213 protein-coding genes (2 of these 213 only partly in view) are annotated in these 228,012 nt (G+C 68.8%); 85 read left to right on the forward strand and 128 right to left on the reverse strand.

From position 1 onward, the window contains the following. The 4 genes from J7E45_RS07420 to J7E45_RS07435 form a co-directional block, all read right to left on the reverse strand. Positions 1-2,198 carry the 5' portion of an efflux RND transporter permease subunit gene (locus J7E45_RS07420; RefSeq protein ID WP_215068206.1) on the reverse strand. The gene continues 1,015 nt to the left of window position 1, outside the view, so 2,198 of the gene's 3,213 nt are visible here — the first part of the coding sequence; its start codon is at positions 2,196-2,198; its stop codon lies off the left edge, out of view. Between the two features lie 16 nt (positions 2,199-2,214). After that, complete coding sequence (locus J7E45_RS07425) at positions 2,215-2,802, reverse strand: TetR/AcrR family transcriptional regulator (protein ID WP_091032485.1); 588 nt, start codon at positions 2,800-2,802, stop codon at positions 2,215-2,217. Positions 2,803-2,869: 67 nt separating this feature from the next. After that, complete coding sequence (locus J7E45_RS07430; RefSeq protein ID WP_215068208.1) at positions 2,870-3,229, reverse strand: CrcB family protein; 360 nt, start codon at positions 3,227-3,229, stop codon at positions 2,870-2,872. Further along, the gene (locus J7E45_RS07435; RefSeq protein ID WP_308162073.1) at positions 3,226-3,600 is read right to left on the reverse strand and encodes a CrcB family protein; all 375 of its coding nucleotides are present in this window, start codon (positions 3,598-3,600) and stop codon (positions 3,226-3,228) included. Before J7E45_RS07435 ends, J7E45_RS07430 begins: the two co-directional genes overlap by 4 nt. 85 nt (positions 3,601-3,685) lie before the next feature. Between J7E45_RS07435 and J7E45_RS07440 the strand changes: the two genes are divergently transcribed. Continuing rightward, complete coding sequence (locus J7E45_RS07440) at positions 3,686-5,212, forward strand: FAD-dependent oxidoreductase (protein ID WP_215068212.1); 1,527 nt, start codon at positions 3,686-3,688, stop codon at positions 5,210-5,212. On the opposite strand, the gene J7E45_RS07445 is transcribed toward J7E45_RS07440, so the two are convergent. From J7E45_RS07445 to J7E45_RS07470, 6 genes are all read right to left on the reverse strand, one after another. Next, a complete protein-coding gene (locus J7E45_RS07445) occupies positions 5,181-6,020 on the reverse strand; it encodes a nitroreductase family protein (protein WP_215068214.1) in 840 nt (279 codons plus the stop codon). The two genes, J7E45_RS07440 and J7E45_RS07445, sit on opposite strands and share 32 nt — an antisense overlap. Before the next feature lie 4 nt (positions 6,021-6,024). After that, positions 6,025-6,399, reverse strand: coding sequence for a hypothetical protein (locus tag J7E45_RS07450; RefSeq protein ID WP_215068216.1), 375 nt, complete (start codon positions 6,397-6,399; stop codon positions 6,025-6,027). Positions 6,400-6,602: 203 nt separating this feature from the next. Then, positions 6,603-7,382, reverse strand: a complete 780-nt coding sequence (locus tag J7E45_RS07455) for a MerR family transcriptional regulator (RefSeq protein WP_215068218.1) — start codon at positions 7,380-7,382, stop codon at positions 6,603-6,605. 249 nt (positions 7,383-7,631) lie between these two features. Further along, a complete protein-coding gene (locus tag J7E45_RS07460; RefSeq protein ID WP_215068220.1) occupies positions 7,632-8,591 on the reverse strand; it encodes a nucleoside hydrolase in 960 nt (319 codons plus the stop codon). A 21-nt stretch (positions 8,592-8,612) separates the two neighbouring features. Further along, the gene (locus J7E45_RS07465; protein ID WP_215068222.1) at positions 8,613-8,903 is read right to left on the reverse strand and encodes a hypothetical protein; all 291 of its coding nucleotides are present in this window, start codon (positions 8,901-8,903) and stop codon (positions 8,613-8,615) included. A gap of 7 nt (positions 8,904-8,910) precedes the next feature. Next, the gene (locus J7E45_RS07470; RefSeq protein ID WP_215068224.1) at positions 8,911-10,230 is read right to left on the reverse strand and encodes an MFS transporter; all 1,320 of its coding nucleotides are present in this window, start codon (positions 10,228-10,230) and stop codon (positions 8,911-8,913) included. 94 nt (positions 10,231-10,324) lie between these two features. Between J7E45_RS07470 and J7E45_RS07475 the strand changes: the two genes are divergently transcribed. Then, complete coding sequence (locus tag J7E45_RS07475) at positions 10,325-10,738, forward strand: hypothetical protein (RefSeq protein ID WP_215068226.1); 414 nt, start codon at positions 10,325-10,327, stop codon at positions 10,736-10,738. A 13-nt stretch (positions 10,739-10,751) separates the two neighbouring features. Here the strand turns inward: J7E45_RS07475 and J7E45_RS07480 are convergent, their stop codons facing one another. Genes J7E45_RS07480 through J7E45_RS07525 form a run of 10 tightly spaced genes read right to left on the reverse strand, consistent with a single transcriptional unit; the run spans position 10,752 to position 19,060 of the window. Then, the gene (locus tag J7E45_RS07480; protein ID WP_215068228.1) at positions 10,752-11,738 is read right to left on the reverse strand and encodes a nucleoside hydrolase; all 987 of its coding nucleotides are present in this window, start codon (positions 11,736-11,738) and stop codon (positions 10,752-10,754) included. A gap of 21 nt (positions 11,739-11,759) precedes the next feature. Beyond that, positions 11,760-12,437, reverse strand: coding sequence for a substrate-binding domain-containing protein (locus J7E45_RS07485; protein WP_215068230.1), 678 nt, complete (start codon positions 12,435-12,437; stop codon positions 11,760-11,762). Next, entirely contained in the window at positions 12,434-13,072 is a 639-nt protein-coding gene (locus tag J7E45_RS07490) for a class II aldolase/adducin family protein (protein WP_215068232.1), read from the reverse strand. The genes J7E45_RS07485 and J7E45_RS07490 overlap by 4 nt, the downstream gene beginning before the upstream one ends. After that, positions 13,069-14,295, reverse strand: coding sequence for a 3-oxo-tetronate kinase (gene otnK, locus J7E45_RS07495; protein WP_215068234.1), 1,227 nt, complete (start codon positions 14,293-14,295; stop codon positions 13,069-13,071). The genes J7E45_RS07490 and otnK overlap by 4 nt, the downstream gene beginning before the upstream one ends. Next, positions 14,292-14,960, reverse strand: a complete 669-nt coding sequence (locus J7E45_RS07500; protein ID WP_215068236.1) for a hypothetical protein — start codon at positions 14,958-14,960, stop codon at positions 14,292-14,294. The genes otnK and J7E45_RS07500 overlap by 4 nt, the downstream gene beginning before the upstream one ends. Next, positions 14,957-15,763, reverse strand: a complete 807-nt coding sequence (locus J7E45_RS07505; RefSeq protein ID WP_215068238.1) for a hydroxypyruvate isomerase family protein — start codon at positions 15,761-15,763, stop codon at positions 14,957-14,959. The genes J7E45_RS07500 and J7E45_RS07505 overlap by 4 nt, the downstream gene beginning before the upstream one ends. Continuing rightward, a complete protein-coding gene (locus J7E45_RS07510) occupies positions 15,760-16,749 on the reverse strand; it encodes a phosphoglycerate dehydrogenase (RefSeq protein ID WP_215068241.1) in 990 nt (329 codons plus the stop codon). Before J7E45_RS07510 ends, J7E45_RS07505 begins: the two co-directional genes overlap by 4 nt. Further along, complete coding sequence (locus J7E45_RS07515; RefSeq protein WP_215068243.1) at positions 16,746-17,531, reverse strand: NAD(P)-dependent oxidoreductase; 786 nt, start codon at positions 17,529-17,531, stop codon at positions 16,746-16,748. The genes J7E45_RS07510 and J7E45_RS07515 overlap by 4 nt, the downstream gene beginning before the upstream one ends. Before the next feature lie 27 nt (positions 17,532-17,558). Next, entirely contained in the window at positions 17,559-18,353 is a 795-nt protein-coding gene (locus J7E45_RS07520) for an MBL fold metallo-hydrolase (RefSeq protein ID WP_251053507.1), read from the reverse strand. A gap of 44 nt (positions 18,354-18,397) precedes the next feature. Further along, positions 18,398-19,060, reverse strand: a complete 663-nt coding sequence (locus J7E45_RS07525) for a GntR family transcriptional regulator (protein ID WP_308162074.1) — start codon at positions 19,058-19,060, stop codon at positions 18,398-18,400. Between the two features lie 178 nt (positions 19,061-19,238). Here J7E45_RS07525 and J7E45_RS07530 point away from each other — a divergent pair, with 178 nt between their 5' ends. Both J7E45_RS07530 and J7E45_RS07535 read left to right on the forward strand, forming a co-directional pair. Continuing rightward, positions 19,239-20,078: a DUF4097 family beta strand repeat-containing protein gene (locus tag J7E45_RS07530; protein WP_215068245.1), complete on the forward strand. Its 840-nt coding sequence runs from the start codon at positions 19,239-19,241 to the stop codon at positions 20,076-20,078. Further along, on the forward strand, positions 20,075-20,701 hold the full coding sequence (locus tag J7E45_RS07535) for a PadR family transcriptional regulator (RefSeq protein ID WP_167632867.1): 627 nt from the start codon (positions 20,075-20,077) through the stop codon (positions 20,699-20,701). Before J7E45_RS07530 ends, J7E45_RS07535 begins: the two co-directional genes overlap by 4 nt. Before the next feature lie 61 nt (positions 20,702-20,762). Here the strand turns inward: J7E45_RS07535 and J7E45_RS07540 are convergent, their stop codons facing one another. After that, complete coding sequence (locus tag J7E45_RS07540) at positions 20,763-21,308, reverse strand: universal stress protein (RefSeq protein ID WP_091033267.1); 546 nt, start codon at positions 21,306-21,308, stop codon at positions 20,763-20,765. 147 nt (positions 21,309-21,455) lie between these two features. Here J7E45_RS07540 and J7E45_RS07545 point away from each other — a divergent pair, with 147 nt between their 5' ends. The 5 genes from J7E45_RS07545 (at position 21,456) to J7E45_RS07565 (ending at position 26,084) form a co-directional block, all read left to right on the forward strand. Next, entirely contained in the window at positions 21,456-21,641 is a 186-nt protein-coding gene (locus J7E45_RS07545; protein WP_029263716.1) for a DUF3073 domain-containing protein, read from the forward strand. A gap of 128 nt (positions 21,642-21,769) precedes the next feature. After that, on the forward strand, positions 21,770-22,591 hold the full coding sequence (locus tag J7E45_RS07550; protein WP_215068247.1) for an MOSC domain-containing protein: 822 nt from the start codon (positions 21,770-21,772) through the stop codon (positions 22,589-22,591). 191 nt (positions 22,592-22,782) lie between these two features. Continuing rightward, positions 22,783-24,099: an ABC transporter substrate-binding protein gene (locus tag J7E45_RS07555; RefSeq protein WP_215068249.1), complete on the forward strand. Its 1,317-nt coding sequence runs from the start codon at positions 22,783-22,785 to the stop codon at positions 24,097-24,099. 90 nt (positions 24,100-24,189) lie between these two features. After that, positions 24,190-25,167 (forward strand): carbohydrate ABC transporter permease, encoded by a 978-nt coding sequence (locus tag J7E45_RS07560; RefSeq protein ID WP_251053509.1) that lies wholly within the window; start codon positions 24,190-24,192, stop codon positions 25,165-25,167. Further along, complete coding sequence (locus J7E45_RS07565) at positions 25,164-26,084, forward strand: carbohydrate ABC transporter permease (RefSeq protein ID WP_215068250.1); 921 nt, start codon at positions 25,164-25,166, stop codon at positions 26,082-26,084. Before J7E45_RS07560 ends, J7E45_RS07565 begins: the two co-directional genes overlap by 4 nt. 297 nt (positions 26,085-26,381) lie before the next feature. Here J7E45_RS07565 and J7E45_RS07570 read toward each other — a convergent pair whose 3' ends face one another. Together J7E45_RS07570 and J7E45_RS07575 are read right to left on the reverse strand one after the other, a co-directional pair. After that, on the reverse strand, positions 26,382-31,565 hold the full coding sequence (locus J7E45_RS07570; protein ID WP_215068251.1) for an endo-alpha-N-acetylgalactosaminidase family protein: 5,184 nt from the start codon (positions 31,563-31,565) through the stop codon (positions 26,382-26,384). Positions 31,566-31,884: 319 nt separating this feature from the next. Continuing rightward, positions 31,885-33,705 carry a beta-galactosidase family protein gene (locus tag J7E45_RS07575; protein WP_215068252.1) on the reverse strand — a complete coding sequence of 607 codons (1,821 nt, stop codon included), beginning with the start codon at positions 33,703-33,705 and terminating at the stop codon, positions 31,885-31,887. A gap of 94 nt (positions 33,706-33,799) precedes the next feature. On the opposite strand from J7E45_RS07575, the gene J7E45_RS07580 reads away from it, so the two are divergent. Next, the gene (locus tag J7E45_RS07580) at positions 33,800-34,834 is read left to right on the forward strand and encodes a LacI family DNA-binding transcriptional regulator (RefSeq protein WP_215068253.1); all 1,035 of its coding nucleotides are present in this window, start codon (positions 33,800-33,802) and stop codon (positions 34,832-34,834) included. A gap of 9 nt (positions 34,835-34,843) precedes the next feature. Here the strand turns inward: J7E45_RS07580 and J7E45_RS07585 are convergent, their stop codons facing one another. The 3 genes from J7E45_RS07585 to purM are packed head-to-tail and all read right to left on the reverse strand — an operon-like array spanning position 34,844 to position 38,763. Beyond that, positions 34,844-36,157, reverse strand: a complete 1,314-nt coding sequence (locus tag J7E45_RS07585; RefSeq protein WP_091032552.1) for a CynX/NimT family MFS transporter — start codon at positions 36,155-36,157, stop codon at positions 34,844-34,846. Then, positions 36,154-37,626: an amidophosphoribosyltransferase gene (gene purF, locus J7E45_RS07590; RefSeq protein WP_215068254.1), complete on the reverse strand. Its 1,473-nt coding sequence runs from the start codon at positions 37,624-37,626 to the stop codon at positions 36,154-36,156. The genes J7E45_RS07585 and purF overlap by 4 nt, the downstream gene beginning before the upstream one ends. 6 nt (positions 37,627-37,632) lie before the next feature. After that, positions 37,633-38,763 carry a phosphoribosylformylglycinamidine cyclo-ligase gene (gene purM, locus J7E45_RS07595; protein ID WP_215068255.1) on the reverse strand — a complete coding sequence of 377 codons (1,131 nt, stop codon included), beginning with the start codon at positions 38,761-38,763 and terminating at the stop codon, positions 37,633-37,635. An 86-nt stretch (positions 38,764-38,849) separates the two neighbouring features. On the opposite strand from purM, the gene J7E45_RS07600 reads away from it, so the two are divergent. Continuing rightward, on the forward strand, positions 38,850-39,455 hold the full coding sequence (locus J7E45_RS07600) for a zinc-binding alcohol dehydrogenase (RefSeq protein ID WP_215068258.1): 606 nt from the start codon (positions 38,850-38,852) through the stop codon (positions 39,453-39,455). A 3-nt stretch (positions 39,456-39,458) separates the two neighbouring features. Here the strand turns inward: J7E45_RS07600 and J7E45_RS07605 are convergent, their stop codons facing one another. Both J7E45_RS07605 and J7E45_RS18180 read right to left on the reverse strand, forming a co-directional pair. Beyond that, positions 39,459-39,770: a hypothetical protein gene (locus J7E45_RS07605; RefSeq protein ID WP_091032565.1), complete on the reverse strand. Its 312-nt coding sequence runs from the start codon at positions 39,768-39,770 to the stop codon at positions 39,459-39,461. Positions 39,771-39,879: 109 nt separating this feature from the next. Beyond that, complete coding sequence (locus J7E45_RS18180; RefSeq protein ID WP_215068260.1) at positions 39,880-44,130, reverse strand: HtaA domain-containing protein; 4,251 nt, start codon at positions 44,128-44,130, stop codon at positions 39,880-39,882. A 164-nt stretch (positions 44,131-44,294) separates the two neighbouring features. Between J7E45_RS18180 and J7E45_RS07615 the strand changes: the two genes are divergently transcribed. The 3 genes from J7E45_RS07615 to J7E45_RS07625 are packed head-to-tail and all read left to right on the forward strand — an operon-like array spanning position 44,295 to position 47,241. Then, a complete protein-coding gene (locus tag J7E45_RS07615; protein WP_215068263.1) occupies positions 44,295-45,401 on the forward strand; it encodes a hemin ABC transporter substrate-binding protein in 1,107 nt (368 codons plus the stop codon). Beyond that, positions 45,398-46,471, forward strand: a complete 1,074-nt coding sequence (locus tag J7E45_RS07620) for an iron ABC transporter permease (RefSeq protein ID WP_091032574.1) — start codon at positions 45,398-45,400, stop codon at positions 46,469-46,471. Before J7E45_RS07615 ends, J7E45_RS07620 begins: the two co-directional genes overlap by 4 nt. Beyond that, a complete protein-coding gene (locus J7E45_RS07625; RefSeq protein WP_215068266.1) occupies positions 46,468-47,241 on the forward strand; it encodes a heme ABC transporter ATP-binding protein in 774 nt (257 codons plus the stop codon). The genes J7E45_RS07620 and J7E45_RS07625 overlap by 4 nt, the downstream gene beginning before the upstream one ends. A 26-nt stretch (positions 47,242-47,267) precedes the next feature. Here J7E45_RS07625 and J7E45_RS07630 read toward each other — a convergent pair whose 3' ends face one another. Next, entirely contained in the window at positions 47,268-47,717 is a 450-nt protein-coding gene (locus tag J7E45_RS07630; RefSeq protein WP_029263090.1) for a MarR family winged helix-turn-helix transcriptional regulator, read from the reverse strand. 63 nt (positions 47,718-47,780) lie between these two features. On the opposite strand from J7E45_RS07630, the gene J7E45_RS07635 reads away from it, so the two are divergent. Together J7E45_RS07635 and J7E45_RS07640 are read left to right on the forward strand one after the other, a co-directional pair. Then, complete coding sequence (locus J7E45_RS07635; protein ID WP_215069723.1) at positions 47,781-48,149, forward strand: VOC family protein; 369 nt, start codon at positions 47,781-47,783, stop codon at positions 48,147-48,149. Between the two features lie 101 nt (positions 48,150-48,250). Then, positions 48,251-48,712, forward strand: a complete 462-nt coding sequence (locus tag J7E45_RS07640) for a hypothetical protein (RefSeq protein ID WP_215068267.1) — start codon at positions 48,251-48,253, stop codon at positions 48,710-48,712. A gap of 71 nt (positions 48,713-48,783) precedes the next feature. On the opposite strand, the gene J7E45_RS07645 is transcribed toward J7E45_RS07640, so the two are convergent. Together J7E45_RS07645 and J7E45_RS07650 are read right to left on the reverse strand one after the other, a co-directional pair. Next, a complete protein-coding gene (locus tag J7E45_RS07645; RefSeq protein WP_167632853.1) occupies positions 48,784-49,152 on the reverse strand; it encodes a sterol carrier family protein in 369 nt (122 codons plus the stop codon). A 3-nt stretch (positions 49,153-49,155) separates the two neighbouring features. Continuing rightward, a complete protein-coding gene (locus J7E45_RS07650; RefSeq protein ID WP_215068268.1) occupies positions 49,156-49,620 on the reverse strand; it encodes a hypothetical protein in 465 nt (154 codons plus the stop codon). Positions 49,621-49,690: 70 nt separating this feature from the next. On the opposite strand from J7E45_RS07650, the gene J7E45_RS07655 reads away from it, so the two are divergent. The 5 genes from J7E45_RS07655 (at position 49,691) to J7E45_RS07675 (ending at position 54,454) form a co-directional block, all read left to right on the forward strand. Continuing rightward, positions 49,691-50,230, forward strand: coding sequence for a GNAT family N-acetyltransferase (locus J7E45_RS07655; protein WP_215068270.1), 540 nt, complete (start codon positions 49,691-49,693; stop codon positions 50,228-50,230). 88 nt (positions 50,231-50,318) lie between these two features. Continuing rightward, positions 50,319-50,993, forward strand: coding sequence for a CoA pyrophosphatase (locus J7E45_RS07660; RefSeq protein WP_091032587.1), 675 nt, complete (start codon positions 50,319-50,321; stop codon positions 50,991-50,993). 41 nt (positions 50,994-51,034) lie between these two features. Further along, a complete protein-coding gene (gene purD, locus J7E45_RS07665; protein WP_215068272.1) occupies positions 51,035-52,312 on the forward strand; it encodes a phosphoribosylamine--glycine ligase in 1,278 nt (425 codons plus the stop codon). Between the two features lie 343 nt (positions 52,313-52,655). Continuing rightward, positions 52,656-53,135 carry a helix-turn-helix domain-containing protein gene (locus J7E45_RS07670; protein WP_215068274.1) on the forward strand — a complete coding sequence of 160 codons (480 nt, stop codon included), beginning with the start codon at positions 52,656-52,658 and terminating at the stop codon, positions 53,133-53,135. After that, positions 53,132-54,454 carry an MFS transporter gene (locus J7E45_RS07675; RefSeq protein ID WP_215068276.1) on the forward strand — a complete coding sequence of 441 codons (1,323 nt, stop codon included), beginning with the start codon at positions 53,132-53,134 and terminating at the stop codon, positions 54,452-54,454. The genes J7E45_RS07670 and J7E45_RS07675 overlap by 4 nt, the downstream gene beginning before the upstream one ends. Before the next feature lie 146 nt (positions 54,455-54,600). Here J7E45_RS07675 and J7E45_RS07680 read toward each other — a convergent pair whose 3' ends face one another. From J7E45_RS07680 to J7E45_RS07705, 6 genes are all read right to left on the reverse strand, one after another. Next, positions 54,601-55,329 (reverse strand): amino acid ABC transporter ATP-binding protein, encoded by a 729-nt coding sequence (locus J7E45_RS07680; protein ID WP_091032599.1) that lies wholly within the window; start codon positions 55,327-55,329, stop codon positions 54,601-54,603. Then, positions 55,326-56,801 carry an amino acid ABC transporter substrate-binding protein/permease gene (locus J7E45_RS07685; protein ID WP_215068278.1) on the reverse strand — a complete coding sequence of 492 codons (1,476 nt, stop codon included), beginning with the start codon at positions 56,799-56,801 and terminating at the stop codon, positions 55,326-55,328. The genes J7E45_RS07680 and J7E45_RS07685 overlap by 4 nt, the downstream gene beginning before the upstream one ends. A 125-nt stretch (positions 56,802-56,926) precedes the next feature. Beyond that, positions 56,927-57,466 (reverse strand): GNAT family N-acetyltransferase, encoded by a 540-nt coding sequence (locus J7E45_RS07690; protein WP_215068280.1) that lies wholly within the window; start codon positions 57,464-57,466, stop codon positions 56,927-56,929. A 66-nt stretch (positions 57,467-57,532) separates the two neighbouring features. Next, a complete protein-coding gene (locus J7E45_RS07695) occupies positions 57,533-59,101 on the reverse strand; it encodes an MFS transporter (protein WP_215068282.1) in 1,569 nt (522 codons plus the stop codon). Continuing rightward, a complete protein-coding gene (locus tag J7E45_RS07700) occupies positions 59,098-59,709 on the reverse strand; it encodes a PadR family transcriptional regulator (protein WP_215068284.1) in 612 nt (203 codons plus the stop codon). The genes J7E45_RS07695 and J7E45_RS07700 overlap by 4 nt, the downstream gene beginning before the upstream one ends. An 87-nt stretch (positions 59,710-59,796) precedes the next feature. Continuing rightward, entirely contained in the window at positions 59,797-60,345 is a 549-nt protein-coding gene (locus J7E45_RS07705) for a GNAT family N-acetyltransferase (protein WP_215068286.1), read from the reverse strand. Positions 60,346-60,443: 98 nt separating this feature from the next. Between J7E45_RS07705 and J7E45_RS07710 the strand changes: the two genes are divergently transcribed. Further along, positions 60,444-61,322, forward strand: coding sequence for a phosphoribosylaminoimidazolesuccinocarboxamide synthase (locus tag J7E45_RS07710; protein ID WP_215068288.1), 879 nt, complete (start codon positions 60,444-60,446; stop codon positions 61,320-61,322). Positions 61,323-61,365: 43 nt separating this feature from the next. On the opposite strand, the gene J7E45_RS07715 is transcribed toward J7E45_RS07710, so the two are convergent. Beyond that, positions 61,366-61,755 carry a type II toxin-antitoxin system VapC family toxin gene (locus tag J7E45_RS07715; RefSeq protein WP_215068290.1) on the reverse strand — a complete coding sequence of 130 codons (390 nt, stop codon included), beginning with the start codon at positions 61,753-61,755 and terminating at the stop codon, positions 61,366-61,368. Further along, positions 61,752-62,015: a type II toxin-antitoxin system VapB family antitoxin gene (locus tag J7E45_RS07720; RefSeq protein ID WP_105710732.1), complete on the reverse strand. Its 264-nt coding sequence runs from the start codon at positions 62,013-62,015 to the stop codon at positions 61,752-61,754. Before J7E45_RS07720 ends, J7E45_RS07715 begins: the two co-directional genes overlap by 4 nt. 111 nt (positions 62,016-62,126) lie before the next feature. Here J7E45_RS07720 and J7E45_RS07725 point away from each other — a divergent pair, with 111 nt between their 5' ends. Beyond that, entirely contained in the window at positions 62,127-63,455 is a 1,329-nt protein-coding gene (locus J7E45_RS07725) for a uracil-xanthine permease family protein (protein WP_091032623.1), read from the forward strand. 117 nt (positions 63,456-63,572) lie between these two features. Here the strand turns inward: J7E45_RS07725 and J7E45_RS07730 are convergent, their stop codons facing one another. The 8 genes from J7E45_RS07730 to J7E45_RS07765 all read right to left on the reverse strand — a co-directional run bounded on the left by J7E45_RS07730 (position 63,573) and on the right by J7E45_RS07765 (position 72,880). Continuing rightward, a complete protein-coding gene (locus J7E45_RS07730; protein ID WP_215068292.1) occupies positions 63,573-65,168 on the reverse strand; it encodes an urea amidolyase family protein in 1,596 nt (531 codons plus the stop codon). Between the two features lie 22 nt (positions 65,169-65,190). Beyond that, a complete protein-coding gene (locus tag J7E45_RS07735) occupies positions 65,191-65,958 on the reverse strand; it encodes a LamB/YcsF family protein (protein ID WP_215068294.1) in 768 nt (255 codons plus the stop codon). Positions 65,959-65,962: 4 nt separating this feature from the next. Then, complete coding sequence (locus J7E45_RS07740; protein ID WP_308162075.1) at positions 65,963-66,634, reverse strand: TetR family transcriptional regulator; 672 nt, start codon at positions 66,632-66,634, stop codon at positions 65,963-65,965. 292 nt (positions 66,635-66,926) lie between these two features. After that, complete coding sequence (locus J7E45_RS07745; RefSeq protein WP_215069724.1) at positions 66,927-67,922, reverse strand: LacI family DNA-binding transcriptional regulator; 996 nt, start codon at positions 67,920-67,922, stop codon at positions 66,927-66,929. A gap of 114 nt (positions 67,923-68,036) precedes the next feature. Then, entirely contained in the window at positions 68,037-69,467 is a 1,431-nt protein-coding gene (locus J7E45_RS07750) for a GH1 family beta-glucosidase (protein ID WP_215068296.1), read from the reverse strand. Between the two features lie 5 nt (positions 69,468-69,472). Continuing rightward, positions 69,473-70,360, reverse strand: a complete 888-nt coding sequence (locus J7E45_RS07755) for a carbohydrate ABC transporter permease (RefSeq protein ID WP_091032633.1) — start codon at positions 70,358-70,360, stop codon at positions 69,473-69,475. After that, positions 70,357-71,448, reverse strand: coding sequence for a carbohydrate ABC transporter permease (locus J7E45_RS07760; protein ID WP_167632839.1), 1,092 nt, complete (start codon positions 71,446-71,448; stop codon positions 70,357-70,359). Before J7E45_RS07760 ends, J7E45_RS07755 begins: the two co-directional genes overlap by 4 nt. A 121-nt stretch (positions 71,449-71,569) precedes the next feature. Continuing rightward, positions 71,570-72,880, reverse strand: a complete 1,311-nt coding sequence (locus tag J7E45_RS07765; protein ID WP_215068298.1) for an ABC transporter substrate-binding protein — start codon at positions 72,878-72,880, stop codon at positions 71,570-71,572. 257 nt (positions 72,881-73,137) lie between these two features. Between J7E45_RS07765 and J7E45_RS07770 the strand changes: the two genes are divergently transcribed. The 3 genes from J7E45_RS07770 to purQ all read left to right on the forward strand — a co-directional run bounded on the left by J7E45_RS07770 (position 73,138) and on the right by purQ (position 74,685). Then, complete coding sequence (locus tag J7E45_RS07770) at positions 73,138-73,671, forward strand: adenine phosphoribosyltransferase (RefSeq protein WP_029263067.1); 534 nt, start codon at positions 73,138-73,140, stop codon at positions 73,669-73,671. Positions 73,672-73,732: 61 nt separating this feature from the next. Then, complete coding sequence (gene purS, locus J7E45_RS07775) at positions 73,733-73,981, forward strand: phosphoribosylformylglycinamidine synthase subunit PurS (protein ID WP_017204254.1); 249 nt, start codon at positions 73,733-73,735, stop codon at positions 73,979-73,981. Further along, a complete protein-coding gene (purQ, locus tag J7E45_RS07780; protein ID WP_091032641.1) occupies positions 73,978-74,685 on the forward strand; it encodes a phosphoribosylformylglycinamidine synthase subunit PurQ in 708 nt (235 codons plus the stop codon). The genes purS and purQ overlap by 4 nt, the downstream gene beginning before the upstream one ends. A gap of 64 nt (positions 74,686-74,749) precedes the next feature. On the opposite strand, the gene J7E45_RS07785 is transcribed toward purQ, so the two are convergent. The 7 genes from J7E45_RS07785 to J7E45_RS07815 all read right to left on the reverse strand — a co-directional run bounded on the left by J7E45_RS07785 (position 74,750) and on the right by J7E45_RS07815 (position 83,290). After that, positions 74,750-75,997 carry a hypothetical protein gene (locus J7E45_RS07785; RefSeq protein ID WP_251053896.1) on the reverse strand — a complete coding sequence of 416 codons (1,248 nt, stop codon included), beginning with the start codon at positions 75,995-75,997 and terminating at the stop codon, positions 74,750-74,752. 178 nt (positions 75,998-76,175) lie between these two features. Next, on the reverse strand, positions 76,176-77,312 hold the full coding sequence (locus tag J7E45_RS07790) for an ROK family transcriptional regulator (RefSeq protein ID WP_215068302.1): 1,137 nt from the start codon (positions 77,310-77,312) through the stop codon (positions 76,176-76,178). A 40-nt stretch (positions 77,313-77,352) separates the two neighbouring features. Further along, a complete protein-coding gene (locus tag J7E45_RS07795; RefSeq protein ID WP_167381575.1) occupies positions 77,353-78,471 on the reverse strand; it encodes an ROK family transcriptional regulator in 1,119 nt (372 codons plus the stop codon). 49 nt (positions 78,472-78,520) lie between these two features. Continuing rightward, positions 78,521-79,984 carry a hypothetical protein gene (locus J7E45_RS07800; protein WP_215068304.1) on the reverse strand — a complete coding sequence of 488 codons (1,464 nt, stop codon included), beginning with the start codon at positions 79,982-79,984 and terminating at the stop codon, positions 78,521-78,523. 31 nt (positions 79,985-80,015) lie between these two features. After that, entirely contained in the window at positions 80,016-80,885 is an 870-nt protein-coding gene (locus J7E45_RS07805; protein WP_215068306.1) for a carbohydrate ABC transporter permease, read from the reverse strand. Then, positions 80,882-81,856: a carbohydrate ABC transporter permease gene (locus J7E45_RS07810; RefSeq protein WP_208617645.1), complete on the reverse strand. Its 975-nt coding sequence runs from the start codon at positions 81,854-81,856 to the stop codon at positions 80,882-80,884. The genes J7E45_RS07805 and J7E45_RS07810 overlap by 4 nt, the downstream gene beginning before the upstream one ends. A 111-nt stretch (positions 81,857-81,967) precedes the next feature. Then, the gene (locus J7E45_RS07815; RefSeq protein ID WP_215068308.1) at positions 81,968-83,290 is read right to left on the reverse strand and encodes an extracellular solute-binding protein; all 1,323 of its coding nucleotides are present in this window, start codon (positions 83,288-83,290) and stop codon (positions 81,968-81,970) included. A 254-nt stretch (positions 83,291-83,544) separates the two neighbouring features. Here J7E45_RS07815 and J7E45_RS07820 point away from each other — a divergent pair, with 254 nt between their 5' ends. Then, a complete protein-coding gene (locus J7E45_RS07820; RefSeq protein ID WP_215068310.1) occupies positions 83,545-85,197 on the forward strand; it encodes a beta-N-acetylhexosaminidase in 1,653 nt (550 codons plus the stop codon). Positions 85,198-85,227: 30 nt separating this feature from the next. Here the strand turns inward: J7E45_RS07820 and J7E45_RS07825 are convergent, their stop codons facing one another. From J7E45_RS07825 to J7E45_RS07860, 8 genes are all read right to left on the reverse strand, one after another. Continuing rightward, positions 85,228-85,656 carry a DUF1761 domain-containing protein gene (locus tag J7E45_RS07825; protein WP_215068312.1) on the reverse strand — a complete coding sequence of 143 codons (429 nt, stop codon included), beginning with the start codon at positions 85,654-85,656 and terminating at the stop codon, positions 85,228-85,230. Between the two features lie 81 nt (positions 85,657-85,737). Then, positions 85,738-85,890, reverse strand: coding sequence for a hypothetical protein (locus J7E45_RS07830; protein WP_215068315.1), 153 nt, complete (start codon positions 85,888-85,890; stop codon positions 85,738-85,740). Positions 85,891-85,946: 56 nt separating this feature from the next. Then, on the reverse strand, positions 85,947-87,128 hold the full coding sequence (locus J7E45_RS07835; protein ID WP_215068317.1) for a Gfo/Idh/MocA family protein: 1,182 nt from the start codon (positions 87,126-87,128) through the stop codon (positions 85,947-85,949). Further along, positions 87,119-88,114: a nucleoside hydrolase gene (locus tag J7E45_RS07840; RefSeq protein WP_215068319.1), complete on the reverse strand. Its 996-nt coding sequence runs from the start codon at positions 88,112-88,114 to the stop codon at positions 87,119-87,121. The genes J7E45_RS07835 and J7E45_RS07840 overlap by 10 nt, the downstream gene beginning before the upstream one ends. Next, complete coding sequence (locus J7E45_RS07845) at positions 88,107-91,313, reverse strand: hypothetical protein (protein ID WP_215068321.1); 3,207 nt, start codon at positions 91,311-91,313, stop codon at positions 88,107-88,109. Before J7E45_RS07845 ends, J7E45_RS07840 begins: the two co-directional genes overlap by 8 nt. A gap of 26 nt (positions 91,314-91,339) precedes the next feature. Next, positions 91,340-92,191 carry a carbohydrate ABC transporter permease gene (locus J7E45_RS07850; RefSeq protein WP_091032668.1) on the reverse strand — a complete coding sequence of 284 codons (852 nt, stop codon included), beginning with the start codon at positions 92,189-92,191 and terminating at the stop codon, positions 91,340-91,342. Next, positions 92,184-93,122, reverse strand: coding sequence for a carbohydrate ABC transporter permease (locus tag J7E45_RS07855; RefSeq protein ID WP_091032672.1), 939 nt, complete (start codon positions 93,120-93,122; stop codon positions 92,184-92,186). Before J7E45_RS07855 ends, J7E45_RS07850 begins: the two co-directional genes overlap by 8 nt. Next, complete coding sequence (locus J7E45_RS07860) at positions 93,122-94,393, reverse strand: sugar ABC transporter substrate-binding protein (protein WP_167381578.1); 1,272 nt, start codon at positions 94,391-94,393, stop codon at positions 93,122-93,124. The genes J7E45_RS07855 and J7E45_RS07860 overlap by 1 nt, the downstream gene beginning before the upstream one ends. Before the next feature lie 249 nt (positions 94,394-94,642). Here J7E45_RS07860 and J7E45_RS07865 point away from each other — a divergent pair, with 249 nt between their 5' ends. The 3 genes from J7E45_RS07865 (at position 94,643) to J7E45_RS07875 (ending at position 98,661) form a co-directional block, all read left to right on the forward strand. Beyond that, positions 94,643-95,818 (forward strand): ROK family transcriptional regulator, encoded by a 1,176-nt coding sequence (locus J7E45_RS07865; protein WP_215068323.1) that lies wholly within the window; start codon positions 94,643-94,645, stop codon positions 95,816-95,818. Between the two features lie 80 nt (positions 95,819-95,898). Beyond that, complete coding sequence (locus J7E45_RS07870; RefSeq protein ID WP_091032679.1) at positions 95,899-97,560, forward strand: glycoside hydrolase family 13 protein; 1,662 nt, start codon at positions 95,899-95,901, stop codon at positions 97,558-97,560. A gap of 93 nt (positions 97,561-97,653) precedes the next feature. Continuing rightward, positions 97,654-98,661: a LacI family DNA-binding transcriptional regulator gene (locus tag J7E45_RS07875; RefSeq protein WP_215068325.1), complete on the forward strand. Its 1,008-nt coding sequence runs from the start codon at positions 97,654-97,656 to the stop codon at positions 98,659-98,661. Between the two features lie 103 nt (positions 98,662-98,764). Here J7E45_RS07875 and J7E45_RS07880 read toward each other — a convergent pair whose 3' ends face one another. The 4 genes from J7E45_RS07880 to fdxA are packed head-to-tail and all read right to left on the reverse strand — an operon-like array spanning position 98,765 to position 101,604. Continuing rightward, positions 98,765-99,394: a superoxide dismutase gene (locus tag J7E45_RS07880; protein ID WP_215068327.1), complete on the reverse strand. Its 630-nt coding sequence runs from the start codon at positions 99,392-99,394 to the stop codon at positions 98,765-98,767. 22 nt (positions 99,395-99,416) lie between these two features. Then, positions 99,417-99,926 carry a flavin reductase family protein gene (locus J7E45_RS07885; protein WP_215068329.1) on the reverse strand — a complete coding sequence of 170 codons (510 nt, stop codon included), beginning with the start codon at positions 99,924-99,926 and terminating at the stop codon, positions 99,417-99,419. Then, positions 99,923-101,281: an FAD-dependent oxidoreductase gene (locus J7E45_RS07890; RefSeq protein WP_215068332.1), complete on the reverse strand. Its 1,359-nt coding sequence runs from the start codon at positions 101,279-101,281 to the stop codon at positions 99,923-99,925. Before J7E45_RS07890 ends, J7E45_RS07885 begins: the two co-directional genes overlap by 4 nt. Further along, positions 101,278-101,604: a ferredoxin gene (fdxA, locus tag J7E45_RS07895; protein ID WP_091032694.1), complete on the reverse strand. Its 327-nt coding sequence runs from the start codon at positions 101,602-101,604 to the stop codon at positions 101,278-101,280. The genes J7E45_RS07890 and fdxA overlap by 4 nt, the downstream gene beginning before the upstream one ends. Positions 101,605-101,724: 120 nt before the next feature. On the opposite strand from fdxA, the gene soxR reads away from it, so the two are divergent. Beyond that, a complete protein-coding gene (soxR, locus tag J7E45_RS07900; protein WP_215068334.1) occupies positions 101,725-102,174 on the forward strand; it encodes a redox-sensitive transcriptional activator SoxR in 450 nt (149 codons plus the stop codon). A gap of 134 nt (positions 102,175-102,308) precedes the next feature. Here soxR and J7E45_RS07905 read toward each other — a convergent pair whose 3' ends face one another. The 7 genes from J7E45_RS07905 to J7E45_RS07935 all read right to left on the reverse strand — a co-directional run bounded on the left by J7E45_RS07905 (position 102,309) and on the right by J7E45_RS07935 (position 110,807). Next, positions 102,309-102,887, reverse strand: a complete 579-nt coding sequence (locus tag J7E45_RS07905; RefSeq protein ID WP_215068335.1) for a hypothetical protein — start codon at positions 102,885-102,887, stop codon at positions 102,309-102,311. Between the two features lie 94 nt (positions 102,888-102,981). Beyond that, positions 102,982-105,228: a glycoside hydrolase family 3 N-terminal domain-containing protein gene (locus J7E45_RS07910; RefSeq protein WP_215068337.1), complete on the reverse strand. Its 2,247-nt coding sequence runs from the start codon at positions 105,226-105,228 to the stop codon at positions 102,982-102,984. Further along, positions 105,228-106,355 carry an ABC transporter permease gene (locus J7E45_RS07915; RefSeq protein ID WP_215068339.1) on the reverse strand — a complete coding sequence of 376 codons (1,128 nt, stop codon included), beginning with the start codon at positions 106,353-106,355 and terminating at the stop codon, positions 105,228-105,230. Before J7E45_RS07915 ends, J7E45_RS07910 begins: the two co-directional genes overlap by 1 nt. A 1-nt stretch (position 106,356) precedes the next feature. Further along, a complete protein-coding gene (locus tag J7E45_RS07920; protein WP_091032707.1) occupies positions 106,357-107,445 on the reverse strand; it encodes an ABC transporter permease in 1,089 nt (362 codons plus the stop codon). Beyond that, positions 107,442-108,248: an ABC transporter ATP-binding protein gene (locus J7E45_RS07925; RefSeq protein ID WP_215068341.1), complete on the reverse strand. Its 807-nt coding sequence runs from the start codon at positions 108,246-108,248 to the stop codon at positions 107,442-107,444. Before J7E45_RS07925 ends, J7E45_RS07920 begins: the two co-directional genes overlap by 4 nt. Then, entirely contained in the window at positions 108,245-109,069 is an 825-nt protein-coding gene (locus tag J7E45_RS07930; protein WP_091032712.1) for an ABC transporter ATP-binding protein, read from the reverse strand. The genes J7E45_RS07925 and J7E45_RS07930 overlap by 4 nt, the downstream gene beginning before the upstream one ends. Positions 109,070-109,142: 73 nt before the next feature. Then, positions 109,143-110,807, reverse strand: a complete 1,665-nt coding sequence (locus J7E45_RS07935) for an ABC transporter substrate-binding protein (RefSeq protein WP_215068343.1) — start codon at positions 110,805-110,807, stop codon at positions 109,143-109,145. Between the two features lie 156 nt (positions 110,808-110,963). On the opposite strand from J7E45_RS07935, the gene J7E45_RS07940 reads away from it, so the two are divergent. The 3 genes from J7E45_RS07940 (at position 110,964) to J7E45_RS07950 (ending at position 114,487) form a co-directional block, all read left to right on the forward strand. Continuing rightward, positions 110,964-111,608 (forward strand): TetR/AcrR family transcriptional regulator, encoded by a 645-nt coding sequence (locus J7E45_RS07940; RefSeq protein WP_105710705.1) that lies wholly within the window; start codon positions 110,964-110,966, stop codon positions 111,606-111,608. A 31-nt stretch (positions 111,609-111,639) separates the two neighbouring features. Further along, positions 111,640-112,854 (forward strand): amidohydrolase, encoded by a 1,215-nt coding sequence (locus J7E45_RS07945; protein ID WP_167632819.1) that lies wholly within the window; start codon positions 111,640-111,642, stop codon positions 112,852-112,854. Between the two features lie 334 nt (positions 112,855-113,188). Then, positions 113,189-114,487, forward strand: coding sequence for a D-alanyl-D-alanine carboxypeptidase family protein (locus J7E45_RS07950; RefSeq protein ID WP_251053511.1), 1,299 nt, complete (start codon positions 113,189-113,191; stop codon positions 114,485-114,487). A gap of 144 nt (positions 114,488-114,631) precedes the next feature. Here J7E45_RS07950 and J7E45_RS07955 read toward each other — a convergent pair whose 3' ends face one another. After that, a complete protein-coding gene (locus J7E45_RS07955) occupies positions 114,632-115,132 on the reverse strand; it encodes a MarR family winged helix-turn-helix transcriptional regulator (RefSeq protein WP_215068347.1) in 501 nt (166 codons plus the stop codon). Positions 115,133-115,221: 89 nt separating this feature from the next. Between J7E45_RS07955 and J7E45_RS07960 the strand changes: the two genes are divergently transcribed. Continuing rightward, positions 115,222-116,013: an SDR family NAD(P)-dependent oxidoreductase gene (locus tag J7E45_RS07960; protein ID WP_215068349.1), complete on the forward strand. Its 792-nt coding sequence runs from the start codon at positions 115,222-115,224 to the stop codon at positions 116,011-116,013. Positions 116,014-116,147: 134 nt separating this feature from the next. Here the strand turns inward: J7E45_RS07960 and J7E45_RS07965 are convergent, their stop codons facing one another. Then, positions 116,148-116,882 (reverse strand): GTP pyrophosphokinase family protein, encoded by a 735-nt coding sequence (locus J7E45_RS07965; protein ID WP_091032725.1) that lies wholly within the window; start codon positions 116,880-116,882, stop codon positions 116,148-116,150. Between the two features lie 60 nt (positions 116,883-116,942). Further along, entirely contained in the window at positions 116,943-118,028 is a 1,086-nt protein-coding gene (locus tag J7E45_RS07970) for a VanZ family protein (protein ID WP_308162076.1), read from the reverse strand. An 83-nt stretch (positions 118,029-118,111) separates the two neighbouring features. Here J7E45_RS07970 and J7E45_RS07975 point away from each other — a divergent pair, with 83 nt between their 5' ends. Further along, positions 118,112-120,217, forward strand: a complete 2,106-nt coding sequence (locus tag J7E45_RS07975; protein ID WP_251053513.1) for an APC family permease — start codon at positions 118,112-118,114, stop codon at positions 120,215-120,217. Positions 120,218-120,232: 15 nt separating this feature from the next. Here the strand turns inward: J7E45_RS07975 and J7E45_RS07980 are convergent, their stop codons facing one another. Then, a complete protein-coding gene (locus tag J7E45_RS07980; protein WP_215068354.1) occupies positions 120,233-121,639 on the reverse strand; it encodes a PLP-dependent aminotransferase family protein in 1,407 nt (468 codons plus the stop codon). Between J7E45_RS07980 and J7E45_RS07985 the strand changes: the two genes are divergently transcribed. Further along, complete coding sequence (locus J7E45_RS07985; RefSeq protein WP_215068356.1) at positions 121,638-122,591, forward strand: DMT family transporter; 954 nt, start codon at positions 121,638-121,640, stop codon at positions 122,589-122,591. The two genes, J7E45_RS07980 and J7E45_RS07985, sit on opposite strands and share 2 nt — an antisense overlap. Next, complete coding sequence (locus J7E45_RS07990) at positions 122,591-123,199, forward strand: FMN-binding negative transcriptional regulator (RefSeq protein WP_215068358.1); 609 nt, start codon at positions 122,591-122,593, stop codon at positions 123,197-123,199. The genes J7E45_RS07985 and J7E45_RS07990 overlap by 1 nt, the downstream gene beginning before the upstream one ends. Positions 123,200-123,206: 7 nt before the next feature. Here the strand turns inward: J7E45_RS07990 and J7E45_RS07995 are convergent, their stop codons facing one another. Continuing rightward, positions 123,207-123,656, reverse strand: a complete 450-nt coding sequence (locus tag J7E45_RS07995) for a hypothetical protein (protein WP_215068360.1) — start codon at positions 123,654-123,656, stop codon at positions 123,207-123,209. Positions 123,657-123,805: 149 nt separating this feature from the next. Between J7E45_RS07995 and J7E45_RS08000 the strand changes: the two genes are divergently transcribed. Beyond that, positions 123,806-124,750, forward strand: coding sequence for an alpha/beta fold hydrolase (locus tag J7E45_RS08000; protein ID WP_215068362.1), 945 nt, complete (start codon positions 123,806-123,808; stop codon positions 124,748-124,750). A 31-nt stretch (positions 124,751-124,781) separates the two neighbouring features. Here J7E45_RS08000 and J7E45_RS08005 read toward each other — a convergent pair whose 3' ends face one another. Beyond that, the gene (locus J7E45_RS08005; protein WP_215069726.1) at positions 124,782-125,945 is read right to left on the reverse strand and encodes an SLC13 family permease; all 1,164 of its coding nucleotides are present in this window, start codon (positions 125,943-125,945) and stop codon (positions 124,782-124,784) included. A gap of 206 nt (positions 125,946-126,151) precedes the next feature. On the opposite strand from J7E45_RS08005, the gene J7E45_RS08010 reads away from it, so the two are divergent. Genes J7E45_RS08010 through kdpB form a run of 3 tightly spaced genes read left to right on the forward strand, consistent with a single transcriptional unit; the run spans position 126,152 to position 130,076 of the window. Then, the gene (locus J7E45_RS08010; RefSeq protein WP_036303189.1) at positions 126,152-126,241 is read left to right on the forward strand and encodes a potassium-transporting ATPase subunit F; all 90 of its coding nucleotides are present in this window, start codon (positions 126,152-126,154) and stop codon (positions 126,239-126,241) included. Continuing rightward, positions 126,241-127,920, forward strand: a complete 1,680-nt coding sequence (gene kdpA / locus J7E45_RS08015) for a potassium-transporting ATPase subunit KdpA (RefSeq protein WP_215068364.1) — start codon at positions 126,241-126,243, stop codon at positions 127,918-127,920. The genes J7E45_RS08010 and kdpA overlap by 1 nt, the downstream gene beginning before the upstream one ends. Before the next feature lie 2 nt (positions 127,921-127,922). Further along, positions 127,923-130,076: a potassium-transporting ATPase subunit KdpB gene (gene kdpB, locus J7E45_RS08020; RefSeq protein WP_215068366.1), complete on the forward strand. Its 2,154-nt coding sequence runs from the start codon at positions 127,923-127,925 to the stop codon at positions 130,074-130,076. A gap of 86 nt (positions 130,077-130,162) precedes the next feature. Here the strand turns inward: kdpB and J7E45_RS08030 are convergent, their stop codons facing one another. The 13 genes from J7E45_RS08030 to J7E45_RS08090 all read right to left on the reverse strand — a co-directional run bounded on the left by J7E45_RS08030 (position 130,163) and on the right by J7E45_RS08090 (position 144,338). Continuing rightward, positions 130,163-132,040, reverse strand: coding sequence for an iron ABC transporter permease (locus J7E45_RS08030; protein WP_215068367.1), 1,878 nt, complete (start codon positions 132,038-132,040; stop codon positions 130,163-130,165). Further along, the gene (locus J7E45_RS08035) at positions 132,037-133,068 is read right to left on the reverse strand and encodes an iron-siderophore ABC transporter substrate-binding protein (protein ID WP_215068368.1); all 1,032 of its coding nucleotides are present in this window, start codon (positions 133,066-133,068) and stop codon (positions 132,037-132,039) included. Before J7E45_RS08035 ends, J7E45_RS08030 begins: the two co-directional genes overlap by 4 nt. Positions 133,069-133,099: 31 nt before the next feature. Beyond that, positions 133,100-133,936: an ABC transporter ATP-binding protein gene (locus J7E45_RS08040; protein WP_215068369.1), complete on the reverse strand. Its 837-nt coding sequence runs from the start codon at positions 133,934-133,936 to the stop codon at positions 133,100-133,102. A gap of 1 nt (position 133,937) precedes the next feature. After that, on the reverse strand, positions 133,938-134,900 hold the full coding sequence (locus tag J7E45_RS08045) for a siderophore-interacting protein (protein ID WP_215068370.1): 963 nt from the start codon (positions 134,898-134,900) through the stop codon (positions 133,938-133,940). Next, complete coding sequence (locus tag J7E45_RS08050) at positions 134,890-135,690, reverse strand: ABC transporter ATP-binding protein (RefSeq protein ID WP_215068372.1); 801 nt, start codon at positions 135,688-135,690, stop codon at positions 134,890-134,892. Before J7E45_RS08050 ends, J7E45_RS08045 begins: the two co-directional genes overlap by 11 nt. Next, a complete protein-coding gene (locus J7E45_RS08055; RefSeq protein WP_215068374.1) occupies positions 135,687-136,769 on the reverse strand; it encodes an iron chelate uptake ABC transporter family permease subunit in 1,083 nt (360 codons plus the stop codon). The genes J7E45_RS08050 and J7E45_RS08055 overlap by 4 nt, the downstream gene beginning before the upstream one ends. Beyond that, entirely contained in the window at positions 136,766-137,815 is a 1,050-nt protein-coding gene (locus J7E45_RS08060; RefSeq protein ID WP_167632799.1) for an iron ABC transporter permease, read from the reverse strand. Before J7E45_RS08060 ends, J7E45_RS08055 begins: the two co-directional genes overlap by 4 nt. Before the next feature lie 33 nt (positions 137,816-137,848). Continuing rightward, positions 137,849-138,877 (reverse strand): iron-siderophore ABC transporter substrate-binding protein, encoded by a 1,029-nt coding sequence (locus tag J7E45_RS08065; protein WP_215068376.1) that lies wholly within the window; start codon positions 138,875-138,877, stop codon positions 137,849-137,851. Between the two features lie 193 nt (positions 138,878-139,070). Further along, positions 139,071-139,274: a cold-shock protein gene (locus tag J7E45_RS08070; protein ID WP_017831237.1), complete on the reverse strand. Its 204-nt coding sequence runs from the start codon at positions 139,272-139,274 to the stop codon at positions 139,071-139,073. Between the two features lie 74 nt (positions 139,275-139,348). Beyond that, positions 139,349-142,237, reverse strand: a complete 2,889-nt coding sequence (locus J7E45_RS08075) for a helix-turn-helix transcriptional regulator (RefSeq protein WP_215068378.1) — start codon at positions 142,235-142,237, stop codon at positions 139,349-139,351. A gap of 56 nt (positions 142,238-142,293) precedes the next feature. Further along, the gene (locus J7E45_RS08080) at positions 142,294-142,584 is read right to left on the reverse strand and encodes a hypothetical protein (protein ID WP_167632796.1); all 291 of its coding nucleotides are present in this window, start codon (positions 142,582-142,584) and stop codon (positions 142,294-142,296) included. A 126-nt stretch (positions 142,585-142,710) separates the two neighbouring features. Beyond that, positions 142,711-143,772: a DUF998 domain-containing protein gene (locus tag J7E45_RS08085; protein WP_251053515.1), complete on the reverse strand. Its 1,062-nt coding sequence runs from the start codon at positions 143,770-143,772 to the stop codon at positions 142,711-142,713. A gap of 110 nt (positions 143,773-143,882) precedes the next feature. Continuing rightward, positions 143,883-144,338: an SRPBCC family protein gene (locus tag J7E45_RS08090; RefSeq protein ID WP_215068380.1), complete on the reverse strand. Its 456-nt coding sequence runs from the start codon at positions 144,336-144,338 to the stop codon at positions 143,883-143,885. A 130-nt stretch (positions 144,339-144,468) separates the two neighbouring features. Between J7E45_RS08090 and J7E45_RS08095 the strand changes: the two genes are divergently transcribed. From J7E45_RS08095 to J7E45_RS08125, 7 genes are all read left to right on the forward strand, one after another. After that, positions 144,469-145,506 (forward strand): aromatic acid exporter family protein, encoded by a 1,038-nt coding sequence (locus tag J7E45_RS08095; RefSeq protein ID WP_215068382.1) that lies wholly within the window; start codon positions 144,469-144,471, stop codon positions 145,504-145,506. Positions 145,507-145,535: 29 nt separating this feature from the next. Further along, on the forward strand, positions 145,536-146,204 hold the full coding sequence (locus J7E45_RS08100) for a DNA alkylation repair protein (RefSeq protein ID WP_215068384.1): 669 nt from the start codon (positions 145,536-145,538) through the stop codon (positions 146,202-146,204). A gap of 264 nt (positions 146,205-146,468) precedes the next feature. After that, complete coding sequence (locus J7E45_RS08105) at positions 146,469-146,840, forward strand: hypothetical protein (protein ID WP_091033288.1); 372 nt, start codon at positions 146,469-146,471, stop codon at positions 146,838-146,840. Beyond that, positions 146,837-147,487, forward strand: a complete 651-nt coding sequence (locus J7E45_RS08110) for an ATP/GTP-binding protein (RefSeq protein ID WP_215068386.1) — start codon at positions 146,837-146,839, stop codon at positions 147,485-147,487. The genes J7E45_RS08105 and J7E45_RS08110 overlap by 4 nt, the downstream gene beginning before the upstream one ends. After that, positions 147,484-148,020, forward strand: a complete 537-nt coding sequence (locus tag J7E45_RS08115; RefSeq protein ID WP_215068388.1) for a roadblock/LC7 domain-containing protein — start codon at positions 147,484-147,486, stop codon at positions 148,018-148,020. The genes J7E45_RS08110 and J7E45_RS08115 overlap by 4 nt, the downstream gene beginning before the upstream one ends. Before the next feature lie 29 nt (positions 148,021-148,049). Beyond that, complete coding sequence (deoD, locus tag J7E45_RS08120) at positions 148,050-148,763, forward strand: purine-nucleoside phosphorylase (RefSeq protein ID WP_215068391.1); 714 nt, start codon at positions 148,050-148,052, stop codon at positions 148,761-148,763. Positions 148,764-148,805: 42 nt separating this feature from the next. Further along, entirely contained in the window at positions 148,806-151,340 is a 2,535-nt protein-coding gene (locus J7E45_RS08125; RefSeq protein ID WP_215068393.1) for an RNA helicase, read from the forward strand. Positions 151,341-151,519: 179 nt separating this feature from the next. Here J7E45_RS08125 and J7E45_RS08130 read toward each other — a convergent pair whose 3' ends face one another. The 5 genes from J7E45_RS08130 to J7E45_RS08150 are packed head-to-tail and all read right to left on the reverse strand — an operon-like array spanning position 151,520 to position 155,735. Further along, complete coding sequence (locus J7E45_RS08130; protein WP_167632790.1) at positions 151,520-151,909, reverse strand: VOC family protein; 390 nt, start codon at positions 151,907-151,909, stop codon at positions 151,520-151,522. A gap of 40 nt (positions 151,910-151,949) precedes the next feature. Further along, positions 151,950-152,990, reverse strand: coding sequence for an acyltransferase family protein (locus tag J7E45_RS08135; protein ID WP_215068395.1), 1,041 nt, complete (start codon positions 152,988-152,990; stop codon positions 151,950-151,952). Further along, entirely contained in the window at positions 152,987-153,937 is a 951-nt protein-coding gene (locus J7E45_RS08140) for a D-alanine--D-alanine ligase (RefSeq protein WP_215068397.1), read from the reverse strand. The genes J7E45_RS08135 and J7E45_RS08140 overlap by 4 nt, the downstream gene beginning before the upstream one ends. After that, entirely contained in the window at positions 153,934-155,058 is a 1,125-nt protein-coding gene (gene alr / locus J7E45_RS08145; protein ID WP_215068399.1) for an alanine racemase, read from the reverse strand. Before alr ends, J7E45_RS08140 begins: the two co-directional genes overlap by 4 nt. Continuing rightward, on the reverse strand, positions 155,055-155,735 hold the full coding sequence (locus tag J7E45_RS08150; protein ID WP_215068401.1) for a M15 family metallopeptidase: 681 nt from the start codon (positions 155,733-155,735) through the stop codon (positions 155,055-155,057). The genes alr and J7E45_RS08150 overlap by 4 nt, the downstream gene beginning before the upstream one ends. An 87-nt stretch (positions 155,736-155,822) precedes the next feature. On the opposite strand from J7E45_RS08150, the gene J7E45_RS08155 reads away from it, so the two are divergent. Further along, positions 155,823-156,494: a response regulator transcription factor gene (locus J7E45_RS08155; RefSeq protein WP_091032811.1), complete on the forward strand. Its 672-nt coding sequence runs from the start codon at positions 155,823-155,825 to the stop codon at positions 156,492-156,494. Between the two features lie 10 nt (positions 156,495-156,504). Then, positions 156,505-157,572, forward strand: a complete 1,068-nt coding sequence (locus J7E45_RS08160) for a HAMP domain-containing sensor histidine kinase (RefSeq protein WP_285228977.1) — start codon at positions 156,505-156,507, stop codon at positions 157,570-157,572. Between the two features lie 231 nt (positions 157,573-157,803). Here J7E45_RS08160 and J7E45_RS08165 read toward each other — a convergent pair whose 3' ends face one another. Further along, on the reverse strand, positions 157,804-158,460 hold the full coding sequence (locus J7E45_RS08165) for an FMN-dependent NADH-azoreductase (protein WP_215068405.1): 657 nt from the start codon (positions 158,458-158,460) through the stop codon (positions 157,804-157,806). Positions 158,461-158,537: 77 nt separating this feature from the next. Here J7E45_RS08165 and J7E45_RS08170 point away from each other — a divergent pair, with 77 nt between their 5' ends. Further along, entirely contained in the window at positions 158,538-158,876 is a 339-nt protein-coding gene (locus J7E45_RS08170; RefSeq protein ID WP_091032813.1) for a helix-turn-helix domain-containing protein, read from the forward strand. 15 nt (positions 158,877-158,891) lie between these two features. Here J7E45_RS08170 and J7E45_RS08175 read toward each other — a convergent pair whose 3' ends face one another. From J7E45_RS08175 to J7E45_RS08215, 9 genes are all read right to left on the reverse strand, one after another. Then, the gene (locus J7E45_RS08175; protein ID WP_215068407.1) at positions 158,892-161,750 is read right to left on the reverse strand and encodes a tetratricopeptide repeat protein; all 2,859 of its coding nucleotides are present in this window, start codon (positions 161,748-161,750) and stop codon (positions 158,892-158,894) included. 26 nt (positions 161,751-161,776) lie between these two features. Then, complete coding sequence (locus J7E45_RS08180) at positions 161,777-163,297, reverse strand: SDR family NAD(P)-dependent oxidoreductase (RefSeq protein ID WP_215068409.1); 1,521 nt, start codon at positions 163,295-163,297, stop codon at positions 161,777-161,779. A 207-nt stretch (positions 163,298-163,504) separates the two neighbouring features. After that, positions 163,505-164,458 carry an ROK family protein gene (locus J7E45_RS08185; RefSeq protein WP_215068411.1) on the reverse strand — a complete coding sequence of 318 codons (954 nt, stop codon included), beginning with the start codon at positions 164,456-164,458 and terminating at the stop codon, positions 163,505-163,507. Further along, positions 164,455-166,122, reverse strand: coding sequence for an ABC transporter ATP-binding protein (locus J7E45_RS08190; protein ID WP_215068413.1), 1,668 nt, complete (start codon positions 166,120-166,122; stop codon positions 164,455-164,457). The genes J7E45_RS08185 and J7E45_RS08190 overlap by 4 nt, the downstream gene beginning before the upstream one ends. Further along, complete coding sequence (locus J7E45_RS08195; protein ID WP_244175958.1) at positions 166,119-166,997, reverse strand: ABC transporter permease; 879 nt, start codon at positions 166,995-166,997, stop codon at positions 166,119-166,121. Before J7E45_RS08195 ends, J7E45_RS08190 begins: the two co-directional genes overlap by 4 nt. Then, positions 166,994-168,013 carry an ABC transporter permease gene (locus J7E45_RS08200; protein ID WP_091032821.1) on the reverse strand — a complete coding sequence of 340 codons (1,020 nt, stop codon included), beginning with the start codon at positions 168,011-168,013 and terminating at the stop codon, positions 166,994-166,996. Before J7E45_RS08200 ends, J7E45_RS08195 begins: the two co-directional genes overlap by 4 nt. Positions 168,014-168,025: 12 nt before the next feature. Continuing rightward, positions 168,026-169,834, reverse strand: coding sequence for a peptide ABC transporter substrate-binding protein (locus J7E45_RS08205; RefSeq protein ID WP_091032823.1), 1,809 nt, complete (start codon positions 169,832-169,834; stop codon positions 168,026-168,028). Between the two features lie 155 nt (positions 169,835-169,989). After that, positions 169,990-171,477 carry a M81 family metallopeptidase gene (locus tag J7E45_RS08210; protein ID WP_215068416.1) on the reverse strand — a complete coding sequence of 496 codons (1,488 nt, stop codon included), beginning with the start codon at positions 171,475-171,477 and terminating at the stop codon, positions 169,990-169,992. An 82-nt stretch (positions 171,478-171,559) separates the two neighbouring features. Continuing rightward, entirely contained in the window at positions 171,560-172,735 is a 1,176-nt protein-coding gene (locus J7E45_RS08215) for an ROK family transcriptional regulator (protein WP_215068418.1), read from the reverse strand. Positions 172,736-172,989: 254 nt separating this feature from the next. Here J7E45_RS08215 and J7E45_RS08220 point away from each other — a divergent pair, with 254 nt between their 5' ends. Next, entirely contained in the window at positions 172,990-173,433 is a 444-nt protein-coding gene (locus J7E45_RS08220; protein WP_091032841.1) for a hypothetical protein, read from the forward strand. 115 nt (positions 173,434-173,548) lie between these two features. Here J7E45_RS08220 and J7E45_RS08225 read toward each other — a convergent pair whose 3' ends face one another. Beyond that, the gene (locus J7E45_RS08225) at positions 173,549-174,757 is read right to left on the reverse strand and encodes a hypothetical protein (protein ID WP_215068420.1); all 1,209 of its coding nucleotides are present in this window, start codon (positions 174,755-174,757) and stop codon (positions 173,549-173,551) included. A 66-nt stretch (positions 174,758-174,823) separates the two neighbouring features. Further along, the gene (locus J7E45_RS08230; protein WP_215068422.1) at positions 174,824-176,035 is read right to left on the reverse strand and encodes a hypothetical protein; all 1,212 of its coding nucleotides are present in this window, start codon (positions 176,033-176,035) and stop codon (positions 174,824-174,826) included. A gap of 215 nt (positions 176,036-176,250) precedes the next feature. On the opposite strand from J7E45_RS08230, the gene J7E45_RS08235 reads away from it, so the two are divergent. From J7E45_RS08235 to J7E45_RS08265, 7 genes are all read left to right on the forward strand, one after another. After that, positions 176,251-177,321, forward strand: a complete 1,071-nt coding sequence (locus J7E45_RS08235) for a M4 family metallopeptidase (protein ID WP_251053518.1) — start codon at positions 176,251-176,253, stop codon at positions 177,319-177,321. Beyond that, positions 177,296-177,604, forward strand: coding sequence for a protealysin inhibitor emfourin (locus J7E45_RS08240; RefSeq protein ID WP_215068424.1), 309 nt, complete (start codon positions 177,296-177,298; stop codon positions 177,602-177,604). The genes J7E45_RS08235 and J7E45_RS08240 overlap by 26 nt, the downstream gene beginning before the upstream one ends. Before the next feature lie 49 nt (positions 177,605-177,653). Next, on the forward strand, positions 177,654-177,986 hold the full coding sequence (locus tag J7E45_RS08245) for a hypothetical protein (protein ID WP_091032854.1): 333 nt from the start codon (positions 177,654-177,656) through the stop codon (positions 177,984-177,986). A gap of 83 nt (positions 177,987-178,069) precedes the next feature. Continuing rightward, complete coding sequence (locus J7E45_RS08250; RefSeq protein ID WP_091032857.1) at positions 178,070-178,276, forward strand: hypothetical protein; 207 nt, start codon at positions 178,070-178,072, stop codon at positions 178,274-178,276. A gap of 102 nt (positions 178,277-178,378) precedes the next feature. Further along, a complete protein-coding gene (locus tag J7E45_RS08255) occupies positions 178,379-179,194 on the forward strand; it encodes a ribonuclease H (RefSeq protein ID WP_215068426.1) in 816 nt (271 codons plus the stop codon). Positions 179,195-179,223: 29 nt separating this feature from the next. After that, positions 179,224-179,613, forward strand: a complete 390-nt coding sequence (locus tag J7E45_RS08260; RefSeq protein ID WP_167633825.1) for a DoxX family membrane protein — start codon at positions 179,224-179,226, stop codon at positions 179,611-179,613. Positions 179,614-179,733: 120 nt separating this feature from the next. After that, positions 179,734-180,471: a Pr6Pr family membrane protein gene (locus J7E45_RS08265; RefSeq protein ID WP_308162078.1), complete on the forward strand. Its 738-nt coding sequence runs from the start codon at positions 179,734-179,736 to the stop codon at positions 180,469-180,471. Positions 180,472-180,537: 66 nt separating this feature from the next. On the opposite strand, the gene J7E45_RS08270 is transcribed toward J7E45_RS08265, so the two are convergent. Further along, entirely contained in the window at positions 180,538-181,890 is a 1,353-nt protein-coding gene (locus J7E45_RS08270; RefSeq protein WP_215068429.1) for an FAD-dependent oxidoreductase, read from the reverse strand. A 195-nt stretch (positions 181,891-182,085) separates the two neighbouring features. On the opposite strand from J7E45_RS08270, the gene J7E45_RS08275 reads away from it, so the two are divergent. The 6 genes from J7E45_RS08275 (at position 182,086) to J7E45_RS08300 (ending at position 190,075) form a co-directional block, all read left to right on the forward strand. Further along, entirely contained in the window at positions 182,086-183,747 is a 1,662-nt protein-coding gene (locus J7E45_RS08275) for an ABC transporter substrate-binding protein (protein WP_215068431.1), read from the forward strand. A 116-nt stretch (positions 183,748-183,863) separates the two neighbouring features. Then, the gene (locus J7E45_RS08280; RefSeq protein WP_215068433.1) at positions 183,864-184,832 is read left to right on the forward strand and encodes an ABC transporter permease; all 969 of its coding nucleotides are present in this window, start codon (positions 183,864-183,866) and stop codon (positions 184,830-184,832) included. Beyond that, complete coding sequence (locus tag J7E45_RS08285; protein WP_105710648.1) at positions 184,829-185,725, forward strand: ABC transporter permease; 897 nt, start codon at positions 184,829-184,831, stop codon at positions 185,723-185,725. Before J7E45_RS08280 ends, J7E45_RS08285 begins: the two co-directional genes overlap by 4 nt. Continuing rightward, positions 185,722-187,383 carry an ABC transporter ATP-binding protein gene (locus tag J7E45_RS08290; protein ID WP_215068435.1) on the forward strand — a complete coding sequence of 554 codons (1,662 nt, stop codon included), beginning with the start codon at positions 185,722-185,724 and terminating at the stop codon, positions 187,381-187,383. Before J7E45_RS08285 ends, J7E45_RS08290 begins: the two co-directional genes overlap by 4 nt. Then, positions 187,380-188,690 carry an acyl-CoA dehydrogenase family protein gene (locus J7E45_RS08295; RefSeq protein ID WP_215068437.1) on the forward strand — a complete coding sequence of 437 codons (1,311 nt, stop codon included), beginning with the start codon at positions 187,380-187,382 and terminating at the stop codon, positions 188,688-188,690. The genes J7E45_RS08290 and J7E45_RS08295 overlap by 4 nt, the downstream gene beginning before the upstream one ends. 38 nt (positions 188,691-188,728) lie before the next feature. Next, positions 188,729-190,075, forward strand: coding sequence for an NtaA/DmoA family FMN-dependent monooxygenase (locus J7E45_RS08300; protein ID WP_215068439.1), 1,347 nt, complete (start codon positions 188,729-188,731; stop codon positions 190,073-190,075). 93 nt (positions 190,076-190,168) lie between these two features. Here the strand turns inward: J7E45_RS08300 and J7E45_RS08305 are convergent, their stop codons facing one another. From J7E45_RS08305 to J7E45_RS08350, 10 genes are all read right to left on the reverse strand, one after another. After that, on the reverse strand, positions 190,169-191,146 hold the full coding sequence (locus tag J7E45_RS08305) for an SRPBCC family protein (protein WP_215068441.1): 978 nt from the start codon (positions 191,144-191,146) through the stop codon (positions 190,169-190,171). Between the two features lies 1 nt (position 191,147). Then, the gene (locus J7E45_RS08310) at positions 191,148-191,537 is read right to left on the reverse strand and encodes a metalloregulator ArsR/SmtB family transcription factor (RefSeq protein WP_167633821.1); all 390 of its coding nucleotides are present in this window, start codon (positions 191,535-191,537) and stop codon (positions 191,148-191,150) included. Positions 191,538-192,323: 786 nt separating this feature from the next. Beyond that, a complete protein-coding gene (qatD, locus tag J7E45_RS08315) occupies positions 192,324-193,082 on the reverse strand; it encodes a Qat anti-phage system TatD family nuclease QatD (protein WP_215068443.1) in 759 nt (252 codons plus the stop codon). After that, positions 193,079-194,356 carry a Qat anti-phage system QueC-like protein QatC gene (gene qatC, locus J7E45_RS08320; protein WP_215068445.1) on the reverse strand — a complete coding sequence of 426 codons (1,278 nt, stop codon included), beginning with the start codon at positions 194,354-194,356 and terminating at the stop codon, positions 193,079-193,081. Before qatC ends, qatD begins: the two co-directional genes overlap by 4 nt. Continuing rightward, positions 194,353-195,168 (reverse strand): Qat anti-phage system associated protein QatB, encoded by an 816-nt coding sequence (qatB, locus tag J7E45_RS08325; protein WP_215068447.1) that lies wholly within the window; start codon positions 195,166-195,168, stop codon positions 194,353-194,355. The genes qatC and qatB overlap by 4 nt, the downstream gene beginning before the upstream one ends. Beyond that, complete coding sequence (locus tag J7E45_RS08330) at positions 195,168-197,024, reverse strand: P-loop NTPase fold protein (protein ID WP_215068450.1); 1,857 nt, start codon at positions 197,022-197,024, stop codon at positions 195,168-195,170. Before J7E45_RS08330 ends, qatB begins: the two co-directional genes overlap by 1 nt. A gap of 226 nt (positions 197,025-197,250) precedes the next feature. Next, the gene (locus J7E45_RS18250; protein WP_374225454.1) at positions 197,251-197,856 is read right to left on the reverse strand and encodes a GNAT family N-acetyltransferase; all 606 of its coding nucleotides are present in this window, start codon (positions 197,854-197,856) and stop codon (positions 197,251-197,253) included. Positions 197,857-197,975: 119 nt separating this feature from the next. Beyond that, positions 197,976-198,890: a hypothetical protein gene (locus J7E45_RS08340; protein ID WP_215068454.1), complete on the reverse strand. Its 915-nt coding sequence runs from the start codon at positions 198,888-198,890 to the stop codon at positions 197,976-197,978. Further along, complete coding sequence (locus J7E45_RS18185; protein WP_308162079.1) at positions 198,890-199,093, reverse strand: hypothetical protein; 204 nt, start codon at positions 199,091-199,093, stop codon at positions 198,890-198,892. The genes J7E45_RS08340 and J7E45_RS18185 overlap by 1 nt, the downstream gene beginning before the upstream one ends. A 560-nt stretch (positions 199,094-199,653) precedes the next feature. Continuing rightward, complete coding sequence (locus J7E45_RS08350; protein WP_215068458.1) at positions 199,654-200,244, reverse strand: TetR/AcrR family transcriptional regulator; 591 nt, start codon at positions 200,242-200,244, stop codon at positions 199,654-199,656. Positions 200,245-200,343: 99 nt separating this feature from the next. Here J7E45_RS08350 and J7E45_RS08355 point away from each other — a divergent pair, with 99 nt between their 5' ends. Together J7E45_RS08355 and J7E45_RS08360 are read left to right on the forward strand one after the other, a co-directional pair. Further along, the gene (locus J7E45_RS08355; protein ID WP_215068460.1) at positions 200,344-201,150 is read left to right on the forward strand and encodes an NAD(P)H-dependent oxidoreductase; all 807 of its coding nucleotides are present in this window, start codon (positions 200,344-200,346) and stop codon (positions 201,148-201,150) included. A 58-nt stretch (positions 201,151-201,208) separates the two neighbouring features. After that, positions 201,209-201,652 (forward strand): hypothetical protein, encoded by a 444-nt coding sequence (locus J7E45_RS08360; RefSeq protein WP_215068462.1) that lies wholly within the window; start codon positions 201,209-201,211, stop codon positions 201,650-201,652. Positions 201,653-201,689: 37 nt separating this feature from the next. Here the strand turns inward: J7E45_RS08360 and J7E45_RS08365 are convergent, their stop codons facing one another. After that, the gene (locus J7E45_RS08365; protein WP_215068464.1) at positions 201,690-202,043 is read right to left on the reverse strand and encodes a helix-turn-helix transcriptional regulator; all 354 of its coding nucleotides are present in this window, start codon (positions 202,041-202,043) and stop codon (positions 201,690-201,692) included. A gap of 83 nt (positions 202,044-202,126) precedes the next feature. Between J7E45_RS08365 and J7E45_RS08370 the strand changes: the two genes are divergently transcribed. From J7E45_RS08370 to J7E45_RS08430, 13 genes are all read left to right on the forward strand, one after another. Further along, positions 202,127-203,428, forward strand: a complete 1,302-nt coding sequence (locus tag J7E45_RS08370; protein ID WP_215068465.1) for an FAD-dependent oxidoreductase — start codon at positions 202,127-202,129, stop codon at positions 203,426-203,428. 73 nt (positions 203,429-203,501) lie between these two features. Further along, positions 203,502-203,909 (forward strand): arsenate reductase ArsC, encoded by a 408-nt coding sequence (locus J7E45_RS08375; RefSeq protein WP_091032947.1) that lies wholly within the window; start codon positions 203,502-203,504, stop codon positions 203,907-203,909. 192 nt (positions 203,910-204,101) lie between these two features. Beyond that, positions 204,102-205,481: an extracellular solute-binding protein gene (locus tag J7E45_RS08380; protein ID WP_091032950.1), complete on the forward strand. Its 1,380-nt coding sequence runs from the start codon at positions 204,102-204,104 to the stop codon at positions 205,479-205,481. 11 nt (positions 205,482-205,492) lie between these two features. After that, positions 205,493-206,431: a carbohydrate ABC transporter permease gene (locus J7E45_RS08385; RefSeq protein WP_215068466.1), complete on the forward strand. Its 939-nt coding sequence runs from the start codon at positions 205,493-205,495 to the stop codon at positions 206,429-206,431. Continuing rightward, positions 206,428-207,279 carry a carbohydrate ABC transporter permease gene (locus tag J7E45_RS08390; protein WP_215068467.1) on the forward strand — a complete coding sequence of 284 codons (852 nt, stop codon included), beginning with the start codon at positions 206,428-206,430 and terminating at the stop codon, positions 207,277-207,279. Before J7E45_RS08385 ends, J7E45_RS08390 begins: the two co-directional genes overlap by 4 nt. Before the next feature lie 58 nt (positions 207,280-207,337). After that, positions 207,338-208,168 carry an SMP-30/gluconolactonase/LRE family protein gene (locus J7E45_RS08395; RefSeq protein ID WP_215068468.1) on the forward strand — a complete coding sequence of 277 codons (831 nt, stop codon included), beginning with the start codon at positions 207,338-207,340 and terminating at the stop codon, positions 208,166-208,168. Continuing rightward, complete coding sequence (locus J7E45_RS08400; RefSeq protein ID WP_215068470.1) at positions 208,165-208,917, forward strand: FadR/GntR family transcriptional regulator; 753 nt, start codon at positions 208,165-208,167, stop codon at positions 208,915-208,917. Before J7E45_RS08395 ends, J7E45_RS08400 begins: the two co-directional genes overlap by 4 nt. Next, positions 208,910-209,953 (forward strand): hypothetical protein, encoded by a 1,044-nt coding sequence (locus tag J7E45_RS08405; RefSeq protein WP_215068472.1) that lies wholly within the window; start codon positions 208,910-208,912, stop codon positions 209,951-209,953. The genes J7E45_RS08400 and J7E45_RS08405 overlap by 8 nt, the downstream gene beginning before the upstream one ends. After that, entirely contained in the window at positions 209,950-210,726 is a 777-nt protein-coding gene (locus tag J7E45_RS08410; RefSeq protein WP_215068474.1) for an SDR family NAD(P)-dependent oxidoreductase, read from the forward strand. Before J7E45_RS08405 ends, J7E45_RS08410 begins: the two co-directional genes overlap by 4 nt. Beyond that, the gene (locus J7E45_RS08415; protein ID WP_215068475.1) at positions 210,723-211,763 is read left to right on the forward strand and encodes an Ldh family oxidoreductase; all 1,041 of its coding nucleotides are present in this window, start codon (positions 210,723-210,725) and stop codon (positions 211,761-211,763) included. Before J7E45_RS08410 ends, J7E45_RS08415 begins: the two co-directional genes overlap by 4 nt. Positions 211,764-211,792: 29 nt before the next feature. Beyond that, a complete protein-coding gene (locus J7E45_RS08420) occupies positions 211,793-212,884 on the forward strand; it encodes an enolase C-terminal domain-like protein (protein ID WP_215068476.1) in 1,092 nt (363 codons plus the stop codon). Continuing rightward, positions 212,881-213,720, forward strand: coding sequence for an amidohydrolase (locus J7E45_RS08425; RefSeq protein ID WP_215068477.1), 840 nt, complete (start codon positions 212,881-212,883; stop codon positions 213,718-213,720). Before J7E45_RS08420 ends, J7E45_RS08425 begins: the two co-directional genes overlap by 4 nt. Next, positions 213,717-214,682: an aldo/keto reductase gene (locus J7E45_RS08430; RefSeq protein WP_308162080.1), complete on the forward strand. Its 966-nt coding sequence runs from the start codon at positions 213,717-213,719 to the stop codon at positions 214,680-214,682. Before J7E45_RS08425 ends, J7E45_RS08430 begins: the two co-directional genes overlap by 4 nt. Before the next feature lie 13 nt (positions 214,683-214,695). Here J7E45_RS08430 and J7E45_RS08435 read toward each other — a convergent pair whose 3' ends face one another. Genes J7E45_RS08435 through J7E45_RS08455 form a run of 5 tightly spaced genes read right to left on the reverse strand, consistent with a single transcriptional unit; the run spans position 214,696 to position 219,745 of the window. After that, entirely contained in the window at positions 214,696-215,574 is an 879-nt protein-coding gene (locus tag J7E45_RS08435; RefSeq protein ID WP_215068479.1) for a carbohydrate ABC transporter permease, read from the reverse strand. Further along, positions 215,571-216,563, reverse strand: a complete 993-nt coding sequence (locus tag J7E45_RS08440; protein ID WP_091032980.1) for a carbohydrate ABC transporter permease — start codon at positions 216,561-216,563, stop codon at positions 215,571-215,573. The genes J7E45_RS08435 and J7E45_RS08440 overlap by 4 nt, the downstream gene beginning before the upstream one ends. After that, the gene (gene ngcE / locus J7E45_RS08445) at positions 216,560-217,963 is read right to left on the reverse strand and encodes an N-acetylglucosamine/diacetylchitobiose ABC transporter substrate-binding protein (RefSeq protein WP_215068481.1); all 1,404 of its coding nucleotides are present in this window, start codon (positions 217,961-217,963) and stop codon (positions 216,560-216,562) included. Before ngcE ends, J7E45_RS08440 begins: the two co-directional genes overlap by 4 nt. A 41-nt stretch (positions 217,964-218,004) precedes the next feature. Continuing rightward, a complete protein-coding gene (locus tag J7E45_RS08450; RefSeq protein ID WP_167633779.1) occupies positions 218,005-218,784 on the reverse strand; it encodes a sugar isomerase domain-containing protein in 780 nt (259 codons plus the stop codon). 13 nt (positions 218,785-218,797) lie between these two features. Further along, entirely contained in the window at positions 218,798-219,745 is a 948-nt protein-coding gene (locus tag J7E45_RS08455; protein WP_091032988.1) for a MurR/RpiR family transcriptional regulator, read from the reverse strand. Between the two features lie 110 nt (positions 219,746-219,855). Between J7E45_RS08455 and J7E45_RS08460 the strand changes: the two genes are divergently transcribed. Together J7E45_RS08460 and J7E45_RS08465 are read left to right on the forward strand one after the other, a co-directional pair. Further along, positions 219,856-220,869: an N-acetylglucosamine kinase gene (locus J7E45_RS08460; RefSeq protein ID WP_215068483.1), complete on the forward strand. Its 1,014-nt coding sequence runs from the start codon at positions 219,856-219,858 to the stop codon at positions 220,867-220,869. 173 nt (positions 220,870-221,042) lie between these two features. Next, positions 221,043-223,376, forward strand: coding sequence for a hypothetical protein (locus J7E45_RS08465; RefSeq protein ID WP_215068485.1), 2,334 nt, complete (start codon positions 221,043-221,045; stop codon positions 223,374-223,376). A gap of 60 nt (positions 223,377-223,436) precedes the next feature. Here the strand turns inward: J7E45_RS08465 and J7E45_RS08470 are convergent, their stop codons facing one another. Beyond that, on the reverse strand, positions 223,437-224,348 hold the full coding sequence (locus J7E45_RS08470; RefSeq protein ID WP_308162081.1) for a bile acid:sodium symporter: 912 nt from the start codon (positions 224,346-224,348) through the stop codon (positions 223,437-223,439). Between the two features lie 50 nt (positions 224,349-224,398). Further along, positions 224,399-225,418 carry a LacI family DNA-binding transcriptional regulator gene (locus J7E45_RS08475; protein ID WP_215068487.1) on the reverse strand — a complete coding sequence of 340 codons (1,020 nt, stop codon included), beginning with the start codon at positions 225,416-225,418 and terminating at the stop codon, positions 224,399-224,401. Positions 225,419-225,544: 126 nt separating this feature from the next. On the opposite strand from J7E45_RS08475, the gene J7E45_RS08480 reads away from it, so the two are divergent. Then, positions 225,545-227,035 (forward strand): MFS transporter, encoded by a 1,491-nt coding sequence (locus tag J7E45_RS08480; protein ID WP_215068490.1) that lies wholly within the window; start codon positions 225,545-225,547, stop codon positions 227,033-227,035. An 8-nt stretch (positions 227,036-227,043) separates the two neighbouring features. Next, positions 227,044-228,012 carry the 5' portion of a Gfo/Idh/MocA family protein gene (locus J7E45_RS08485; RefSeq protein ID WP_215068492.1) on the forward strand. Its footprint extends 48 nt past the window's final position, so only the first 969 of its 1,017 coding nucleotides appear in the window; the start codon lies at positions 227,044-227,046; its stop codon lies off the right edge, out of view.

The following is a 228,012-nucleotide window of genomic DNA, read 5'->3' on the forward strand; positions in this document are numbered from 1 at the left end:
GGACGCATGGTGTTCGAGACGATCGAGCCGACCGCGACCTCGGAGAGACCGCGCTGGGCGGCTGCATCCCGGTCGACGACCACGGCGATGTACGGCAGCGAGGCGGCGAGGTTGTCCGTCACCTGGCCGACGCCGTCGCGTCCGTCGAGCTCGTCGACGACCGAGGTCGTCGCGGTCTGCAGGTCGTCGGCGTTGGATGCCGTGACCGTGATCTCGATGTCGCTCGAGCCGAAGCCGGCGGATGCCGCGACCGACACCTCGCCCACGTCGTCGCCGAGTCCGTCGATCGCGTCCTGCACGTCGGCGCGCAGCTTCTCCTGGTCGGCGTCGCCGTCGGTGAGCACCGAGTAGGTGACACCCGCTCCGCCCGAGAAGGCGTCGCTGAGGGCCGAGCCGCTGGTGCCGATCGACGCCTGCACGTGCTCGATGCCGTCGATGCCGAGGAGTGCGTCCTCGACCTCGACCGCGGCATCCGACTTCGCCTGCAGGCTCGCGGTCGGGCCGAGGTCCTGCGTGACGGTCATGGTGTTCTGACCCGAGTCGCTCAGGAAGTTGATCTTCATGAGCGGTGCGGCGGCGAGCGTGGCGCCGAGCACCACGACGGCGAGGATCACCGTGACACCGGAGTGCTTGAGCGTCCAGCCGAGGATCGGCCGGTAGACGCGCTGCAGCTGCGTCGGGGGAGCATCCGGGTGCTCGGGGTCGATGACGTTGCCGTGCTCGTCGACGAGCTCCTTGCCCGGCTTCAGGAACCAGTACGCGAGCACCGGGACGATGGTGAGGGCGACCAGGAGCGAGGCGACCATCGCGATGGTCACGGTCATGGCGAACGGTCGGAACAGCTCGCCGACCATGTCGCCGACGAAGACGATCGGCAGGAACACCGCGACTGTCGTGATCGTGGATGCCGTGATCGCCATGGCGACCTCGCGCACGGCGAGGCGGATCGCATCACCCTTGTCGGCATCGCCGACGTAGTGACGTTTGATGTTCTCGATCACCACGATGGAGTCGTCGACCACGCGGCCGATCGCGATCGTGAGCGCGCCGAGGGTCAGCACGTTGAGCGAGTAGCCGAACGCCTGCAGCCCGATGAAGGTGATGAGCACGCTGGTCGGGATCGAGATGGCGGTGACGAGCGTGGAGCGGATCGACATCAGGAACACGAGGATCACGATCACCGCGAACACCAGGCCGAGCAGGCCCTCGGTCGCCAGCGTCTCGATCGACTGCACGATGAACGGCGCCTGGTCGAAGATGATCGTGAACTCGGCGTCGGGGAACGCGTCGCTGATCGTGTCGAGCGCGGCGATCACGCCGTTCGACACCTCCACGGTGTTCGCGGCGGGGAGCTTGGTGATCGAGATCGAGAGCGCGTCCTTGCCGTCGACGCGCGAGATCGAGGTGACCGGGTCGGACTCCTGCGCGACCGTGGCGACATCGCCGATGGTCGAGCTGGTGCCGACGAGCGGGAGTGCCGCGATCTCTTCGACCGAGGTGATCTTCGCTCCGGTCTGCACCGTGAGCGTCTGACCGTTCTCGGTGATGTCACCACCGGGGAAGAGCGTGCCGTTCTGCTGCAACGCGTTGCTGATCGCCTGCGTGCTCTGGCCTTCGGCGGCGAGCTTCGCGGGGTCGGGCGTGATGCTGATGCGCTGCCCGACACCGCCGACGATCTCGGCGGCGTTCACGCCGTCGACGTCTTCCAGCTCGGGGATCGCGACGGATTCGAGCTCGGCCTGCGCGTTGTCGGCATCCTCGAATCCGGTGACGGCCACCTGGATCACCGGGAAGTCGTCGATGGAGACGGACAGCACCTGCGGGGTCACGTCTTCCGGCAGCTGCGAGGAGACGCGGTTGATCGCCTGCTGGATCTTCTGCTCAGCGGTGGCGAGGTTCGTGCCGTACGCGAACATCGCCTGCACGATCGAGGCGTTCGTGGTGCTGGTGGCCGTGGTCGACTCCAACCCCGGCACGCCCTGGATCGCCGACTCGATCGGCGTCGACACGTCGTTCTCGACCACCTCGGGCGAGGCACCCGGGTACGTCGTCATCACGACGAGCGCCGGCAGCTCGAGCGAAGGGATCAGCTCCTGCTTGAGGTTGGTGAGCGCGAGCCCGCCGAACACCGCCGCGACGATGGTGATCAGGGCGATGAGCGCGCGGTTCTTGAGGCTCAGGATGGCGAGTTTCGACAAGGCGGTTTCCTCGGTGTCAGGGTGTGGCTGTCGCTGCGGATGAGGGGGAGACGGAATCTCCGAGGATCCGCGCCAGTGCGGTCTCGATGAAGGACTGTTCGAGATGGGCGTCGCGGATCTGCATGCTCCACATGACGCCGTCGATGAAGATCATCGCCGCTCGGGCGCGGTCTTCGCCATAGGTCGGCTCCAGAAGTTCCACGAGCCGGTCGGAGAGATGGCGTGCGAGCTCGCGCAGGCGGGGGTCGTGCACGGCGGCGGTCACCACCGCGCGGTCGGCCTGGACGGCGTGGTGGTCGTCGAGGCTCTCGAACACGAGCGCGGCGATCACGGCGGGGCTGTCCCCACGATCGGCGATGGTCTGCCGGACGCCGTCGAGGCGCGCGTCCACTTCCTCGGCGAGGGCGCGGAAGGCAGCGGAACGGAGGTCATCGAGGGTGTCGAAGTACTGGGTGGTCGCGCCGAGGGGAACCCCGGCGCGGGCGGCGACCTTGCGGTGGGTGACGGCCTCGGCGCCCACCTCGACGATGAGCTCGGCGGCGGCGGTCACGATCTCGCGACGGCGCGCTTCAGGGTCACGTCGACGACGCGACCCATCACCCATCCGAACCCCCTGGACATCCGTACATGTACGTTTGTACATTTCCGGATTGTGAGGACGCTGGGAGCGGTCAGACCAGCGCGCCGACGGCCAGCCCGAGACCCGCCGCGAGCAGGCCGAGCAGGAGCATCCCGACGGCATTGAAGACGGATGCCGGGCGCTCGCCGTCGCGCCACAGGGCGACCGTGTCGAGCATCGCGGTGCTGAAGGTCGTGTACCCGCCGAGCAGCCCGGCGCCGAGCAGGAACGCGGCATCTGGCAGTGCGGTCGTGACGATGCCCAGCGCGAAGGATCCGGACAGGTTCACCAGCAGGATCCCCCACGGGAACCGGCGACCGGCCAGCCGCGCGACACCGAGGTCGACGAGATATCGCAGCACCGCACCGACACCCCCGGCGAGCGCAGCGCCCAGGAACAGCAGCGGGCTCACGATGCCGCTCCGGCGCGTGGGCGGGCGATGCGCAACCCAAGAGTTGCGGCACCGAGCCCGAGCACGAGGCTGCCCGCGGCATAGGCGAACGCGAGCACCGGAGCATCCGCCCACAGCTGCACGCTCCCCGTCATGAACGCGCTGTACGTCGTGAAGCCGCCGAGCACCCCGGTGCCGAGCAGCAGACGCAGATCCGTGGAGGCGGGGATCCGCGCGGCCAGCACGCCGATCAGCAGGGCGCCGAGCACGTTCGCGACGAGCACCGCGACGGGCAGACCGCCGGCGTCCGGGAGAGCGAGCCCCAGGCCGAGCCGTGCCGCCGAGCCCACCGTGCCGCCCGCGGCGACGAGGAGGATGCGGCGGAGGGTCACGTCGCCACTGTAGTCGCGCGTGACAGTGTGCCGCGGCGATGTCAAGGGCGTGGATGCCGGGCACCGCACGCCGTTGACTGTGCGCATGACCCCTCTGTGGAAGCTCGAGAAGTCGCTGCCGACCGGATCGCCCTTCGAGGAGGGTGCGCGACACGACGTCGTCATCGTCGGCGCCGGCATCACCGGCCTCACGACCGCCGTCATGCTCACCCGGGCCGGGCTCGATGTGGCCGTGATCGACGCGGGTGGCATCGCCGAGCTCGCGACCGGTGCGAACACCGGCAAACTGTCGCTCCTGCAGGGGTCGCGGCTCGCGACGATCCGGCGCCACCACCCGGCGTCACTCGTGCGCGCGTACGTCGACGCCAACAGATCGGGGATGGAGTGGCTGACCGCCTTCGCCGAGAGCGCGGACGTGCCGTTCACCCGCCACACCGACCACTCCTACGCGCAAGGGCCCGACGGCGCAGGAGACGTGCGCGACCAGCACGATGCCGCCCGCGAGGCCGGGCTGTCGACGCGGATGCTGGCCGCCACCACGGTACCGTCGACGCCGTTCCCGGTGGCCGCCGCCGTGGCCCTCGACGACCAGATCGCGATCGACCCGGTCGCTGTCACCGTCGCGCTCGCCCACGAGCTGCTGAGCGCCGGCGGCATGCTGCACATCGGCGTCCGCGCCACCGGCACCCGCGCGCTGCCCGGTCGCGTCGACACCACGGCGGGGCCCATCTTCGCCGACCACATCGTGCTCGCGACCGGCACCCCGATCACCGACCGCGGGCTGTACTTCGCCAAGACGCACGGGCTGCGGTCGTACTGCGTATCGTTCCGGGTGCCGGGCGACGTGCCCACGGGGATGTTCCTCTCGGTCGACGGCCCGACGCGCTCGGTGCGTCCCGTGAGCGCGGCCGACGGGCCCGGAGGCGAGGCTCAGCTCGTCGTCGGAGGCAACGGCCACCCGGTCGGCAGGTCCGACAGCGAGAAGGCCGCGGTCGACGACCTCGTCGCCTGGACACAGCTGCACTTCCCCGGCGCCGAGGAGACGCATCGGTGGTCGGCGCAGGACTACGAGTCGCACAACCTCATCCCGTTCGTCGGTGCGATGCCCCGCGGCCTCGGCCGCATCCGGTTCGCGACGGGCTACGCCAAGTGGGGGCTGTCGAACGCGCCGGCTGCCGCACAGCGTCTCACCGCCGAGATCCTCGGCACGCCGTGGCGCGACCGGCCGACCTGGATGACGACCATCGGCACGCGTATGACCATGCCCGCCGACCTCGGGCGCGGAGCCGTCGAGGGCGGGAAGGTCGCGGCCGCGCTCGCCGGCGGATGGGCGGATGCCGAGAGCCGCTCGGTCCCCGTCGCCCAGCCCGCTGAGGGTGAGGGTGTGGTGGCGAACCGGGGCGGTCGTCCGGTCGGCGTCTCGACGGTCCACGGCGTGACGCGCGCGGTCGGCGCGGTGTGCACGCACATGGGCGGCGTGCTCGAGTGGAACGATGCCGAGTGCACGTGGGACTGCCCGCTGCACGCCTCACGGTTCGCGGCCGACGGCACCCGCATCGAGGGTCCCGCGGTGAAGGACCTCAGTCGCCTGCCGCGCTCGGGCCGGGAGTGACCGGGCCGGTCGTCGGACCTTCGTCCCACCCCTCCTGCGGCGTGTCTCCGTTCTCGCGGAACACGTACTGCGACACGAGCTTGCGCTGGCTGCTCGACCAGTCGATCGCGGGTCGGCGCTGCTCGGGCGGCAGGTAGCCCAGCCGGTAGACGGCCATGAGCTCGAGGTCGTCGGGCACCCGCAGCAGCTCGACGATCTCGTCCCAGCGCCCCGGCACCTCCATCGGGAAGGAGATGAACTGGATGCCCATGCCGAGCTCGACCGTCGTGAGCCAGATGTTCTCCATCGCCGCGCCCATGCTGAACACCGAGTAGAACGACGACAGCTGCCCCGGTCGGTACTCGCTGCGGTCGAGCATGACGCCGATCAGCAGCGGCGACCCCGCGACGAGCTTGCGGTTCTCGGAGCCGAGGGTCTTGGGCACCCCGAACGTGTTCATGAGCGTCTGGCCGCGCTTGGTGAACACCTGACTCGTGAACGGGCGGAGGGCGGCGGGCAGCTTGTCGAACAGCATCCCGCTGCGCTTCTCTTCCATCTCGGCCTGGCTGAAGCGGAAGTACGGCTTGTAGCGCTCGAAGAACGTGCCGTTCGACATCGCCTCGGTCATGCTCTCGCCCGAGATGCGGGCGATCTGCTCGATCGTGTCGCGGCTCTCGATCACGACGAACCGCCACGGCTGGCTGTTCAGCTGCGAGGGCGCGCGGCCCGCGGCTTCGAGGAGGATGCGCTGATGCTCCTCCGACACCGGGTCGGGCAGGAAGGGCCCGTTCGTGGTCTTGCGGCGGCGGATGGCGTCGAGCAGTTCCATGCGGTCACTTCCGGTCGGCGGGGCGGAGCGAGACGACGAGTCCCGCGACGATGAAGGGGGCCGCGGCGAGCGCGACGAGTGGATGCCGGCGGCCGTGGCTGCCGAGGTACGGGATCGCGGCGAGGGGTGCGGCCGCAGGGAGCAGTGCGAGGGCGGCTCGGCGGCCGGAGGCGCGGGGACCGCGGGACCAGCCGACCACCGTGGCTGCGGCGACGGTCGTGCAGGTCACGATGTAGAGCGCGTGATGCAGCCAGCGGAACCGGCTGGTGTCGATGAGCCGGGCGGCGACCGAGGCGCCGAGTGCGCAGTTGGCCGCGTAGGCCGTGGTCGCGACAAGGAACAGCGGCGATGCGTCCCTGTCCCTGTGCCGCCGACTCATGGCACGACCCTACGCCCGCCTTTGCGCCGGAAGCTCCCCCTTGCACCCCGACCCGCCGTTCGCTACGCCCTCCCCCTTCCCCTCCCTATCCCCCTCTCCCTTCCCGCCGAGCGGCCCCTTTATGTGCGAACGACCCCCTTGCGTACGTCCACAACGGGGTGGTTCGCACGCAAGGGGGCCGCTCGGCATCCGGAAAGATGCGTCTACAGGTTGCCCTCCGCATAGATGCGGAGCGCGTCGCGGACGAACTCCGCGCCGTGGGTGCCGCCGGACGACGTCGCGTAATTCGCGCCGAAGCGTGGATCCGCGACGTACATCTCGCCGAGCCCGATCACGTACGCCTTGACGTCGCCGCCGGGGACGGCCGCGGGCGTACCCGGGATGCCCGTGAGCCACTCCACGTGGCGTCGCGCGACATCCTGAGCCTCGGCGGATGCCGGGTCGATGCCGCTCTCTGCCGCAGCGATCCAGTCGCGTCCGAGGTCGGACACGCGCTGCTGCCAGTCGGCGCGCTCGGCATCCGTCATCCCGCGCCACCAGCGGTCGCTGTCGGCGTAGGCCTTCTTACCCCAACGATCCTCGACCTCCTCCTTGTACTGGGTGTGGTCGAAGCCGTCGAACATGTTCTCTGCCATGAGGTTCTCACCTCCTCTCAATGCTGTGATGGTCGATTCGACCGACGCGATCTGCCGCGCCAGCCGGGCCTGCTCCTCGCGCAGCAGCGCGAGATGGGTCTCGAGGGCGGATGCTTCGCCGCGCTCGCGTTCGAGCACCTCCGCGATCTGCGGCAGCCCGAGTCCGAGCTCTCGCAGCAGGAGGATGCGCTGCAGCCGCACGAGCGCCCCTGCGTCGTAGTGCCGGTAGCCGTTGGGCGCGATGCGCGAAGGCGGCAGCAGTCCGATGTCGTCGTAGTGCCGCAGCGCGCGACTCGTGGTTCCCGCCAGCCGCGCGATCTCCTGGATGGACCAGTCGTCCCGTTCCATGTCGCCTCCTTCCGTTCGATATCTCGACTCTAGAAGTTGACGTTGCGTCAAGGTCAAGCAATCCGCCACTCCTTCCCGAGTGCACGGCTTACCGACGACTGCACGGGCTGTCGACGCGGCCAGGCCATGCATTCGACAGCTTCCCGTGCACTCGACCTGGAGAAACGACCGCGGCGCGTGGGGCACTGACTCAACGCACGAACGGCCTCACCCTCGAATCCGAGGGTGAGGCCGTTTCGCGAACAAGGGTCAGTCGACAGCGGTTCCGAACGCGGTCACCGAGGCCGTCAGCGCGTCGGCGACCGCCTGCGCGTCGATGTCGAAGAGCACGTCGACGTTCGGCACTCCCTGCCACCGGTCGATCATCTGCACGACCGTCTGTCCGCGGGTGTGCGTGCCGTTCAGCTCCACGTCGACGCGCAGCCGCCGCACGGTGAACCACTCGGGGTTGAGCGCATAGGCGACGCAGGGCACGTCGTTGAGGTGCATGCCCTCGGTCTTCCACTCCGGCATGTCGTCGCGGTCGTCCTGACGGTCGGGGTAGCCGATCATCTCGCAGAGCGCCACGCCCATCGGCGAGCGCGACTCCCAGAGGGTGCGGATGTGGTCCGGCGAGAGCGAGAAGCTGCGGGACACATCCAGACCGACCTGCGTGAGCGGAGCGCCGGACTGGATGACGATCTCGGCCGCCTCGGGGTCGTTGTAGATGTTCGCACTCGCGACCGGGGTCACGTTGCCCCAGGTGAGGGCCGCCCCACCCATGTAGATGATGCGGCGCACCGAGCGCGCGAACTCCGGCTCGAGTTTGATCGCCAGCGCGACGTTCGTCAGCGGCGCGAGCGCCATGATGGTCACCTCGCCCGGCGCCGCCATGACCGTCTCGATCATGCGGCGCACGGCATCGGATTCGACGTCGGCATCGGGATCCGGGTCCGGGTACTCCCAGTAGCCCACACCGCCGGGACGGTGGATGTGCTCCGCGAAGTTCGGCTCACCGACCAACGGCCGACTCGCACCCTTCCAGATGGGCAGGTCGGGACGACCGGCGAGCGCCGCGATCTTGCGGGCGTTCGCCGTGGCGGTGTCGACATCGACGTTGCCGAACACCGTGGTCAGCGCCTCGATCTGGAAGGCGTCCGAGGCGAGCGCCCAGAACAGCGCTCCGGCGTCGTCGATCCCGGGGTCGGTGTCAATGATCAGTCGTTCCATATCCATGCTTTCTGTCATGTCCTAGCGGCTCACAGGCCGTTCGGACGCTTCACTGAGCCCCTCCGCGACCACCGGCTCCGCCGGTGCAGCACGGGCGGAACGCATGTAGACGAACAGGTACCAGCAGTTGATCGCGATCAGGGTGATGTTGAGCGCGACCATGGGCGCGCTGCCGAGCATCAGGTTGTAGGCCATGAGCATCGCCGATGCTCCGAGGTTCAGCCACCGGAGGCGAGAGATCGTCGGCTGGAGGATCGAGATGATCAGGAGAGCACTGCCGGCCCAGCCGACGATCTCACGCCAGATATCCATCAGACGATCACTTGCCCACGAAGAGGCCGTTGCGGTTCTTGGCGAGGACGTAGAGCACGACGCTGATCGCACACAGAGTGGCGATATAGATCGGGAAGATCCACATCATCCCCTGGCTCTGCAGCCAGAGCAGCAGGTACGACGCGGTGCCGCCGAAGATGGCCACGCCGAGACCGTATCCGAGTCCGAGACCGGTGCCGCGGATGTGCTGCGGCAGGAGCGAGTTGGACACGACGACGAAGATGGTCATGTTGAGCAGCAGCACGATGGCGCCACCGAACATCACGCCGGCGAGCGTTCCGACCCCGGGCTGCGAGTACAGCAGCGCCAGGAAGATGGTCGGGATCGCCAGCAGACGGGCGACGACGAACCACCGCGACATCGGGAAGCGGTCGAGGATGCGGCTCAGGCCGTAGGCGCCGAGGGTGAGGAAGACGCCCATGCCGGTCGTGATGGCGAACACCGCGGTGGGGTCCTCTCCGAACGTGCCGTTCGCGAGGTTCGGCAGACCGGCGATCCAGGTGTAGTTGTACGCCTGGATGGCGCCCACGATGAACACCGTGGCGAGCACGCTCAGCCAGTACTTGCGCACATCGCGCCACACGGAGTTGTTCTTCGTGGGGATGGCGCCGACCGTGCGGATGGCCGCGGTGTCGAGCGTCTCCGGCAGCGTGCGGCGCAGCCACAGGACGATGAGACCGAACGCTCCGCCCACGAGGAACGGGATGCGCCATCCGTAGGCCGCCAGGGCTTCCGGTCCCAGCAGCAGGCTGATGAAGAAGATCGACAGCGGTGCGAGCAGGTTGCCCAGGTTGTTGAAGAAGGCGAAGAACCCGGCGACGTAACCGGGACGGTTGGGCACCAGCTCGAGGGCGTATGCCGTTCCGAGCGGTGCCTCGACACCGGCGGAGAGGCCCTGGAGGAGGCGTGCGGCGACGACGATGATCGGCGCGAGAACGCCGATGGTCTGGAAGTCGGGGAGGATGCCGATGATGAAGCTGCCCAGTGCGACGGCGCCGACGGCGAAGATCATGATCTTCCGGCGCCCGTACCGGTCGGCGACGAAACCGAAGACGACGCCACCGAGGGGGCGGGCGACGAAGCCGACCGCGAAGACCGCGAGCGCGTTCAGGGTCGAGGCGAGCGGGCTGTCGGAGGGGAAGAACGCCGCACCGAGGTAGACCGACAGGAGCCCGAAGATCGCCCAGTCGTACCACTCGAGCGCGTGGCCCCAGCTGAGCGCCCGGAGGTTGCGGCGCTCTGTCTTGCTGGCCTTGCTCGTCAGCTGCTGCGGCGCCGTGGCTGCCACTACTTCTTCAGTGCTCATGGAGCTCCTTTGCTCTGCCCTCGGGAGGGAGGGGATCGTCCCGTTGACGACTATAGTATAGCAAGAATCGCCTTCGCGACAGAAAGAGTGCATCGTGACTTCACCGCTGAACGACACCGACCGCCGCCTCGTCGAGGCCGCCTCCGAACTGCTCCTCCGCACGCACGACGCCGACCTGCACCGCGTCGCGGCTGCCGCCCGCGGAGCGTCGGGACAGATCTATCTCGGCCTCAGCCTGCGCTCCCCGCGAGTGAGCGTCTGCGCCGAGAGCACGGCCCTCGCGAACGCCAGGATCGGCGGCGAGCAGGACATCGAGGCCATGGTCGCGGTGGGGCTGCGGGAAGACGGAACCACGGTCATCCTCAACCCCTGCGGCGTGTGCCGTGAGCTCGTGCCCGCCGTCGCCCCGGGCATCCGCACACTCGCCGACGACGGCGGCCACCCGGTGTGGGTGACCGCCGCCGATCTGCTGCCGATGCCGTGGGTGCGCGCGCGCTCCTACGACTGAATCGCCGCGGGGCTCAGCGCCAGGGAAGCGGGCGCCGCAGCACCTCGCCGATCCGCTCGAGCACGCCGTCGAAGTCCATGTCGAAGACGACACGATGGATCGGCCGCGTCTCGTCCTTCACCGGGTGCACCCCGGCGAGGTAGCGGTCGCCGGTCTCCTGGTCGAGGAACGTCTCCAGCGGACGCATGACCGCACCGGTCACGAGCTCGGAGTACAGCAGGCTCGCCACCGCCATGCTGTCGTTGATACCCATGACCCGGCGTCCTTCCGGCTGCGGGTACGAGCGCGAGTAGAAGCCGGCATAGTCCCGACTGATCGCGGTGATCAGCTGTGCGGGCGCGAAGCCCGTCGACGAGGCGATGTCGAGGAAGAAGTCCTCGGGCACGAGGGCCTGACGGGTGACATACGGTCCGCACCAGGTCACGTCGCCCGCGTGGGCTGCCACGATGCGCGCCGCGTCGATGTCGAACGACACGTTGGGGTCGCGCGAGACCCGGAACCGGCGGTCCTCCCACGGTGCGGTGTCGTGATAGAGCGCCGGCCCGAGCGTCCCCACGATGGTGGTCGAGCGGAGTCGCTGCAGCAGGTCCGGCCGCCTCTCGATGGCGGCGGCGAGGTTCGTCTGCGGGCCGAGCGCGAGATAGTCGATCTCGCCCTCATGCCGATCGACCAGGTCGAGCACGACGTCGACGCCGACCGGCTCGGGATCCACAGACTGCGCCGGACGAAGCCCGGTGTTACCGAAGCCGTCCTCGCCGTGGATGCCGGGGTTCATCCGCAGCTCCTGGATGAGCGGCACGTCCGCGCCGCGGTACACGGGCACATCCGTGCGTCCGCAGGTGTCCAGCACGTAGCGGGCGTTGTCGGCGGCGCGCTCGCCGGTGGTGTTCCCGAAGACGCTGACCACCGCCAGGATCTCGACCTCGGGATCGGCGGCCAGCAGCATCAGCGCCAGCGCGTCATCCACGCCGGTGTCGGTGTCGACGATGACTTTTCTCATGAATGCTCTCCAGGTAGGGGGTCAGGGACGCGACAGCCCGAACGCGGCGAACGCGTCCTGCGTCGGCTTCTCGGTCAGGAGGGTGACGAAGCGTGCCGCGTCATCCCCGGCGCCGGGGCGCGCTCCGATCGCGAACCGTCCATAGGACTGCAGTTCGTGCGGGATCGGTTCGACGATCTGCGGGCCGACGACCGAACGCAGCTCGCTGACCTGCTGGACCGCGACATCCGCCCGGCCGTCGAGCAGCGCTTCCACGGTGAGACCCGACTCGCAGCGAACGGCACGCTCGTCGATGCGCTCGAGAAGACCGCGCTCCCGTAGCACCTTCATGAAGTGCACTCCGCTCGCCCCGCTCAGCGTGTACGCGACCGCACGGGCGGCGAGCAGATAGTCGAGGAAGGCCGCCGCCGAGTCATCGGCCGGCACGGGCGCCCCCTCGAGCCGCGCGAAGCCCACGGCCGAGACCGCGATCTCGGCGACCTGGGCCGGGTCCACCAGCCCCTGTTCGGCGAGGTCGGTCACCGACGACGAGACCCCGAGCACCAGGTCGGGGCGCTCCCCCGCGGCGATGCGCTCGAGGAGCACGGTCGTGGGCTCGAACGTCGCGTCGACGCGGACACCCGTGGCGCTCTCGAACGCCGGGATGATCTGCTCGACGAGGGGCTTCTTGACGACGAGGCCGCTGTACAGGGTGATCATGAGGGAGACCTTTCGGAGGGCGCCGCGAACGCGTGCAGCTGCGCAGGGGTGAGCGGGGCTGTGGCCAGGCCGCGGGTGACGAAGAACAGCTGCGCGGTGTGCTCGAGCTCTTCCAGGGCGTCGACCGCCGAATCCAGGTCGGCGCCGGCGACGACGGGTCCGTGATTGCGCAGCAGCAGAGCGTGAGTGACACGCGCCGCCTCTTCCACGGCGCTGGTCGCGGCAGGGTCGCCCGGGGCGAAGTAGGGAAGCATCCGCAGCGCTCCCACGCGCATGCCGTAGTACGCGGTGAGGGGCGGGATCGGAGCATCCGCGTCGATGTCGGCCAGGCACGACACGGCGGCCGCGTAGACCGAGTGGGTATGCACGACCGCGTTCAGGTCCGAACGCACCCGCAGCATCGCGACGTGCAGGAACGCCTCCTTCGTCGGCTTCGGACCCTCGATGTGCGTGCCGTCGAGAGCGACCACCGACAGCTCGTCCGCCTCGATGTCGGCGAGGCTGACACCCGTCGGGGTGAGCAGAACGTGATCGCCGTCCCGTACCGCGAGGTTCCCGGTGCGGCCATGGGTGAGGCCACGGCGATGGATGGAGTGCGCGACACGCTCGATCGCGCGGCGAGCGGCGGCGCTCATGCGGCGACCCCCTGCCGAGCGACATCCACGAACAGATCCTCATCGCCGAAGTTCCCCGATTTGAGGATCAGATGCACGTCACGCCGCTCGTCGTGGATCCACGGCGCACCCGGCGCGACCTCCTCCCCCACGACGGCGACGGTGGTACCGAGCGCGCGGATGACCTCACCCGATGTCTCGCCACCGGCGATGAGCAGCCGTTTCACCCCGCGATCCGACAGCTGGGCGGCGATGAGACCCGCCGTCCGCTCATACAGTTCGCCGGCACCGGGAACATCGTCGCGACGCTCCGAGGCGGGACTGGAGGAGTAGAGGAGAGCGGCGGCATCGTCGGGCTGGCGGTCCCACCACTCCACGGCGCGTGCGGCGAGCTGCTCGGCGGTGTCGCCGGGTTCGGCCGCGATGCGGAAGGCGGGGCTTCCGGAGGAGACGAAGCGGTCGATCTGCTCGAGGGTGCGCCGCGAGCAGCTGCCCGCGATGATCGCGGTGCGCCCCGGAGGCGGCACGGGGGCTGCGGTGCCACTCGCCGTCTCCCGCAGCGCGATCGCTCCGACCAGTCCGGCGGATCCGGCGACGAGCGCCTCGCCGTCGACGGCCTCGGCAAGGATGGCGAGGTCGGCATCGGTGACGGCATCCGCCACGACCTGGAGGGCGCCCTCTGCGCGGGCGCGGCGAAGGGACTCGCGGACCGCGTCAGCGCCCCGCTGCACCACCTCGAGGGGCAGCGTCGCGACCGGCTCCGCGCTCTGCGCCGCGAGCAGCCGCAGCACCGACGAGTCGCGCATGGGCGTCACCGGGTGGTCGCGCATGTGGGTCTCCGCGAGCAGGGTGTCGCCGACGAAGAGGTGCCCGCGGTACACGGTGCGCCCGTGCAGCGGCGCGGCAGGAGTCGTCACGACCAGGTCGACACCGAGCTCGCGGGCGACCGCCTCGGTGACCGGTCCGATGTTCCCCTCGGCGGTGGAGTCGAAGGTCGAGCAGTACTTGACGTAGATGCGGTCGGCTCCGCGCTGTCGCAGCACCGCGAGCGCGGCGAGGCTCTGTGCGACGGCCTCTGCGGCGGGAAGGGAGCGCGTCTTCAGGCCGATGACGATGGCGTCGGCCGAGACCGCGGTGTCGTCGATGTCGGTGCCGAGCGCGAGGAGGGTGCGCAGACCCGCACGTCGCAGCGCCGCGGCGACATCCGTGGCCCCGGTCACGTCGTCGGCGATGACGCCGATCATCGGGGCCCCTCCTGCAGCGCCGCGGTCAGCCGGCGTGCAGCAGCGGCGGGGCCGTCGAGGACGGTCACGCCGAAGCGGTCCGCGAGAGACGCAGCGGCGGCGGCGAGCGAATACTGCGCGAGCACGATCAGGTCGTAGGGCTCGTCGACGTCGGCGATCGCGGTGGCGAGGGCATCGATCAGGTCCGGCGCAGCCAGCGGCACAGCCGCGGCCGGGACCACGAGCGGGTGCACGTGCGCCGATGATCCGCCCGCGACGAAGGCGTCGGTCAGCCGCGCCGTGCTGTCGCTCGCGGACGACTCGAGCGACGCGACCAGCAGCACCCGCGCGGGGGCGGCCGCGACGGCCTCGGCGAACAGCGGACCGTCTGCCGACAGCACGGTGACGCCGTCGGCCTCACGATCACGCCGGTCGGCGCGGATCCCGAACTGCGAGCAGGTGAGCAGCACGCCGTCCGCTCCGCCCGCCAGAGCGAGCTCGATGAGGCTGTCCATGCGAGCGGCCAGCGGCGCGGTGATTCCCCCCTCGACGTGCGCGTCGGCGAGCAGACGATCGTCGAGCAGGTTCCACACGGTCGCCGTGGGAAGGGCAGCCGTGATGGCCGTCGCGGCCGGGGCGATCGCCAGTGGGGTGGCGCTGATGAGCGCGATCTTCGGGTCGGTCATCGGATGGTCCTCTCGATCCAGGAGAGTCCGTCGCGGGTGCCCGCGACGGGGGCGTACTCGCAGCCGATCCACCCGGGATAGCCGCTCTGCGCGATGCGGGCGAGCACGCGCTCGTAGGCGATCTCGCCCGTGCCGGGTTCGCCGCGGCCGGGGTTGTCGGCAATCTGCACGTGCGCGACCACGGGACGCAGCTGCTCGAACCGTTCGATGAGGTTCCCGCGGTCGACCTGCGCATGGTAGACGTCGAACAGGACGCCGACGACCTCGGGGTCGACCTCCTGAGCGACCGCCGCCGCGGTCTCCATCGAGGCCAGGCCGTAGCCGGGCTGATCGCGCTTGTTGATGGCCTCCAGCGCCAGGCGCACACCCGTCCCGCGCGCCTGTTCGGCGGCCCAGGAGATGTTCGACACGTACGTCGCGAAGGCCGAGTCGGCGTCGGCATCCGCCGGCTTGATGCCGGCCATCGCGTGCACGACGCCGGCGCCCAGGACGTCCGCGTACTCCAGCGCGCGCAGCACGCCTTCGCGGAACTCCTGCTCCGCTCCGGGCACGTACGCCGCGCCCGAGGCGGTGGGCGAGCCCGCTGCACCGGCGGGGGTGTTGATGAGGATCTGCGTCAGGCCCGCATCGTCCAGCAGACGCCGCACCTCGGCCGGCGCGAGGTCGTACGGCGACGCGAACTCCACCGCCGTGAACCCGGCCTCGGCCGCCGCGTCGAACCGCTCGACGAACGGCACCTCGGTGAACATCCACTTCAGGTTGGCCGCGAGGCGCACCGGCCCCGACATGGTCTCGACGATCATGCCGACACCGCGTCGTAGTCGGAGTTGACCACGAACTCCGGGGCCGCGCCGCCGAGAGCTGCGATGACGTTGCGGGCCGCCATCCGGCCCGATTCGCCGCGTGCCTCGCGGGTCGCGCCGGCGACGTGCGTCGTGGCGAGGATGCCGGGGGTGTGCAGGAGCGGGCTCGATGCGCTCAGGGGCTCGTCCGCGAAGACGTCGAGCGCGGCGGCGCCGAGGCGCCCCTCTCGCACGGCGTCCACCAGCGCGTCCTCATCGACGATCCCCCCGCGGGCGGTGTTGATGAGCACCGCATCGCTCTTCATCATCGCCAACCGGGAGGCGTCGATGAGGTTCCGCGTGGACTCGTCGAGGAAGAGGTGCAGCGTCACGAAGTCGGCCTCGCGCAGCAGATCGTCCAGATCGAGGCGACGGATGCCGTGGGCCGCGGCGAAGTCCTCGTCGAAGTACGGGTCGTACGCGACGATGTGCATTCCGAAGCCCGCGGCGATCGTCGCCACCGCCTTGCCGATCGAGCCCAGGCCGAGGATCCCGAGGGTCGACCCCTGCAGCTCCCGCCCGGTGGGTTGCTGCCACGTGCCCGCGGCGAGGTTGCTCACGTTCTCGGGGATGCGGCGAGCGCAGGCCAGCGCCAGCGCGAAGACGTGCTCGGCGACGGCCTGTCGGTTGGCGCCGGGGGTGACGCACACGGGCACCTGACGCGCGGTCGCGGCGTTCACGTCGACACTGTCGTACCCGACACCGGTGCGCACGACGATCTGCAGCGCGGGGGCGAGCGCGAACTCCTGCTCACCCAGCGGCCGTGTACCGGCGATGATGGCGCGTGCTCCGGCGAGCGCAGCGGCCCGGTCGTCGGCGTCCAGCAGGGCCAGCTCGGGCTCGTGCCGCGTCGTGAGGCCGGCCTCGCGCAGCATCCGATCGACCTCGTCGCCGGGTTCGAGGAAAGCCGTGGTGATCAGCACGTCGTGGGAATCGGTCGTTGTCACCAGATCCCTCCTTCGTAGTCGGGGGCGGCGAATGCGCCGCCGTGCAGGGTGGGTGCGGGGGCGCTGAAGTCCACCGCATCGGTGTGGTCGGCCGCGTCGTCGCGGGGCACGTAGCCGATGGCCGCCCAGCCCGCGTCGCCGTTCCACCAGCGTTCGGTGTTCGCCGAGCAGCCGTAGACGACCTGGCAGCCCACGGGAGCGCTCTCGATCGCGCAGCGGAACAGTTCGACGCCGTCGCGCCAACTGAGCCAGAGGCCGAGCTGGCGTCTGTCCTCTGGCGCCGGGCGGAAGGTGCCGATGCGCACGAGCACCGATTCGATCCCCCACTTGTCGTGGTAGAGGCTGGCGAGGGCTTCGCCGAACGCCTTCGACACCCCGTAGAAGGTGTCGGGGCGCAGCGGCGCACTCTCGTCCAGGACCTCGCTGGCCGGGTGGAAGCCGACGATGTGGTTGGAGCTGGCATAGACGACGCGGCGCACACCGGCCCGTCGCGCCGCTTCGTATACGTGGTAGGTCCCGTCGATGTTCACCGTGCGGATGCTGTCGTACGAGGCCTCATCGGCGATGCCGCCGAGGTGCACGATGACGTCGACGCCTTCGGCCGCCGCGGTGAGGGCGTCGAGGTCGCCGAGGTCGCCGATCACGATCTGCTCGCCGGGGAACAGGGGCTCGTCGGCGTCGGAGCGCGCGAACAGCACGACGCGGTCGTAACGGGAGGCGAGTCCTTCGCGGATCACCCGGCCCATCCGTCCGGTCCCGCCGGTGTACAGCACTGTCGTCATCGTCATCCTCTCCGGCAGCATCGGCGCTCAGCCGATGCTGCGGTCCTCTTCACCCGTCGATGCGTCGGCGAAGAACCCGATCTCCGCCCGCTGCGGATGCCGGCGCAGCGCGGTGCGTCCGTCCCAGTGCAGTTCCACATCGTGTCCGGGCACGAGCGTCGCCCCGGTATCGGTCAGCAGCGAGCGCATCGCGGCGATCGTCACGGCACTGGCCTCGGCGTCCAGCGTGGAATCGACCCGCCCCGAGGCGAGTTCGTACACGTTCTTCACGGCGTCGCCCGCGAACACACGCTTCTCCTCGGCACGGTCGAGGTAGAAGGCGAGGTGGTGCGGGGTGTGACCCGCGCTGTCGATGGCGTGGATGCCGGGAAGCACCTCTTGCCCTGCGGTCATGCGCTCGACACGGTCGGTGCGACGGAGGAGCTCCTGCACGTGCAGGTCGGGGATGAACGGCGTGCCGGCGGGCTGATCCGCCGCCCAGCGCAGCTCCTTCTCGCTGACCCAGGTGGTCGCGTTGGCGAACATCGGGAAGTTCGAGACGTGATCCCAGTGCATGTGGGTCAGCAGCACGTCGGTCACGTCATCCGTCGTCAGCCCGAGGCGTGCGAGGCCGGTGTGGATGAGGGGGATGTACGCGGGCTGGCCGGCGTCGATGAGCACGCGGCGTACGCCGTCGTCGAGGAGCCACAGACTGCTCCAGCCGAAGGCCCCGTGCGAGCTGGATTTTCCGGGGAAGCCCTCGACGAGTGGACGCGCGACGTATCCCGACGATCCCGGTGATCCGGTCGTCGGCGTCGACATGGGTCCCTCGTTCTGCGCCATCACAAAAATAGTATAGCGCAGAAACGGGTGAACCGACAGGCCGATCAGCCCTCGAGAAGCCTCTCGGTCGCACCGATGATGTGGTGGCGCATCGCCTCGGCCGCGCCGTCCGCGTCGCCGGCCTTGATCGCCTCGTAGACCGCGTCATGCTCCGGCGCCGCACTGACGGCCCCCGTGCGTCCGAACTTCGAGAACAGCCGGAACCGCTGGATCTGCCCACCGAGCGCGGCGTACGACAACTCCAGGAAGGCATTGCCGGACTGCGCCGCGATCATCATGTGGAATCGGGCGTCACTGCGCCAGTAGAGGTCGAAGCCCTCGGTCTCGGTGTCGGCGACATCGGCCGAGCGGCGGAAGTCCTCGACAGCCTCACGCAGCCCCTCCAGGAACTCGGGCGTCGTGCGCAGCGCGGCCTCGTACGCGAGACGGGGCTCCAGCAGCACGCGAGCCTCCCCCAGCTGCTCCACCTCTTCGCGCGTCATGACCGGGGCCACCTGGTAGCCGCGCAACGCCTCGCGCTGGACGAGTCCGGTGTGCTCCAGGCGCGCGAGCGCCTCACGCAGGGGGGTCTGGCTGACGTCCAGTTCACGCGAGAGGGCGCCGATGTTCAGGCTCTGCCCTGCTGCCCGCTCTCCCGACATGAACTGATGCAGCAGCACCTCGTACATTCGGTCGGCGATGGGCTGCTTCGTCGATCGCCCGGCCACGTCTTCTCCCCTCGAAGTCCTTCCGTCGAAGACTACCGGTCGACTTCACGGGGCCCGGACGGACGCGCGGCCCCCGCGGCGACCGGTCAGTGCCCGGAGGGGTTGACACCATCGAGATATATCGTGTTACGCTGGTCACACACGATATATCGTGACCCTACACACAGGAGAAGCACACATGACCGAGAAGTGGCTCATCGCCCCGGGCGAGGAACGCGTCATCGACATCGAGTCCGTCACCCGCCTCAAGGTGGGCCTCGTCGGCGGACAGGTGGACATCATCGCCCACGACGAACCGGGCATCCGCATCGAGGTGCACGGCGTCACCACCAAAGACCTCCGCATCGAGTCCCACGACGGCGAGGTCGAGATCGACCACCCGCAGCTGGGCTGGGACAACTTCCTCGAGGTGTTCCGCAACTTCGGCTCCGGCGGCCCCCGCGCCGAGGTGAGCGTCGCGGTCCCCCGCTCGATCGCCCTGAACCTCGGCGTCGTCAGCGCCGGCGCTCTCGTCTCGGGCCTCCGCAACGACGCCCGCCTCAACACCGTCTCCGGCGACATCATCGTCGACACCCTGATCGGCGACCTCACCGTCAACTCGGTCTCGGGCGACGTGCAGGTGCGCGGCCTCACCGGCTCGATCAACGCGAACAGCGTCTCGGGCGACGTGGCTGTCACGGGCGCCATCCGCAAGGCGACCGTCGACATCGTCTCCGGGTCGACGCTCGTGGATGCCGCGGGAGATGTGAACACCATCAACATCAACTCCGTCTCGGGCGGCACCACCGTGCGCCTCGACGAGTCGCTGGCTGCGAACTACGTCGTCCGCACACTGAGCGGTCGACTGCTGATCGACGGCGTCGAGCGCAGCTCGACCGGTCCCAGCAACTACAACGGCACGAAGGGCGAGCTCTCGGGACGCTTCGTCGACCTGCGGGCGAACTCCGTCTCGGGCGGCGTCACCGTCCTCCGCCGCACGCCGGCCTCGATCACGGAAGACGAGGAGTGGGAAGCATGAGCCCCGCCGTCTTCTCCCACGGCGACCTGCGCCTGTACCTGCTGTCGCTCCTCGCCGAGGCGCCACAGCACGGCTACGGCATCATCCAGTCGCTGACCGACCGTACCGGCGGCACGTACACGCCCAGCGCCGGCACCATCTATCCCCGCCTCGCGAAGCTCGAGGAGGAGGGGCTGGTCACGAAGACCGTCGACGGCCGCACCACGATCTATGCGATCACCGAGGCCGGTCGAGCCGAGCTCGCGTCGCGCGAGGGAGACCTGGCCGGCATCGAGGCAGGGCTCACCGATTCGGTGCGGCTGATCGCGAGCGAGGTGCGACAGAGCGTCCAGGACGCGATGAAGAGCCTCCGTGCCGATCTCGCTGCCGCAGAGAAGGGCGAGCGCACGGCGGCCAAGAACCGCCCCCGCACGGCGACCGACGACTCCCGGCTCGTCAGCCGAGAAGAGATGCACCGAGCGGATGCCGTCATCAATGCCTTCCGCGCCCGCGTGCGCACCGACCTCCGCACCCACCTCGCGAAGGGCGGCACGCTGTCTCCGTCGGTCGTCACCGAGCTGGAGGATGCACTCGACAACGCGGCCCGCGGAGTCACCGTCTCGCTGAGCAGCTCCGAGTCCTGAACACACGCAGAGGGCCCCGTCGGCGAAAATGCCGACGGGGCCCTCTGCTGTGCCGCGTCCTCTAGGACTCCGGCCAGATCTCCTTCTGCTCGTCGGGCACCGACTCGCCGAGCGGGACGACCAGGATGGAGCGGTGCTGCCGGTGCGCGAGCCGCGCCGCGACCGAGCCTGTGAAGAACTCGCGGATCGACTCCCCGATGCCGCGCTTGCGCGTGCCGACGACGATGAGCTGCGCATCGAGCTTGTTGGCGAGCTGCTTGATCGCCAGCGCCGGGTCGCCGACGAGCTGACGCGCCGTCCATGTGACGTCCGTCCCCGCCAGCAGCTTCGCGGCAGCGGCCTCGACGGCCTCGAACTCCGCGGCGCCGGCGTCGAAGTTGATGTCGATCGGAGCCGAATGCACGTAGCCGTCCGGATCCTCATAGGTGACGAATCGCGTGACATCCACGTGCGCCACCACGAGCGGCACACCGAGCAGCCGCGCATACCGAACCGCTTCGTGGATCACATGCGGATCCTGGTCCAGCTGCATGCCGACGATGACGGCTTTCTGCAGCGCCACGTTCTGTGCGGCCTCATCGGATGGAGTGGAGGTGTTGTCGGTCATGAAGATCGTTCCCTTCACCAGTCTGGCCTCGGCCAGAGCGTCTTCCCCGCGTGCTATTCTGAATGCTACTCTTACCGGCTTCTCGCCGGTGTCGTGAATGCCTCGGGCCTCACCGCCCGCAGCTTAACTCGTGAGGGGGTCTCGCGCATGGGCCGTGGCCGTCAGAAGGCGAAACACACCAAGATCGCCCGCGAACTCAAGGCGTACAGTCCGTCGGTGAACTACTCCGCGCTTGAGCGCGAGCTGGCTCACCCGACCGACGAAGACGCCTATGTCGACAAGTGGGCCGATGAGTATGAAGACGAAGACGAGGACGAGCTAGAGAAGGCCTAACCGCCCTCTCTACTCCGAAACACCCGCACCACGTGCGGGTGTTTCGTCGTGTCCGGATGAGGATCCCCGTAGAGACGCCGGATCCTCATCCGTCATGAGGGGGCGTCGGCAGCTGAGAGGATCTCCTCATGGCCCGCGTCGTCGCACTGTACCGCCACCCGATCAAAGGGCTCACTCCCGAGCGTCGCGATACGTTGACCGTGCAGCCGGACGGCAGGGTCGCCGGCGACCGCGTCCTGGCGTTCCGCTTCGCGGACGCCACGGAGCCCGAGGACCGAGAAGGCCTCGACTACTGGCCGAAGTCCCAGGGACTCTCACTGCAGGACTTCCCCGCACTCGCCGCGTTGCGCACGAGCTACGACGACGAGACGCGGCGAATCCGCATCGAGCACGGCGACGGCGTCCTCGTGGAGGCGGCGATCGATGACGACGGGCGCAGCGAGCTGGTGGAGGCCGTCACCGACTTCGTCCTCGGCACCCCCGATGGTCGTCGTCTCCGACGACCCGGCCGCCTCCCGCTCGTGCTCGTCGGGGACGGCGAGACTTCCCGGTTCCAGGATCGCCCCCGGGGCTACGTGTCGGTGCACAGCCGAAGCAGCGTTCAGGCGCTGGGCGACGCCCTCGGGATGCGCGTCGATGACCGACGATTCCGCTCCAACGTCGTGATCGACGACATCGGCCCCTGGAGCGAGCTCGACTGGAGCGGCGAGGTGCGCATCGGAGACCTGTACTTCCGGGCGGCCGGTCCCATCGTGCGCTGTCTCGCGACCCACGCGAACCCCGACACCGGGGTGCGGGACGCCAAGGTGCTCACCACCCTCACCGGAGCACTCGCACAGCAGGAGCCGACCCTCGGACGGCTCCTGCTTCCCGGGTGGGAGCGTTCGGACGACGGCGTCAGGCAGGGTGGCGGCGTGATCCGCGTCGACGACGAGGTCCACGGGCACTGACCGTCGTCGACGCCCGCGCACGAGAATGTCAGCGCTCCCTTAGACCGACTCAGTTTCGGCTCAGCCGTGGCTGGCCCAGGCTTGTGAGCGCAAACATTTTCTGATTTGATGTGCATGTGATCGATGATGCCTCGGCGTCAGGCCCCCGCCCAGGGCGATCCGCAGAACATGACCTCAAAGAGGAGAACAGCATGGCAATCACCCCTCGCTTCACCCGCACAGCCGCGATCGTCGCGGTCGGCGCGGTGTCGGCCTTCGGCCTCGCAGCCTGCTCGACCGGCGATTCCGGCGACAGCGGCGCCGGCGGCGGCGAACCCGTCACGATCGAATACCTGCACCGTCTCCCCGACGGCGAGGGCATGACCCCCGCGTCGGAGATCGTCGACCGGTGGAACGCCGACCACCCCGACATCCAGGTGAAGGCCACGAAGTTCGACGGCAAGTCGAGCGACATGATCCTCAAGCTCGAGACCGACGTGAAGGCCGGCAACGGCCCCTGCCTCGCGCAGACCGGCTACTCGGAGGTACCGCAGCTGTTCGTCAAGGGACTGCTGCAGGACGTCGCGGACGAGGCCAAGAAGTACGAAGACGACTTCTCCGCCGGAGCTTTCAGCGGCATGAAGGTCGGCGATGCCATCGTCGGCCTCCCGCAGGACACCGGGCCCCTCGTCTACTTCTACAATGAGGCCGAGTTCCAGGCGCTGGGCCTCGACGCTCCCGAGACGCTCGACGACCTCACGACCGACTCCGCCACGGCAGCTGCCGCCGGCAAGTACGTGACCGCCTTCACTCCGGATGAAGCGCAGAACTGGCTCTCCGCCCAGTCGGCAGCGGCCGGCGACACCTGGTTCAGCACCGCCGGCGACGAGTGGAAGGTCGACGCCGAGGGCGCGGGCTCCGAGCGCGTGGCCGCGTTCTGGCAGGGCCTGCTCGACGGTAAGCAGACTCTCGCGACCGAGCGCTGGGGCGAAGGCTTCACCGCGGCACTCAACGACGGCAGCCTCATCGGTCACGTCGGAGCCGCGTGGGAGGCCGGGTTCCTCCTCGACTCGCTCGACGGCACCCCGGCCGAGGGGCAGTGGCGCGTCGCTCAGCTCCCCGACTTCGGCGCCGGCGCCCTGAGCGGCCCCGACGGCGGATCCGGCGTCTCGGTGATGAAGGGCTGCGAGCACCCCGCCGAGGCCATGGAGTTCAACGACTGGTTCAACACCCAGGTCGACGACCTCGCGTCGCAGGGCCTCGTCGTCGCCGCCAAGGGCGACGTGGAGACTCCCGAGAAGATGCTGCGCCAGTTCGGCGGTCAGGATGTGCTCGCCGAGCTCGGCACCGCGACCGAGAACCTGAATCCGGACTTCCCGTACGCTCCGGGCTTCTCGACGCTGTCGAAGATGAACGAGACCGCCGCAGCGGCCGTCGCCGGCACCGCGTCGGTCGCCGACATCTTCACCACGGCCCAGGAGACGGCAGTCGCCTCGCTGGAGGACCTCGGCCTCCCGGTCGCGAAGTGATCTCCCGAGAAGGCATCATCGGATGATCGACGGCGGAGTGCACGCGCAATCGTGCACTCCGCCGTCGTCTTGACATCGAGAGGCGACACCATGGTCACAGTGACCGAAACGCGAGATGCGACGCCGGCGCCGACACCGCGCATCCCGGCGGATCCCGCCCGCCGACGCCGGTTCGGGACCCGACGCGAAGGCCTCACGGGATGGCTGTTCATGGCGCCGTTCGCCGTGCTGTTCGTCGTGGTCTTCCTGGTGCCGATCATCGTGTCGATCCGATCGTCGTTCTTCGCGCAGGTGCCGTCCGGCGACGGGCTGTACGGCGGCGGCGAGCTCGTCGACACGTTCGTCGGTCTCGAGAACTTCGTCATGGCCGCTACCAACGGGGCCTTCTGGACCGGGATGGGGCGCGTCGTCCTCTACGCCGCGTTGCAGATCCCGGTGATGATCGTCGTCGCCCTCGGACTCGCGCTGTTGCTGGACTCGTTCATCGTGCGCCGCCCGACGCTCTTCCGGCTCTCCTTCTTTCTCCCCTACGCGGTCCCCGGCATCATCGCGGCAATGATGTGGCTCTACCTGTACACGCCGGAGGTGTCGCCCTTCCTGCCGTTCCTCCCCGAGGCCACCGACTTCATGTCGCCCGGGACGATCCTCTTCTCGATGGCGAACATGACCACCTGGACCTACACGGGCTACAACATGCTCATCTTCCTCTCGGCGCTGCAGGCCGTGCCCCGTGACCTGTACGAGGCCGCCCGCCTCGACGGAGCATCCGGTTTCCAGATCTCGATGCGCATCAAGGTGCCCCTGGTGCGGGGTGCAGCTCTGCTCGCCGTGCTGCTCTCGATCATCGGCACCATTCAGCTGTTCAACGAGCCGGTCGTGCTGCAGGCCGCGAACTCGTGGATGGGCAAGGACTTCACCCCCATGATGCTCACCTACAACACGATGATGGGCGAGATCTCGCCGTCCGGCAGCGGCCCGGCATCCGCCTACTCCCTGCTCATGGCTCTGATCGCCGGAGTGCTCGCGATCGTGTACGCGCTGCTGCAGCGACGAAAGGGCGACGCATGACCACCACGCGCCTCATCACCACCGAGTCATCCACGCGTCGACGCCCCCGCCGTGCGCCCGACGTGGATGCTCCGCCGCCCTCGATCGCACCGAGCCCGCTCACGCGGGTGTTCGGCATCATCGCGCTGATCGTGGCGACGCTCTACTTCCTCGTGCCGGTGTACTGGTTGATCGTCGCGTCGACGAAGAACAACACCGACCTCACGTCGACCTTCGGCTTCTGGTTCGCCGACTGGAACCTCGACACCAACTACGACAGCCTGATGAACTGGACCCAGGGCCTGTTCTGGCGGTGGGTCGGAAACTCGATGCTGTACTCCGTGAGCGCGGGCGTCATCGGCACCCTGTTCGCCGTGATGGCCGGCTACGCGATCGCGAAGTTCGCGTTCCCCGGCAAGAAGATCGCGGTCGGGGTGATCATGGCCGGGCTCCTGCTCCCCGTGGCCCTGCTGACGGTGCCGCTGTACATCGAGTTCCAGGCCCTGGGGCTCACGAACACGATGTGGGCGATCATCATCCCCTCGGCCGTTTCTCCGTTCGGCGTCTTCCTCGGCATGGTCTACGCCCAGTCGTCGGTGCCGACCGAGCTGTTGGAGGCCGCCCGCATCGACGGGGCGGGCGAGGCACGCATCTTCTTCACGATCGTGATGCGTCTGCTCGGCCCCGCGATGGTGACGATCTTCCTGTTCATCTTCGTGGCGACGTGGAACAACTTCCTGCTGCCACTCATGATGATCTCGAGTCAGGACCTGAAGCCCGTGACCCTCGGCCTCTACGGCATGGTGAGCTACTTCGCGCCGGACAAAGGCGCTGTCATGCTCGGCGCCCTGCTCGGAGTCATCCCGCTCGTGCTGCTGTTCTTCGCCCTGCAGAAGTACTGGCGTTCCGGCCTCGCCGCCGGCGCCGTGAAGGGCTGAGCTCCCCCCGCCACGCCCGTCCGCCCTCTCCCGTCCGCCCTCGGCACTGCGCCGAGGGCGGACTTCTTCGTGTGCGAGCGCACGGAAGCTCGCGAGTGCACGGGTTGCTGCCGAGTGCACGGGCTGCTCGCGCGTCTGGGCCGTGCCCTCGAGGACAAGCCGTGCACTCGGCGAGATGACCCGCGGTGGGCAACGCGGTGCGGTGTCCCTGGCGTCGCGGGCGCGGGTGCGGGTGCGGCGGGGGCACAGCACGGACGGCCCGGAGGGAATCCTCCGGGCCGTCGTGCGTCAGCGGGGTCAGCTCAGGCGGCGCCTGCGCAGCCAGAGGACCAGGCCGAGGGCGATCGCGGCCAGACCGACGACCGCCGCTCCCGCCCAGATCGCTCCGTCAGTACCGGTCGTCGCGAGGTTTCCCCCACTGCCGGCCGCACCGGCCGTGACCGTGAGGTCCGTCCGCGCCAGCTCGACGCCCTGGGCATCAGTCGCGACGAGGGCGTGCGCTCCGGCCGGCGTTGCCGCGGGGATCGTGACGGTGTCCACGGCGGCGCCCTCAGCCGACACCGTCACCTCGCCGACGCGCACCGGCTCGGAGTGCAGCCAGAGCTGCACCAGAGCGTCGGGGTCGAAGCCGTTCAGCTGCACGGTCACGCTCGCTCCGGCCGCGACCGAGCCGATGGATGCCGTGATGCGCGCATCCTTCCCCGGCTTGGCCTTCTTGACCTTCAACGGTGCGCTGGCGAGCTCTGCGCCCGCCGCATCCTGCACGATGACGCGGTGCTTTCCGACCGAGGCTTTCGCCGGGATCAGCAGTCGCGTCGTCAGGGAGCCCTTCGCATCGACCGCGGCATCCGACAGCTTCACGTCATCGAGCCAGACCGAGACCGTCGACTGCGGCGCGAAGCCCGTGAGCTCCATGCCGACCGTCTCGCCGGCCCGCACCGAGTCGGCGTCGAGTCCGAGCTTCGGATCCGTCACCGGGTCGCACTCGCTCAGGTCGTCGGTCGGACGTGTCTCGGGGGCGTGCCCGTCCTGCGCGGCCGAGGTGCCGTACACAGCCATCTCGGCGACGGCGCCGAACTGCGTGCCCGAGATCGACGAGGTCGCGGTCACGCGGATGTAGCGAGCCGTGGTCTCCGCGAAGTCCACGTCTTGCCACTCGGCGACGTTCTTCCACTCCCCGGTCGCGACAGGCGTGTACGCCTGACCGTCGGTCGACACCCCCACCTCGTACCCCTTGATCGGACCGTTCTGGTTGGCTCCGCGGCGCAGGTACGAGATGCCGTCGACCTGCTCCGCGTCACCGAGGTCGAACGTCAGCACGTGCGGGTACGACGTCGCGGCCGAACTCCACCGGCTGTGCCAGAACGTGCCGGCGTCGCCGTCGAGCATGTTCGCGGCCGCGCCGTCTTCCCCGGATGTCTCCTCGGAGTTCGCCGACGCCGTGATCTGCGCGTTGGGGATACGGGCCCGCGAGGACACCGACACCTCCTGGGTCGTGCTGACCGTGCGCACATCGCAGTCCGCGAGGTACGTCGCCGCGATTCCGATGCCGACGGTCGAACCGGCAGCATCTGCCGGCGCGGTCACGAGCCAGGTGGTCTGCACGCTGTCGCCGGCTGCGACCTCGTGGAACAGGTTCGACGAGTCGTCGGCGACCTCGACCACGTAGCCCTTCGGCACCTCGAGCTGCACGCCGATGTTCTCGACGGCGATGGACTCGCTGTTCGTGAAGGTGGTGGTGAACGCAGTCTGCGCACCGGGGCTCAGGACACCTGCTTCGCCGGACACGGTCGCGCAGGGAGTGCCGCCGGTCGTGGGTCCGAGGTCGGTGACGGTGAAGTCGTCCAACACGAAGTCCACGTCCGGCCCGCCGACCCGCTCGAGGCCCACCCAGGTGTAGTCGCCGCATCCGACGATCACGTCCTGCGAGAACTCGGCCGTCTCCAGCGCCTGCGTGATCCCGGTGCGGCTGAGCGTGGTCGAGGTGACCTTGCCACCCGCCACCGCATCCGTTCCGGTGAGCCAGCGGTACGCGCCGCTCGCGCCGACCTGGTAGTCGAAGCCGATGCGGTACGAGTGCCCCGCCTGCAGCGGCACGAGGGTCGGGTCGGTGCGGTAGACGACCCCGTTGTTCTCGGAGTGCGACATGAGCGAGTGGTCACCCGTGAGCGTCGTGTCCACCGCGAGCCCGGTGAGGGGCCCCGAGTCGAACGGCTTGGCGGTGTTGCGCCAGTCGCTGCTCGCATACGGGTCATGGCGGCGGGAGATGCTCGTGCGCGGATCGTCGATGCCGTTGGCGTCGCCCTTCACGAACGGCCCCCATCCGGCTTCGTTACCCTCGAAGTCGTTCGAGTACACCGTGCCGGCCGCGAACGGCGTCGTGGTGTCGGCGGAGACACGGGCGTTGTCGATGCGGACCTTCGCGTCGCCCGCGACGGCACCGATCGAGACCGTGACCTCACCGGATGCCGGAGCCAGGAACGACGTCGAGCCGCGCTGGTAGTACTGACCTGCCTTGGAATCCGCGCGCATGTAGTTGTAGGTGGGCGAGAGGTTCCAGGTGCGGGTCACCGCGCCGGATCCCGTGTCGACCGAGACGCTCACGTCACGGGTCGCGGTCGGGTCGATCTGCACCTGCGCCGAGAACGCGTACCTCTGGCCGGGGGTGAGCCCGGTCACGGTCTGCGCGATCGACGATGCGGACGCCCCGAGCACGGCGATGTTGTCGCCACGGGACTCGTTCTTCGCGCTGCCGAGGTCGGTACGCTCGATCGTCACATCGCCCTGCGGGTTCCAGGCATCGAGCGAACCGGAGTTGAACCCCGGGTCGTCGAGGCCGGCATCGTGATACTCGACGGCCGCTCGCTGCGCGCCGCCCTGCGGCACCACGATGTAGGCCGTGCCCTTGTCGCCGTTGAGCGTGAGCTCGCCGCCGGCCGCGTTCACGGTGCCGACCTTGACGCGTCCCTGGTCACCGAGTTCGAAGACGTCGAAGGCGGTGTTGCCGCGGAAGGCCTCGGCGAGACCGAACGTCTTCTCTCCGCCCGATGCGGAGTAGAAGTACATCTTGTCGGCATCGACGGGAGAGCCGGCATCCTGATTCGACTCCAGCGACTGCCACGGCAGCAGGTAGGAGTCGCCTCGCAGCACCGTCGCCCCGTCCATCGTGACGACCCTGGTGTCTCCGTCCATCCGCACCGCCACGTCGTCGGTCAGCGTCGCTTCGGCGCCCGCCTCGTACGTGAGCAGGTCGAAGTGCTGCAGGAACTTGGTCGGCAGGCTCTGCTTCCAGATGTTGTCGACGAAGCCGTCCCAGTTACGGTTGCCGACCCAGCCCTCGGCGTCGATCAGCCGCTGCTGACCAAGCAGGGCGTCGTCGTTCCAGACGTCGGCCTGACCGTTCTGGATGAAGCGCACCATGGTGGAGTTGATGCCCTTGTTGTCCTTGCCTCCGTACGCGAGGTCGTTCGGCCAGTGCGACCAGACCGTGCTGTCGACGAACTTGTCGCCCCACTCGGTCGCGACCTCGAGGTCCATGCCCCGCAGCTCGTCCGCGAGCTCTTCGGCGACCCAGCCGTTGGAGTAGTACACGTCGATGTACACGCCGCTGAGGCCGGGGACCTCGTCGCGCAGCTGCTGGAAGCGATCAAGTACGCGCCCGGTGCCCAGGTCGGTCTGCTGGTTGATGTAGTACGACTGGTCGAGCCAGTTCCAACCCGGCTTGTAGGGCGCCGTGCCGTCGAGGATCGCGGAGTCGAAGGCGTTCGCCTGCGGGTAGATCTCGGTGGCGTTGACGTGCACACTCATGTCGGCGTTGAGCTTCGCGCCCTCGTCGACGAGGTTGTTCAGGTCGGAGAGACCACCCGCACGCTCGTTGTAGTTCCCGCCGTAGTCGGTGTTCGCCGAGTCGTGGCCCTCGCTGCCGTAGCCCTTGTTGAGCACCCACTGACCGAGACCGTCGGTCTGGTTCGCGATGCGCTTGGTGTTGTCGAGCACCAGGTCGAAGTAGTTCGTGGCGCTGGAGGCGAAGTTGAAGGGGATGCGGCTGACGACGCGCTCGGCGACCCGATCGGCACCGAGACGCGGGGCGTCGACCTCGCGGTAGCGGATCGCAGCATCCTGCCAGTCGACCGTGGAGTCGTCGTTGCGGTCGGCGGCGAAGAGCACCGTCACCTGGGGCAGCTCGAACGTCGTGACCCGATCGTCGACCGCGGTGGTCGGGTGGATCAGCCAGGCGCTGGAGCCGACCTCGGCCGTGCGCCCTGCCGCCTCGGTCACGCGCGTGGTCAAGCGGGTGTTCCAGGATGCAGTTCCCCCGGAGGCCTGCGTGGTCGCGTTGGTGATCACGCTGCCCACGAGCGCGCCGTTGCCGAGGAACGCGAAGGCCGCGCCCTTCTGGCCGATCGGCGTCGAGCCGTTCACCGCGATGTGCTCGTCGGCGTTCTTCGTGCTATCGGGGCTGATCACGGTGCGGTCGAGGACCGATCCGGCATCCGACGCGCTGGCGGAGAGGAAGGCGTTGTCCGGCAGGCCCAGAGTGTTCACAGCGGCCGCCCCCTCGACGCCGGTGACCTCGAACTCGACGGTTCCCTCATCGGTGACGCGGATCGTGCTGCGGATCGTGACGTCGATCCCGTCGAGCACCGAGACGTAGTCGACACCGTCGGCCGTCGCGGTCGCCGTGGTCGCGGCGGCATAGGCGGTGCCGTTGACCGCCCACTTCTCGGATGACGTGCGCTGTCCACCGAACGTCGCTCTGCCGACGCGGTAGCCGGTGATCTGCGGGAAGGCCTTCGCCACGGTCGCGGTCGTCCCACCCCGGGTGATCTCGATCGTCTCGCCCGCCGAGGGGTTCTCGGGTTCGGTGACGATCGGCGGAAGCTCCTCGTCCGAGAGGATCTCGATCTCGCCCGCACCCCCGCCGGTCGTTCCCTGTGCGTCGATCACCAGCAGGGCCACGTAGCGGCCGTCCTTCGCGGCGTCGAGCGCGATGCGCTGCTTCTCGTCGTTCGCGGTCGGGGCATGCAGGGTCGCCGTTGCGGCAGTGGACCCCCACCCGCCCTCCGCCGGCGAAGTCAGTGCGACGGCGGCATCGTCCGTCACGTAGACCTCGACCCTCTTCGCGGCCACGCTCTGCCCCCGCTTCACCGAGTAGTCGAGGGCCTTCACCGAGAGCGACCGCTGCAGGTCTACCGAGATCCAGTGTGGGAAGGGCGCGTTGACGGAGTACCGGGAGGTCCACTGCGTGCCGAAGTCACCGTCGAACGCGCCGAGCGCGGTGCCGTCGAGTGACGGCGGCGCCGGATACGGATCGGACTCGCTCGACACCGCGTGCAGGCGGTAGTCGGACTTGGGCACGGGGATGAGGTCGGCGGCCTGTGCGGAGGGCGCCTGGGCGAACACACCGCCGAACGCGAGCGCCGTCGCCAGCAGTGAGCTGACGGCAACGGCGGTGCGGGGCGGTCGGGAAGGTTTCGACACGTCTTGCCTCTCGAGCGGAGCGACGCTCGGGAGAACAGACGCCCCGATGCGTCGCAGATGGATGCCACCGATTCACATCGATGTTTGCGCTATCACTCTAGAGGCGTGAATCCCGCAGAATCAAGCATCCAGATGCAGCGAGCGCAAACATTGGCCGAAAGTCACCCACGAGCATCCGCCGCCCCGCACCCGCTCCCGGCCCGCGAGCACACGGGTTGCTTGCGAGCGCACGGGTTACGCGCGGCAACAAGCCGTGCACTCGGCAACAAGCCGTGCACTCGGCACTACGAGCGTGCACCCGGCAGTACGAGCGCGAGGCTCAGGAGCCGATGAACTCCTCGGTCTCACCGAAGGACGGCTCCTCGCGGATTTCGATCGTCGCACCGAGGCCGTCGGTGTCGAGCACCACGATCTCGTTGCGTCCGACGCGCCACAGGGGCGCGGGCGCATAGAGCGTCTCCTGCGGACCCACCTTCCAGTACCGGCCGAGGAGGAATCCGTTCAACCAGACCATCCCCTTCGATCCGCCGGGGAAGGCCAGCCACGCGTCGAGGGGCTCGGCGATGTCGAAGGAGGCGATGGCCACGCCCTCGGACGCACCGTCATCCGTCCCCGCGACAGAGGTCGGAACCTCCTGCGGGACGAGGCGATGCGTCCACCCGTTCACCAGGCGGCGGCCGATCATCACGCCACGCATGATGCCCTTGCCCTCGCCGGTGTACGGACCGTAGTTGATGCGCCCGAGACTCTCAACGACGATCGTCAGGCGCCCCGAACCCGCGGCACCGGGAAGCACCAGCGTCGTCTCGTCGTCACGCTCGAGGACCCCGAGCGGTCGACGGTCGAGGAACACCACGGCGCGGTCGTGCAGCCCGTCGATCGTGAGCGTCGCATCGGCGGGGTACGACACCTCGGCCTCGTAGGCGACGAGACCGTCCTCGGCGCCGAGCTCCTCGAACGTGCGCGGTCGCGGCGTGACCGGGCCGGCCACCGGAAGGCTCGCGACGAGGTCGAGCAGCGACGCGCGCGGATGAAGGGTGGCGGACGCCGCGGCCTGTCGACGCGGCGGGGCGGGAACCGGAGGCAGCCCACCCGCATGGAACGGCGCGAACAGGGCGCGCAGGGCGTGGAACTTCTCGTTGAGGGTGCCGTCCTCGCCGATCGGCGCATCCGAGTCGTAGCTCGTCACGGTCGGCTGCAGCACCCGGTCGTGATTCGCACCGTTCCAGAGCCCGAAGTTCGTCCCTCCGTGCGCCATGTAGAGACTGACCGATCCGCCGGCAGCCAGGAGCTCGTCGACGGTCCCCCCGGCACTGGCGGCGGATCGCACATGGTGCCGCTCACCCCAATGATCGAACCATCCGCCCCACAGCTCGCTGCACATGAGCGCATCGCCACGGCGGCGCAGCTCCACGGCCGTGGCGACACCGGTGCCGAAGGTGAAGGTGGCCATCGCTCCCGGCACGCTGCCGTGCTCGATCATGTCGCCCGTGATGCCGTCGGCCGTCGTGAGCATCTCGATCAGTCCGCGACGGCGCAGCCCGTCACGCAGATGAGCGAGGTACGCGGCATCACTGCCGAACGACCCGTACTCGTTCTCGATCTGGATGGCGACGATCGGTCCGCCCTGCGAGGCCTGGAGCGGGACGAGCCGCGGAATGAGTTCGTCGTACCAGGCGTCGACCGCGGCGAGGAATGCGGGGTCGCTGGTGCGCAGCGCCGCGACGCGCCCCGACAGCCAGAACGGGATGCCGCCGTTGGACCACTCCGCGCAGATGTACGGACTGGGCCGCAGGAACACGTCGAGACCGACCTCGCCCGCGAGGCGAATGAAGCGCTCGAGGTCTCGCCAGCCGTCGAAGCGAATGTCGCCCTCGGCGCGCTCGTGGAAGTTCCAGGCGACATACGTGTCGACGGTGTTCGCGCCCATCGCCGCCAGCCTGCGCAGCCGATCCTCCCACTGGTCCGGATGCACGCGGAAGTAGTGGATCGAACCGGCGAGGATGCGGTGCGAAACCCCCTCACGGAGGATCTCCCCGTCTCGCCAGGTCAGGGTGGGCGCGCCGATCGGCGACGCGGCGTCCGGGGCGTCGACGGCAGCGGAAGAGCCGTCGAGAGCCGAGGCGAGAAGGTCAGGCATAGCGCTCCAAGCACGAGTGTTTGCGTTCACATTATCGCATCACCACGGCCACCGCCTCCTGATATTCCGCCGATTGATCGCTACCATTGAACACATGTCACCACGCCGCCCCAAAGACGACCGCGCGCCCAGCCAGGTCGATGTCGCCCAGCTGGCCGGCGTCTCGACGCAGACCGTCTCGCGCGTCATGTCCGGACAGGACACGGTCCGCCCCGACACCGCCCGGCGAGTGATGGCCGCGGTCGAAGAGCTCGGATACCGCGTGCACGCCGCCGCCGCTTCCCTCGCCTCGGGCCGCACACGCGTGCTCGGCGTGATCGTGGTCTCGACCGACCGCTACTCGTCCGCAGCTCTCGGCGTCGGCATCCAGCAGGCGGCCGCGGCGAACGGATACACGGTGACCACGGCGGCGGTCGCCGATCATGCATCCGCCGAATCCTTCCTCGAGGCCTTCGATCGGCTCGAACGTCAGGGCGCCGAAGGCATCATCCTCGGCGTACCGGTCGAACTCGACAGCCCCGCGATGCGGGCCCGCACCGAGCGCACCCCCGCCACCCGCAGTGAGCGCACATCACTCGACGAGGATGCCCCGCTGGCCGTGGACCAGCGCGCGATCGCCCGTCTCGCCGTGGAGCATCTCCTCGACCTCGGACACTCGACCGTCTGGCACGTGTCGGGCGACGACTACTGGACAGAGACGCAGCAGCGCAGCGAGGCCTGGGAGCAGACACTGCGCGATCGCGGCATCGCGCCGCCGCCCGTCATCCCCGCCGACTGGACTCCCGAGTCGGGCTACCGCGCCGGCCGCACGATCGCGGCCATCCCCGAGGTCACCGCGGTGTTCGTCAGCAGTGACGAGATGGCCTTCGGTCTGATCCGAGCACTGCACGAGGCCGGCCGCAGCGTGCCCGACGACGTCTCGGTGGTGAGCGTCGACGACATCGCCCTCGCCGCCTACGCCTCTCCCGCGCTCACGACCGTCCGCCAGCCGTTCGAGGCGATGGGGCGGGCGGCCGCTCTCCGGGTCATCGCCCAGATCGAGGGGCACGAGGCGGTCGGCGACGTGCCGTCCACCGAACCTCAGCTCATCGTGCGCTCGTCCACCGCACCTCCGCGCTCGGCCCGCTGACCCCGCAGGTCACCAGCGTCCGTGGCGACGCTCCCACTCGTCCTCGACCGTGCGGCGACGCCCGGCGACGATGCCCGCGGGAATCGAGACGATGAGCACACCGGCGATGACGAGCAGCGGGATCTGCCAACCGGCGGTCGTCTCGTGGAGCAACCCGACCAGCAGCGGGAAGGTCGCGGCGATCGCGTAGCCGATGCTCTGCACGAACCCGCTCAGCGCGACGGCGCTCTCCGATGTGCGGGCCCGGATGCTCAGCAGCACGAGGCTCAGCGGGAACATGATGGCCGTGAGGCCGAAGATGCTCACCCACAGCGGCAGCGCGACCGTCGGGACCAGCAGGAGCCCGGTGAGCCCCACCAGACCGCCGATGACGGCGACGAAGAAGAGCGGGCGCGTGGCCTGAAAACGGACGACGAGGATCGGCACCAGCAGCGAGCAGGGCAGTCCGATCAGTGCGAACAGGGAGAGCAGGAGTCCGGCCGTCGCCGGGGTCACCCCGCCGATGTCGACGAGCATCGTCGGCATCCACGCGAACGACACGTAGGCCATGGTCGACGAGGTACCGAAGACGACCGCGAGCGCCCAGGCCAGCGGCAGCCGCCACAGGCGAGCGAAGTGCCGCCGGTTCGTCGGCGCGCTGGAGATCGGCCCGGTCACGGTCGCGACCGCATCCCGGAAGTCGTCCACACCATCGGTGGGATCGGGGACGAGGAGCTCGGCCTTCACCGGCTCGTCCCGACGCGACCCGTTCTTGAGCAGCAGCGCCACCCACGGCACGAGCGCGATCCCCGCGACGATCCCCCACATCCCGAGCGACACCCGCCAGCCGAGAGTGTCGGCGACCGGAACGGCCGCCAGCGGGGGCAGGAACGTCGACACTGCCAACGTGGTCGAGTAGATCGTCATCACGATCCCGAGTCGATCCGGGAAGTACTTCTTCACCAGCGGCGGCAACAGCACGTTGCCCGAACCGACACCCGCGAACACGACCACGGTCGCGGCGAGCAGGCTCGTCGAGTCCACCGCGAACCCTCGCAGCAGCATGCCCAGCGCCATCAGCGTGATCGCGGCGACCGCCATCCGCTCCAGGCCGAATCGCCGCTCGAGCAGCGGGGTCAGCAGCCCGAAGAGCGCGAAGCACACGGGGGGCGCGGCGCCGATCAGGCCGACGACGAGCGGCGAGACCGGGAAGTCCGCGGCGACATGATCGATCACCGGCGACAGGGAGGCGACCGCCGACCGCAGCGAGAACGCCACCAGGACGATCCCCGCGAGTGCGAGAGCCCGACCGTGCCACAGCGGTCGTGCGCTCGGCATCGTCATGAGGTCTGTGACCCCTCCACCCAGGCGAGGTATTCGTCCGAGACGGTGCCCGTCACGTAGCGGCCGTCGAAGCAGCTCATGTCGAGATCGGTGAGGACCGACCCCTCGGTAATCGCCGCCTTGAGGTCGTCGACCTCCTGGTAGACGAGGTGATCGCAGCCGAGCACTTCGGCGATCTCGGGGATCGTGCGCCCGTGAGCGATGAGCTCGTGGCGCGACGGCATGTTGATGCCGTACACATGCGGATACCGCACCGGCGGAGCCGCGGACGCGAAGGTCACCGAAGCGGCCCCGGCGTCCCGCGCCATCTGGATGATCTCCTTGGAGGTCGTCCCGCGCACGATCGAGTCGTCGATCAGCAGCACGTTCTTGCCCTGGAACTCGGTCGACATGGCGTTGAGCTTCTGGCGCACGCTCTTCTTGCGCACCGCCTGCCCCGGCATGATGAAGGTGCGGCCGACGTAGCGGTTCTTGTAGAAGCCCTCGCGGTACTCGATGCCGAGCTTGCGCGCGACCTCCATCGCGGCCGGGCGCGAGGAGTCGGGGATCGGCATGACCACGTCGATCTTGTCCATCGGCACGTGCTTCGCGATCGTGTCGGCGAGGCGGTCGCCCATGCGCAGACGCGACTCATACACCGAGATGCCGTTCATGACCGAGTCGGGGCGGGCGAGGTAGACGTACTCGAAGGCGCAGGGCGCGAGCGTCGCGGCCGTGGCGCACTGCTTGGAGAACAGTTCGCCGTCGGTGGTGATGAAGACGGCCTCGCCGGGCTCGACCTCGCGGACGACCTCGTAGTCGCCGTTCTCGAGCACGAGCGACTCACTGGCGACGACCCACTCGTCCTTGCCCTCCGCGCCGGGGACGGTCGACGGACGACGACCCAGGATCAGCGGACGGATGCCGAACGGGTCACGGAAGGCGAGCAGACCGTAGCCGGCGATCACGGCGATCACGGCATAGGCGCCTTCGATGCGCTCGTGCGTGCGGGCCACGGCCTCGAACACCCGCTCGGGGTCGAGGTCGACCGTCGAGGTCGTGTTCTGCAGCTCGCCGGCCAGCACGTTGAGCAGCAGCTCGGTGTCACTCGACGAGTTGAGGTGACGGCGGTCGCGCTTCGCCATGTCGGCCGTGAGCTCACGCGTGTTGGTGAGGTTGCCGTTGTGGATGAGGATGATGCCGTACGGCGCGTTCACGTAGAACGGCTGCATCTCCTCTTCGTTCGAGGCCGTGCCCTTGGTCGCGTACCGCACGTGACCGAGGCCGACGTTGCCGAGCAGCGCACGCATGTCGCGGGTGCGGAACGCCTCGCGGACCATGCCCTGCGCCTTGGCGTTGTGCATCACGCCGTTCGCCTCGGCGGTGGCGATACCCGTCGCATCCTGGCCGCGGTGCTGCAGCAGCAGGAGTGCGTCGTAGATGTCCTGATTGACCGGGGCAGAGCCCACCATTCCGACGATGCCGCACATGGGCTCTTACTTCGCTCCGTCCGCGTAGGCGCCGACCAGGCGCACTGCTCCACCGTCGACGCCCTTGGCGCCCTGCTCGAATTCGCCGGCCGGGCGCGGGCCGAAGCCGACGGTCCCGACCTGCCATGAGGGCATGCCCTCGGCGTTCAGCGCCGCGATCGCGGCATCCTTCTTGTCTGCGGCGACCACGGCGAGGAAGCCGATGCCGAGGTTCCAGGTGCCCTCCGCGGACTCCAGCGTGGAGCCGGCGATGTCGCTGAGCACCCGGAAGACGGGGCTCGGTGACCAGCTGTTGCGGTCGACTTCGGCCCAGCTGCCCTGCGGGAGCACGCGGGCGAGGTTCGCGGCGATGCCGCCGCCGGTGACGTGGCTGAGGGCGTGGACGCCTCCGGTCCCGGCAGAAGCGCCGAGCTGCTCGATGAGTCGCAGCAGCGGAAGCGTGTAGAGGCGGGTCGGCTCGAGCAGAGCCTCACCCCAGGTGGTGCCGAAGTCGGCGGCGTTGTCGCCGTAGCCGATGCCGGCGCGGGTGACGATGTGGCGCACGAGCGAGTAGCCGTTGGAGTGCAGTCCGCTGGAGGCGACCGCGATCACGGCGTCGCCGTCTTGCACGCGATCCGCACCGAGGATGGCATCCGCCTCGACCACACCTGTGGCTGCGCCGGCGACGTCGTAGTCACGCGGGCCGAGCAGGCCCGGGTGCTCCGCGGTCTCGCCGCCGACCAGCGCGGTGCCGGTGGCCGAGCACGCCTGAGCGATACCGCGGACGATGTCGGCGATGCGCTCGGGGACGACCTTGCCGCACGCGATGTAGTCGGTCATGAAGAGCGGCTTCGCGCCCACCACGACGATGTCGTCGACCACCATGCCGACCAGGTCCTGGCCGATCGTGTCGTGCTTGTCGATCGCCTGCGCGATCGCGACCTTCGTGCCGACGCCGTCGGTGCTGGTCGCGAGCAGCGGGCGACGGAAGTCGCGCAGCGCGCTGGCATCGAACAGGCCGGCGAACCCGCCGACACCGCCGAGCACTTCGGGGCCGTGCGTCGCGCGCACGGAAGACTTCATCAGCTCGACGGCAAGATCACCTGCAGCGGTGTCGACGCCGGCTTCGGAATAGGGATTGGTGGGGGAGGCAGCCACGCCCCCAGCCTACCGCCCGCAGGCGGTCCGACTCTCCGCGAGAGACGACCTCGGATCCGGACCCCCTCCCCGCCTACGATGGGGCCATGGCCGACAAGCCGCAGTGGCTCATCCGCGAAGACGCGAGCGTTCCGGTGCTCGTCGCGCTCGCGCTGCGCCAGCAGCTCGGGATCCGGGCGCCGGAGGACCTTCCCGCCCTTCGCGATCTCGCCGTGCGCGCGCCGGACGCCACCGATGCCTCCCCCGCAGTCGAGGAGCAGTGGCGGAGCTACTGGGACATGACCGTCGAGCCGCGCGCGCATCCGTCGGACGTGCCGCTCGAGCTCATCGACGGGTTCGACACCCTCGTGGCCCTGCCCGCCACCGGCGCGGAGGAGCTCACCACCGCGATCGCCCCGCAGGCGACATCCGCACTCCTGTACGCGCACGCCGCACATGACCGGTACGTGAGCTCGATGAAGAGCCACACCGGGGGCGATGCCTACCGCGCCTATGCGAGTGCGATCGCGGAGTTCGAGCGCGAGGTCGGCCGTCGCGCGCACTCGTTCGAGCTGAACGTGCAGGTGCTGCCGCTGTCGCAGCGCGGCATCTGGTGGATCGGAGACCTCTCGGTCGCCGTGACCGACGGTCTGCGCCGTGACGTCGTGGCGTTCGACACCGCCATCCGCCCGGTGATCGCCGAGCTGGCGTAGGGGTCAGTCCTCGACGACGGTCTCGCGGTCGACCTGCACGACGCGGTCGTGACGGCGGGCGATGCGCTCCATGACGAGGCCCGCGATTCCGCCCAGGGCGAGACCGATCGGCGCGGTCCACAGCAGCAGGAACCCGAAGACCTGACCAGGCGGGTAGACGACATCGAGGGCCTGCGACTCGTCGAAGCTGCCGGTCCAGGTGAGGATGCCGGCGGCGATGATGCCGAGCACGACGCCGATGCCCATGAGCACGCCGTACCGCGGCACACGGCGCACGGTCGCTTCGACGGTCTGGTGGGAGTCGGTGGGGGCCATAACTCCATTGTCCCACCGTCGGCGGATGCTGTGTGCCGGTCGGCGGACGGCAGAGAACGGCCCTCCCCGCGTCCGCCGCGGGGAGGGCCGTTCCGTCTTCTGCCTCGACTCAGACCTCGGTCGTCGTCTCGGCCGTCTCGTCCTTGCGGTTGCGCCGGGCGATCAGCACACCGCCGGTCGCCGCGAGCGCCACGACAACCAGGCCGCCGACGATCCACGGCCATACCGGGGCGCCGTCTTCGTCTGCCGGCTCGGTCACCGCGGTGACGGCGGTGGTGGCTTCGGAGTCGACCTCGGCCTCTTCCTCCACCGCGACGCCGCACTCGGCGTCGACGGGGATGACCGCCGTCACCGGGTCGAGCGCCTCGCCGGCGGCGTAGGTGCCGAACGCGGCAGCCCCCGCCTCGGTCAGAGTGGCCGGGAGGGCGTCGAGCGAGAGCTTGCCGTCGACGACCGCGGCATCACCGAGAGCGAACTCTGCGAGGCGGACGGCCTTCTGGTCGACGCTCTCGCCACCCTGCGTGGTGCCGCTCACGTCGAAGACGAGGTAGCCCTTGTCTCCGGCGAGTTCGAGCCGCGCGTTCGCGAGCGTCGTGTTCAGCGCACCGTCGTGGCCCGTGAACGTGATGCTGCCGCCATAGGTGATGACTCCGGTGAGGGTCTCGTCATCGAAGGATCCGGCGCCGTTCTCCCACACGTAATCCGGGTAACGGTACTCGACGTCGGTCAGCGTCCAGCCGCCCTTCGCGATGCCCTCGATGTACGTGCGGAACGACTCCTTGTAGCCCCACTGCAGCGAGGCCCCGTCGACCGTGCACGCACCGATCACGGTCTTCGCGCGGGTGAGCGTGAACGCCAGCCCGCGGTCGACCGAGCCCTGCAGGGTGAGCGTGTGCGCACCGTCTTCGAGGCTGGCGGGCAGCGTGCCCGACCAGGTCGCGAGGCCCGCGGCATCCGCGGTCACCGTGTCGAGAAGCACGGGGGTCGAGTACACGACCACCTTGATGCCCTCTTCGTTCGGCTGGAAACCGGATGCGGTGATGGTGGCCGACTGCCCGGACTCGAGCGCAGCGAGGTTCTCCGCGTCGACGTCGATGCCGTCCGATGCCGGCGGTGCCACGGGCAGGGTCGTCTTCGCCTTCACGGCGGCCGCAGCCACGGTGCCCGTGTTCCCGGCAGGCGCCGCCGCGACGGAGCCGATCGTGAACGTGACCGGGTTCAGCTCGGTCGAGTAGCCCGACAGCACCCGATCACGACCGGCCGCGGTCAGCGACGCCGGGGCCGCGGTGTAGGTGACGGCACCGTTCGCCGAGACGCGCGCGGCCCGCGAGAGGTCGAGCGTCGCGAACGGCACCTGGGCACCGCCACTCGTCACGAAGAGCGTCGCCGCTCCCGCCGAGGTAATGCGGATCTGCGGGTTCGACACGGTCACGTCGAGCACCCCGTGGTGTCCCGTGAAGCGCACCGATCCGCGGTAAACGACGCTGCCGAGCCCGGTCTTCACGTCGAAGTCTCCCCCGACGGTCTGCCCGAACTGGAACTGGCTACCCGAGCGCGTCGCGCCGTCGGAGACCGAGATCGCGCCCTGCGCGATGCCGCCCGTGATGTAGCTCGCGAACTTCGACGAGATCGCCCAGCGGAGCGATCCGCCAGGAACGCTCGCCGGCGGAGTCGTCGGCGTCGTCGGCGGCTTCGGGTCGGTGGGCTTCTCGCCGAACAGCGTGCGCCACTGGGCGTCCGTGATCGTCACGTCACCTCGCACGTAGATCGTGTCGGCGGTCGGCATCGTGTGCTGCTTCCACACGATCACCTCGTACGACTTCGTGCGGTCGAGGTTCTTCGCCGCCGTCGTGAGATCGACCGCGAACGAGCCGAACGTGATCTTCGTCACGTACTGCATCGCGAGGAAGCCACCGCCGGCCGTCACATCCGCCTCGGTGCCCTTCTCGATCAGAGCGGCGTACGCGCCGGAGATGTCACCGAGCTTCGAGGCCGCGGCCGTCACGGTCAGACCGTCCTTCGCCGTTGCCGTCTTCACGGTCGCGCCGAGGGCGGGGCCCTCCGGGAAGATCGCGTTCCACTGCGCTTCGCTGACCGGCACGGTCGTACGGGCGTAGAGGGTGTCGGCGCCCGGCATCGTGTGCTGCTTCCAGACGATGACCTCGTAGGACTTCGTGCGGTCCAGCGAGTCAGCGTCCGCCGTCAGGTCGACGCTGAACGCGCCGCCGGTGATCGACCGCACGTACTGCATCGCGAGGAAGCCACCGCCGGCCGTGACATCGGCCTCGGTGCCCTTCTCGATCACCGCGGCGTACGCGCCGGTGATCGCGCCCAGCTTCGACGCCTGCGCCGTGACAGTCAGACCGTCCTTCGCCGTCGCCGCCTTCACCGTGGCGGTGAGGCCCGCACTGTCACCGTAGTTCAGGGCGACGCTCTGCTCCTGGTCGGCGTTGACCACGCCACCCGCTGCGTACGTGTAGATGCCGTACGCACCCGGGGTCGCTGCCGCGTCCTTCAGAGTCAGGGTCGCCTCGAAGGTCCCGTCGGCGGCGATGTCCACCCACTGCGAACGGATCGCCCCCTGGTACTGCGCGGGAACCTGATTCAGCACGCCCTCGGAGAGCGCCCAGACCTGTGCTCCGACCGAGCGGGTCGACGACGCTGCGCCGGTGGACGGCTGCCACGCCGAGGCGAAGTTGCCGAACACCACATACGTGCCCTGCGGCAGATCCTTCGGGATCGGAACCCCGCGCCCGCCGACGTTGGCCGCCGGGTCGTAACCCGAGCCCTTCACGACGACCTTGTCGCCGGCCTTGAGAGCAGAGGTGCCGGCCGGCGTGGTGCCGTCAGCCAGGTACACCTCGATCGCCGGAGTGAGCGGCGCGGGCTGCAAGGCCTCCCACTGCGCGTCGGTGATGGTGATCGTCGCGCGGGCGTAGATCGTGCTCGCGTCGGGGTTCGAGTGCTGCTTCCAGACGATGAGCTCGTAGGACTTCGTGCGGTCGAGGGTGTCGGCGGCCGCCGTCAGGTCGACGGTGAACGCGCCACCGGTGATCGAGCGCACGTACTGCATCGCGAGGAACCCGCCGCTGCCGGTCACGTCCGCCTCAGTGCCCTTCTCGATCACCGCGGCGTACGCGCCGGTGATCGCGCCCAGCTTCGAGCCGGATGCGGTGACGGTCAGCCCGTCCTTCGCGGTCGCGGTCTTCACAGACGCGGAGGCGAGAGCGGTCTCGGAGTAGGTCAGGGCGACGCTCTGCTCCTGGTCGGCGTTGACCACGCCGCCCGCTGCGTAGGTGTAGACGCCGTAGGAGCCCGGGGTCGCTGCCGCGTCTTTCAGCGTCAGGGTTGCCTGGAACGTGCCGTCATCCGCGATGTCCACCCACTGCGAGCGGATCGCACCCTGATACTGCGAAGGAACCTGGTTCAGCACACCCTCGGACAGCGCCCACACCTGCGCTCCGACCGAGCGGGTCGACGACGCGGCACCGGTCGAGGGCTGCCACGCCGAGGCGAAGTTGCCGAACACCACATACGTGCCCTGCGGCAAGTCCTTCGGGATCGGAACACCGCGCCCGCCGACGTTGGCCGCCGGGTCGTAACCGGACCCCTTCACGACGATCTTGTCGCCGGCCTTGAGGGCAGAGGTGCCGGCCGGCGTCGTGCCATCGGCCAGGAACACCTCGATCGCCGGGGAGAACGGCGTCTCACCCGGGTCGGTACCGGGGTCGGTGCCCGGGTCCGTCCCGGGATCGGTGCCCGGGTCGGTGCCGGGGTCCGTGCCCGGATCCGTGCCCGGGTCCGTTCCGGGGTCGGTTCCGGGATCGGTTCCGGGATCGGTGCCCGGGTCGGTTCCGGGGTCCGTCCCCGGGTCGGTGCCGGGGTCGGTGGGCACGGGACCGAACACGGCGTCCCACTGCCCCGCGGAGATCGCGACGTCGCCGCGTCCGTAGATCGTCGTCTCATTCGGGTTCGAGTGCTTCTGCCACACCAGCACCTCGTAGGACTTCGTCCGATCGAGCGAGCCGGCAGGAGCGTCGAGCGTGAACGTGCTCGTCCCTCCGGCGACGGTCGGCATCACGAACGCCGCGTATCCGCCACCGCCGCTGAGGCCGGATTCCGTGCCCTTGACGATGAGGGCCGCGTAGGCGCCTTCGACCTCGGGCAGGCCGCTCGCCTGCACTTGCACGCTCACGCCGGACGTGGCCGCGGAGGCGACCGTCGCCGTGACCGTGGCACCGGCGGCATGCGCGGGCGGAACGATCACCGCACCGGCGGCGACGAGGAGGAAGGACACGAAAGCAGCGAGCAGCACGCGTATGCGGGTGCTCCCTGAGGATGCTGTGGCTGTGGCGTTCACGTTTCTCCACGGCTCCGGGCACGCAGAAGAGCACGCGCGCCGGCGGTGCCGCAATGCAGTCGGGCGAAGGGTCGGATGTTGGTTAGGCTTGGCTAAGCAAGCCGCCATTCCTGAGCGTAGAGGTGCGAATCAGCGCGCGTCAAGTTTTAGGATAGCCTTGCCTAATGCGTCGCGTCTTTGCCGTCTTCCTCGTCGCCGCTCTCGCCACAGGTCTCACTGCGTGCGCCGAGCCGGGAGCGAACGCCGCACCACCCGCGGCCGCAGAAGACACCTGCCCGCAGGCGTCCGCTCCCCTCGCCTCGCTCGATCTGATCGACGACGTGCGCGGGCATGAGGGCCCTTCCACCGCGTGCCTCTCCAGCCGCGCGATCGAGGCCGTCGACGACGACACCGCGCCGAAGCTCCCGGTCACGGTGACCGACAGCGAGGGCCGCGAGATCGAGATCACCGACGTCGACCGCATCCTCCCGATCGACATCTCGGGCACGATCGCGTCAACCGTGTTCGCCCTCGGACTCGGCGATCAGGTCGTCGGCCGCGACGCATCCACCGTCTTCGCCGGAACGGAAGACCTCCCGGTCGTCACCAAGACCGGACACACGCTCAACGCCGAGGCGATCCTCGAGCTCGCGCCGACGGTCGTCCTCACCGACACCACGATCGGTCCGAAGGAGGTCCGTCAGCAGCTGCGCGACGCGGGCATCGCGGTCGTGGTGATCTCCAGCGATCGGCGACTGGACACCACCGACGAGCTGGTCACCGAGATCGCCACAGCCCTCGGGGTGCCGAGCCGCGGCGAGGCGCTCATCGCGCGGCTCGACGCCTCGGTCGACGAGACACTCGCCGAGATCGCCGAGGTCGTGCCCGCCGACGAGTCCGATCGCGCGCGCATGCTCTTCCTCTACGTGCGCGGCAGCGCGAACGTGTACTACATCTTCGGCGAGGACTCCGGCGCCGACTCCCTCATCGACGCGGTCGGCGGGGTCGATGTCGCGGCCGAGATCGGCTGGGAGGGCATGAAGCCGATGACCGCCGAGGCCCTCGTCGCCGCGCAGCCCGACGTGCTGGTGATGATGACCGACGGACTCGAATCGGTCGGCGGCATCGACGGGCTCATCGAGCGGATCCCGGCCGTCGCCGAGACACCAGCCGGAGCGCACCGTCGGGTGATCGACATGGCCGACAGCGAGATCCTCAGCTTCGGCCCGCGCACCGCCGATGTGATCAGCGCCCTGGCCCGCGCCCTGTACGCCCCCGAGCCCGCGAAGTGACCGGCGAGGTCGTCACTCCGACGCCGACCAGGCACCGGAGACTCCGGTTCGCCCTGGTGACGGTCGGCCTGGTCGTCGCACTCGCGATCACCTGCGTCGTCTCGATCACGAGCGGGCAGTACGACCTGTCCCCCACCGCGCTGGTCGGCGTGCTGCTGCGCGGCGTCGGGATCGACACCGCCTGGGCGCCCGCGGCATCCACCGACTACGGCGTGATCTTCAACCTGCGGATGCCGCGCATCGTGCTCGGACTCCTCGTCGGGGCGGCCCTCGCCGTCTCAGGTGTGCTCATGCAGGCGATCTTCGGCAACCCGCTCGCGGATGCCGGCGTCGTCGGCGTCTCGTCGGGTGCGGCGCTCGGCGCGGCGGCGAGCATCACGTTCGGACTCGCGACCTTCGGCATGTGGACCACACCGGCATTCGCGTTCGCCGGCGGCCTGATCGCCGTGTTCTCGGTGTACTTCATCAGCCGATCCGGCGGCCGCACCGAGGTCGTGACGCTGCTGCTCACGGGCATCGCGATCAATGCCATCGCCGGCGCGGGCTTGGCCTTTCTCACGTTCCTCGGCACGACGTCGACGCGCGAGCAGATCGTGTTCTGGCAGCTCGGGTCGCTGAACGGCGCCCTGTGGTCGAACATCCAGCTAGTCGCACCGCTCGTCCTGATCGGCGTCGTGGTCGCCCTGATCGTGGCCCCCAGCCTCGACCTCTTCGCCCTCGGCGAGCGCACCGCACGGCACCTCGGCGTCAATGTCGAGCTGCTGCGGATCGTGGTCATCGTGACGGTCGCGCTGCTGGTGTGCGCGGCGGTCGCCTTCGCCGGGATCATCGGCTTCGCCGGACTCATCGTGCCGCACCTGATGCGCATGCTGATCGGCCCCGCCCACCTGCCCCTCGTGATCGCCTCGGCGCTCGGCGGCGCACTGCTCATCGCCGTCGCCGACCTCGTCGCGCGCACCGCCGTTCCGCTCGCCGACCTGCCGATCGGCATGATCACCTCGCTCGTGGGCGGCCCGTTCTTCCTGTGGCTGCTCGTGCGCACGCGCCGCCGTTCGGGAGGCTGGGCATGACCGTGCGGCTCCGCGGTGCGGGGCTCACGGTGCGCGTCGGTGAGGGGCGGACGATCCTCGACGACGCCTCCATCGAGATCCACGGCGGCGAGATCCACGCCCTGGTCGGCCCCAACGGGGCGGGCAAGTCCACCCTGTTCGGGGTGCTCGCCGGCGATGTGACCGCACAGGCGGGAACGGTCGAGATCGACGATCAGCCCATCGCACAGGTCAAGCCGCGCCTCCTCGCCCGGGAGCGCGCCGTGCTGCTGCAGGAGAACACGGTCACCTTCCCCTTCAGCGCCGAGCAGGTGGTGCGCATGGGTCGGACGCCGTGGGCGCGCACGCCGGCGGCGGACGATGACGACGAGCTGGTGGCTGCGGCCATGGCGCAGACCGAGGTGACGGCGCTCAAGGCCCGCGCGGTGCCCTCGCTCTCCGGCGGCGAGCGCGCCCGCGTCGCGCTCGCCCGCGTGATCGCCCAGAGCACCGGCATCCTGCTGCTCGACGAGCCGACCGCTGCCCTCGACCTCAAGCATCATGAAGACGTCATGCGGCTGATCCGTGGGCGGGCGGATGCCGGCATCGCCGTGGCGATCGTGCTGCACGACCTCAATGCCGCACTCGCCCACGCCGACCGTGTCACGCTGCTCTCCGACGGCCGGGTCGCGGCGACGGGCACGGCGGCCGAGGTGCTGACGGCCGCGCGGATCGAGCAGGTCTACGGCCAGGCGGTCGACGTGTTCCCGCATCCGACCACGGGGGTGCCTTTGGTGGTCGCTCGGCGCTGAGTCGCGTCCCGGCCACGCGCGCCGGACTACTCCTCGTCGCGCAGGGAGCGGATCATGCCCCGCAGGATCTTCCGCGCGCCCGCCTGCTCGGCCTCGGTCATGCCCGACAGCATCCGGACCTCGACCGAACGGACGGCGGCCGTCGCCTTCGCGAGACTCTGCCGGCCACGGTCGGTGAGGCGGGCGGGGAGGGCCTTCCCGACCGGCGGCTCGGCGGGCCTGGTCACGAAGCCGTCCCGCTCGAGGGCCTGGAGCAGCACGTTCATCGACTGGCGGGTGACGAACGCGCCGCGCGCGAGCTCGGAGTTCGAGAGGCCGGGGCGCTGGGAGAGCAGCTCGAGGCAGGAGTAGTGCGTGATGGTCATGCCGAGCGGGCGCAGCACCTCCTCCATCGAGGTGCGGAGAGCGCTGGACGCCTCCTTCAGCAGGTAGCCCAGCGACGTGTCGAGCTCGATGCCGGCGCGATCTTGACTCATGTCAGTAGTCTGACATACGCTTACTCATGTCAGAAAACTGACATGAAACGAAGGACTCTCCTCATGCCCGTCACCGGCCCCGATTTCCTCTCCCTCCAGGCACGCGACCTCGCCGCCTCGCAGGCGTTCTATGAGAACTACCTCGGACTCGTCCGCTCGCCGGCGGGCCCCCCGCACGCCGTCGTGTTCCAGACGACGCCGATCGCGTTCGCGCTCCGGGACATCGCACCCGGCACCGACCTGACCGACGTCGCGCAGCCGGGAATCGGCGCCGCGATCTGGCTGCACGCCACCGACGTCCAGGCGATCCACGATCGACTCGTCGCCGACGGCCACACCATCGTGGCCGACCCGATCGACGGCCCCTTCGGTCGCACCTTCACCTTCTCCGACCCCGACGGCTACCGGATCACCCTTCACGACCAGACATGACCCGTACCCCTCCGGGTGCCGGGATGGCCGGCGACATACAATCGCGATTGATTGCGAAGGAACGGCGGAGGCGCCGGCAGCGGCGCGAGGGAGGGGTCGGGATGTTCGGTTCGAAGAAAAAGAAGAAGCAGAAGCTCAGCTTCAGCGACCTCGTGGAGCAGCTCCGGCCCGACCTGAGTCGGGAGTCGCTCGGTGTCGGGCCCGACTTCCCCGGGGTCGCCCCAAACCCGCTCCTGAGCGGAGACGCCCGCACGCGCAACGCGGAGCTGCGCGCGGGAGTGCTCGCGCTCGGCGTTCTCGTCGACTGGCGCGAGGTCAGCAGTGACGGCAGCCCCCGCGTGGTCCTGATGCTCGATGTGGAGACGGCTGAGGGCCACTCGTTCCGCGGCATCGCCGACGAAGACCTCACGATCACCGAGCTCACCCGACTCGCACCGGGACAGACGATGCCCGTGCTCTACCGGCCGGCCGTCCTCGACCACTACGTCGCCCTCGCCCGCGATGCCGACCCCGGCCGCGTGCAGCAGCTGGCCGACGAGATCGCGCGCCGCAAGGGAGCCTGACCCGGAGGCGCCGGTCGAGCGCTCGCACGCGATCGTCGGGCGGACCGCCGTCGCCTCTGCGTGCGCTCGCGCTACGGACGAACCGGGAGCACGTCGCTGAGATCCGCGCGCGTGCCGGAGGCATGGATGCGACCGCCGGCCGCGGCATCCGTCCACGCCTCCGCGCCCGTGGCCACCGCGATCCAGGTCGCGGCATCCATCTCGACGACGTTCGGCGGTGTGCCGCGCGTGTGGCGAGGGCCCTGGATCACCTGCACCGCGCCGAACGGAGGCACTCGGACCTCGACGCTGTTGCCCGGCGCCTTCTCGTCGAGCAGCTGCAGCAGGTAGCGCACGGCGGTGGCGAGGTCGGTCCGCTGCGGCTTCGTGCCGGCGGCATCCGCATCGCGAACGGCATCCAGTGCCGAACGTCCGTCGATGATGTCGATCTTCCTGGCCATCGCTCAGCTCTCCCCCACGACGACGACCGACCAGGCCCCGACCGCGTCCCGACCCAGCCCGTTCGCCGTGACCTCGGTCGCGGCATCCAAGCCCATATCGATCCGCTGCGGCTCGCCGTCGCAGACCAGATCGTCGGTGCGGATCGTCTGCGACGTCACGGAGCCGCCGGCATCCGATCCGCTCAGGGCGATGTCGGCACTCATCGTCTCGGGACCGAAGCACGCGAACAGCACCGAGACGATCGCCGTCGGCTCATCGAACGCGGCCGTGACCCCGCCTTCGCCGACGACATCCGAGAGCGGGGACGCCAACCCGGCGAGCGTCGCGAGAGACCCGGCGATCTCACGGGAGTCCTGCGTCGCCATCCAGTCCTGCACGGCGTCGGGGTCGACCTCAGGCGTCGCGGAACACCCGGTGAGCACCGCCATCAGCACCGCGCCCAGCGCGAATCCCCGCCATCGCCTCATCCCGCGAGCCTACCTTCGGCGCGCGTCCGCGTCGGCGACGCGGACCCCACGAAACGGGGATCATGGAGGCATGAGCATCGCCCTTCGCCCCTGGACGCCCGCCGACGCGGAAGCTCTGCAACGGGCGTGGCAGACGGCACCCGACCTCGCCACCCAGTTCGGATCCACCGGGCTCACCTCGCCCGCGGCGGCGCGCGCCTACATCGACGAATCGCTGCTGTTCGAGGAGCGGGCGAGGAACTGGGCGATCGTGGAAGACGGCGTCGCCATCGGCAACGTGGCAGCGACCGCGATCGAGCTCCGCCACGAGACGGCCTGGATCTCGTACTGGCTCGCACCCGCCGCCCGCGGCCGCGGGTATGCGAACGGCGCCGTGCTCGCGGTGTCCGACTGGGCGTTCCGGCACGGGCTTCATCGACTCGAACTCGGCCACCGCGTGAACAACCCCGCCTCGTGCCGCGTGGCGACGGCATCCGGCTTCCGGGCGGAGGGGGTCGAACGCGAGAAGCTCCGGTACGGCGCCGAGCGGTTCGACGTCGAACGGCACGCGCGACTGCGCAGCGACCCCGCCCCCGCTTCGTCGTTGTCGCTGCCGTTGTCGATGGCGTGACCCACACCTTTCGGCGGCGTCGCTCGCCGCGCTCGGCGGGCCGGGAAACGCGGGCCACGAACGCCCGACGCGTCCTAAGCTCGGACGCATGAGCATGCATCCACAGGGCGCCCGCGCCGAGCTGCTCGCCGCTGTCGCCGACCACTCCTGGGGCGTACGGATCCCGCCGCTCGCCGACCCGCACAACGCGCACGACGCCGCGGTGCTCATCCTGTTCGGGGTGCTGGACCGCGTCCCCGCCCCGACGGCCGATGCCGCTGTCGCCCGCGACCTCGACGTGCTGCTGCAGCGGCGAGCGCCCACCCTCTCGTCCCATCCCGGACAGGTCTCCTTCCCCGGCGGGCGAGTGGAGCCCGATGACGCCGATCTGGTCGCCACCGCGCTGCGCGAAGCCGAAGAGGAGACCGGGCTCGATCCGGCCGGCGTCGAGATCCTGGCCACGCTGCCCGTGATCCCTCTCGCCGCGAGCAACCACCTCGTCACACCGGTGCTCGCCTGGTGGCAGTCGCCGTCGAGGGTCGTGGCCGTCGACCACGCCGAGACGGTCGAGGTGTTCCGAGTGCCCGTCGCGCAGCTGCTCGACCCCGCGACCCGGTTCACCTCGACGCTCACGCGGATGGGCCGCACCTTCCGCGGACCGGCGTTCGACGTCGATGGGACGATCGTGTGGGGTTTCACCGCGATGGTGCTCGACGCCCTCTTCGACGCCACCGGCTGGACGGTGCCCTGGGACGCCACGGTGGAGCGGACCGTCGAGGTCTGAGGCGGTCTGCGTCGTCGGTTCCCCCTCGGTAGTCTGGACGGGTGAAGATTCTCGTCCTCGGTTCCGGTGCCCGCGAGCACGCGATCATCCTCGCCCTGCGGGCCGAGCAGACGGAGCACGAGATCTTCGTCGCACCAGGCAACGCCGGCATCGCGCAGGATGCGACCCCCGTCTCGGTCGATCCTCTCGACGGCGGAGCGGTCACCGCATTCGCCCACGAGCACGCGATCGACCTCGTCGTCGTCGGCCCGGAGGCCCCGCTCGTCGCCGGAGTCGCCGACGCCCTGCGCGTCCGCGGCATCCCGGTGTTCGGACCGGGCAAGGCCGCCGCCCAGCTCGAGGGCTCGAAGTCGTTCGCCAAGCGGGTGATGGATGCCGCCGGCGTGCCGACCGGACGCGCTGTCCGTGCCGCCAGCACCACCGAGGTCGAGGCCGCGTTCGACGATCTCGGCGCCCCGTACGTGGTCAAGGCCGATGGCCTCGCGGCCGGCAAGGGCGTCATCGTCACGTCCGACCGCGCCGAGGCTCTCGCCCACGCCCAGCAGTACCTCCCCGCGGGCCCGGTGCTCATCGAGGAGTTCCTCTCCGGCCCCGAGGTCTCCCTGTTCTTCCTGAGCGACGGCGACACCGTGCGGGCGCTCAGCCCCGCGCAGGACTTCAAGCGCGCGCTCGACGGCGACGCCGGACCCAACACCGGCGGCATGGGCGCATATTCGCCACTGCCGTGGCTCGCCGAGCAGTTCGGCAGCGAGCAGGCCTTCGTCGAAGAGGTCACCCGCGACGTGGCTCTCCCCGTGGTGCGGCAGCTCGACGCCGAGGGCACGCCGTTCATCGGGCTCCTCTACGCGGGACTCATCCTGACCCCGGCGGGTGTGCGCGTGATCGAGTTCAACGCGCGCTTCGGCGACCCCGAGACGCAGATCGTGCTGCCCCGCCTGGTCACCCCGCTGTCGCAGCTGCTGTTCGCCGCGGCATCCGGCACCCTCGAAGATCAGCCGGAGCCCGAGTTCAGCGATGACGTCGCGATCACGGTCGTGTTGGCCAGCGAGGGCTACCCCGAGGCGCCGCAGACCGGACGCCCGATCGAGGGCCTCGCGGATGCCGCGGCTGTCGAGGGTGTCCGTCTCGTGCATGCCGCGACCGCGAGCCCGGATGCTCCCGGCGGATCGCTCATCGCCACGGGCGGCCGTGTGCTGAACGTGGTGGCCGTGGCCTCCGACTTCCGCACCGCGCGCGACCGTGCGTACGACGCGATCGCCCGCATCCGCCTCGACGGCTCGCACTACCGCACCGACATCGCCGCCCGCGTCGCGGACTAGCCTCCGCGCGCCCGCCTCCCGCCTCTGCGCGCGAGTGCACGGCTTCGCGACCCTGCCACCTCGCCGCCCGCGTCGCGGACTAGCCTCCGCGCGCCCGCCTCCCGCCTCTGCGCGCGAGTGCACGGCTTCGCGACCCTGCCACCTCGCCGAGCGCACGGCTTCGCGACGAGTGCACGGCTTCGCGACGCAAACACCCCGTGCACTCGGCAGCATCCCGTGCACTCGGCACCGGCCAGCGCGGCGAGCGCGGCGAGCGCGCGATTTCGGCCGAGTCCCAGCGCGAATCCTGCCAACGTGCGGGTTCGCGGTTGACGTGGCGAGCTTTCTTCAAGAAAGTGGGCGGATGCCGCTTCGCTCCGACTGGTCGTCCTCGACCTGCCCGATCGCCCGCTCCGCCGACGTGCTCGCCGACCCGTGGGTGCTCCTCATCCTGCGCGAGCTCTTCTCGGGTCGCACCCGCTTCGACCAGCTGCGCGATGCCACCGGCGCGGCCGACTCGGTGCTCTCCCGGCGACTGACCTCGATGGGTGAGGCCGACCTCGTCGTGCGCGAAGACCCCGACGACGCTCGCAGCGGCTACCGGCTGACGGATGCCGGACGCCAGACGCTCCCGATCCTGCACGCCTACGCGCGGTTCGCCCGCATCACCGGCCCCGATGGCGCCTGGGGTCTGACGGTCAGCTGCGGCCGGTGCGGCGACGTCTCGGAGTCGGTCGACTGGTGTGCGACCTGCGCGGCGCCGCTCGACGCCGACAGCACCCGCTGGGCACGACGCAGCATGGGCGGGGAGCCCTTCGCGCTTCTCGCCGGGCACGCGGCATGACCTCCGAATCGGTCGACGAGCCGACCGCCGGGCCCATCGAGAGCCGACAGCGCCGCTTCCACCCGGCATGGACCGTCGCGCTCGTCGCCCTCATCGCGCTCATCGGCGCCGCCGGCTTCCGCGCCGCCCCCGGCGTGCTCATGGTGCCGCTCGAAGAGGAGTTCGGTTGGAGCACCGCCGAACTCTCGCTCGCGGTCTCGATCAACCTCCTGCTCTACGGCCTCATCGCCCCGTTCGCCGCCGCGCTCATGCAGCGCTTCGGCATCCGCGCGGTCACGGTCGTCGCACTCTTCGTGATCGGCGCGGGCGCGGCACTGAGCGTTTTCGTCGCCACTCCCGGCCAGCTCATCCTGACCTGGGGTGTGCTGATCGGCCTCGGCACCGGATCGATGGCGCTGGTGTTCGCCGCCACGATCACCGACACGTGGTTCGCGACCCGCCGCGGCCTGGTCTCGGGCGTGCTCACGGCCGGCAGCGCGACCGGACAGCTCATCTTCCTCCCCGTGATCGCGGTCGCCGCGGAAGACATCGGATGGCGCGGGGCCTCGCTCATCATCGCAGGCGGCGCTCTCGCGGTCATGCCCCTCGTCTGGATCTTCCTGCGCAACCGCCCGAGCGACCTCGGCGTCGCGCGCTACGGCGAAGCCGCGCCCACCGTGGCGGCGCCACCGGTTCCCCGCGGAACGGCCTGGGGAGCCGCGAAGCTCGCGCTGACCACGCTGCGAGAGGCCGCGCGCACGAAGACGTTCTGGGCGCTGGCGATCGGGTTCGCGATCTGCGGGGCGACGACCAACGGACTCATCGGCACGCACTTCATCCCCAGCGCGCACGACCATGGGATGGCGACCACGACCGCCGCCGGCCTGCTCGCGGTCGTCGGCATCTTCGACATCGTCGGCACCGTGTTCTCCGGGTGGCTGACCGACCGTGTGAACCCCCGCATCCTGCTCGCGGCGTACTACGCACTACGCGGGGTGAGCCTGCTGTTCCTCCCGAGCCTGCTCTCGGCCGAGGTGCAGCCGAGCATCATCGTGTTCATCGTCATCTACGGCCTCGACTGGGTCGCCACGGTGCCGCCGACGATCGCGCTGTGCCGCGAGGTCTTCGGCGACAAGGGACCGCTGGTGTTCGGCTGGGTGTTCGCGGCGCACCAGATCGGCGCGGGTATCGCGTCCGTGCTCGCCGGGGTCGTCCGCGACCACACGGGCCAGTACACGTTCGCGTGGTTCGCGGCAGCCGGTCTCTGCGCGGTCGCGGCTCTGGTCAGCGCGACCATCCGCCGGCACCCTGCCCCCGCACCTGCCCCCGTTCGCGAGTAGCCGCGCGTTCCGCCCCGTCGAGTGCACGGGATGCTGCCGACTGCACGGCTTGTTCACGTGTACAAGCCGTGCACTCGGCGCGAACCCGTGCACTCGGCGTCAGCGAGCGGGCGCGGGCGAGCGGCGCGAGCGCGCGAGCGCCGGGGTCAGAGCACCTTCGAGAGGAAGTCCTTCAGACGCTCGTTCTTGGGGGCGCCGAACAGCTCGGCGGGCGGGGCCTCCTCGACCACGACGCCGCCGTCCATGAAGACCGTGCGGCCGGAGACCTCGCGGGCGAAGCCCATCTCGTGCGTCACCAGCACCATCGTCATGCCGCCTTCGGCCAGGTCGCGGATGACCTGCAGCACCTCGCCCACCATCTCGGGGTCGAGGGCGCTCGTCGCCTCGTCGAACAGCATGATCTCGGGGTCCATCGCGAGCGCACGGGCGATCGCCACACGCTGCTTCTGACCACCGGAGAGGGATGCCGGCTTCGCATCCGCCTTCTCTGACAGACCGACGCGCTCGAGGAGAGCCAGCGCCCGCTCGCGCGCCTGAGCCTTCGTCATCTTGCCGCACTCGACCGGCGCGAGGGTGATGTTCTCGAGCACCGTCATGTGCGGGAACAGGTTGAAGTGCTGGAACACCATGCCGATGCGCTGACGCACCTCGTCGAGCTTCACGCTCTTGTCGGTCAGGTCGACGCCGTCGATGATGACGTGCCCCGACGTCGGCTCCTCGAGCTTGTTGAGGCAGCGCAGCAGGGTGGACTTCCCGGAGCCCGAAGGACCGATGACGGCGACGACCTCGCCGTCCTCCACCGCCAGGTTGATGCCCTTGAGCACCTCGTTGTCGCCGAACGACTTGTGCAGGTCCTGCACCACGATCTTGCTCATGCGTTGAACGTCCTCTCCAGGCGGTTCGCGAGCAGCGTCAACAGCGTGATCACGATGAAGTAGATGATGGCGACGATGGTCAGCACCTGCGCCGACAGGTACGTCGAGGCGATGATCTGGCGGGACACGAACGTCAGCTCCGCGAGGCCGATGACGCTGATCAGCGACGTGTCCTTGAGGGTGATGATGCCCTGGTTCACGAACGACGGGATCATGATGCGGAAGGCCTGCGGGAGCACGACCTTCTGCATGGTCTTCCAGTGGCTGAGGCCCAACGAACGCGAAGCCTCGTTCTGACCCGGGTCGACCGCCTGGATGCCGCCGCGGATGATCTCGGTCATGTACGCGCCCGTGTTGAGCGAGAGCGTGATCGCACCGGCGACGAAGGGGTTGAACGTGAGGTCGGGGATCAGCTGCGGGATCGCGAAGAACACGAAGAACGCCTGGATGAGGATCGGGGTGCCTCGGAAGATGTAGACGTAGGCGGTGGCGATCCAGCGGAACGGTGCGATCTTCGAGACCCGGCCGAAGCCGAAGATGAGGCCCAGGATGAAGGCGGCCACGATCGCGACGATCGTCGCGAGGATCGTGAGCCACAGACCCTCCATGAGCGCCGGCCAGTACTGCACCGCGACGGAGATGATGTCGGTCGGCTGGGCGGATTCCTCACCGCCGGAGAGGTAGGTGTCGACGATCTTGTCGTATTCGCCCGAGGCCTTGAGATTCGCGAGACCCTCGTTGAACATCTCGATCAGCTCGGGGTTCTGCCCCTTGTTGACCGCGAAGCCGTACTCGCCACCCAGCTCAGGTTGGCCGATCAGACGGAAGCCGGAACCCTGCTGGATGCCGTAGGCCAGCACCGGGAAGTCCTCGAAGTAGCCGACCGCCTGGCCGGCCTTCACTGCATCCACCATGTCGGTCGTGTCCTGGTAGGGGGTGACCTTGAAGCCGTACTCGTCCTTGTTCTCGTCGGCGAAAGTCTGCCCCTGCGTGCCGGTCTTGACGGCAACGGCCTTGCCGTCGAGGTCGTCGAGGGACTGGATGTCGCTCGCCTCGAGTACACCGAGCTGGATGCCGCTGGTGAAGTACGGCTCGCTGAAGTCGAACGTCTTCTCGCGCGCCTCGGTGATCGACATGCCGGCCATGACGGCGTCGACCTGGTTGGACTGCAGCGCTTGGACGGCGGCATCGAATCCGAGCTGGCGGATCTCGACCTCGAAGCCCTGGTCTTTCGCGATCGCACGGAGCAGATCCATGTCGATGCCGACGAGGTCACCGTCCGCGTTCGTGAACTCGAACGGCGCGAACGTCGTGTCGGTGCCGATGACGTACTTCTCGTCGTCCGCGGCGGTGGCGGGGGCGGCTCCGGCCAGGAGCGCGCCGACGGCGACGAAGGCGACCAGCGCGGCCGCGCCGACGGTGCGGACGGATCGGCGCAGGCGGCCCGTCGCGGCGGATGGATTTCGGATCACGACGTGTGCTCCTCGGGTCGACAGCAGCGACCGGACGATCGCCGAGCATCCACCTTAGTCGCCGCCCCGCCGCGCACCCGCCTCGACGGGTCTGCCAGGAACCGCGCAGAAGGGCGGATCCGGGCTCAGGCCGGCGACAGCTCGATCCAATACTGCCGCACGCGGGGCTGCCCCGGCTCGGGAGCCTCGACCACGTCTTCCAGCTCACCGCCGGCCCCTTCGATCGTGCGGATGGAGCCGATGTTGTCGTCGTCGCAGGTGAGCATCACGCGGTCGTATCCCTCGGACTTCGCGAACCGGAGCACGAGACGGAGGGCCTCGCGCACGATTCCCTCCCGACGCCGGGAAGGGATCGTCGCGTAGCCGATGTGGCCGCCGAAGCGACGCAGCCAGTCGTTGAGCTCACGGCGGAACGCGATGAACCCCACGACGCGGTCGCCCTCGGTGATCCAGAAGAAGTCGCACTCCACGTGCCCCTCGGGCAACACCGCGCCCGGAGTGGCGTACAGCTCCGCCTTCGCGACGAACGCCTCGCACGCGGCCCGGTCGGGCGTGAATCCCTGTTCGTAACCGCCACCGTCGATGTGTCCGCCGTCGAACTCGGCCACGGCAGCGGCCCAGGAGTCGAAGAGGTCGATGGTCGGTCGAGCGAGAGCGATCGTCATCGCCCGATGACACCAGAAAGGCACCGTATCCGCAAACCGACGGACACGGCACCCTCCCGAACTCGACTACTCGGGACGCGCGGCTGCGGGAGCCGCGGCATCCGCCTTGTCGTAGCGACCGAGGAACAGCGAGGCGACGAGCGCGATCACCATGACGCAGGCCGGCAGCAGGATCGCCTGCGACATCCCAGCGGCAAAGCCGTCGGCCACCTGCGGCGGCAGTGTTCCCCCGGTCGAGCCCGCCGGCGCATCGGCGAGACCGGGCAGGTTCGCCTCGAGGCGAGACTGCATGAACGCGGCGATGGATGCCGAGCCGATGACCGATCCGATGGTCCGGGTGGTGTTGTAGATGCCGGCACCGGCACCCGCCTGGCGCGGCGGCAGCTTGCGCGTCGCGGTGGTGGCGAGCGGCCCCCACATGCCCGCGTTGCCGATGCCCATCAGCGCGGACGGCAGCAGGAACATGAGGATCGGGGTGTCCATGTTGATCAGGGCCGAGTACCAGACGAGTGCGCCGGCGACGCAGAGCAGGCCGGGGATGAGGATGATGCGCGGATCCACCCGGTCGAGGAGCTTGCCCGCCGCCGGAGCGAGCGCGCCCGACAGCACCGCCATCGGGATCAGCAGCAGCGCCGCCTCCGTGGGGGTGAGCCCGCGGGCGGACTGCAGGAAGAACATCATCGGCAGCGACATGCTCGTCACCGTGAAGCCGACCGCGGCGATGGCGACGTTCGCTCCCGAGAAGTTGCGGTCGCGGAACAGCTCGAGCGGGACCAGCGGTTCGCTGCGGGTCTTGGCCTGCTGCACGATGAACAGTCCGAGGATGACGAGGCCGACGATGATGAGGCTCCACACCGAGATGGGACCCCAGATCACGCCCCAGTCGTACTTCTCGCCCTCCTGCAGTCCGAACACGATCAGGAAGAGTGCCACGGCGCTCAGCACGACGCCGACGATGTCGAAGCGGTGCGGGTGGGTGGCCAGCTTCGGCACCAGACGCCAGGCGAGCACGAACGCGACGATGCCGACGGGGATGTTGACGAAGAAGATCCACTCCCAACCGAAGCCGTCGACGAGCAGTCCGCCGACGAGCGGACCGACGAGCGTCGCGACGCCGGCCGTCGCACCCCAGAGGCCCATGGCGGCGCCGCGGCGCTCGGGCGGGAAGGTGCGGGTGATCACAGCCATGGTCTGCGGTGTCATGAACGCGGCGCCCAACCCCTGCACGGCGCGCGCGACGATCAGGCCCTCGAGCGAGTTCGACAGTCCGCACCACAGCGAGGCGAGGGTGAAGATCGCGAGGCCGATCAGATAGATGTTCTTCGGCCCGAAGCGGTCGCCGAGGCGTCCGGTGATCAGCAGCGGCACGGCATAGGCGAGCAGATACGCGCTCGTGACCCACACGACGTTGTCGAGGTTGTTGGTGTTCGGGTCGAGTGCGGCCTTGATGGCCGGGTTCGCGACCGAGACGATCGTGGTGTCGACGAGGATCATGAAGAAACCGATAACCAGCGCCCACAGGGCGGGCCAGGGGCTCGTCGGCTTGTGGCCGACGGAATAGGTGCCGGTCGACGGACCGGAGCTCGAGGGCGCGGACGCCGGCGGGCGGTCTCCGTCGCGAGGAATTTCTGTCATTGCTGTGCAGCCTTTCGCTGAGCGCGGTAGCGGTCTGAGTTCGGGAATGCCGCGGGTCCCCACGGCAGGTCTTCGGCTTCGAGGCGGGCGATCAGCGCGTCGGCCCAGCGCAGCTCGGCCTCGAGCAGCACCTCCTGGCGCTCGTACTCCACGAGCACCTGCTCGGGCACACCATCGCGTCTCGCGTCGATCAGTCCATCGCGATACGCGACGTGCTCGTCGTCGAGGGCGACGCGACGCGACCGCAGACACTGGAGCACATCGCCGCGTTCGAGGTTGTGCGCCTCGGCGAGCGCGATCCGGAACTCGGCGGGACGATCGATCGTCGACAGCTCGCGTCGCAGCCAGGCGATGAGGGTCTCCCGGCCGGCGTCGGTCAATGAGTATGTTGTGCGCTCGGGGCGATTCCCCTCGCGGTCACTGCCGACCTCGTCGATGAGCCCCGCCCGCTGAAGCCGGCCGACCGTGTGATAGAGCGTGCCGTTCGTGAGGGTCAGCAGCCGATCGTCGCGGCGCACCCGCATCAGTCGCACCATCTCGTAGGGGTGCATGTCGCCCTCGCGCAGCAGGGAGAGGATCATCGCCCCCATCGGGGTCAGTCGTTGCATGGCCCCTCCCCGGGTGTCGCGCTCAAATAGTCCATGTGGACTATACGCGGGACCGCCGACAGCGACAAGACCGGCGGCCGGGGCGGATCAGCCGAGAGCGGCCGCGAGCTGCGCCGGGGTGAGCGGACGATCCGCGTACACGAGCCGCATCACCGCGGGATCGGGGTTGCCGACATCCGGCGCACGATGCACGAGTTCCAGGCCGAGCTTCTCGGCGACGTGCGCCGACGCGCGGTTGTGCTCCACGAGGAAAGCGATCACCGGGCGATCGGGGGCGATGATCCGCGCCTGCTCGATGCCCGCACGTGCGAGCTCGGTCGCATACCCGTGCCCGTGATGGTCGGCCGCGATCCGGTAGCCGACGTTCCACACCTCATCGCGCAACAGCGTGCACCCGCCGTTGCCGATGATCTCTCCCGTGTCGCGCAGCCGCGCGACCCACGAACCGAGTCCCGCCTGCTTCCAGCTGCGATCCCAGCGGTCCATCATCTGGAGAGACGTCGCGGGGTCGGTGTGCCGAAGGCTCGGATAGTGACCCCACACCCGCGGATCGTTCTGGATCGCGAAGATCGCGTCGAGGTCGGACGGGACCGCCCGCGACAGGCGGAGCCGGTCGGTGAAGATGTCATCAGCCACCCCTCCACGCTAGACAACCGTTCCGACACCCGTCGATGCGACCCACGGTCCGCGACTTCTCGGCGGGTGGGTGCTGACGGAACCGGGATAATGGGCGGGTGAGCACTCCTTCAGAAGGCACGGCACAGAGCATCCCCGGCTGGCGGCACATCTACTCGGGCAAGGTCCGCGACCTGTACGCCTCCGAGGATCCGGCGGACACGCGCATCCTCGTCGTCGCCTCCGACCGCGTGAGCGCCTTCGACTTCGTGCTCTCCCCCGGCATCACGGACAAGGGGGCCCTGCTGACGCGACTGAGCCGCTGGTGGTTCGCGCAGCTCTCCGACTTCCCCAACCACATCGCCGAGGGCGACCTGCCCGAGGAAGTCGCCGACCGCGCCATGCTCGCGCAGTCGCTCGAGATGCTGCCGATCGAGTGCGTCGTGCGCGGCTACATCACCGGTTCCGGCTGGGCCGAGTACCAGGAGAGCGGCACGGTGTGCGGCATTCCGCTGCCCGCCGGCCTGCAGAACGGCGACAGGTTGCCCGAGCCCCTGTTCACCCCGGCCTACAAGGCGCCGATGGGCGAGCACGACGAGAACATCACGTTCGAGCGCACCGTCGAACTGGTCGGAGCGGAGCGCGCGGCCGAGCTGCGCGACACCTCGCTCGCGATCTACGCCCGTGCCGCCGAGATCGCCGAGGAGAAGGGCCTGATCCTCGCCGACACCAAGTTCGAGTTCGGGACGGATGCCGACGGCACCCTGTGCCTGGCCGACGAGGTGCTCACGAGCGACTCGTCGCGCTACTGGGACGCCGAGGCCTGGCGCACCGGCACCACCCCGAGCGAGCGGATGGCGAGCTTCGACAAGCAGATCGTGCGCGACTGGATGGCCGCGAACTGGGACAAGCAGGGCGAGCCGCCGGCCCTCCCCGCCGATGTCGTCGAGCGCACCGCCGACCGCTACCGCGAGCTGATCGAACGCCTCGGCGCCTGATCCCGATCTCCCGCGGGCCCGTCGCGGACCTGACCGGACCGGCCTACTCGACGAGCCGCACGTCGGTGTGGACGAAGTCGTCTCCCTTGAACAGCAGCGGCTCGTCGCGGGTGATCGCGAGCGCATAGGAGAAGCAGTCGCCGTAGTTCAGGCGAGCGCGGCTCCCTGACCCTCGGCCGTAGCGGGCGTATGCCCTGCCCGCCAGGCGCGCCTGCACCTCATCGACGGGAACGACCTCTGATCGCGTCACCTCCAGAAGCTCGTCGAGCGCAAGCGCCTTCGCTTCGCCGCCCTTGCTGCGGAGGACGATCGTGCACTCCGCGAGCGTGGCCGCGGACAAGGCGAAGGGCCGCGACTCCAACAGGTCGCTCATCTCTTCGGCTTCCGGCTCAGCCATCAGCACCGCGACCAACGCCGAGGAGTCGACGATCATCGCGGCATCCCCGTCTCGTCGTAGAGCTCGTCCATGATCTCCTCGGTCGTGCGCCCGGTGGAGGGAAGCTGCTGCGCCCGGCGGATCACCGCACGGATACGGCGACGACGCTCCTCTTCGTCGGCCGATTGCTGCTGCTCCAACTCGGCGAGACGCCGCCGCACCGCATCCTCGACTGCACTCGTCTGACTCTGACCGGTCAACGCCGCGAGTCGACGCACGAGCTCATGCGTAGTCTCGTTCTTGATGTTGAGGCTCATGTCTACCATTCTACCTTCGCGTCTACCCTGGTAGAAGCGCTCAGGAAAAACTCAGGAATCGATAGTGTTGCTCCGGCACTCCTGCCATCCCCCGAACCTTGAGGAGCCCGCATGGCCCTGTGGAAGTTGCACGGAAACGGCCGCACGGTCGAGCCCGGCGCCGTCGTCCGTCCCGACGAGCGCCTGAACTGGCCCGCCACGATCGCGATCGGACTCCAGCACGTCGTCGCGATGTTCGGCGCGACGTTCCTGGTGCCGATCATCACCGGCTTCCCGGTCGCCACGACCCTGCTGTTCAGCGGTGTCGGCACCATCCTGTTCCTGCTGGTCACGCGCAACAAGCTGCCCAGCTATCTCGGTTCGTCGTTCGCGTTCATCGCGCCGGTCACGGCAGCCACCGCCTCGGCGAACATGGGCACCGCCCTGGCCGGCATCGTCGCCGTCGGCGTGCTGCTCGCGATCATCGGCGTCGTCGTGCACACGGTCGGTGTCAAGTGGGTCGACCGCTTCCTGCCGCCGGTGCTCGCCGGAACGATCGTCGCCCTCATCGGGTTCAACCTCGCCGGCGCCGCGCACGACAACTACGCCGACGCCCCCGTGACCGCCACGTTCACGCTCGCCATCACGATCCTCTTCGCGGTCGTGTTCCGCGGATTCCTCGGACGCATCTCGATCTTCCTCGGCGTCATCGCCGGCTACATCTTCGCGGCGTTCCGTGGCGAGCTCGATTTCTCGGCCGTGGAGAAGGCCGATTGGGTCGGCCTCCCCACCTTCACCTTCCCGAACTTCACCGAGCCCGGCACCCTCACCGCCCTCGCGATGTTCCTCCCGGTCGTGCTCGTGCTGATCGCCGAGAACGTCGGACACGTGCGCGGCGTCGCGACCATGACGGGCGACGCGAGCGTGAACCAGCAGACCGGCAAGGCCCTGATCGCCGACGGCGTCTCGACCACCCTCGCCGGCTTCTTCGGCGGTTCGGGCACCACGACCTACGGCGAGAACATCGGCGTGATGGCCTCCACCCGCGTGTACTCCACGGCCGCCTACTGGGTCGCCGGCATCGCCGCGATCCTGCTCAGCCTCTCGCCCAAGTTCGGCGAGGTCATCAACTCGGTGCCCGCCGGAGTGCTCGGCGGCGTGACCACGGCGCTGTACGGCCTCATCGGCGTCATCGGCATCAAGATCTGGGTCGACAACCGCGTCGACTTCTCGCGCCCGGTCAACCAGTACACCGCAGCCGTGGCCCTGATCATGGCCGTCGGCGGATTCATGATCAAGGACGAGGCGTCCGGCTTCGAACTCGGCGGCATCGTCATCGCCACGGTCGCGGCGATCCTGATCTACCACCTGGGCAACCTGATCGCCCGTCTGCGCAAGACCGGCGCCGACGACCCGAAGCCGCTCGAGGCGGTCGGCCCGCTCGGCGGCGACCCCGCCTAGCGGGACGCGCATCGCGTTCACAACTCCTCAGAAACCCGGCCCGAACACCTCCCTACGGCCGTACCACTCCGGATCGATACAGTTTCTGCGGAGTTGTGAACCGATCGGCGGCGGCACTCAGCCAGCCGAGCGCACCTGCACGGCGAATCGAAGGCGCACGCCCGGCGGCAGTTGACCTGCGAGGTCGAGGCTGCGGTCGGTGAGGGCGCCGATGACCGGGTACCCGCCGGTGAGCGGGTGGTCGGGGAGGAAGAGCACCGGCTGCCCGTCGGGTGGCACCTGGATCGCACCGGTGACCGCTCCCTCGCTGGGCAGCTCGCCGTCGACGGAACGCTCCAGCGGGGCATCGCCCTGGAGACGGATGCCGACCCGGTCGGAGCGCGGTGTGACCGTCCACTCCTGGGCCGTGAGCACCTCGAGGGCATCCGCCGTGAACCAGTCGTCGCGCGGACCGAGCGTGATCTCGAGCTCGACGACATCGCCGGAGGCCGGGAGGTCGCGCGGCACGGCGCCAGGCTCGACGGGGTGCGGAGCGGCCTCGCCGATCGGGAGGACGGCCCCGGCCGCGAGCGGCTCCGGACCGAGTCCCGCAAGGGTGTCGGACGCACGGCTTCCCAGCGCGAGCGCGACAACGACTCCGCCGCGGACCCCGATGACGTACCGCAGACCGCGATCTGGATGGCCGAGTGTCAGCTCGTCGCCGTCGAACGTGGCGAAGGGCTCGCCGTGGAGGATCGGACGAGCGAAGCCCTCAGCTCCGGCCAGGGCGAGCGCGCCGATCGCCCCCGTGACCGCCGCGACACCCGCCCCGTGGAACCGGAGCACCGCTCCCCCGACACTCTCGAGCACCGCGGCCACCTCCGCGTTCCCCACGGCACGGTTCGCATCCCGCATCGCGCGCCGGTCGGCGGCTCCGGATGCCGAGACCCCGAGCGCCGCGAACCCCGGGCGCCCGGCATCCTGCACCAGCAGCTGCAGCGAGGGCCGGACGACCTCGACCGCGGATGCTGTGCCGAAACCCAGACCATCCGCATCCGCGTCGGCCAGTTGCCGCGCGACGCGCCGGGTGGGCGCCCAACCGTCTCCGTTTCGGCTCAGCCGCGCATCCGCCCGCACCCGCTCGAAGCGCACCGCGGTGCCGGGAGCGAGGAGGGCCGGCGGATCACGGTCGATGTCCCACATCACGGCATCCGTGCGACCGATCAGCTGCCAGCCACCGGGACTCTCGCGCGGGTAGACGCCGGTGAACGGTCCGGCGAGTGCGACCGACCCGGCGGGCACGCGTGTACGCGGAGACGAGCGGCGCGGCACGTCGAAGAGCGGATCGCTGCTCACGACGTACCCGAATCCGGGGGCGAACCCCGAGAACGCGACCCGCCAGTCCGCGGCGAGGTGCCGGTTCACCAGCTCCTCCACCGAGACGCCGAGCGCGGATGCCGCTTCGTCGAGGTCTTCACCGTCGTACTGCACGGGGATCGTGACCTCCCCGGTGCGGGGCGGGCGTGTGGCGTCGACCTCCGTCGCCGCCAGCGTGTGCGCGAGCTCGGTGGCCGAGACGCGCAGCGGGTCGAACCGCACGAGCACCGTGCGGGCTCCGGGGACGCGCTCGACGACGCCCGGCAGCCCCTCCCATGCGAGGTTCAGGCGCATCGCCTCATCGAGGTCGGCCGCCTCGACGAGCAGAGCGCGATCGGATGCCGTGAGGATGCGCATCAGCCGACCTGCGCCGATCGCCTCATCGGGAGCCCGCGAACGGTGCGATCGTGATGCCCGCGTCCTGCAGCATCCGCTTGGTCTCGGCAGCCATCGCCACTGAGCCGGGGCTGTCGCCGTGCACGCAGATCGACTGCGCCACCACGGGCACGTCCGTGCCGTCGATCGCCCGGATCACACCGTCGGCAGCGAGGCGCACCATGCGCTCCGCCACCGCGGCCGGGTCATGCAGCACGGCGCCTGCCTCGGTGCGCGACACGAGCTGCCCGTCGGGCTGATAGGCCCGATCGGCGAAGGCCTCGGCGGCGACGGCGAGCCCGGCCCGCTCGGCGACGTCGAGCACGACGCCCCCGGAGAGTCCCAGCAGCACGAGGCTCGGGTCGATCGCGCGGATCGCCGCCACCACATCCTTCGACTGCCGCTCATCGCGCGCGATGGTGTTGTAGAGCGCCCCGTGCGGCTTGACGTAGGAGACCGTGCCGCCCACCGCGGCGGCGAGTCCCATCAGCGCTCCGAGCTGGTACTCGACATGCGCCTGGAGCGTGGCCGAGTCGACGTCGAGGCGGGTGCGCCCGAAGTTCTCGTAGTCGCGATAGGCGGGATGCGCCCCGATCACGACGCCGCCCTCCACGGCGGCGGCGAGCGTCTCACGGATGCCCTCGGGGCTGCCGGCGTGGAACCCGCACGACACGTTCGCGCTCGTGACGAGGCGGAGCATGCTCGCGTCATCGCTGACGATCCGGTCGGCCACGTTCTCGCCGAGGTCCGAGTTCAGGTCGATCGACGTCATGCGATCACGCCTGCTGCTCCGACCCCAGGGCCGCCGTGGCACGCGGGCGCGGTTCGCCGTCGCGGAGCGGAACCGGCGGAGCGATGGGCGTCGTCGGCGCGGGGAGCCCGTAGCGGAGGTGCACCCAGCGCCGGGCGTCTTCGAGCGGATAGGTGTCGCCGAAGACGGCGAACTTCACGAAGACGCCCTCGAGGGTGCTGCGGAGCATGACCTCTTCGAGGGCCGGATCCTCGGCGCCGCGCGCGCGGAACAGCTGCCGCACGGCATCCTCCGCCGCGGTGGCGCGCACTTCGTGCCGAGCCTCCGATTCGGCGAACAGTCGGTGCGTGGCCGGCTGCTGCTGCATCGCCAGCACCGCCCGCTGCAGGGGGATCGCATAGGCGGTGGCCGTGAGGGCCCCGTCGATCACGGCGGCGAGCATCTCGTCAGGGGTGCCCTCCACTCGCGCGAACCCGAGTACGGTCTCGAACCATCGGTCGATGACGGCGGCGACGAGCTGTTCCTTGCCGCCGAAGTGGTAGTTCACGAGGCCCTGGGCGACGCCCGCCCGCTTCGTGATCGCGGCGATGCTCGCGCCCGCGACTCCTCGTTCGCTGAAGACCTCGATGGCGGCCTCCAGGATGGTCTCCCTGGCGCGTTGCCTGGCCTGCCGATTCTGCTCGTCGGAGCGTGCCACGCGGCATCCACCTCCTGAGTTCAGCCGGCCGGACTTTTCCGAATGCTCCCCCTGCCGTATAGATTAATCACTGAACATCCATTCAACCTATGACTGGATTCGAACTTCGGCTGACTCGCTCAGCCGGGCACGACTTCGGAGATCCGAGGCGCCGCGCCGCGGCATCCGCCCTTCGCTGGGCGATTCGCCGCCGATCTCCGAAGTCGTGCAGCCCAGACGCACGGGTGCGTCCCTGGCCAGGAGGGGGCGTCAGGGGCGCGCCCGTGTTCCTTCCGGCCCGGCCGAGACCCGCTCAGGCCGAGGCGCGGACCACGAGCTCGGTCGGCAGGATGGTGGTCTGCGGCGGGTCCTGCCCCGCGAGACGCGACAGCAGCACCCGGGCCATGGTCTCGCCCTGCGCATACATCGGCTGGCGCATCGTCGTGAGCTGCGGATCGGTCGTGATCGCCACGGACGAGTCGTCGAACCCGACCAGGGCGATGTCCTCGGGAACCCGCACACCGGCGGCGCGCAGCACCGTCAGCGCACCGCGCGCCATCAGGTCGCTGGCGACGAAGATCGCGTCCGGTCGACCTTTTTCGAGGATGCGCCGCACGGCATCCGCTCCGCTGGCCTCGCTGTAGTCGCCCTGCTCCTCGGCGAACGGCGTCAGCCCGGCCTCGGCGAGAGCGGCCCGGAAACCCTGGATGCGGTCGCCGGAGGAGACCATGGTCAGCGGGCCCGAGATCGTCGCGATCCGCGTGCGTCCGATGTCGATCAGTCGACGGGTCGCGGTGCGGGCGCCCGCAACGTTGTCGACGTCGACGACGTAGTCGCCCTCGAGCCGGCGTACGGGCCGACCGCCGTAGACCACCGGCACGGCATCCGCGACCCGGTCGATGAATGCGTCGCTGGTGTGATGCGACACGATCAACGCCCCGTCGACGCCGCCGTTGCGCACGAAGCCCGTCATCTTGTCGCCCGGGTCGTCACTCGCGATGAGGAGGTTGAGCAGGTAGTCGGATCCGCCGAGGGCGCCCGTGATGCCGGCGACGATCGCGGCGAAGAACGGGTCGCCGAAGAAGCGATTCGTGTCTTCCGGCACGATCAGGGCGATCGCGTGCGTCTGCCGCGAAGCGAGAGAGCGCGCCGCGCGGTTGGGCACGTAGTTCAACTCGTCGATCGCGGCACGCACGGCGGCGAGCGCCTCCGGGCTCACCGCCGTCGACCCGTTCACGACCCGCGACACGGTCGACCGGGAGACACCGGCGGCCGAGGCCACCTCTTCGATGGTCGCTCGGGGCGACATCAACGTACGCACTCTTCCATCGCCCTATTCTCACCGACGTTCGCGCTTCGAATCGCGCAATGGTCCCATCCGGTCCGTGGAGAGGACCATTCGCGCGATTCGACGGCCCTACGGCTACAGCGACCGGGCCGCGATGATGCGCGCGTACTCCCGACCGGAGTCCTTGAGGCTCCGCTCCTGGGTGTCGTAATCGACGCGCACGATGCCGAAGCGCTTGTCGTAACCCCAGGCCCATTCGTAGTTGTCGAACATCGACCAGTAGAAGTAGCCCCGCACGTCGACACCCGACTCCGCGGCATCGAGCACCGCACCGAGGTGCAGGCGCAGGAACTCCGTGCGGTCGGCATCGTGCACGCGCGTCTCGCCGTCTTCGACCACCACGACGTCGTCGTAGGCGGCGCCGTTCTCGGTCATGTACAGCACGGTGCCCGCGGGCTCGGCGTACTCGCTCCAGACCCGCTGCAGCACCCGGGTGAGCCCCTCGGGCTGCACCTCCCAGTTCTGCGCCGTGCGCGGCAGCCCCCGCTCGACCGAGTGGATGCCGTCGCTCGACGGGTAGGGGCTGCGGCCGGCGCGCTCGGTGGCGGGCCCTCCGGAGACCGGTGCCTCGGCGGGAGCCGTGCCCGACAGGAAGTCGCCGTGGTAGTAGTTCACGCCCTGCGTGTCGATGTGCTGGGAGATGGTCTCGAGGTCGCCGTCGTGGACCGCGGCCTCGAACTGGGCGACGGCGTCGGCATCCACCGCGCGGATGTCCTCGACGATGTCGGCGGGGTAGCTGCCGCGGTAGATCGGGTCGAGGAACCAGCGGTTGAACTGCCCGTCCACGCGGCGGGCGGCGTCGACGTCGGCGGGGTTCTGCGGGTCGGCGGGGTCGGCGACCGTGTGGTTCAGGGTGATGCCGAGGTTGAGCGAAGCGTCGCGTCCCCGCAGCTCCTGCACGGTCTTGCCGTGCGCGAGCAGCAGGTGATGCGAGGCGAGCAGCCCCTCGGCGACGCTGGTGTGTCCCGGAGCGTGCTCCCCTCCGGTGTAGGAGAGGAAGGACGAGCACCAGGGCTCATTGAGCGTCGTCCACACGTTGACCCGATCGCCGAGCGCGTCGTGCATGGTGCCGGCGTACTCGAGGAACCGGTCGACCGTGTCGCGGTTGGTCCAGCCACCGGCATCCTGCAGCGCCTGCGGCATATCCCAGTGGTACAGCGTCAGCCAGGGCAGGATGTCGGCTGCGAGCAGCTCGTCCACCAGGCGCTCGTAGAAGTCGACTCCGGCCGGATTCACGGCACCGCCGTCCGGCCGCACGCGCGACCACGACGTCGAGAAGCGGTACGTCTGCAGCCCGAGCTCGGTCATCAGCGCGACGTCGTCGCGGTACCGGTGATAGTGGTCGCAGGCCACGTCGCCGTTGTCGCCGCCGATCACGGCGCCGGGCACGCGGGCGAACGCGTCCCAGATCGATGCCGTGCGTCCATCCTCGAACGCCGCCCCTTCGATCTGGTACGCCGCGGTCGCAGCGCCGAAGAGGAAGTTCTCGGGGAAGGAGCGGGTCATAGGGGTCATCCTTTCACCGCGCCCGCCATGATGCCACTGACCAGCTGCCGACCCGCGACCACGAAGAGCACGAGCAGCGGAAGGGTCGCGAGCACCGCACCGGCGAGCACGATCGAGTAGTCGATGTAGTAGCCCGACTGCAGCTGGCTGAGCGCCGTCTGCAGGGTCGGGTTCTGCGGGGAGAGCACGATCAGCGGCCACAGGTAGTCGGTCCACGCCGTCATGAAGGTGAAGAGTCCGAGGATGGCCATGGCCGGTCGGGCAGCGGGGAGCCCGACGGTCAGGAACGTGCGGAACTGGTTCGCGCCGTCCATGCGGGCGGCTTCGATCAGCTCGTCCGGGATGACGTCGACGAGGTACTGCCGCATGAAGAACACCCCGAACGCGGTGACGAGGGTCGGCACGATGACGGCGCCGATCGAGCCGGTCCACCCGAGCTCCCGCATGAGCATGAACAGCGGGATGATGCCCAGCTGCGTCGGGATCGCCATGGTCGCGATCACGAAGATCATCATTCCGTCGCGACCCTTGAACTTCAGCTTCGCGAAGGCGTAGCCGGCGAGGGTGGAGAACGTGACGACCGAGATCGTGATGATGCCCGAGATCAGGAACGAGTTGCCCAGCGCGAGCCAGAACGGGATCGCATCGAAGACCTTGGCCGCGTTGGCCAGGAAGTTGCCGCCGGGGATCAGCGGGAGGGTCTCGCCGCGGGTGGCGTTCGTGCCGCTGGCGACCACGACCGACCACCACAGCGGATACACGCTGCCGATGATGAACGCGGCGAGGAGCCCGTAGGTCAGGAATCCGGGGCGGCTGCCGATGCCGGCGTTGCCTCCGACGGCACGACGTCGACGGATCTTCTCGGGGACGCTCAGCGCCTGGGTGGCGGTCATCGCGCGTTCTCCTCGGTGGTGGTGGCGATCGTCGTGGACGCGGCAGCCGTGGCGGCGGCCGCGGCAGCTGTGCGTGTGCGCCGGCGCTCGGCGCGGTTCTTCGGGCCGTCGCCGGTGGAGATGCGCCGGGAGATGAGGAAGTTGATCACTCCGATGCCGACGATCAGCAGGAACAGCAGGATGGCGACGGCGGAGGCCTCGCCGAGGTCGCGGCGGAAGAACGCCAGCTCCCAGAGGAAGAGCACCGTGGTCTGGAACTGCCGGTCACTGCCGCCGATGCCGCCGGCCGTCGAGACGTCGAACAGGCGGGGCTCGGCGAAGATCTGCAGCCCGCCGATCGTCGCGGTGATGATCACGAAGATCAGGGTCGGACGGATCGTGGGGATCGTGATCGAGAAGAAGCGGCGGGCGGCGCCTGCGCCGTCGAGGGCGGCCGACTCGTACAGGTCGCGCGGCACCGCCTGCATGGCGGCGAGGAGGATCAGGGCGTTGTACCCGGTCCAGCGGAAGTTCACCATCACGGCGATCGCGATGTGCGACAGGGCGGTGTTGTGCTTCCATTCCTGGTCGGCGATGCCGATGAGGTTGAGCAGGTTGTTGGCCAGGCCGTCGGCCTCGTTGAAGATGCTCGAGAAGATGATGGCGACCGCGACAGGGGTGACGACGAACGGGATCAGCACGCTCATCCGCCAGAAGGTCGGGGCGCGGAGCCCCCGGTCGAGGAGGTAGGCGATCACGAGCGCGACCGCCAGCTGGGGGATCGCGGAGAGCAGGAAGATGCTCAGGGTGTTGCCGATCGAGTTCCAGAACATGGCGTCGCCGAGGATCTCGACGAAGTTGCCCACGCCGACGAAGTCGCCCTCGCCCTTGAGCAGGTCCCACTCGTGCACGGCCACCCACACGGTGTAGAGCAGCGGGAACAGGCCGACCAGCCCGAACAGCAGGAAGAACGGCGAGATGTAGAAGTACGGGGAGGCGTTCTGGTCGAACCGCGAGACGCGGTGGCGCCAGGGGCGCTTCGGCGGGGCGGCCGGTGCCGAACCGGATGCCGTGCGCTGCTGCTCCGCAGGCGGGGCGGTGAGAGTCATGTGCGTTTCCTTGTCCACGAACCGGGGGCTCTGAGCCCGTCGAACGGTCCGACCGGGCGGTGCTCCGACAGGCTCAGCGACCCGGCGCGGGCCGCTGAGCCTGTCGGATCGGAAGGATGGGTCAGTCGACGAGCTCGTTCAGGAGTTTGATCGCCTGGTCCCAGGAACGCTGCGTGTCGGTCTCGCCGCGATCGAGGCTGCTGAGAGCCGGGCCGAACACGTTCTCCTGGATCACCGAGTCATCGGCACCCTTGAACTGGGCGACGACACCCTTGGCACGCTCGGCGAGGATCGCCCCGGTCGGAGCGTCGTTGAAGAACTCGTTCGGCGTCGCGTCGGCGGCCAGGGTCTCCTGCGCCTTGATCGTCGAGGGGAAGTTGCCCGCGGCGGCGGACTGCTTCACCTGCTGCTCCGGCTGCGTCAGCCAGTCGGCGAGCTCAGCGGCCGCCTCCTTGTGCTGCGAGGACTCCGGGATCGACAGGAAGGCGCCGCCCCAGTTGGCTGCGCCGCCGGGGAACACGTCGGCGAAGTCCCAGCCGGTGGAGGCGTCGCCGCCGCCGGCCTCGACCTGACCCTGCACGACGCCGAGCATCCAGCCCGGGCACACGAAGGTCGCGAAGGTTCCGTCGACGAACGACTTGCCGCCGTTCCAGTCCCAGGCCGTCTGCGCAGCGGACTGGCCGCCCTCGGTCGCCGCACCCAGCAGCTCGAAGCGCTCCTTGAGCTCGGCGTTGTCCTCGACGTTCAGCTTGCCGTCTGTCGTGTAGTAGCCCTCATCGAGCTGGTTGACCATGGCGTTCCAGACGAAGCCGGAGTGGTCGTACCAGGCCTTGCCGGTCTTGGCCGTGTAGTCGGCACCGACCTTGAAGTAGTTCTCCCAGTCGCCGTTGAGCAACTCGGCGACGGACTCGCGGTCGCTCGGCAGGCCGGCGGCTTCGAATGCGGCACCGTTGTAGCAGATGCCGCTCGGGCCGATGTCGGTGCCGTAGCCGATGACGCGGCCTTCGGCATCCGTCGCCTGGCCGTACTTCCAGTCGACCCAGTCGGCCTTGCGGTCTTCGATGCCGTAGTCGCGCAGGTCGACGAAGGTGTCGGAGACGTCCATGATGGCGCCGAGCCAGCCCTCTTCGATCGCGACGACGTCGCTGAGGCCGGAGCCGGCGGCGATCTTGGTGAAGGCGTCGGTGCGGGCGTTGCCGCCGGTGTCGATGTTGGTCGCCTCGATCTTGACGTTCGGGTGCGCCTTCTCGTACTCCTTGTAGAGGTCGTCGTAGCCGAAGGTGCCGAACGTGGTGACGGTCAGCGTGACATCCTCGTCGGCACTGCCTTCGGGGGCGCCGTCGGCATTGCCGGCGCAACCGGCGAGGGCGAGGGCGGAGACGGATGCCACGGCGGCAATCGCGAGGATCCGGTGGCGGGCACGTGTGTTCACGGTTCACTCCTTTGTGGTGGGGGTCGTGCGGTCTTGCTGCTTTCGGGACGCCGTGGGAGCGCTCCCACGAACTGAGCAGTCACTCTATGGGAGCGCTCCCACGGTGTCAAGCCGTGCCGGTTGCGACGATCGGCCGAGGTTGGTGACGATCGGCCGAGGGGGTGACGATCCACCGGAGGGATGCCGCGGAAACCTCGGCTGATCGTCGCCCGGTCGGCGAATCGTCCAGATCAGGTCGAGCGGCGTACCCTTGTCCGGTGCCCGAAGCCGCCCTGTCTCCTGCCCTCGTCCGCGCCGAAACCCTGATCCGCAACGTGCCGGACTATCCGCAGCCGGGCATCATCTTCCGCGACATCACGCCGCTCCTCGCCGACGCCGAGGCGCTGCGGGTCACGACCGAGGCGATCATCGAGCCCTTCGCCGGCCAGTTCGACGTGATCGCCGGCATCGAGGCGCGCGGCTTCATCCTCGCCAGCGCCGCCGCGATCGCCGCGGGCGTCGGCCTCATCCCGATCCGCAAGGCGGGCAAGCTGCCCCGCCCCGCGGCATCCGTCGACTACGCCCTCGAGTACGGCACCGCCACGATCGAGATGCACGACGACCTGCCCGCCGGCTCCCGGGTGCTGCTCATCGACGATGTGCTCGCCACGGGTGGCACGCTCGCCGCCGGACGCGAACTCGTCGAGCGTCTCGGCAGCCACGTCGTCGGCATCTCGGTGCTGTTCGAGATCGACGGCCTCGGCGGTCGCGAGGCCGTCGGCGACCTGCACACCGTCTTCCACTCCGCGTAGGCAGCTCCCCTCGGGACGGTAGACTGGGTGCGCCCCTCCGCCCGCGACTCTTGGAGCCGTCATGCCCACCATCGTCGTCGACGTCATGCCCAAGCCCGAACTGCTCGACCCGCAGGGTAAGGCCGTCTCCGGCGCCTTCGCCCGCCTCGGCGTCGAGGGCTTCACCGACGTCCGCATCGGCAAGCGCTTCGAGCTCACCGTCGAGGGCGAGGTCACCGACGAGGTCCTCGCCGAGGCCCGGCGCATCGCCGACGAGGTGCTCTCCAACTCCGTGATCGAAGACGTCGTCGGCATCGAGGTCGCGGAGTGACCACGCGCATCGGCGTCATCACCTTCCCCGGCTCGCTCGACGACCGCGACGCGCAGCGCGCCGTGCGCATCGCCGGCGCCGAGCCCGTCGCCCTGTGGCACGGCTCGCACGACCTCGAGGGCGTCGACGCGCTCGTCCTCCCCGGCGGCTTTAGCTACGGCGACTACCTGCGCGCCGGCGCGATCGCGGCGCTCTCGCCGATCATGTCCGAGGTGAAGGATGCCGCCGCCAAGGGCATGCCCGTGCTCGGCATCTGCAACGGCTTCCAGATGCTCGTCGAGGCGCACCTGCTGCCCGGCGGACTGATCCGCAACAACCACCAGCACTTCGTGCGCCGCGACCAGCGCCTCACGGTCGAGAACTCCGACACCGCCTGGACGAACGCGTTCCGCAACGGCCAGGAGATCGTGATCCCGCTGAAGAACGCCGACGGCGGCTACATCGCCGACGAGCAGACCCTCGACCGCATCGAGGGTGAGGGTCTCGTGGCCTTCCGCTACGCCGGCGTGAACCCGAACGGGTCGCTCCGCGACATCGCCGGTGTCACGAACGAAGCGGGCAACGTGGTCGGCCTCATGCCGCACCCCGAGCACGCCACCGAGGCGGGCTTCGGCCCCGACACCGCAGCCGCCATGCGCAGCGGCATCGACGGACTCGACTTCTTCACGAGCGCCATCGCCGCCGTCGCCCGCGTCGCCGCGTAACCCGACCCACCCCCTTCGGTTCGAACCAGCCCCTTGCGTCTGCACGCACGGGGGCGGCTCGTCCTCAAGAGGCCGGGTCGACCGGCAGCACGAACGGGTTGTCCTCCGCCGATGCGAGCAGGTACCACGCCGTCGCGCCGGTGTGCAGGCTCGCGTAGTAGAGATCGCCGAAGCCCGAGTCGAGGCCGTCGTTCGAGGTCGCGACGATCCCCTTGCCGTCGCCGTTCGGGGCATCGCGCTGGGCCAGACGGATGCTGTGCAGCAGCGTCTCCGCCGTCTCGGCATCACCCGCACCGTCGCGCAGCCGGAGAGCCAGCGCCAGGTGTCCGCTGCCCTCGAACCACGCCTTTGACACGTCGACCTCGCTGATCGACGGTCCGGTGTAGGGGCCGTCGGTTGCGATCAGGTTCTCGAGGGTCCAATCCAGTGCCGCCCCGTAACGCGGGTCGCCGGTGGCGAGCGAGCTCCATGTCTGCGCGTCGAGGGGGATGGGCCGGGTGTTGATCGTCGAGCCGTCGAGGCCGGTACCGGTGTTCACGTGGCCGTCGGCGCTCTGCATCGCCGCGACGAAACTCGCGGCGACGGCCGCCCGATCTGCCCACACCGTATCGCCGGTGAGCTGCGCCAGCTGGGTGAAGAACCCGACCACGTCGCTGTTGTGCTCCGTGGACTTCCAGGTCAGTGACGTGCCGTCCTCGAGCTGGCCGCCGGTGTAGCCGTGCGGCGCCCGGGCCATGTCGGCCGTGTTGTCCTGGATCCACTGACCGACGCGCAGCGCCCCCTCGAGGTACCGCGGGTCTCCGGTCGTGTGCGCGAGTCGAGTGAGGGCCATCCCGACCCAGGCCTGGTTGCCGGTGAAGGTCCCAGGGCCCGTGATCTCCACTCGCCCCTGCCGGATGCCGTGCGGCTCATACGACGCGCGGGTGCGCCCATCACCGATCGGGTCGTTCTCCTGCACGAAGAGGAGGGCGTCGCCGATCGTCCGCGCACGTCGGATGTCGTCCGGCAGACCGCGGGCGGTGTACGCCATGACCACCAAGGCGTCGTCGTAGACGAACGACGGCGTGAAGTCCCAGCTCGGCGTGGTGAAGAATCCCCCCTCGTAGCTGCGCGGCAGGCAGCGGCCCTCGCCGTCGCAGAACTGATCGACGCGCGCGTCGAGGAACTCGTAGGCCAGCGTGACCGAGCGCGAAGGATCCGGGATGCCCTCCCCGGACGTGGAACCGTCAGCGGCGGCGAAGGCACCCGAGACGGCGGGCACGGCGGCCGCGAACACCGCGGCGACGAGTGCGGCGGTGAGCACCGACGGCATCCTTCGGCGCGACGAACCGGACATCGGAACCTCTCTGGCAGGACCACGGTCCGCGTGCGGTCCGTGGGCGGCCGGACGGCCACGTTAGGAACATTCGCACAGCGAGGGCCCCCGCAGAAGTGGCGAAGGTCTAGTTTCTCCGCCCGTTCTCGCGCCTCACGCGCGTGCGAGGCTCGGCTCAGCGGATGCCGAGTTCCTCGGCGATCACGAGAGCAGTACCGCCGAGCAGCACGATGTCGTCGCCGCGCACGGCCACGCGGATGTCGAGGGCATCGGTGACGATCGCCAGCGTCTGCTCCTCGATCGTCGTCTTGGCCTCTTCGAGGAACACGCCGCCCACGATGTCTTCCGGACCGGACAGCACGACCTGCTCGAGCCCGAGAGCCGTGACGACCGGAGTCAGCACCCGCCCCAGGGCCCGCCCCGCCGCACCGAGGACCTCGGTCGCGGAGGCGCCGGGTTCGGCCAGCAGCTGGCGGATGTACGGGACGGCGGCGACCACTTCCAGGCATCCGCGGCGACCGCACCGGCACCGCGCGCCGGCTTCGTCGATGAGGACGTGACCGATCTCTCCGGCGGTGAACCGATGACCGGTGACGAGCGTGCCCCCGACGACCACGCCGCTGCCGATGCCCTGTCCGATCCGCACGAGGACGAGGTCGTCGACGGCGGGTTGACCATAGGTCCGGGCGGCGAGGGCGGCGGCGTTGGCATCGTTGGCGATGTGCACCGGCACGGGGACCACCGCGGCGATCGCCGAGCCGACGTCGAGGTCGTGCCAGTCGAACGCGACCGCCTCCCGCACCACTCCCTCGGCGTTGACGACGCCGGGCGACCCGACGCCCACGCCGAGCACGCGGACGGTGGAGCGTTTCACGAGGGCCGAGGCCAGCGCGCACACCTTCTCGAGGAGTGCGGGTCCGGTCGCCCCGTCCATCGGCACGCTCATCGAGTGCACCACTTCGCCGTCGAGGCTCATGATGGCGCCGGTGAGCTCGGCGTACGCCGAGAGGTCGAGGGTCACCACGTGATAGGCGTGCGGGTTCAGCGCGATGGACGTGCTCGGCTTGCCGACGCGCCCTCCCGAGCTCGGCTCGTGCTCGAGCACGAGCCCCTCGGCGATGAGGTCATCGACGATCCGGGAGACGCTCACCCTGGTCAGTCCGGTGACCCTGGCGAGGTCGGCACGGCTCATCGCTGCTCCGTGGAACAGCGTCCGCAGGATCAGCGAGCGGTTCACCTGACGGGTGTGCTCCGGAAGCGCCTTCTCCGTGCCGCGGCTCGCCACGATCGCATCCGCTTTCCTCGACCCCATCAGGCACGCCCCCGCTCATGACGGCATCCGACCCCCGTGGTCACGAGATGCCCAGCTCCGCCGAGAGTACCGCGACGGCCGCCCCCTGCAGGCCGAGCAGCCCGCCGTCGGAGCCGATGTCGACACCGATCGGCCGCGTGGTGGCGGGGAGGGTACGAGCGGTGAGGCAGCGCTGCACCGCGGCGGCGAAGTCGTCGTCGAGGACGTCTTCGGGACCGGCGAGCACCACGCGTGTGGCACCGAGCACGGCGATGATGGGCGCGACGGCCGCGGCAATGGCGTCGGCGGCGTCCTGCACCACACTCTCCCGCGACTCCCCCTCGTCCATCCGCCGACGAAGCTCGGGGATCGCGACGATCGATTCCAGGCATCCGTGCCGGCCGCACGCGCAGGCCTTCTCCCGGTGCGGGGCCACGACCACGTGCCCGATCTCCCCCGCGGCGAAGTCCTCACCGACGATCAGCTTCTCGCCGACGATCAGCCCGGCGCCGACACCCCGCTGGATGGTGAGGATCAGGATGCTCCGACCGTCGTTCTCGCGGAACGTGTGCACGGCGAGCGCCATGCCGTTCGCGTCGTTGACGATGTGCACGGGCACCCCGAAGCGTTCGTGCAGAGCGCCCCGCACGTCGGCGTCGAACCAGCCGAGGTGCGGCGCATACCGGACCACGCCATCCCGGTCCACGAGGCCGGGACTGCTTACGCCGATGCCGAGCACGGGTGCCGGTGCCTCGCCGATCAGCTCCTCCACCATCGCGATGACCCGGGCGATCGTGGCCGCGGCGTCGCGTCGATCGACTTCACCGTCGAATCGCGTCAGCGTCGAGGCCTGTCCGCGCAGGTTCATCACCGCTCCCCGGAACGCCTGCTCATCCGACAGGTCGAGGCTGATGATCGACCGCGAGTCGTCGTCGATGGCCACCAGGGTCGCGGGCTTGCCCACGCGCACAGCGGCGGAATGCCCCGCTTCCACGAGGATGCCCTGCTCGATGAGCTCGCCGACGATCGCCGACACCGTCACCTTGTTCAGTGCGAACAGGCGAGCGATGTCGGCCCGGCTGCGCGGTCCTTCGTGGAACAGCGCCTGCAGCAGCATCGCGCGATTGCGGACGCGGCCGTGCTCGGGGAGGGCCTTGGTCGTGATGCGGAGTTCTGCCACGGCTCCATCCTCCCTCGTCCGGGTTCCGGCCGAGATGCTCGGGGCGTCCTCAGCCACGCGCACGTCGACGCCGGGGCAGCAGCACGGCACCGATCGCGGTCGCGATGGCCGCTGCGGCGATGAGGCCCACCGGGGCCGCGGATCCGCTCTCGGCGAGCGCTTCACCGCCGCCCTCGGCATCCGCGGGCATCCCTGTCGGAGCACCCGTGCCGGGGGTGGTCGGCGGCTCCGCGTCGACGGCCAGACGGAACGGGTTGTAGCCGGTGACGGCGAGCAGGTACCACGAGGTCGCGCCGGTGTGCAGACTCGCGTAGTAGAGGTCGCCGAAACCGGTGTCGAGTCCATCGCTCGATGACGCGACGATGCCTCTACCGTCGCCGTTCACCGCTTGGCGCTGCGCGAGCTCGACGCTGGAGAGGATCTTCTGCACGTACCCGGCATCGCCTTCGCCGCCCCGAGCGCGCAGCGCGAGAGCGAGCTGCCCGCTGCCCTCGAACCACACCTTCGAGACGTCGGCGCTGCTGAAGGCCGGCCCTTCGTAGGGGCCGTCGACCGCGTGCAGGTTGTCCACCGTCCAGGTCAACGATGACGAGTACCGGTCGTCGAGCGTCGCGAGATAGCTCCAGGCCTGCGGGTCCTCGGGCGTCGGGTAGTAGTTCGTCGTGACACCGTCGGGGTTCGTGCCCGTCCAGAGGTGCCCGTCGTCGTCCGCCTGCATCGCGGCGATGAACCCCTCGGCGATCGCGGCCCGGTCCGCCCATACGGTGTCGCCGGTGAGGGTCGCGAGCTGGGTGAAGAACGCGGTCACATCGATGTTGTGCTCGGTGGATTTGAACGTGAAGGACGTGCCCGCGGCATCCTGCCCGCCCGTGTAGCCGAACGGCGCCCGGACGGTGTCGGCGGTGTTCGTCTCGATCCAGTCGCCGAGGCGCACGGCACCATCGAGGTACTTCTGCTCCCCGGTGATGTCGAAGAGGCGGGCGAGCGCCATCCCCACCCACGCCTGGTTGCCGGTGAACGAGGCCGGGGACCCGATCTCCACCGCGCCGTCCCGGAGGCTTCCCGGCTGATACGAGGCGCGGGTCCGTCCGTCGCTGTAGTCGGGGTCGTTCGCCTGGACGAAGAGCATCGCATCGCCGATCGAGCGCGCGCGGCGGATGTCGTCGGGCAGCCCCCGCGCGGCATACGCCATCACGGTCAGGGCGTCGTCGTAGAGGAACGACGACGTGAACTCCCAGGTCGGCGTCGAGAAGAATCCGCCCTGGTAGCTGCGCGGCAGGCACATCCCGTCGGCGCTGCAGTACTCATCGACCCGCCCGTCGAGGAACTCGTAGGCCGCCGCGGCGGACGCGGCATAGTCGGAGCTCCCGTCGGGGCTCACGAACCAGTCGTCCTCCGCCGTGGCGGCAGCGGCCGAGGCCGAGGCTGCGGGAGCGATGCTCACCGCGATCGCAGCGGCCACGACGGCCGAGATGAGCACACGTCGCAGGGGTGTTCCCGATGATCTCTTCATGACGCTTCTCTCTCCGATGAGGTGCACGATGTCAGCCCTTGACCGCGCCGGCCGACATGCCGGTCACGAGGTTCCGCTGGATGATCATGAAGAACACCACGACCGGCAGCGCGAACAGGGTGGCCGCGGCCATCTGCCCGCCGTAGTCGGTGCCCATCTCGCCGCCCACCGAGACCGTGAAGGAGTTCAGCCAGACCGGCAGCGTGTAGTTCGCCTGGTCCTTCATGAACGTGAAGGCCACGATGTAGTCGTTCCAGGCGGCGATGAACGCGAACACGCTGCTCGAGATGATGCCGGGCATCACGAGCGGGAACAGGACCTTCGTCAGCACCTGCCAGGTCGACGCGCCGTCGATGCGCGCGGCCTCGTCGAGTTCGATCGGGATGGCGAGGAAGAATCCGCGCATGACCCAGATCGAGAAGGGCAGGACGCCCGCGACATAGGCGAAGATGAGGCCCCAATAGGTTCCGAGCAGCCCCATCGAGTTGAAGATGAGGAACTGCGGGATGAGCAACGCGGTGGCGGGCAGCATCTGGATGATGAGGATGAGCACCAGGATCGGCCGCCGTCCACGGAACCGGAAGCGCGAGAGGGCCGCGGCGGCGAACAGTCCGAGCACGATCGAGAAGATGACCGCGCCGGCGACGACGATCACCGAGTTCTGCAGATAGACGAGGAATTGACCCTTGCCGATCGCCGTGAAGAAGTTGTCGAGCGTCGGCGACTCCGGAAGGAAGTGCGGGGTGCTGCTGAGCATCTCGGACCGCGGCTTGAACGCCGTGTTGACCATCCAGTAGACGGGGAACGCCCACACGATGCAGAAGAGGATCGCGATGGTGCTGCTGATCCAGGGCCGGCGCCGGCGGCGGCGCTGCCGGGTGGTGGTGGTGGTGAGGGTCACAGGTCTTCTCCCGAACGCACGAGGTTGCGGATGTAGAGGGCGCTGAGCGCCACGAGGATGAGCGTCGACGCGACCGCGATGGCCGATCCCGCCCCGATCTGCAGGTTGCCCGAGAAGGCGGTGGTGTAGGTGAAGACACCCAGGGTGGATGTCGCCCCGTCCGGGCCTCCCTCGGAGATGAGCCAGATCTGGTTGAACACGTTGAAGTCCCAGATGATCGAGAGCATCGTCACCAGCAGCATCGTCGGTGCGATCGAGGGGAGCACGACGACCCGGTAGATGTTCCACTCGGAGGCTCCGTCCAGACGCGCGGCCTCTTTGAGTTCGGGCGGCACCTGCGTCTCGGCGGCGTAGAGGGTGAGGGCGATGAACGGCACGGCCTGCCAGACGACGAGGAGCCAGATGCACACCCAGGCCAGCGTGGGGTCGGACGCCCAGTCGACGCTCGTCATGTCTCCGAAGAGACCGGTCTGCGTCAGCATCCAGTTGATGACGCCGTACTGCGGCTGGAACAGCCAGGACCAGACGATCGAGGAGGCCACGTTCGGCATCGCCCAGGCGAGGATCAGGACGACCGTCGTGAGGTAGCGCAGCGACGAGGGCAGCCGCGTCATCAGGTGGGACATTCCCGCACCGATGACGACGCTGCCGCCGACCAGGGCCGCCGTGAAGAGGACCGTCCGCAGGAGCGACCACCAGAACTCCTGATCGGCGAGCACGGCGGCGTACTGGTCGAGTCCGACGAACGAGAAGGCGCCGGTGAAGAGCGTGCGCTGGTTGTAGTCGGTGAACGACGTGAAGACCAGGAACCCGATCGGGAGCAGGGTGACGAACAGGATCATCAGGCCCGCGGGCGTCAGCAGCCAGAACGGAGCGGTCGATCGGCGCAGGCCCTTCTGCCCGTTCTGCCGGGGCGCGCGCGGCGGAGTGGTCGTGGGGGTCGGGGGTGAGGCAACAGCGGTGTCGACCAAGGACTCGCCTTTCGTGGTGTCGGGACGACGGTGTCGCCGGGGACGCGGTCGTCGTCGGACGCGGGAGGTGCCGTGCGATCGGTCATGCACGATCGCACGGCACCGGCCGCGCTACTTCGTGTTGAGCGCCTTGTCGGCGGCGGCGTCGAAGTCGGCGGCGGCCTTCTCGACGGACTTCGATCCGGAGGCGATCGACGAGAACAGGCCGTTGACGTCCTTGTTGCTCTCGATCGTCGTCCAGTTCGCGTTCGCCGGTGTCGCCTTCGAGTTGAGCGCGGCGGTGAAGAAGCTGACCTTCACGTCATCCAGCGACTCCTGGGCGAACTCGATCCCCTCGGTGCTGTTGGGGATCCAGCCGTCGACGCCGAACACGTAGTCCTGCTGGATCTCGGGGCTCGCGGCGATCTTGACCCAGTTGAGCGCGAGATCGCTGTTCTTCGACTTCACCGGGATCGCCCAGTCCGAGCCACCCAGCATCACCGGCTGCGTCTCGCCCGAGATGCCCGGGAAGGGGAACGAGCCGAGGTCGTCTTCGAGTTCCGGGTCGATCTTGAGGATGGCGCTGGTGTTGGTGTTGAGGATCGCCGAGGTCTTGCCGTCGGCGAAGATCTGGCTCTGGTTCGGCTCGATCGTGTCGAGCGTCGAGGAGGCCTTCGACGAGTACGCGTTCTGGAAGGTCTGGAAGGCCTCGAGCCCTTCGAGGGACTCATCGGTGCTGAACCCGGAGGTCCACTCGCCCCCCTTCTCGCTGGCGATGTCGCCGCCCGCGTCCCACACGAACTGCAGCCCCGCGTACCAGTACTGACCCGGAAGGTAGAACGCCGAGAAGTCGGGGGTCTGCGCGTTGGCAGCCTTGACCTTGTCGAGCGCCGCCGTGAACTCCTCGTACGTGGTCGGCGCCTCGGTCACACCGGCCGCGGCCCACATGGTCTTGTTGTAGATGACGGCACGGGCGCCCGCGAAGCCGGGAACGCCGTAGAGGCTGCCGCTGATCGTCGCCGGGTCGACGAGTCCGTCGAGCCAGGTCTGCCCCTGAGCGAGGTCGTCCTTGTAGGGCGTGAGGTCGAGCAGACCGCCGTTGGCGCCGTAGCTGGCGACCTGGGTGTTGCCCACGTCGAGCACATCCGGAGGGGTGTCGGTCGCGAGTGCGGTCGTGATCTTCGTGGTGATCCCGTCCCAGGTCTGCACCTGGAGGTTCACCTCGGCACCGGTCTCCTCGGTGAACTTCGCGTTGATCGCATCGAGAGTCTCGGGCGTGTAGTCGCCGTCCATGACCCAGACGGTGAGCTTCTGTCCCTTGCCATCGACGTCGGGGACCTTGCCGTCGGTGGGTGCGGCGCCTTGACCGGCACCGGCGGAACCGGAACATGCGCTCAGCGCGAGAGCGGTCACGACGCCGAGTGCGCCGATCGCTGCCAACTTCTTGATTGCCACAGAACTCTCCTTGGTGAATGGGAACCGCAATTGTCACGTCGATGTGCTTGGCGGGTGAAAGTTAGTACACCTCTGTTTCATATCCCTTGTCAATCATTTCCTTGCGAGATGTGGAACTGTTATATTTCTGCGCGATGACGGTGTTGTTTCCAAATCGACCGCGATTAGGGTTCTGCAATTAGGTCACTTTATTTACTAACTATTAGGCCATGAAACCAACGAATTCAGGATCTCCTCTCATGCATTCAGACCACATGCCCTCGCCGACTCTCCTTCCCCGAGCTCAGAGCCGGAATTCGACCGAAGGGGAGTTCGAACTCACGCCCGTCACGACGGTGTCGACGCACGCCGCGCTCCTGCAGCCGGCTCTGCGTCTCCAGGAGCGGCTGCGCGCCGCGATGGGGTTCGTCCTGCCGCTCACGGTCGACGACAGCAGCGACGAGCGACCGCGCGAGCAGGACTCGCGAATCCGGTTCGACCTCGACACCGCGCTCGAACCGGAGGGCTTCGATCTGCAGATCACGACGGCGGGCGTGCGCCTCTCGGCCGCCGACGCCCGCGGCGGGCACTGGGCGGTGCAGGCGCTGCTGCAGCTGTTCCCGCCGGCGATCCATCGACACTCCCCTGTGCGCGGCACGCGGTGGGCGGCGCCGGCGACGCACGTGCGCGACGCCCCGAAGTTCGCGTGGCGCGGCGCCATGCTCGACGTCGTCCGGCACTTCACTCCGGCACGGGAGGTACGGCGCTTCATCGACCTGCTCGCCATGCACCGTCTCAACACGCTGCACCTGCACCTGACCGACGACCAGGGCTGGCGCATCGCAATCGACCGCTACCCGCTGCTCACCGAGATCGGCGGGTGGCGTCCGGAGAGCCAGGTCGGTGCCGTGCACGGTTCCCCCGGCGACGGTCGACCCCACGGCGGCTTCTACACGCAGGACGACATCCGCGAGATCGTCTCCTACGCGGCGGAGCGCGGAGTCACCGTCATCCCCGAGATCGAGCTGCCGGGGCACGCACAGGCGGCGGTGGCCGCCTATCCGCATCTCGGAGTCGGACAGAACGCACCGGATGCGCCGTGGACGAAGTGGGGCATCAACCCCGTCATCTTCAACGCGGAGGAGACGACGATCGACTTCCTCACCGGCGTGCTCGACGAGGTCATCGACCTGTTCCCCTCGGAGTACGTCTGCATCGGCGGCGACGAGTGTCCGAAGGTGCAGTGGCGCGAGGACCCTCGCACGCAGGAGCGGATGCGGGAGCTCGGCCTGCACGACGAGGAGCAGCTGCAGAGCTGGTTCATCGGGCGGATCTCCGACCACCTGCGCTCTCGGGGCAAGAAGCTGCTGGGCTGGGACGAGATCCTCGAGGGCGGACTGGTCCCCGGGGCGAGCGTGCTCTCCTGGCGGGGGCGGGTCGGTGCGCTGGCCGCGGCCCGCTCCGGGCACGACGTCGTCGCCTGCCCCGAGGACACGGTCTACCTGGACTACCGCGAATCGGCGCTGCCGACGGAGCCGATCCCGGTGGGCACGGTGACCACGCTCGAGACCGTCTACTCGTTCGATCCCGTTCCCGCCGAGCTCGATGCCGCAGAAGCCCGCCACGTCATCGGCGGTCAGGCGAACCTGTGGACCGAGCACATCGACTCGGCGCGCGGCCTCGACTACCGGGCCTTCCCCCGGCTCTGCGCTCTCGCCGAGGCGCTGTGGACCGACGGCGAACGCGACTTCGCCGAGTTCCAGCCCCGGCTGGTCGAACACCTCGCCCGCCTGGAAGCCGCGGGTGTGGAGTACCGCCCGCTGGACGGTCCGCGGCCGTGGCAGCAGCGACCCGGCATCACCGGGCGCCCGTCGTCGGTCGAGGAGTCCGCCGCCCACCTCGCGGCCATCACGGCGAACATCGGCTGACCTCCGCGGAGGCTGCCGGCACTCGACGACCTAGCCGAGTGCCGGCGGCCAGACGCCGATGATCACGGCCATCACCACGACCGTGACCAGCTCGTGGGCGATGTTCAGCGTGGTCAGCCTCGTCGAGCGGCCCTCGAACGCATCGTGGGTGATGAAACGCGCGGCCGTGAAGCCGGCCCATAGCGTGACCGCCGTGACGATGGTGCCCCAGAAGAACGCGCCGCCGTAGAAATGCCAGGCGATGGCGGATGCCCCGGCGAGCACCCACGCCGTGATGAAGCTGACGATGACCGTGGTGATGATGGGCCACATCGCCGTGGCCGGGGGACGGTCCATGTCGACGTTCGCCAGCTTCGACCAGCGGGTGCCGAACACCTTCGGGGCGTACCAGATCGAGCCGACGATCATGCTCGACGCGGTGGCCGGCAGCACCGCCCAATAGTTGATCTCGGGAACCATGACAGCCTCCACTCATCGGATGCCGTCAGGCTACTCCTGCGGTGCGGCAGCGCGGGGAGGAGGTCGACTCCACTTCCCGCGTCACGACTGTGCGAGCAGCTCCTCCACCTGCGACCGCGTCGGGATCGAGGCGACCGCTCCCCGTCGCCCGACGACCTCGACCCGATGCGCGGGCACGGCGATGACCTCGTCGTCCCGGCCGAGCATGAGCCCGACGGCTCCCCTCGTGACCACGCTCGCTCACGCCACGAAGCGTCGAGTTCGCCCCGCCGTCGATCACGATGCCGTGCTCATCGACGCGCCTCGCGGGCGCTCACCTGTCCGCCGTCGAAGTACGCCTTCACCTGCGGATCGAGCTCCGGAACCCGCTGCGGCATCGCCCCCGCGCGCAACGACGCGGTTGCCGCGATGCCCGCGGCGACGCTGTCCCTGGCCTCGGAGGGAGACGTCTCGAGCTGGCGCTCTCCACGGAGGAACCCCAGGAACTCCTCGACGATCGCGACATCCGCCCCACCGTGGGTGCCCTCGCCGAGAGGGATCTCGTAGTCCCTGTCCCCGGCGCCGTTGTATTCGGATCGCCTGTTCCACAACCGCACCACGCCGCCGTCGGAGTCGCCGAGGTTCTCCAGGCGTCCCTCCGTGCCGATCACCGTGTAGTTGCGCCAGTAGTCGGGCGAGAACGCGCACTGCTCGTAGCTGGCGAGTACCCCGTTGCCGAGACGCATCGTCATGATCGACACGTCCTCGATGTCGATCACCGGGTTGAGCTCGGTCTGCGCGAGCGGCGGCCAGTTGTCGAGGCTCGCGAGGGTGCCCATCATCCGGTCGGAGTTGTCGCGCCGATCCTCGACGTCGCCGTAGACCATGAGGTCGCCCATCGCGACCACGTCACGGCTCGGGGCTCCCGCCAGCCAGTGGATCACGTCGATGTCGTGCGCGCCCTTCTGCAGCAGCAGCCCGGTCGTCTTCGCCCGCTCGGCGTGCCAGTCCTTGAAGTAGAAGTCACCGCCGTGGCCGACGAAGTGCCGGCACCACACGGTCTTCACCTCGCCGATCGTCCCCTCGTCGATCAGCCGCTTCAACAGTCGCACCATCGGCATGTGGCGCATGTTGTGACCGACGGCGAGGCGAGTGCGCGTGCGGAAGGCGGTCTCGAGGATGCGATCGGCATCGTCGAGCCGCGTCGCGATCGGCTTCTCGAGATACACGGCGATGCCGGCCTGGAGAAGGTCGACGGCGACCTCGGCGTGCGTATGGTCGGGAGTCAGCACGAAGACGGCATCGAGGTCGAGGTCGAGGAGCCCCCGATGGTCTTCGACGACCAGGACGTCGGGTCCGAACAGCGAGCCCGCGCGTTCCCGGCCTCGCGCAGCAGGGTCGGCGACCGCCACGATCTCCGCTCCGAACTGGGGAAGGAAGGTGGCCAATTCCGCGCGGGATCCTGCGCCCGCGACCGCGATCCTCAGCGCCATGCGTCGAGCTCCGTTTCCTGTCGGATGGCACCCCAGGCACCCGCGAGGGGCGGGCGTCCCAAGTGGTCGTCGATGAGTCCGGAAAGATCCTCCGGACCGACGACGGTGACCGCATACCGGTGGCGTCCGCTCGCAGAGGGGGCCCACAGGGTGCCCGCCGCCTCGTCGAGCGACACGGTGCCGGGTCCGCTCCAGGCGACGCGTCCGTCGAGCTCACCGGCGGCGAGCATCACCGCGAGCAGGTCCCAGCTCGGGCGTCCGATCCCCTTGCCGCTGTGCAGGGAGTACGCGATCGCCACCGGGCTGTCGTCACCCTGGGTGGCCGAGAGCGTACGACCGGTGATGACGTCGGCCGCGGTCTCCCATCCCACGAAGTCCACCGGGCTCGGCCACTCCGCGAGGAACCGTGCGGTGTGTCCCGGTTCGTGCGCGAAGTTGGTCTCCGCGAGCGGCTCCGCACCGAGGTCGGGCCGGGCGCGCGTGCCGAAGACACCGCCCATCACGACGGCGCGTGCGACCTTCGCGGCCACGAGCTCGCGTCCGCTCAGAGCGCTGAGAGCGTCGGCGGGGGTGTCCAGCAGCGCGACCAGGTTTCCGAAGTAGCCGATCGAGACGACCGTCACCGTGCCGTCATCGGCTCCGGCGAGGGCTTCCCTGAGCACCGCGACCGCGTCCGGCATCACGTCCGGTGTCGCCGCATGCGGATGCATCCTGCTGATCGCCCGCGCGTAGTCTTCCGGCCCGATCTCGTCGGTGATCGGATGCCGGATCCCGACGGGGATCTCGGCCCTGCCGTAGTAGTCGTTCAGCACGCGGGCGGCACTGTGGCTCCAGTGGCCAGAGGTGTTGATGCCGATGCCGAGGATCTCGACGAGCCCGCGGTCGGCGAGGGCGTGCGCGACCGCGATCGCCCCGGCATCGTCCACGTCGTCGCAGAGATCGGTCTCGATCAGGATCGGTGTCGGCCGATATCCGCGGTCAGTCATTGCGTGAGATGAGGATGTCATCGACAGAGAGCGCCCCTCCGTTGTGCAGGCCCCAGATGAGGCGGTAGTCGGTGTGGTTGCCGGTCGTGAACGTGACGGATCTCTTCTGCACGGTCCCGACCGGATCGGTCCAGCTCGTCACACCCCGGTCGCTCGGCGCTCCTGTCGCCTGCGATCGCGCGAGGAAGTAGAAGTGACCGCCGCTCCCGGGGAGCGCGCCGGTCTTGGTGACGAACTCCACGGTGTACGAGGTATCCGGGCTGAGCGCGATCGTCGCGGGATTCGAGTAGAGGAACTCGTACCAGTCGGTCGTTGCAGGCGCCGCCCCGTAGGCGGAGTGGCTGCCCGAGACGACCTGCGACGGGGTGCTGGTGATGGTGCCGTACGATCCGCCGAACCCTCCCGTGAAGTGGCTGGTGGCGAAGGACCCCGTCTCGAAGCCGAAGACGACTCCACCGGTGACCAGCGGGTTGCTCCGGGTGAGGAGCACCGTGTCACCCTTCGCCATCGTGAAGGTTGCCGTGGTCGTGGACAGACCGAGGAGCGTTTCGCTCCCCGTGTCGTAGAGCGGGCCCGCGGTCGGCAGAGTGACGGTCTTCGTCCCCGCGGTCTTCGCATGCAGGCTGATCCAGGCGGCGTTGGCCTCGAGGTTGTCGTCGCCTCCGGTGTACACGTGCACCCCCGCGTCGCTGTACAGCTTGCGCAGCACCGGAGACGGGATCGGCGGAGTGCTGGCGAGCACCGAGGTCCACCCGGTCAGCGTCTTCCTCGCGATCACGGGCCGCGGTGTGCTCTCGGCCGAGCGGGCGAGCGTGGTGAATCCGCTCCCGCTCGGGAGGAACAGCGGTTCGAGGGCGATCTCGCCTCCGAAGGTCTCCGTGACGCCGGGGAACGCGGCCGAGTCCAGGTGGTAGCTCATCGGCGCGAGCCCCGCGTTCTTGACCTTCGTGATCGTGATGTCGTCGACGGTGATCGCGCCCCCGTCGTGGATGCCCCAGATCAGGTAGTAGTCGCTGTAGTTCTTGAGCGTGAACTCGAACTCCTTCGTGTAGACCGATCCGGGAGCATCGCTCCACTGATTCGAACCGACATCCTGCGGCACGCCGCCGGTGCCGGTGCGGGCGACGAAATAGAAGTATGCGCCGGCACCCGGGGCAGTGATCGTGCGGCCACGGAACTTCACCCGATAGGTCGCGTTGGCTTCGAGCGGGATCGACGCGGCCTTCGTGTAGAGGTACTCGTGCCAGTCGGTGCTGGCCGGTGCGCTGCCTTTGACTGATCGCGTCCCGCCGATCACCTCGCCCGCCGTCGCGATGATCGTCCCTGTCGCACCGCCCGCCCCGGCCGAGTACCCCGTGCCCGCGAAGCTGCCGGACTCGAAGTCCTCGCTGTCCAGGGGCGCGCTCGGGTCGGGTGGTGACGCCGCAGGAGCGTTGACCTGCGTGAGGCTGAACCCGGTGAGCGCCTCGACGTCGGCCTTCGAGAGGCCGGAGTCTCCCGCGTACCCGGGTGCCCAGCCCCAGACGAGCGTGCGGCCACCGGACTTGAGCGCGGTGATCGCTACCCGCTGGGCGGCGTTCAGGCGGAAGGCGTCGGGGAACACGTAGACCTTGTAGTGCGTGGGGACCAGCCCGTCGACCAGATCGTCGATCGTGAAGCGGTCGAAGGGCGCTCCCGCGCGGCTCAGCTCGCCGATGCCCTGGCGGCTGCCGAGAGACGGCCCTTCGTAGAGCTTGGCCGTCGTGTCGGTCTCGCCGCCGAGCACGAGCTCGGCGGTCGGCACGCTGATCACGGCGACCTCCGAGGACCGGGCGCGCGAGACGTTCATCGAGTAGTCGCCCCAGTGCTTGAGCTTCGCGAACTCCGCACCGAATGCAGGATCGGCGTACCAGAGTCCCGAGGAGTGATCCATGTACCACATGCCCGTAGCGTGGGTCACAGCCTGACCGAAAGCCCGACGGATGATGCCGAGGGATTCGGCCATGGTGGTCGCGTAGATGAACAGGATGGGGCTCGTCGCGAGGTGCGTGCGGTCGTCTGCCTCGTCGATGAAGAGCTTGCCATGCAGCGCGAGGCTCTCGGTATAGGTGCGGTAGGCGCCGTCGTCACCGGGAGCACGCCGATAGTAGGAGTGCGGCGAGGTGACCAGATCGACGGAGTCGAGCCGGTGCAGTGCGGCCACGGCGCGGTGGTGCTGCTCCTGCGGCATGTACCCCTGGTCCGGGGTGTAGCCGTAGAGGACGGACGTGAGTAGCGTGCCGTCGCTCTCGTCCTTGACGATCGAGGCGAAGTGATCGATAGCCTCCACGACGACACGGTGGTGACTCTCGTAGTAGTCCAGCACGCGGCGCGACGCGGCCGGATCGCGGAACAACCCGTTCGCCGTCTCCCGCCGCTCCCCTGTGCCCGGGATCACCACGGTGTCAAAGGTGACGGCCGGGTCGCCCCACGCGGCACGGAGCTGCGCGACGCTGTTCGCGTACTTCGTCTTGAGATGCCCTATCCAGGCGGTGCGCATGGCCTCGCTCGTGTCGGGCAGGTACTCCGCGTTGTAGCAGAGCCACTCGCCGTAGAGTCCGCCGGCGAGCGTGATGCCCATGGTCCGGTCGCCTTGCGGTCCGTCCAGGATGTGCCGCACCATCGTGCGGAGCTTGGCACCCGCCTCCGTGCGCCAGGTCGCAGAGGCGAAGGAGGCGTCGCGGGGGATGTCGGCCGTTCCGGGGTCGATCGCATAATCGACCAGGTCGTCGGGGTGGGCGTCGAGCCACCAGTCAGGCGCCCACAGGTGCACCCGCGGCATGGCATAGCCGCTCGGCACATGATCCTCGAACGTCTGCATCACGCGGTCGATCACTGTGAAGTTCTGCGTACCGGCGCCGGTCCAGCCGAGGTCGAGGAAGCTCTCCTTCTCGATGAAGGAGTAGAACTCCACGCCGGCGTCGCTGAAGGTCTGCCCGTCGGCGACGGACACCTCCTGCTCGAACAGATACATCGGGAAGCGCGGGGCGTCGTCGACGAAGAGGCAGGGAGCGCCGCGATGGGTCCCCACCCGGAACGTCGACCGCCCCGCCGTCGTCGTGAGCGGATGCACCGACGCAGCCCCGGTGCCCGCGAAGGCGGATGCAGGACGAGCGGTGCCGTCCACGAGGGCGATCAGCATGGGTGCGGCCATGACGCCGAGGAACGTACGTCTCTTCATCGAGCTGTCCTTTCGGAAGGTCGGTCTCAGCCTTTGAGACCGGAGAAGGCGATGCCCTCGATGACGCGACGCTGCATCACGAGGAACAGGATCATGATCGGCAGCATCGCCATGAGCGCCGCGGCGAGCATTGATGGGTACTCGGAGCCGTGCTCTCCCGTGAACGATGCGAGCCCGACGGCGAGCGGCATCATGTCCTGGCTGTTCACGATGACGAGCGGCCAGAGCAGGGAGGACCAGGACGCGAGGGCGGTGAGGATCGCGAGGGCGCTCAGCCCCGGCTTCGCCAGCGGGAGCATGACCTGCCAGAACACCTGGCCGGGGTTCGCACCGTCGAGCCGTGCCGCCTCTTCGAGCTCCTTGGGCAGTCCGAGGAAGAACTGCCGCATCATGAAGATCCCGAAGGCGTTTACCAATCCGGGGACGACGATGCCCGCGAAGGAGTTGAGCCAGCCGAAGCTCTGCACGGTCTGGTACTGCGGAATGAGCAGAAGCGTTCCCGGCACCATCAGCATGGAGAGCACGATCGCGAACAGCGGACCCTTGGCGAAGAACCGCATCCGCGCGAACGCGTATCCCCCGAGCGCGCAGAGGATGAGCGTCGCGACCGTGGTCAGAACGGTGATGATGACGGTGTTCAGCATCTGGCGGAGGAAGGGGACCTGAGCGAAGACACCCACGTAGTTGTCGAGGTTCCACTGCGTCGGCCAGAGCGTGGGCGGCACCGAGGTGATCTGCCCGTTCGTCATGAAGGTCGCCAGCACCTGATAGATGAACGGCGAGACCATGACCACGCCGCCGATCAGGAGCACGGCATGTGCACCGAGCTGCCGACCGGAACGCCGACCCCGCCGGCTCTGCGCGAGACGGTCACTCATAGTGCACCCACTTCTTCTGAAGACGGAACTGGATGGCGGTGAGGATCGCGATCATCACGATGATCACGACGCCGATCGCGGTCGCGTACCCCTTGTCGTTCTGCAGGAAGCCCTCGTTGTAGAAGAAGTACACGAGGGTCTGCGATCGGGCGGCGTTGGGACCGGTGCCCAGCATCACGAAGATCAGATCGAAGACCTGGAAGCCGCCGATCAAGGTCAGCACGCTGATGAAGAAGATCGTCGGGGTGAGCAGCGGAAGCGTGATGCTGCGGAACTGCCGCGCGGGACTCGCCCCGTCGATCGACGCCGCCTCATACAGGTCCGGCGGGATGCTGGAGAGGCCCGCGCTGAACACGATGATGTTGAAGCCGAGCGAGAGCCAGATGCCGACGATGGCGACCGCGACGAGGGAGAGCCCCGGCGTCGAGAGCCAGTACGGCCCCTGGATTCCGAAGAGTCCGAGGAAGGCGTTGATCAGACCGAAGTCCCCGCTGTAGAGCATCCGCCAGACGATGGCGACCGCGACCGGCATCGTGACCACCGGCAGGAAGTACAGCGTGCGGTAGAGACCTTTGAACCGCAGACCCGGCCGGTTGATGAGCGCTGCGAGGTACACGGCGATCGGCACGTTGAGCATCACGATCGCGGTGTAGATGGCGGTGTTGCCGAGCGCGAGCGCGAAGTCCGGATCGTTGAACAGGCGGACGTAGTTGTCGATTCCCGCCCAGCTCACGTCTCCGAAGAAGCCCCAGGTGGTGAAGCTGTAGTAGAACGTGCGCAGCAGCGGCCAGATGAAGAAGACGGCCAGGGGCACGAGGATCGGCACGAGGAAGATCCACGGCCAGACTCCGTCGTACTTCTGCGAGCGCCGAACGGGGCGGGTGGCGGCCGGAGCCACCACCCGCCCGCGACTCGCTGTGGTGGTGGTCATCACTTCTTCTCGGCGGCGAGCACCTCGTTCATCGCGGCGGCCAGTTGCTTGCAGGCCTCCTCGACGGTGAGCTCGCCGCTCCACGCCTTGGTGAGGTACTCGTTCTCGAGCGTGTTCCATGCCGCGGTGTTCAGCGACACGGGGTACGGAGCCGCGTGCGCGGCCTGGTCGCTGAACAGCGAGAGGTCCCACTGCGGGAAGGCGTCGGTGAAGCTCGAGGCGACGCCGTTGAAGGCGGGGATGCCGAGGCCCGCGGCTCCGTAGAGCTCCTGGGCCTCTTTCGAGGCGAGGAAGGCCTGGAAGGTCTGAGCGGCCTCTTTGTTCTCCGAGTAGGCCGACACGGCGTCGGCGCCGCCCTGGATCGTGGTGACGAGGTCGGACTCTCCGGTCGGCAGCGGAGCGACCGCCACAGTATCGGCGATCTCGCTGTCCTTCAGAGAATTCGCGTTCCACGGGCCGGACCACATCATGGCCAGCTTGCCCGAGGTGAAGTACTGCGGGATGGGCGTGTCGGTGATCTGCGCGACGGACGGGGAGACTCCCGCCTGAGCGAGGTCGACCCAGAGCTTGACGCCCGCGATCGTGCCGGGGTCGTCGTAGCCCGAGGTGGTGCCGTCTTCGGAGATGACCTCACCGCCGGACTGGTAGATGGTGTTGTAGGAGGTCTCCTGACCGGTCCATGGGGCGGCGGCAGCGCCGAACACGCCTTCGGAGCCGAGCGCGGTGCTGATGGCCGTCGCCGCGGCGACGAAATCCTCCTGCGTCCACCCGTCGGCCGGGTATGCGACGCCCGCCTGATCGAAGAGCGCGGTGTTGTACCAGACGCCCATCGTGGCGTAGCCGGTCGGCGCGGCGTACAGCTCGCCGTCGAAGGTGTAGCTCTGGATCGACGCGTCCGGGAAGTTCGCGGGGTCCATCCCGTCTGCGGTGTCGACGGGAGCGAGTGCGCCGTTGGTGGCGTACAGGCCGGCGTTGGGCTCGTTGATCCAGAAGACGTCCGGCAGGGTCTTGCTCGAGGCCTGGGTCTGCAGCTTGGTCCAGTACTGGTCCCAGGGGAGGGCCTGGATGTTGACCGTGATCTCGGGATGCTCTTCGTTGAAGGCGGCGATCACGTCCTTGTACGGCTCGAGGGCGTTGGCGTCCCAGATCACGTAGTCGATGCTCGCTTCACCGCCGTCGGCGGGTCCTGCGCCGGATGCGCATGCGGTGAGGCTGAGGGAGAGAACGGCGACGGCGGCGACGGCGCTCGCGGTCTTTCGCTGACGATTCATTGTCTGCTTGGTCCTTTGCTCGGGTGCGAGGGGGTGGAGCATCGTGCACGAGCGGTGACGGCCTCGGCACTCCTGGATGACGACTTCCATATAATAATCCAAGTTGGCATTAAAATTAGAGGATGCGAAAGAACCCTGTCAAGAGCCGGATTCGACCCGGGTCGCGCCGATCCGATCCTGCGGCTCACAGCGCGCTACGATGACTAACCAAACTTGACGTGAGAATCCGCTCCTCGAGTACGGGAGACCATGACGACGACACCACGCTCCGGCGACCGCTCGCTACTGAGGCGCATGAACACCCATGCGGCATTCCTCGGCGTCCGCGACGGACAGCACACGGTGACCGGCCTCGCCGACCAGCTGGGCATCTCGCGCACGGCAGCCGAAGACGTGGTCCGCGACCTCGTCGAGCTCGGCTGGGTGACCCCCGCCGACGCCCCGGCCAGTGCGCGGCCCGGGCGCCCCGCACGCAGCTACCGCTTCGCCGCTGAAGCGGGCCACGTCGTCGGACTCGACATCGGCGTGCACAAGATCCTCGGCATCGTCGCCGACCTGGAAGGCCAACCGCGCGCCTCGCACAAAGTGTCGATCGACGAGGATGCGAGCGCCGCCGACCGGCTCGCGCTCGCCACGACCGTCGTGGAGGCCTGCCTCGCCGACGCGGGTCTCGATATGGAGGCGGTCTGGTGCGCCGGCGTGGGCTCGCCCGGCGTCATCGACGCGTCGGGCACCGTCACCCGGTACGGAGGCAACGGCCTCCCCGGCTGGCTCGGCCTCGACCTGGCCGACACGCTCTCGACGCGCTGGGGCGTGCCCGTGCGGGTCGAGAGCGACAACAACCTCGGCACGATCGCCGAGCACTGGCGTGGCAGCGCGCAGGACGCGCGCGACGTCGTCTACGTCCTCTCCGGCAACCGCACCAGTGCCGGGATCCTCATCGGCGGCTCCCTCTACCGCGGTCACAGCGGAGGCTCGGGCCTGGTCGGCGCCCTACCCCAGCTCGGGTGGGCAGAAGCGCCTCGACACGTCGACTCGCTCGCCGGCACCGGGGTCGAGCCGACCCGGGAAGCCATGTTCCTCGCCGCGCGCGACGGCATCCCGCACGCGCTCGCCGCGCTGGACGGATTCGCCGCCAGCATCGCGACCGGGGTCGTGGCGATGTCACTGGCCGTCGACCCGGAGCTGATCGTGCTCGGCGGCGGCATCTCCCGCGGCGGCGAGATCATCCTCGACGCGATCCGCTCGCACATCGACGAGCTCCAGCTGCACGCCCCGCGGGTCGTGCTCTCCACCCTGGGCGACGAGTCGGTGGCGATGGGCGCGGTCCGGATCGCGCTCGACGCCATCGACGCCCAACTCCTCACCTCGGTGCAGGCCGGGGCCCGCTTCCCCTCTCCATCGCGCGGCATCCTGGCACTCTGAGCCGCGACGGCACGCTCCGGATCGAACCGATTCGATGCCCGCTCTGGCAAGACTGTAAGCGTTTGCAGTAGCCTGTTCGCATGGCACAGCTTGAGCAGATCGCAGCCCCCGGTTCCGAGTGGTGGCGCAGCGCCGTCATCTACCAGATCTACCCCCGATCCTTCGCGGACGCGTCCGGCGACGGCATCGGCGACCTCCCGGGCATCACCAGCCGCCTCGACTCGCTGCAGGAACTCGGGGTCGACGCGATCTGGCTCAGCCCCTTCATGACCAGCCCGCAGCGCGACGCCGGCTACGACGTGGCTGACTACCGCGACGTGGACCCGCTGTTCGGTACGCTCGCCGACTTCGACGAGATGCTGACCCAGGCCCACGACCGCGGCATCCGCGTGATCGTCGACCTGGTCCCGAACCACTCGTCCGACCAGCACGTGTGGTTCCAGGAAGCCCTCAAGGCGGCACCGGGCAGCCCGGAGCGCGCGCGGTACATCTTCCGCGACGGCCGTGGTGAGAACGGCGAGCTCCCGCCCAACAACTGGGAGTCGGTGTTCGGCGGCGGCATGTGGCAGCGGGTGACCGAGGCCGACGGCACCCCCGGCCAGTGGTACCTGCACATCTTCGACGCCACGCAGCCCGACTTCGACTGGAACAACGAAGAGGTGCAGGAGGAGTTCCGCTCCATCCTGCGCTTCTGGCTCGACCGCGGTGTCGACGGCTTCCGGGTCGACGTGGCCCACGGCATGATCAAGACCGAGGGCCTCCCCGACTACACCCCGCCGACCGACGCCGACTCCATGGGCGGCGGAGAGTCGAACGTGCCGTACTGGGGCCAGGATGGCGTCCACGAGATCTACCGCGACTGGCACAAGGTGCTCGCCGAGTACGACGGCGACCGTGCGCTGTGCGGCGAGGCCTGGATGCCGACGCTCAAGCAGACCGCGCTCTGGGTGCGTCCGGACGAGATGCACCAGACCTTCAACTTCCCGTACCTGATGACGCCGTGGAACGCGAAGGAACTGGGCGACGTCATCCGCGAGTCGCTCGACGAGTTCGGCGGCGTCGGAGCGCCCAGCACCTGGGTGCTCTCGAACCATGACGTCGTGCGGCACGCCTCGCGCCTCGCGCTCACGGCCGACAACCCCCAGGGCGAGGGCATCGGACCGAACACTCCGAACAAGCCCGACACCGCGATCGGCCTGGCCCGCGCCCGCGCGGCGACCACCCTCATGCTCGCGCTCCCCGGCTCGGCGTACCTGTACCAGGGCGAAGAGCTCGGTCTGCCCGAAGCGATGGAGATCCCCGACGAGTTCCGTCAGGACCCGACCTGGTTCCGCACCGGGGGCAAGCGCTACGGGCGCGACGGATGCCGCGTGCCGCTGCCCTGGGAAGCGGAGGCGCCGGCTTTCGGCTTCAACGAGACCGGCCTGTCGTGGCTCCCGCAGCCGACCGAGTGGGCGACCTACGCCCGCGACGTCGAAGAGGTCGACCCCGGCTCGACGCTCGCCCTGTACAAGCGCCTGCTCGCGGCTCGTCGTGAGCACGGCTTCGGTGCCGGTTCGCTGGTCTGGGAGGATGCCGGCGCTGACGCGGTGGCCTTCCGTCGCGGCGACGTGCACGTGGTCGCGAACCTCGGCACCGAGCCGATCGAGCTGCCGGCCGACGCGAGCGTGATGCTGAAGAGCCAGCCGTTCGAAGGCTCGTCGATCCCGGTCGACACCGCCGTCTGGTACACCACGGTCTGACCGGCCGAACCCCCGTTCCGGTCGCGGATCCCGTCGCTCGCCACATCGTGAGACGACGGGAACCGCGGCCGGAACGACTTCTCAGAGGAACACATGGCCAGCATCGATGAGGTCGCCCGGCTCGCCGGGGTCTCCACCGCGACCGTCTCGCGCGCACTCAGCGGCCGCGGCCACGTGTCCGAATCCGCCAGGGAGAGGGTGCAGGCCGCGGCGCAGTCGCTCGGCTACGTCGTCTCGTCACGCGCGTCGAGCCTCGCGTCCGGGCGCACCCGCAACGTCGGGGTCGTGGTGCCGTTCCTCGACCGATGGTTCTTCAGCACGGTGCTGTCGGGCGTCTCGGCCGCGCTGATGCGCGCCGGCTACGACATCACGCTCTACAACATCACCGCCGACAAGGACGTACGTCGGCACGTGTTCGACACGTTCCTGCGGCGGCAGCGTGTGGATGCCGTCATCGCCGTGGCGATCGAGCTCGACGCCGACGAGACGCAGCACCTGCTCGATCTCGGCCTGCCGGTCATCGCGATCGGCGGCCCGAACCCGAAGCTCGACACCCTCACGGTCGACGACGTGGCGGTCGCCCAGCTCGCCACCGAGCACCTGATCGGCCTCGGTCACACCGACATCGCGCACATCGGCGCCAACCCCGAGTTCGACATCGACTTCCACATCCCCACCAACCGCCGCCTCGGGTTCGAGAAGGCCCTGGCGAAGGCCGGGATTCCCCTGAACCACGCCTTCCTCGAGCCGGCGGACTTCACGGTCGAGGGCGGCTATCGCGCGGCGAAGCAGCTGCTCGGACGGCCGGGCCCGCGACCGACCGCGGTGTTCGCGGCATCCGACGAGATGGCGATCGGGGCCCTGCTCGCGGCCCGCGACCTGGGCTTCAGCGTGCCGGATGAACTCTCGATCGTCGGCATCGACGGGCACGAGCTCGGCGAGTTCTTCCGCCTGACCACCGTCGACCAGTTCCCGCTCGGGCAGGGTGAGCGCGCCGCGGATGCCGTGCTGGCGAAGCTCACCACGCCCGACGAGGTGCACATCCCGTCGGCACTGCCGTACGAGCTGAACGTGCGCGGGACCACCGCCCGGCTGATCTAGGTCGACCCGTGGGGCCGACCCGGCCCTTTGCGTGCGACCCGGCCCCTTGCGGACGTCCGCAGGGGGCCGGGTCGTACGTATGAGGCCGGGTCGACCTCGGGAATCAGCTCGCGACGATGAGGCCCTGGGTCGCGGTGCGCGCGGCCTCGAAGCGGCGCTGCACGTCGGGCCAGTTCACGAGGTTCCAGAACGCCTTGACGTAGTCGGCACGCACGTTGAGGTAGTCGAGGTAGTAGGCGTGCTCCCAGACGTCGAGCTGCAGCAGCGGGATGACGCCGAGCGGAGCGTTGCCCTGCTGGTCGAAGAGCTGGAAAATCACGGGGCGGGCGCCCACACTGTCCCAGGCGAGCACGGCCCAGCCCGACCCCTGCACACCCAGCGCCGTCGCGGTGAAGTGCGCGCGGAACGCGTCGATCGATCCGAACGCGTCGACCAGCGCGGCCTCGAGCTCGCCCTCCGGGGCGCCGCCGCCCTCGGGCGAGAGGTTCTGCCAGAACACCGAGTGGTTGATGTGGCCGCCGAGGTTGAACGCGAGGTCCTTCTCGAGCTTGTTGACGTTCGCGAGGTCACCGGCGCTGCGGGCGGTCGCGAGCTGCTCGAGTGCCGTGTTCGCACCGGTCACGTAGGCCTGGTGGTGCTTGGAGTGGTGCAGCTCCATGATCTTGCCGGAGATGTGCGGCTCGAGTGCCGAGTAGTCGTAGGGCAGCTCGGGGAGTGTGTAGAGAGTGGACATGGCGTCTTCCTTTCGATGATGTTCAGTGGTGGGTGTCGTGCGGGAGGGCGTGGAAGCGGCGGTCGAGGTACACGAGCGGGCGTCCTTGCGGCCCCGCCACAACTTCGAGGACCTCGGCGATCACGACCGTCGACGAGCCGACGGCCACGGTCTGCAGGGTGCGACAGCGCAGGGCGGCCCGCGCCGAGGCGAGGTGCGGCTCCCCCGTCTCCAGCGCCGACCACCCCTGCTCGGGCGTGAAGCGCTCGGAGCCGCTGACCGCGAAGCTCTGTGCGAGGGCGGAGTGCTCGTCGTCGATGAGGTGGACGACGAACGTGTCGGCACCGAGGATCGCGCCCGCAGAGCCGGTCGCACGAGTGACCGAGAACACGATCGCCGCGGGGTCGACCGCCACGGAGGCGACACTCGACGCCGTGAGCCCGACGGGGCCCTCCGGAGTGGATGCCGTGATGATCGCCACACCGGCGGGGTGCGTGCGGAACGCGGCCTTGAGCCCTTCGCCGACCGGGGTGGGTACGGGTGTCGCGGTCATCGGACGGCCTCCGTCATCTGCGTCAGTTTCGCGTGCGCGAGCATCTCCGCGCGATCGACGAGCTTCGTCCGCTCTCGTCCGCGCTCCGCACCGGCACCGCGTTCGGCCGCATCGATGCGCAGCCAGCCGTCGAGGTCGACGGCGTGGTCGACGTGGGTGAGCGGGTCCTCCCCGGGCGCGATCGGCTCGGCGTCGGCGAGGTCGTCGACGAGGTGACGCACGGTCTGCGCGGCATCCGACTTGGTCGAGCCGATGAGTCCGACCGGCCCGCGCTTGATCCAGCCGGTCGCGTACAGTCGCGGGATCGGTGCGCCCGCCGCATCCACGACCCGCCCCTCGGCGTGCGGAACGACTCCGAGATCGGCGTCGAACGGCATCCCGGGAACGGGTGTCGAACGATAGCCCACTGCCCGGTACACCGCTCCGACGTCGTAACGCAGCAGCTCGCCGGTGCCGACCATCCGGCCCAGCTCGTCGGATGCCGTGCGCTCCATCTCGATGCCGGTCACGCGGTCCGTGCCCAGGAGGCGCACGGGACGCTGGCGCAGGTGCAGGTGGATGCGGCGTGAAGCCGTGCGGCCCGCCGGGTCGAGCGCGGCCCACTCGGTCATGGTGCGCACGATGATGCGGCGCTGGGAGAACTGCGCGACCATCCGCTCGGCGTGCTCGTCCAGGGCGAGCTCATCCGGGTCGACGATCACGTCGACGTCGTCCTGCTCGGCCAGCTCGCGCAGCTCCATCGCCGAGAACCGCACGTCAGCAGGACCGCGCCGGGCGAACAGGTGCACGTCGCGCAGCGGGCTGGCGGCGAGCTGATCGAGCACGGTATCCGGAGTGTCGGTGTGGGTCAGCGCCGAGGCGTGCTTCGCGAGGATGCGCGTCACGTCGAGGGCGACGTTGCCCGCCCCGAGCACCGCGACCGACTCCGCCTCAAGGGGCCAGGTGCGCGCCGCATCGGGATGCCCGTCGTACCAGAACACGAAATCGGCCGCGCCGAAGGATCCGGGCAGGTCGATACCGGGGATGTCGAGGTGCACATCGAGGTCGGCGCCCGTTGCGACGATGACGCCGTCGTATGCTGCGCGGAGGTCTTCGATCGCGACGTCGACGCCGATCTCGACGTTGCACAGCAGCCGGATGCGCGGGTTCACGAGCACGTCGTGCAGGGCATCGGTGATCTTGCGGATGCGCGGGTGATCCGGGGCGACACCGTAACGGACCAGGCCGTAGGGCGCCGGAAGCTTCTCGAACAGGTCGATCGACGCGGTCGGGGCGAGTCCGAGGAGGATGTCGGCGGCGTAGATGCCGGCCGGCCCTGCTCCGACGATGGCGATGCGCGGTTCGGCGACGGTCATGCGTGTTCCCCCTGGGGTGCGAGCGCGGCGATGATCGGGTGGTCGAAGGCGAGCATCCCCGTCTTGGCGGCGCCTCCGGGCGAGCCGATCTCGTCGAAGAACTCGACGTTCGCCTTGTAGTAGTCCTGCCATTCGTCGGGCAGGTCGTCTTCGTAGTAGATGGCCTCGACCGGGCACACCGGTTCGCAGGCGCCGCAATCCACGCACTCGTCGGGGTGGATGTACAACGACCGTTCACCCTCGTAGATGCAGTCGACGGGGCACTCGTCGATGCAGGCCTTGTCCTTCACATCGACGCACGGCAGAGCGATCACATAGGTCATCGCGGGGTCTTCGTTCGGGTCACGCTGTCCTCGTTCGGGTAGATCGGCCCTTTTCGGGGCTACAGGACAACCGTAAAACCTCAAGTACACTTGAAGTCAAATCGAGGGAGAGGTCTCCGGATGAGCCCGCACGCACCCGACGAGCCGCTGACGATCGGCGAGATGACCCGACGCACAGGCGTCGCCGCCTCTGCCCTGCACTTCTACGAGACCCTCGGCCTCATCGCCTCGACCCGCACGCCCGGCAATCAGCGCCGCTACGCCCGGCACATGCTGCGGCGGGTCTCGCTCATCACGGTCGCCAAGCGCCTCGGCATCCCGCTGTCCGACGTGCAGACCGCCTTCGCCGACGTGCCGCTGACCGAGACCCCGAGCCACGCCGACTGGCAGAAGGCTTCACGCCGCTGGAAGCGCGAGCTCGAGAAGCGCCGCGAGGGCATCGAGCGCCTCGAACGCGAACTCACCGGATGCATCGGCTGCGGCTGCCTGTCGATGAAGGCGTGCGGCCTTCTCAACCCCGACGACGCCCTCGCGACGCAGGGCGCCGGTCCGCAGCGGCTGCAGGACTGAGGAGCAGGCTTCGTAGATCGACGGAGCACTACGCCTGTGAAAGACGTAGAATGGTCGCAGCCCGCCCCCGCTGGAGGTAGGGAAGTAGAAGCCGGGACCCCCGCCCCTCTGGACGGGACCCGGCTTTCGCGCGTCTAGAGCTCGACCTGTTCGATGGTGGTCGATGGACTCACGGCATCGAACCAGTCACTCCGGCCACCGGACATCTTCTCCCCCAGTGCACCGAGAACCTGATCGGCAATCCAGACCATCGGCTCTTCGCTGGGCTGCGCATGATCGATCCGAAGCCCCTCAGGGAGAGCCCGCTTACCCCGCAACGCGTCGACGGTTCGGAGATCTCTTTGCATCAGCTGGTGCGGACGCGCTTCGAGCGTGAGTAGTTGCACGCCCTGCCCGTCGAGCTGCCATGCGAGCCTCTCAAGACAGAGCGCGCGAGCACGTTCTTGCCGACGAGAATCAACCGGCGCTGCTATAACGATGACGTGGTACGCGTCGAAATCCGCGATCGTCGCGATGGATGCATCCCTGGCGCGTCTGTCCTGGTTTCGCCAATGGAGTTTCGGTCCGCGTCGAGGAAGACGTTGGAGTCGGGCACGCATGTCTTCACAGCGTGAGGCATCTGCGATCGCGGCACCCAGGAGGTAGGAAGGCCGCTCCACGCCCGCTGTTCGGTAAGACTCGTCTCCCCACGCCTGCAGCACGAGCGAGTTCATCGTCCAAGGTTAGGTGTCGATGTCGCGCGCTCGGCCTGCATACCGGAACGCGGGTGCACCTTCGGGGCAACCCCGGAAGACGAATGCCGCCGGGTCAGGCGACCTCGAAGTCGGCGGAGAGGAGGACGTCGTCGCGCGAGCTCGGGCCGACCAGCAGCTCGAACGCGCCGGCCTCGACCAGACGCGTCCCGGCAGCATCGACGATCGAGCAGTCGGCGACCGGCAGTTCCACGCGCACGCGGGCGGACTCCCCTGGTGCGATGTCGACCTGGCGGTAGGTCTTCAGCTCCTTGTCGGTCCAGCTCACGCTCGTCACGGAGTCGCGCACGTAGACCTGCACCGTCTCGCGCACCGGCCGCGTGCCGGTGTTCGCCACCGTGACATGCCCGACGATGGTGTCGGACTCCCCCAGCGAGGTCGCCTCCAGCTCCAGGTCGGAGTACTCCACCGTCGTGTACGACAGGCCCTCGCCGAACGCCCAGGCGGGCGACTGCGTGAGATCGGCGTAGCGGTCGCCGTGCTGTCCGCGGATCTGGTTGTAGTACGTCGGCTGCTGGCCGACGTGGCGGGCGAACGAGATCGGCAGCCGGCCCGACGGCTCGACGGCCCCCGAGATGATCTCGGCGAGCGCACGCCCACCCTGCATGCCCGGGTTCGCGGCCCAGATCACGGCGGCGGCCCGGGATGCGGATGCCGGCAGCACGAGCGGCTTCGAGGCGAGCAGCACGATGACGACGGGCTTCCCGGTCGCGATGAGGGCGTCGATCAGCGCGTTCTGCCCGCCGATCAGCTCGAGCGTCGCGGTCGACCGCCCTTCGCCGACGAGTTCGATCCGGTCGCCCACGACCGCCACGACGACGTCGGAGTCGGATGCCGCAGCCATAGCTTCCGCGATCAGCGCAGCATCCGGCTCGCAGGCCTTCACTACCGGGGGCCGCGGCTGCTTGTCGGGGAAGAACGGCCCCTTGGGGTCTTCCTCGAGCGTGAGGATGTCGGCACCGCGGGCGTGGGTGACGCTCCACCCGTCGATCGCCTGCAGCCCGTCGAGCACGGTCGTGATCATCTCGCGCGGCTGTCCGTCGAGCCACCCGGCCTGACCCGAGCCGCCGGCCCAGTCGCCGAGCTGCGTCTGCGCGTCGTCGGCGAGCGGGCCGGTGACCGCGATCTTCAGCGGCGCGGCGGCGTCGAGCGGCAGCACCCCGTCGTTTTCCAGCAGCACGATCGAGCGGCGGGCCGTCTCGAGGTTCAGCTCGGCGTGCGCGACACTGCCGACCACGGCATCCAGCTCGTCGCCCGGCAACCGCGGGTTCTCGAAGAGTCCGAGCTCGAACTTGAGCGTGAGGATGCGGGCGGCTGCGGCGTCGAAGGCGTCCTCGGCGAGCATTCCGCGGGCCACGGCATCCAGCGCCCCCTCGTAGAAGGCGGGAGTGGTCATGATCATGTCGTTGCCGGCCCGCACCGCCGCAGCGGCCGCGTGCGTGATGTCGGGCTGGATCCGCTGCTCCCACACCATGCGTCCGACGTTGTCCCAGTCGGTGATGAGCGTGCCGGTGTACCCCCACTCGCCGCGCAGCACGTCGCTGAGCAGCCAGTCGTTGGTCGTGATCGGCACGCCGTCGGTGGTCTGGTAACCGAGCATGAACGTGCGGCATCCCTCGCGGGCGACGCGCTCGAACGGCGGCAGGAACCAGGAGCGCAGCTTGCGCCGCGAGATGTCGGCCTCGCTCGCATCGCGCCCGCCCTGGGTCTCGGAGTATCCGGCGAAGTGCTTGGCGGTCGCGAGGATCGCGGTGGGGTCGTCGAGGCCGTCGCCCTGGTAACCGCGCACCATCGCTGATGCCAGCTCGCCGATCAGGAACGGGTCTTCCCCGAAGGTCTCGCTGATGCGACCCCAGCGCAGGTCGCGGGCGATGCACAGCACGGGCGAGAACGTCCAGTGGATGCCGGTGATCGCGACCTCCTCCGCCGTCGCGCGGGCCACCCGCTCGAGCAGGTCGGCGTCCCACGACGCGGCCATGCCCAGTTGGGTCGGGTAGATCGTGGCCCCCGGCCAGAACGAGTGCCCGTGGATGCAGTCCTCCGCCACGAGCAGCGGGATGCGGAGCCGGGTCTGCGCCGTCAGCTCGTTGGCCTGCAGGATGCGTTCGGGAGAGGTGTGCAGGATCGAGCCGGCGTGCCGCCGGGCGATGTGGTCGTCGAGGTCGTCGCGCGCGTCGAGCTGCAGCATCTGCCCGACCTTCTCCTCCAGCGTCATCCGGCTGAGGAGGTCGTCCACGCGCTCGGGGATCGAGAGGGCGGGGTCCTGGTAGGGAAGAACGGTGGTCAGGGTCTGAGAGGTCATCACTTCGTGTTCTGGGTCGAGGTCTTCGAGGAGTCGGAGGTGTCGTGCGAGGCCGCCGACGTTACGGGATCGGGGCTCTTCTGCGGCAGGGGCACGCTGCGGACGGCCGTGACGGCGTCGTTCACGTTCAGCCCCTTCTTCTTCATCGCCCTGGCCCGCTCTCCGGCGGAGCGCAGGCGCGGGTTGACGTACTCGTCGATGCCGAAGTTGATGAGCGAGAGGGCGACGCCGATGATGGCGATGCACAGCCCTGCGGGCACGTACCACCACCACAGCCGCGGGAACGCGCCGTTCTGCTGCGCCCAGAACAGGATGGTGCCCCAGTTGAGGTTGCTCACCGGGATCACGCCGATGAAGGCCAGGGTCGTGAGACCGAGGATGGCCGCCGTCACGGTGCCGACGAAGCTCGAGGCGATGAGCGCCATGAGGTTCGGCAGCATCTCGACGGTGATGATCCGGCGCAGCGGCTCGCCGTTGGCCCGGGCAGCTTGGATGAAGTCGCGGTTGCGCAGCGACATCGTCTGGGCGCGCAGCACGCGCGCACCCCACGCCCACCCGGTGAGCCCGAGCACCGCGGCGATCACGATCAGCGGCGGGTTCTCGAACTGCGAGGCGATGATGATGATCAGCGGGATGCCGGGGATCACCAGGAACACGTTGGTCAGCGCCGAGAGCGACTCGCTCTTCCAGCCGCGCACGTAGCCGGCGATCACACCGATCGTGATGGCGATGATCGTGGCGATGAAGGCGGCGAGGAAGCCGACGACGATCACGCCGCGGGTGCCGTAGATGATCTGGCTCAGCACGTCCTCCCCCATGTGCGTCGTGCCCAGCCAGTGCTCCCAGGAGGGCGGCTGGCGGAGCGCCGTGCGGTCCTTCTGGGTCGGCCCGTAGGGGGCGATCCAGGGCGCGAGGATCGCGACGAGCACGAACACCCCGAGGATGATGAGCCCGGCGATCGACTTGGGGTTGCGGAACATCGCGAACGCCTGGGCGAGCTGGGACCAGAACGTCTTGCGCGGCGGTGCGCCGGCGGGCGGAGTGCGGAGGGTCGCGGTCTCGGGCATGCCGGAGACGACGGCCGATCCGTCGGGCGCGGTGCTCGCTGCGGTGGTGGGAACGGTCATGTCAGGACTCCATCTGGCGCGTGCGCGGGTCGAGGTAGGCGTAGACGACATCCGCGAGGATGTTGGCCACGAGCACCGACAGCGTGATCACGAGGAACACGCCCTGCATGAGGGCGAAGTCCTTGGCGTTGGTCGCGTCGAGCAGGAGCTTGCCGACACCCGGGTAGCTGAAGACCATCTCCATCACGATCGTGCCGCCGACGATGAAGCCGATCGACAGCGCGAAGCTCTGGATCTGCGGCAGCACCGCGTTGCGGGCGGCATAGCCCCAGAGCACCCGCTTGTTGGGCATGCCCTTCGCCTGCGCGACGGTGATGTAGTCGTCGTCGAGCACGGTCAGCATCATGTTGCGCATTCCGAGCACCCAGCCACCGAGCGAGGCGACCACGATGGTCAGCGCCGGCAGGGTGCCGTGCATGATCACCTGGCCGATGAAGTCGAAGCTCCACTCCGGCGATTGCCCCTTGTCATAGGCGTGCGAGGAGGGGAACCACTTCAGGGTCGACGAGAAGATCGCGATGGCGATGAGCCCGAGCCAGAAGTACGGGATGGTGTTGAAGAACGTCGTGACCGGGATGATCGCGTCGAGCCTGCTGCCGCGCTTCCATCCGACGATCGCACCCGCGACCGTGCCGATCGTGAACGAGATGATCGTGGCGATGCCGACGAGTCCCAGCGTCCACGGCAGCGCGGCGGCGAGCACCTCGGCCACCGGGCGCAGACCGTGCAGGGTCGAGATGCCGAGGTCGCCTCGCAGCAGCATCCCCCAGTACTCGATGTATTGCTGCCAGATCGACTTGTCGGTGTCGATCCCGAGCAGGATGCGCAGCGCATCGGCCGCTTCGGGGCTCACGTTGCGGTTGCGCGCGAGGTAGGAGCTGACCGCGTCGCCCTTCATGAGCCGCGGGAGGAAGAAATTGATCGTGATGGCCGCCCACAGCGTGAACAGGTAGAAGCCCGCTCGTCCGGCGAAGAAGCGCCACGGGACCTTCCGGCTTCCGCGCTCGGCCGTGGTCGCGGTGGTGCCGACCTCGAGGGCGTCGCGCGCGACGAGGTCGTTGTCGTCGAGCTGGGGGAACGCGGTGCTCACAGTGCGCCTCCGGTCGATGCTGCCTGTGCGAAGAACTTGTCCGGGTCGGGGGAAGCGGATCGTAGTTCGCGCGTGTACGGGTCCTGCGGATTGAGGATCACATCGTCGGCGGCGCCGTACTCCACGACACGTCCCTGGTTGAGCACCATGATCTCGTCGCTGAAGTGGCGGGCGGTCGCCAGGTCGTGGGTGATGTAGAGCACGCCGAGCCCCTCTTCGCGCTGCAGGTCGGCGAGCAGGTTCAGCACGCCGAGGCGGATGGAGACGTCGAGCATCGAGACGGGCTCGTCGGCGACCAGGAGCGAGGGACGCGAGGCCAGGGCGCGGGCGATCGCCACGCGCTGCCGCTGTCCGCCGGAGAGCTCGTGCGGGCGGCGGTCGATCACGGCATCCGCATCCAGCCGCACGCGGTCGAGGAGCCGGCGCACCTCGTCCTCGGTCTCCTTCTTCGGCACCACGTCGTCGAGGCGGATCGGGCGCTCCAGGTGGTAGCGGATCGAGTGGTACGGGTTGAGCGAGGCGAACGGGTCCTGGAACACCATGCGCAACTGCTGCCGGTATTTCCGCAGCCCCTTGCCGCGACGGGGGATCGGCGTGCCGTCGAGCAGAACCTCGCCGCTGGTCGGGGTCTCGAGCTGGGTGAGGATCTTCGCGATCGTGGACTTGCCGCTGCCGGACTGGCCGACCAGGCCGATCGTCTGGCCCGAGGTGAGGGTGAAGCTCACGTCGTCGAGCGCCTTGATCTGGCCGGCGCCGCGGACGTTGTACGCCTTCGTGACGTTCCGGAATTCGAGGGTGGTCATCGCACCAGCACCCCTCTCTCCCCGGTCAGCCGGGGGAACGACGACAGCAGCGTCTTCGTGTACTCGTGCTCGGGCTGGGTCCAGATGCGCTCGGCCGTGGCGAGCTCGATGATCTCGCCCTCGCGCATGATCGCGATCCGGTCGCTGATCTCCAGAAGGAGAGGAAGGTCGTGGGTGATGAAGATCACCGAGAAGCCGAACTCGTGCCGCAGCTGCGAGATCTGCTTCAGGATCTCCCTCTGCACCAGCACGTCGAGCGCGGTGGTCGGCTCGTCCATCACCATGAGCTGGGGCCGCAGGGCGAGGGCCATCGCGATCATCACGCGCTGACGCATGCCGCCGGACAGCTCGTGCGGGAAGGACCGGATGCGCTGGCGTCCGACCTTCACGATCTCGAGCAGCTCCTCGGCCTCGGCCCGCCGTTGCTTGCGGTTCATGTCGGGGCGGTGGATCTCGTACACGTCCTCCAGCTGCGAGCCGATCGTCGCGACCGGGTTCAGGGCGTTCATCGCCCCCTGGAACACCATCGACACCTTGTCCCAGCGGAACCGCTGCATGGCATCGACGTCGAGCGCATTGATGTCGATGTCGACGCCGGTCGCATCGTGGAAGGTGACGCTGCCGCTGGTGATGACGGCGGGCGCGCGCAGCAGGCGCTGCACTCCGTAGGCGAGCGTGGTCTTGCCGCATCCGCTCTCACCGGCGAGACCGAGGATCTCGCCGCGCTGCAGTTCGAGGGTCACGTTCTTCACCGCCTCGACGGGCGGATCGACGTCGTACACGACCGAGAAGTCGCGCACGCTGAGCAGGGGGTCTGGCATGGGGGTGTCCTTCGTCGACCTGACAGGGGAGCCCGCGCCGCTGCGGGCCGCGGGCTCCCCTGCAGGATGGTGCTTACTCGGCGGGCTTCAGCTTCGTGAGGATCTGCACGATGTTCTGCTGCGTCGGGTCGGCAGAGGCGTAGGGGTCCTCCTCCGACGGCCAGCCCACGTAGTTGCGGGTGTTGAACTCGCCCAGCAGCGGGTGCGCGCCCAGCGGGATGGCCGGCACCTGCTCGGAGAAGATCGTCTGCAGCGTGTCGAGTGCCGCGGTGCGCTCCTCATCCGATGAGGCGTTCGCGTAGGAGTTCAGCGCCGCTGTGGCCTCGGGGTCGTCGAAGCGACCGAAGTTGAAGCCGGCCTTGCCGTCCGAGATCCAGCGCGGGTCCATGGTCGAGGTGTAGAGGCCGTAGGCCGTGCCGCTGTCCTCGAGCCAGTGGATGATCGCCGAGAAGGTGCCGTTGTCGCGCGGGTCCGCCCATCCGCCCCAGTCGGGCATGTCGATCTTGACCTCGGCGCCGATGGCATCGGTCACGTCTTCGGCGATGAGCTCCTGCGCGGTGTTCCAGTCGCTCCACCCCGAGGGGACCGAGAGCGTGAACGAGACGGGCGCACCGTCGGGGTCGATCAGCGCGTCGTCCTTCCACGTGTAGCCGGCGGTCTCGAGCAGGTCGCGCGCCTTCTCGGCATCGACCGAGTAGTCCACGTCCTTGAATTCGGGCTGGATCTCGTCTTCGAGGATCGACGACAGTCCGGTCACCGACCAGACGGCCTCGCTGGCACCCTCGCGGGCGATGTCGACGTAGGCGTCGCGGTCGATCACCCAGGCGAGCGCCTGACGGAAGGCCGGGTCGTCGAACGGCTTCCGCTGCAGGTTCATGAACAGCGTCGCCGAGCCGGTGGTGGGAGCTGCCCAGAACTTGTTGTGCTCGGGGTCGACCGACAGGAACTGCTCCTCGATCTGCGGGATGAACGCCTGCGCCCAGTCGGCGTCGCCGTTGGCGAGAGCGGTGGTCAGCGCGGTGTTGTCGCCGTACGAGACGTAGTGCAGCTGGGGTACCGAGAGGTCGCCGCCCCAGTAGTCGTCGCGGGCGTCGAGCGTGACCGACTCGGTCGACCAGTTCGACAGCACGTAGGGACCGGTGCCGACCAGGTCGTCGCCCTTGACGGGGTTCGTGGCCGGGTCGTCGAGGTTCTCCCAGATGTGCTTCGGGACGATCGGCACGTGCAGGGCGCGGGCCTGGTTGACGTACTTCGACGCGGCGAAGGTCAGGACGACGTTGTCCCCCTCGACGACGGCGCTGTCGAGCTGGAGGCCGGCCGTGTCGAGCGCGGGCGTGGAGGCGAGCTCGTACGAGTAGACGATGTCGTCGGCGGTGAACGGTTCGCCGTCGCTCCAGGTGACATCCTTGCGCGGCACGACCGTGAGGACGGTGTAGTCGTCGTTCCACTCGATGCTCTCGGCGAGCCAGGGGGTGACTCCGCGGTCGCCGGTCTGGTTCACGAGGGCGAGGGTCTCGAAGATCACCTTGCCGTAGCCGTACTTCGAGGCGGACGAGTCGCCCACGAACGGGTTGTTGGATTCGGTGGTGATCGCGCCGTCGGGCTTCGCGATCGTGAGGGCGGCGCCGCCGGCAGCACTGCCGGAGTCGTCGTTCCCTCCAGCGGAGCATCCGGCGAGGGCCGAGATTCCGAGGGCGGTGATCGCGGTCGCCGCGATCAGAGACTTTCTGAGCTTCATTGCTTCTCCTTGGGCACGGTCGTTGTGCTGTGTCACCGGTGGATGGGGGTCCGCCGGCCGTCGTGATTTGCTTACTGTCGAGAAAGTAAGCTTCCGTGAGGTTACCGAGGAGTAAGTTGGATCGCAAGCACGGCTCGCGAGAGAGAGGAAGCGGCGATGGCAGACAGTGACCAGACCGTCCGCGTGCGCCCGGCGACCCTCGCGAAACGCGAGCAGATCCTCAAGGCAGCGGTCGAGATCTTCGGCAACAAGGGCTCGACCAACGGCACCCTCGCCGATGTCGCCGATCAGGTCGGGATCACCCATGCCGGGGTGCTCCATCACTTCGGGTCGAAGCAGAAGCTGCTGCTCGAGGTGCTCTCGTATCGCGATCAGACGGACGTCGCCGAACTCGCCGAGAAGCACATCCCCGGCGGCCCCGAGCTCTTCCTGCACCTGGTGCGCACGGCGTACGCGAACGAGCGGCGCCCCGGCATCGTGCAGGCGTACACCGTGCTCTCGTCGGAATCGGTGACCGACGACCACCCCGGCCGCGAGTACTTCGAGGATCGGTACACGACCCTCCGGCGCGAGGTCACCGCCGCCTTCCACGAGCTGTGCGCCCAGGAGGGCGTGCGCGACCCGGACACGATCGCCGACGCGGCGGCGGCGATCCTGGCGGTGATGGACGGGCTGCAGCTGCAGTGGCTCCTGCACCCCGGAACCGTCGAGTTGGGCGGGGCGAGCGAGTTCGCGATCCGGGCGATCGTGAACGCGGTGCTGCATCCGGGGCCGGAGCTGTCGACCTACAGCCACCCCTGATCCGACCGGGCGTCACCGCTAGGCTCGGGCCATGACGATCGACCTCGAAGCGCTGTACATCGACCTGCATCAGCATCCGGAGCTCTCGTTCCAGGAGACGCGCACCGCCGGCATCGCCGCCCAGCACCTGCGCGATCTCGGTCTCGAGGTCGAAGAAGGCGTGGGCGTCACCGGCGTCATCGGCGTGCTGCGCAACGGCGACGGGCCGGTCGTGTGGGCGCGCGCCGACATGGACGCGCTGCCGGTCGAGGAGCAGACCGGGCTCGCCTACGCCAGCACCGCACACGGCGTCGACCCCGCGGGGACGACCGTCCCCGTCATGCACGCCTGCGGCCACGACATGCACGTCACCGCGATGATCGGCGCCGTCGAGAAGCTCGTCGCCGAACGCGACCAGTGGTCGGGCACTCTCGTCGTGGTGATCCAGCCTGCCGAGGAGTACGGCGCAGGCGCGCGGGCGATGCTCGACGCCGGCATCCTCGACCGCTACCCGAAGCCCGACATCGTGCTCGGGCAGCACGTGACCCCGCTGCCCGCCGGCATCATCGGCGTGCGCAGCGGCACCCAGATGGCGGCATCCGACGGTCTGACCGTGACGCTGCACGGGCGCGGCGGTCACGGTTCCCGCCCGCACGCCACGATCGACCCGGTGGTCATGGCCGCGGCGACCGTGATGCGCCTGCAGACCATCACCTCGCGCGAGATCGACCCGCAGGGCGTGGCCGTCGTGACGGTCGGCTCGATCCACGCCGGGCTCAAGAACAACATCATCCCCGCGGAGGCGAAGCTCGAACTCAGCCTGCGCTACCCGAACGAAGAGGCGCGCGAGAAGGTGCTCGCGAGCGTCGAGCGCATCGTGCGCGCCGAGGCCGCGGCCTCCGGTGCCGAGCGCGAGCCCGAGATCCGCACCGACCACACCCTTCCGGCCACGATCAACGACGAGGATGCCACGGCGCGGGTGACCGCAGCACTGCAGCGTGCCCTCGGCGAAGCATCCGTCATCGATCCCGGCATGTTCACCGGCAGCGAGGACGTCTCGTGGTTCGCGCGGGATGCCGGAGCGCCGCTGGTGTTCTGGTTCTGGGGCGGCATCGACCCGGTCCGTTTCGCCGAGGCGAGCGCGGCCGGGCGCCTCGAGAAGGACATCCCGACCAACCACTCCCCGTTCTTCGCCCCGGAGATCCACCCGACGATCGAGGTCGGCGTCACGGCACTGTCGGCCGCGGCGCGGGAGTTCCTCGGCTAGACCGCGGGCTCGGCTCGGCTGCGCTGCCGGGGTCGCGCTCCCGTCGGAGAAACGCGCTCCCGTCGCACTTTCGGGCGGGAAATGGCCGACGGAGGTGCGGATCTCCGTGGCCGGCGCGGCGCGCGTGAGCGGATGTCCCCCGAATGGCCGATAGCGCCGCGCATCGGATGTCCGCCATGATGACCACATGGTTCCTCGGAAGGGCTCTGCCTCGAGGTCGGAGCGGACTTTCCTGGAGGTACCTCGTGCTCATGCCGTACGCCATCGGTGACGGGCCCTGTCGTTGACCGCGCCGAATCCACCCGCGGACGATCTCTCCGACTTCGCGGATTTGATGACCCGCGAGCAGGAGTTCGCCTCCCCTCGTGATCTCGATCCGGTGGCCCACAGGCGACGCAGACGCCGGGGGCTTCTCATCACCGCCGCCTGCGTGGTGCTGCTGCTGGCTGCGACCGGAGGGTACATCGCGTGGGCTCTCACCGCGCCGGTGAAACCGCCGGCGGTGACGACGCAGATACCCCCGGTGCCGGTCGGCGGTGCCGCGTCCATCGCGGCGGTTCCCGCGGGCGCTTCGGCGATCAGCATCTCCGGCGCGGACGAGTTCCTGGGTGAGGGCGCGAGCGGAACCTGGTCGTCGAGCGGAACCGGCGACCCCCTCCCCATCGCGAGCATCACCAAGCTCATCACCGCGCTGGTCATCCTCGACGCCGTCCCGCTCACCTCCGCCGACGACCCCGGCCCCACGATCACCTTCAGCAAGTCCGACCACGACCTCTACGACCGGTACTACGTGCAGGGCGCGACCATCGCCCCCATGCCCACGGGCACCTCGATGTCACTGCACGATGCCCTGGCCGCCATGCTGATCCCTTCGGCGAGCAACTACGCCGAAGGGCTCTCCTCCCGGATCTTCGGATCGCAGAACGCGTTCCTCGGCGCGACGCGCGACTGGCTCTCCGCCCACGGCTTGACGGGCACCACGATCACCGAGCCCACCGGCATCAGCCCGCGCAATACGAGCACGACTGCCGACCTCCTGGCCATCGGGAAGCTGGCCGCGGCGAATCCGACGATCGCTCAGATCGTCGCGACCCCGTCGATCTCCCTCCCCGGCGCCGGCCAGCTGTACAACACCAACGGCCTGCTCGGAACCAGCGGGATCACGGGGATGAAGACGGGCACCCTGGGCCACGGCACGTACAGCCTGCTGTACACCGCGACTCTCGTCGTGGGTGCCGACGAACCACTCGCGGTGACCGGCGTCATCCTCGGAGGACCGACGCGCGAGTCCGTGAACGGCAGCGTGCTCGCCACCCTGGACAGCATCCGTACCGGCTTCCACGAGGTGCCTGTCGCGACATCCGGACAGGAGGTCGGCATGATCACGACACCCTGGGGCTCCACCGCGCAGCTGGTCATCGGCGAGGATGCGGCGATCTTCACCTGGTCGGACACCCCGATCGTCGCGACGATGGACATCAAGACCCCGCCGACCTACCGCGACGGCACGGTCGTGGGGAACGTCACCTGGACCGCCGGGCCGCACACCGTGACCGCCCCGGTCGAGATCAAGGGGAGCGTCGACCCGCCGTCCGAGTGGTGGCGGCTCACCCACCCGTCCGAGCTCGGCTGAGCGACGGGAGACTAAGGGCTGAGGCGGCCCGCTCGCGAGCACGTCGCGCTTCGGTCGGTGAATCGCGCTTCCGTCGTCCTATCTGGCGCGAAGCGGCCGCGGGAAGTGCGACTGGCCGCGGCCAGCGCGCCGGGACCGTAGGCCTCAGACCTGATCGGGAGAGGGCGGGCGCCATCCACCCTCGGCTCGGAGGCCGCCGGCGATGCGGCGGGAGATTTCCCGCAGCTGCCGGCGCTGCGCTGTCGTAAGCCTGTCGAGCACGAGCTCGCGCACGAGCTCCGCGTGACCGGGGGCCGCCTCATCGACCTTGGCGCGCCCACTGTCGGTGATGTGCGCCAAGGTGAATCGGCCGTCGGTCGGGTCGGGGGCGCGGCGCATCCATCCCTTACCCTCCAGACGCGTGGCCGCACGGGACAGCCGTGACAGCGTGCTGTTCGCGTACGACGAGAGCACGCTCATCCGCAGCTGGCCCTCCTCGGCATGGGCGAGCGCGAAGAGCACGCCGTATTCGAAATGCGTGAGCTGCGCATCGCGCTGGAGCTGGGCGTCGAGCGCCGCAGGCAGCCACTCGAGCACCGTCGCCACCGCCGACCAGGTCTCGAGTTCGTCGCCCGTCAGCGGCGGGATCGCGCCGTTCGTCGTCATCCTCACAGCGTATCGCTTCACGCGATTTGACTTGACCAGGAAAGTCATTTTGACTTGCTCGGGAAAGTCACTGCACAGAGGAGACACACATGGAACTCGAACTCACCGGCAAGCGCGCGTTCGTCAGCGGATCGACCGAGGGGATCGGCTACGCCATCGCGGCCGGGCTCCTCCACGCCGGGGCAGACGTGGTCGTCAACGGACGCGATGAGCAGCGCCTGCGCGGCGCAGTCGATGCCCTGCGCGCCCTACGCCCCGGCACGGACGTCACGGGGATCGCCGCAGACTTCGCCGACGCCGAGCAGGTGCGGCACCTCATCGGTCGGCTCGGCGAGATCGACATCCTCGTCAACAACGTCGGCATCTTCGACGTGCGGACGTTCGCCGACGTCACCGACGAGGAGTGGCAGCGATACTTCGACGTGAATGTGATGAGCGGGGTCCGCCTCTCCCGTCATGTGCTCGACGGGATGCTCACCCGCGGCTGGGGGCGGATCCTCTTCGTGTCGAGCGAGTCGGGGATCGACGTGCCGGCCGACATGACGCACTACGGCGCGACCAAGGCGGCCATGCTCGCCCTCGCGAACGGCCTGGCCAAGTCGACGCGCGGCACCAGCGTGACCGTCAACAGCATCGTCGGTGGTCCGACGTACTCGCAGGGTGTCGCGCGGGCCATCGAGCAGATCGCACGCGCACAGGGCATGGACCCGGCCGACCTCAAGCAGGCCATCGCCGCGCGCAACACCACGTCGCTCCTGGAGCGGTTCATCGAGCCGGAGGAGATCGCGCACCTCGCGCTGTACCTGGCCAGCCCGCGCGCGTCGGCGACGAACGGGGCCGCGCTGCGCGCCGACGGCGGGACGCTCACGACGATCCTCTGAGTCGAGCGCACCGTCGCGTCGCACTTCCGTCGGTGAATCGCACTCCAGTCAGACGTGCTGCCACGAAACGTGCGAGCGAAGTGCGATTGGCCGCGGCGGGCGCGAGCAGAGACGACGGGGGCGGGTGCCGCGGACTAGACCCCGACGACCCGAGGATCAGCCGGGGCGGGCGGTGTCGCGCGCGGCGCAGGGGGCGGCGGCGGGGCGAGCTGACGCTGGGGCACGCCGTGCGCCTCGCGGTGCAGGCGCTCCATGCGACTGTCGAGCTCGGAGGCGGCATCCGCGGCGTCCGACAGGCTGTCGACGAGGTGCGAGGGCACCTGGTTCGAGAACTTGTAGTAGATCTTGTGCTCGAGGCTCGCCCAGAAGTCCATCGCTATCGTGCGAAACTGCACTTCGACCGGCACGGCCAGCGCGCCGGTCGACAGGAACACGGGCACCTCGATGATCGCGTGCAGGCTCTTGTAGCCGTTGTCCTTCGGGTGCGCGATGTAGTCCTTGACAGTGCGCACCGTGACGTCGTCCTGTGCCGTGAGCAGGTCGAACAGCCGGTACACGTCGGCGACGAAACTGCAGGTCACACGCACACCGGCGATGTCGGTGATCTCGGCGCGGATGCGGTCGAAGTCGGGCTCGTCGATGCCTTTGCGGGCGAGCTTCTCGACGATGCTGTCCGGCGACTTCAGACGGCTCTTCACGTGCTCGATCGGGTTGTACGCGTGATCGTGCGTGAACTCGTCACGGAGGATCGAGATCTTGGTCTCGACCTCGCGCATCCCGAACTCGTACTCGCGCAGGAACCGCTGCAGCTCGTCACGCAGCTCGCGGGCCTGGTTGATCGTGTCCTCGGTGACGTGAACGGTCGACATGGCATCGACGTTACGCGTTCGTGATCGGAAACCGCTGTGGATACCCGATGTCCTCACGACTCACATACGACGGACTCCGGGGAGCGGGGAGGCGACGTCCGTCCTCGCATCGACCAGCTGTTGCCCGGAGAGGACGCCGGGCAGGCCACGCCCGGAGCGGGTCGTGAACAGCAGGACGACCGCGACGAGGAACAGCACGGCCGACGCGAACCCGAAGATCCCGCCGGGCAGCTGAAGAGCGCTGATCCCTCCGAGACCGCCCGCCCAGCGCAGGAGGCGCGCGACCGGTGCGGGCAGCCGGGACCCCGTGTACCGGAGCTGCACGGCGACGTCACCGATCGAACGCCCGCCGATCAGGATCAGCACCAGGAACAGTGCGGACGGGACGATCGTGGCCGCCGCGGAAGAGAGAGTGCCGTCGAGCACCGCGGGCCGATCCTTCACGACGAACTCCAGCCACACCTGCACGGTCACGCCGGCGCCCACGCTCAGGAATCCGTAGGCGAGGAAGTCGCACAGCATCGCGAGGGCGCGGCGACCGCGGGTGACAGGACGGGGAAGGTCGGCGTCGGGGCGCGCCTCCGCGCCGCGCAGCGACCGCGGGACGACGAGAGCGAGGGTGCAGCCGACGACAGCACCGAGGGTGTTCGTCATCAGATCACCCACGTCGAAGAAGCGATACGCGCAGGGGTAGACACCCCACACCCCGGTCAGCTGCGTCGTCTCGATCAGCAGCGACAGTCCGAATCCGGCGGCGAGCGCCACCAGGATGCCGCGACCGGCGAGGACCCGCACGAAGAAGCCGAGCGGGAGGAACAGCAGCACGTTGAACACCAGCTGCAGCAGGGCCGGCTGCCGCAGCGGGTTGCCCGGCGCCGCGAACGCCTTCTGCACGTCGCGCACGACCGACATCGGATCGGTGATCGCCCCGACGCAGCGGATCGTATCCGGGTCGGGCAGGGGAAGCAGGGTGTACGTCCAGATCGCCCAGAAGTAGATCAGGGCCGACAACCAGAGCAGCGTGCGCCCGAGGCCGAGCCGCCCGCGCCGCCGGTAGCTGACCGCCACGAACGGCACGAACAGGAGGACGCCGAAAGCCACTCCGATCGCGATGGCGATGAACCCGAGCAGCACCTGATCTTCCACAGCGTGCCAGTGTAGCCGCGGCCGTAAGGATTCCGTGAGGGACCCGCATCCGACCGTAGGGATTCCGTGAGGATCGCGTGAGGATGCCGTCAGCAGGCGTAGTGTCGCCGGACGTGTCCAACGAAAACAGGGAGAGCGCGGACGCGCCCCCGCGCGCGAAGCGCATCATCATCGGGGAACCGCTGACGAGCCAGCAGGTCGACGACCAGCTGCTCCCCAAGCGCATGGCACTGCCGATCTTCGCGTCGGACGCGCTGAGCTCCGTGGCCTACGCGCCGCAGGAACTCGTGATGATCCTGCTGATCGGTGGACTCACCTTCCTCTCCTTCACGCCGCTCGTCGCGATCTCGGTCGTGGTGCTGCTGATCGTGGTCGTGCTCAGCTACCGGCAGCTCATCAAGGCCTACCCCTCGGGCGGCGGCGACTACGAGGTCGCGTCGAAGAACCTGGGCGAGATCCCCGGCGTGATCGTCGCCGCGGCCCTCCTGGTCGACTACGTGCTGACCGTGGCCGTGTCGGTCGCATCCGGCGTCGATAACATCATCTCGGCGGTGCCCGGCCTCGACCCGTTCCGCGTGGAACTCGCGGTCGGCTTCGTGATCCTCATCATCGTCGTGAACCTGCGCGGGGTTCGCGAGGCGTCTCTCGTCTTCGCGATCCCGACGTACGTCTTCATCGCGTCGGTCGGCATCATGATCGTGACCGGCCTGATCCGCACGTTCCTGGGCGATGCTCCCGTGGCCTCGAGTGCGGACTTCTCCGTGCAGGCCGAGAGTCTCAGCCAGGCCGCGGTGATCCTGCTGATCCTGCGCGCGTTCTCGAGCGGATGCTCCGCCCTCACCGGCGTCGAGGCCGTGTCGAACGGTGTGCCCGCCTTCCGGGCACCCAAGGTGCGCAACGCCCAGTCGACCCTCGTGCTGATGGGGTCGATCGCCGCCTGCCTGTTCGCCGGGCTCACCGCCCTCGCCCTCATCACCGGCGTGCACTACGCCGAGAACCCGTGCGACCTGATCGGGTTCGACTGCACGAACCCGCAGCCGAGCCTGATGGCGCAGATCGCCTCGGCCACGTTCGGCGGCGGCAGCATCGCCTTCTTCATCGTGCAGGCCGCGACCGCGTGCGTGCTGCTGCTCGCCGCGAACACCGCCTTCAACGGATTCCCGCTGCTGGGCGCCGTGCTCGCTCGCGACGGCTACGCCCCGAAGTCGCTCAACACCCGCGGCGACCGCCTCGTGTTCTCGAACGGCATGATCCTGCTGGGCATCGCGGCGATCGCCGTGCTCGTCGTGTTCCAGGCGAAGCTGACCACCCTGATCCAGCTGTACATCATCGGTGTGTTCGTGTCGTTCTCCCTCGGGCAGATCGGCATGGTCCGGCACTGGCGGCGCGTGCTGCGCGGGCCCGTCGAAAGCAAGGCAGGATCCGGTATCGACGGAGCATCGGCATCCGACCGCCGCTCGGCGAAGATCGGCCTCATCATCAACTCCGCCGGTGCGGTGATGACCGTGCTCGTGCTCCTCATCGTGACGATCACCAAGTTCACGCACGGCGCCTACCTGGTGTTCTTCGCGATCCCGATCCTCGCGTTCCTCATGCTGGGCGTGAAGAGGTACTACCGCGACGTCGAACACGAGATCGCGATCGACGACACCACCAAGTTCGGCGCGACCGGCGACCTCGCCATCGTGCTCGTCAACCGACTGCAGAAGCCCGTCGTGAAGGCCATCGACTATGCGATCGCGGCCAAGCACGGCAAGACCCTCGCGGTGCACGTGGCCGTGGCCTCCGACGACGCCGCCACGCTGCAGCAGGAGTGGGCCGACCACCTCGTGCCCATCCCGCTCGTGATCGTCGAGTCGCCGTACCGCTCGTTCGCGCAGCCGGTCACCCAGTTCATCAAGCAGTACCGCGAGAAGCACGGCTCCTCCGTCGTGACGGTATACCTGCCGCAGTACATCGTGGGGCACTGGTGGGAGTCGTTCCTGCACAACCGTCGCGCCCGCCGCCTCGCGAACCAGCTGATGCTCGTGCACGGGGTGTCGATCACCCTCGTGCCCTGGCTGCTCGACTCGTCGGAGCTCATCTACGGCCGCCGCTCCCGTCCGCTGCCGGGTCAGCAACGCGCCGGGCGGCCCGTGGTCGTGAACGGCCGCCGCGCGCACCGGCCCGGGGGTCCGCCGCAAGAGTAGGCGCCGCGGCTCTCGTCACACTCCGGCGAGCACCGAACCGAGGATGCCGGCGGCCTCGGCGAAGCGCGTAGGGTCGGCATTCGCGTAGTTGAGCCGCACGTACGAGCCGGAGGGCTCGGCGGGGAACCACTCGGACCCGGGGGCGATGATCACACCGCGCACCTCGCAGTCGCGGACGACCTGTGCGACATCCGTCCCCTCAGGGAGCCGCACCCACAGGTTCAGGCCGCCTGCCGGGATGCCCTCGACCTGCGCCGACGGGGCGTGCTCGGCCAGGCTCGAGACCAGCAGGTCACGGCGTGCGCGCAGGTGCTCGCGGAACCCGCGCAGGTGCGTGCGCCAGGCGGGCTGCGTGACCACGTCGAGCGCGGCGGCCTGCAGCAGCCCGCTCACGTACATGGACTCCGCCGCACGGTCGGCCAGGATCCGCTCTCGCGCAGGCCCCCGGGCGATCACGGCCGCGACGCGCAGCGCGGGCGAGGCGCTCTTGGTGAGGGAGCGCAGGTACACGACATGGCCGTCGTCGTCGGATGCGGCGATCGGTCGCGGCTCGGCATCGATCCCCAGGTCGTGCGCCCAGTCATCCTCGATCAGGAAAGCCCCGTGCTGGCGCACGGTCTCGAGCACGGCCTCCCCCGTCGCTGTCGACCACTGCGCGCCGGTCGGGTTGGCGAACGTCGGCTGCGCGTAGAACGCTCGGGCTCCCGTCTGCGCGAACGCCCGCTCCACGTCATCCGGATCGGGACCCTGGGGCCCGGAGGGGATCGGCACCAGCACGACACCCGCCTGCGCGGCGGCGAGCAGCGCACCCCAGTAGGTGGGTGACTCGACGAGCAGCGGCTGTCCTGGGCCTACGACCGCACGGAAGATCGAGCTCAGCCCGCTCTGGCTGCCCGAGATGATGAGGGCATCCCGCGCCGATGCGGGTGTGACGCCGGCGGGTGCGGTGGCGGCGAGCTCTCCCGCGAACCAGGCCTGCAGCTCCGGCAGCCCCGCGGCGGGCGAGCGGGTCAGTGCTTCGTCGGTGCGCGCGGCGCGCACGAGCGCCTGCCGCACCAGCCGCGCCGGCAGCAGTTCGACCGCGGGGTAGCCGGAGTGGAGCCCGATCGCCTCCGGGGAGACCGTGCGCTGCGTGGACGACAGGCCCACGAGTCCTGCGGGTGCCGTGCCGAGGGCTGCGGTCTGCCACCCGTAGTCGGCTGATCGCGCGGTGCGGATCGCGCGGACGAAGGTTCCCGCACCCGGTCGCGACTCCACCAGCCCGAGCCGGACGAGCTGCTGCATCGCCTTCTGCACGGTCACCGGGCTCGCCCCGTACTCGGCCATGAGCGCACGGTTCGACGGCACCCGCGCGCCCGGGGAGGCGGAGGTGATCCATGCACGGACACCGGCAACGATCCGGTCACTGCTATCCTGACTCATGAAAGTAGAGAGTAGCGTTATCGCGCCGCGATCGACAGTGCTATCGGCGCGCGGCGGCCTCTGGTGGGGGCTTCTCGGCGTCACCGCCTTCTCGTTCACCCTCCCGTTCACACGGATCGCCGTCGACGGCCTCTCCCCGCTGTTCATCGGCGCAGGGCGCGCGGTCGTCGCCGCCCTCCTCGCCGGAATCGCCCTGGCCGCGACTCGTCAGCGACCGCCGACGATGACTCAGTGGGGGCGACTGGCCATCGTCGCCGGCGGAGTCGTGGCCGGATTCCCGCTGCTCACCTCGTTCGCGATGACCACGACCCCCGCCAGTCACGGCGCCGTCGTGATCGGCCTGCTGCCCGCCGCGACCGCCGTCGCCGTGGTGGTCCGCACCGGCGAGCGCCCGAACCGCTCCTTCTGGATCTTCGCGGCCCTCGGCGCGGTCGCCGCCGTCGTGTTCGCCGCCCTGCAGAACGGCGGACTCGGATCCCTCACCACTACCGACCTGCTGCTGTTCGGAGCCGTGCTGGCCGCAGCGATCGGCTACGCGGAGGGTGGCCTGCTCGCCCGCGAGCTCGGCTCCTGGCAGACGGTGTCGTGGGCGCTGATCGCCGCCGCCCCACTCATGGGCGTCCTGACCATGGTGTCGGCGATCCAGCAGCCACCCGCGGCGAGCCCCGTGCAGTGGCTCGCCTTCGCCTACCTCGCCGCGGTGAGCATGTTCCTCGGATTCTTCGCCTGGTACCGGGGCCTCGCGATCGGACCGATGGCGCAGGTGAGCCAGATCCAACTCGTCCAGCCCGTGATGAGCATCGCGTGGGCCGCCCTCCTGCTTCGCGAGCCGATCGGCTGGGCCACCGCCGTCGGAGGCCTCGCGGTCATCGCCTGCGCCGCACTCGCGGTGCGCACCCGCCTGAAAGACCGCCCCCGAACCGGACGGCCGCCCCGAGAAGAGGAGTCCTGATGCGCCACACACCCCGCTATCTGATGACCGACCCCGACGAGGTCAAGCGCCTCATCCGCGGCAACCCGTGGGCGGCGTTCGTCTCCCCGACGAGCACCGGACTCGTCGCCTCGCACTACCCCGCGCTGCTCATCGAGGACGAGGAGGGCATCGTGATCGCCAGCCATTTCGGACGGCCCGACGATGAGCTCCACGAACTCGGTCGGCACGAGGTTCTCGTGATCATCCAGGGGCCGCACGACTACGTCTCACCGAGCCTGTATGCGCCGGGCGACCTGGTCCCCACGTGGAACCACGTGACCGCGCACCTCTACGGCACCCCCGAGATCCTCAGCGAGGAGGAGAACTACGCCATGCTCACGCAGCTGACCGACCACTTCGAGAACGGGCAGGACCACGGTCGGCATCTGTCAGAGGACGAGCCGGGCACCCGTCGAGCGGCGAAGGGAACCGTCGGCCTGCGGATGCGCGTCGCGCGCTTCGACGCGCGCGCCAAGCTCAGCCAGAACAAGCCGCCCGAGGTGCGCGACAACATCACCGCGCGGTTCGCCGAGACGAACAGCGCACTCGCGTCGGAGATGCGGCGGGTCGACGGGGAACGACCGTGATCGGTCTCTAGATGCAGGCCCAGCAGTACACGCGGTGGCCGGATGCGGCGGCGCGACGCGCGAGAGCGGCGAGGTCGCGCGCGAACGCGGCCAACTGCGCCGGATCTGCACCCTCGAGCTCCTCGGTCTGCGACCACGGCTCGGCCACCTCGGCCAGGCGCGCGTCGTCGGCTGCGGCGAGCGCGGATGCCAGAGCATCCGTCACCGTGATGACGATCCGGTCGTAGTCGTCACTCATCGCGAGGTTGTGCCCGGCGCGCGGGTCTTCGGTCACGTCGTCGTACGGGGTGCCCGTGAGCAGCGCCTCGAGCGTGCCGAGCTGCACGACGGGATCGATACCGCCGAGCGTGCCGGCGTCGAAACCGGAGTCCGTCGCGGTCGGCCCGCCCTCCACGTCGAGGACCTTCACGGCCTCTTCGTCGGATGCGGCGGAGAAGTAGTCGTAGATCACACTCATGCTCGACATCCTGCCAGGCCGCGCCGACCTCGAGCTGCCGTGACACTAGTCACCCCAGGTTGTGACGGGGCGACACTTCCGCGGAATCCGGGGCTCGGATGGACTGGGTACAGACGCGGAACCCGATCCGCCGATCGAGAAAGAGCCTCATGCGCAAGCCCTGGAAAGTCGTCCTCACCACCCTCGGAGTCATCGTGGCGGTGCCCGTGCTCGCCATCGCCTCCACAGCGATCGGCAACGTGATCGCGACGCAGGTCGAGACAACCGCCTTCACGCCGTACGGCAAGCCGGTGATGGTCGACGGCAAGTCCATGAACGTCGTCGTGGCCGGGGAGGGTGACGAGACCATCGTGCTGCTGCCCGGACTCGGCACGGCCGCGCCCGCGCTCGACTTCGAACCGCTGATCGCCGAGCTGCAGGACGACTACCGGGTGGTCGCGGTGGAGCCCTTCGGCACCGGGCTCAGCGACCAGACCGATGTCCCACGCACCGGCGAGAACATCGCCCGCGAGGTGCACGAGGCGCTGCAGGAGCTGGGCATCGACCGGTATGCGCTGATGGGGCACTCGATCTCCGGCATCTACGCCCTCACCTACACCGCCGCCTACTCCGACGAGGTCACGGCGTTCATCGGCATCGACAGCAGCGTGCCCGACCAGCCGGGGTGGGACGATCCCATCCCCACGTCGACCATCGCCACGCTCTCCGGGCTCGGAGTCACGCGGGTGCTGAGCGCGATCGCTCCCGATCCCTACGAGGGCCTGCCGTACGACGACGAGACGAAGGACCGGATGCGGGTGCTCAGCGCCCGGAACGCGGCCGCACCGACGCTGCTCGACGAGATGGACCATGCCTCGGAGAACTTCGCCGCGGTGAGCGGCACGACCTTCCCCAGCGACCTTCCCGTGCTGCTGTTCATCGTCGACGAGGATGCCGAGGTCTCCGGCTGGCGGGAACTGCACGAGGCGCAGGCCGCGAGTGTCGACCGTGGCGAGGTCGTCGGGATCGACGGCGGCCACTACCTCCACCACACGCAGTCGCCCGAGCTGGCGGCACAGACCCGCGTGTTCCTGGATTCGCTCGCGACCGACTGACCGACGGGCACCCGCTCTCCCGGTCGCGTGGCTAGCCCGAGACGAGCCACAGCACGAGCACGGCGGCGAGCACCGTCGGCACCGCGGCCACCACTCCCCACAGCAGGAAGCGGCTCCACCGGATCGTCACCCCCAGCGCGACGATCCGGTTGTGCCAGAGCAGGGTCGCGAGCGAGGCCCACGGAGTGATGAGCGGGCCGATGTTCACGCCGATCAGCAGCGCCATCAGCGCGACGGGGTCACCGGCCGCGGGTTCGAGCACGAGATATGCCGGGAGGTTGTTGATCGCGTTGGCGCTCACGGCCCCGAGCGCGGCCAGTCGGAACAGGTCACCGGGAGCGTCGCCGGTCGCCGTCGGCGAGGTGAGGAAGTCGAAGAGCCCCCGCGCGTGCGCAGACTCGACCAGCACGAACAGCGACGCCGCGAGAGCGAGCGCCTGCCACGGGACGAGCGAGAGGCGCAGCGCCCGCGGTCGCCGCACCGCGAACAGGCCGATCAGCGCGAGGGCAGCGGCCGTGGCCGGGATCCAGACATCGTGGGTGAGAGCGAGCAGCGGCATCAGGACGAGAAGGACGCCGGTGGCGCTCCAGAACAGAGCCGGATCGGCGGGACGCCGTGACACCGGCGTCTCATACGCGCCGAAGACCGTGCGCCGATGCATGACGGTGAGGATCGCGACGGGCACGAGGATGCCGACGAGCGTGGGCGCCCAGCTCAGCGCGAAGAACGCCCCCGGCCCGTCGCCGATGGCCGGGGCGGCGAGCAGATTCGTGAGGTTCGAGACCGGGAGCGCGAGCGATGCCGTGTTCGCGAGCCACACGGTCGCCAGCGCGAACGGAAGGGGTGAGACGCCGATGCTCTGCGCCAGGACGACCACCACCGGAGTGACGATCACGGCGGTCGTGTCGAGCGACAGGAACACCGTGCTCACCACGGCGAGCGCCACGACCAGCGCCCACAGCGCGAGCACCCGTCCTCGACCCCAGCGGGCGAGACGCTGCGAGACGACGTCGAACACGGCCGCGTCACGGGCGAGCTCGGCGACGATCGTGATCGCGACGACGAACCCCAGAACGGGGGCGGTCCGCTCGCCGAGCGCCCCGGCATCGGAGCGCGGCAGGAACCCGGTGAGCACGCAGACGAGGGCGACCACGACGAGTGCGCCGACGACCCACGTCCCGGCCCCGATCCGCAGCTTCCTGATCCCCACCTCGTGAGCATAGGGCCGAACCGTGAGCAACCCGTATGCATCCTCGGCGGGGGTGTAGGGGAACCGTGAGGATCGACGGATCCGCCCGCGCACGGGAGTTGTATCGGATCCGTGCTCGACATCATCTACATCGCGCTGACTCTCGCGCTGTTCGCCCTCGTCTCCCTGGTCGCCAAGGCGGTGGACCGCGCATGATCGTCTTCGAGATCATCGCGGCCGTCCTCGCCGTCGCGGCCGTCGTCTACCTCGTGGTCGCGCTCGTCGCCCCGGAGCGATTCTGATGGGTGCGGCGATCTGGTTCGGCATCCTGCAGCTCACGGCCGTCGTGGTCGTGCTCGTGCTGCTCTACCGCCCGCTCGGCGACTACATCGCCCGTGTGTACTCCTCGGCGAAGGACCTGCGCGTCGAGCGCGGCGTCTACCGGCTGATCGGCGTCGACTCGTCCTCCGAGCAGACCTGGCGCGCTTACGCCCGCAGCGTGCTCGCGTTCTCGGTCGTCGGGCTGCTGCTCGTCTACGGGCTGCAGCGGCTGCAGGCGTTCCTGCCGCAGTCTCTGGGGCTGCCCGCCGTGCCCGAAGGACTCGCGTTCAACACCGCGGCATCCTTCGTCGCGAACACCAACTGGCAGTCGTACTCGCCCGAGCAGACCATGGGCTACACCGTGCAGCTCGCCGGCCTCACGGTGCAGAACTTCGTCTCGGCGGCGGTCGGACTCGCCATCGCGATCGCGCTGATCCGCGGCCTCGCGCGCCGGGGCTCGGCGACCATCGGCAACTTCTGGGTCGACCTGATCCGCGGTCTCGGCCGCATCCTCCTCCCGATCGCCCTGATCGGTGCGGTGGCCCTCCTCGCGGGCGGCGTGATCCAGAACTTCGCGGGCTTCACCGACATCACCACCGTGTCGGGCGGCACCCAGACCATCCCGGGCGGACCGGTCGCCTCGCAGGAGGCGATCAAGCTCCTCGGCACCAACGGCGGCGGCTTCTTCAACGCCAACTCCGCGCATCCGTTCGAGAACCCGACGGGGTTCACGAACCTGCTGGAGGTGCTGCTGATCCTCGTCATCCCGTTCTCCCTCCCCCGCACGTTCGGCCGTATGGTCGGCGACCACCGACAGGGCTACGCGATCGCCGCGGTCATGGGCACGATCTTCCTGATCTCGACGTTCGCACTCTCGGCGCTCGAGCTGGCCGGCCGCGGCAGCGCACCCGAGCTCGCCGGAGCGGCGATGGAGGGCAAGGAGGTGCGCTTCGGCATCCTCGGCTCCACGCTGTTCGGCAGCGCCAGCACGCTCACCTCGACCGGTGCGGTCAACTCGATGCACGACTCGTACACGGCACTCGGCGGCATGATGCCGATGCTGAACATGATGCTCGGCGAGGTCGCCCCCGGCGGCGTCGGCTCGGGCCTCTACGGCATGCTCGTGCTCGCGATCATCGCCGTGTTCGTCGGCGGACTGCTCGTCGGACGCACCCCCGAGTACCTCGGCAAGCGCATCGGTCCGCGGGAGATCAAGCTCGCGAGCCTCTACATCCTCGTCGTCCCGGCACTGGTCCTCGGCGGTACGGCCCTGAGCTTCGCGATCCCCGGCATCCGGGAAGACGTGGAGTCCACCAGCATCCTGAACCCGGGCGTACACGGCATGAGCGAAGTGCTCTACGCGTTCACCTCGGCCGCGAACAACAACGGCTCCGCCTTCGCCGGACTCACCGCGAACACCCCGTGGTTCAACACCGCTCTCGGCGTCGCGATGCTGCTCGGACGCTTCCTCCCCATCGTGCTCGTGTTGGCTCTCGCCGGATCGTTCGCGGCGCAGGAGCGGGTGCCCGCCACCTCGGGCACGCTGCCCACCCACCGGCCGCAGTTCGTCGGCCTCCTCCTCACCGTGACGGTCGTCGTGACCGCCCTCACCTACTTCCCCGTGCTCGCACTGGGACCCCTCGCCGAAGGACTCGTCTGACCATGACCCTCATCACCACGCCTTCTGAATCCCCGTCCGAACAGCAGGATGCTGCGGCATCCGCCCCCGCGCAGCCGGCGCGCTCCTTCGGCTGGTCGCAGCTCGTCGCGGCCCTGCCCGGGGCTCTGCGCAAGCTGAACCCCGCAGCCCTCGTCCGCAACCCCGTGATGCTGCTGGTCTGGGTCGGCGCCGCGTTCGCGACCGTGCTGGCGATCGCCGAGCCCTTCCTCGGCGGCCCCGCCGACTCGGGTGGCACCCCTGTCCCCGCGCCGTTCACCTGGGGCATCGCGGTGTGGCTCTGGCTGACGGTGCTGTTCGCGAACGTCGCCGAGTCCGTCGCCGAAGGCCGCGGCAAGGCGCAGGCCGCGAGCCTGCGCAAGACCCGCACCAGCACGATGGCCCGCCGGGTGGTCGGATACGACGCGGCTTCGGATGCTGCCGCCGAGCGCGCCGAGACCCTCGAGGTCTCGTCCGCCGAACTGCAGCGTGACGACGTCGTGATCGTCACCGCCGGCGAGCTGATCCCCGGTGACGGCGACATCATCGCGGGCATCGCGACCGTCGACGAGTCGGCCATCACCGGAGAGAGCGCCCCGGTGATCCGCGAGTCGGGCGGCGACCGCAGCGCCGTCACCGGCGGCACGCGCGTGCTGTCCGACCGGATCGTGGTGCGCATCACCTCGAAGCCGGGTGAGACGTTCGTCGACCGGATGATCGCCCTCGTCGAAGGCGCCAGCCGCCAGCGCACCCCGAACGAGATCGCGCTGAACATCCTGCTCGCCAGCCTGTCGATCATCTTCGTGGTCGTGGTGCTCGCCCTGAACCCGATCGCCTCGTACGCGGCATCGCCCGTCAGCATCCCGGTGCTCATCGCCCTGCTCGTCTGCCTGATCCCGACCACCATCGGCGCACTGCTCTCGGCCATCGGCATCGCCGGGATGGACCGGCTCGTGCAGCGCAACGTGCTGGCCATGTCGGGGCGCGCTGTCGAGGCCGCGGGCGACGTCACCACGCTGCTGCTCGACAAGACCGGCACCATCACCTACGGCAACCGCCGTGCGCACGAGGTCCTGCCCCTCCCGGGCATCGACGCCGGCGAGCTGCTGCGGGTCGCGGCACTGTCGTCGCTCGCAGACCCCACCCCGGAGGGCGCCTCGATCGTCGAGCTCGCCGCCGCCCGCGGCATCCGCGTCACCGCTCCGGAGGATGCCGTGGTCGTGCCGTTCACCGCGCAGACCCGTATGTCGGGACTCGACCTCGCCGACGGCACGCAGATCCGCAAGGGCGCAGGTTCCGCGGTGCGCGCCTGGCTCGGGCTCGACGCCGAGGATGCGGAGCTCAACACCCGCACCGACACCGTCGCCGAAAGCGGTGGGACCCCGCTCGTCGTGGCGGTGACGACCCCCGGCGCGGAGGGCCGCGTCCTCGGCGTCGTGCACCTCAAGGACATCGTCAAGGACGGTCTGCGCGAGCGGTTCGACGAGCTGCGCAGCATGGGCATCCGCACGGTGATGATCACGGGCGACAACCCGCTGACCGCGAAGGCGATCGCTGCGGAGGCCGGGGTCGACGACTTCCTCGCCGAGGCGACGCCCGAGGACAAGCTAGCCCTCATCCGCCGCGAGCAGGAGGGCGGACGCCTGGTCGCGATGACCGGCGACGGCACGAACGACGCCCCCGCGCTCGCGCAGGCCGACGTCGGCGTCGCGATGAACACCGGCACCTCGGCTGCGAAGGAGGCCGGCAACATGGTCGACCTCGACTCCGACCCGACCAAGCTGATCGACATCGTGCGCATCGGCAAGCAGCTGCTCATCACCCGGGGAGCGCTCACCACGTTCTCGCTCGCGAACGACGTGGCGAAGTACTTCGCCATCATCCCGGCGATGTTCATGGGCGTCTTCCCCGGACTCGCCGCGCTCAACATCATGCAGCTGCACTCGCCGGCATCCGCCGTGACCAGCGCGATCATCTTCAACGCGATCGTGATCGTGTTCCTCATCCCGCTCGCCCTGCGCGGCGTGAAGTACCGCCCGGCGAGCGCCTCGCAGATCCTGCAGCGCAACCTGCTCATCTACGGACTCGGCGGTGTGATCGCCCCGTTCATCGGCATCAAGCTCATCGACCTCGTCGTCAGCCTCATCCCGGGCTTCTGACCCGGCTCGGAAAAGGAACCCAGACATGTCCTCCACTCGCACCGCCGCCCGCACCACCGGGGTCGCCATCCGCGCGATGCTCGTCCTCACCCTCGTGCTCGGCGTCGGCTACACGCCACGCTGAGAGCCGCGAGCACCGCCGCCACGACCAGCAGCGTCAGCCGCACGGGCTCGAGGCGGATGCCGACGAGCCGCGGGGTGTCCTCGTCGAGCGACAGCACGTCGAGCTCACGACGGCTCATCACCACGAACGGCAGCGCGATGGCCAACACGATCGCCAGCGGCAGCACCTGCTCCCACACCCGGCCGTACGTGGTGCCCGACAGCCAGGTGTAGATCTTCGGGGTGTCCCAGGGGTTCGACCTCAGCAGGAAGAAGGTCGTGAGCGACACGGTGAAGTACGAGACGCCGATGCCGATCAGCAGGAACCTGTCAGCGTTCAAGCCGCCGCGCCACGACAGCAGGTACACGAGGGCGAAGGCCAACAGCGCACCGGCGATGGCACCCGCGATCATGCCCGCGGTGGAGGAGACGGCACTCGTGATCACGAGCACCGCGCCGAGGCCGCCGCCGCCCGTGACGCCGAGGATGCTCGGGTCGGCGAGCGGGTTCCGGCTCACCCCCTGGATGATGGCGCCGGACAGCGCGAGCGCCCCACCGGCGACGACCGCGGCCACGATACGCGGCGCCCGCTCGTCCAGCGCGAAGGCGATCGCGGGCGGAGCCTCACCCTGCAGCCACAGCGCGATGTCGCCGGTGAGCAGCCAGGTGTGCCCGGCGAGCAGGCCGAGGACCAGCACCCCGATCACCCCCAGCACGACGATCGCCATGGTGATGCGGAAGCGGAGTCGGCTGCGCACGCCGAACCGCACCCGCGGAGGCTCTCGCGTCGGCCCGGCATCGCGCAGGCGCCGCGCCATGAGCACGAGCACGATCGCTCCGAGGAGCGTGGTCGCGACACCGGTCGGGATGAGGATCGCCGCCTCGGCCCCGATGATCGCCCGCAGCAGAGCATCCGAGAGGATCACGACGATCGCGCCGAGAAGACCGGCCGCCGGGATCAGGAGCAGGTGGCGGTTCAGACTCGGCACCACCCGCGTCAGCAGGCGGGCGAGCACAGGCGCGCACAGCCCGACGAAGCCCATCGGCCCCGCGAGCGTCACCGACACCGCGGTGAGCGTGACGGCGAGCAGGATGCCGATGGCCCGCGTCGAGCGGATCGGCACACCCAGGGACGATGCCGTGTCGTCGCCGAGCGCCAGGATGTCGAACCGCCGCGCGAGCAGCAGGGCCGCCGCCGTCACCACGACCACGACCGGTGCCGCCTGCAGGAACGCGGTCAGCCCCAGCTGCGACAGACTGCCGCTTCCCCACGCCAACAGACCCTTGGTCTCCTCGTCGAAGAGGATGAGCAGGGTCGAGGTGCCGGCCTGGAACGCGAGGGCCAGCGCCGTGCCCGCGAGGATCAGCCGCGTGGTCGACGACCCCGCGCCACCGGCGAGGCCGAGCACGATCCCCGCGGCGATGAGGCCGCCGGCGAACGCGACAGCCCCCGAGGCCCAGACCGGCACCGCGATGCCGAACGCCGCGAGGGCCGTGACTGCGAGGTAGGCTCCCGCGGTCACGCCCAGCGTGTCCGGCGAGGCCAGAGCGTTGCGGGCGAGCGACTGGAGGAGGATGCCGGCCACGCCGAGCGCCACCCCCACGGCGATGCCCGCGGCGAGGCGTGGAACCCGAGACCCCCACAGCACCTCGGTATCGGCGAACACGGCGCCGCTCGTGCCCTGGGTGAGATGCCAGCAGGCGACGGCGACGAGCACGACCACGAGGGCGACGAGCACCCCGATGCCCGTCAGCAGAGCGCCCGGCCGGCGTCCCTCCGCCTCGTCGGGCGCGACGCCGGGAGCCGGGCGCGCCGGTTCCGTCGTGGCCGCCGCGTCGTCGAGGCGAAGGGCATCCGTCACTTCGAGAGCACCTCGACGTAGCCGTCGATGATCTGCTGGGTGGAGCGCGGTCCGCCGAACGTCCAGATCCCGGCGGGGAACGCGGTGAGGCGGTCATCGGCCACGGCGGGCAGCGAGGTCCAGGCCGGGTTGTCCTGCAGGGCGTCGATGAAGCTCTCCGACTCGGGGTCTTCGGTGCCGGTGTAGAACAGGCTGGCGTCGCCGACCGTGGTCATGCCCTCGACGTCGGTCTGGCCGAGGCCGTAGGTGGGGTCGACCTCGCCGGTCCAGGCGTTCTCGAGACCGAGCTTCTCGCCGATCTCACCGACCAGCGAGCCCTGACCGAACGGGCGCAGCGCGACGTTGCCGCCGTCGACCCAGCCGTCGAAGAACACGAACTCCTTCGTGGGCAGGTCGAGATCCGCGAGTTCGGCCGAGGCCGAGTCGAGGTGCGCCTGGAACTCGTCGGCGACGACCTCGGCGCGCTCCTCGCGGCCGGTCACCTGGGCGATGAGATCGAGCGTGCCGAGCATCTTCGCGATGGGGTCGGCGGCATCCGCACCGATGGTCGCGAGCACGGGCACGTCGTAGGCCTCGAGCTGGGAGACGATGGGGTCGTCCGCGGCGCTGACCTCGACGATCACGAGGTCGGGCTCGGTGCCGAACAGCGTCTCGAGGTTCGGCTCCTGGCGGGTGCCGACATCGGTCACACCCTCCGGGAGCTCTTCCGCGGTGACCCACGTGCTGTACCCCTCGGCGTCGGCGACCGCGACCGGGGTGATGCACAGCGACAGCGCATCCTCGATCTGCTGCCACTCCAGGACCGCGATCCGCTCGGCGGGCTTGTCGAGTTCGACCGTGCGGCCGAGGTCATCCGTGACGGAGACGGCGCCCGTCGAGGTCGCGGTGGTGTCGTCGCCGCAGCCCGCGCTCGTCGAGGCCGAGGCATCGGAGTCGGAGGCGGCGGGGGCCTGAGTGGTGCCGCAGCCGGCGAGGGCCATCACGAGCGCGCCGCCGAGGGCGATCAGGGCGAGGGGCTTCTTCTTCATTCGGTTCTTCCTCCGGGAGGGGTGAGGGGGTTCAGGATGCTGCGCGGGCGCGGTGCCGACCGTGGTGACGACCGCGCGGGAGCACGCGCACGAGGCCGGTCTGGTCGTCGATCTCGGTGTCGATGCGCAGGCCGTACACGTGCGAGAGGTTCTCGCCCGTGAGCACCTCGGCGGGGGTGCCCGCCGCGTGCACTCGACCGGCGTGCAGCAGCACCACGTCGTCGGCAACGGATGCCGCGTGGTCGAGGTCGTGCAGCACGACGCCGAGGGCGGTGCCGTGGTCGTCGGCGAGCTCGCGCACCAGGTCGAGCGTCTCCACCTGGTAGCGCAGGTCGAGGTGGTTGGTCGGCTCGTCGAGGAGCAGCACGCCCGTCTCCTGCGCCAGCGCGGTCGCCAGCCACACGCGCTGCAGTTCGCCGCCCGAGAGCTGGTCGACGGGGCGGGCGGCCATGGCGCGGAGTCCGGTCAGTTCGAGCGCCCGCGCGACGGCGGCGCGGTCGGCGTCACTGACGCCAGAGAAACGGCCCCGATGCGGGTGGCGGCCGTACGCCACGACGTCGGAGACCTCGATCCCGGACGGATGCGGCCGCGACTGCGAGAGCATCGCGACGGCCTTCGCGAACTCCTTCGCCGAGAGGGCGGCCGCGTCACGCGTCTCGTCGCCGCCGATGCGGACCCTCCCCGCCTCGATGCGGTGCAGGCGGGCGAGGGCGCGCAGGACGGTCGACTTGCCGCTGCCGTTCGGTCCGATGAGGGCGGTGACCCGTCCGGGCGCGAGGCGCAGCGAGACATCGTGCACCACCCGGGCACGGCCGTATCCGAGCACGAGGGATTCGCCCTGCAGGGCGTGGGACGCGGTCGTCGTCATGTCAGCCCCGCATCGCGACGCCGCGGCGCCAGTAGCCCATGAACGCGACCTGCCCGCGGTCGACGCCGAGGTCCTTGACGAGGTGACGGCGCAGAGTGGTGACCACGCCGCTCTCCCCCGCGATCCAGAAGTAGCGCTCGGCCGGAGCATCCGCCCGGTCGATCTCTTCCCCGAGGCCGGAGTAGTCCGGCGTCTCCCAGAGCAGGTCTTCGCCGTCGATGTCCTTCACCCGGATCTCCTCCGCGGCGTCGGCGTCTCCGAGGTAGCCGAGCACCGCCGGGATCAAGCGCAGACCGTGCGGGTCGCCCGCGTCGCGCGGGAGCCAGTGCACCTCGACGCCGGCCGGCACGTCGATGCGCAGGATGTCGGCGGGAGAGGGCACCTCGATGAAGGCCACTCCGCGCAGGTCACGGGGCGCGTCCTCCAGGATGCGGGCGATGGCGGGAGCCGCCGTCTCGTCGCCGGCCAGCACGACCGATGCCGCGGTGCCCGGCGCGAACTCGGCGCCGCCGTGCGCCTCCACGTCCACGCCGCGACGCGGTCCGACCAGGTAGAGCTCCTGCCCGACCGCCGCCTGGCTCGCCCAGAGCGATGCGGGTCCGGTGAGCCCGGGCTCGAGGTGCAGCACGAAATCGACGTCCACCTCGGTGCCCGTCTCGGGATCGACCCGCAGCTCGCGCACGGAGTAGGTGCGCATGGAGCCGCGCTCTTCCTCCGGAACCGCGAGGAACGACTGCCACCAGTTGTCCGAGGCTCGATCGAGTTCGGGGAGGATGCAGGATGCCGGCGGGAAGACCAGCTTGATGCGGCTGTCGAACACCTCGCCGGGCGTGCCGAACTCACTCAGGTCGTCGCCACCGAACGTCACGCGCACGAACGAGGGCGAGACGCGGACGACGGCGCGCACCTCGGCGCGGGTGAGGATGTAGGTCGGACGCTCGGTGGTGGTCGTCTCAGCGGACATGATGCCTCCCGATGGGTGTGACCATCGGCTTGCCGGAGACCGGGTCGATGGTGATCTGATTGGCGAGGCCGAAGACCTCTTCGACGAGCTGTGCGGTGACGACATCCTGCGGGGCGCCCGTCGCGTGCACCCGGCCGTCCTTCATCGCGACCAGCTCGTCGGCATAGCGGGCCGCGAGGTTGAGGTCGTGCAGCACCATGACGATGGTGGTGCCGCGTGAGACGCTCAGGTCGGTGAGCAGGTCGAGGACCTCGACCTGGTGCGCGACGTCGAGGAAGGTCGTCGGCTCGTCGAGCAGCAGGATGTCGGTCTCCTGCGCCAGGGCCATCGCGATCCAGACGCGTTGCCGCTGTCCGCCGGAGAGCTCGTCGACGCTGCGGTCGGCCAGGTCGGTGATGCCGGTCGCGTCGAGGGCGTCGGCCACCACCTCGTAGTCGTGGGTGCTCCACCGCGCGAGCATCTTCTGGTGCGGGTGCCGTCCCCGACCGACCAGGTCCGCCACCGCGATGCCCTCGGGCGCGACCGGAGACTGCGGCAGCAGGCCGAGGATGCGGGCGACCTCTTTGGTGGGCCGGGCGTGCACGGACTTGCCGTCGAGCACGATCTGGCCCTCGGTCGGCGACAGCAGGCGGGCGAGCGAGCGCAGCAGCGTCGACTTGCCGCATCCGTTCGCCCCGACGATCGTCGTGATGCGGCCGGGGGCGATCTGCAGGTCGAGGCCGTCGACGACGGTGCGGTCGCCGTAGGCCAGACTCACGCCTTCGGCGGACAGGCTGTGCGAGACGGTCATAGCGAACCCCCGGAGCGGTTGGTGCGGATGAGCAGGTAGATCAGGTAGGGAGCGCCGACCACGCCGGTGATGACGCCCACCGGATACCGGGTGCCGAAGGCGAACTGGCCGATCAGGTCGCCGCCGAGCACGAGCACGGCCCCGACGAACGCCGACGGCAGGAGCAGGTTGGCACCGGGCCCCGTGATGCGGGCGGCGATGGGTCCGGCCATGAACGCGACGAAAGCGATAGGACCGGTGGCCGCCGTCGCGAATGCGAGCAGCGCGACCGCTCCGAGGATGAGCAGCAGGCGCGTGGCGTTGACCCGGATCCCGAGTCCGGCCGCCGAGTCGTCCCCGAGCTGCAGGGCGCCGAGCGCGCGGCCCTGCGACAGCATCAGCGGCACGATCACGGCCGCGGCGATCGCCATCGGCAGCACCCGCTCCCACGACGCGTTGTTGAGGCTTCCGGTCAGCCACTGCATCGCGGTCTGGATGTCCCAGTTCGCCGCGCGCGACAGCATGTACGAGATGACGCTCTGCAGCATCGCGGCGACGCCGATGCCGATCAGGATCAGGCGGGTGCCGGCGAAGCCGCCCTTGATCGAGAGCAGGTAGATCGCGAAGGCCGTCACGACCGCACCGCCGAGGGCGAGCAGCGACACCACCGGCCCGTTCACCGACAGCACGACGATGCCGAAGACCGCGGCCGCCCCGGCGCCGTTCGAGATGCCGATGATGTCGGGAGAGGCGAGCGGGTTGCGCAGCATCGTCTGGAAGCAGACGCCCGCCATGCCGAAGCCAATCCCGGTGAGGACGGCCAGGATCGCCCGGGGCAGCCGCAGATCGCCGACGGTGAAAGACGCTCCGGGGACGGTCTCGCCCAGGATCACTCGGATGACCTCGTCGAGCGGGTAGAACGTGTTGCCCACCATGAGGGCGACCGTGAACAGCACGAGCAGCAGGATGCCGAGCACGATCGTCGCGATCGCGTGGCGGCGGTGGCGCGAGCGACGTCCCGCGACGATGCGTGCGATCCGCGCGGATGCCGGCTCATCGGCGCGGTCGAGGGTGTGCTCGGTGTGCTCGGTCGTGCTCACAGCTCACGCACCTTCTGCCGACGGACGATCCAGATGAAGAACGGGGCGCCGATGATGGCGGTGATGATGCCGACCTGGATCTCCTCCGACGAGGGCGAGATCACGCGGCCGATGATGTCACTCGCGGTCAGCAGCGCGGCACCGGCGATGGCCGAGAACGGCAGCAGCCAGCGGTGATCGGTGCCCACCAGCATCCGGCACATGTGCGGGACGATGAGGCCGACGAAGCCGATGGGCCCGGCGATGGCCGTCGCGGCTCCCGCGAGGATCACCGCGCCGAGCGCCGAGATCATGCGCGTGCGGAACACGTGCTCACCGAGGCCCTTGGCCATGTCGTCGCCGAGGGCGAGGGAGTTCATGCCGCGCGAGCTCAGGAAGCAGATGAGGGCGCCGACCGCGAGCACCGGTGCGGTGAGCGCGATGCGCGGCCACTCCGCACCGCCGACGCCGCCGATCTGCCAGGACTGGAACGTCTGCAGCAGGTCGACGCGGGGCAGCATCACCGCGCTGATCAGCGAGGCGAAGGCCGCCGAGGTCGCCGCCCCCGCGAGGGCGAGCTTGAGCGGCGTCGCGCCCCCGCGCCCGAGGGAGCCGACCGTGTAGACGAAGACGGCGGCGATCCCGGCCCCCGCGATCGCGAACCCCATCTGCCCGTAGGGGTTGCTGAGCCCGAAGAAGGCGATGCCGCAGACGACCGCGAGCGAGGCGCCGTTCGAGACGCCCAGGATGCCGGGATCGGCGATGGGGTTGCGGGTCACGGCCTGCATCGTGGCACCGGAGAGGGCGAGCGCGGCACCGACGAGGAGGGCGAGCACGGTGCGCGGGATGCGCTTGACGATCGCGGCCTGGGAGATCGTGTCGGTGTGGCCGCCGAGGGCCGCGACGATGTCGTCGAACGAGACCGCGCGCACACCGAACGAGATCGACAGGATGCTGAGGATGACCAGGACCACGAGCCCCACGAGCAGCCAGAGGGTGCGCACCAGCACCGGGCGCCGCAGGTCTGCGGCTCCCGGTGCGGGGGCGATGACGGTTGCTGAGGTCACTGGGGATTCACTCCGCTGATGCGGATCGAACGGTTACTTCGACAGCGGCGCAGCCAGGAGTGCGAGGTAGTCGCTGAGGCCCCACGGGATGGACAGCGGCGACGGGTTCGCGGACGCGGCGACCGGCGTCGCGTTGGGGAGGATCGCGATGCGCCCCTCGGCGATGGCCGGGATCTTCGACAGCAGCGGGTCGGCCTGGAGCTGAGCGATGAGCGCGTCGTCGCCGTAGGTGACGAACACGTCCACGTCGGCGAACTTCGCGACCTCCTCCGCGCTGACCGTCAGGTCGAACTTCTCGGTGTCTGCGGTGTCTTCCACGATCGACGGGAACGGCAGACCGAGGTTGTCGTGCAGGTAACCGGGGCGCGTATCGATCGCCGTGTAGTAGCCGATCTGGCTCAGGTCGGCCGGATCGAGGTACGCGAACAGGACCTTCTTGTCCTTGAGTTCGCTGTTCGCCTCGAGCGCGGCCTCGGCGTCGGCGTGCAGCTCGTCGATCAGTGCGTCGCCCTCATCCTCGAGGCCGAGTGCCTTCGAGTTCATCTCGATCATGTCGTCGACCGAGGTGCCCCACTGGACCTCCGGGAACGCGACGACCGGGGCGATCTTGGAGAGGGTGTCGTACTCCTCCTGGGTGAGACCGGAGTAGGCGGCCAGGATCACGTCGGGCTCGGTGTCGGCCACGGCCTCGTAGTCGATGCCGTCGGTCTCGTCGAACAGGACCGGCGTCTCGGCGCCCAGCTCGTCGAGCTTCTCCTCGACCCAGGGCAGCACGCCGTTGTCGTCGTCGTCGCCCCAGGAGGCCTTGCTCATGCCCACCGGGACGATGCCGAGCGCCAGCGGCACCTCGTGGTTCGCCCAGGCGACCGTCGCGATGCGCTCGGGCTTCTCGGTGATGGTGGTCTCGCCGTAGGCGTGCTCCACCGTGACGGGGAAGGCGTCCGCCGAGGCCGGGTTGCCGCCGGCAGTGCCGGTCGATTCCGGCGCGGAGGAGGCGCAGGCGGACAGGCCGACCGCGAGTGCAGCGGCCGCGCCGATGGCGAGGATTCGAGAGGTGCGCACAGGCGTTCCCTTCGGGGTTCGGGGTGAGGGGGCGGCGCGAGAGGTGCGCCCAGCCTTTGGTAAGCCTGGCCTAATCTAACACGGAGGTTAGGGCGACCTCACTTCGAGTCCCGGTACCCCGCGCAGCTGCGGGCACAGAAAAAGCCGGCCGGATCCGTGAGGATCCGGCCGGCTTCAGGAAGTCAGCGCGCGCTCAGAGAGCGCGGATGTTCGCCGCCTGCATGCCCTTGGGGCCACGCTCAGCGTCGAATTCGACCTTCTGGTTCTCGCGGAGCTCCTTGAAACCGGAGCCGGCGATAGCCGAGTAGTGGGCGAAAAGGTCGTCCGAGCCGTCATCGGGAGCGATGAAGCCGAAGCCCTTTTCCGCGTTGAACCATTTCACAGTGCCAGTGGCCATGTGTTTCTACTTTCTGTTGACTTAGCCGTTTACACGGCCTACGCCGAATCGGAACATCCGAGACGCGCGCACAGTCACGCTACCACGGCAGGCTGACCAGAAGCACTGTGCGACGGATTCTTCTGCAGAAGAGCCGCCTCGGTGCGTGTGCTGACCCCGAGTTTCCGCAGTACGGCGGACACATGGACGCTCACGGTCTTGACGCTGATGAACAGCCGCTCGCCGATCTGGCGGTTGCTCAGCCCCTCGGCGATGAGCTCGAGCACCTGCTTCTCCCGCGCTGTCAGCGGGTCGGCGCCGGCGGAAGGCTCCGCGACGAGGCGGAGCCCGAGCCCCGCGTCGGTCGCGAAACGGGCGACGGCGGCCTGCAGCTGCGCATGCCCCAGGGCCTCGGCGATATCCGCCGCCTCGGCGAGCACGCTCGACGCTCCCGCACGGTCGCCCGCATGCACCCGCATCCGCGCCCGCTCGAGCCGGAGCACGACGCGGAAGGTGACCGGAACATCGTCGCCGTCGGCACACCGCAGCGCCGCATCGAGCGAGTCGGACTGCGGATCGAGCAGGGCCACGAGGATCGTCGACCAGGCGTCGTCTTGCAGCTGTGCGGGCTGCGCGAGCCAGGCGGTGCGGATCACCTCGGCTGCGTCGGCGACCTCGGACCCCTCTGCCCGCAGTTCGGCGAGGAGCGCCCCGCCCTGCAGCATCAGTCGCCGCTGGTGCAGCAGGGCCGGCCGTTCATCGCGCAGCATCTCGAGGATCGTGTCCAGCGCACCGCGGAGGTCGCCCGCGCTCTCAGCGACCGCGACCGTCATCATCACTCGGTCGTACCAGATCTGCCGCTCCGAGATGCCGGTCTCCTCGAACGCCGGCAGCCACCTCTGCAGCATCTCCGCCGCCTCGGATGACCGGCCGCGCCAGGCCAGCACCCGCACATGGGTCATGCTCATGTACATACGGAACACCCGCAGGGTGCCCTGCACGAAGTCGCGCGACAGCATGTCTTCGACCCGGTCGATCTCACCCAGTTCGAGCAGCGGCACCACCATGTTCTGGGCCATGATCGACCCCGACGTGCGCTCGACGCGGAGCTCGCGCGCCCGGCGCAGCCCCTCTTCGGCGACCTCGACGGCCTCACGGTAGCGGCCGAGCAGCGTGAGCAGATCGGAGTAGTTGACGCGGTAGCGCATCTCGGCGTTGGAGCCTGTCGCGAGTTCCCGCGCACGTTCGTATTCGCGCACGCCCGCCTCGACCTCGCCGAGGTGCGCGAGAGAGCCGCCGCGGACGTTCGCGGCGATCGACAGCTGATCCGTGGACTGCGCCCCTGCGGCCCCGCGCTCGGCCTCATCCGCGAGGCGGATCGCCTCTTCACGGTCGCCCGCGATCATGCGGCGACTCGCGAGTTGATTGAGCAGCTCGGCGCGGAAGACCTCGTCGTCGACGTGCTCTTCGGCGATGGCCAGGGCCTGCTGCAGCAGCGGGATCGCGCCGAGACGCCCGAGGTTGACCAGATACAGCGCCTTGTTGCGCAGAAGTCGCGCGTGCAGACGCGGATCGACCGTTTCGGGGTCGACCTCGGCGAGCGCGAGGTTCGCGACGGCGAGCGCCCGCTCACCGTCGCCCGCGTTGCGGAGGATCGACCCCAGCACGAGAAGCAGATCGAGGCGTTCGACGCCCGCCGCAGCAGCCGCATCGGGGACCAGCGGCCACAGCTCCAACGCGAGCTCGCCGAAGCGGGCGGCGGTCGCGAACGCGTACTGCGACTTCGCGTGGCGCATCGCATCGGCGGCGGCGACGAGCGCCTTGCGGTCGTCTTGCGCGAGCTGCCAGTGATACGCGAGCGCGGCGGCGTCGCCGGTGTCGCTGCCCGCACCCTGGGCCTCGAGCGACTCGGCATAGGCGCGATGCAGCCGGGCGCGCTCACCCGGGAGCAGATCGTCGTGCACGGCCTCCCGAAGGAGGGCATGCCGGAACCGGTAGTCGTCGTCGACAACGACCAGGATGCCGCTGCGCGTCGCCTCGCGGATCGCCTCGTCGAGCTGTTGCTCGGGGACATCGACGAGGCGTGTGATCAGCGGATGCGACAACGGTCGCTCGGCACCGGAGGCGACCTTGACGACATGCTGCGCAGCGTCGCCGAGCCGATCGAATCGGGCCAGCAGCAGGTCGCGGAGGCCGTCGGGAAGAGGGCCGTTCGAGCATCCCGCGATCTCTTCGACGAAGAACGGCACGCCCTCCGCTCGCTCCTGCATGCGGTCGAAGGCGGCTTCGGAGAGCGGCCGGCCGGTGATCTGCTCGGCCAGTTCCCGCACCGCGGCTTCGTCGAGCCGGGCGAGCGTGAGGCGCTCGAGCAGACGCGCGCGCGTGGCCTCGCCGATGAAGCGACTCACGGCATCCCCGCGCCGCACGTCATCGCTCCGGCAGGTGAGGAGCAGCAGAATGCGCCCGCGGTCGAGCGCGCGCAGGAGAAAAGAGAGGATGGCGAGCGTCGAATCATCGGCCCAGTGCAGGTCTTCGACCACGAGAACCTGCGGAGCCCGTTCGGCGGCCGCCTCGATGAGCGAGGCGATGGCGTCGCGGAGGCGCTCGGGGCTGGTGCGCTCGCGATCGGTCGGAGCGTCGACGAGCTCGGGCAGCAGCATCCCCAGCGCCTCGGCGCCCACGCCGACCGACTCACGCACCCGTTCGATGCCCATGCGCGTGACGATCGAGCGGAGGATGCCGGTGAGCGGGCCGTAGGGAGTGCGGGAGGCCCCGAGGTCGAGGCACCAGCCCACATGGACGTCGGCGGTGTGCTCGATCTCGGTGGTGAACTCGCGCAGCAGCCGGGACTTGCCTATCCCCGCCTCGCCCTCGACGAGCAGCGCCGCCGGAGCGCCCTCGCGCACACCCTCGAACAGCCGGCGCACCTCGGAGAGCTCGGCCGCACGGCCGACCATCGCGGCGCTCGGTGCGGAGGAAGGCATGGATTCATCGTCCCACCCTCCACCGACACCGGGGGCGCGTTCCGCGACGACGATGCTCACCGTGCGGGTGCCGCCGTCGGCTCGCATCCGGAGCTCGCCCGCTCCGAGGCCGCGTGTCCCACGCCGGGACGCGCGTTCGTGGCGCTGCGGCCCGCGTCGCGTGCACCCACAGTGCTGGCCGTCGATCCACGGAAGATGCGCGTCAGCGTCCGACGCACCGCCCCGGGGGAACGGGGAACGATCTGGTCGGCGTGCTCGACGAGCATGCGCCGCCGCGCGGCTGCGCGTTCCATCTCCTCCTGCTGGTAGCCGGTGTACTGCTCGGTGAAGAACGTGTGCTCGAACATGGGGATCTCCTCGGCGGTGTGCGGTATCCCTACACTCCGCTCTGAGGTGCCCCGCCGACATCGGACGGATTCCCTATCTTTCTGCCGCCGATGACTAGGGATGCCGCGGTCTAGGGATCGCGATGCCTAGGCCTGAGGCGTCTCGGCGCGCAGCGGCGACCGACGGGCCGAGGGGCGGGACTGCGCCGGCACGAGGATCGCCAGCACCCGCACGAGCGTCGCCATCCACAGCAGTCCGAGCCCGACGACGACGGCTTCGACGGCAGTGGCCGAATACAGGCCGAACGGGACCCACAGCACGACGGCCACCACGATGAGCAGGCCGACGCCGACCGACGTGATCAGCAGCGCACGGGGAGGAGCGGGGACGGCGGTCACGGTCGCGGCCGCAGATCCGAGGAACAGGATCAGCGTCGCGAACGCGGCGATGTCGTGCGGGATGGGCACGCGGTGCAGCGGCAGCAGACCGACGGCCGCGAGCGCGACACCGGTCGCCGCCCACAGCGCGACCACCACGGCGATGCGCCGCAGAGCGGAGTCGCCGAGCATCCGGTGCAGGTCGCGGCCGATGTACGAGCCGACGGCCGCGATCAGGAGGCCCGCGACGACGAGCGTGCCGTTGAAGGCCCAGCCCGACCCGAGCTGCGAGAAGTTCTGCTCCCACCAGCGCGGGTCGGCCGAGGTGACCATGGCGAAGAGCGTGCCGATCACGAGGAATCCGAACAGGAGCGCGGAGAGGTCGGCGGTGCGCAGCTCGACGCCGGCACCGAACGCGAAGCGACCACCGACGGCCGAGGCGACGCCCGCGAGCAGGCCGCCGCCGACCGCCGCGAGCTGCAGACCCTGGAGGCCGACCGCGAGGATCTCGGCCGTGAGCAGGACCCCCATCACGGTAACCGCTCCGAAAGCGACGGTGAGCGCGACGGTCGAGAGGTCGGAGACCACAGCCTGCCAGCGCGGCATCGGTCCGGTCTCCGCGCGACGGTGCCTCAGCGTGCTCACGAGGAACGCGGCTGCGGCGACGATCCCGGCGATCGCCGCCACCGGCAGCGCCACCGACCCGGGACCGGTGAGCGGGCGCGCATCCCCGCCCAGGAGAAGGATGCCCGCGACGGCACCGACGACGAAGCAGACCGCGGTCGCCCAGACGGCCCTCGTCTCGCCGCGCAGCTTCTCTTCCTGCTCCATGAGCCCATGCAAGCACTCCCCTCGGACGCGCGGAAGATCCCGCACACCCGGCCCGGACGCGACGAGGCCCGGATGCAGGAGCTGCATCCGGGCCTCACGTGCGGTTCGCGTCAGGCGTCGACGTCGCCGCGCCAGGATCCGGTCTCGACGCCGCGACCCTCGATGAACTCCTTGAAGTTCTGCAGGTCCTTCTTGACGGCGTGACCGCCCACGCCGACGAGGGAGCCGAGCTTCTCGAGCAACCCCTCCGGCGCCCAGTCCAGCTGCACGGTCACACGGGTCGACGTGTCGTCGAGCTTGTGGAACGTCACGACTCCCGCGTGCTCGGTCTCGCCGCCGGTGCTGTTCCACGCGACGCGCTCATCCGGGTGCTGCTCGGTGATCTCGGCGTCGAACTCGCGGGTCGCGCCGCCGACCTTGACCTTCCAATGCGTGTGGGTGTCGTCGATCTGAGTGATCGACTCGACCTCGTCGAGGAACTTCGGGAAGCTCTCGAACTGCGTCCACTGGTTGTACGCCGTGCGCACGGGGACGTCGACGTCGATGGTCTCGATGATCTGCACCATGTGATGCTCCTCACTTCTCGTCGTTCGTGTTCCTCCATTCAGCCCGCTACGACAAGGATCGGCGACGGGGTTGACAGCCGCGTCGTCGGACGACGATCATCCGCGACACCACGGGACTACCGTTGAGGGCATGCGCATCCCCGCCGCGATCCGCGCCTCCCAGCGCTCTCCGCTGCTGCAGGTCGTGAAGTCGGCCGCAGCGACGATCGCCGCGTGGCTCATCGCGGGATGGGTGTTCCCCGCGCAGCTCCCGGTGTTCGCCGCGATCGCCGCGCTCCTGGTCGTGCAGCCCAGCGTGAATCAGTCGCTGTCGAAGGCGCTCGAGCGCAGCATCGGGGTGATCGCCGGGGTCGTGATCGCCGTCGCACTCGGGCTGCTGCTGGGATCGCCGAGCTGGATCGTGCTGCTCGCGATCGTCGTCGCGATGCTGGTCGCGTGGATCTTCCGGGCATCTCCCGGCACCGGCAACCAGGTCGCGATCTCGGCGATGCTCGTGCTGGCGCTCGGATCGTCCAGCCCCGAGTATGCGTTCGCGCGCATCGTCGAGACCCTGATCGGGGTGGTGATCGGCATCGTCGTGAACGCGCTGATCGTGCCTCCGGTGCTGGTCGCCCCCGCGCGGCGCGACGTCGGGCTGCTCGGGCGAGAGCTCGCCGCCAGCCTCGACCGCCTGGCCGTCGCACTGCCCAAGCCGCAGACGGCCGCACAGCTGCAGGAGCTGATGCTGGAGGTGCGGCTGCTGCGTCCGATGAAGGACGCCGCCGACGCCGCCATCGCCGCGGGCGAGGAGTCGCTCACCCTGAACCCGCGGCGCTCGACCCACCGCAGCGAGCTGAAGGAGATGCGGGAGCTGCTCGAGCGTCTGTCGCCCATCGTGACCCAGACGATCGGCATGACCCGCGCGTACTTCGACCACTACGACGACACGATCGGTGAAGAGCCCGCCGTCACCGCGATCGCCGAGCAGCTGCGGCGAGCCGGGCACGACGTGCGCCTGGCTGTGCAGATCGCCGAGGCATCGCCCGAGCCCGACACGATGACCAGCGCGATCCCCGCGCTCACCGCACCGCTCGTGATCCGGCCGCCGTCGTCGCAGCACTGGATCCTGATCGGCTCGCTCATGGAAGACCTGCGCCGTATCCGGGGCGAACTGCTCGACGAGGACTGACCGCAGCGCGACGCGCCTACGCTGGTCGCATGTCCGACATGACCGTCGCGGAGGCGCTGGGCGAGCTCGCCGCACTGGAAGATCCGAAGATGCGCGCCGCCAACGAGAAACGCGGCGACGACCACGGCATCAACCTCAGCCGGATGCGCGCGCTCGCGAAGCGGATCAAGACCGACCAGCCGCTCGCGCAGGAGCTGTGGGCGACCGGCGAGACCCCGGCGCGACTGCTGGCGCTATTGATCTGCCGCCCCCGCGACTTCACCGCCGACGAGCTCGACGCCATGCTGCGAGAGACCCGTCCGCCGAAGGTCAACGACTGGTTCGTCAACTACGTCGCCAAGAAGACCCCGCTCGCGGAAGAGCTGCGGCTGCGCTGGTTCGACGACGCGGACCCGACTGTGGCGGCGGCCGCCTGGTCGCTCACGACCGTGCGGGTGATGAAAGACTCGGACGGCCTGGACCTGCCGCATCTGCTCGACCTGATCGAGCGCGATCTGAAGGATGCTCCGAAGCGTCTGCAGTGGGCGATGAACGAGACCCTCGCCAACATCGGCATCTACCACCCGGAGTACCGCGCGAGGGCGCTGGAGATCGGCGAGCGCCTGCAGGTCCTGGCCGACTACCCCACCGCCCCCGGCTGCACCTCGCCGTTCGCCCCGCTGTGGATCGGCGAGCTCGTGCGGCGCCGCGAGGGCTGAGCTGGTTCAGGGTTGCTGCGTGCTGCACACCCGCAGTGAAGGAGATCTCACGCTCTGAAGGAGAGCCTCCGGCATCCACTCCTTCATTGCGTGAGTTCTCCTTCGGAACGGGCGGGCCCGGCATCCGCCTCGGTGACCGGCAGGCGTGTCCCACCCCGATTCCCCATTTGAGCCAGTAACGTTATACACTTTATGAGTCGCGGGGGCTCTGGGGTGATCGCATGGGGCGGTCTCTGCCGCGCGCGACACGACCTGGGGAGCATCATGACCACGCAAGACGACCTGAACACACTCATCGCCGACATCGCGCACGACATCAACGGCTTCATCGGCGCATCGGTCGTCGATCTGGAGTCCGGGATGCCGCTCGCCTCGAGCTCGGTCCGACCGGACTTCGACCTCGACGTGGCCAGCGCCTACAACAGCGAGATCGTCAAGAACAAGATGCGCACGATCGAGGCGCTCGGTCTCGACGCGACCTTCGAAGACATGCTGCTCACGCTCGACACGCAGCTCCACCTGCTCAAGATGATCACCCCCGAGATGTTCATCTATCTCGCTGCCGACCGCCAGGCGACCAACCTCGCGCTTCTCCGTTCTGCCGTCAACCGCCACGTGGCGGCCCTGAACGCTTGACCAGGGAGGCCGTGCGCAGCGACGGCCTCGAGGAGATCTCGTGGGTGCGCTCCGCGTCGGTGGAGACACCGATGCGGCGCGCGCGCTGGCGGCACGTGAATCTGCCGAACCGTTACCGGCTCATCTTCGCCGGGCCGGTCGGGGCAGGGAAGACGACGGCCGTCCGGGCACTGAGTGACATCCCGCCGGTCGACACCGACGTTCCGATCTCGGCCGGATCAGCGGAGTACGGCGACGGCGAGAAGACCACCACCACGGTGGGCCTCGACTACGGCGCGTGGAAACCCACGCCCGAGATCGCCGTCACGCTCATCGGGGTTCCGGGGCAAGACCGCTTCGCGCCCGCCCGACGCCGATCCTCGACGGCAGACACGCGCATCCTGCTCTGGCTGCGTGCCGACCGGCCACACCTCGCCGCCGACGCCGCCGCCTGGATACCGCGGTTCGCGGGTGACAGCCATCGAATGGTCATCGCGGTGAGCCACTGCGCAGAAGACGCGCTGGGCACGGTGCGCTACGAGCTCGCCGAGGTCCTGGCGCGCTACGGGATTCCCACGAACCGCGTTCGTGCCGCCGACGCCCGTGATCGCGACAGCGTGATGCGAGTCGCCTGCGTGGCCCTTGACCTTCCGGAAGAAGAGTCGTGAACACACACAACCGAACAGACCACCCCCCGCTCTCGACCGACGCCGCACACCGGGACGACGCGACCTACGCGGGCGACCCCGTGCTCATGCATCCCGAGATCGCGGCCCACTGGGCGCTCTGGTCGAACGTCGTCAGCCAGGCCGCGCTCACCCGACTGCGTCATCTGCAAGAGCGTTTCCCCGAGCTGACGACGGCTGTCCTCTCGACCGCCGACGGCCTGCACATCGCCTCCGTCGGCACCCCGGACGAGACGGGAGAGCGGCTGGCGGCGATCAACGGTTCGCTGTTCGGCGTCGCCAGGGCCGAAGCCGAGATCATCTCCGGCGGGGCGGAACCGAGCCTGTCGGCCGTCGTGTCGGTGTCGATCGGGCAGAGCCAACTCTCGCTGCTCAGCTTCGTGCTCGCGCCGTACGGCCAGCTGCTCCTGTCGGTGTCGGCGGCCGGCGTCCAGGTGGGCACCGTGATCGTGCAGGCACGCTCGGCGGCGTACGAACTCATCACCGCCCTGGGACTCGCGGGGACCCCCGGCTGAGGCATGGGGTCGCTGGCTACGCTGGGGCCATGAGCACGCACATCGCCGCAGAGCCCGGCCAGATCGCCCCCGTCGTCCTGTTCCCCGGCGACCCGCTGCGAGCGAAGTGGATCGCCGAGACGTTCCTCGACGACGCCCAGCTGTATACCGAGACGCGGGGCATGCTGGGCTTCACCGGCACGTGGGAGGGGCACCGCATCTCGGTGCAGGGCTCCGGCATGGGCCAGCCGTCGATGGCGATCTATGCGAACGAGCTGTTCGACTCCTACGAGGTGCAGACGATCGTGCGGGTCGGATCGTGCGGGGCGTTGACCGAACGCGTCAAGGTGCGCGACATCATCATCGCCAACGGCGCATCCACGGATTCCGGCATCAACCGCGTGCGCTTCCACGGACTCGACTACGCGCCGGTCGCGGACTTCGGGCTCCTGCGCGCGGCGGTGGAGGCGAGCGAGGCGGAAGACCTCGAGTCGACCGTGCATGTAGGGCAGCTGTTCTCGAGCGACCAGTTCTACAGCACCCGCCCCGAGCTCACGGAGCCGTTCGTGCAGCACGGCATCCTGGGCGTCGAGATGGAGGCGGCCGGGCTCTACACCCTCGCGGCGTACTACGGTCGGCGCGCGCTCGCCATCTGCACGGTCAGCGACCACATCGTCACGGGCGAGGAGACCACGGCGCAGGAGCGCGAGCAGACCTTCGGCGACATGATCCGCATCGCCCTGCGCGCCGCCACCTCGGTCTAGGCCGGTCGGACCTGTCCTCGCGGATGGGATGATCGAGGGACCATGACTTCCCCACCGCGGCTCGATCCCGCCCTCGTTCCGGACGCCGCGGACCCGGATACCGTCTACCTCGCCTTCGTCGAGTGGGCGGAGTCGACCGGCATCAGCCTCTATCCCGCGCAGGATGAAGCGGTCATCGAGATCGTCTCCGGCAACAATCTGATCCTCTCGACACCCACCGGCACCGGCAAGTCGCTCGTCGCGATCGGCGCACACTTCGCCGCCCTCGTCGCGGGCCGCCGCAGCTATTACACCGCACCCATCAAAGCCCTGGTGAGTGAGAAGTTCTTCGCACTGGTCGACGTGTTCGGCGCCGAGAACGTCGGCATGGTCACGGGTGACTCCGCGGTCAACGCCGACGCCCCGATCATCTGCTGCACGGCCGAGATCCTCGCCAACCTCTCGTTGCGCCAGGGGACGGATGCCGACGTCGGCCAGGTCGTGATGGACGAGTTCCACTTCTACGCCGACCCCGACCGCGGGTGGGCGTGGCAGGTGCCGCTGCTCGAACTGCCGCAGGCGCAGTTCATCCTGATGTCGGCGACCCTCGGCGACGTCACCGAGCTCGCCGCCGACCTCACCCGCCGCACCGGTCGCGAGACGGCGACCGTGACCGGGGTCGAGCGCCCTGTCCCGCTGCACTTCTTCTACGAGACGACCCCGATCCACGAGACCATCGACGACCTGCTGAACACCGGGCAGGCACCGATCTACGTCGTGCACTTCTCGCAGGCCGCAGCGATGGAGCGGGCGCAGGCGCTGTCGAGCACGAAGGTCGCCACCCGCGAGCAGCGGGATGAGATCGCGGCGCTGATCGCCGAGTTCCGCTTCACCACCGCATTCGGCAAGACGCTCTCGCGGTTCCTGCGCGCCGGGATCGGGGTGCACCACGCCGGCATGCTGCCCAAGTACCGGCGCTTGGTCGAGCAGCTCGCGCAGCGCGGACTGCTGCGCGTGATCTGCGGCACCGACACCCTCGGCGTCGGCATCAACGTGCCGATCCGCACCGTGCTGCTCACCGCACTCACGAAGTTCGACGGCACCCGGATGCGGCAGCTGAACGCCCGCGAGTTCCATCAGATCGCCGGGCGGGCGGGCCGAGCGGGGTACGACACGGCCGGAACGGTCGTCGCCCAGGCGCCGGAGCACGAGAGCGAGAACGTCGCTGCCGTGAAGAAGGCGGGCGATGACCCGAAGAAGAAGCGCAAGATCGTGCGCAAGAAGGCGCCCGACGGCTTCGTCTCGTGGGGCGAGCCGTCGTTCCGCAAGCTCATCGACGCGGTACCCGAGACCTTGACCTCGCACATGCAGATCACGAGCGCCATGATGCTCAACGTGATCGCCCGCGGCGGCGACGTCTTCGCGAATATGCGCTCCCTGGTATACGACAACCACGAGCCGCGGAGACGGCAGCGCGAGCTCGCGCTCCGAGCCATCGGCATCTACCGCACCCTCCGCGAATCCGGCATCGTCGAGAAGACTCCGGAGGGCGACATCCGCCTCACGGTCGACCTGCAGCCGAACTTCGCACTCAACCAACCGCTATCGCCCTTCGCCCTCGCCGCGTTCGAGCTGCTCGACCCGGACCCGGCCGCCGGCACGGGCACCCGCTCCTACGCCCTCGACATGATCTCGATCGTCGAGGCCACGCTCGACGATCCGCGCCCCGTGCTCAGCCAGCAGCAGTTCCTGGCCCGCGGTGAGGCGGTCGCGGCGATGAAGTCGGAGGGCATCGAGTACGACGAGCGGATGGAGCTGCTCGAGCAGATCACGCACCCGAAGCCGCTCGACGAGCTGCTGACCGCGGCCTTCGAGACCTTCAGTGCCGCCCAGCCCTGGATCCGCGACTTCGAGCTGCACCCCAAGTCGGTCGTGCGCGACATGTACGAGCGGGCCATGTCGTTCGGGGAATATGTCGCCTACTACAAGATCGCGCGCTCGGAGGGCGTGGTATTGCGCTACCTCTCCGACGCCTACCGCGCCGCTTCGCAGACCATCCCCGAGGAGCTGAAGGACGAGGATCTGCGCGACCTCATCGAGTGGCTCGGCGAACTCGTCCGTCAGGTCGACTCCAGCCTCCTCGACGAGTGGGAGGAGCTGATCGCCGGCGTCGACAACGGCCGCTTCGATCCGCACGCCCCCGACGAGCCGATCGTGCCGCCCGCGCCGAAGCGCCTCACGAGCAACATCCGCGCGTTCCGCATCCTGGTGCGAAACGAACTGTTCCGTCGTGTGCAGCTCGCGGCGCGAGAAGACGTAACTGCGCTGGCCGAGCTCGACCCGGGATTCGGCGCCGACGCCTGGTCGGACGCGCTCGACGGCTACTACGGCGACCACGACGAGATCCTCACCGGCGGGGATGCGCGCAGCTCGAAGCTGCTGATCCTCACCGAGGGCGCCGCCACCTGGACCGCACGGCAGATCTTCGACGACCCTGCCGGCGATCACGACTGGGGCATCACCGCGACGATCGACCTGGCCGCATCCGACGAAGCCGGTCAGGCCGTCGTGACCGTGACCGGCGTGGACCGGCTGTAGCGCCTCCGCTCGCGAACGCCTGGGGCGGACATCTCCCTCGCGGGCGGATGCTTCGCGCGAGAATCTCCTCCCGACGCGGAGTTCTCCTCCCGACGCGGAGTTCTCCTCCCGACGCGGAGTTCTCCTCCCGACGCGGAGTTCTCCGCCCGACAGCGTCACCTCTCAGCGCATGGCCTGCATCAGGCCTGCATGACCGCGAGCACGTTGCCGGCCGGGTCGCGGAACCACGCGATGTCCGGCCCCTGTCCGTTGCCGCGGACGATGCCGCGCGCATCGGAGGGGAACTCGTCGTCGCTGTAGATCTTGGTCTGCACGCCCCGCGCGATGAGCTCGTCCACCGCGGCGTCGACATCCGCCACAGGGAAGTTCAGGATCGTGAAGCTCGCCGGCGTGTGATTCGGCTTCGAGTACACGAGGATCGACCCGCCGCTGGGCAGCCGCAGGTCGAGGAACCCCATCGCGTTGACCTCGACGTCGAGGCCGAGGGCCGTGCCGTAGAACTCTTTCGCCGCGTCGATGTCGTCGACGCTGAAACCGCTGAATGCGTTGTCCGCTGTGAAGGCCGCCATGACTCCATGGTCCGCCGTCGCCCCGCGGTTGTCGAGGGGTTCATCGACGGATGCGGGCCGTGAGCCGGTCGGTCACCCGCAGCGGATCGAACAGTGCCGCGAGACCGCAGCGCACGAGCAGCGCGTGGACGGCCAGACAGATCGCGACCACCACCGCCGTCAGCAGGAGAGGGCCGACTGCCTCGAGCACCGGTGTCGTCCGCCACCCGGCAGCATGCAGCCCCGCGTCGATCAGTGCCAGCGGCATCATGTGCAGCACGTAGATCGGCAGGGTCCGTCGGCCGATCCACCGCAGCGGCCGCGCGACAACCTCGACGTGCCGGTCGAGGAGCACGCTGAGCGAAACCCCGAATGCCACCGCGACCAGACAGAGCAGCGGCCATGTTCCGGGCACGAGCCGGATGCCGAGCACCGAGACGACGGCGAGTGCCCCCGCGTACCCGGCGGCGAGCGCGACCGCGACTCCCACGCCACTCAGCCTCGCGAAGCGCTCGACGATCGCCCGCAGCCGCAGCCCGACGAGGAAGAAGAACAGGTTCTGCACCAGCTGCCACAGGTTGCCGAGATCAGGAAGGAGACCCGCCCCGGCGACCGCGGCGATCACGAATGCCACCGACAGCACGGCGACGGTCGGGAGCCCGCGCGTCAGCCGCCCGACCGTGAGATACACGGCGAGCGCGAGCAGGTACCAGAGGTTCGTCGGACTGATGGTGAGCTGCGCGAGCAGCTCCCACCCGCTGGTCGCCCGGGCCGTGTCGAACTCCGGCGTGAGCGCGAGCACGACGGTCTGGATGAGCACCCACACGAGGTAGAGCAGCGCGAGACGCCCGGCCCGACGCCGCCAGGAGCCACCGCTCGCGGCGAACACCGCCCGCGCCGCGAACATCCCGGAGACCAGGAAGAACAGCGGGATACGCAGCGGCAGCAGCTGCGCGTTGAGCATCACCCAGGCATCCGTCACCGGCCCCGCGCCCGGGATACCGACCGCGACCTTCGTGACCACGTGCCAGAGCACGACGAGCAGGATGCAGATGCCTTTCGCGACATCCGGCCATCCGACCCGTGGCGCCGGCGCGGTCACGAGGCCGCGCGCACGAGTCGCGAGACCAGGTCGACGTAGGTCACGCCCGCCGCGGCGAACATCCGCGGCACCTGCGAGGCGGCGGTGAGCCCCGGCATCGTGTTGACCTCGTTCAGCACCGGCCCCCGCTCGGTGAGGAAGAAGTCCATGCGCGCGACGCCATCGCACCCGAGCGCATCGAACACGGCGATCGCCGCCCGCTTGAGAGCGGCCGCCTCGGCAGCATCGAGCTGCGCCGGCACCGTGAACCGCGCACTGCCGTCGTACTTGGTGGCCGTGTCGAACAACCCGGTCGCGTGGATCTCCAGCGGCGGCGCCGCCCACCGGATGCCGCCCTTCTCGCGCAGCACCGCCACGTCGATCTCACGCCCCCGCACGACCTCCTCGACGAGGATGCGCCGATCGAAGCCCGCCGCCTCCTCGAGCGCCGCGAGCAGCTGCCCCTCTTCCGTGACGAGGCCCACTCCATGGCTCGAGCCCGCCGACACCGGTTTGACCACGACCTCCCCCTCGAATTCCACGTCGCCGATGTCGTCGGCGGCGACCAGACGGCCGCGGGCGGTGCCGAGACCCACGGCATCCGCCACGAGCTTGGTCGTCCACTTGTCCATGCCGATGGCCCCCGCCCGCAGCCCCGACCCCACGACGCGCACTCCGGCGAGCGCGCACAGCGCCGCGAGAGCGCCGTCTTCGCCCAACGCGCCGTGCACGGCCGGGAAGACCACATCGGTGCGGGTGAGCAGCGGCAGCGCGAGTGCGAGCGACTCGGCCGGCGATCCCCCGTTCGGGCGCCCCTCGACGCGCCAGATCCCGTCGCGGTCGATCGTCACGGTCGTCACGTCGTGGTCGCCCATCCGCAGCGCCGCGGCCACCGCCGCTGCGGATGCCAGGGAGACCTCGTGCTCGGGATTCTGCCCTCCGCCGATGACCAGCACCTTCGTCGTCATGCCACGCTCCTCTGCACGCGTGCGCCGATGCCGGTCACGATGGTGTGCGGGATGCTGCCCGCCCACCGCGCCCACTCCTGCACCGACGGCACGGCCCCGCCCTCCGGCCCGAACACGGTCGCGACGGTGCCCCGCGGGAAGAGCGCCGGTCCCGTGTCGACCACGATCTGGTCCATCGAGACCCTCCCCACGATCGGATGGCGCGTCCCGGCGATCTCCACCCCGGCGCCGGCTGCCAGCTCGCGCGGAATGCCGTCGGCGTATCCGACGCCGACCACGCTGAGGTGCGTCTCCCGGTCGGTCGTGTGCGCACCGCCGTAGCCGACCGCGGTTCCCGCCGGCACGAGTGCGCTGTGCACGACGGGCGCGGTCCACCGCGACGCTCCGGCGAGCACGGTGGTCTCGGAGGGGTCGATCCCGACCAGCCCCGCGCCGACCCGCACCAGGTCGAAGTGCGTCGCCGGGTCGGTCAGCGCACCGGAGGTCGCGGCGAGATGCACGAGCACCGGGCCGAAACCTGCGCGCAGCACGGCATCCCTTCCCTGCCGCAGACGCAGTACCGCCGCCGCGTTCGCTGCGGGATCGGCCTCGTCCGCCCGCGGCAGATGCCCCATGACCCCGACGACCTCTACCCGCCCCCGTCCGGTGCGCGCGAGCCGGAGCAGCTCCGGCCATTCCTCCAGCGGCGCCCCGCCCCGTGCCATCCCGGTGTCGAGCTGCAGGTGCACGCGCACCGGATCCGCGGCATCCGCGATCAGCTGCCGCAGCTCTTCGACCGAGCCGACCGCGATGTCGACGCGATGCGCGGCTGCGGCGGCAGCGTCGACACCGGAGGGGTTCAACCAGGAGAGGATCGGCACTGTGAGTCCGGCGTCGCGGAGTGCGACGGCTTCGGCGACATCCGTGACCCCCAGCCAGTCGGCGCCGGCGTCGACCGCGGCCCGCGCGACGGTGACGGCACCGTGCCCGTAGCCGTCGGCCTTGACCACGGCCATGATGCGGGCGGTCGTCGCGGCCCGCACCCGCCGCAGGTTCTCGGCGACGGCATCCGGAATCGTCTGCAGGGTGGGTGCGTGCAGGCGCGAGAGCGTCACGCGCTCGGGGGTGAGAAGAGTGGTCATCGCTGCATCCTCGGGTCGGCGGTCGGGTCGGCGAGCATCTCGGGACAGCCGTCGTCGGCGGCATCCGGACGCAGTTCGTAGTGCCAGGTCTCGTTGGCGTAGATCTGGCAGAGCCCGTAACGCCACCCCCGCTGGACGAGCCAGTCGAGCGCGGGCAGCGGGCCGAGGTCGACGGCGTCACCCGTCACGTGCTCCGAAGTCTCGGGCGTGGCCACCCAGCGCCGGGCCTCGGCCTCCGAGCCGTACTGCACGATCGCGTCCTGCAGCATCCGCTCCTGCAGTGCCGGCGTGCGCCATCCGCTGTTCACCCGGAACGTGATGCCATCGCCCTCGGCATCCGCTGCCGCACGCTGCAGCGCCGCAAGCAGGGCAGGATCGAGGTTGCCGACCGCCACCCGGTCGACGTCGAACACGGTGGGCTGATCGCCGTCGCGGATCACGCCGTCGGCCTCGCTCGGGGCGATGACCGAGCCGGTGCCGGCGCCGGCGGTTCCGCCCTCGGCGGGCCGATCGGTGGGCACGGGAAGGGTGCCGGGGCGTGCGGCGTCGGCGAAGGCCACGGACAGCGACTGCTGCACCGCGAACGTGACGACCACGGCGAGAGCGAGGGCGACAGCGACGACGGCGAACCGACGGCGGCGCGCTCTCGGGGAGCGGGAGGTGGTGCGGGTGTTCATGCTTCCAGTGAAGAAGCACGCCGGTTGCGAGGGCGTATGCGCTTTTCCATATGCTCCCGATATGCCGCACTGCGTAGGATCTCAGCCATGCGTGTGCTGATCGTCGAGGACGAGCCCTACCTCGCCGAGGCGGTCCGTGATGGGCTGCGCCTGGAGGCGATCGCGGCCGACATCGCCGGCGACGGCGACACCGCGCTCGAGCTGCTGAGCATCAACTCCTACGACATCGCCGTGCTCGACCGCGACGTGCCAGGACCGTCGGGCGACGACATCGCCCGGTGGATCGTGGCCTCCGGCAGCGGCATCCCGATCCTGATGCTCACCGCCGCCGACCGGCTCGACGACAAGGCGAGCGGCTTCGAGATCGGCGCCGACGACTACCTCACCAAGCCGTTCGAGCTGCGGGAACTGGTGCTGCGCCTGCGCGCCCTCGACCGCCGCCGTCAGCGCAGCCGCCCACCGGTGCTCGAGGTCGCCGGGCTGCGGCTGGACCCGTTCCGCCGCGAGGTGTACCGCGACGACCGCTACGTCGCGCTTACCCGAAAGCAGTTCGCCGTGCTGGAGGTGCTGGTCGACGCGGAGGGCGGGGTGGTCAGCGCCGAAGAGCTGCTGGAGCGGGCCTGGGACGAGAACGCCGACCCGTTCACGAATGCCGTGCGCATCACGGTGTCGTCGCTGCGCAAGCGCCTGGGCGAGCCGTGGCTGATCCTCACGGTGCCGGGAGTCGGGTACCGGATCGGGACGGATACCGATGCCTAGGCGCCGCGGGATGAGCGCCCGCCTCAAACTCACGCTCAGCTACGCGGTGATCGTGGTGGTGTCGGGAGGTCTGCTTCTCGCCGCGGTCGGGCTGTTCCTGCTGCGCTACGTGCCGGACACCGTCGACTTCTTCCCCAACCGCGGCGACCTCAGCCGGGCGTTCGTGCCGGTGGCCTCGATGGTCATGCTGGTGCTGCTCGCGTTCGGTCTCGGCGCCGGGTGGCTGCTGGCCGGACGGATGCTGGCGCCGCTCGACCGCATCGGCGACGCCGCCCGGCTCGCCGCGCAGGGGTCGCTGTCGCACCGTGTGGCGCTCGCCGGCCCCCGCGACGAGTTCCGCGATCTGGCCGACGTCTTCGACTCGATGCTCGAGCAGCTCGAGGCGCACGTCGCCGAGCAGCAGCGGTTCGCCGCGAACGCCTCACACGAGCTGCGCACCCCGCTCGCGATCTCGCAGACCCTGCTCGAGGTCGCCGAGGCCGACCCCGACCGCGATGTCGACGCCCTGATCGCGCGACTGCGTGAGGTGAACACCCGGGCGATCGAGCTCACCGAGGCCCTGTTGCTCCTGAGCCGCGCCGACCGCAGGACGTTCCCGCGCGAGATCGTCGACCTCTCCCTGCTCGCCGAGGGTGCGGTGGAGGCGCTGCTGCCGCTCGCCGACCGTCGAGGTGTGGCCGTCGAGGTGGGCGGTGTGCCCGCGTCGGTGCTCGGCTCGTCGGCCCTGCTGCCGCAGCTGGTCACCAACCTCGTGCTGAATGCGATCGTGCACAATCTGTCGTCCGGTGGGGCCGTGGCCGTGCGCACGCACTCGACGCCGCAGGCGGTCGCGCTGGTGGTCGAGAACACCGGCGAGGTGCTGCCGGCGCATCTGGTGGCGACCCTTGTCGAGCCGTTTCAGCGGGGCGCCGAGCGCACCCGCGACGACGACCATGCCGGTGCGGGACTCGGCCTCGCGATCGTCGACCGCATCACCCAGGCGCACGGCGGCACCCTGGTGCTCACCCCGCGCGCGGACGGCGGTCTGATCGTGACGGTGTGGCTGCCGCATCCGTACCCGGCGGCCGCGCCCGCCTGACCGACGGCGGTCCCGGCATCCGTCCGTCCCGCTTCCCGAGGTTCACCCCGCCACCCCGCCATCCGTCCATCCCGAGGTGCACCTGTCGGGATTTTTCACGGATGTCGGACCGGAACGCGGTTTCCGGTCCGACATCCGGACATGCTCCCGACAAGTGGACCCGGGGACGCCGGACCCCGGGCAAGACCCGGGGCGGATGCTGCGACGGGCGGATGCCGGACCCGGGCCGGGTCAGGCCACGCGGGGGTCGCGCGTCGCGGCGAGCTCGCGGCCGAAGGTGCGGGCGTCGGCCTCGGCGTTCTCCTTGAGCTCGCGCGCGGTGTCGGCGAACGCGTCGAGCGCCGGGTTCACGCCGACGAGGGTGAACGGACGCTGCACGACGCGCAGGTCGAGGCCCCAGACGTCTTCGAGCACGCGGCGCAGCCAGCCGGTCGAGTGGTCCCAGCCCTCCTTGGGCGAGCCCTCTGCGTAGTTGCCGCCGAGCACGGTGACGAGCGTCGCGGGCTTGCCGTTCAGCGCGGTGCCCGTCGGGTCGATGCGCGGGTCGGTGTAGGCCAGGTCGAACCAGGTCTTGAAGTGCTGCGAGACGCCGTAGTTGTACAGCGGCACGGCGAACAGCAGGGCGTCGGCGCCGATCAGCTCGTCGGCGAACGAGGTCGCGAGCGCACGGGCATCGTTCTGCGCGGGGGTGCGCTGGGCCTCGTCGACGAAGCCGCCGGTGACGGCATCCGCCCAGGCGGTCGCGGGCACCGGGTCGCTCGCCAGGTCACGGCGGGTGACGGTCGAGTCGGGGTGGGACGCGGTCCACTCGGCCTCGACGAGGTCGGCGAGCGCGCGGCTGGCGGACGACGCGGGAAGGATGCTGGCATCCAGGCGGAACAGGGACATGGGCCTACCTCTCGTTTTCGTAGTCGCTAGGTTTTTATTAGCGACACTGGTTAACGTAGCACGGGTAGGATGGGCGCATGGCCGAGGTCGAAGAAGAACGTCAGGTGTGCGACGCCGCCGTCACACTGGCCTTCAGCGTGCTCGGCAAACGGTGGAACGGCATGATCGTGTCCTCGCTCGGAGGCGGCCCTTCGACCTTCGTCGCGCTGCGCCGCGCGGTCGCCGGCATCAGCGACACCGTGCTCTCCGACCGCCTGGCAGAGCTCTCCGATGCCGGTCTCGTCGCGCGCACGGTCGATGCCGGCCCGCCGATCACGGTGTCATACGCACTCACCTCCAGCGGTGAGGGGCTGCTGCCCATCCTCGACCAGCTCGGCCGCTGGGCGTCAGCCAACCTCGCCGAACGCGCGCACTGACGCGGACGTCGCCGCTCAGCGGATCTGCTGCGCCACCCGCAGGACGATCTCGCGGGCCATCGTCCGATGATCGTCGCTGACACTCGGCACGCGCAGCAGCACCTGGATTCGCGAGACCACGGTGGCCAACTCCGCCTTCTGCAGCACTCGCTGAGGCGGCAGTGCCAACAGCGCTCCCGCCTGCATGCAGAGCAGGCGGACCGCGAGGTTCGGATCGACGCGCTCCCACTCCGGCACCTGGGTCTTCACGGTCCCGAAGGAGCTCAGCGCCCCGTCGGCGTCACCCAGCTGCAGTTGGGCCTGCATCATCCGCGCGACATCGAAACCGACTTCACGATGCGCTTCGCCGTGCACCGCTCGATCGATCCGCGCCGACTCACGGTACGAATCCAGCGCACCACTGGCGTCGCCGGAGAGCAGCATGACATCGCCGAGCGCATAGAGCATGCTGGCGTGGTCGTCGCTGTCGGGCGCCACCCGCCGCTGCAGATCGATCGCCTCACTCAAGGTGCGGCGGGCCTGCGTGAGCAGCCCGGCATCCGGCGGCTGCGCATCCTGCGCACGCAGGGTGAGCAGCCGGCCGAGATGCAGAAGGGGAAGCGCAGTGTGGCTGTGCGACTCGTGGTCCTCCCGGTAGATCCCGATCGATTCCTCCAGAGCCGTCGAGGCCTGCTCCAGCTGGCCGGCGGCGATCAGCGCCATGCCCAGATCGTTGAGGTCTCGCGCCACATGCAGACTGCGCTCGCCTCCGACTCCCCGATCCAGCTTCACGGCACGTTGCGCGTATTCCACTGCCTCCCGGGGATGCCCGGCCTCGATGCTGCTGCGCGACGCCATCGTCAGGAAGTTGCCACGCAGCTCCTCATCCGCCCGCTCGGCGAGCTCCAGATACCCTGCCACGCGCTCCGCGGCCGGCACATCCGTGAGGAAGAACTGATCATGGAGTGACTGCACGCCTACATCGTCCGGCATCAAGCGCAGCGTCTCCGCGATGCTGCGCCGCGCAGCTGCCGGATCCCCCAGCGCCTCCTCCGCCCAGGCGATGGTCACATGCGCGGCTGCCCGCAGGTCGTCCGGTGCCGCCTCATCGGCCACCACCCGCTCCGCCGCCTGCTTCGCCTGACCGGATTCCCCCGCCAACAGGTGCACGCGGGCCTCGGATTGCAGGATGACCACCTGCGCGTCGGGACTCTCGTGCACGAAGGGAACCGCACGCGCCGCCTGTATCTGCCGGTAGGCGCCGCTGACCGAGCCCTGCTCCGCCAGCCGCTCCGCGAGCAGGATCCGGGCGACGACGCGTGACGCCCTCTGCGTTTCCAGCAGGGGGTCCACCGCGTCGATCACTGCGGCGAGGCCCGGGAGCAGACGACGCCCGGGCACATCGATGAGACCCAGCACCGCTTCGATGAGCAGGACGGCGGATCCCGCGCGCAACGGCTGCTCCGTGAGGTCGAGAACGACGGAGGCCGTGAGGGCATGGCTCTGGACGAGTGCCCCGCGGATGCTCACGACGCCGATGCCGATCAGCTCGCGGAACGCCTCGTCGATGCGGAGCTGCGCGTCTGTCTCTTCCGCGAAGGCCGTCTCGAACAGGCGCCGGGGTACGCCGCTGCCTCCGCTGACGGCCACCGCGACGAGCAGTTGCCACGCGAGTCCTCCGCGAGCGTCGTCGCGCACGGCGGCCAGGACGCCGACGAATCCGGCGGACTCCGGCCGTCCGGCGAGGACGCGACTGGGGCTCGAGCGCATCAGGGCGACCAGGGATGCGACCGACGTGCCGGTCTCTGCCACATATCCGCACGCCGTGGACACGATCAGGGGATTGCCCGCGCAGGCGCCGAGCACCTCGTCGACCTCGCCTTCCGAGACGTCGTCCGGAAGACGGCGACGAGCGATTCCTCGCAGGGTGGCGTCGTTCGCGCCATCGACCTGCACGACGGCATGCTTCGGGAAGGATGCCGCCGAGCGCGTCGTCACCAGTGCCGCGCCGCTCGCGTGCCCCGACGGGAGCAGCTCGCGGACGGTGTCGAACGCCGGTGCATCGTCCACGACGACGAGCCACCCGCTGCGACGGGCGAGGAGAGACCGGACCTGCGCCGGCAGGTCGCCCATTGGCTGCTCGCCGAACTCCTGCAGCAGCGCCTCGCAGGCATCCAGAAGCAGCTGCGGCGTCTTGGCCGAGACCCACCACACGAGTTCGAGGTCTTCGTGCGCACTCCACGAACGTGCCGTCATCTCCGCGAGGACGCTCTTGCCGGCTCCCTGCCCGCCGGCGATGACGGCGAGGCGATGCGCCGAGAGAGTCTCCTCCACGACATCCTGCTCGGGGCGCGCCACGGGCTGCTCGCTCAGGGGCAGGGTCGCGATGTTGGAGACGGCTCCCGAGGGGCTACGGGCGAACGTCGATGCGTTCTCCTCTCGCGCACCAAAGACCGTGTCGGCCGGCGCCGACCGAGCGAGCAGGAGCGGCAGGGCGAGCGCGCTGTCCGGCTGCCGTGCGGCTCTGTCGATCTCCTGCGCGAGCAGTCGGGCGGTCTCCTGCGCGAGTCGCGGGATGTCGACGGTCCGTTCGTCGATCACGTCGAGCGCGGGAAGCTCCTGGCGGAATGTCAGAGACCAGCGATCGACACGGTCGGGCGCCGCCCACTGCGGGTCGTGCTGCGCGAGCAGCCGGTACGCCTGCTTCGGCCTCAGCGCGTCGGCGACCATCGACGCGGTCACGCCTCTGTCGTCGCGGTCCTGCTCGGCGAAGGCCTGCCTCAGTGCCCGCGCGAAGCACGCGTGGAACTCGCGCTCCAGGGCACCCCGACGCACCAGGGGCGCCGCGGCGCCGGCGATGCCCGCGACATTGGCAGCACCCGAGATCAGATCCACCCGTCGATGCTATCGACTGCGGGGGTTCACCAGGGGCTGGGCTCGTAGTCCTTCAGGAACACCCCGTGCACGTCTTCGCCGGCCTCGCCACGCACGATCGGGTCGTACACGCGGGCGGCGCCGTCGACCAGGTCGAGCGGGGCGTGGAAGCCCTCTTCGGCCAGACGCACCTTCGTGTAATGCGGACGCTCGTCGGTGATCCATCCGGTGTCGACGGCGGTCATCAGGATGCCGTCCTTCTCGAGCATCTCGCCGGCGCTGGTGCGGGTGAGCATGTTGAGCGCGGCCTTGGCCATGTTCGTGTGCGGATGCCCCGGACCCTTGTACCGGCGGGAGAACTGCCCCTCCATGGCCGACACGTTCACCACGTACTTGCGGTGGGAATCGGATGCCGCCATCGACGCGCGCAGCCGGCTGATCAGCAGGAACGGCGCGGTCGTGTTGGCGAGCTGCACCTCGAGCATCTCGAGCGGGTCGACCTGGTCGATCGACTGCACCCAGCTGTTGGTGCGGTTCACATCCGGCACGAGACCACCCGCATCGATCGCGGTGCCGTCGGCGTGCTTCTCGAGCGACGACGATCCGGGAGCCATCGCGAGCCGGGCGAGGTCTTCTGCCGTGAGCGCCTGTCCGCCCTGCTCGGCGACCGTGCCGCCGAGGGCGGCGACAGAGAGCAGCGGATGCGCGTCGACCGATGCCTGCAGCGCCTGCGGGTGCGGGTCGGCGGTGTGCCCGAAGGTCTCCATCTCGGGGAGCGGTCCGTCGGGGAGCGGCTGCAGTTCAGCATCCGCCAGCAGCGAGTACGAACCGGGCGAGCGGCGCACGGTCTGCGCGGCGTTGTTGATGAGGATGTCGAGCGGCCCCTGCGCCGCGACCGAGTCGGCGAGGCCGATCACCTGGGCGGGGTCGCGCAGGTCGATGCCGACGACGCGCAGGCGGTGCAGCCAGTCCCCCGAGTCGGGAAGGGCCGAGAAGCGGCGCACGGCGTCGCGCGGGAACCGGGTCGTGATGGTCGTGTGCGCGCCGTCGCGCAGCAGCCGCAGCGCGATGTGCATGCCGATCTTGGCGCGGCCACCCGTGAGCAGGGCGCGCTTGCCGGTGAGGTCGGTGCGGGCGTTGCGCTTGCCGTGGCTGAAGCGGGCGCAGTCCGGGCAGAGCTGGTGGTAGAACGCGTCGACCTGCGTGTACGGCTGCTTGCAGATGTAGCAGTTGCGGGGCTTGAGCAGCTCGCCGGCGATCGGGGCATCCGTGACGCTGGTCGCGAGGTCATGCCCGCGGGTCTCGTCGTCGATGCGGTCGGGCGCCCCGGTGGCGGTGCGGGCGACGACGGCCTTGTCGGCCTCGGCGATCGCGTCGCGGATCTCCTTGCGACGCACGCGCTTGACGGCCTTGAACATCGCCGCGGTCGCGTGGCGCACGGCGACGAAGTCCGGGTGCTCGTTGTCGATCTGGTGCAGCTCGGCCAGTACGCGAAGGGTCGTGGCGAGATCGTCGGGGTCGACGCCCGGTCCGAGGTCGGGTGCAGCGTCGGAGGGGGCGTCGGTCATTGTGCTGATTTTACGCGAGTGTCCTGGGCATCCGCCCCGCCGGCATCCGCCGCCCGCGTTGCCGAGCGCACGGCTTGTCGCCGACTGCACGGGCTGTCGACGCGGGCAAGTCGTGCACTCGCCAGCATCCCGTGCACTCGGCATGACGCGAGGCGGCGGAACACGCGGCGCGACGCGACATGATGCGAGGCGGCGGAGTGCGGCGCGTCAGACGAGGGCGCGCTGGCAACGGAGCGCCGTCAGCACGGCACCGTTCGCCCCGGCCCACTCGCCGAGCGTGGCCGGCACGATGGGCGGAACCCGATGGAACGAGGCCCGTTCGCCGACGTAACGTGCCGCGAGCGTCACGAGCTGATGCGGCGCCTGAGCGAGCCCGCCGCCGATCACGATGCAGCCCGGATCGACGAGGGCGCACAGGGTGAGGATCGCCTCCGCGAGCGCCGACGACGCCCGCTCGACGATCGCGGTGGCCACGGCATCCCCCTCGCTGCTCGCCGCCAGCAGCCCTTCCGGACCGCCTGCACCGCCGACCGCGGCCCACGCCCGCCGCAGGGCGGGTGCGCCGATGATGGTCTCCAGGCATCCGCGGCGTCCGCACGAGCAGATACTGCCGTCGGGCTCGATCGTGATGTGTCCGAGTTCGCCGGCCGAACCGTGCGCCCCCGGGACGACCTGCCCGTGCGCCACGTGTGCGCCCGCGATCCCGGTGCCCAGCGCGAGCACGAAGACGTCGTCGACACCGGCGCCCGCGCCCCACGAGGCCTCGGCGACCGCGGCGGCGTGACCGTCGTTGATGACGTCGACCGGGATGCCGAGTTCGGCGCTGAGCTGCGCGCCGAGCGGGCGGCCGTCGAGCGCAGGGATGTTGGTCGAGCGCACGACCACGCCCGCCGCCTCATCGACGAGTCCGGGGATCGACAGCACCACGCGTTCGAGCTCAGCATCACCGCGGAGCGATGCGGCGATCGCAGCCAGCCCCTCGACAGGTGAGTCCTTGGGCGTCGCGTGGCGGCCGCGCGCGAGGGGCGTGGGCGGCGCATCCAGCGAGATGCGCGCCGGCGCGAGCAGGTGCTTGACGCTCGATCCGCCGACGTCGAGCCCGAGCACGACAGGGCCCGCGCCGTGCACAAGGGTCGATCGGGTCGGCTCTCCCCCGGTCACGGGGCCATCACCCGGGCGGCCGCACGGGCCTCCCGCCGCAGCGCCTGCTTGTCGGGATCGGGGACCGGCACCGAGGCCAGCAGCCGTCGGCTGTACGGATGCTGCGGCGCCAGGAGCACGTCGTCGGCGGAGCCCGTCTCGACGATCTCGCCCTTGAGCATGACAGCGACCCTGTCGGAGATCTCGTGCACGACAGCGAGGTCGTGGCTGATGAAGAGGCACGCGAAGTGCATCTTCTCCTGCAGGGTGCGCAGCACCTCGAGCACCGCGGCCTGCACCGAGACGTCGAGGGCCGAGGTGGGCTCGTCGGCGATGATCAGTTCCGGCTCCAGGGCGATGGCGCGCGCGAGACCGATGCGCTGACGCTGCCCTCCGGAGAGCTCGTGCGGGTAGCGCGAGGCGTAGTTCGTGGGCAGCTCGACGGCGTCGAGAAGCTCGGCCACGCGGGTGCGGCGCGTGCTCGCCGAGGTCGGGAAGCGTCGACGCTGCACGAGCAGGGGCTCGGCGATGGCCTCTCCGACCGTCATGCGCGGATCGAGGCTGGAACCCGGGTCCTGGAAGATCGCGCCGACGCGACCGCGGAGCGCGCGCTCCCGACGCCCGGAGACACCGCCGCGTCCGACCTTCTCGCCGAACAGAGTGATGCCGCCGCTCGACAGGGGCAGAAGCCCCAGTGCCGCGCGTCCGAGGGTCGACTTGCCCGATCCGGATTCGCCGACCAGGCCGAGGATCTCCCCCGGGGCGATGCGCAGGCTCACGCCGTCGAGCGCGAGGAACGGTCGTCCGCCGCGTCGGTAGGTGACGCTCGCGGCATCCAATTCGAGCACCGCGGCGGGGACCTCGGTCTCGGGCTCCCGTTCGATCACGCTCGCGAGGTCGGGCAGCGAGGGCACGGCGCTGAGCAGCTTCTTCGTGTAGTCCTCGCGCGGCGCGGTGAGCACCGTGCGGGTGTCGCCCACCTCGACCATGGTGCCGCGGAGCATCACCGCGACCCGGTCGGCGATGTCGGCGACGACGCCCATGTTGTGCGTGACGAGCAAGAACGCGGTCCCCGACTCGGCCGCGAGACCGCGGATCAGGTCGAGGATCTCAGCCTGCACGGTCACGTCGAGTGCGGTCGTCGGCTCGTCGGCAATGATGAGCTGCGGCTCGCAGGCGAGGGCGATCGCGATGACCACGCGCTGGCGCTGCCCACCGGACAGCTCGTGCGGGTAGCTCTTCGCCCGACGGGCGGGCTCGGGGATGCCCACGCGCCGGAGCATCTCGACCGCACGCTCCCAGGCCTCCGCCTTGGAGATGGTGCGGTGGTTGAGGATCGCCTCGGTGATCTGGTCGCCGATCCGCATGCTCGGGTTGAGCGCGGTCATCGGTTCCTGGAACACCATCGAGATCTCGGCGCCGCGCACGGCGTTCATCTCGGCTTCCGCGAGCGGCAGGAGCTCGCGCCCGGCGAGCCGGATCGAACCGGTGACCGTGGCCGAGCGCGGCAGCAGCTTCAGGATGGCCATGGCGGTGACGGACTTGCCCGAACCGGACTCGCCGACCAGCGCCAGCACCTCGCCGGGTCGGACCTCGAGGTCGATGCCCTTCACGGCCTCGACCGATCCGTCTTCCGTGCGGAACGTGACCGTGAGGTCGGAGATCTCCAGCAGTGCGTCGCTCATGCGGCACGCCCCTTCACGTCGAAGAAGTCGCGCAGGCCGTCGCCGATGCTGTTGAAGGCGCAGACGGTCAGCACGATGCAGAATCCGGCGGGGAAGATCAGCCACCAGGCGCCCGCGTACGTGTAGGTGATGCCGCTGGTGAGCATGGCGCCCCAGTCGGTCGCCGGCTTCTGCAGCCCCATTCCGAGGAACGAGATGTAGGCGACGAGGAGGATGGCGTCGGCGACCTGGAACGTGGCGTTCACGACGATTGTGCCGACGGTGTTCGGGACGATGTGCTTGAGCACGGCGCGGGAGTGCGTGCCACCCATGGCTCGCAGGGCCAGCACGTATTCGCGCGACTTCAGCGAGATCGATTCGGCGCGCACGAGGCGAGCCGGGACGAGCCAGGACACCAGGCCGATGACGCAGATCATCAGCGGCACGCTCGGGCGCAGGATCGCCGAGAGGATCAGCAGCAGGAAGGTCGCGGGGATCGCGATGCCGGCGTCGACGACGCGCATCATCACGGTGTCGACGGCACCGCCGACGTAGCCGGCGATCGCTCCCCAGAGGGTGCCGATGACGGTGGCGAGGATGCCGGCGGCGAGTCCGATCAGGATCGAGATCTGACCGCCCATCATGAGCCGACCGAGCACGTCGTAGCCGACGTCGTCGGTGCCGAGCGGGTGGCCGGGGCTCCCCGGCGGCAGCATGGTGCTGCGCAGGTCGGTGTGGATCTGGTCCGTCGGGTGGATCAGCGGACCCAGGAAGCAGAAGAGCAGGAACAGCACGATGGTCACGATGCCGAAGACCGCGAGCTTGTTCTGCAGGAAGCGGCGCGTGCCCCGCTGACGCGGGGTCAGCGTGCGCATCACGATGGTCGTGGTGCTCACGAGAGCTCCTCTCGGGTGCGCGGATCGAGCAGCGCCTGGATGATGTCGGCGAGGAGCGATCCGATGACCGTCGCGAGCGCGATCACCAGGATGCAGCCGATCAGCACGGGGTAGTCGGAGGTCTGTGCCGAGGTCCAGAACAGCAGGCCCATGCCGGGGTAGTTGAAGAGCGACTCGACGACGATCATGCCGCCGAACATGACCGGCAGGTAGTAGCCGAGCATCGCGATCACGGGGGTCAGGGAGTTGCGCACCACGTGGCGGGTGATCACCACGGGCACCGAGGTGCCCTTCGCCCTGGCGGTGCGGACGTAATCCTCGGAGAGGTTGTCGATCGTGGCGGAGCGCATGTACCGCGAGAACGTCGCGATGATGCCGAGCGCCGCGGTGAGCACCGGCAGCACGAGGCCGGCCGGGTTGGCCAGCACGTCGCCGACGGTCTCGCCCTGCGGCGCCTGGGCGGGCACGAGCCGCAGCCACTGGGCGAACACGATCACGAGGATCAGGCCGAGGAAGAACGACGGCGTCGAGTAGACGATGAAGTTCCAGGTGGTCAGCGCGTAGTCCCAGGCCTTGCCGCGGCGCACGGCCTGGAAGATGCCCATCGGGATCGCGATGATCAGCGCGAACAGCATCGAGATGAGGGCCAGGATCAGCGTCTTCGGAAGACGCTGGCCGATGGCATCCGCCACCGGTCGGTTCAGTTTGAACGAGTCGCCCAGGTCTCCCTGCACCAGCTGCAGCAGGAAGTTGAAGTACTGCTGCCACAGGGGCAGATCGAAGCCGTTCTCCTTGTTGAAGGCGTCGATCTGCTCCTGCGAAGCCTGCATGCCGAGGATGCCGGCGGCCGGCCCCTGCGGCATCGCGAGGTGGAGCAGCGCGAACACGATCAGCGTCACGATGAGGATGACGATCCCGCCCTGGCCGACCCGTCGCAACAGGTACCACCAGAACCGCGGGCCGCCGGCCCTCTCCTTCTTCTGCTGCGCGTTCTGCGCTGCTTCCACCACGCTCATGTCACCTGCTCGTTACTTGGTCCAGGACCAACGCTGGGGAAGGAACGACGCACCCGGGTCCTGGTGGGCGATGTCGAGTCCGTCACGGACGACGGATACCTGGTACACCGGGTTCGGCATCCACATGACCGGGAGGTCGGTGGCGAGGTACTCGGAGTACTTCTTCGCGATCTCGGGGTCGGTCGAGAAGGCCATCGCCTGGACGAGCTCCTCGGCCTCGGGGTTGTCGTACTGTCCGGCGTTCCACTTGGTGTCCTTCGCGAAGACGCGCTCACCGGTGGCGTACGGCGGGAAGTACCAGCTGCCCGCAGTACCGAAGAAGACGAGCTCCCACGTGCACGCGCTGCCGGTCTTGCACTCCTGCGCCTGCGTGAGGACGGTGTCGAGCGGCTTGGAGTCGATCGTCATCTTGACGCCGATCTTGCCGAGCGACGACTGGATCTCCGCCATCATGTTGTCGGTCTCCTGCGAGCCGTTCTGCGTGGTGACGACGATCTCCGCCTTGTCCCCCGCGGCGATGCCCTCGCCGCACTGACCCTCGGCCGCGCCGGCTTCGGCGCACTCGAGCGTGCCGTCGGATCCCTTGACCCAGCCGTTGTCGGTGAACAGCTTCTCGGCCTTCTTCAGGTCGAACGGGTACGGGTTGTCCTTCTGCACGTCAGACAGTCCGCTGGAGTCCGCGGTCTGCGGGATGGGACCGTAGTCGGGAGTCGCGGCACCGTGCCAGACGACCTCGGAGATGGTCTCCTGGTCGATGGCGTGCTGCAGTGCCTGACGCACGTAGAGCTGCTTGTAGAAGGAGCCCTTCTCGGGGTTGGCGAAGTTGTACGGCATGTACGTGATCGACCAGCCGGCCCACGGCTCGATGCTGTAACCGAGGTCGGTGAACTGCTTCTCGTTCGTGAGCTGCGAGCTCGTGACGTAGCCGTAGTCGACATCACCGGAGCGCACGACGTTCATCTCGGCGTCGGCCGACGTGAACGGCAGGAACTCGACGTTGTCGATGCTCGGCTTGTCCTCGCCGGTGTACTCCTTGTTGGCGGTGAGCTCCACCAGACCCGAGTCCGACCAGCTCTTGACCGTGTAGGGACCGGCGACGGTCTTCCACAGGTCGTTGGTCGCGTAGGTCTTCATGTCCTCGGCCTCGGAGAAGAGGTAGTCGAGAACCGCGGTCGCACCGGCCTGGTCGCGGTCGTGGTCGCCGATCTCGCCGTCAGCGCTGGTCTTGTCCCAGACGTGCTGCGGCATCGGGTAGATGAGGCTGAGCTGGTTGCCGAGGAGGAACTCCTCGTTGTAGACCTTGTCCATCGTCAGCGAGAACGTCTTGTCGTCGATGGTCGTGAACTCGGTGATGTTGTCGGGCATCAGGCCGGCGGAGTAACCACCGGTCTTCTCGCCGTTGAAGCGCACCAGGTTGTACCAGAACTCCACGTCGCGCGAGGTGACGGGCTCGCCGTCCGACCAGTCGAGGTCGTTCAGCGTGATCGTGATGGTCTTGCGGTCCTCGGAGAACTCGTAGGACTTGGCGGCGGAGGCCAGCTCATCCCAGCCCATCTCGCCGTCGACGCCGTTGTACTCGAACAGGCGCGGCCACATCGTCGCCTTGATGGCGCTGTTGTGGGTGGCCATCTTGTCGGGCGACGAGATCGGCAGGATCCAGTTGGGTCCGGTGCCGACCTGCAGGGCGAAGCTGACGGTGTCCTTCTCGCCCGAGCCGGTGTCGCCCGAGGCGCCACCCTGACAGGCGGTGAGGGCGAGCGTCGCGACGGCGAGCGCACCCAGGGGGGCGAGCAGCCGGCGGCGCAGCGACTGAGATCGCATGTAAACCTCCTTGTTCAACGCCTCGCAACCAAGGCGTTCGTCCGATTTATGACGTACTTTGAATCATGCCCGAACTAAGTCCGGGGCAGAAGTCGGTCTTGTTACGTTTAAGTAACTAACTTTCTTCGATTGCGGCGAAAAGCTGCGGAAGCTCGTCAGCCGACCATCTCGGCCGCGAGATCCGGCGCCTCATCGAACGCGTCGAACGGATGCATCGGACGCTGGATGCGGTGGTGACCGAGCCGCTCGAGGTCCTGATCCACCCCGCCCGGGGTGAGGGCGAGCGTCCAGCCGCGCATGATCGCGTACAGCTCGGGCTCGAGGTAGCCGATCTTGGTGACGACGATCTGCGCCGCGACCGGGTCGAGTCCGATCGAGGTGAAGTCGGAGACGTCGTGGTACGCCTTGCGGAACTCCGTGACGATCACGTGCAGGCCGCCGACGCGGATGACCGCGATGCCGCCGGCATCCACATCGCCCTCGTGCAGGCTGTGCAGCACGCCCTCGACGAGGACCGGTCCGTGCGGTCCGCTGTCGACGCGCGCGCCGACCTCGACCGACACCCGCTCACCCACGGCGTGACCGCGGAGGACGTCGAGCGCCCCCTTGTCGAACACCGAGGCGCACAGCGTGACCGGGGCGTCGTCGGCGGTGAGTTCGGGCTTCTGCAGCAGCTGCGCGAGGGTCCAGGTGACGTCGCCCGTGCCGCCGGCGCCGGGGTTGTCGCCCGAGTCGCTGATGAAGTACGTGGTGTCGGTGGCGGCGAGGCCGGCCGCGACACCCTCGTCGAGGGTTCCAGGAGGGCCCACGAACTCGAAGTCGTCGCGCACATCCCAGAACGCGCGACCGAGCTCTTCCGCCGCACGCGCGGTCGCCGCGTCGTCGGTGCCGGTCACGACCACGGTCGCGTGGCAGCGGGGCTCGTCGGCCCAGGCATAGCCGATCCAGATCGCGGCGTCGGTGATGCCGGGGCGCGCCTCGATCTCGGGGATGCGGGCGTACAGGCTCTTCGCCGGCTCCACGCGGGTGCTGGTCTTCTCGCCGGGGAGCAGGATGGGCACGCGCACCCAGGCGCGGCGCGGGGTGACGCCGCTCTCGAGCGCCTCGACGAGGTTGCGGATCGCGCGGTCGCGGGTCTCCCACGTGTCTTCGTGCGGAGCGAGCCGGTAGCAGGTGATGATGTCGACGTTCTCGATCAGGGTCCGCGACACGTTGCCGTGCAGGTCCATCGATGCCGACACCACGACGTCGGCGCCGATCACCTCGCGGATGGCGGTGATCAGGTCGCCCTCGGCGTCGTCCATGCCCACGACGCTCATCGCCCCGTGGATGTCGAAGAACAGGCCGTCGAGCTTCTCGCCGTCGGCCACGAGCGCCCGCAGCCCGTCGCAGATGCGCGTCTTGATGCTGTCGTAGACCTCGCGCAGCACGGCACCGCCGGGGATCGATCGGGCGTAGTAGACCGGCAGCCACTCGGCGCGGCCGCGCATGTCGCCGTCGCGCAGGGAGTCGTAGCGGGTGATGAGCTCTTCGCCCTCCACGCGCAGGAAGTCGCGTTCGCCGGCGCGGTGCGGCGAGAAGGTGCTGGACTCGATGGCCATGCCGGCGATGGCGATGCGCGGGAGCGGGGACGTCTCGGTCATACTCCGAGTCTAGATCGGACCTCGAACCAAAACTTGCATCTTGTTCCGCATGGTCGCGAACTTGAGCCGATAATCGAAGCTACTACGCGGCGGTCGTGCGCAGTTCCTCGTCGATCCTGGCCGGGTCGAGCATCCGCTCCAGCAGCTCCCAGGCCACACCGCGCGCACCGGCGAGGGCGCCGGCTCGGCTCACGCCGATCTCGAGAGCATCCGTCGACATGGGCAGGCAGAGCGTGAACAGGGCCTGCCGCACGCCGGCGACGAACGCGTCGGCCGTGGCCAGGCGCCCGCCGAGCGCGAGCGCCTGCGGGTTGAAGAAGTTGATGATCGTGGCGAGCACCTCGCCCGTGCGCGCCCCGGCCTCGCGCAGCGCGGAGGTGGCTTTGGGGTGGGCATCCTGCGCGAGCGCGAGCACGTCGTCGAGGGTCTCGACCGCGACGCCGGATTCACGCAGCGCATCCACGATCGCCGCCCCGCTGGCGACCACGTCGAGGCAGCCGACCCGGCCGCACGAGCAGATGATGGGAGGGGCGTTGTGCAGGGCGACGTGGCTGATGTCGCCGGCGACACCTCGGTACCCGCGGTAGACGGCCCCGTCGAGGATGATGCCGCAGCCGATGCCGCTGCCCGCCTTCACGAAGACCAGCTGCTCCTGCTCGCCGCCGCGCTCGATGAACTCACCGACGGCCATGGCGTTCGCGTCGTTGTCGATGAGGAACGGGAGCCCGGTGACCGAGCCGAGCACCTCACCCACGTCGACACCGTTCCAGCCGGGCATGCGCATGGGCGCCAGCAGGCGCGAGGTGCGCGAATCCACCGGGCCGGGCAGGCTCATCGCGATGCCCTCGACCGTGAGACCGCCGTTGTCCTTCGCGAGTTTCTGCGCGCACTCCCACACCTGATTCACGACGCTCTCGACCCCGTCGAGGAGCGACACCTGCGCGACGGTCGAGGCGACGACCTCGGCACGACGGTCGAACAGCGCCACCGTGGCGTGCTTCTCGCCGAGCTCGACTCCGGCGACCACGCTGCCGCCGGCCTTGACGGTCAGCACGCGGGGGCGACGTCCGCCGCGAGACTCGCCCTCGCCGTTCTCCTCGATGTAGCCATGGGCGATCAGCTCTTCGACGCGGAGCGCGACGGTCGAGGGGGAGAGTCCGGTCAGGCGGGCGAGGTCGGCGCGGGACTGGGCCGCCCCGGTGCGCACCAGACGGAAGATCTCACCCTCGGAATGTACGGTCTGGGTAGCCGGCGCCACGGTGTCCTCGAATCATCTTGTTTCGGTAGTCAAACAAAGATAGCCCCAGGACTGGAGGAATGTCACCCCTTGCGCGTCATGCTTCGACTCCTGGGCAGCGTCCCGGTTCGCGTCCCGCCCCCGCCGAGTGCACGGGACGCTGCCCAGCGCACGGGATCTTCACGCGAACGCGCCGTGCACTCGGCAGCACGCCGTGCACTCGACTCGGCGAAGGGGCGGGGGCGGTGCGGACCCCCAGGGCGCAGACTGGACGCATGACCGATTCCGACCCGTACCTGCTCGGCCCCGGACTCCTTCCGACGCCGTTCACCGCCGCCGAGATCCGCGAGGCCACCGGATCGGGGAAGCTGATCCGACTGCTCCTGGAGGGGCCCGACGGCCCGATGGGCGAACACGTCAACCGCTTCCGCGACACCGATGACGAGGGCGCGACCCTCGACCGGTGGGCCGCCGCCGACCCGAAGGCCGTCGTCTCGAACCGCGTGACCTGGGCCGAGCTGCAGGGGCATGCCGCGTTCGACGCAGGGACGACGAGCGTGTCGACCGTCGCGCTGTCGACACCCCTCGGGCAGCTCACCTGCCGCCGGTACGACACCGACGACGGCGTCTTCTGGTTCTCGATCGATCACCCCGGGATGCCCGTGCAGTACGAGTCCGACGGCATGCGCACGACGGTGCTGAGCATCGAGTCGGACTAACCCCGGCCGCACGCACGATTCGCCGAGGTGCGGACGAATCGCGGAGCTTCCCGTGGGGATTGTTCCGCTCATCGCCGGCACCTCGGCTAATCGTCACGCCGAACCGGCGCCGAGGTCAGTGCCCGGCGGCGCCGACCACCACGAACTCGTTCGGTACGACATCGAGGGTCGCCTCGGCCGACACGTCACCGGTGTGCAGGTCGACCGCGAGGATGCGGTCCTTCGACGGCTCGGTCACGTAGGCGATGTCGCCGACCACGTGCAGGCCCGGGTGCGGCTGCTGCCACTCGGTCGGGCTCTCCCACGGATCGATCACATCCCAGGTGTCGACGAGCTCACCCGACTCGTCGAGCAGCGACAGGCTGCCGTCGGCCCCGAGCACCACGACGTTGTCATGTCCGTCGCGCCCGACTCCGCGCCAGGTGTACTCCACACCCTCCGGGAGGTCGACGATCGACATCGTCTGCGCCGCGGTGTCGATGCGCGCGAGCTGCGACAGCAGGTACCCCTCCTGGTCAGGGTCGGTCTTGTAGTCGCCGAAGGCGATCGCGCTGGTCTCGCTCACGTACGCGTTGCCGGTGCGACCGAACTCGTCGGGGGCATCGATCTTGGTGAAGGCGCCGCCGTCGAAGAGCAGCACGCCGTCTTCGCAGCCGAACATCACGACCTCGCCCTTGAGAGCACCCTCTCCGTGCACGCTCGGGCACTGCTCGTTGCGGGTGAGCTCGGTGCCGTCGGCCGCGAGGTGACGGACTCCGCTGCGGGCATCGGCCGTGCCGATCGTCGAGAGGATGCTGCCGTCGGCGAGCTCGAGCGCCACACCGTGGTGGGCGGCCTCCGAGGTGATCGTGCCCACCTCGGGAAGGGCACCGGTGCCGACGGCATCCGTGTCGAAGATCCGCACCTCGCCGGTGCCGTCGTCGAACAGAGCCGTGCGTCCGGCGTGCGGGACTGCGTGGCCCGCGGCTTCGGCGTCGAACACCTCGCCGGTGAACTCGACGGTGCCGGATGCCAGGCCGGAGTCGAGCACGTGGAACCCGTCTTCCGCGGTGACGAAGACGTGCCCGTCGTGGTCGCCGGCGCCGTTGACGCGCAGGAAGCCGCCGAGCTCGACCTGCCCGATGGTGTCGAGGGTCTCGCCGTCGAGCACGAGCACACCGCCGTCGTAGGTCACGGCGACGCGGGTGTCACCTTCGTGGTGGTCTTCCGGTGCGGCGCCGGCGGTGTTCTCGGCGGCGGGCCCGGGGGTCGCGCATCCGGCGAGCGCCACGGCGGCGATCACGCCGAGGGCGCCGATCGCGAGGCGGCTGCGGGGTCGGGACATGGATCGTCTCTCTTTCTTCTGGGTGGGTGCGCGGGATGCGCGGCGACGACCGGAGTCGTCGAGGGCTCAGCCGACCTGCTGCACGGACCAGGGGTCGAGGTCGGCGAAGGTTCGGGTGACCGTGCCGTCGCCGTGGTCGATCTCGTGCACGGCACCGGTCGCCGGGTCGCTCACGTAGGCGTGCTGGGCGTCGACGAGCAGCTGCACGCGGTCGCGCAGGGCGGGGTCGGTGACGGATGCCGCCAGCAGTTGTTCCGTGCGGGCCAACACGGTGCCGTCCGGGGCGAGCACGCGGACGCGACCGTCGGCATCGATCGCGACCGTGCGACTGTCGTCGTCACCGAGGGCGGCGGCCTGCAGCAGGGGCACATCCGAGGGGAGCAGCATCCACTGCCGCTGCCGCACGTCGAGTAGCCAGGCACCCTGCTCGCCCGCGACTCCGGCGAGGTCGGGGCGGTCGGCGCGGCCGGAGAGACTGCCCGCCAGGAGGGCGTTCGCGGGGTACGGGATGGCCTCGGCGGCGATGGTGCCGCCGACCTCGCGGCTGAAGAGCACGGCCCCCTCGGCGCACGAGAAGACGGCGCCGACGCGGGTGAGGTCGACGTCGCGGGGATCGGCGCACGCGACTGCTGCATCCGGGACGCGGTCGCCGGCGGGGTCGAGCAGCTCGATCGTCGCCCCCGCGGTGGGTACGAGCAGGTGTCCGGCGAGTGGGGCGACGGGGCCGGCGGCATCGACGGTCACACGCGGGGCGGCATCGAGCCCCTCGGCGAGAGCGTCGTGGGCGAGCAGGACCAGTTCCCCGCCCGCGAAGGCGACGGTCGCCCGCTGTTCACCGGCGACGACCGTGACGTCTCCCTCGCCCTCGAGGGTTCCACGCGTCTGCGGGGCGCCACGGAAGGAGTGCGTGTGATCGCCGTGCGGCACGGTCCAGCGCGCGGAGTCGAACACCTCGACCGCGGTGCCGCCCTCCGTGTCGTGCGCGCGGTAGACGAGACGGCCGTCGCCGAAGAGACCGGTGATGCCGCTGCGGCCTGACGCGAGTGTCGTGCGCGCTTCGGTGGCGAGGTCGAGGAGCGTGAGCTCGCCGCGCCGGTCGGCGATAACGAGGGCGCGGGCGGGAGAGGCCACCTCGGCCGCGCCACCCGCGTCGATGCCGTGCGCGTCGGGAGCGGTTGCGGCGGGCGCGGGCGGGGCGGCCCGGGCACAGGCGGTGGACGCGAGCAACAGCGTGAGCGCGGCGGCGACGGATGCGGTTCGGCGGAGAGGAGGGTTCATGACGTTCTCACCCTATTGAGAACGATTCTCGTTATCAAGTCGGTGGATGTTGCGGCCTCGGCCTCCTCGCCCGAGGCGCACGGAATGGAGGAGAAAACACGGAACGAAGGAGCGGTGGGGCGGAAGCGTCCTTCGAAGCACGCGATCTCCTTCATTTCGCGTCATGCCCACGGGCAGTCAGCCCGAACGTCAGCGCCCCGGCGTAGGGTCGCAGCATGAGCAGCACAGCATCCGGAGAAAGTCATGGAGTGGTCCCCTCCTATCTGCTCGCGCGACTGGCCGAATCGGGGCGTTTCCCCAAGGCCGCAGCCGCCGCGCGGCAGACGCTCACGTCGGGTCGACCGCCCTTCCGCGCCCGCATCGACCTCTCGATCGACGAGAACGGCGACCTCGTCGCCCAGCTCTCGGATGCTCCCAACCGCACGATCAGCGATGCCGGCAACACGCAGCAGCTACCCGGAGCCGTGGTGCGCGGCGAAGACGATGCCCCGGTGGAAGACACCGCGGTCAACGAAGCGTTCGATGGGCTCGGCGCCACGTTCGAGATGCTGCTGGCCGCGTTCCAGCGCAACTCCCTCGACGACGCCGGCGCCCCGCTCGACGCGACCGTGCACTACGGCGTCGACTACGACAACGCGTTCTGGGACGGCGAGCGGATGGTGTTCGGAGACGGCGACGGCGAGGTGTTCCAGGGGTTCACGGGATCGCTCACCGTCATCGGCCACGAGCTCGCGCACGGCGTCGTGCAGCACACCGCGAACCTCGAATACCAGGGGCAGCCCGGGGCGCTGAACGAGTCCATCGCCGACGTGTTCGGCGCGCTGACCGAGCAGTACGCCCTCGGCCAGACCGCCGACCAGGCGACCTGGCTCATCGGCGCCGAGATCTTCACCGACGCGGTCGAGGGTGCGGCGCTGCGCTCGATGATCGCGCCCGGCACCGCCTACGACGACGACGAGCTCGGCAAAGACCCCCAGCCCGACCACATGAGCGGCTTCGTGCGCACGACCGAAGACAACGGCGGGGTGCACATCAACTCCGGCATCCCCAACCGCGCCTTCGCCCTGTTCGCGACCGACCTCGGTGGCAACGCCTGGGAGCGGGCGGGCACGGTCTGGTACCGGGCTCTCACCGGCGGCCTGTCGAGCACGGCGACCTTCACGGAGTTCGCCGACGCCACGGTCGCCGCCGCCACCGCGCTCGACGATGCCTCGGCCGAAGCGGCTCGACGCGCCTGGAGTGCCGTGGGAGTCTATGAGGATGAGCGAGTCCCCTCCACCGACTGACACGCACGTCGTGATCGCGGTGGTGCGCACCGGCGGCATCGCGGGCATCCGTCGTCAGTGGCGGGTGGAAGCACAGCCCGACGACGCCGGGGAGTGGATCGACCTCATCGACGGCTGCCCGTGGGACGAGGAGTTTGATGCCGGCACCGGCGCTGACCGGTACGTCTGGAGCATCCGAGCCCGCACACCCTCGGAGCGCCGGGAACGCGACCTGCCCGACTCCGCCCTCGACGGCCCCTGGCGCACGCTCGTCGAAGCGGTGCGTACGGCTGCGCGACGCTGAACCCGCGAAACCGGGTTAGCACGACACGACACCACTCGACAGGAGAACCATGCTGACGGCGGAGGAAGCCGAAAGACTGCTCGGCGCGGCGCGTGAGGCCCACGCCCGCGGCGACCTGCTGCTGCACCTGCACGTCGAGGTCAGCCGCCTCACCGGAGTCCCGTCATCGTGGGGTTCCGCGGCGAACGAGTACCTGCAGAACGAGAGCGTCGGCTACTTCCTCGGCGAGGTGGAGCGCGTCGGCTGGCGACTCGAGCACACGGGATACGCGTTCGTCGGGTCCGGGGCGACGACATCGGAACGCGTGCTGAGCACGGGGACCGGTGTCGTGAATCACGGCGGCGTCTCGGGGTACTTCACCTTCCGTCGCGCGTCATCCTGAGGCGACGCCTCGATCCCGCCGCTCCCGATCAATCCGGTGTGAATCCGACCCCGTCGCCGCCGGGCAGGTTCACAATGGAGACCATGGGACTGTTCCAGCAGAAGCCGGAAGAACAAGAGAACCAGTGGGTGCTGCCCTCTGAGCCGATCGAGCGCACGGAGGCGGATGTGCTCGACACGGCGCCCGTCGTCGATCCGCTGTCGATCGGCCTCGGCGCGGAGACCAGCGGTGACCTGAGCTCGGTGCTGTTCCCGGTCGCACCTCCCGCCCCCGAGGCCGAAGAGGACTGACCTGCACCACGTCGCAGTTTCGCCACCGCGACGCAGCGCAACCATCGATTCCCTGCGACCCGCGTGCGAATCGACGAAGGGCCGCGCGGCTACGGTTGAGGAATGACGATCACCGCCGCCGCAGACGGCTCCGCCCTGGGCAACCCCGGCCCCAACGGCTGGGCCTGGTACATCGACGACGCGAACTGGGCAGCCGGCGGTTCCCCGCACGGCACCAACAACCAGGGCGAGCTGCGCGCCGTGCTCGAACTGCTGCTCGCGACGGCCGGCACCGACGAGAAGCTGATGATCGAGTGCGACAGCCGCTACGTGATCGACTCCGTGACCAAGTGGATGCCGGGCTGGAAGCGCAAGGGCTGGCGCAAGTCCGACGGCGGGCCCGTGCTCAACCGCGACCTGCTCGAGGGCATCGACGAGGCGATCCGCGGCCGCGACGTCGAGTTCTCCTGGGTCAAGGGGCACGCCGGACACCCGCTCAACGAGGCGGCCGACGAACGCGCGAACGCCGCCGCCAAGGCCTACCAGGCGAAGCAGGAACCGCGACGAGGACCGGGCTTCACGATGGGAACGGATGCCGGGGCCGCCGTATCCGGATCCGCGTCCGTCGCCGCATCCGCGTCGTCCGCATCGGCCGGTTCCGTGGCCGCCGGGGCGAGTTCCGCGGGCGCGAGTGCGGTCACGACCGAGGACCGCGCCCGCTCGACCGCGGCAGCATCCGCCCCTTCTCCGGCCGCGGCCGCCTCGGTCGCCGAGCCGCTCTGGGCCGAGGCATCCGATCTGCTCGACGGCCTGAACGCCCCCGACGACGACCCGATCGAGCTGCGGATCCCCCTTTCCTCCGACGAGCACGCCCGCCTGCGCGACCGCGCCGAGGCCCAGGGCGTCTCGCTCGAAGAAGCGCTCCGCCGCCTGATCTGAGCGTGGTGGCCGAGGCGTAAACTCGCCCCATGTCGACTCCTGCCCGCACTATCGGCCGCATCTTCCTCGGCGCCTCCCTCGTCTTCGCGGGCGTCTCGCACCTCACGGTGGCTCGTGAGGAGTTCCAGGCCCAGGTTCCGGAGTCGCTCCCGCTCGACCCTGATACGACCGTGCTCGCCTCTGGCGTGGCCGAGGTCGCGCTCGGCTCTGCCCTGCTGCTGGCGCGACGCCGTCGGCGCACGGTCGGCACGATCGCCGCGCTGTTCTTCGTCGCCGTGTTCCCCGGCAACGTGGCGCAGTGGATGCACCACCGTGACGGCTTCGGCCTCGACACGGACATGAAGCGTTTCGTCCGGCTGTTCTTCCAGCCACTGCTCGTCGCACTGGCACTGTGGTCGACCCGCGAACCCCGACGCTGACACGCCGACACAGGGTCACCAGCACGGATCCACAACTGACAGGACGGGCCTCCGCGCGACGGAACCTCGGAGGTCCGATCCGTAGACTCGGCGGATGAGGAAAAGGCGGGTGACGCAGCGGTGAAGGCGCGTACCGTCTTCGGCCTGCTCCGCCTCGGCGCTGCCGCCATCTGCCTCGTGGCGCTCATCCATCGACTGAGCTGGGGGCTCGCGTCGCACACGATCGCGAGCCAGAACTTCTTCGCCTATCTGACCAACCAGTCCAACATCGCGTTCGTCGTGCTGCTGACGATCGCGGGGGTGATCGCTCTGCGCACGGCGCGGGATCCGCGGTGGCTCACGGTGGCACTGGCACTCGTGCTGACCTGGACGATCACCGCCGGACTGGTCTTCGCGATCCTCGTCTGGCAGGCCGGACTCCGCGGCATCCGCATCGATGTGCCGTGGTCGGATCAGGTGCTGCACTTCTGGCTGCCAGCGCTGACGGTGGCGGCGTGGGCCCTGGCGCCCGGCCACCGATCGGTGCCGTGGCGGGTGGTCCCGGTGACGCTCGCCTACCCGGTGCTGTGGGGGATTGCGACGATGATCCGCGGGCCGATGATCGGCTGGTACCCCTATTACTTCCTCGACCCGCGACAGGTGAGCGGGCCGCTGGAGTTCCTCGCCTCGGCGGCGATCGCGCTCGGCAGCTTCGCCGTGGTCTCGACCGTGCTCGTGCTCATCAGCCGGATGCCGCTGCCGAGACGGCTGCGGACGGATGCGGACGACGACCCCGACGAACCGGACGGCTCGCCCGCCGTCGATGGCGAGCAGGTGCCGGAGGAATCCGCTCGGGAGACGGCGACCGCGCGGAGCTAGGCGCGTCGGACGGCGCGGCGCCGGACGGCGCGGCGACCGTGGAACCGGCGCCGACGACGACGGCGGTCAGATCCAGAGCGTGAGCGAGGCGAGGGCGGCTTCGAGAGCCGCCTTCTCGTCGAGGGCGGCGAAGTCCGCGGCAGCGGTTCCTCCGACGAGGCCCACGAGCACGTTCTCTCCTGTGGATGGCTGCAGGTTGATCCAGGTCGGGATCAGCACATCGGCACCCACGGCGTGCCAGATCGACTCCTCGCTCTGCCAGAACGGCTCGTCCCACCGCAGCCAGACGGTCTCGATCGCGCCCATGCCGAGGGCGGCGATCGCGCCGCGCTGCGAGAACGGGAGCGCAGGGTCGAACTCGATGCTGCGCTTCTGGAGCACGCCCAGCGGCACCGTCACGACGACCCGGTCGAACGACAGGGCCTCACCGGTGCCGAGGCGCACGCTGACGCCGGAGTCGTCGTACGCGATGCGAGCGACCGGGGAGCTCAGTCCGACCTGCACACCGTCGAGCGCGTGTTCCACGAACGGAGTGAGATCGTCGCGGGCTGCCTTCGGCTCACCGGTCGGCAGCGGCGGGGCCAGCCAGCTGGAGAGTGCGTCGGCATCGGCTCCCGTGCGGGTGGCGAGGATCGCGAGCAGGGCGGCGGTCGCGGGGTCGGCGGGATCGACGCCCGCCGCGGTCAGGGCGTCGGCGACCGAGGAATCCTCGGGGGCCGCCTGCGCGGTCGTCATCGCCGCGGTGAACGGCTGCGGGTCGACCGGGTCGATGTCGGCATCCGGTGTGCGCCAGACCTCGCCGGTCAGCTCGTCGATGCCGACATCGCCGCTGGTCAACTGATCGAGGACCTCGGAATCGTCTTCGCCGAAGAGCCAGGCGCCGAGCTGCACTGGCACCGGCCACGAGTCGTCGACCTGCGAGTGGACGCGTCCGCCCACGCGGTCGCGCGCCTCGAACACGGTCACCTGCACGCCGCGTTCGGCGAGCAGTGCCGCAGCCGTGGCGCCCGCGAGGCCGGCGCCGACGACGGCGACCCGCTCGCCGGAGCTGCCCGGGATCATGAGCTCTTCCGCGGCGCGCGCACCCGAGGCGATCGCCCCGCGCACCGTGCCGGGAGCATCCTCATCGGTCGCTTCACCGGCGAAGAACACGCGGTCATCGATGGGCAGACCCAGCGCGGTGCGGGTGCCGGCGACGACCCCGACGGGGGTGAAGCTGGCGGCGCCGAGGGCGAACGGGTCGGTGCTCCAGGTGCTGCGGACGCTGCCGGCCGGCGCGGGAACTCCGGGCGGAGGCTCGGGTTCGCGGGTGCGCGTGGGCGTCGGCGTGGGCGCGGGTTCGGGGGTGCAGGAGGCGAGAAGCACCGAAGCGACGCCGGCTCCGGCGCCGAGGAGCAGAGTGCGGCGCGTGATCCTCATCGTGTCGCCACTTTATCCCGAGCCGGGCGGTTCTCGATCCCGCCGAGCGGTCTGGACCCTCCGCCGATGCGACACAGAACGACGGCGCGGGTAACCCGGCGTAACCGCCGGTAACCCCTCGACTCCCCCGCCGACCGGTTCTCGCACCTCACATAGCGTTTCACCACCAAGACCCCCACACAGCAAGGAGAGGCCATGAAGGCATCCCGAAATCGGTTGCTCGGAGCGATCGCGGCGACCGTGCTCACCATCACGCTCGCCGCCTGCTCGACGAGCACCGGTGGCTCCCCCGGCCCCACCAACAGTGACGAGCCCGAAGCGGGAGGAACACTCAAGGTCGCTCTCAACGCCTGGGCGCCGACCAACCTCGACCCCCACCAGCAGGGGAACTCGAATGACCCGCTCATCTTCCGTGCGATCTTCGACACTCTGTTCTGGCAGAAGGAGGACGGCACCTTCGAGGGCTTGCTGGCCGAGTCGTACGACCTCTCCGACGACGGCCGCGTGTACACGATCCACCTGCGACCCGACATCACGTTCCAGGACGACTCGCCGCTCACCGCCGAGGTCGTGCAGCAGAACATCGAGCACATCTTCGATCCTGCGACGGCGGCGCCGCTGCAGGCGTCGTACCTCGGGCCCTACGAGAGCTCGAAGCCCATCGACGACCTGACCCTGGAGATCACCCTCTCCGAGCCGTACTCCGCACTCATCAACGTGCTCTCGCAGGCTTACCTGAGCATCATCTCGGGGAAGCAGCTCACCGAGGCGCCCGAGACGATCGTCGATCACCCGATCGGCACAGGACCGTTCGAGGTCGTCGACTGGCGGGCGGACGAGTCCCTCACTCTCGAGCGCAACGACGACTACGCCTGGGCGCCGGAGTCGGATGCCGGGAGGACGGGCGCCGCCTACCTCGACGGCATCGAGATCAGCTTCGTCGCCGAAGACAGCGTGCGCTACAACGGCCTGGTGGCCGGCGACTTCGATGTCATCGACTGGACTCCGCCGCAGAGCGTGGAATCGGTGCTGAGCAACGACAGCCTCGAGTTCACCAAGTTCGACCGTCCCGGCCACCCGTATTCGCTGTGGCTCAACGAGAACAATGCTCCTCTCGACGACCAGGCGGTGCGGCAGGCGATCTTCGCCGGCCTCGACCGCAAGGCGATCATCGACGCGGTCTCGTTCGGGCAGTGGACGGTGGCGGACGGCTTCCTCGTTCCTTCGACGCCGAACTACGCCGAGAACAGCACCGCCACGTTCACCTACGACGTCGATCAGGCCAACGAGATCCTCGACGACGCCGGCTGGTCCGAGGTCGACTCCGACGGATTCCGCACGAAGGACGGCGAGCGCCTGTCGCTCTACTTCCCCACGACGGGCGACGTGACGCAGGCCAACCAGATCCTCGAGATCGTCCAGGACCAGCTCAAGGAAATCGGTGTCGAGGTGCAGATCGATCTGCTCTCGTCCGAAGATCAGCAGGCCCGCGTCGCAGCAGGCGAGCAGGACATCAGCGCCGGCATCTGGACCACGAACACCGCCGACGTGCTGTTCATCAAGTACAGCTCGACCGAGGTCACGACGCCTGAGCGCCGTGGGACCAACCAGACCAACACCGCCGATGCGGAACTCGATGAACTCGTCGCGGCGGCACGGGCATCGACCGACGCCGACGAGATCGCGGATCTGTACGCACAGGCACAGGAGCGCCTGACCGAGATCGTCCCCTCGATCCCGCTGTACTACCGCCCCTCGCTGGTCTCGTCGCAGGACAGCATGCACGGTCTCGCATTCGACCGCGCCTACGGCAACCTCTGGTTCTACAACACCTGGAAGGAGGGCGCAGGTTCCTGACCGGAACCCGTCAGCCCCCCGCCGGGATGCTGCCGCCGGATCACACGACGATCCTCCGGCAGCATCCCGTGCCCATCACCCCTGACCTTCCGCCGGCGACCATCCCCCGGAGCCCCATGACCTCGACACGAACCGCCCACCACGTGGCCGGGTATCTGCGCCATGCGGCGCTGCGCGCCCTCGCCGGCATCGGAGTGCTCTTCGGCGCCATCAGCCTCGCCTTCGTGGCCCTCTACGTGCTCCCTGGAGACCGGGTCTATGCCGTCGTCGGCGGCGCGGAGGTCAGCCTCACCGTCGATCAAGAAGCGGCGATCCGCGAGCAATACGGTTTCGATCAGCCGCTCTGGGTGCAGTACGGCACTTACCTCGGACGGCTTCTCACCGGAGACCTCGGCACCTCGTATCAGCGCGACCTTCCGGTCGTCGACATCATCGGGGAGCAGCTCGGCCCGACGCTGCAGCTCTCCGGAGCAGCAGCGGTCGTCACGATCGTCCTCACCGTCGCCGTCGCGCTGCTCACCGCGAAGCGTCCGATCCCGCACCGTGTCTCGTCGGTCGTCGAGATCTTCTTCCTGTCGGCACCGGGATTCTGGATCGGCATCGTGCTGCTGACGATCTTCTCCTACTCCCTGCACCTGCTGCCGTCCGTCGGCAGCGACGGCCCCGCGACCCTGGTGCTCCCGGCGCTGATGATCGGTCTGAGCACTGCTCCCGCTCTCATCCAGGTCTTCCGCGGGGCATTGGAGGACGCCCTCGACGAGCCGTTCATCATCACCGCGCGCACACGCGGAGTGAGCGAGGTGACCGTGCGGCTCCGTCACGCGCTGCGCCATGCGCTGATCCCCCTCAGCACGCTCTCCGGCTTCCTGATCGGGGGCCTGCTCGGGGGTGCGGTGATCGCGGAGACGCTCTTCAGCCGGCAGGGCATCGGCCGCGTCCTGGTGACGGCCGCGAATGCGAGCGATGTCCCGCTCGTTCTCGGACTCGTGCTCCTGGCCGCGACCGCCTACGTCGGCGTCAACTTCATCGTCGACCTGCTCTACCCGCTCATCGACCCGCGCATCCGAACGGAGGCACACGCATGAGCGTGACAGAACTCGCCCGACCCAGTCTCGTCCTCGAGCAGATGCCGACCACCCCCGTGGACGAACAGCGCCCCCGGCGGCGCGCCCTTCGCGGATACCCGGTCGGTTTCTGGATCTCCGTCGCCTTCTTCGCCGTCGTCGTGGTCGCGGCCATCGCACCCGCCACCCTCGCCCCCTTCGATCCGCTGTCGACCGACACCTCGAACGTCCTCGCGCCGCCGAGCATCGCTCATCTGCTCGGTACCGACGAAGCCGGACGCGATGTGCTCAGCCGCATCATCTACGGCGCCCAGCCGGCGCTGTTCCTCGGCATCGGCGCGACGATCATCGCGCTGGGGATCGGAAGCCTGATCGGGCTCGCCGCCGGACTCGGCAATCGGTTCCTGGATGCTCTGCTGATGCGCGTGACCGATGTGTCGCTCGCGTTCCCCGAGCTGCTGCTCGCTCTGCTCATCATCTCGATCTTCGGCGGAGGGCTGCTCAACACTCTGCTCGCGATCGGCATCGCGGGAATCCCCAGCTACGCCCGACTCGTCCGCGGCCAGACCCTCGCCATCCGCAATGCGGGCTATGTCGAGGCTGCGCGCGGCATCGGTCTCAGCCCCACGCGGATCGCTCTGCACCATGTGCTGCCCAATGCGATCCGCCCGGTGCTCGTGCTCGCGACGATCGGCGTCGGTACGGCGACCCTCGCCGGAGCGGCGCTCACGTTCCTCGGTCTCGGCGTCGCACCCCCCACCCCGGAGTGGGGATCGATGCTGTCGATCTCACGCAACTTCCTCGAGCGAGCCTGGTGGTACGGCATCTTCCCCGGGCTGACGATCACCGCTCTGGTCGTCTCCACGACCACGATCGGCCGAACACTGCAGCGACGTCTGGAGGGAAAGCGATGAGCCGACCCCTTCTCGAAGTCGCCGGCCTGCGTATCGCGTTCGGTGGCCACGCGGATCGCCTCGACGTCGTCCACGGGATCTCGTTCTCGATCGACGCCGGCGAGACCCTCGCGATCGTCGGCGAATCCGGCTCCGGCAAGAGCGTCACGGCACGCACGCTCGTCGGGCTCACCGGCCCGGACAGCGGCGTGAGCGCGAGTACGCTGCGCTTCGGCGACCACGATCTCCGGACGGCCTCGAAGCGGACCTGGCGCGGCATCCGCGGAGGCGAGATCGGGTTCGTCCTCCAGGACGCGCTCGTCTCGCTGGACCCCCTCCGGACGATCGGCCGGGAGATCGAGGAGCCGCTGCGCGAGCACTTCGCATGGGACGCCTCGCGTCGGCGCGAGGAAGTGCACGCGCTGCTGCGAGACGTGGGAGTGCCCGAGCCGGAGCTGAGACGCCACCAGCGCCCCCACGAGCTCTCCGGAGGCCTGCGCCAGCGTGCCCTGATCGCCAGTGCCATCGCGGCACGGCCGCCGTTCCTCATCCTCGACGAAGCGACGACCGCGCTCGATGTGACCGTGCAGGCGCAGATCCTCCGCCTGCTCGAACAGTTCAAGGAACAGGGGCGCACGCTCCTGCTGATCACCCACGATCTCGCCGTCGTCTCGCAGATCGCCGACCGCGTGATCGTGATGAAGGACGGAACGATCGTCGAGACCGGCACGACCGCCGACGTGTTCGCCGCAGCCGAACACCCCTACACCCGCCGGCTCATCGCCTCGATCCCCTCACACCGCCCCCGGCGGGCCGCGACCGTCGTGGATCGTGCCGCACCCGAAACCGGGCCGGGCCCCTCGGCCTCCGTCGCCGTGGCGCAAGTGGACCACATCAGCCGCACGTTCCGCCTTCCGGGCGGATCCGAGCTGCGGGCGCTCGACGATGTCTCCTTCGCCCTGCACCCGGGTCGCACGCTGGGGCTTGTCGGAGAGTCCGGATCGGGCAAGACCACGGCGGGCCGCATCCTGTTGGGCCAGGAGAGAGCGGATACCGGAGAGGTCCGAGTCGTCGGCACCCGCTGGGCGGATGTCGAGCGACGCGAGCGATCCGCTCTCCGTCAGCGCATCCAGGCCGTGTATCAGGACCCGCTGAGCTCATTCGATCCCCGGCATTCGATCGATCGGATCCTGACCGAGGCGGTCGGGGTGCTCGGCCGCCACGATCGCACCGGCCGTCGGCTGCGCGTCCGTGAGCTTCTCGACCACGTCGAGCTGAGCGCGCAGCTGCTCGATCGGCGACCGCTGCAGCTGTCGGGTGGACAGCGCCAGCGCGTCGCGATCGCCCGCGCTCTCGCCCTGGAACCGACGATCATCGTCGGCGACGAGCCGGTGTCGGCTCTGGACGTGTCGATCCAGGCGCAGATCCTCGATCTCCTCGTCCGCATCCAGCAGGAGACGCAGGTCGCCCTCTTGCTGATCTCGCATGATCTCGGCGTCGTGAACGCGATCAGCGATGAAGTGCTCGTGTTGAAGAACGGCAAGGTCGTCGAGCACGACTCGGTGTCGAACGTCTTCGACCGCCCGCAGGCCGATTACACGAAAGAGCTCCTCGCAGCTATCCCGCGTATCCACGGCGCTCCCCCGCCCATCTCCCCCACGATTGGAAGCACCATATGACCGCCCCCACATCGACCGCACCGGTCAGCACCTACCAGCGCCTCGCCGAACGGTTCCGTCCGGTGTTCGCCGAGATCGCCTCCGGCGCGACGGACCGGGAGATCAACCGCACGCTCCCCTTCGAACAGATCCGGCTGCTGCGGGATGCCGGATTCGGGGCCGTCCGCGTGCCCGAGGAGTACGGCGGCGACGGGGCATCCGCGGTGGACCTCTTCCGTCTGCTCATCGAACTCGCCAGAGCCGACTCCAACGTCGCCCACATCTGGCGCGGACACTTCGCCTTCCTCGAGGTGCGACTCACGCATGAGGATCCGGAGTACCGCCGGCATTGGGGGGAGCAGGCCGTCGCCGGCGTGGTCGTCGGCAATGCACAGAGTGAGCCGGGCAGCGGGGCGCCGACCGAGAGCAACACCGTCATCACCGAGAAGGATGACGGCACCCTGGTGCTCAACGGGGAGAAGTACTATAGCACAGGCACGATCTTCTCGGACTGGGCGAACGTCACCGCGCGATACCAGGACCATCACGCCACCATCGCGGTTCCGCTGACTGCCCCCGGCGTCACGATCCACGACGACTGGGTCGGGTTCGGCCAGCGCCTGACCGGAACCGGGACGACCGCCTTCTCGGAGGTCGTGGTCGATTCCGCACACCTCACGGTGTACTCGCCCGGAGCGCGCGACCGGAGCTACATCTCCGGCTTCTACCAGCTCTTCCTTCTCGCCGTGGTGGCCGGCATCGGGCATGCGGCCGTCGACGATGCCGCGGACTACGTGCGCTCTCGCACGAGACCACTGCTCAGCGGGGCGGCGGCGCAGGACGACCCGTTGTCGCAGGCCGTACTCGGCAGAGCTGCGGGATCCGCCTTCGCGGCCGAGGCTGCCGTGCTGCACGCCGCACAGCGGATCGACGATGCGTACCGCGCTGCGCTGGACGGCGTCTCGGAGAGGGAGCCCTTCGAGGCGGCCGACGTTGCCGCCTACTCGGCGCAGATCGCCGTGATCCCCCTGGTGCTGTCGGTGACCACGGATGTCTTCGACGTCGGCGGATCGTCATCCGTCGCGCAGAGCCGAGCGCTCGACAGGCACTGGCGCAACGCCCGGACGATCGGCGTGCACAACCCGATCGCCGCGCGACAGCGCGCGGTCGGGCACCGGGTGCTCTTCGATGCACTGCCCGATCCGTTCGCCGAGCGTGAGGCGCGGGAGAGCGGAGCGGATGCCGTGCAGGATGCTGCGTCCGATGATGCCGCGGCCGCTGCCGCGGACGAAAGTGCGACCGTCTCGGAGAGCGAGGGCACCGCGTGAGCGAGCGTGATCGGCCTCTCGTCCTGAGCCTGTTCGAGATGGCATCTCCCGTGCACCTGTCGCACGGGCTGTGGGCGCACCCGCTGGATCAGCGTCACCGCGTCGCCGACATCGGGTTCTGGCGAGAGCTCGGCTCCCTGCTCGAGTACGGAACGTTCGACGAGCTGTTCCTCGCCGATGTGCTCGGCGCGTACGACGTGTTCGACGACGGACTCGGCACCGCCGTGCGGGAAGGTTTCCAGATCCCGGCGCTCGATCCCCTCATCGTGCTGGGCGCGCTCGCGGACGCTACCGACCACCTCGGGCTGGTCGCGACGTTCTCGACGACCTACGAGCCTCCTTTCACGTTCGCGCGACGGCTCGCCACGCTCGATCACCTGTCGAATGGGCGCATCGGCTGGAACATCGTCACCTCGTACCTCACGAACGCGGCGAGGAACTTCGGTCTCGCAGATCAGATCGAGCACGACGCCCGGTATGAGATCGCCGACGAGTTCCTCGAAGTCGTGTATCGCCTGCTGCTGCAGTCGTGGGATGACGACGCGATCACCGCCGACCGCGACCGGCGCGTCTACGCCGAGCCGGACGCCGTGCGCTACATCGACCATGTCGGCTCTCGGTTCCGTGTGGCCGGCCCCAGCCTGACCGCGCCCAGCTCCCAGCGCGTGCCCGTGCTCTTCCAGGCTGGCAGCTCGCTTCGGGGGCTTTCCTTCGCGGCGAAGCACGCGGAGGTCGTGTTCGTCGGCGGATCGACCCTCGACGACATCCGTGCGAACGTCGACGCGATCCGCGCGCAGGCGGCGGAGTTCGGCCGCGATCCCGACACGATCTCCTTCCTCGCGGGCGCGCACGTCGTCGTCGCGGAAACCGAGCAGGCGGCGCGCGAGAAGGCAGCGGACTACGCCCGATATCGCACACCCCGGGAGGCTCTCACGCAACCTGCCCGCACCCCCGACCTGAGTCGTTACGAGCCGACGGAGCTCGTCGAAGACATCATCCGACGCGAGGATCACGGGTACCGGCTGCTGATCCGGGAGTGGCGTCCGGGGCAGACGGTCGGCGAGCTCGTCGCGAAGGCGGCGAGCTCACGGAAGGGCATCGCAGGTGACTGGTCGATCGTCGGCGACCCGGTGCAGGTCGCCACCCGGCTCGAGCAGATCGCCGACTACGCCCACCTCGACGGTTTCAACCTGAGCCAGGATGTGAGCTTCGAGTCGGCGCGCGACTTCATCGAGCTCGCCGTGCCGGAGCTGCGGCGACGCGGCCTCGCCCGATCGAGCTATCGCGACGGGGAGACGCTACGGGAGCGTCTGTCGCGCGACCGGTCCGGAGCCCGTCCGCACCCGACCCACCCCGCATGGCAGGTGTCCTCACCCGTGCGGTGAGCAACTCAGGAAGACTTTCAGTCTTAACTCGCAAACCGGCCGATCCCTGGGCGGACCGGCCGGTTTTCCTGAGTTGTGAACGCGGTGCTGGGGTCAGACGGCGAGCAGCTCCCGCTCCAGGCGAGCGAACGACGACTCCATGCCGTCGGCCATGCCGGTGGCGAGGATCATGTCGCGCGTCTCCTTGTCGGGATACTCGATGAGCACCGTGACGAGGGTCGCGCCGTCCTCCTCATACAGGTTCAGATCGTTGAGGGTCTCAGTCGGCAGGCCCTGCATCCGCTCGGTGGTGACCGCGCGGCGCGGGGCGTCGATCAGGAGCGCCTCCCCCTCGAAGCCGAACGGCTCCCCCTCCGTGTCGCCGACCGGCGCCCAGGAGTTCCGGTACGACTGGCCGACCTCGGTGGCGGCGACGCACTCCGTCATCTCCCAGCCGTCGGGGCCGAGCATCCACTTGCGGATGAGCTCCGGCTCGAAGTGCGCGCGCCAGACCAGCTCACGCGGCCCTTCGACCAGACGGGTGATGCGCACGTGGGTGTCGTCGAGCAGCTCGACCCTGGTGCCCTTGCCCTGCGCGTATTCGCGGAGGTCTTGCAGCACGGCATCCAGCTGCGCCATCGCCATCTTGATGCCCTCGACCTGGCCCATCTCGACGACCTGCTCCAGTGCATCGACCGAGTCGAAGTGGCTCGTCGTGACCATGCGGGTGCCCTCGGCGGTGGGCTCGAACGAGAACGACATCCGCTGCGCGGGGAAGCCCTCGAGCGGCTTGCCGGACTCGTCGACGAAGGAGTCGATCACCTCGAAGCCGTTCGGCGCATCGATGGAGAGGAACTCCCACGATCCGGATGACTTCTCGCCGCGCGGGCCGTTCATCGAGTAGACCGCGCGTCCGCCGACGGTGTGGTCCCAGGCGGTGAAGGTGGCCGGCCATCCGGGAGGACCCCAGAAGCGCTCGAGCTGGCGCGGATCGCTGTAGGCGCTCCAGACCCGCTCGATGGGGGCTGCGAAGTCGGCGACCACGGTCATCGTGAGGTTGTCGGCATCGGTGGTGACGTCGGTGACAGGCATTTCAGTCTCCTTGCTCGTTCTTCGGGGTGTCGCTGTTGTCGGATGCGCCGGACCGAGGCGTCTCGGCCAGCAGGTCGTCGAGTCGGGCGATGCGCGACCGCCACAGCTCTTCGTATCGGGCGAGGAGCGCCCTGGCGCGGGCGATCATCTCGGGGTTTGCGCGGACGAGCCGCTCGCGTCCCTCGGCGCGCTTGACGATGAGGTTCGCGGCCTCGAGCACGGCGACGTGCTTCTGCACCGCGGCGAACGACATCTCGTATTCGGAGGCGAGGGTCGAGACCGACTGCTCACGCTCGATCGTCCGGCGCAGGATGTCGCGCCGGGTCGACGTCGCCAGTGCGTGGAAGACACGGTCGACCTCCGCTTCGCTCAGTTCTCTTTGTGCAACCATTTGGTTGTACGTTATGCCTGAGTGGAGGGGATGTCAAGAGGGAACTGTCGGACTCGCGAACGCCTCACACAACCTCAAGACGCCTTGACCGACATCGAAGAGATCGCTCACGCTGCGTCCCCGATATGGCACCTCGATCTCATCTCATAGCCGATATCGGGAGGCGCGCACATCCAGTCGTCGACCTCCAGCTTCTCGAGTGAGCTCCGGGCTTCTCTTAAGAACGGTTGGAGAAGGGCGCGAAGCTCGGCGACCGCGCGCTCTTCGTCATCATCCTCGGGCCACGGCGCCAAGTGGATGATCTTGAGGAGTAGCCGTCCGTCCTTCCACTGAAAATCGATCGGTTCGATGGGACCGTCCTCGTCAAAATACTCCTGTGGAACCGCCGACACAGTTGCCTACGCGTCCTCTGCCTCGAAGTGCTGCGCGTTCCTGTCTAGTGCTCGGCGGAGTTCCGTCGCAGGCAGTCGCGCGAGTTCGTCTCTCGCCAGCACGAGCTCTCCGTTGGGTCCCCCACGACGAGGATCTCCGAGAACAGTCCAGTCGCCGCGAGCGCGTGAGAAGGAAACCGAAGGCGTAGTCCGACGATAGCGACCCCCGGTCTACATGGCTGTTCGCGAACGCGCTTCTGGGGTCAGAACACATTCCTCCAACGAGATGCAGAGATCAATGATCTTCCTGGGGTTCCGATTGCGCCACTTAGAATTGCGTGACGACATGCGGTCCGGCTGCGGTGTGCGCCGAGATCGATCCCAAAAGATCGTTGCGATCGTCTCGCGTGCACGATCATTCCGAGATGCGCTTCGCGTCCGAACTCACCGACTGAATAAGACGGCTTTCGTTGCTGCGAATTTGCGCGCTCGCTGCGGCCTCCTCCAGACTCCAAAGCCGGGCGATAGCCGGAACAGCGGACTGAATGTCCCAAGGGAAAAGTGGCTTCTTGTTCACGGTCGCGAACGGGCCGTCGCTTTCGAGTACAACTCGGTCGCGCGGCATTGCGGCAAGCAGGGCCTGTCCTTTCTCGCCCAAGAGCATCGCTGGATTGACACTGAACCAACACCCCACCGCGCTCGCGCGGTCGAGTTGAGTCCGCGTCCCGGAGAACCAGTGCAGAAGAGGCGTACCCGACCCAGGGTGGGCGCCAAGCATCCTCAAGGTGGGGTCTACGGCGCGCCGGCTATGGATCGAGATGAGCTTTCCGCCCGCCGCGGTGCAAGCCTGCAAGATGTGCTGAAAGACCTGAAGTTGATCGTCCCAGAACGGCTTGTTCTCGGCCCCGCCGTCCAGTCCGACCTCCCCAACGAAGTTCGTTTCAGGAAGCCGTTCGTCGAACATCGCGAGCTCGGATTTACGCTGGCGGGCGAGTTGCGGGTGTAGCCCTAGTGCCGTCTTCACGACGGACAGACCATCTCCAAGCGCCGCGGTCCCCCTCCATGCAGAGGGAGTAGTGGTAACAGACAACAAACCGATCGACCGTTTCTGAGCTTCGTCCGCAACCCTATGCGGTTCTGGGTAGAGGTCGAGATGGGTATGGAAGTCGATCACAGTAGACCGTATCTGGTTTGAAGAGCACGTAGCTCGGCCATCCCGCGTTCGATCATTGCTCGCAGAGCTTGCCGGTCGCGGATCATCGGAGAGCTCAGCGCTGTGCCGAGCCAGTAGTCGAGCCCGTCTTCCTCGATAGCAAGTTGAGCCAGAGTCACGGAACGAACATCATCGAAGGCGGCGTGGTCTGGATCCTGTTTCCCGAGGTCATCGAAGACATAGTCGGTCGTATCTGTCGTTCCCCAGTGCAGCATCGATGCACGACGGATCTGGCACGGGACGCAGCGTCCGCAGTGCCTGTAATTGAACCTCTGGAACCGCCCGCAACTCGTCGACGCGGGCGCGAGTTGCGCGAGCAGAGACTGATCCGAGCACTCCACAAGCATTTCGCCCTTGGTTTTTTCCTCGTACGGATTCTGGATGAGAACGCGAAGGCCAACAGCGTCCAGCACGCTCTGGATGCGTGCGAGGAATTCAGGATGAGCTGTTCGCGTGCTGAGGCTCCCGATGCGCGCAAGTGTGAGCGGCGGGTTGACCGCGATGAACCCGTTCTCGCAAATGAAGAGCGGGATCGTTTGTTGGTACTGGTAAGCAAGCGTGCTCGTGGCCCCCAAAACCGCGAAGGCGAGAAATATCAGCGACCTTGACCGTTGCGATGTCTCCTTGCTGTCGCGCGGTGTACTTGCGTTGTGGTTGAGCTGGAGGTGCTGGAGTCCGCCGCCAATGGTCTTCGCGAAGAGATCCTGCTTTTCGGCATCGCCGCGAACAGTCTGGCTAATCGCGAAGATCGATCTCCCTTGGTCAGCGAGATCGATTGCGCCGATCAACGAGTCCAAACCACCGGAAAGTAGCGCGACTGAATCTGCACCAGGGAAGCGAGGCTTAGACGGCACTTCGGGCACCCGCCCGCCGTCACGGAATATGAGCCGCCAACGGTCCGTTGTGAGGAAGCTGAGCGCCTGCGCGATAGTGTCCGCGTGCGGAGCCCAGCGAGCGGGATCTTGCAGCGCGATGTCTAGTTCAAACTCCCGCGTCCATCCATCGGGACTTGTTGCCCTTGGGTGGTCGCCGTCCGCCGCTACCACGGTCAGTGCGATGGTGAGCAGGTCCCATGCCGCGTCGTCAGGCTGGAGCCGCTGTCGACGAATGGTCTCAGCGGCGGCCCATCCGGCAGTCAGGTGCGTCGTGGACGTGATCTGTTCGTAGAGAGAGATTGGCGTGGCGGATGAATCTATGCTCCCCAGTGAGGCTCCTGGACCGCTGACGTATTTCACTCGGTGTACTCCTCAAAAACGGTCAGAGTCTCGCGGAGGGCATCGCGGGTGATCTGCGCTACTCGTGCGGAGTTGGCGCGGTCCCCGTTAGCTTCTAGTCTGCGGAATGCGGCTGAGACCTGCTCGGTTATGAACTCGCGGATGTATCTGAGCCTGCGAAGGCCGATTGTGGCGTCGGGCGATTTGTTCATCACCGTCTTCTGGAGGTCGAGGCATAGCCGCCCGAAGACGTCAAGGGCGGCGTATCGCTCGATGACAAAGACTCGTTGCGCGTCCTCAAGTGCAAGCAGGTCGGCATTTGGGTAACGCTCGAGCAAGGCAGAGAGCGCGTTTCGTACGGCGATACGGCCGGCTTCTCGGTCCTGGGTGCCGTCTGCGGGGCTCGTTGCGTCGACAATTGCGTCGAGGACTGCATTCGCGTCGCTACCGTTCGCAAGGATTCGATCACGCAGATCGGTGCCGTCAACCGTTCCAGCAGACTGAAGGACAGTGCTGAGCCGACCAGCGGTGGCGGCCGTTCCACCGAGCCGCCGAGTCATCGTGCCGCTGCCGCCGTAGCCGCTCTGCACGTAATGACGTAGCGCTCGACGCAGATCCTGGCTGTTCCCGCTTCGCGCGAACCTACCTAGAGCCGTCCTGCTGTCGCGAAATCGCCCAGCGGGAGCAACCGGAACTGGTTTGGTCTCCGCTGCTTCCTCCGGCGCGACCTCGTCGCGTTCGGCTTCGTCGCTGGTCTCGTCGACGTCGTCCGCCCACGGTGGGACAAGCGCCACGCCCGGCCCAGGCCCCTCACTGCTTTGCGACGTGCCCACTACTTGGCTTTCCTTCCCTGAATAGCCTTTTTCGTAGGACTGTCCACTTCAGATGATTGGAGCCAATGCTCTAGCACTTCGGGAGCCCACGACAGATCCGCAATCCTGGGGACGATCGTTGCGCGGACCTGTTGACCTGGTCGTTCGAGCAGGAATCCCGCGAAGGTCTGCGCCTGGGTCGCGTTGACTTCCGCCAAGGCGAGGCACGCTTCGAGGATTGGAGGTGCTCCCCATTCTTGCTCCTGGCGTGCGCGTGCGAGAACTCGATCCATCATGATCTCGACCTCGTTCGGTGGAAGTGCCGCAAGGTCGTTGAGGACAGCCCGAGACTCCGCGGGACTATCCAACAGCGCATTGAGCAGATCTGCCGCGACGGACGACAGGCGATCCGCGGCAGTGATGAGGGGGGCTTGCTCACGCCCGACGTACAGCGCACCTCGAAGGTCGATATCCGCTAGGGCAGGCGGAAGTGCCAGCCACTCGCGGAGGAACGGCGAGTCCCACGCCTCGGTTGGATTGAACGCTTCGTTCTTGGCGGCTGCGCGTTCCCACTCGTCGAGGAAGGATGGCTTCCCGTCGGGGTCGCTGTTCACAGCAGCCGTCAGGGATGCGTAGGCGTTGGGAGTAACCATGCGTTCGAAGAGTAGGAGCTTCGCGAGGACAGCTTCGTCAACCCCAACACCTTGAGCCGCCGATATCGACATGCGGATCGACAGGGCATTCAGGAAGCGCTTGATCAGCCGAGGGTTCCCCGCAATCTTCTCAGCAGTTGTCATGAGCGGGGCGAGTCGCTCCGCGGTCTCCAACCGCCCTGTCAAAGCCGGACCTAAGTCGATGTCTTGGCTACCGACGAACGACCGGTCAACTCGCTTGCCTTTCCATGATTCTCGGAGTTGTCGAGCAATGGCCGCGCGCAGAGTGTCCTGCTCCTCAGGTTTCAGCTCGCTATTCTCGATAAACAGCATCATGAGATAAGCACGGACCTCTTGCGTCCCAAGCGCCGGCACGCGGATCGGGATCTGCACGAGCTTGTCGAAGTAGTTTGTGATCAGCTCGTCGTTCTCGAGCCCTCCAAAGTGCTTCTTCACGGCATGCTTGATCATCGCGTCGTCGGCAGCAATTACGAACGCTGTCTGCTTGAGGAAGAGAAAGAGGCGTATGGCCTCGAGTGTCGAGATCGTGGTTCCTGGCATGCACCGGTCTAGGTCGTCGATGAGCACAACGAGCGTGACACCAACCTCCTTCAAGGTGTCTTCGAACGCGTCGCGCAGAGCTTGGATCTCTTTCGGCGGTGACCACTGTTCCTTCGCTTTGAGAAGCGCACTACCGGCGGCAGCCGAGGCTTCCCCAACGCGCATGGCCTCGTCGACATCAGCCCCGTCAAATCGCCCCGACGCGCCTGCATCGATGAGGTTCGCGATGTCGCCAGGTATACCGCCAGGGGGAAGACCCAAGGCCATCGCCGCTGCAGGAACCGCGATGAGCTTCGCCAGACGAACCCATCGGACGCGAGCGAGGAACTCCTTCGCCTTGTCCACTCCCGATTTACGGGACTCGGCTTCTTCTTGCAACCGATTCGCGACCACTTCAAGCAATGCCGCCCTCGCGTCGTCATACCCTTGATATAGCCAGGCGTTGAACTCGACGAATACGTACTTCTTTGGCCCATGTTCAGGCTGCTTTTTCTCCAGTGACGTGCGCGTGAGCTTGATCATCGAAGACTTGCCCACACCCCAGGCGCCAGAAACTCCAATGGACACCGGGCGACCGTCCGCGCGCACGATGACCTCAGCTATCGTGTCCGCAACGCCCTCGAAGTTCAGGAAGTCGCGATCCGTCTCGTTGTCAGTCCACACCGTCGATACCCCTCGCTACGACACCGGCCTGGCGGAGTGCCACCCCGCACACCTCGCTATCATGCCATGCGCGTTCAGCGAAGGGCGTTCGCTACCGTCGCATTCTGATCGCAGTCGAGGCGCTCGTCCTAGATTCTTTTAACCCCCGTCTTCGATGACTTGAGGCGACTTGCCCCTGAGGGAGGCATCGACCCGAGCAATTCATCTCTTTGCGGGCCACCCGAACTTAGTTTTGTTGACCACTCCGAGCGCGTCGGATGACCCATGCCCGGTAGCCGAGCCCGCGCGAGATCCCTAGGTCACTATCCCGAAATCTGCTTAGACGCTCTCGAGCTATCGTCGCTCCAACGGAATGCGCGAAGCGCTCGTTGAGTGCTCGGGCAGCATCATTGTCATCCTGCGTGGCCAGCGCAACATCACGCTCAGGGTAGTTAGATGCGGCAGCAGCGAGTAGCGCCAGTCCGACACCACGACGCTGAGCTTCGGGTGCCACCGCAACGACCTGAAGGTAGAGCGGATCAGCGTCGATAGTGCCGACGCTCGAGGTGCAATATCCCACATGAAGCCCGTCTATTTCCGCCAGGAGCACATGATGCATGGCGATTGTCTCAATGTTCCGCCGAACCTGGAGGACAGAGATTGGCGAACAGACCACCTGCAGGTCCCTAATGGCACGAGCGTCGCGGGCAGTCAACGTGGCCTCTCGAATCGAGACTCTCGATGATCCAAGGTCATTCAATCGGGCGCGCCATTTCAAGAAGTCCGGGTCGCTGGACAGCGGGAAGTCGGGCTCCCATGCCTCGATGTCATCGTCACTCACGCCGTGATGCATGCTGAATGAGCCACCTCGTCCTGAACCTGTGTCGGCACTCTCGAGCCAGAGTCGGGGAGAGTCCGACTGGCGCAGAAGCAGGCCGGCCCAACTCTCCGTGCCACGAGCAGATACCTTGCTCAATCGTTTCCGTAGTCGTACTCGTCCGGCTCGTAGTTCCGCTCGATCATGAACGTTGTGGTCACACCTGCCTCTTCTAGGAACTCTAAGCGGTCAAGTACGAGATGGCAGTTTGGGCATCCGAAGTAGACGGCGTATATCTGAAGCCGCTCGGTGGGCGACGTCCACATGTCATCGAACTGCTCTGGGTAGTCGACGGAAACGTCTCCATAGTCTTCGCCCTCCAGCGAACCCTCTTCGCCGCAGACGGGACAGTCGCTAACAGACTGGTATGAGAGCTGCGCAGATGCCTCGAAAGTCTTGTTGAGCTCGTCGCGAAGGGCGGCCGGCGTGGCCGCATGCTGACGCTGATCGAGTCGCTGCTGGGCGCGACCGAGTAGCGCGGCCACGTGCTCTTTCACATGATCATTATGTTGCGCCAAATAGTCCTCGACACGACTCAGGAGCGAGCTACCGACCAAGCCATGAAGGTCCTGATCTGCAGCTACCACCAGGATGCTTGCCTGGTTCCACAGTTTCCCCCACCACACCGCTTCGGGGTGCGGCGGCGTTCCTGTCCCGCCCCCGTGCATGTACTCGTTGCGGACGGCACTGAACTGCGCAGCTTCCTTCCCAGAAAACGATCGGAATGTCTTTTCAGCTCTCGACCACAGCGCTTTCGCTTGGATGGTCTGTATGTCAGCTCCGTCGTAGGCGACCACTCCGAGAGTAGCCAACACGTGCTTACCATCGGCGTCAGGCGGAATGATCAAGAGCGGCGAGATGTGGGCGAGTGCGGCCTTCGCGAGGAATTCCAGTGCTGTCGTTGCCCAGAACGCTCGCTCGTCGAAATCGCGAACTTCCTCATCGCTAAGCGAGCGCCGGGCGAACACTTGCGCCTTCGCCCAGAGATCGTTGAACGACGGGATCGCCATCAGCCGTCCAGCCCACTGATCAGCGCAGCCCGGTGCACTCGTCGAGTTGATGCATCCGAGGCGGCCGCGCGAGCGTGCAGCGCGCGACGGTTCGCGATCACGAGCACGTTGCCTGGTTCCGTCCAGTAGTGCGCGAAAGCTGACTCCGTCAATGCGGCGAACTCCGCAGCGGCATGCCGCGCGTCGTCGTCCATGGGAGTCATACACCCCGGGTCATAGCGCCATCGGCCGGCCGTGTCGATTGCGCTGGAGTAGAAGGCATCACGGCCGCCACCCACCTTGAATACCCCCGCACGCTGCGATTCCGTGGGGACGCCTAGCGCGCGCAGCAAAGTAGGCGTCGGCGAAGGTGCGACCGCCGCGAGTAGAACGATATCGGGCATCACACGGTGATGCGCGCCATCTGTGTGCAACGGCTGGCGGTCCCGGCCGACCATAGCGCTCAAGGATTGGACGTGCGCATCTTCGGCATCTACAACTCGCAACGTGCTCAGCGCTGGCTCCCCTCGCCGAATCGGGACCGGCCTCCATCCAAGTCCAGTCGCCTCGAGGAGCAGCGTCCGTATGTCGGTGCGCAGCACTGCCCAGCCGTCCTGAATCGCCTCCGCTGCAGTCTGTTCGAGGGATGTCATCGTCCCGAGTTTCCCACAGCTGGCACGAGTTCTACCGCACAGACGGTCCTCATATTGAACTGGTGACACACGGTGTCATCGCGCTGCGTTTCCGACATGATCGGTCAGGGTGCGATCGGAACGCCCCCGGCTCACTCCCTGATCGAGGCGAGGAGGATCCGCACGAGAGCCTCGTGCGCGTCACCCTCGTCGATGCGCGAGGCGAGCACCGCGCTCGCGAGCACATCCGCCGAGGCGAACGCGGCCTCCAGGGTGATCGGATCGATGCTCTCGGCACCGACCACGCGGGCGAGGGCGACGCGACAGCGTTCGACGTACGCCCCCACCGACTCCTGCCGTATCCGCGCGAGCACCGGCGTGCCGTGGAGGGCCGCGACCACTCCCGCCATCTCGATGCCTTCGGCGCGGGCGCAGGCGACATAGCTCGTGGCGATGACGTCCACGACCCCTTCGACGTCGGGTCGGGCCCTCGCCAGCGCGGTCTCGAGCGAGGCATCCTGGCGCTCGTCGAACTGTCGGTACAGCGCGGCGAAGAGCCCCGAGCGGTCGCCGAAGTGCTCGTAGACGACGGGCTTCGTGATGCCCGCGCGGTCTGCGAGCGTGCCGAGGGTCAGCGCGTCGGCGCCCTCGGAACGGATCATCTCCCGCGCGACGCTCAGCAGCTGCGCGCGACGGTCGGCCTTCGACAGTCGCGGTCGCGCACCCTCTTTCGCCTTCGTCATCTCGCCCCTTGCGACCCATACTTACGATGAGTAAGTTACGGTTGGTAGGTACCAATCCTACCCCGTGCCATCGGCACCATCCACGATCCGAGGAGAGACATGACCGCCGACCTCCGGCCCACCACCCACTGGGTCTACGCGCACCCGCAGTCGGGATCCCTGAACCGGCAACTGTTCCAGGCAGGAGTCGAGGCACTCACGCCGCGCTACGACGTGCAGACCTCGGATCTGTACGCCCAGGGCTTCGATCCGCTGCTGGCACAGCGCGACATCGGCGGGCGCGAGGGGAACGTCGTCGACCTGATGGGCGAGATCCACGAGAGCGGGCTCATTCCCGACGACGTGCGCGTCGAACAGCGGAAGCTGGAGGCCGCCGAGCTGCTCGTGTTCCAGTTCCCGCTCTGGTGGTACGGCGCACCGGCGATCCTCAAAGGCTGGTTCGATCGCGTGTTCACCAACGGCTTCGCCTACGGCGGCGTCGACGCGGAAACGGGACTGCCGCTCCGCTACGGCGAGGGCGGCCTGAAGGGCAAGCGCGCGCTCATCATCGTGACGGCGGGCGAGGATGCGCGAAGCATCGGTACCCGAGGCATCAGCGGCGACATCGATGCTCTGCTGTTCCCCATCACGCACGGCACGCTCTGGTACACGGGGATTGAATCGCTCGATCTGCACGTCATCCACGACGCCGACGCCCTCGATGCCGCGGCCGTCGCTTCGGAGCGGGATCGGCTGACAACGAGGCTGGCGGGCATTCACGACGAGGTGCCGTCTCAGCCGTACCGCGCCCTGCGCGACGGCGAGTATCGGGGGACGCGAGCGTTGCGCGCCGACATCCTTCCCGGACGAACCGACCTCGACATCCACCGCGTCGACCGCGCGGGCGTCGCGAACAGCACCCGCTAGGACCGCACGACGTTCGGCGCGGGCGGGGTCGGACCCCTCGGGCGATACGCTCGCGGGTATGGGCTTCTCGGTGCTGGGTCTCGCACTCAGCCTCGCCATCTTCGCTCCGAGCCTGTTACTCATCTGGTTCCCGCCCCGCCCTGCGTTGCCGACCGGGGTCGTCCCTCGTCCGGTGACGCTGCTGGAACGCGCGGGGCAGGCGCTCTGCGTGACGGTTCCCTCCATCACGGTGGGCGCATCCGTCGGGTGGTGGTGGTTCCCGCTCGTCGCCGTGCTCGTGCTCGCGTACTGGGCGTTGTGGGTGAGGTTCCTCGTCACCGGGCGTCGCCTTGAGGCGCTCTTCGGTCCCGTCTGGGGCGTGCCGGTGCCCATGGCGCTGCTCCCCGTCGCCGCTTTCCTCGCCGGCGCCGCATGGCTGGAGAACCCCTGGGTGGCGATTGCCGCGGCGGTGCTTGCCGCCGGGCACATCCCCAGCTCGCTGATCACGGCCAGAGCTCGATAGCCTGGCCGGCAGCCGGAGAGCCCGGAGAACTCAGGTTCTACGACCGGGGCGCCGCCACACGAAGCGCGTCGGCGGCGGCATCCATCGTGTCGGCGTTGAGCGAGAAGTACGCCCACTTGCCGCGCTGCTCGCGGGTGACGAGGCCGGCATCCGCGAGGAGCTTCATGTGGTGCGAGACGGTGCCCTGCGAGAGGCCGACCGGCTCGGTCAGGTCGCAGATGCAGGCCTCGCCGCCGTCCCCGGCGGCGATGAGGGACAGCAGCCGGACTCGCGTGGGATCACCGAGCGCCTTGAACACCCGCGCGACGCGCTCCGCATCCTCGACCGTCGGCGCGGCCGTGACCCGCGGCACGCAGCAGGCGGTCGCTTCGATGGTCGTCGGCAGGCTCATGCATCCATCCTGACACGTATTGACAAACTTCGATAGATCGGCGACAGTCATCGTATTGAAGATCATCGATTTGAGGAGATGTGATGTCCGAGCTTCCCGTCGTCGTCATCGGAGCGGGCCCGCAGGGTCTGGCAGCCGCGGCACACCTCGTCGAACGCGGCGAGCACGTGGTCGTCGTCGAGCGCGGGAACACGCCGGCCGCGGCCGTCTCGGAGTGGGGGCATGTGCGCCTGTTCTCGGCATGGCCGGAACTCACCGACGCCGCCGCCCGCCGCCTGCTCGAGCCGACGGGGTGGACGGCACGCACAGCGGGCTATCCGACCGGCACGGAGTGGGTTCGCGGCTACCTGGCACCACTCGCGGATGCTCTGGGCGAGCGAATCCGCTACGCGACCACCGTCACCGGCATCGCCCGCCAGGGTCGGGACAAGGTCGTCGACGGGGGACGCAAGAGCCAGCCCTTCGTCGTGCACACCGTCGATGGGGACGGGCGCGAAGCCCGACTCCTCGCCCGCGCGGTCGTCGATGCGAGCGGCACCTGGAATCTTCCGAACCCGGCGGGGGCGGACGGATTCCCGGCACTCGGCGAGGCCGCGGCGTCGGGCCGGATCTCGTACCGCATCCCGACCGACGTGTCCGAGCTCGCGGGCCGGCATGTGGTCGTCGTGGGAGCCGGGCACTCCGCCACGCACGCCGTCCTGCGCCTGAGCGAGCTGGCACGGCGCGCTCCGGGAACGCGCGTGACCTGGCTGCTGCGTCGAGGAAGCGCCGCCAACGTCTTCGGTGGCGGGATCGGGGACGAGCTTCCCGAGCGCGCCGCACTCGGTTCCCGCGCCCGGAAGGTCATCGACGAGGGGGTCGTGGAGCTGGTGACGGGGTTCCGCGTCGCCGAATTCCGGCAGGGCGGCGACGGGCTGACGATCGTCGCGGAAGACGGCCGGGAGGTGACCGACGTCGGGCACGTGTTCGCCCTCACCGGCTTCCGCCCCGACACCGGGATGCTGAGGGAACTGCGGATCGACCTCGATCCCGCACTCGAAGCGGTCGCGGGCATCGCCTCCGAGATCGACCCGAACATCCACTCCTGCGGCTCGGTGGGCGCGACAGGGGCGAGGGAGCTCGCCCAGCCCGAACCCGAATTCTTCATCGTCGGCGCGAAGTCGTACGGCCGCGCCCCGACCTTCCTCGCCCTGACCGGATACGAGCAGGTCCGCAGCGTCGCCGCGCACCTCGTGGGCGATCACGAGGCCGCGGCCCGCAACGAGCTGAGCCTCCCCGACACCGGCGTGTGCGGCGGAGCCGGGGGGTTCGACAACTCGGCCGGCAGCTGCTGCGCTGCCCCGGCGACGATCCAGATCGGCGCGCGCCCGGCCGCCGTCGGCTGATCGCGGCCCGCCCACCGCGGGTATCCGACTGTCAAGATAGATGCAGGTCACCCACCCCCTCCCAGGAGCACCCATGACCGACACGACCACCAAGCCCTCCGTGCTCTTCGTCTGCGTGCACAACGCCGGACGCTCGCAGATGGCGGCCGGATTCCTCCGCGACATCGCCGGTGACCGCATCGAAGTCCGCTCCGCCGGTTCGATGCCCGCTGATCAGATCAACCCGACCGCCGTCGCGGCCATGAGTGAGCTCGGCATCGACATCACTGCCGAGCAGCCCAAGGTTCTGACCACCGAGGCCGTGCAGGCCTCCGATGTCGTGATCACGATGGGCTGCGGCGACGCGTGCCCGTTCTTCCCCGGCAAGCGCTACGAGGACTGGGCCCTCGACGACCCGGCCGGCCAGGGCATCGATGCCGTACGCCCGATCCGCGACGAGATCCGGGCACGCATCGAGCAGCTGGTGAGCGAACTGGTCTGAGGGACCGACCGCCTGCATCGGCCGGCCAGCCTGCCTCCTCGCGGGCTGTCGAGGGTCATGCTGCCGCGCCTGGACGCGTCACCGGCGCCCGGGTGACGAACCGTTGACATCCGATGTTTGTCGCGCCATGATCAGAAAGGTCCGGTGGCCCTACCACTGGCTCCTGATCGACAGCGAAGACTGGAGAAGGTCATGACGAAGAAGTCACTGCAACCCCTCAGTTCCACCACACTCTCGCGCCGAACGTTGTTCAAGGCGGGCCTGATCGGTGGCGCCGCCATCGCGATGGGTACGAGTCTCACCGCGTGCGCGCCGGAGGTATCCACGAAGGGAGCCAAGACGCTGCGCATGGTCATGCCAGATGCCTACCCTTTCGAGGATGTCCTCACGACGACGACCGAACCGGCGGCGGACGGCACCGCCGACAGAGGGCTCTGGCGCCTTCTGCAGTCATGGAAGGAGACCCATCCCGACGTGACCCTCGAGATCGAGACCGTGCCCTGGGACACCATCACTCAGCGGGTCATCCTGATGGGCCAGGCCGGCACTCCCGCTGACCTGGTGCTGGTCAACGATCTCAACATCCCCAAGCTCGCGAAGGGAGGGTTCCTCGCGCCGCTCGATTCCCTGCCCGGCGAATGGGACGACTACAACCAGAACCTGCTCCGCGGCATCGCCTCCGATGCCGGGAAGATCTACGCACTCCCGTGGATGACCGACTGCCGTCACGAGATGTACTGGAAGGAGGACTGGGCGAAGGCCGGCATCACCGAGCCCCCCGAGACGTGGGCGGAGTTCACCGAAGCGATGGCCGCACTCAAGGATGCCGGTATCGCTGACCCCTACTCGTTCTGGGCAGGGAACACCGTGCACACTCCCACCCAGTCCCTCTTCTCCCAGACGTGGATGCTCGGTGGAGACGTGATCGACGCCGATGGTCGCGCGACCCTCAAGACCGACGAGATGCTCGAGGTCTTCGAGTTCTACAACTCGCTCATGAACGAGCAGGGCGTCTCGTCGACCGGGTTGCTGTCCGTCTCCAAGGACGACGAGTACGACGACATGCTGCTGTCGCACAAGACCGCGACGATGAAGGGCGGCTCGTGGGTGGGGCTCAAGCTCGACGACGGCGGCCTGGCGGACGAGATCGGCTACTTCCGCACGCCGCGTCCGACGAAAGAGGCGAAGGACGCCACCCTCTCGGGCTTCTGGGCATTCGAGCTTCCTGCGCAGAAGACGCCGGACGAGGCGAAGCAGGAGCTCGCGTTCGAGTTCGCGATGCACATCACCGGTTCGAAAGGACAGGCCGAGTACCTCGTCGATGCGCCGGGCAAGCTGCCCACACGCCCGTCGGCATCCGCAAGCCCTCAGGCGCAGGCTCAGAACGACGCGTGGAAGTTCCAGGCGGACTACGCATCCGACGCCGGCCGAGGTATGCCTGCCGCCGCTGATGCGGGACTGCTGTTCGACCAGCTGCGCATCGCATTCCAGTCGTACCTCACGGGCACCTCTCCCGCGAACGAGGCACTCGCGTCCGCCGAGAAGGCGTACAACGAGCAGGTCGCGTCGTAGGGTCCGGACCGATGCCCCCGGAAACGATGACCGTCTCGCCGGTTCCCTCCGCTCCTGATCCCGGCCCTGCTCGTTCTCGCGTCGCGGCATCCCCACGAAAGGTCCGCCGTGACTTCCTGCCCTATGCGCTGATCGCCCCCGGCGCTCTGCTCGTCGTCGGGTTCACCGTCATCGCGCTGGGATTCACGCTCATCAGCAGCTTCACCGACTGGGATGTGGGGCGACTCAACACCACTTTCATCGGAATCGACAACTATCTTCGCGCCTTCCGCGATCCGGAGATGGTCGCCAGTCTCTGGCGATCCGGGATCTTCGTGCTCAGCGTCGTCGCGCTGTCGACTGTGGCGGGCTTCCTCCTCGCGGTGGCACTGAACCGGCGCTTTCCGGGGCGGGGCGCGGTTCGCGCGCTCGTCGTCCTGCCGTGGGTCATCAGCGAGATGGCGTCAGGCGTGTTCTGGGCGCTGATCCTGAAGAACGACGGAATCCTCTCCGCCTTCGGCTTGGAGCAGAGCCCGCTGGAGTCGCCTGCCGGCGCGATGACCGCGCTGATCCTGGTCGAGTCCTGGCGGAGCATCGGCTTCGTGACGGTGATGGTTCTCGCGGGTCTGCAATCCATCGATCCCGGCCTCTACGAGGCCGCGAAGATCGACGGAGCGACCGCTGGACGGATCACCTGGAGCATCACGCTTCCGCTCGTGAGCCCGACGGTGCTGATCGCTGCGATCCTCCTGATGATCGGAAACTTCAACCTGGTGACGATGATCATCGCGCTCACGGCGGGTGGCCCGATCACCGCGACCACGACGACGGCCCTCTACATGTACAACCAGTCGTTCACTTATTTCCACCTCGGATACGGCGCGGCGATCGCGATGATCATGTCCGTGTTCAACGTGATCGCGATGTTCGCCTTCATCCTGCTCCAGCGCGGACGGGGGGCTCGCTCATGAGCGTCCTCGCCGCCCCACCGCACGCGCGGACGCGCGCTCCCCGCGTTGCTCTGCCACTCATCACGACGGTGATGGTGGTCATCGTGTTCGCGCTGCCGATGCTGTGGATCCTGCTGAAGTCGTTCGGACCGGAGGATGAGATCTTCTCGGCGGCTCTCCTCCCGTCTTCCTTCCACCCGGAGAACTACGCTCGCGCCGTCCAGACCGGCATGCTCGTCTCCTACACGCTCAGCACGATCGCGATCAGCTTCTTCACCTGCCTCATCGTGCTGCCGCTCGGATTCATGGCCGGCTACGGGCTGGCACGGTTCTCCTTCCGCGGTCGGGGTCTGGTCCTCTTCCTCTTCATGTTCTCGCTGACGATCCCGGGGCTCGTGAACCTCCTCGCGATCTACCAGGTGTTCAGCCTGGCCCAGCTGATCAATAATCCGGCAGGCCTGGTGATCGTCTACGCGGCGTCGAATCTGCCCCTGGCGACCTGGCTGATGAGAGCATTCATCCAGTCGCTGCCGTCAGAGCTGGAGCAGGCCGCCCTCGTCGACGGCTGCACCCGCGGCGGAGCGATCCTCCGCATCGTGGTCCCCTTGACCTCCCCGGGACTCGCCGCCGTCGCCGTCCTGGTCGTCGTGAACGTGTTCCAGGAGTTCATCGTCGCCCAGACGCTCATCTCCACGCGGGGCATCGGTGTCGTCAGCCAGGGCCTGCGGGCGATGCAGGGGCAGTTCGATCTCGACTACACCTCGCTCGCGGCGGGATCGGTTCTCGTGAGCGTGATTCCCGTTCTGCTCTTCCTTCTGCTGCAGAAGCAGTTCATCGCGGGCATGACGACGGGGGCGACGACAGGGTGAAGACGAACGGAGCCAGGTGCGGGATGCTGGGAACAGAATGCCACGAAGGGGAGGCAACATGATCGACACGGTCGCCGACGGACTCGACCACCCCGAGTGCGTCACGGTGGGACCTGACGGCACGATCTTCGCCGGAGGCGAAGCCGGTCAGCTCTATCGCCTGGATGGGGAGAGCTTCGAGGTGACGGAAGTCGGGAGCTCGGGAGGCTGGCTGCTCGGCCTGGCCGTCGACGGACACGGCGATGTCGTGGCGTGCGATCCTCGACGCCGGCAACTCGTCCGGTTCGACGGCGACGGTGCGATGACGGTGCTCTCCTCGGGCACGCCCGAACGACCGATGATCACCCCGAACTTCCCGGTGTACGGTGCGAGCGGAGTCCTCTACGTCTCCGATTCAGGCACCTGGCCGGCCGGCGGTGGCTGCATCTACCGTGTGCTCCCCGGCGGATCCACAGAACTCTGGTCGTCCGACGTGCCCCATTTCACGAACGGGCTGGCGCTCGACCAGGACGAGAAGCACCTGTACGTGGTGGAGTCGACGCTGCCCGGCATCACACGGATCCCGATCCTCGAAGATGGATCGGCCGGCCGGCCGGAACTCGTCGTCTCGATGCCGGGAACCGTACCGGACGGCATCGCCTTCGACAGCGAAGGGCGACTCTACATCGGCTGCTACCGCCCTGACCGGCTCTACACCCTCGAGCCGGACGGCACGCTCCTCATCCTTCGGGACGATTTCCAGGGCACCGATCTGGCTGCCCCGACCAACATCGTGTTCTCCGGCGCCGACCGTCGAGATCTGCTCGTCGCGAGCCTCGGACGCTGGCACATCGCGCGCATCCGCACCGAGGTTCCGGGTGCTCCACTCCACCACCCCACGGAGGTATGACCGTGCCGCAGGCAACGAACGAGAACAGCATGTACGCGTCGGTGGCGCGTCACAGGACGATCGACTCCGTCGTGGACGCGCTCCAAGCACTCATCCTTCAACGCAAGCTGAACCCCGGCGATGCGCTGCCCGCCGAGCGCGAACTGGCCGTGATGCTCTCCGTGAGCCGCAACGTCGTCCGCGAAGCGTTGGGAATCCTGGGCCAGCGCGGCCTCACCACCTCGCGTCACGGATACGGGACCTTCGTCGCCTTGCCGTCCGGCGAACAGGCGCGCGCCGCCTTGCAGCTCCTGCTCGAACTGGAGCGGGTCGGTCTGGTCGAACTGTGTGACGCCCGTCTCCTGATAGAACCGGAACTCGCCGCACTCGCCGCCGCGCGCGTGACGCCCGCCGGCGCCTCGAAACTGCGAGATGCGTTCGCCGCACTCGCCGCGGCGAGCGCAGATGGCGAGGCCCACGTCCAGGCCGACCTCGCGTTCCACGGAGCGATCGCGGAGATGGCCGACCACACGGTCCTCCGCGCCCTGGTCGATGCCGTCCGGGAGCCGGTGACCCGCGGCATGGTCTTCGGGACGAAGGTTCCCCGCGCGATCGATCACAGCGACGTCCAGCACGAGGAGATCATGCTCGCGATCCTCGCCGGAGAGCCGGAACTCGCGCGCGAGAGAATGCGCGAGCACCTCAGCTATGTGCGCGGCTACCTCATCGAACACGATGTCCGGATCACGCACTGGAGCGCGAATGACTAGCAGTCGCGTCACCCTGCGCGAGAACGCGTCGTGGGTGCTGTCCGATGGCGTGCTGGAGGTCACTGTGGACCCGCTGCGCGGCGCCGACATCCGCAGCATCCGCTATCTGCCGCGCGCGGTCGAGATGCTGTGGTCGCCGGAGGGGATGCCGAATCCCGTCGCAGGCGCCGGGCTCCGGTCGGGGAGCGAGGCGTTCTACGACGACTACCGGGGCGGGATCCAGGAACTCTTCCCGAACGCGGGGCCCGACTGCGTGGTGGAGGGGGCGCCGCTGGTGTTCCACGGTGAGAGCTGCCGCATCCCGTGGGTGGTCGATGCTCAGGAAGACGCTGACGGCGCGTTCCTCCGATGCCGTGCGGCGCTGCGGCGTTACCCGTTCATCGCCGAGCGGCGGATCTCACTGCGCGATGGCGCGATCGTCGTCATCGAGTCGACCGTCACCAATGCGTCTCCCCACGACCTGCCTGTGCACTGGGGCTTCCATCCGGTCTTCTCGGAAGCGCTCACCGAAGAGCCCGCCGTTCTGCTCGGCGACTTCTCCGGTCTCGTCGCCGACCCGTCGCCTTTCGGCCGCGTCCAGTCCTGGGACGTCGGGACCGCCGTCCCCACAGAGGAGCGCCACGGCGCGACGGCGCTCCTACTGGAACCCGGCAACCGTGGCTCTGCGGACCTCGGCTATGCGACGGCACACGGCGGGTGGTACGTCGTCGCATCCGAATCCTCCGGATTGGCCGTGGGAGTCACCTGGCCCATCGACATCTTCCCGCGCCTGTGGGTCTGGCAGGAATGCCGTGATCCCGCCGGGTATCCCTGGTGGGGTCGCCACCACATCGTCGGGGTCGAACCGCACACGGCGGCACCCTCACGCGCCCTCACCGAGGATGTCGCGGCAGGTCAGGCTCTGATGATCGGGCCGGGCGAATCCCGACGGGCCGAGTTCCGGATTCAGATCGCCGACCTGGCCGAGAGGGCGATCGATGACTTCGTCCGCTCGACGGCCGATTCGAGCGGGAGCAGGAAGAAGGAGATCGCATGAGATTCGCTGAGCAGGTCGCCGTCGTCACCGGAGGCGCTTCGGGCATCGGGAGGGCGACGGCCGAGAGGCTGGCGAGCGAGGGAGCCCGCGTCGCGATCCTCGACATCGATGAGGCCGGCGCCGTCGCGACGGCCGATGCCATCACATCCACCGGGGCGATCGCCTTCCCCGTCGTCGTCGACATCGGCGACGAGTCGGCGGTCGAGGACGCACTCGATCGGGTGGAGGGTCTGATCGGGCTTCCGACGATCCTCGTCAACTGCGCGGGCGTACTCCATGTCGCTCCGGCGCTGGAGACGAGCCCCGAAGCCTTCGATCGCATCGTCCGGGTGAATCTGCGCAGCGTGTTCGTCCTCTCGGTCTCCGTCGCACGGCGGCTCAGAGACGCGGAAAGAGGAGGCGCGATCGTCAACGTGTCCTCCATCCACGCCGTGCTGTCGGAGCCGAACGCGTCTGCCTACACGGCGACGAAAGGCGGCATCGAAGCCATGTCGCGGACGTTCGCCTCGGAGTGGGCACCCCTCGGCATCCGAGTGAACTGCGTCCGCCCGGGGGCGACCGTGACCGCGCTCACCGCGACCCTCTACACGCCCGAGATCCTCGACGCACTCGCCAGCCGGGTTCCGCTCCGGGTGCCCGCGCAACCCGAGCAGGTGGCGGCCGGAATCTGCTTCCTCGCATCAGCCGATGCGGACTACTGCACAGGCACGACTCTCGATGTCGACGGCGGCTACATCATGGACGGCAGTCTCCCCCGGACGGAGTATCGATGACTCGCCGGCTGGCCGTCTCCGACACCGCGCGGTGGGCGACGGCTGTGCTGCAGCGCGCAGGCCTCACCGATGAGGACGCGGACGTCGTTGCGCAGAACCTCGCCTACGCGGAGTCGCGCGGCACCGCGAGCCATGGGTTCATCCGTCTCCCCATCTACCTCGAACGGGTGGAGAAGGGCGGGATCAATGCGGCGCACGCACCGTCGACGCTCTGGGATCTGGGTTCGGTCGTCGCCCTCGATGGCGACGCGGGCCCGGGTGCGGCCACCGCCGTGCATGCGGTCCGTCTGGCCATCACACGTGCGCGCGAGTCGGGGATCGGCTGCGTTCTCGTCAGCAATGCGAACCACTTCGGCGCGGCCGCCTTCTACTCGGAGATGATCGCGGACGAAGGGATGATCGGGATCGTGTGCTGCAACACCGATCGTGCGATGTGCGCGCCGGGCGGAGGCGAGGCGGTGCTCGGAACGAATCCGCTCACCATCGCGCTCCCGCTGAGCGCAGAAGATCGACCGATCCTGGACATGGCGACCTCGGAAGTCAGCTACGGGCGGGTGCTCGTCGCCGCCGCCGCGGGTCAGAGCATCCCCACGGGGTGGGCGGTGGACGACGCGGGCCGAGCGACGGAGTCGTCGTCGGATGCACTGCGCGGCGCACTGCTCCCTGCCGCAGGCCCGAAGGGGTTCGGACTCGCGTTCATGATCGACGCCCTCGTCGCACTGGGGGGCGCGAAGACGAGCCCCTTCGTGTCGCCGCTGCACGGCGATGCCTCCCTCCCCCAGGAACTCGGGCACTTCTTCCTCGCGTTGCGCGGTCCGGGCGACGCCGCCGCCGAATCCGACAGGGTCATCCGTTCACTGGTCGAGGAGCTGCGTCGCAGCCGACTCCCCTCGAGCCCCGCGGTCCTGTTCCCGGGGGAACCGGAGCTCATGAGACGACGCGACAACGACGGAACCTTCCCTGCCTCCATCGAGCTGATCGAGTCGATCCAGAGCATCGCCGAGCGATATGCCGTACCTGCTCCGATGCTCCCGTAGCCCCTCCGAACCTCAAGAAAGCGCACCTGATGAGAATCACGCACGTCGAAACGCATCGCGTCCCCATTCCCGCTGCCGCGCCGGCCTTCTCGTGGCGCTCCGGACTCGATGGCAGTCCGGGTGACGACCACGGAGCGATCCTGCATCTGCGCACCGATGAGGGCATCGAAGGGGTCGCGTTGCTGAAGCGCCCGGGAAGTGCGCCGCAGCTCGAGCAGGCCGTGGAAGCGCTGTTCCGTCGAGAGCTGGTCGGCCAGGACCCGCTCGATCGGGAGCACCTCTGGCATCGACTCTGGGAGCTCGATCGCATCCACGAACTGCCCCTGCCCTTGCTCGGAGTCGTCGACGTCGCACTGTGGGACCTCGCGGCACGGGCTGCGGGTCTGCCGCTCTGGCAGCTGCTCGGAGGTGCACGCCACGCGATCCCGGCCTACGCGTCGACGACCACCTTCGACAGCGTGGAGGAGTACCTCGACGTCGCCGATCAGTGCCTCGAGCTCGGGTACACCGCGGTGAAGCTGCACGCGTGGGGAGATGCCCGACGCGACGCGAAGTTGTGCGAAGCCCTGAGGTCGCACGTCGGCGACGACGTGCCGCTGATGTACGACGGGTCCGCCGGATTCGACCTTCCGGACGCCATCCATGTCGGGCGCGCCATGTCCGCGAACGGCTACCTCTGGTACGAGGAGCCGATGCGCGAGTTCAGCGTGCATGCCTATCGTCGACTGGCCGCATCGGTGGATGTGCCCCTGCTCGTCGCAGAGACCTCAGACGGGGCCCATATGAACACGGCTGATTTCATCGCGGCCGGAACCGCCACGTTCGGCGTGCGAGCGGACACGGTCCTCAAGGGCGGCATCACCGGAGCGATGCGCATCGCGCATCTCGCCGACGCCTTCCGGATCCGCGTCGAGATCCACGGGTCGGACGCCCCGAACCGACACCTGTGCATGGCGATCCCGAACACCACGTACTACGAGTCGCTCGTCACCAGCACTCGGGTGACCAGAGAGTCGTACGTCGACGCGAGCGGACTCGTGCATGCCCCCAAGGGTCTCGGGATCGGGCTTCCGGCAGGTCTGGACTATCCACTCGAACTCGAGCAGTTCATCGAGTCATGAGGGGCACCGGGTCTCCGCGCATCGACGCGCACCATCACCTCTGGGATCTCGATCGGCGCGCTCAACCGTGGATCGACCATGACGTGCTGTCCCGCTCCTTCCGCCCGCAGGAGTACGAAGTTCAGCTGGCCGCCGCACGCTTCGACGGGTCGGTGCTCGTGCAGAACCTCTGCGAGGAAGACGAGACGGCGGAGCTGCTGATGCTCGCGGCGGAGAACCCATGGATCCGTGGCGTCGTCGGATGGGTGGATCTCACGGGGGACGTCGACGACAGCGTCGCGCGGCTCCGCGAACTTCCCGGCGGTCACCGCCTCGTGGGGATCCGTCACCAGGTGCAGATGGAAGACGATCCCGACTGGCTGTGCCGTGTCGCTGTCCGACGCGGACTCGAACGCCTCGCGGCGAACGGGATCCCGTTCGATGCGGTGGTGCGACCGGACCAGCTCGACTCCGTCGTCAGGTCGGCGCAGGGCGTCCCTGCGCTGCGCTGGATCCTCGACCACCTGGGCAACCCGCTCGATGGCAGGGGAAGCGATGAGTGGCGCACGTCCATCAGCGCTCTCGGCGATCTCCCGAATGTCGCGGTCAAGCTCTCCGGTCTCGGCAACCTCGCCGGGACCGGCTGGACAGCGGACATGGTGAGCCCCCTCGTCCAACACACGATCGCGGCCTTCGGAGTCGACCGCACCATGTTCGGCTCCGATTGGCCCGTGTGCCTGATCACCGGCGACTTCGCGCAGGTACTCGCCGCTGCCGAACAATGGTGCGGATCTCTGGAAGAACACGAGCGGGCCGCGGTCTTCGGGGGCACAGCCGAAAGATGGTACGCGCTGTGATCGGTGGTTCAGGCCCCGCGTCCCTGGGGTTCGGCGCGGCGCCACTGGGAAACCTCTTCCGTCCGATCTCGGACGACGACGCCCGAGCAGCGGTGGACGCCGCCTGGTCGGCGGGCGTCAGATACTTCGACACGGCTCCCTTCTACGGCCTGGGGTTGTCGGAGTCTCGTCTGGGTGCGGCGCTCGCCGATCGTCCGCGGGACTCCTTCGTCCTCTCCACCAAGGTGGGGCGCAGGCTGCTCGAAGACAGCCGCCCGTCCGTCGACGGGCTCATCGACGGACAATGGGCGTTGCCGAGTGGCCGGAACTGGGTGCGGGACTACTCCCGCGACGGGGTCCTGAAGACTCTCGAGGAGAGCCTTCAGCGGCTCGGCTGCGATCGGATCGACGTCGTCTACCTCCACGACCCCGACGAGCATCTGGATCAGGTCGAACGCGAAGCGGCACCGATGCTCGCGGAGCTGCGCGATCAGGGCGTCATCTCCGCCTTCGGCGTGGGCACCTCCGACTGGCGCACGGCCGCTCGGCTCGTAGGATCGACCGACATCGACGGGGTGATGATCGCCGGCAGATGGACGCTCTTGGATCGTTCGGCCGCCCCGCTGCTCGATTGCGCGCGCGAGGCAGGGGTCTGGGTGGTCGCGGCGGGGCCCTTCAATTCCGGTCTGCTCTCACGGCCGTGGCCGGAGGACGGAGCACGCTTCGAATACTCGCCTGCCGGCACCGCCCTCGTCGGTCTCGCTCGGGATCTGGCGTCGGCATGCCGTCGACATGGCGTCGAACTGCCCGACGCGGCGATCCAGTTCGCCACTCGCACCGAGGGGATCGTCGCTGTCGTGGCCGGCATCGCCTCTGCGGCGGAGGCGGTGGCCGACGAAGCGGCCTTCCGTCGCGAGATCCCGTCAGGGCTCTGGGACGAGCTGGACCGGATCGTCCGAGACCGACGCGGAGAGGGCGGGTGAGCCCCGCCTCGCCCTAGCGGAACGTTCCTTGGGACACCGAACCCTGGAGCTTGCGCTGGAAGATGATGTACACGACGAGGACCGGCAGGATGGTCATCACCGCCGCAGCGAACAGCGCCCCGAAGTCGATGGAGTACCCCGCGCTCGCTGCAAAGGTCGCCATGCCCTGCGAGATCACGTAGTTGTCCCGGTTCGTGTTGAGGACGACCGGCAGCAGGAACTGGTTCCACAGGCCGAGGAAGTTCAGGATCGCCACGGACGCGATCCCCGGGGTCGCCATCGGCAGCATGATCGCGAAGAACGTCCGCCAGTCACCGGCACCGTCGATGAGCGCCGCCTCGTAGACATCATGTGGGAGCTGCTTGAAGAACGAGTAGAGGAAGAACATCGTGAAGGGCAGCGCGAACGCCACGTAGGTGAGGATCAGTCCCGGCCAGGTGTTGAGCAGGCCCATGTTCTGCAGGATGAAGAACAGGGGGACGATCGCCAGGAACACCGGGAACGCCATCGCGGCCAGCATGACGTTGTAGATGAGCCTGTTGCCGCGGAAGCGGAATCGGGCGAGCACGTAGGCGAGCATCGACCCCAGCAGCATGACGAGGATCAGTGAACTGCCGACGACGAGCACGGTGTTGAAGAAGTACCGACCGATACCCGCGTCGCTCCACGCCTTCACATAGTTGTCGAAGGAGAGCTGCGCGGGCAGGGTGAATGGCGATCCGAGGATCTCCTTCGTGGTCTTGAAGCTCGACATGACCGTCCACAGGAACGGCACGATGACGATGATCGTCCAGATGCCAAGCAGGAGATGCGAGGTGCTCGAGACGCCGAGGTCTCCCCTCCGCGCGCGCGACGTCCGCTCGGTCCGTCTTTCCACGACCGTGCTGCTCATGCGTGGTCACCTCCATCTTTCCCACGGATCAGGCGGAACACACCGAAGACGAACGCTGCATACACGAGGGTGACCAGCGCGAGGACGATGCCGATCGCTGTCGCATAGCCGAACTTCCCCTGGAAGAACGCGACGTTGTAGAGGTACTGCGTCATGGTGAGCGTCGCGTAGTTCGGACCACCCTGCGCGTTCAGCGCCGCCATGTAGACGAAGGAGTCGACTGCGACGAGACCGAGGTAGATGTACGCAGTCTGGAAGCTCGAGGCGATCTGAGGCAGGGTCACGGACACCGCGATGCGGAACCGTCCGGCGCCGTCGAGGCGAGCGGCCTCATACGTCTCCGCGGGGATCCCCTTGATCGCCGCGATGAAGAGGATCGTGTAGAAGCCGACCAGGCTCCAGACGATGACGAAGACGGATGCCGCCATCGCCGTCGACTCATCTCCGAGCCAGGGGAAGCTCGTGAACTGGTCGAGGCCGATCGCGGTGAGGAACCCGTTGAGGAGTCCCCTGGACGGGTCGTACACCTGCGCCCAGATGATGCCGATGACGATGGCCGGGACGCAGTAGGGGAAGAACGAGGCCACGCGGTAGAAAGCCGAGCCGCGAAGTCCCTGGATGTTGCCGATGCTCGGGCCGCCCGTCGTCACGACGCAGGCGATCGCGAAAGCGACGGTCAGCGTCAGCGTCGGCACGACGAGAGCGAGAACGACGGAGTTGCGCACCGCCTTCAGGAGCACCTCGTCGCCGAGCATCTGCGTGAAGTTCTGCAGTCCGACCCACTCGAGCTGATCCGAGTACCCGCCCCAACTCGTGAGCGCGTAATAGGTGGACTGGGCGAACGGCAGGAGCACGAAGATGGCGAACAGGATGAGAGGGGCGACCAGGAACACCAGCATGAAGCTGATCCGGTCGAGGTTGGGCCGCCGACGCGGCCGGGGAGGCGCTGTGCGCTCCCCCGGCCCCGCCGCAGTCAGGAGAGCAGTCATTTGCCGTAGTCGTATTCTTTCTTGGGCTTCGACGTGTCGGCGGCGGCCGCCGCGCTGAGCTTCTCCTGCGCGTCGATGAGGTCCTGCGCAGTGATGTCACCGGCCAAGAACGACACCCAGTACGGCGCATCCTGGATCCCGTAGTACCCGGAGTAGCTGTTCGACACCCAGCTGAACAGGTCGTCACCGGCGTCCTCCATGACGCCCATGGTCGACGCCAGGGCCGTCGAGCCGAAGCCGTCAGCGGGGACCGTGCCCTCGACGACGGTCGGAGCGAGCGTCAGCTCGGAGAACTTCGACGCGGCTTCCTTCGAGAAGAGAGCACGAAGGAACTCCTTGCCGCCTGCCGTGCTCGCGGCCGCCTTCGGCACGGCCCACGGGATCGCCGGTCCTGCCTGTACGGCCTCGAAGGGGAGGGCCGCGTCTGCGGCGTCGAGCAGCGGCGCCGGCCACGCGGTCATCTCGAAGCCGTCGGCCGTCGCATCCTTCATCTCCGACTCGATCCAGGAGCCCGAGTAGTAGAAGAGCGCCTCCTGGTCGTTGGACCACTGCGCCTGAGCTTGCGTGAACTGCGTTCCCGCGCCTCCGGGGACGAAGCAGTCGTCATCGATGAGGCTCTCCATCTGGTCGAGCACGTCCTTCACGGCCGGGTTCGACCATGCCCCCGGCTCGAGGTTCGAGATGTCGTTGATGACGTCGACGCCGCCCTGCTTGATCGCCGAGTCGAGCACCAGCCACTGGTAGTAGACGGCCGCCTCTTTGCCGAAGGCGAAGAGGTACTTGTCCTTCGCTCTCGCCTCGGTGCAGAGGTCAGCCATCTCCGACCAGGTCGTGGGTGGTTCCCAGCCGTTCTCCTCGAACAGGGAGTGGGAGTACCACAGGGAGAAGAGCGTCATGACGTAGTTCGCGTTGAGGTAGCCGTCGTCGTATTCGCCGACCTCCTTCACCCCGGGGAAGACCGCATCGGAGACCTTCACGCCGTCGTAGTTCTTCGTGTCCCAGAAGTCGCCGAGATCCTCGAGCTGATCCTGGATGCTGGTGATGGGGATCGCATCCGCCCCATCGTTGGTGAACGAGTCCGGCGGCGTGCCGCCGACGAAGCGCGGTTGCAGCGACTGCGAGAGGTTGTTGGACGGCGTGATCTGGACACTGATCCCGTCGCCGAGCTGCTTCTCGACGAGGCCCGCGGCGAACTCCGCATACTCGGTACCGTATCCGCCGTCGAACACCACGATGTCGATCTTGGTGTTCGCCGCGACACCGAAAGGGTTGTCCGGGGAGGCGGTGCCGCCCTCCGTTTCGGACGAGGAGCCGGGACCGGCGCAACCTGCGAGAACGAGGCAGAGTGCGGCAGCGGCGGCGCTGGCGTTCAACGCCATTCGGCGTGAGGAGCGGGGCATGAGTGACCTTCCTTCATTGGGGGTAACTTGCGGGTGTGTAGCTAGCGCGTCGAGCGCTCATCGAGGTGCGCGTACGGGAGGATGCGAGCACCGAAGCGGCCCTGAAGCCCGATGTTGTGCTGGTCGCCGCCGGGGATGTTCGCGGAGATGTACATCGGCGGCAGCTCCGCATCGAGCCGCAGCCGGTCTGCAGTGCCGAGCGTGAGGAGCTGCGCGATGTACGCCGCCGTGATCGACGACACGGCGCCGGCCCGCAGGCCGTCCGCCACTTCGATCGTGGCGTCGCCGAACGGGGCGAGGTTGTCGATCACGACATCGGCCGCCTCGAAAAGCCGTTTGCCGCTCGGGTGCTTCGTCTCCACAGCGCGGGAGTGCTCGAGGCTGGTGACGGCGATGACCGGAAGTCCCTCCGCCTTGGCGCGCAGCGCGAGCCCCACGGTGGAGCCGTTCGCCCCGGAGTTCGAGGCGATGATGAACGCGTCCTCCTGGCGGATGTCGTAGAGATCGAACAGCTCGTCGGCGACCGTGTGGTCGCGCTCGAACTCGGGCCTGCCCATCTCGGCCAGTTCCCGGGATCCGAGGAGCACCAGGTCGCGCAGAGCGATCTGATGGGTCGGGATGAAGCCGCCGGCGCGGCCGGCGATCTCCATGGCGAAGGCCTCGGAGTGCCCCGTGCCGAAGGCGTGTATGACACCGCCGCGCTGCAGCGACGAGCTCAGGATCTCGATCGCGGCGTCGAGCCCGCCGGACGCGGCCGAGCGGTCGAGAGCCTCGATGCGGTGCCGTACCTCATCGGCGAATGCGGGGAAGAGCTGGGACATCGGTGGTACTCCTTCAGGACTTCGGCGGCGACGGTTCTGCCGCGCGAGGGGAGGGGCGGGCAGACCGCGAGTTCAGTCGGCGACCGGAGATCGCGTTCATGGCCGCCGCCGCGTTGCGTTCCTTCTTCTCCTCGCGGTTCCAGGAGGCGAGCAGGTAGAGCAGGTCGGCGGCGAACGTCTGCACGTGCGAGGAGGTGAGGCTCCCGAGGTCGAGGTAGTCGTTCGGCGGCGCGGTCTGGATCACGACCTCGACGTCTTCGGCGATGGTCGTGTGCGGGTTGCTGGTGATCGCGACCGTCCACGCTCCGCTCGCGCGGGCCTCGGCGAGCATCTCGATCGTGTCGCTCGTCTCTCCGGAGCTCGAGATGCCGATCGCGACCGCACCCTCGGGGAGGATGGCTCCGCTCATCAGACCCAGGTGGGCGTCGGTCCATGCGCGCGCGTTGACGCCGACGAGGTACAGACGGTCCACCAGCGAGTGGGCGACGGTGCCGGAGCCGCCGACGCCGTAGACGTCGACCTGCGGAGCGTCGGAGATCATCCGCGCGACCCGGCGCATGTCGCCGAGATTCACGAGATCGGCCGATGCGCGCAGCGCCTGCACGTGGCTGGCGAGGAAGGTGCGCAGCACATCCTCGTCGCTCATCTCGGGGTGCGCGGATGCGCCCGGCTCACCGACGATGCTGTCCTCTCCCACAGAGCGGCCGAGCTCGGCCGCCGCGCCGACGCGCAGTCCGGTGTAACCGCTGTACCCGATGAACTTGCAGAAGCGGGTGACCGTCGGCGCCGAAACCCCTGCGCGCTCGGCGAACTCGAAGATCGACAGGGAGATCGGGAGGTCCGGGTTCTCCAGCAGGAGACGTGCCGTCCTCGCCATGGATGCCGACATCGTCGGAACGGTGCCCTGCAGCCGGGCGCGAAGCCCGAACTCTGCGGTGACCGGAGTGGAGCCTGTTGCCACTATGAGATTTCCGTTCTCTAAATGCTGTTGATTGTGAAAGATAGTTTTATGCTTCCGGAATGTCAACCGCGAATCACCCACCGGAGACAATGCGTCCTGCGGGTGCCAAGATGAATCCCGTGCTGCTCGCGATCGACGCCGGAGGAACGAGTACCCGCTGCGCGGCGATCACAGAAGACGCCCGATGCCTGGGCGTCGCGCGCCACGGTGCCGGCAACCCGATCTCTGCAGGAGCCCCGATCGCCATCGCCTCCCTCGCGTCCGCGGCCGCCGACGCCCTTTCAGCGGCGCAGACCGCGCCGCAGGACGTGCACGCCGTCACCATCGCGATGGCGGGGATCAGTTCGGGCACCTCTTTCGAGCAGTCCCTGCAGACAGCCTTCGCATCGTTCGGCATGCACGCCATCGTCCGATTCGACTCGGACGCCATGGCCGGCTTCTGCTCCGGAACCGCCGCCGAGAACGGGAGCGTGCTCATCAGCGGCACCGGAGCGGCCGCCGTACGGATGCACGCCGGGCAGGCGGTGGCGACAGCCGACGGCCTGGGGTGGCTCCTCGGCGATGTCGGCTCCGGATTCTGGATCGGCCACCGGGTCGCGCGCGCAGCCCTCGCGAACCTGGACCGTCGCGGACCGGAGACGACGCTGAGCGCGCTCCTGATCGCCGGCATGCCGGCATCGGCGGCAGCAGCATCCCGCGCGGATGACGGCCGCCCGCCCGAGATCATGCAGATCCTGACATCGACATACGCCGCGCGTCCGGTGGAGCTCGCCCGACTGGCACCACTCGCCTTCGACGCCGCAGCCGACGGCGACGGCGTCGCGCTGTCCATCATCGACGAGGCCGCGGAGGGGCTCCACGCCACGCTGCGCGCCGTGCAGGGGTGGGCGACGGATCCCGTCGTGGCGACGGGCGGGATCCTCGCGCAGCAGCCGACGCTCCGACGGCGCATCGAAGAGCGCCTGCGTGCGGACGGATATCCCGCGGAGCTGATCCCCGTCGACGACGGGCTCACGGGAGCTGCGGTGCTCGCCCTGCGGGGCGCCGGCGTCAGAGTCGACGAACGAGTGCGAATGGCGCTGAGCAGGAGCATCGACGAGGCGCGCCGCACCGTCACCTCCTGAACCGCGTCGAGAATCGAGCAGGGCATCGCAGTCGGACCCCGATGCCGATCCCGATGCGGACCCCGATCCCGACGAATCCTTGACACCGCCCAGGATGATCGTTACTTTCACTCCTGAAGCGGCTTCGTGAAATTGTATTCCACCGTGAGTCGCCCCGACAAAGGGAGCCATCCATGGAACGTGTACGCGCGCTGGACGCTGAATCGACAGTCCCTCTGCGACGCCCGCATCGACGGCGGCTACTCGCCGGCATCGTTGCGGCCGTCGTCACGGCGACGGCTCTCGCCGTCCCCCTCGTCGCCGAACCGGCGTCGGCCGCCGGCACCCCGGAGTTCACCGACAGCTTCAACGATGCGAGGGACGCCGATCCCACGTACGGACTGAACGACTCGATCTCGACGCGCCAGAGCGGGCCCGGCAAGGGCGTGACCTACACGAGGGTCCACGGCAACTGGTCGACTCCTGCGGCGACCCCGCCCAGCTATGCCAGCCAGGTGAACCACCCCGACTTCGCGGGCAAGCTCTCGTTCTGGGCGCAGCACTCGGCCGTGCGCCTCGATGCGCCGGCGATGACCGACGCGGCCGATTCCTACACGCTGACGGCCAAGGTCAACCCGAACGCGAACGCACGGGGCAACGACGCGGACTGGGTCTCGCTGATGCTCGCGAAGACGGGCGGATCGACCGGCTACGTGACGGCGACGACCGTGGACGCCGGGCTCACCGTGAGCCGCAACGGCAAGGTCATGCTCTATCAGCGCGGCACAGCCCTGTGGTCATCCGAGCTTCTGGCGACGAGAACGGCCACGGGTTTCGACGTCACCATCACGGTGTCCAACGCGTCCACGGCGAGTCCCAGCCTCGCCGTGGCCGTGAACGGCGCCACTCGAACGGCGACGCTCACCGGGGCGCTCGTGCAGCCGTACGTCCTCCTCGGCGCCTACCTCAGCAACGGTTCCGCGACGACGACAGCGGAGGTCAGCACAGTCGACGACCTCACCGTCAGCCGAGTCGCGCAGTTCGCGGACAACTTCGATGGGGCCAACGTCTACGCGTCCGACTACGGGTTGAACCAGAACCTCGGAGCGCGTGAGCCCGGTCTGGCGATGCCGCTGACGTACTCGCGTGTGCCCGGCCATTGGAGCAACACGGCGACGCCGCCCGCCACGCATTCGCAGGTGAACAACCCGAGCTTCCCGAATCAGCTTTCGTTCTGGGTCGCCCCCTCAGCAGTGAAGTTGGACATGCCCGTCTCGGCCGACAGCGCCGGCGCCTTCGAGATCCGCGCGACGGTCAAGCCTGACCCCGGATCGTTCGGAAGCGCCACGGACTGGGTCTCGATCATGCTCTCGTCGTCGAGCACCGGAAAGGGCTACGTCACAGACTCCCAGAACCAGTTCAGCATGACGGTCGCTCGCGACGGCACCGTCGCGCTCTATCGCGGCGGAGTCCTGGTGGGACCGACCTTCAGCGCCCCCATCCGCCCGAGCGGCTTCGCCGTGTCCATTCGCGCGACCGACGCCGGCGCGACTCCGGATCTCGAGGTGACCGTCAACGGCGCCACCCGGACGACGTCGCTGACCGCCGCCCTGAAGAAGCCCTACCTCTATCTGGGCGCCTACATCAGTAACGGAAGTGCGACTCAGCTGCGCGAAGTGAGCGCGATCGACGATCTGACGATCAGTCGTGTCGATCCGTTCCCCACGCTGAAGTACTTCGGCACATACGGAACGCGGAACGACGACCTCGCGGGGAATCACGTTCCCGACATGAAGGGGATCTCGAACCTGCACTGGATCAACGTTTCTCCGACTCTCGACGCCAGCCCGCTCTCCTACGACACCGGAGAGTTCGCCGCGTGCCCGCCGAAGGGATGCATCGTCTACGTCGGGAGCGAGTTCTTCACACCGCAATCCCACCAGCAGCAGCCGAACCTCAACCGCTGGAACGGATTCGTGCAGATGCTGCAGCCGTACAAGGACAAGATCGCGGCGTACTACCTGGAGGACGAGGCCTATCTCAAGGGCGTGACCTACCAGCAGCTCGACTGGTCGGCCAAGGCGGTGCAGGCGAGCATCAACGCGGGCGACATCCCCGATCTTCCGATCATGTTCACGATGACCTACATCGACATCGCGAACTCCGTCGCCGTGCCGCCCGACGTCGATTGGTACGGCATGGATGCCTACAACATGACGGAGACCGAGCTGGAGTGGTCGGCGAACCGCCTCGAGCAGATGGCCAGCGATCAGAACGACAAGATCTATCTGTTCCCGCCGAACGTGCCCGACACCTGGAACACGTGGACGACCGAGGCGCAGATCCTCGACCGGCAGTACGAGTATCTGCGGGTCGCGAACCGTCATCCACGCGTGATCGCGCTGCTCAACTTCGGGCTGTGGGTCGACACGGGTGCGGGGGGCAGCTCTCCTCGACCGCAGACCTACGTCCCGCGCGTGTTCGCACTGCAGGAGCGCGTCGGCGCCGCCATCATGTCTCGACCCTGAGGAGGTTCCGTGAATGGATGCGCCCTGCGGGGCGCATCCATTCCGGCGTGTCTGCGGGTTTCACGGCCGTTGCCGCACCGGCACGACTCGCGGGACGAGGCGCACGAAGATCACCATGGCGATCAGCTCGACGAGCGTCTGCGTCACGACGGCGAGCGGTGCGAGCGCGAAGGTCGCCGGCAGCGCGAGGGCGAGCGGGAGCACGACCAGCGAGTTGCGGGTGGCGCCCGAGAACACGACAGCGCGCGTGCGGGCGACGTCGAGGCGCGCTGCTCTGCCGGCGACGACGCCGACGGGGATCATGATCACGGCGAAGGCGGCATAGAGCGGAATCGTCGCGAACAGTGCGGGGAGCTGTCGGCCGACGCCGGCGATCTGCGAGGCGACGACGACCGCGAGCGTGAGCATCATCAGCGGCACCATCGCGTTCTGGACCGCATCGCGCAGAGCTCGGCCCGCGCGCGTGCGCGAGGCTGCGTACTGGGTGAGGCCTGCAGCCGCGAGGGGCAGCACGATCAGCAGGAGGAACGCGTCGAGGAACGGGGCGAGGTCGACGGCGTCGATCAACTCGGGACCGACGAAGAGCCACAGATACAGGGGCAGGAGTAGCATCTGACCCAGCATCAGGAGGGGCGCGGCCGCGAGCAGTCGCTCCTTCGCCCCGCCGGCGAGCCCGGTGAACACGATCACGTAGTCGACGCACGGCGTCAGCAGGACGAGCAGCACGCCGACCAGCAGCGCCTGATCGTGAGCGACGAAGCGCGACAGGCCGAACACGATCACGGGCACGATCACGAAGTTCACGACCAGCAGCACGGCGAGGAAGCGGATGTCGCGGAATGCGCGTCCGATCTCCGAGAACGGGACGCCGAGGAACGTCGCGTACAGCAGCAGCCCGAGGACGGGAGTGATGGCGAGCTCCAGCGGATGCGCGACGGCGGGCGCCCAGAGGCCCACCACGGCACCGATCACGATCGCCGCGAGATAGAGGGCGACCTGGTGTCGCTCCCCCCAGGCGACGATCAGGTCGTCTCCCCGCGCACCAGCTCGAGCACACGGTCGAGGTCGAACTCGTATCGCTCCGGATCCGCGTCTGCGCGGCGCGCTGCCAGGGAGGCCAGGTCCTGCACGAACGCGTCCATGAGGAGAGGCTGGTCGATGGCCACCGTGCTGAGCCGCGGGCTGACGAGTTGGCCGACGGCTGTCTTGTCGACGCCGATGACGGCGACATCCTCGGGGATCCGCAGGCCGAGCGCGCGACCGGCCGCGACGACCGCGATCGCGACGTCATCGTTGTAGGCGCAGATGCCGAGAGGAGCAGGACCCGCCTCGTCGCGTGCCTTCTTCAGCGCTCTCACGGCGCCCTCGACGTCGAGCGGGATGCGCGGGGTGAGCGGCGCGTCGAGACCGCGTCCCCGCGCCTCTCGCCGGATCCCCTCGAGGCGCGGTGGCCCGAACGGGTCCAGGCGCTTGTCCGCGAGCGCCGCATAGACGAGCCGCCGGGGGCCGCTGCGCAGCAGTTCGCGCACCTGGATCCGCCCGATCTCGATGTCGATCGGGTCGGGATCGGCGCCGTCGGCGACGTACGCCCGCCGGGGAACGATGAACGTCCCCGATGCCTGGATCCGCTCGCGCTGCGCCGAGGTGAAGACTCCGAAGTCGACGACGGCAGCCGGCCGCAGATCGAGCACGGAGGTGAGCGTCGTCTCGTCCTGCATCCTCGCGAACCGCACGACGACACTCATTCCGGCGGTCGCGCTGGCTCCCGTGATCCGGTCGACCGAGTCCTGCAGGTGAGGGCCGAAGGTCGCGTGGGGGACGACGACCACGACGATGTCGCTGAGACCGGTGACCAGCGCTCGCCCTGCCCGCGACGGGCGGTAGTTCAGAGCGTCGGCGGCAGCCCGCACGCGCGCGCGGGTCTCTTCGGGAAACCGCTCGTCGCCGTTGAGGATCTGGCTCACGGTCGATCGGGACACTCCCGCGCTCGCGGCCACGTCTTTGCTCGTGGCTCGTCGAGCAGGCTGCACATCCACCGTCATGGCCCCAGTCTCGCACATCGCTATTGACACGTGACACCTCCGCCATCTACCGTGGTGTCGCGTGTCACTGACACGTGACACCAGCGGTCACTGTGACCGGTCCCATTCATGACGAAGGAGTCAGCCATGGCGAAGGATTCGACCCGGACCTCGGCGGAACAGCAACGCGCCGCCGTAGCCGTGAGCGCAGAGGAATCGGTGACGGCATCGCTGGCCGCCGTCGCGGTCGGCGAGACGATCGGAGACCCGAGCGGTCAGAAACTGAAGGTCCGCGAACGGCTCGCCTACGGCGTCGGAGACATCGGCGGCAACCTGATCTTCGCGCCGATCTCCGCGTTCCTGCTCTTCTACTTCACCGACACCGTCGGCATCGGCGCAGCGATCGCCGGAACCCTCCTGCTCTTCGGCCGCGTGCTCGACGGCACCATGGACCTCATCCTCGGCACGTTCATCGACCGCACCTCCACCCGCTGGGGGAAGGCGCGACCCTGGATCCTGTTCTCGACCCCGGTCGTGGTCATCTCGTTCATCCTGCTCTTCAACGTGCCGGCGGGGCTCGGCGCCGGGGCCAAGGAGTTCTACGCCTTCGCCATGTACTTCCTGTGCCTCGGCGTCGGCTTCGTCGGGTCGAACCTGGCGTACCACACGCTGCTCTCGGTGATCACGAGCAACTCGAAGATGCGCGTCTCCCTCACCGTCATCCGCACGTTCTTCGCCCTGGTCACCACGCTGGTCGTGAACTTCGTCACGATCCCGGTCGTCACCGCGAACGGCGGAGGTCAGGCCGGCTGGACGATGATCTCGGTCGTCTACGGCATCATCGCCGCCGTCACGTTCCTCATCGTGTTCTTCGGCACGAAGGAGCGCGTCAAGTCGACGATCAAGCAGGACGACGGGGTCAAGCTCCCGCTCGGCAAGTCCCTCCGCATCCTCGTCGGCAACCCGTACTTCTTCCTCGCGTTCGGCTTCTTCCTGCTCAACTACCTGCTCTCGGGCACGGCCGGCGTGGGCATCTACTTCGCCAAGGACGTGCTCGGCGACCCGAACATCTACAGCTTCCTCGGCCTCGTCCAGCTCCTCCCCCTGATCATCGGTCTCTGGTTCATGCCCGCGCTCATCGCCCGCTTCGGCAAGCGCAAGCTGATCCTCGTCGGCGTCATCGTCACGGTCATCGGCATCCTCATCTCGCTCATCGACCCGAGCAACATCACCCTCGTGATCGCCGGCGGACTCGTCCGCTCCATCGGAGGCATCCCCGCCGCGGCCGGACTCTTCGCGCTCGTCGCCGACGTGGTCGACTACGGCGAGTGGAAGAGCGGCTACCGACTCGACGGCATGACGTATGCCGCCGCGACCGCGGGCCAGAACTTCGGTGCCGGCCTCGGCGTCGCCCTCGTCGGCTGGCTGCTGGCCGCGGGCAACTACGACGGCCAGGCGGCCTCGCAGCCGGCGAGCGCGGTCAGCATGGAGATCTTCCTCTACCTGTGGCTTCCGCTCATCGTCGCCGTGCTCATGGGCATCATCATCTGGTTCCTGAACATCGACAAGCACCTCTCCCAGATCCAGCGCGACCTCGCCGCCCGACGGGCCGCGGTGGATTCCGCCTCGAACTCCTGAGCGCTGACATGAGCACGCACGGCGCCGAGGTGAACTGGGCGGTCATCGGCACCGGCTTCATCTCCCAGTCCATCTCGCACGACCTCCGCCTCACCCCGGGAGCACGCCGCCACGCGGTGTGCTCCCGGGATCCGGAACGGGCCCGCAGGTTCGCGGCGGACCAGGGGTTCGCCGTCGCCCACGGGAGCGTGTCCGCCCTGCTCGACGACCCGACGGTCGATGCGGTCTACATCGCCACCCCACATGCCACCCATGCAGCGATCGCGATCGCCGCTCTCGAGTCCGGCAAGCACGTCCTCATCGAGAAGCCGATGGCCGTGAACGCCGACCAGGGCCGGCAGATCGCGAGCGCCGCAGCGGCGAGCGGGCGATTCGCGATGGAGGCGATGTGGATGCGGTTCAACCCCGCGTACCGTGATCTGGTCGCGGCGGCGCAGGCCGGGGCGATCGGCGAGGTCCGGAGCGTGCGCGCCTCGTTCGGGCTGCCGTTCGGGCCGGCCGACTCCCCCCGTTGGACCGCTGAGCGCGCCAGCAGCACGCTGCTCGACCAGGCGATCTATCCGATCACCCTCGCCCTCGATGTGCTCGGACGGCCCTCGCGGATCCACGCGACGGGTCGCCTCCGGGACGACGGCGTCGACCTCACCGTCCACACCACCTTCGAGTACGACGACGGACGATTCGCGCAGCTGAACGCGTCGATGGTCGAGTACATCGAGCCGACGGCATCCGTCAGCGGCACCGACGGGTGGATGACGGCCCCCGCACCGTTCTGGGCCGCGGATGAGTTCACGACCCACGCGGGTCCGATCCCCCGCGCCCTGAGCGAGCCGCACCGCACGCAGCACGAACGCCGAGGCAACGGGTACGTCCCGATGCTCGAGGCGGTCACCCTCGCGATCGCCGAGCACCGGACCGAGCACCCCACCCACCCCCTCGCGGACAGCATCGCCACCCTCGAGGTGCTCGACGCCGTC

It is taken from the genome of Microbacterium sp. ISL-59 (assembly GCF_018613945.1).
In the GTDB taxonomy this organism is placed as follows: Bacteria; Actinomycetota; Actinomycetes; order Actinomycetales; family Microbacteriaceae; genus Microbacterium; species Microbacterium oxydans_B.

Bases quoted from the DNA above. Each gene is read 5' to 3' on its own strand.
- J7E45_RS07950 (WP_251053511.1), top strand. From the start codon at position 113,189: ATGACCCGCGAGCAGGAGTTCGCCTCCCCTCGTGATCTCGATCCGGTG.
- J7E45_RS07655 (WP_215068270.1), top strand. From the start codon at position 49,691: ATGAGCATCGCCCTTCGCCCCTGGACGCCCGCCGACGCGGAAGCTCTG.
- deoD (WP_215068391.1), top strand. From the start codon at position 148,050: ATGAGCACGCACATCGCCGCAGAGCCCGGCCAGATCGCCCCCGTCGTC.
- J7E45_RS07875 (WP_215068325.1), top strand. From the start codon at position 97,654: ATGGCCAGCATCGATGAGGTCGCCCGGCTCGCCGGGGTCTCCACCGCG.
- J7E45_RS07650 (WP_215068268.1), bottom strand. From the start codon at position 49,620: ATGAGGCGATGGCGGGGATTCGCGCTGGGCGCGGTGCTGATGGCGGTG.
- J7E45_RS08045 (WP_215068370.1), bottom strand. From the start codon at position 134,900: ATGTCCGCTGAGACGACCACCACCGAGCGTCCGACCTACATCCTCACC.
- J7E45_RS08240 (WP_215068424.1), top strand. From the start codon at position 177,296: ATGAGCGAGTCCCCTCCACCGACTGACACGCACGTCGTGATCGCGGTG.
- J7E45_RS07715 (WP_215068290.1), bottom strand. From the start codon at position 61,755: ATGATCGTCGACTCCTCGGCGTTGGTCGCGGTGCTGATGGCTGAGCCG.
- J7E45_RS07975 (WP_251053513.1), top strand. From the start codon at position 118,112: ATGCCGTCAGCAGGCGTAGTGTCGCCGGACGTGTCCAACGAAAACAGG.
- J7E45_RS08230 (WP_215068422.1), bottom strand. From the start codon at position 176,035: ATGAACCCTCCTCTCCGCCGAACCGCATCCGTCGCCGCCGCGCTCACG.
- otnK (WP_215068234.1), bottom strand. From the start codon at position 14,295: ATGATCGGCGTCATCGCCGACGACGTGACCGGGGCCACGGATGTCGCC.
- J7E45_RS08290 (WP_215068435.1), top strand. From the start codon at position 185,722: ATGAGCCGACCCCTTCTCGAAGTCGCCGGCCTGCGTATCGCGTTCGGT.
- J7E45_RS07660 (WP_091032587.1), top strand. From the start codon at position 50,319: ATGAGCATGCATCCACAGGGCGCCCGCGCCGAGCTGCTCGCCGCTGTC.
- J7E45_RS07480 (WP_215068228.1), bottom strand. From the start codon at position 11,738: ATGAGAAAAGTCATCGTCGACACCGACACCGGCGTGGATGACGCGCTG.
- J7E45_RS07505 (WP_215068238.1), bottom strand. From the start codon at position 15,763: ATGATCGTCGAGACCATGTCGGGGCCGGTGCGCCTCGCGGCCAACCTG.
- J7E45_RS07980 (WP_215068354.1), bottom strand. From the start codon at position 121,639: ATGAGTCAGGATAGCAGTGACCGGATCGTTGCCGGTGTCCGTGCATGG.
- J7E45_RS08180 (WP_215068409.1), bottom strand. From the start codon at position 163,297: ATGACCGACGCCCCCTCCGACGCTGCACCCGACCTCGGACCGGGCGTC.
- J7E45_RS07605 (WP_091032565.1), bottom strand. From the start codon at position 39,770: ATGGCCCCCACCGACTCCCACCAGACCGTCGAAGCGACCGTGCGCCGT.
- J7E45_RS07750 (WP_215068296.1), bottom strand. From the start codon at position 69,467: ATGACCCGCTCCTTCCCCGAGAACTTCCTCTTCGGCGCTGCGACCGCG.
- J7E45_RS07835 (WP_215068317.1), bottom strand. From the start codon at position 87,128: ATGGCGCTGAGGATCGCGGTCGCGGGCGCAGGATCCCGCGCGGAATTG.
- J7E45_RS08155 (WP_091032811.1), top strand. From the start codon at position 155,823: ATGCGTGTGCTGATCGTCGAGGACGAGCCCTACCTCGCCGAGGCGGTC.
- J7E45_RS07800 (WP_215068304.1), bottom strand. From the start codon at position 79,984: ATGAAGAGATCATCGGGAACACCCCTGCGACGTGTGCTCATCTCGGCC.
- J7E45_RS07465 (WP_215068222.1), bottom strand. From the start codon at position 8,903: ATGGATATCTGGCGTGAGATCGTCGGCTGGGCCGGCAGTGCTCTCCTG.
- J7E45_RS08380 (WP_091032950.1), top strand. From the start codon at position 204,102: ATGACGAAGAAGTCACTGCAACCCCTCAGTTCCACCACACTCTCGCGC.
- soxR (WP_215068334.1), top strand. From the start codon at position 101,725: ATGAGCCCGCACGCACCCGACGAGCCGCTGACGATCGGCGAGATGACC.
- J7E45_RS07870 (WP_091032679.1), top strand. From the start codon at position 95,899: ATGGCACAGCTTGAGCAGATCGCAGCCCCCGGTTCCGAGTGGTGGCGC.
- J7E45_RS08205 (WP_091032823.1), bottom strand. From the start codon at position 169,834: ATGCGATCTCAGTCGCTGCGCCGCCGGCTGCTCGCCCCCCTGGGTGCG.
- J7E45_RS07520 (WP_251053507.1), bottom strand. From the start codon at position 18,353: ATGGCGCAGAACGAGGGACCCATGTCGACGCCGACGACCGGATCACCG.
- J7E45_RS08235 (WP_251053518.1), top strand. From the start codon at position 176,251: ATGAGCAGCACAGCATCCGGAGAAAGTCATGGAGTGGTCCCCTCCTAT.
- J7E45_RS08125 (WP_215068393.1), top strand. From the start codon at position 148,806: ATGACTTCCCCACCGCGGCTCGATCCCGCCCTCGTTCCGGACGCCGCG.
- purS (WP_017204254.1), top strand. From the start codon at position 73,733: ATGCCCACCATCGTCGTCGACGTCATGCCCAAGCCCGAACTGCTCGAC.
- J7E45_RS07965 (WP_091032725.1), bottom strand. From the start codon at position 116,882: ATGTCGACCGTTCACGTCACCGAGGACACGATCAACCAGGCCCGCGAG.
- J7E45_RS07675 (WP_215068276.1), top strand. From the start codon at position 53,132: ATGACCTCCGAATCGGTCGACGAGCCGACCGCCGGGCCCATCGAGAGC.
- J7E45_RS07850 (WP_091032668.1), bottom strand. From the start codon at position 92,191: ATGAGTGACCGTCTCGCGCAGAGCCGGCGGGGTCGGCGTTCCGGTCGG.
- J7E45_RS08100 (WP_215068384.1), top strand. From the start codon at position 145,536: ATGTCCGACATGACCGTCGCGGAGGCGCTGGGCGAGCTCGCCGCACTG.
- J7E45_RS08285 (WP_105710648.1), top strand. From the start codon at position 184,829: ATGAGCGTGACAGAACTCGCCCGACCCAGTCTCGTCCTCGAGCAGATG.
- J7E45_RS08405 (WP_215068472.1), top strand. From the start codon at position 208,910: ATGACTAGCAGTCGCGTCACCCTGCGCGAGAACGCGTCGTGGGTGCTG.
- J7E45_RS07695 (WP_215068282.1), bottom strand. From the start codon at position 59,101: ATGACAGAAATTCCTCGCGACGGAGACCGCCCGCCGGCGTCCGCGCCC.
- J7E45_RS08105 (WP_091033288.1), top strand. From the start codon at position 146,469: ATGACCACGCAAGACGACCTGAACACACTCATCGCCGACATCGCGCAC.
- J7E45_RS07855 (WP_091032672.1), bottom strand. From the start codon at position 93,122: ATGACCACCACCACAGCGAGTCGCGGGCGGGTGGTGGCTCCGGCCGCC.
- J7E45_RS07450 (WP_215068216.1), bottom strand. From the start codon at position 6,399: ATGAGTCGGCGGCACAGGGACAGGGACGCATCGCCGCTGTTCCTTGTC.
- purF (WP_215068254.1), bottom strand. From the start codon at position 37,626: ATGTGCGGCATCGTCGGAATGGTGGGCTCTGCCCCGGTCAATCAGGAC.
- J7E45_RS08415 (WP_215068475.1), top strand. From the start codon at position 210,723: ATGACTCGCCGGCTGGCCGTCTCCGACACCGCGCGGTGGGCGACGGCT.
- J7E45_RS18250 (WP_374225454.1), bottom strand. From the start codon at position 197,856: ATGCATCACGGCGTGAGTGACGATGACATCGAGGCATGGGAGCCCGAC.
- J7E45_RS08080 (WP_167632796.1), bottom strand. From the start codon at position 142,584: ATGTTCGAGCACACGTTCTTCACCGAGCAGTACACCGGCTACCAGCAG.
- J7E45_RS07820 (WP_215068310.1), top strand. From the start codon at position 83,545: ATGCCCTCGCCGACTCTCCTTCCCCGAGCTCAGAGCCGGAATTCGACC.
- J7E45_RS07550 (WP_215068247.1), top strand. From the start codon at position 21,770: ATGGCCCGCGTCGTCGCACTGTACCGCCACCCGATCAAAGGGCTCACT.
- J7E45_RS07930 (WP_091032712.1), bottom strand. From the start codon at position 109,069: ATGCCAGACCCCCTGCTCAGCGTGCGCGACTTCTCGGTCGTGTACGAC.
- J7E45_RS08375 (WP_091032947.1), top strand. From the start codon at position 203,502: ATGACCGACACGACCACCAAGCCCTCCGTGCTCTTCGTCTGCGTGCAC.
- J7E45_RS08210 (WP_215068416.1), bottom strand. From the start codon at position 171,477: ATGACCGAGACGTCCCCGCTCCCGCGCATCGCCATCGCCGGCATGGCC.
- J7E45_RS08295 (WP_215068437.1), top strand. From the start codon at position 187,380: ATGACCGCCCCCACATCGACCGCACCGGTCAGCACCTACCAGCGCCTC.
- J7E45_RS07840 (WP_215068319.1), bottom strand. From the start codon at position 88,114: ATGACTGACCGCGGATATCGGCCGACACCGATCCTGATCGAGACCGAT.
- J7E45_RS08275 (WP_215068431.1), top strand. From the start codon at position 182,086: ATGAAGGCATCCCGAAATCGGTTGCTCGGAGCGATCGCGGCGACCGTG.
- J7E45_RS07865 (WP_215068323.1), top strand. From the start codon at position 94,643: ATGACGACGACACCACGCTCCGGCGACCGCTCGCTACTGAGGCGCATG.
- J7E45_RS08040 (WP_215068369.1), bottom strand. From the start codon at position 133,936: ATGACGACGACCGCGTCCCACGCCCTGCAGGGCGAATCCCTCGTGCTC.
- J7E45_RS07535 (WP_167632867.1), top strand. From the start codon at position 20,075: ATGAGCCCCGCCGTCTTCTCCCACGGCGACCTGCGCCTGTACCTGCTG.
- J7E45_RS07935 (WP_215068343.1), bottom strand. From the start codon at position 110,807: ATGAAGCTCAGAAAGTCTCTGATCGCGGCGACCGCGATCACCGCCCTC.
- J7E45_RS08475 (WP_215068487.1), bottom strand. From the start codon at position 225,418: ATGACGGTGGATGTGCAGCCTGCTCGACGAGCCACGAGCAAAGACGTG.
- J7E45_RS07670 (WP_215068274.1), top strand. From the start codon at position 52,656: ATGCCGCTTCGCTCCGACTGGTCGTCCTCGACCTGCCCGATCGCCCGC.
- J7E45_RS07860 (WP_167381578.1), bottom strand. From the start codon at position 94,393: ATGAATCGTCAGCGAAAGACCGCGAGCGCCGTCGCCGCCGTCGCCGTT.
- J7E45_RS07645 (WP_167632853.1), bottom strand. From the start codon at position 49,152: ATGGCCAGGAAGATCGACATCATCGACGGACGTTCGGCACTGGATGCC.
- J7E45_RS08365 (WP_215068464.1), bottom strand. From the start codon at position 202,043: ATGAGCCTGCCGACGACCATCGAAGCGACCGCCTGCTGCGTGCCGCGG.
- J7E45_RS07760 (WP_167632839.1), bottom strand. From the start codon at position 71,448: ATGACTCTCACCGCCCCGCCTGCGGAGCAGCAGCGCACGGCATCCGGT.
- J7E45_RS08160 (WP_285228977.1), top strand. From the start codon at position 156,505: ATGAGCGCCCGCCTCAAACTCACGCTCAGCTACGCGGTGATCGTGGTG.
- J7E45_RS07985 (WP_215068356.1), top strand. From the start codon at position 121,638: ATGAAAGTAGAGAGTAGCGTTATCGCGCCGCGATCGACAGTGCTATCG.
- J7E45_RS07440 (WP_215068212.1), top strand. From the start codon at position 3,686: ATGACCCCTCTGTGGAAGCTCGAGAAGTCGCTGCCGACCGGATCGCCC.
- J7E45_RS08245 (WP_091032854.1), top strand. From the start codon at position 177,654: ATGCTGACGGCGGAGGAAGCCGAAAGACTGCTCGGCGCGGCGCGTGAG.
- J7E45_RS07845 (WP_215068321.1), bottom strand. From the start codon at position 91,313: ATGAAGAGACGTACGTTCCTCGGCGTCATGGCCGCACCCATGCTGATC.
- J7E45_RS07600 (WP_215068258.1), top strand. From the start codon at position 38,850: ATGGCCGACAAGCCGCAGTGGCTCATCCGCGAAGACGCGAGCGTTCCG.
- J7E45_RS08420 (WP_215068476.1), top strand. From the start codon at position 211,793: ATGAGAATCACGCACGTCGAAACGCATCGCGTCCCCATTCCCGCTGCC.
- J7E45_RS08050 (WP_215068372.1), bottom strand. From the start codon at position 135,690: ATGACCGTCTCGCACAGCCTGTCCGCCGAAGGCGTGAGTCTGGCCTAC.
- J7E45_RS08085 (WP_251053515.1), bottom strand. From the start codon at position 143,772: ATGGAGCAGGAAGAGAAGCTGCGCGGCGAGACGAGGGCCGTCTGGGCG.
- J7E45_RS08130 (WP_167632790.1), bottom strand. From the start codon at position 151,909: ATGGCGGCCTTCACAGCGGACAACGCATTCAGCGGTTTCAGCGTCGAC.
- J7E45_RS08260 (WP_167633825.1), top strand. From the start codon at position 179,224: ATGTCGACTCCTGCCCGCACTATCGGCCGCATCTTCCTCGGCGCCTCC.
- J7E45_RS08255 (WP_215068426.1), top strand. From the start codon at position 178,379: ATGACGATCACCGCCGCCGCAGACGGCTCCGCCCTGGGCAACCCCGGC.
- J7E45_RS07515 (WP_215068243.1), bottom strand. From the start codon at position 17,531: ATGACGACAGTGCTGTACACCGGCGGGACCGGACGGATGGGCCGGGTG.
- J7E45_RS08395 (WP_215068468.1), top strand. From the start codon at position 207,338: ATGATCGACACGGTCGCCGACGGACTCGACCACCCCGAGTGCGTCACG.
- J7E45_RS07585 (WP_091032552.1), bottom strand. From the start codon at position 36,157: ATGACGATGCCGAGCGCACGACCGCTGTGGCACGGTCGGGCTCTCGCA.
- J7E45_RS07990 (WP_215068358.1), top strand. From the start codon at position 122,591: ATGCGCCACACACCCCGCTATCTGATGACCGACCCCGACGAGGTCAAG.
- J7E45_RS07640 (WP_215068267.1), top strand. From the start codon at position 48,251: ATGTTCGGTTCGAAGAAAAAGAAGAAGCAGAAGCTCAGCTTCAGCGAC.
- J7E45_RS08220 (WP_091032841.1), top strand. From the start codon at position 172,990: ATGACCGATTCCGACCCGTACCTGCTCGGCCCCGGACTCCTTCCGACG.
- J7E45_RS08340 (WP_215068454.1), bottom strand. From the start codon at position 198,890: ATGGCGATCCCGTCGTTCAACGATCTCTGGGCGAAGGCGCAAGTGTTC.
- alr (WP_215068399.1), bottom strand. From the start codon at position 155,058: ATGACCACTCTTCTCACCCCCGAGCGCGTGACGCTCTCGCGCCTGCAC.
- J7E45_RS07545 (WP_029263716.1), top strand. From the start codon at position 21,456: ATGGGCCGTGGCCGTCAGAAGGCGAAACACACCAAGATCGCCCGCGAA.
- J7E45_RS07615 (WP_215068263.1), top strand. From the start codon at position 44,295: ATGCGTCGCGTCTTTGCCGTCTTCCTCGTCGCCGCTCTCGCCACAGGT.
- J7E45_RS08410 (WP_215068474.1), top strand. From the start codon at position 209,950: ATGAGATTCGCTGAGCAGGTCGCCGTCGTCACCGGAGGCGCTTCGGGC.
- J7E45_RS08090 (WP_215068380.1), bottom strand. From the start codon at position 144,338: ATGGTGCAGATCATCGAGACCATCGACGTCGACGTCCCCGTGCGCACG.
- J7E45_RS07445 (WP_215068214.1), bottom strand. From the start codon at position 6,020: ATGGAACTGCTCGACGCCATCCGCCGCCGCAAGACCACGAACGGGCCC.
- J7E45_RS08190 (WP_215068413.1), bottom strand. From the start codon at position 166,122: ATGAGCGACGCACTGCTGGAGATCTCCGACCTCACGGTCACGTTCCGC.
- J7E45_RS08150 (WP_215068401.1), bottom strand. From the start codon at position 155,735: ATGAACACCCGCACCACCTCCCGCTCCCCGAGAGCGCGCCGCCGTCGG.
- J7E45_RS07940 (WP_105710705.1), top strand. From the start codon at position 110,964: ATGGCAGACAGTGACCAGACCGTCCGCGTGCGCCCGGCGACCCTCGCG.
- J7E45_RS07490 (WP_215068232.1), bottom strand. From the start codon at position 13,072: ATGAGCGCCGCCGCTCGCCGCGCGATCGAGCGTGTCGCGCACTCCATC.
- J7E45_RS08425 (WP_215068477.1), top strand. From the start codon at position 212,881: ATGAGGGGCACCGGGTCTCCGCGCATCGACGCGCACCATCACCTCTGG.
- J7E45_RS07530 (WP_215068245.1), top strand. From the start codon at position 19,239: ATGACCGAGAAGTGGCTCATCGCCCCGGGCGAGGAACGCGTCATCGAC.
- J7E45_RS07925 (WP_215068341.1), bottom strand. From the start codon at position 108,248: ATGACCACCCTCGAATTCCGGAACGTCACGAAGGCGTACAACGTCCGC.
- J7E45_RS07955 (WP_215068347.1), bottom strand. From the start codon at position 115,132: ATGACGACGAACGGCGCGATCCCGCCGCTGACGGGCGACGAACTCGAG.
- J7E45_RS08435 (WP_215068479.1), bottom strand. From the start codon at position 215,574: ATGAGCAGCACGGTCGTGGAAAGACGGACCGAGCGGACGTCGCGCGCG.
- J7E45_RS08350 (WP_215068458.1), bottom strand. From the start codon at position 200,244: ATGACGAAGGCGAAAGAGGGTGCGCGACCGCGACTGTCGAAGGCCGAC.
- J7E45_RS08310 (WP_167633821.1), bottom strand. From the start codon at position 191,537: ATGGTTGCACAAAGAGAACTGAGCGAAGCGGAGGTCGACCGTGTCTTC.
- J7E45_RS07790 (WP_215068302.1), bottom strand. From the start codon at position 77,312: ATGGGGTCGAGGAAAGCGGATGCGATCGTGGCGAGCCGCGGCACGGAG.
- J7E45_RS07630 (WP_029263090.1), bottom strand. From the start codon at position 47,717: ATGAGTCAAGATCGCGCCGGCATCGAGCTCGACACGTCGCTGGGCTAC.
- J7E45_RS07960 (WP_215068349.1), top strand. From the start codon at position 115,222: ATGGAACTCGAACTCACCGGCAAGCGCGCGTTCGTCAGCGGATCGACC.
- J7E45_RS07560 (WP_251053509.1), top strand. From the start codon at position 24,190: ATGGTCACAGTGACCGAAACGCGAGATGCGACGCCGGCGCCGACACCG.
- J7E45_RS08360 (WP_215068462.1), top strand. From the start codon at position 201,209: ATGGGCTTCTCGGTGCTGGGTCTCGCACTCAGCCTCGCCATCTTCGCT.
- J7E45_RS07575 (WP_215068252.1), bottom strand. From the start codon at position 33,705: ATGCCTGACCTTCTCGCCTCGGCTCTCGACGGCTCTTCCGCTGCCGTC.
- J7E45_RS08070 (WP_017831237.1), bottom strand. From the start codon at position 139,274: ATGGCCACTGGCACTGTGAAATGGTTCAACGCGGAAAAGGGCTTCGGC.
- J7E45_RS08305 (WP_215068441.1), bottom strand. From the start codon at position 191,146: ATGCCTGTCACCGACGTCACCACCGATGCCGACAACCTCACGATGACC.
- J7E45_RS07460 (WP_215068220.1), bottom strand. From the start codon at position 8,591: ATGGAACGACTGATCATTGACACCGACCCCGGGATCGACGACGCCGGA.
- J7E45_RS07625 (WP_215068266.1), top strand. From the start codon at position 46,468: ATGACCGTGCGGCTCCGCGGTGCGGGGCTCACGGTGCGCGTCGGTGAG.
- J7E45_RS08000 (WP_215068362.1), top strand. From the start codon at position 123,806: ATGCGCAAGCCCTGGAAAGTCGTCCTCACCACCCTCGGAGTCATCGTG.
- J7E45_RS07755 (WP_091032633.1), bottom strand. From the start codon at position 70,360: ATGACCGCCACCCAGGCGCTGAGCGTCCCCGAGAAGATCCGTCGACGT.
- J7E45_RS08280 (WP_215068433.1), top strand. From the start codon at position 183,864: ATGACCTCGACACGAACCGCCCACCACGTGGCCGGGTATCTGCGCCAT.
- fdxA (WP_091032694.1), bottom strand. From the start codon at position 101,604: ATGACCTATGTGATCGCTCTGCCGTGCGTCGATGTGAAGGACAAGGCC.
- J7E45_RS08480 (WP_215068490.1), top strand. From the start codon at position 225,545: ATGGCGAAGGATTCGACCCGGACCTCGGCGGAACAGCAACGCGCCGCC.
- J7E45_RS08460 (WP_215068483.1), top strand. From the start codon at position 219,856: ATGAATCCCGTGCTGCTCGCGATCGACGCCGGAGGAACGAGTACCCGC.
- J7E45_RS08225 (WP_215068420.1), bottom strand. From the start codon at position 174,757: ATGTCCCGACCCCGCAGCCGCCTCGCGATCGGCGCCCTCGGCGTGATC.
- J7E45_RS08010 (WP_036303189.1), top strand. From the start codon at position 126,152: ATGATCGTCTTCGAGATCATCGCGGCCGTCCTCGCCGTCGCGGCCGTC.
- J7E45_RS07680 (WP_091032599.1), bottom strand. From the start codon at position 55,329: ATGAGCAAGATCGTGGTGCAGGACCTGCACAAGTCGTTCGGCGACAAC.
- J7E45_RS07890 (WP_215068332.1), bottom strand. From the start codon at position 101,281: ATGACCGTCGCCGAACCGCGCATCGCCATCGTCGGAGCAGGGCCGGCC.
- J7E45_RS07455 (WP_215068218.1), bottom strand. From the start codon at position 7,382: ATGGAACGGGACGACTGGTCCATCCAGGAGATCGCGCGGCTGGCGGGA.
- J7E45_RS07910 (WP_215068337.1), bottom strand. From the start codon at position 105,228: ATGACCTCTCAGACCCTGACCACCGTTCTTCCCTACCAGGACCCCGCC.
- J7E45_RS07565 (WP_215068250.1), top strand. From the start codon at position 25,164: ATGACCACCACGCGCCTCATCACCACCGAGTCATCCACGCGTCGACGC.
- J7E45_RS07735 (WP_215068294.1), bottom strand. From the start codon at position 65,958: ATGACGTCGATCGACCTGAACTCGGACCTCGGCGAGAACGTGGCCGAC.
- J7E45_RS07880 (WP_215068327.1), bottom strand. From the start codon at position 99,394: ATGTCCACTCTCTACACACTCCCCGAGCTGCCCTACGACTACTCGGCA.
- J7E45_RS08385 (WP_215068466.1), top strand. From the start codon at position 205,493: ATGCCCCCGGAAACGATGACCGTCTCGCCGGTTCCCTCCGCTCCTGAT.
- J7E45_RS07825 (WP_215068312.1), bottom strand. From the start codon at position 85,656: ATGGTTCCCGAGATCAACTATTGGGCGGTGCTGCCGGCCACCGCGTCG.
- J7E45_RS08170 (WP_091032813.1), top strand. From the start codon at position 158,538: ATGGCCGAGGTCGAAGAAGAACGTCAGGTGTGCGACGCCGCCGTCACA.
- J7E45_RS08370 (WP_215068465.1), top strand. From the start codon at position 202,127: ATGTCCGAGCTTCCCGTCGTCGTCATCGGAGCGGGCCCGCAGGGTCTG.
- J7E45_RS08140 (WP_215068397.1), bottom strand. From the start codon at position 153,937: ATGACGACGAAGGTGCTGGTCATCGGCGGAGGGCAGAATCCCGAGCAC.
- J7E45_RS07580 (WP_215068253.1), top strand. From the start codon at position 33,800: ATGTCACCACGCCGCCCCAAAGACGACCGCGCGCCCAGCCAGGTCGAT.
- J7E45_RS07995 (WP_215068360.1), bottom strand. From the start codon at position 123,656: ATGAGTGTGATCTACGACTACTTCTCCGCCGCATCCGACGAAGAGGCC.
- J7E45_RS07785 (WP_251053896.1), bottom strand. From the start codon at position 75,997: ATGCCGTCGGTGCTCACCGCCGCACTCGTCGCCGCGGTGTTCGCGGCC.
- J7E45_RS08300 (WP_215068439.1), top strand. From the start codon at position 188,729: ATGGCATCTCCCGTGCACCTGTCGCACGGGCTGTGGGCGCACCCGCTG.
- J7E45_RS07635 (WP_215069723.1), top strand. From the start codon at position 47,781: ATGCCCGTCACCGGCCCCGATTTCCTCTCCCTCCAGGCACGCGACCTC.
- J7E45_RS08035 (WP_215068368.1), bottom strand. From the start codon at position 133,068: ATGAAGAAGAAGCCCCTCGCCCTGATCGCCCTCGGCGGCGCGCTCGTG.
- J7E45_RS08165 (WP_215068405.1), bottom strand. From the start codon at position 158,460: ATGTCCCTGTTCCGCCTGGATGCCAGCATCCTTCCCGCGTCGTCCGCC.
- J7E45_RS07720 (WP_105710732.1), bottom strand. From the start codon at position 62,015: ATGAGCCTCAACATCAAGAACGAGACTACGCATGAGCTCGTGCGTCGA.
- J7E45_RS08400 (WP_215068470.1), top strand. From the start codon at position 208,165: ATGACCGTGCCGCAGGCAACGAACGAGAACAGCATGTACGCGTCGGTG.
- J7E45_RS07690 (WP_215068280.1), bottom strand. From the start codon at position 57,466: ATGACGATCGCTCTCGCTCGACCGACCATCGACCTCTTCGACTCCTGG.
- J7E45_RS07425 (WP_091032485.1), bottom strand. From the start codon at position 2,802: ATGGGTGATGGGTCGCGTCGTCGACGTGACCCTGAAGCGCGCCGTCGC.
- J7E45_RS08270 (WP_215068429.1), bottom strand. From the start codon at position 181,890: ATGAGGATCACGCGCCGCACTCTGCTCCTCGGCGCCGGAGCCGGCGTC.
- J7E45_RS08390 (WP_215068467.1), top strand. From the start codon at position 206,428: ATGAGCGTCCTCGCCGCCCCACCGCACGCGCGGACGCGCGCTCCCCGC.
- J7E45_RS07470 (WP_215068224.1), bottom strand. From the start codon at position 10,230: ATGAGCACTGAAGAAGTAGTGGCAGCCACGGCGCCGCAGCAGCTGACG.
- J7E45_RS08440 (WP_091032980.1), bottom strand. From the start codon at position 216,563: ATGACTGCTCTCCTGACTGCGGCGGGGCCGGGGGAGCGCACAGCGCCT.
- J7E45_RS07500 (WP_215068236.1), bottom strand. From the start codon at position 14,960: ATGACCGACCCGAAGATCGCGCTCATCAGCGCCACCCCACTGGCGATC.
- J7E45_RS08355 (WP_215068460.1), top strand. From the start codon at position 200,344: ATGACCGCCGACCTCCGGCCCACCACCCACTGGGTCTACGCGCACCCG.
- J7E45_RS07700 (WP_215068284.1), bottom strand. From the start codon at position 59,709: ATGCAACGACTGACCCCGATGGGGGCGATGATCCTCTCCCTGCTGCGC.
- J7E45_RS08075 (WP_215068378.1), bottom strand. From the start codon at position 142,237: ATGCCTTCCTCCGCACCGAGCGCCGCGATGGTCGGCCGTGCGGCCGAG.
- J7E45_RS07555 (WP_215068249.1), top strand. From the start codon at position 22,783: ATGGCAATCACCCCTCGCTTCACCCGCACAGCCGCGATCGTCGCGGTC.
- J7E45_RS08095 (WP_215068382.1), top strand. From the start codon at position 144,469: ATGCGCATCCCCGCCGCGATCCGCGCCTCCCAGCGCTCTCCGCTGCTG.
- J7E45_RS07485 (WP_215068230.1), bottom strand. From the start codon at position 12,437: ATGATCACCCTGTACAGCGGCCTCGTCGTCAAGAAGCCCCTCGTCGAG.
- kdpA (WP_215068364.1), top strand. From the start codon at position 126,241: ATGGGTGCGGCGATCTGGTTCGGCATCCTGCAGCTCACGGCCGTCGTG.
- J7E45_RS18185 (WP_308162079.1), bottom strand. From the start codon at position 199,093: ATGACTCCCATGGACGACGACGCGCGGCATGCCGCTGCGGAGTTCGCC.
- J7E45_RS07730 (WP_215068292.1), bottom strand. From the start codon at position 65,168: ATGCGCATCCTCACGGCATCCGATCGCGCTCTGCTCGTCGAGGCGGCC.
- J7E45_RS07905 (WP_215068335.1), bottom strand. From the start codon at position 102,887: ATGAACTCGCTCGTGCTGCAGGCGTGGGGAGACGAGTCTTACCGAACA.
- J7E45_RS07945 (WP_167632819.1), top strand. From the start codon at position 111,640: ATGACGATCGACCTCGAAGCGCTGTACATCGACCTGCATCAGCATCCG.
- J7E45_RS07540 (WP_091033267.1), bottom strand. From the start codon at position 21,308: ATGACCGACAACACCTCCACTCCATCCGATGAGGCCGCACAGAACGTG.
- J7E45_RS08250 (WP_091032857.1), top strand. From the start codon at position 178,070: ATGGGACTGTTCCAGCAGAAGCCGGAAGAACAAGAGAACCAGTGGGTG.
- J7E45_RS08465 (WP_215068485.1), top strand. From the start codon at position 221,043: ATGGAACGTGTACGCGCGCTGGACGCTGAATCGACAGTCCCTCTGCGA.
- J7E45_RS08450 (WP_167633779.1), bottom strand. From the start codon at position 218,784: ATGTCCCAGCTCTTCCCCGCATTCGCCGATGAGGTACGGCACCGCATC.
- ngcE (WP_215068481.1), bottom strand. From the start codon at position 217,963: ATGCCCCGCTCCTCACGCCGAATGGCGTTGAACGCCAGCGCCGCCGCT.
- J7E45_RS07745 (WP_215069724.1), bottom strand. From the start codon at position 67,922: ATGTCGCCCCGAGCGACCATCGAAGAGGTGGCCTCGGCCGCCGGTGTC.
- J7E45_RS08200 (WP_091032821.1), bottom strand. From the start codon at position 168,013: ATGAGCGTGGTGGAAGCAGCGCAGAACGCGCAGCAGAAGAAGGAGAGG.
- kdpB (WP_215068366.1), top strand. From the start codon at position 127,923: ATGACCCTCATCACCACGCCTTCTGAATCCCCGTCCGAACAGCAGGAT.
- J7E45_RS07915 (WP_215068339.1), bottom strand. From the start codon at position 106,355: ATGACCGTTCCCACCACCGCAGCGAGCACCGCGCCCGACGGATCGGCC.
- J7E45_RS07725 (WP_091032623.1), top strand. From the start codon at position 62,127: ATGGCCCTGTGGAAGTTGCACGGAAACGGCCGCACGGTCGAGCCCGGC.
- J7E45_RS07885 (WP_215068329.1), bottom strand. From the start codon at position 99,926: ATGACCGCGACACCCGTACCCACCCCGGTCGGCGAAGGGCTCAAGGCC.